This window comes from Streptomyces sp. MMS24-W38, from assembly GCF_059889265.1.
The window spans coordinates 4166271-4392645 of sequence record NZ_JCBCPP010000001.1 but is presented as its reverse complement, the minus strand read 5'-3'; the positions used below and the strand labels follow the sequence as shown (position 1 = coordinate 4392645).

Genomic DNA, 226375 nt, shown 5'->3' with positions numbered 1-226375 from the left:
TCGACCGACAGGCGCGGCCTTGGCTGCGGGTAGCTGAAGCCTTCAGGGACGGGCGTGCTCATCAGGACCTCCAGCAGGGCGTGGACCGGCTCCACGGCCAGCATACGGGCGCCCTCACCTGCTGGCATCAGGTTTCGTCACAGCGAGCGAGTCCTCGAATACACGTTCCGTGAAGTCCTCCGCCGAAGGGCGTCGGTATGGGTTCGCGCCCGTTCGTACGGACGCGGGCCCGCATCTCCTCGCCTCGGAGCTGGGGCCGGTGAAGACCTCCAGCGTCCGTGGTACCGGGCGGTCCCGGCACCACGGACAGTGAAGGCCCGGACCGGTCCGGTCAGGCGGAGATGCCGTCCACTCGGGTCAGGCCGTCGATGCGGGCCATCGCGTCGTCCGCGCCGTACGGCTGGAGGTAGGGCAGCCAGCGCGGGTCGCGGTGGCCGGTGCCGATGATGCGCCAGGCCAGGCCGGTGGGCGGGGCCGGTTTGTGGCGCAGCCGCCAGCCCAGCTCGAACAGGTGCCGGTCGGCCTTCACGTGGTTGCAGCGGCGGCAGGACGCCACCACGTTGTCCCAGACGTGCTTGCCCCCGCGGCTGCGCGGGATGACGTGGTCGACGCTGGTTGCGACGCCACCGCAGTACATGCACCGGCCCCCGTCGCGGGCGAACAGCGCGCGGCGGGTCAGTGGAACGGGCCCCCGGTAGGGGACCCGCACGAAGCGTTTGAGCCGGACCACGCTGGGTGCGGGGACTGTGACGGTCGCGCTGTGCAGGTAGGCGCCGGACTCCTCGAGGCACACGGCCTTGTTCTCGAGGACGAGGACGAGCGCGCGGCGGAGCGGTACGACGCCGAGTGGCTCGTACGACGCGTTGAGAACCAGGACATGCGGCACGGATGCCTCCTTGTACGCCGGCGACGCGTGGCTCGCGCCGGGACGATCCGTAGTCAGTCTCCCCTCATGCCTGGTGGAAGCGCCACCATGTCCCGGTAACGGGCTGAAAGTGTTTTCGACCACGCCCTTCTCCGGCCTCCGGGATCTTGGCCTGCTCCGGTCCGGTGAGAGACGTCTCTTCTTCACGTATCGCGCCGGTCCCCCCACAATGCACCGTTAGTGTGGTGGTTCTGCCCACTCCGGTGACCTTTCCCTGACCTTTTCGTGACCTCGAAGACCTTGAGCGCCGCACCGGGGGCAGAACCTGCACCTGGAGGTACCTGCCGTGTCCTTGCCCGCCGTCCTACTGGCCGAGGGGTCGTCGCCGACGCCCTCGGATTCCGGGACCCCGATGGTGCCCAGCCTCAAGGACGCCCACGAGAGCGCCACCAACGCCGCCGGCTGGGTGGAGGAGAACTGGGCGACGTGGCTCGCGATCGGCCTCAGGGTCCTGCTCATCGTGGTGATCGCCGCGGTACTGAGAGTGGTCGTGCGGCGGGCGATCACCAAGCTCGTCGACCGGATGTCCCGGACCGGTACGGCCGTGGACGGCACCGGTCTCGGCGGGCTGCTGGTCAACGCCGAGCGGCGGCGCCAGCGCTCGCAGGCGATCGGCTCGGTGCTGCGGTCGGTCGCGTCGTTCGTGATCCTCGGTACGGCCGCGCTGATGGTCCTGGGCACGTTCCAGATCAACCTGGCCCCGCTGCTGGCCTCGGCCGGTGTCGCCGGTGTCGCGATCGGTTTCGGCGCCCGCAACCTGGTCACGGACTTCCTCTCCGGCGTGTTCATGATCCTCGAGGACCAGTACGGCGTCGGTGACACCATCGACGCGGGCGTCGCCTCCGGCGAGGTCATAGAGGTCGGACTGCGGGTGACCAAGCTGCGCGGCGACCACGGCGAGATCTGGTACGTCCGCAACGGCGAGGTCAAGCGCATAGGCAACCTCTCCCAGGGCTGGGCGACCGCCAACGTGGACGTCACGGTCCGCTCGGACGAGGACCTCGACCAGGTGAAGGACACGCTCGTCGCCGTCGCGGAGAGGATGAGCAAGGAGGAGCCCTGGAACGAGCTCCTGTGGAGCTCCATCGAGGTCCTCGGCCTCGACTCCGTCCTGCTGGACTCGATGGTGGTCCGGGTCTCGGCGAAGACCATGCCCGGCAAGTCGCTGACCGTGGAGCGCGAGCTGCGCTGGCGCATCAAGCGGGCCTTCGACGCGGCCGGCATCCGCATCGTCGGCGGCGCCACGGCTCCGGTGGAGATGGAGGGCCCCGATCCGGCGGCGGCCGTCGCACCCCCGTCCGCCTACGCGAGCAGCGTCTCGCCGCAGTCCGTCGCGGCCTCCCCGCTCCCCCCGCCGAGCACCACCAAGTAGACCGGCGGCACGGAGCAGCACGGCGGAGGGCGGCACCCTGGAGTTCCGGGTGCCGCCCTCCGCCGTTCCCGTACCCGCGCCCACTCTGGTCATGACGCCCGTGGTCCTGATATGTCTCTCGCGCAGAAGGCGTTCGCCGAACGTGTCACGTCCACCGGAGCGGAAGCAGAGGGTTGACGACAATGAAACTCACCGTGGTCGGGGGCGGTTCGACCTACACGCCCGAACTCGTCGACGGCTTCGCCAGGTTGCGGGACACCCTGCCCGTCGAGGAGCTGGTCCTGGTCGATCCGGCCGCGGACCGGCTGGAGTTGGTGGGTGGGCTGGCCCGTCGCATCTTCGCCCGGCAGGGACATGCGGGACGTGTCGTCACCACCTCCGACCTGGACGCGGCCGTGGACGGCGCCGACGCGGTGCTGCTCCAGTTGCGGGTGGGCGGTCAGGCGGCCCGGCAGCAGGACGAGACCTGGCCACTGGAGTGCGGCTGCGTCGGTCAGGAGACCACCGGCGCCGGCGGTCTCGCCAAGGCGCTGCGCACGGTCCCGGTGGTGCTCGACATCGCCGACCGGGTCCGGCGGAGCAACCCCGACGCCTGGATCATCGACTTCACCAACCCCGTCGGCATCGTCACCCGGGCGCTGCTGCGGGCCGGGCACCGGGCGGTGGGGCTGTGCAACGTCGCCATCGGTCTCCAGCGCAAGTTCGCCGCCCGCCTCGGCACCGACCCCGCCGGCCTCCACCTCGACCACGTGGGCCTGAACCACCTCACCTGGGAGACCGCGGTGCGCCGGGGCGGTCCCGACGGCGAGGACGTCCTGCCCGCCCTGCTGCGGGACCACGGCGACGCCGTCGCCGCGGACCTCCGGCTGCCCCGCGCCGTCCTGGACCGGCTGGGTGTGGTCCCCTCGTACTACCTGCGCTACTACTACGCCCACGACGAGGTCGTACGGGAACTGCGCACCAAGCCGTCCCGGGCCGCCGAGGTGGCCGACATGGAACGCCGGCTGCTCGACCTCTACGCCGACCCCGCCCTCGACGAGAAACCGGCCCTGCTGGCCAGGCGCGGCGGCGCCTACTACTCGGAGGCGGCCGTGGACCTGGCGGCGGCCCTGCTGCACGGCGCCGGCAGCCCGTACCAGGTGGTGAACACCCGCAACGGCTCCACGCTCCCCTTCCTCCCCGAGGACGCGGTGATCGAGGTCCAGGCCGCCGTGGGCCCGAAGGGCGCGAGCCCGCTGCCCGTGCCCCGGGTGGACCCCCTCTTCGCGGGCCTGATGGCGAACGTCACCGCCTACGAGGACCTCGCCCTCGAAGCGGCCCTGCACGGCAGCCGCGAACGGGTCTTCCGCGCCCTCCTCGCCCACCCGCTGATCGGCCAGTACGAGTACGCCGAGCGGCTCACCGACCAGCTCCTCGCGCACAACCGGGAGTACCTGACGTGGGCGTGACCGCGGGCGTCCTCGCCGTCGACGCCGGCAACAGCAAGACGGACGTCGCCGTGGTCGACCGGCACGGCGAGGTCCTGGCCACGGCCCGCGGCGCCGGTTTCCGGCCGCCCGCCGTCGGCGTGACGCCGGCTGTGGACGCCCTCGCCGAGGCCGTCGCCGCCGCCCTCACCGCCGCCGGCGTCACCGCCGTCTCCCACGTCTCGGCCTGTCTGGCCAACGCCGATCTCCCCGTGGAGGAGGAGCAGTTGACGGCGGCCCTGACGGCACGCGGCTGGGGTGCCACCGTGCAGGTCCGCAACGACACGTTCGCGATCCTGCGCGCCGGTGTCACCGAACCCCGCGGGGTCGCCGTCGTCTGCGGCGCGGGCATCAACTGCGTCGGCATGCGCCCCGACGGACGTACCGCCCGCTTCCCGGCGCTCGGCCGCATCTCCGGTGACTGGGGCGGCGGTTGGGCGCTGGCCGAGGAGGCCCTGTGGCACGCGGCCCGCGCCCGGGACGGCCGCGGCGCCGCCACCGCCCTCGCCGACACCCTCCCGGCCCACTTCGGCCTGTCCGGCATGCCGGCCCTCGTCGAGGCCCTGCACCTGGGGCACCTCCCGTCGGCCCGCCGTCACGAACTCGCCCCGGTCCTGTTCGCCACGGCGGCCGAGGGCGACGCGGTCGCCGGTGCGATCGTCGACCGCCAGGCCGACGAGGTGGTGGCGATGGCCGTCGTGGCGCTGACCCGCCTGGACCTGCTCACCGAGGAGACACCCGTCCTGCTGGGCGGCAGCGTCCTGGCCGCACGGCACGCCCTGCTGGACGACCGGATCCGCGCCCTGCTCGCCGAGCGCGCCCCCAAGGCCGTCCCTCGAGTCGTCACCGCCGCACCGGTCCTGGGCGCGGCCCTGCTGGGCCTGGACCGCCTGGCGGCCCCACCGGAGGCCCACGCCCGGCTGAGAGCCCACTACGAGCGTCGTTAGCTGCCTGTCCGGCGGATCAGGCCGGTGCGGCCGACCGACACTCCTCGCCCTCGTCGGGTGGGCGCCGTCCGTTTCCCCGGCCTGATCCGCCGGACAGGCCCGAAGGCCGGGCAGCGGGCCTGACGACCGGCGCGAGAACCGCTCGCGGGAACAGGCCGGGAAGCAGGTTCGGCGGCCCCTGCCGGCCCGGTCGGCCACACACCGGTGGCGGCTCCTCACTGGCGCCCGGAACCAACCGGATTCCACCGGCGTGTTCATGGGCAGGGGGCGTGCGGGGGGGGGAGCGTGCGGGGGCCGGTCCGCGGGGAGGGCCGGGGCGCCGCGGCAGCCGGAACTCCCGGCGACCGCACGGCAGTCGAACCGGCAGTCGGATCTCCACCGGACCGACAGTCAGATCGGCGGGCTGCCGGCCGGTCTGACCGGCGGACAGTCGGATCGGCAGACGAACCGGCGGGCGGTTCAAGATCACGCCAAAGCCGGTGCACATACCGGTCCGTGCGGCGATACTTGACGGGACGGATGACCACGGGGGAGGTCGGGTGACACACACGCCGAGCGGCAGCGCGGCACCGCCGGGCGGGGCCGCGCCCGCCGTACCGCCGCAGTCCGGGCCCGGCGGCGCGCCGGCGGCCCCCCGTCACACACCCGACGGCTCCCGGCTTCCCGCGCCCCGGCCGCCGGAAGCACCCCGGCGCACGGCGTTCGTCGAGGGCGCCGTGCGCCTGCGCGAGGCCGCCACCACCGAACCCGGCCGCCTGCGGGTCATCGGCGCGGTCCTCGCCGCCCTGGTCGTCGCCTTCGGCGCCGTCACCGCCTGGCAGATGACCGACAGGGCCGCGGCGGCCGACGCCGTCCTCACCAGCAGCCAGCCCCTCACCTCCGACGCCGCAGACATCTACCGCTCCCTCGCGGACGCCAACACCGCGGCCTCCAGCGGCTTCCTGGCCGGCGGTCAGGAGACCGCCGCCTCCCGGGACCGCTACGAGAAGGACATCCGCACCGCCGCCGCCAAACTGGTCACCGCCGCGGCCAACTCCGACCCCGACTCCTCGTCGGCGGCGACGATCGCCGAACTGAACCAGCTGCTGCCCGAGTACAAGGGCCTGGTGGAGCGCGCCCGCACCTACAACCGCCAGGGCTACCCCGTGGGCGGCGCCTACCTGCGGTACGCGAACGAGAAGATGCAGCAGGAGATGCTCCCGGCGGCGGAAAACCTCTACAAGAAGGAGAACCAGCGCCTCCAGGCCGACTACGCGGACGCGACCCCCTACCCGTGGGCGGCCATCGCGCTCGGCACCGTCGCCCTCGCCGCGCTCGCCTGGACGCAGCGCCGCACCTACCTGCGCACCCACCGCGTGCTCAACCACGGCCTGGTCGCGGCCACGGCGGCGTCCACGGTGGTCCTGCTCTGGCTGGTCGCCGGCCACAGCCTCGCCCGCTCGGGGCTGAACGACTCCTACGACCACGGCGTCCGCTCGCTCAACGTGCTGCACGACGCCCGTATCGCCTCCCTGAGGGCCCGGGGCAACGAGAACCTGACGCTGGTGTCGCGCGGCGCCGAGACGAAGAAGGTCGGCGACGAGACGTACGACGCCTACGACCACGACTTCGAACGCGACATGGACGCCCTCGGCAAGGGCCTGACCCGGGCCGGAGAGCTCGCGGACGACAGCGGCGGCGAGAAGCCGGTCACCGCCGCCGTGAGCAACATGACGGAGTGGAAGAAACGCCACGGGGCCGCCCGGGAGCAGGACGAGAACGGCAACTACCAGCAGGCGCTGGACCTGGTGATCGGCGGCAAGGGCGCGACCGGCGAGTGCTTCGACGGCGTCGACGACAGCCTGGCGGCCGCGCTCGCCCACGAGGAGGCCGAGTTCACGGAGGCGGCCGGCGGTGGCCGGGACGCGCTGAAGGGGCTGCCGGAGGGCGCGGCGGGCCTCGCCGTGCTGGGCGCGGCCGGCGCGGTGCTGGGCATCGGCCGCAGGCTGTCGGAGTACCGGTGAAAGGGGGCGTGATGAGGAACGCACGACGCCTGCGGGCCGGTCTGCGGGGCTGGGGCGGGGTGGGCGCGATGGCCACCGTGTGCGTGCTCGCGCTGATCTTCGCGCTGGTGCTGACCCGCGCCGGGTCCCCCGCCGCCAAGGCCCCGAAGGCCGCGGGGCACACCGTGACGGACGCCGTCGGTGCGGACGCGGACGCGGAGTGCACCGATCCGGAGAAGCAGACCCTGCCTCCCTCCGACGTGGACGGCGACACCATCGACGCGATCAAGAACCGGCCGGGCGAGAAGCGCAAGCTGATCGTCGGCATCGACCAGAACAGCTACCGCTGGGGCTACCGGGACCCCAACGGCGGGGGCGGCGCACAGCTCGAGGGCTTCGACATCGACCTGGCGCACCGCATCGCCGAGGACATACTCGGCGACCGGGACGCGGTCCAGTTCAAGGCGATCCCCACCGACCAGCGCATCCCGGCGGTCAAGGACGGCCGGGTCGACATGGTCGTCCGCACGATGACGATCAACTGTGAACGCCTCCGGGACGTGGCGTTCTCCGCCCCGTACTTCAGGACGGGACAGCAGGTCCTGGCCCCGAAGGCGTCGTCGATCACGGGATACGACAAGACGCTCGCGGACCGGAGGATCTGCACGGCGGCCGGTTCCACCGCGTACGCGAAGCTGGAGGAGGACAAGGCGACGGGCAGGCTCCCGAAGTCCGCGGACATCCGCACCACCGTCCCCAACCAGCTCGACTGCCTGGTGCGGCTGCAGCTCGGCGAGGTCGACGCGGTGGTCACCGACGGCGCGCTCGCCGCCAGCCAGGCCGCCCAGGACCCGACGGTCGAACTCAAGGGCGACGCCTTCACGACCGAGTACTACGGCGTGGCGATGGAGAAGAGCGCGAAGGACCTGCTGCGCCGGGTCAACCGGATCCTGGTGGACTTCCGCGAGGACACCGAGGACGGGTGGCAAAAGGCGTACGAGACATGGCTGTCGGCGACACTGGGCAGTGATCCCGCGAAGTCGAGGCCACCCGCCCCGCAGTACCTGCGCACGGACTGACCAGCCGTCAAGGAGTGACCACCGAAGACGAACCGTCGACGACCGACCGTCAACGACCGACCCGCAGCGAAAGGTGATCGATGGGTGACACGGACCCCACCGGGCCGGTGATGGACCGGGACGAGGTGGACCGTGCGCTCGCGCGGCTCGGTGCGGAGCACGAGGCGGTCGAGACCTCGCTCCTGGCCCTGCAGGACCACGCGGGCCGCAGGCTCCTGGAGGGTGCCCGCCTCACCGGCCGCACCGAGGAGCGCTGGGCGGCCACCGAGGCGTCGATCACGCTGCTGTGGACGTACTTCGACGCGTACACAGGCGCCCTGCGCACCGCCCGCGAGATCCGTGCCCGGCGCCGCTGGTCCAGCCGTGAGGACCTGGTGGAGCTGACGGAGCTGCTGCGCGGCGAGTGCGTCACGGTCCCGGGCTCGGCCACCGCCGCCGCGAACGCGCCGACGCCCCGGGGCCGGCCGGGGAACCGGCTCAGCGAGCGCTACTCGCTGGCCACGCTGGTCGAGCGGATGAACGAGCTGTACGCGTCGTCGCTGGACATGGTCGTCGCCGCGGACGCGGTGTGGTCGGCGCTGCCCGCCCGGATCGATCTGCTGGCCGCCGAGCTCCGGCGCACCCGCCGGCTCGCGCACCCGGTCGGTGTGCGCCCCGGCGAGCATCCGGCGGGCGACGACCTGGAGCGGATCACCCGCTCCCTGACCGCGCTGCGCGCACAGGTGGTGTCCGACCCGCTGGCGTTCTGGAAGCCCGCGGAGGGAAGTTCGGCGCCGGGCGGCGGCAGACCGGACACGGCGGTGTACGACCGCGAGGCACGGGCCCTGGAGGAGGTGCGCCGCGAGATCGACGCGGTGCTGGCGGTCCGTCAGGACTCCGAGAAGCGGATCGTGCGGCTGCGGGACGTCCTGTCCCGCGCCGACCGCACCCTCGCCGAGGCGCGCATCGCGCGCGGCGAGGTGCTCGCGAAGATCGCCGCGACGGAGGTGCCGGTCGTCAGCGGGCCGCCGACCGTGCTGCAGGAGCAGCTGGCGACGGCCGCCGAGTACCGCAGGCACGCCCAGTGGCACCGCCTGTCCCCGCTCCTGGAGTCCCTGGAGCAGAAGGCGGAGGAGGAACTGGAGCGCGCCCGCGAGTCGTTGACCGCGGTCACCGCTCCGCTGGCGATCCGTGCCGAGCTGCGCGGCCGGCTCGACGCGTACCGGGCGAAGGTCGCCCGGCACGGCCTCGCGGAGGACGCCGTGCTGGTCGAGCGGTACGAGAGGGCGCGCCGCATGCTGTGGAGCGCGCCCTGCGATCTGCGCGTCGCCCGGGAGGCGGTGCTGCGCTACCAGCACGCGGCCGCCGAACTCCTCGGCACCGCAACCCGGGTGCCCGGTCAGGGCACGCCCGAGGAGGGCGAAAGGCCCGGCGCATGAGCGACAACGGGGAGGCAGCGGCATGAGTCAGGCGGAGAACCGGACGCACAGCCAGGGGCGGAACGGGCAGGGAGCGCGGGCGGAACAGCAGGAGCCGCAGGAGCCGCAGGCGCAGGCCGCCGCTCCCCGGGCGTGTCAGCGTCCCGGCTGCGAGGGTGCCTACGAGGACGTCGGCGGCGGCGAGCTGTACTGCGACACCTGCGGTCTGGCACCGGTGGTGTCGCCGACGACCGGCATGGTCGGGTCGGTGCCGACCGGCCTCACCGCCGGCGGCCGTGGCTCCCGGGCCGGCGGCCGTGGTTCGCGCGCGTCGTCACAGCCGTCACAGCCGTCACAGTCATCCAGATCGTCGCGATCGTCCCGGTCCCGGCGCTCGGTGTCCGGGCGGCTCTCCCGTTCCCTGCCGGGAGGCGGCGCCGAACGCTCGGTGTCGGTGCGCGGCTCCGGCTCGTCGACGGGCTCCTCCGGCCGCGGCCGGCTGGGCGCGGGGCTGGTCCAGGTCCCGCCGATCCCGCGCCCCGACCCGCGCGCGATGGTGCTGGACAACCCCGAGGTGCCCGAGCGGAAGCGATTCTGCTCCCGTTCGGACTGCGGGGCCCAGGTGGGCCGTGCGCGGGCCGGCCGGCCGGGTCGTACGGAGGGCTTCTGCACCAAGTGCGGCCACCCGTACTCGTTCGTCCCGAAGCTGCGGGCCGGCGACGTGGTGCACGGCCAGTACGAGGTGGTCGGCTGTCTGGCGCACGGCGGACTGGGCTGGATCTACCTCGCCGTGGACCGGGCAGTCTCGGACCGCTGGGTGGTCCTCAAGGGCCTGCTGGACACGGGCGACCAGGACGCGATGGCCGCGGCGATCTCCGAGCGGCGCTTCCTCGCGGAGATCGAGCACGCCAACATCGTGCGGATCTACAACTTCGTGGAGCACCTCGACCCACGCACCGGTTCCCTCGACGGCTACATCGTCATGGAGTACGTCGGCGGCAAGGCCCTGAAGGAGATCGCCAACGGACGCCGCACGCCGGACGGCAGACGGGACCCGCTGCCGGTGGAGCAGGCGTGCGCGTACGGCATCGAGGCGCTCGAGGCGCTGGGGCATCTGCACAGCCGCAACCTGCTGTACTGCGACTTCAAGGTCGACAACGCGATCCAGACCGAGGACGAGCTCAAGCTGATCGACATGGGCGCGGTGCGCAGGGCGGACGACGACGAGTCGGCCATCTACGGCACGGTCGGCTACCAGGCCCCCGAGGTCGCCGACGTCGGCCCCTCGGTCGCCTCCGACCTCTACACGGTCGCCCGGACGCTCGCCGTCCTCACCTTCGACTTCCAGGGCTACACGAACGTCTACGTGGACTCGCTGCCCGACCCCGACCACATCGAGGTCTTCCGGCAGTACGAGTCGTTCTACCGGCTGCTGGTCCGCGCCACCGACCCCGATCCGGCCCGCAGGTTCGCCTCCGCGCAGGAGATGAGCGAGCAGCTCACCGGTGTCCTGCGCGAGGTCGTCTCGCTCCAGTCGGGCCGTGCTCGTCCCGCCCTGTCGACCTTGTTCGGCCCGGAACCGCGGGTGACGGACACGGAGTTGTTCCCCCGGTCGCGGGGCGACGTGTCCCGCCTCGGGGTGCGGGCGGTGCGGCGAGCCGGATCACGACGGGCGCCGGGACAGAAGCAGCTCGCCGAAGGAACCGCCACCGCCCCCTCCCCCACCGCCGGCACCACCGCCGCCTCCGGCCCGGCGGACATCGTCAAGCCCGTCGACGCTCCCGCGGCGGCCCTCGCCCTGCCCGTCCCGCACGTCGACCCCACCGACCCGAACGCCGGCTTCCTGGCGGGCCTGCTGGCCTCCGCGCCCGCCGAGCTGGTCCACGCCCTGGCGGCGGCGCCCGCGCCGTCGGCCGAGACCCGGCTGCGGCAGATCCGCGCCTGGCTGGAGACCGGCGAGTCGGACACCGCGCTGGACGCGCTGCGGGCCCTGGAGGAGCGGGACCCCGACGACTGGCGGATGGTCTGGTACCGGGGGGTCGCCGCTCTGGTCACCGGCGACCACGAGGGCGCCGCGCTCGCCTTCGACGCGATCTACGACGCCTTCCCCGGCGAGATCGCGCCCAAGCTGGCGCTCGGCCTGTGCGCGGAGGTGCTGGGCCAGCTCGACAACGCCGCCGAGTACTACCGCCTGGTGTGGTCGACCGACCCGAGCCATGTGAGCGCGGCGTTCGGCCTGGCCCGCGTGCGGCTCGCCACCGCTGACCGGCGCGGCGCCGTACGGACGCTGGAGTCGGTGCCGGAGTCCTCCATCCACTACACGGCCGCGCGGGTGGCGGCCGTACGCGCCCGGCTGCGGGGGCGGGCCGCCACCGCCGGTGACGTACCGTTCCTGGACGACCTGAGCGCCGCCGCGTCCCAGGTCGAGGCCCTGGAGTCGTACGGCCTGGATCCGGCGCGCCGGGAGCAGTTGTCGGCCGAGGTCCTCGGCTGCGCGCTGGACTGGGTACTCTCCGGGAGCCAGGGTTCCGTTCCGCTTCCGGCCCCGCCGGGCCGGGGGAACCGAAACGCCGGCAGCGCTGCCGAGGGACGGACCCTGCTCGGCAGCGGACTGGACGAGCGGAACCTGCGCTTCGGGCTGGAGCGTTCGTACCGCACGCTGGCCCGGCTGGCGCGGAGCGGTGAGGAGAGGATCGACCTGGTGGAACGTGCCAACCGTTACCGCCCCCGGACATGGGTGTAGTTGATGTCGCAAATGCCCCAGCAGGCCGCTCTGTCGAAGTGCCCGAGCTGCGAGGAACCCCTCGAGTCGGGTGATCGTTTCTGCGGTGCGTGCGGATACGACCTGTCGGCGGTCCCGGCACCGCCGACGGACCATCCGACGATCGTCATGAACGGTTCGGTGCCCGCGCCGAGCCCGGCGGAGCGCGGGGCCGCGGTCCGGCCCCCGCAGACGCCCCCCGTGGCGCCCCCGGCGCCGCCCGCGCCGCCGGCCGGACCGGGCTGGCCCGCCGCCGGTCCGGAGGGCTCCGGCGCGTCCGCCCCGACGCACCGGCCGACGGACCTGGCGGGCACGGACTCGGCCGGACTTCCGCTGTCCGGCCCCACCCCCCACCCCGCACCCCCGGCACCGGCACCGGCACCGGCAGTTGTGCCACCGCGCCCTGCCGCCCCGCCCGCGCCCGCGCCCGCGCCCGCCGCGCCTCCCGCCGCCGGCGCGGCCCGGTCCTCCGGTGTGCGCTTCGACCGCCCCTCCCAGCCGGTCGCGCAGCCCGAGGAGTACCCGCTCCAGGCCCCGGACCCGCGCGTGTCCGCCGAGCGCGGACAGCCCGCCCCGGATCCCGCGGGCACCCCGGACACCACGGTGTGCGTGGCCTGCCGCGCGGGCAGGGTGGACGACGACGGCTACTGCGAGAACTGCGGCCACGCCCAGCCACGCGAACGGGACCACATGGAAAAGGAATGCGGCCCGCTGGCCGCGGTCAGCGACCGTGGCCTGCGCCACCACCGCAACGAGGACGCCTTCGGGATCGGCACCACCACGCTGCCCGACGGCTCCCCCGCCTCGGTCGCGGTCGTCTGCGACGGCGTCTCCTCCGCGACCCGGCCCGACGAGGCCTCGCTGGCCGCGTCCCGGGCGGCGAACGAGTCGCTGCTCGCGGCCCTGCCGCGCGGCACGCACCCGCAGCAGGCGATGCACGACGCGATCGTCGCCGCGGCGGACGCGGTCAACGCCCTGGCCGACGAGCCCGCCACGGACCGCGAACGGTCCCCGCACCAGAACGCCCCCGCCTGCACCTTCGTCGGCAGTGTGGTGACCGACGGCCTGCTGGTCGTCGGCTGGGTCGGCGACAGCCGCGTGTACTGGGTGCCGGTCGACCGCGCCGCGCCCCCGGCCCGGCTCACCGAGGACGACTCCTGGGCCGCGCAGATGGTCGCCGCGGGACTGATGGGCGAGGCCGAGGCGTACGCCGACCAGCGCGCCCACGCGATCACCGGCTGGCTCGGCGCGGACGCCTACGAACTGGAGCCGCACACCGCGTCGTTCAAGCCGGACCGGCCCGGTGTGGTCGTGGTCTGCACCGACGGGCTGTGGAACTACGCGGAGTCGGCCGAGGAGATGGCCCGGGTCGTCCCCGTCGACGCCGCCGTCCGCCCGCTGCACGCCGCCCGGGTCCTGGTCGGTCACGCCCTCGACGGCGGGGGCCACGACAACGTGACGGTGGCCCTCGTCCCGTTCCCGGCCGTGCCGCAGGGGGCAGGATCGGCCTGAGGCCGCGTACGGCGGGCCCCCGCGGGGAAACTACGGGGAAGCCGCGGGAAGCCGCGGGAAGGTGCCAACGAACCGGAGGGGACCGGTCCGCCAGCTGTCGTCGCCCCGCATCGTCGCGGGGTTCTCCAGGGGGAGAGAAACAGGCATGGCCAACTTCTCGAAATCCAACGTGCCGCAGTTCTCGGTGGACGTGTACCAGAACGAGTACCTGCCGGAGGGCGGCCGCGAGGTCAACGCCATCGTCACGGTGACCGCGACCGGCGGCGGCACCATCGGGAGCGCGGTGGCGGCACCCCACCTCTACGCACCCGGTGAGGGTCCGTCGGCGGCCGTGGTGCTCATGGTCGACTGCTCCGGCTCGATGGACTATCCGCCGACCAAGATGCGCAACGCCCGGGACGCCACGGCCGCCGCGATCGACGCCCTGCGCGACGGCGTGCACTTCGCGGTGGTCGGCGGCACGCATGTGGCGCGGGAGGTCTATCCCGGTGCCGGGCGGCTCGCGGTCGCCGACGCGGCCACTCGCGGGCAGGCCAAGCAGGCGCTGCGGGCGCTGAGTTCCGGCGGGGGCACGGCCATCGGCACCTGGCTCCGGCTGGCCGACCGGCTGCTGTCGTCGGCGGACGTGGCGATCCGGCACGGCATCCTGCTGACCGACGGGCGCAACGAGCACGAGTCGCCGGAGGATCTGAAGGCGGCCCTGGAGACGTGCGCCGGGCGGTTCACCTGTGACGCCCGCGGCGTGGGCACCGACTGGGAAGTGAAAGAAGTCACAGCCATCGCCTCCGGCCTCCTCGGCAGCGCCGACATCGTCGCCGACCCGGCCGGACTCGCCGCCGACTTCACGCGGATGATGGAGACGGCGATGGGCAAGGAGGTCGCGGACGTCTGCCTGCGGCTGTGGACCCCGGTGGGCACGACTGTGAAGTTCGTCAAACAGGTCGCGCCGACGGTCGAGGAACTGACCGGTCGCCGTACCGAAGCCGGCCCGCGGGCGGGCGACTACCCGCTGGGTTCCTGGGGCGACGAGTCCCGTGACTACCACCTCTGCGTCGAGGTCCCGCCCGCCGGCATCGGGCAGGAGATGCTCGCCGCCCGGCTCTCACTGGTCATCCCGCAGCCCGGGGAGGGTGTTCAGAAGCTCGGCGCGCAGGGTCTCGTGCGGGCGGTGTGGACGGACGACATGGCCGCCTCCACATCCTTGAACCCCCAAGTCGCCCACTACACCGGGCAGGCCGAACTTGCGCAAGTCATCCAACAAGGCCTCGACTTGCGCAAAGCGGGCGATTTCGACGGAGCAACGTCCAAACTGGGCCGCGCCGTTCAGCTCGCGAGCGCCTCCGGCAACGCGGACACCGCGAAACTGCTTGCGAAGGTGGTGGACGTGGTCGACGCCTCGACAGGTACTGTGCGACTGAAAGCGAGGGTCGAGGAGGCCGACGAGATGACACTCGAAACCCGGTCCACCAAGACTGTTCGTGTAAAAAAGTGAACCTGAAGTGAACGAGCCCGGTCTCCAGGCCGGAGAACTTCGGTCGGAAGCGACCGAAAAGGAGAGGAGGAGGCGCCGACATGCCGACCTGCCCGAACGGACACCAGTCGGGTTCCGACGACTGGTGCGAGGTGTGCGGTCACCGCATGGCGGGGTCCGTGCCCCCGCCGCCTCCTCCCCCACCGCCACCCGGCGGCGGCTACGGATTCCCGCCTCCCGGCGGCCAGTCCGGACCCGGCGGCCCGGGTGGCCCCGGCGGTTTCGGCGGCCCGGCCGGCCCCGGCGCCCGGCCGGAGCTGTGCCCGCAGTGCCGCACGCCGCGTGAGGGCGGCGCGCCGTTCTGCGAGGAGTGCCGGTGGAACTTCCTGACGAACACGGCCACCTCGTACACGCCGGCCGCCCCGCGTCCGGTGCCCCCCGGACCGGGTGGGCACGGGGGACCGCCCGGTCCCGGTGGGCCCGGTGGTCCGGGCGGGCACGGGGGGCAGTACCAGCAGCCGCCCGGCCCGGCGTACGGCGGTGACTCCTACGAGTACCAGGGCTCCCGTCCGTCCCAGGTGAACCGGCCCGCCGAGCCGATCCCGCCGGGCCCGCCCGGTTTCGGCGGCGACCCCTCTCGCCCGGTTCCCCCGCCGCCCGGTCCGGGTGGTCACGGCGGTCCCGGTGGCCAGGGTGGCTACGGCGGTCCGGGGGGCCCCGGCGCCCCGAGTGGTCCGCAGGCGTTCGGCGGCGGCCCGCCGGCCCCGCCCGGATTCCCGCAGGAGACCGGCCGTCCGCCGCACCAGGGCGGCCCCGCCTTCGGCGGCGGTGACGACGACTGGGTGATCCCCCCGCCCTCCGGCGGCCCCGGCGGCCCGAACGGCCCCGGTGGTCCCGGCGGTCCGAGCGGCCCCGGTGGTTACGGCTACCCGCAGCCCGGTGCGACCCAGGCGCCGCCCGGCCCCGGCGGCTTCCCGCAGCAGCCCCAGGCTCCGGTGACCTGGACCGCGACGATCGGTCCGGACCGTGACTACTTCATGGCGATGATGCACCGCTCCGGCCCCGAGGCCACGGGCCTGAACCTGCCCGCGTACTCGCCCGAGCAGCAGCGCACCCTCACCGGCAACCAGCTCACGATCGGCCGCCGGCGTCACTCCACCGGTGACACCCCCGACATCGACCTGTCGACACCGCCGGAGGACCCGGGCGTCTCGCACCAGCACGCGGTGCTGGTCCAGCAGCCGGACGGCAGTTGGGCGGTCGTCGACCAGAACTCGACGAACGGCACGACGGTCAACGGCTCGGAGGAACCGATCCAGCCCTTCGTCCCGGTCCCGTTGCAGGACGGCGACCGGGTCCACGTGGGCGCCTGGACGACGATCACCATCCACCGGGGCTGAGTAGGCACACCCGTGGCGTTCCGCCCCCGCCTCCCCTTGCGAGCAGGGGCGGAACGCCACCCCCGGCCCTGCCCCCTGAGCCCCCGCGGACCCCGGAGACCTAGGTCCTGAGGCCTATGCCGCGGCGTCTGAGACCATGGACGGCGTGACAGAGATTCGGCGCGGCACGCTTCAGGAGCAGACGTTCTACGAGCAGGTCGGCGGGGAGGAGACCTTCCGCCGGCTCGTCCACCGTTTCTACGTGGGGGTGGCGGACGATCCGCTGCTGCGGCCCATGTACCCGGAGGAGGACCTGGGTCCGGCCGAGGAGCGGCTGAGGCTGTTCCTGATCCAGTACTGGGGCGGTCCGACGACGTACAGCCAGAACCGGGGCCACCCGCGGCTGCGGATGCGGCACGTGCCGTTCAAGGTCGACCGGGCCGCGCACGACGCCTGGCTCAAGCACATGCGCGACGCCCTCGACGAGCTCGGCCTGTCCGAGGAGCACGACCACACGATGTGGAAGTACCTGACGTACGCCGCCGCCACGATGATCAACTCCCCGGACTGACCCACCGGCCCGACACCTCGCGGACGTGCGCATTCCGGTCGCCCGTCGCCGGAATCCGATCACGATCCGGTCAAGTCCGGGCCACGAGCGCTACCCCGTGACGGACTCCGTCTGACACGATCGCCCGGAGGTCCGGACGACAGGGGGAGTCTCGGGTGGGGAGCGCTGCGGGGGCGGTGAGGTTCGTCCTGGCGCGCGCCCGTGCGTACCGGCCGCTGCTCGCCGCCGCGCTGCTCACGGTCCTGCTGACCACGGCGGTGCTGGCGACCCTCACGGCGTACTCCGGCGCGATCGGCGACGCGGCCCTGCGGCACGCCCTGCGCGACCCGCGGGGCACGGCCGACACCACCCTCGTCGTCGAGGCGGACGTCCCCGCGCGGGAGCGTGCCGCGGCCGGCACCGCCGTACGGGACGGCGCCCGTGCCGCCTTCGACGGGCTGCCGGTGACCCTGCGCACCCTGTCCCGCTCCGGCCCGTACGCCCTGCCCGCGTCCGTGCGCCCCGCGGACGGCCGTGCGGATCCGGGTGCGGGTGGCGAGGACCCGGGTGCCCCCGCCGGCGACCGGGGCGCCTCCGACACCCCCGGCCTCACCCACCTCGCCGCCCTGGACCGCACCCAGGTGCGGATCTTCGCGGGCCGGCCGCCCGGGGCGTCCGCCGGCCCGGTGATCGAGACCGCGCTGCCCGAGGCCGCCGCCCGCCGCCTCGGCCTGGCACCCGGCGCCCGGCTCACCCTCACCGACCGGCTCGGCGGCCCCGCCGTCCAGGTGCGGATCACCGGCCTGTACCGGCCCGTGGACGCCACCGCGCCCTACTGGCAACTGGACGACCTGCACGGCCGCGGCGTCGTCGAGGTGGACTTCACGACGTACGGCCCGCTGCTCGCCGACCCCTCGGCGCTCAGCGGCGACCGGGTCAGCGCCGGTACCTCGGCGTGGCTCGCGTCGGCCGACTTCGAGGCGGTGGACACCGGACGGATCGGCGCGCTGCGCGAGGCGGTCCGGGACGGCGTCGCCGCCCTGCGCGAGGACCCGGCGCTGGGCGGTTCGGCGAACGCGACGAGTGCCCTGCCCACCGCCCTGGACCGGGTCGAACGCTCACTGCTCGTCTCCCGCTCGACCCTGCTGATCATCGCCCTCCAGCTCGTCCTGCTGGCCGGCTGCACCCTGTTCCTGGTGGCCCGGCTGCTGAGCGCCGAACGCGCTGGCGAGACCCGGGTGCTGCGGGCGCGCGGCGCCTCCCGCGCCCAGGTGGCCAGGCTCGCCGCCCTGGAGGCACTGCTGCTGGCGGTGCCCGCGGCGGCCTGTGCGCCGCTGCTGGCGGGACCGCTCACCGGGCTGCTCGCCGGGCGGGGCGTGCTCGCCCGGATCGGGCTGCACCTGGACACCTCGGTCGGTTCGGCTGCCGGACGCGGCTCCGTGTGGCTGGTGGCGGCGGGCGTGGCGGTGGGCTGCGCACTGGCCGTCACGGTGCCCGCCCTCACCTCCTCCTTCGCGGCCGGCCGGGCCCGGCCGCTGCCCGGCGTGGTCCGGGCGGGCGCGGACGTCGGGCTGCTGGCGGTGGCCGCCGTGGCGTACTGGCAGCTGAGCCGTCAGCCCTCCGGGGTGGTCGGCGCACACCTCGGCGTCGACCCGCTGCTCGTCACGGCCCCCGCGCTGGCCCTGCTGGCCGGCACCGTGCTCACGCTGCGGCTGCTGCCGCCGCTGGCGCGGCTGGCGGAGCGCGGGGCGGCCCGTGGCCGGGGGCTGCCGGGGGCGCTGGCGGGCTGGCAGTTCAGCCGCCGGCCGATGCGGGGCGCGGGCCCGGTCCTGCTGCTGGTGCTCGCCGTGGCGCTGGGCATGCTGGCGATCGGCCAGGGTTCCTCGTGGCAGCGCTCGCAGGACGACCAGGCGGACTTCCGGGCCGGTGCCCCGGTGCGCCTCCTGGGCGCCGGGGAGAGCGAGCCGGGCCGCACCCAGGCGTACGCGGCCGTCCCCGGCGTCGAGACCGCCGCGCCCGCGTACCGTACGTCGGTGCCGCTGTCCGGCGACCGGACGGCGACCGTGCTCGCGCTGGACACCGAGCGTGCGGCGGACACCGTGCTGATGCGTTCCGACCTCGCCCCCGAGCCGGTCCGCCCGCTCCTGGGCGGCCTGGCGCCGAAGGGCGGGACAGCGGGTGTACGGATACCCGAGGGCACCGCGCGCCTGACGCTGACGGCCCGCATCCGGGGCGCGGGCCCCGGGACCACGGCCGATGTCAGGACCACCCTGACCGACTCCTACGGAACCCCGTACAAGCTCGGCCTCGGCCGGCTCCGCGCCGACGGGCGGGCCCACCCGCTGACCCTCGACCTCGCCGCGGTCGCCGAGGCGCCCCCGGGGGAACTGACCCTGACCGGGCTGCAGCTCGACCTGGTCCAGCCGGTCGGGAAGACCGAGAACCACCGGCTCACCCTGGCCGAGCTGACCGCCACGGACACCGAAGGCCGGGCCCGGCGCCTCGCCCTGCCCGCCGACTGGGCGTTGTCCTCGCAACTCACGGCCACGGAATCCGCCCCCGACGCGAACACCGGCCCGACCAGCCCCCAAGCTCTCGGCTCCGACCCGCCGGCCTTCGCCTACGGCACCGGCCACGTCCCGGGGGACGGCTTCTGGAACCCCCCGTTGCTCACCGTCCGGCTGCAGGTCCCGCAGCAGGGGGCGGCCGAGGTCACCGCGATCGCCACCGACCGCTATCTGGCCTCGACGAGCACCCGCCCCGGACAGCGCGTGGACGTGACGATCGACGGTTCCACCGTGCCGGTGCGGATCGTCCGCGCGGTGCGGGGGCTGCCGTCCGCACCGACCGGGGGGAGCGGCGACGGCGGGGCCCTGCTGCTGGACCTGCCGGCCCTCAACCGGGTGCTCCAGAACAGCCACGGCGAGAACGTGCTGCCCACCGAGTGGTGGCTGCGGACCGCGCCGGGCGCGTCGGCGCGGGTGGCAGCGGCGCTGCGGGACCGGCCCGACGTCGAGCCGTCCCGGGTGGTGGTGCGGGACGAGATCGCCGCCCGGCTGCGCGACGACCCGTTCGGCGCGGGGCCCGAGGCGGCGTTCACCGCGGCGGCCCTCGCGGCGGCGGCGCTGACGGCGGTGGGGTTCGCGGTGAGCGCGGCCGGGGCGCTGCGGGAGCGGTCCGCCGAGTTCGCGGTGCTGCGCGCCCTGGGCGCCTCACGGCGGCGGCTGGCCCGGGTGGTGGTCGTCGAGCACGGGGTGCTGGTCGCTCTGGCCTCGGCGGTGGGCGTGCTGTGGGGCACGGTGCTGGCGCGGGCCGTGATCCCGCTGATCACGCTGACGTCGGACGCCGTCCGTCCGGTGCCCCAGGTGCTGGTGGAGCTGCCCGTGGGACGGGGGGCCGTGCTGCTGGCCGCGGTGGCCGTCACTCCGCTGCTGGTCACGGCCGTCCTGGCGGTGCGCCGGGTCGACCCGGTGACCTCGCTGCGGGAACGAGGAGGTGATTGACCCCTCCCCGACCGGAGCAGGGGGATTCCCGGCTCAAGACGCCCCACAGGTCGGCGACCTGCGAGGTCCTACTGCCTCAGCACCAGCCGGGACGGAACCTGCCCGGTTCGCCGAGCGAAGCTCGGGTGTGCCGTCCTGGTTCTCGATCGACACGGTGTGCGCGCTTGGTTCCCGCAACGCACGGCGGGGACCTTGCCCGATCACGTACCCCACCTCGGCCTGAAGGCCGGGACATCCCCCGAAGGAGTTCAGGTGACCGTCCGGCCGACCCCCACATCGCGCGGCGAGCGCGGCGTCCGGGGCTCGCGCGTGGCCGCCCCCTGGGTACGCACCCGGCTGCGGGCCGCGCCCGGGGCCGCGCTCGCGCTGGCGCTGCTGGTGGCCGTGACCGCGTTCCTGGCCGCCGTGCTGCCGCGCGCGGTCGACCGGTACGGCGACGCGGGCCTGCACCGGGCCCTCGAGTCGGCCGGGCCGGACAGCACCGGCGTGCAGCTGGCCGCGCCGGTGCCCGACGCCGGCCTGCCCCAGCAGGAGCGGGAGACGGCCGTGCGCGGGGACGCGCTCCGCGCCCACCGGTCCGAGCTCCTCGCCCTGGCCGGACGGTCCCTGCCCCTCGACCCGCACCAGTCCTCCTCCGGCGTGCGCACCTTCGAGCCCCAGAAGATGTCCGAGCCCTGGCTGCCCCGTCCGAACGGGGTGCCCGCACACCTCTACCTCCTCGCGCAGAACGGGCTCGCCGACCACTCCCGGCTGCGCGAGGGCCGGCTGCCGAAGGTCCCGGACACCGTGACCTCGGCGACGACCCGGGTCGAGGGCGCCGTCTCCGCCGACACGGCCAGGGACCTGAACATCGAGGTGGGCTCCGTCCTGACGTTCCCCGGTGTGGCACGCGCTCCCCTCGAGGTGCGGATCACCGGCATCGTCGAACCGCGCGATCCCCGGGGCGCGTACTGGTCGGCCGACCCCCTGATGCGCACCCCGGGCCTGACGATCCTCCCCGGCGACCCCGACGCCCGGCAGTACTGGATGGGCGCGCTGCTGCTGCCGCCGGACGCGGCCCCCGCCCTGCTGAGCACGGCCGGGGAGCCCTGGCGGTACTGGGGGCTCGCCCCGTCCGTCCCCGACCTGCACGGCTACGACGTACCCCGGCTGACGTCCGCCGTCGCGGCCGTGGAGTCCGGTCCGGTCCTCCAGCGGATGCGGGAGGCCACCGCACTCGACATCAGGGCGCGCAGCGAGCTGGACGACGTGCTCACCGAACACACCGGGCTGCGCACCGCCATCGGTCCGCTGGCCGCCGTCGCCGCCTTCGGCACCGGCACGGTCGCCGTCGTCGTCCTGCTCATGGCGGGCGGCCTCGCCGCCGACCGGCGCAGCGGCGAACTCACGCTGCTGCGCGCCCGCGGCGGCTCCCTGCGCGGCGTCACCGGCCGGCTGCTGGCCGAGACCGCGGTGGTCGCCGTGCCCGCGGCCCTCCTCGGACTGGCCGCGGCCTGGCTCACGGTCCGCGAGGCCCGGCCGGCGTACTCCGTGGCCGCCGCCGGCGCCGTCGCGCTCCTCGCCTGCCTGGCCCTGCCCCTGCGGGCCCTCGTCGCGCACCGCGCCGTCCGCGCGCACACCGGGCGCCGGGACGTCGCCACGGCCCGCCCCGCACGGCGCCGCACGGTCGCCGAACTCACCCTGCTCGTAATGGCGGTGGGCGCGGTCGTGGCACTGCGCACCCGCGGCACGTCGGGCGGGCCGGACGCCTCCGGGGACCACCTGGTGTCCCTGGCCCCGGTGCTGGTGGGCGTGATCGCCGCGCTGGTGCTGGCACGGCTGTACCCGCTGCCCCTGCGCGGGCTGGCCCGCCCCGCGGCACGGCTGCGGGGCGTGGTCGGCCCGCTGTCCCTGGCCCGCGCGGGCCGTGCCTCCGGCTCCGCGGTGCTGCCCCTGCTGGCCCTGCTCACCGCGCTGACCACGGCCGCCTTCGGTGGTTCCGTGCTCAGCGGCGTGGCCGACGCCCGGGACCGGGCGGCCCTGCTCACGGTCGGCGCCGACGCCCGTGTGGGGGCGCTCCACGTACTGCCCGCCGACCTGACCGACCGGGTCCGCCGGGCACCCGGCGTCCAGGAGGTCACCGCCGTCAGCGTCGCCCACCACGCCCAGTCCCGGGAGGGCGCGGTCCCGGTGGCCGGCGTCGACCCGGCCGGCTACGCGGCCCTCACCCGGCACACCGGCATCGGCACCTTCGACCGGGACGTCCTGGCGCCGGGCGGGTCGGACACCCTGCCCGCCGTGGCCTCCCCCGGGGTCGCCGACCGCCACGGCACCCGGCCCTTCGCGGTGCGCATGGAGGACGGCAGCTCGGTCAACGTGCGGATCGTGCTGGTGCGGGAGCGGACCCCGGCCGTCGTCGGCGAGGAGTTCCTGGTCGTGGACCGGTCCGCGCTCTCGGCCCGCGCCGCCCGCCCGACCGCGCTGCTGGTGACCGGCGACCGGGTGGACGGGGCCGCGCTGCGCCGGGCGACGGACAGCGGGACGTCGGTCCAGGTGCGCGCCGAGGAACGCGCCGGATACGTCGACTCGCCCCTCCAGTCCGGCGTGGAACGCGTCTACACCGCGGCGGTGGCGGCGGGCGCCGGGTACGCCGTGCTCGCCCTGCTGCTGACCCTGGTGCGTGCCGCCCCCGAACGGGCCGCGCTCCTGGCCCGCCTGCGCACCATGGGCCTCACCCGCGCCCAGGGCCGCCGCCTGCTCGTCCTGGAGTCCCTCCCGCAGGCCCTGCTCGCGGCGGCCGGCGGCACCCTCACGGCGTGGGCGACGATCCGGCTGCTCGCCCCCGGCATCGACCTGACGGCCGTCGCCCTCCCGGCGACCAGGTCCCCGGCGGGCCGGGCCACGCTGCTCACCGACCCGGTGTCACTGCTGGTGCCCGCCCTGACGGTGGTCGTGCTCACCGTCGGGATCGCGGCGGCACAGGCCTGGTGGACGGGCCGCCGGGACGCGGTGCGCGAACTGCGGGCGGGTGACGCCCGTTGACCGTACGGCCCTGCTCCCGACGAACCCGGCCCCTGCCGTTCCTCTTCCAGGAGATGCTGCACGATGACCCCGACGACCCCGGATCCCACGCTGGCCGAGCTGGCCCACCGTGTCGCCGCCGACCGCGAGCGTCCCGCCTTCGGCCATGACGCGCTCATCACCTGCGACCGTCTCGTCCGGGTCTTCACCGCGGACGGCGTGGAGGTGCAGGCCCTGCAGGGCCTCGATCTCCTGGTGCGCGAGGGCGAGTTGATGGCTCTCGTGGGCGCGTCCGGCAGCGGCAAGTCGACCCTGATGAACATCCTGGCCGGGCTGGACACCCCCACCGCCGGCGCGGCCCGGGTCGCGGGCCGCGACCTGCTCGCGATGACCGCGAAGGACCGCCTCTCCTACCGCCGCGAGGTCGTCGGCTTCGTCTGGCAGCAGACCTCCCGCAACCTGCTGCCGTATCTGACCTCGGCGCAGAACGTCGCCCTGCCGATGCGTCTGCGCGCCGCCGCCCGGGGTCGGTCCGCCCGCCGGGCCCGCGCCGAACGCGTGGTGGAACTGCTGGAGTTGCTGGAGGTCGCCGACTGCCGTGACCGGCACCCGCACCAGATGTCCGGCGGCCAGCAGCAGCGCGTAGCCATCGCCGTGGCCCTTGCCAACGATCCGTCGGTCCTGCTCGCCGACGAGCCGACCGGCGAGCTGGACTCGCACACCGCGGAACAGATCTTCGCCGCGTTCCGCACCGCGAACGAGCGGCTCGGCACGACCATCGTGATCGTCACCCACGACCAGGCGGTGGCGAGCGAGGTCCGCCGCACGGTCGCCATCCGCGACGGCCGCACCTCCACCGAGGTGCTGCGCCGCAGCGAGGTCGACGCCGCCACCGGTCACGAGACCGTCGTCGCCCGCGAGTACGCCATGCTCGACCGCGCCGGCCGCCTCCAGCTCCCCGCCGACTACACCCGGACCCTGGGCATGCGCGACCGCGTCGCCCTGGAGCTGGAACCGGACCACATAGCCGTCCGCCCGGACGACAGTGAGCGCGCCGAGGGCTGAGGACCGGGGGTCGGCGGGGGCTGCCTCAGCGCACGCTGAGGCCGAGCGCCCCGAGCCCCGCGCGCCGCAGGGCGACGGACCCGTACGGTGTCCGCAGCCGGAGCCAGGTCCCGGAGACGAGCAGCACCGGCGCGCCGTCCGCGTCGGCAGGCTCGAGGGGCCGGAGGAAGCCCAGTGACTGGGCCGCGTGCACGGCCCGCACCGGGAGGTCGGTCCGGCCGACCGTGCGGGACCAGATCTCCCGCCCGATCCGGTCGAGTTCGGCCCGGGTGCGCGACTCGGCGGTCAACGCCTCGGTGCGCGCCCGGAACTCGGTGACCGCGGCGGCGACGAGCGCGCGGAGGGCGTCCGGTGCGGGCAGCCCCGGTTCGGCCTGCCAGCCTCCGCGCGGCGGGAGCACGCCGGCCCACGGCGGCCCGGTGACCGCGCCCGGCACCGTGGCGGTGGCGGCGGACTCGTCCACCGATTCCAGCAGCTCACCGGCGGACACGGTCACGTCCAGGGTGACGTCGAGACCGTTCTCGTACGGCTTGGCCAGCCGCACGGCGCGGATCGCCAGCACCTCGAAGGAGGGAGGGCGGCCGAACACGGCCAGTGCGGTGCCCGACGCCTTCAGGCGCACGGCGGCCGCACGGTCGTAGTGGAGCAGCCGGGAGAGGAAGGCCGCGAGATCCGCCGCCTCCCCCTCGTCGGCGAGGTGGAGCACCGTCATGCCGCGACGGCCTCCTCCTGGTCGGCGTCGGCGTTCCCGTCGTCTTCGCCGTCCCCGCCGTCCGTGTATTCCTGGAGGAACTCCTTCTCCTCCCGGGTGATACGGCGCGGACGCTGGGCCTCGAAGTCGAACGGCACGATCACCGTGGAGGCCCGGACGTAGAGCTGGTCGCCGTCCTTCACCTCGTAGGTGAGGGTGAAGGACGCCGCCCGGATCTCCGTGACCCACAGCTCGATGTCCACCGGCGTGTGCCGGTGGACGAGCTGCCGCTTGTAGTCGATCTCATGGCGTGCCACCACGGACCCCTGCTGGAAGTCCTTGTCCGGGCGGAACAGGAAATCGATACGGGCTTCCTCCAGGTAGCGGAGGAAGACCACGTTGTTGACGTGGCCGTACGCGTCCATGTCCGCCCAGCGCAGCGGGCAGCGGTAGATGTGCCGCAAGAGATCAGCCCCGGGTCAGCTTCTTGTAGGTGGCGCGGTGCGGGCGGGCGGCGTCCGGGCCGAGCCGCTCGATCTTGTTCTTCTCGTACGACTCGAAGTTGCCCTCGAACCAGAACCACTTGGACTCGCCCTCGTAGGCGAGGATGTGCGTGGCGACGCGGTCCAGGAACCACCGGTCGTGGGAGATGACCACGGCGCACCCCGGGAACTCGAGTAGCGCGTTCTCCAGGCTCGACAGCGTCTCGACGTCGAGGTCGTTGGTCGGCTCGTCGAGGAGCAGCAGGTTGCCGCCCTGCTTGAGGGTGAGCGCGAGGTTCAGCCGGTTGCGCTCACCGCCGGAGAGGACACCGGCGGGCTTCTGCTGGTCCGGCCCCTTGAACCCGAAGGCGGAGACGTAGGCCCGCGAGGGCATCTCGACCTGGCCCACGTTGATGTAGTCCAGCTCGTCGGAGACGACGGCCCACAGCGTCTTCTTGGGGTCGATGTTCGCGCGGGTCTGGTCCACGTAGGAGATCTTGACGGTCTCGCCGACCTTGACCGACCCGGAGTCGGGGTCCTCGAGGCCCTGGAGCATCTTGAACAGCGTGGTCTTGCCGGCGCCGTTGGGACCGATGATCCCGACGATGCCGTTGCGCGGCAGCGTGAAGCTGAGGTCGTCGATCAGCAGCTTGTCGCCGAAGCCCTTGCTGAGGTTGTTCACCTCGACGACGACGTTGCCCAGCCGCGGGCCCGGCGGGATCTGGATCTCCTCGAAGTCCAGCTTCCGCATCTTGTCGGCCTCGGCGGCCATCTCCTCGTAGCGGGCCAGACGCGCCTTGGACTTGGCCTGGCGTCCCTTGGCGTTGGACCGCACCCACTCGAGCTCGTCCTTGAGGCGCTTCTGCCGCTTGGCGTCCTTGGCGCCCTCGACCTTGAGGCGGGCGGCCTTGGTCTCGAGGTACTTGGAGTAGTTGCCCTCGTAGCCGTGCAGCCGGCCGCGGTCGACCTCGCAGATCCACCCGGCGACGTTGTCCAGGAAGTACCGGTCGTGGGTGACGGCGACGACGGTGCCCTCGTACTTGGCGAGGTGCTGCTCCAGCCAGTTCACGGACTCGGCGTCGAGGTGGTTGGTGGGCTCGTCGAGGAGCAGCAGGTCGGGCGCCTCGAGCAGCAGCTTGCAGAGCGCGACGCGGCGCTTCTCACCACCGGAGAGGTTGGCGACGGGCCAGTCGCCGGGCGGGCAGCCCAGGGCGTCCATGGCCTGCTCCAGCTGGGCGTCGAGGTCCCAGGCGCCTGCGTGGTCGAGCTGCTCCTGCAGCTTGCCCATCTCGTCCATGAGCTCGTCGGTGTACTCGGTCGCCATCTGCTCGGCGATCTCGTTGAACCGGTCGAGCTTGCCCTTGGTCTCGGCGACACCCTCCTGGACGTTCTCCAGGACGGTCTTCTCCTCGTTCAGCGGGGGCTCCTGGAGCAGGATGCCCACGGTGTAACCGGGAGTGAGGAAGGCGTCGCCGTTGGACGGCTGCTCCAGCCCCGCCATGATCTTCAGAACGGTCGACTTACCGGCACCGTTCGGACCGACGACACCGATCTTCGCCCCGGGGTAGAAGCTCAGGGTGACGTCGTCGAGGATCACCTTGTCGCCGTGCGCTTTGCGCGCCTTGCGCATGGTGTAAATGAACTCAGCCAAGAGAAACCGTCCGGCAGCTTGAAATCTGGCAGTGGGCAGATACACCCCATCTTGCCCGACCGCCACCCCCAGGGGGAAACCCATCTGGCCAGGGGGCGCTGACCTGCGGTTTCGCCGCCGGTGGTCGCGGCTCGACCGTCACCGCCGGTCGTCGTCGGTCGGCCCCGGGCAGCCTCGCACGGCCCACAGACGGCCCGACGCCGGTCCTGGTGGAAACCAGCGGACCGCGGACCGACCTCTCGGCCGCGGCAAGCCGTCGCTGATCGTGGAGCAGAGTGTTTGCCCGGGAGCGGGGAAGGGGTCAGAGCGGGAGGGAGGACAGGAGGCAACTGTGACCGTCCTCGCGATCTTTCTCCTCATCATCGGGACACTCCTGGTCCTGATTGGGATACTTCTGATCCTTATCGGAACATTTCTGATCATCCTCGGGGCTGCCCTGACCCTCATGGGGATGGCCCTGATCGCTGTGGCCGCATTCCTGCTGATCCGGAGACTTCTCGGCCGTGGCCGAACGCGATCTCACTCCTGGTGAACCTGGGGGCGCCCCTTCAGCACAGCCACAACTGATCGTCGGCGGCCGCGACCAGCGGTCGCCGTACCGATCGGCATCGGCTGGTCCGGCGGCCGCTCAGGGGCGCTGCCGTGTACTGCCGTCCGGCGTCGCCGACGTCAGCCGACCGGCTTCCTCCTCCCGGGGGTGTCAGTGGCTGGTGGCAGACTCCCTGGGCATGAGCGATCAGGTGCGTTTAAGAGACGTCGGACACGCCGATCTGGAGGAGTTCTTCGCGCAGGAGCACGATCCCGAGGCCGTCCAGCGGTCGAATTTCCCGCCCCGGGAACGAGAAGCCTTCATGACCCACTGGACGACGAAGGTCCTCGGGGACCCCACCGTCTTCGTGCAGGCCGTCACCGTCGACGGGGAACTGGCGGGCAACGTGGTGGCGTGGTGGGGCGAGGGCCGGCGCTTCATCGGATACTGGCTCGGCAGGCGGTACTGGGGGCGGGGCATCGGTACGCGGGCACTGGCACTGTTCCTGGAGCGGGAGAAGGCCCGCCCCCTGCACGCCGACCCCTTCGTCGGGAACACCGGCTCGGTGCGGCTGCTGGAGAAACACGGCTTCCGGCGTACCGGAACGGTTCGGTACGGAGAGCATGAGCACATCATGTTGACACTCGACGAGGACCCCACCTGAGCCCACCGCTCACCTGACGCGGGGGCGGCTGTGAGCCGCCGCCACTGTCCAGGTGTGTCGACCGGGCTGCTCCTGTCCCGGAGCTCACCGGGACGGAGCAGCGCTCGCGGTGCCGTTCGGCGGGGCGTGACCGATTCGTCGTTCACGGCCGCGCCCCGGCCTTCGAAGTGGGTGCCGTCTCCGGTCAGACCGTGGACGGACACCACCCGTGCCGGTTCAGCTCTCCCGGGTCGTCTCGCGCTGGCGGGTGATGACCAGGGCCGTGCCGCCGAGGACGACCAGGGTGATGGCGGTGCCGACGATCCAGGGGGTGAGGCTGGAGGCGCCGGTCTCGGCGAGGTTGACGTCGGTGGCCGTGCCGCCCACGGGGGTGGGGGTGGGCCCGCTGAGGGTCTGGACGTCCACGCCGGTCTCGGCGGCCCGGGTCCGGCAGTCGAGCATGCCGGTGAACCGCTTCTCGAAGCCGTCCGAGCCCCGGACCGTGAAGTCGTACGCCCGGTCCTCGGCCAGCGGGACCGTCACCGTGCGGGACTCGCCCGGCTCGACGGTGTACTCGCGCTCCGCGAGCTCGAAGGTGAAGGGCTCGTCGTCCTGGTTGACGGCGGTGACGTCGACGCCGCCCTCGGCGCAGTTCGTCCGGGCGGACACCGCCGGTATCGCACCCCGCTCCGCCCAGGTCGCGCTCGCCGTCGCGGAGACCGTCGAGGTGCTGGAGCCGGCCAGGATCTGGGTCTGGCTGCGGCTGTCGGAGGCGAAGGCCCGGCCGACCGGCACGGTGGTCGATGCCTGCGCGGTCAGCTCGACCGTGTCCGCCGGCGCGTCCTCGGGTATCTCGAAGAACACCTTGCCGCCGTCCGTCGCCGTGGTGACGGGCTCGCCGGCCCGGTCGACGATCCGCACCCCGCTCGTGGCGGCGTCCGCCGGCGGTGACACCGTCACGCTGTCCGCGTCCGTGCGCACCGTCACCGGGCCGAGCAGCTCACCCGGACGGCCGGAGACGGCCGGCGGCTCCAGGGTCAGCGACGCCCTCGGCTCCGGCTGGTTCCGGGCGCTCTTCTCCAGGTAGTCCGCGAGCTGCTCCGCCTGGGGGTCCACGGCCTCCACGTCCACGTCGTCGGAGTAGCGCCAGATCGCCACCTGCGTACCGGCCGCCGCGTCCTGCTCGGTGAGCTGGCCCCGGACGCCCGCCCGGTCGGCGAGCGCCGCGAGGTCGTTCACCTGGGGGTAGGAGTTGCGCAGGATCCAGCGGATCCGGCCGGCGTCCTCATTGGCGCCCAGCGAGGTCCCGTTCCACGCGGTCTCGTAGTACTTCGCGTCCGTCTGCGTGGGGGTCTGGATGTCGACGCAGTAGGTCTGCAGCATGCCGCCGCCCTCGACGGACATCTCGAACAGCCCCGCCGACACCCGCTGGTCCCCGGCGGCGCCGTGGATCACGGCCTCGCCGTACGTCTTCAGGCCCTCCACCGTCGCGGCCGCCCCGCCCTCACCGCGCGCCGCGCCGGGAGTGCCAGGAGTGGCGGCAGCCGTCCCGGCGCCGGCCAGCACACCGGCGGCGACGAGTCCGGACACCAGCGTCCCGGCGGCGAGACGGGTCACCGTCGCACGCCGGGGCGCAGAGCACGCAGACAACGCAGAGAACGCAGAGAACGCCGCAAACACCGATTTCCCCTCCGAGCGGGACCCGTTAGACGTGGGGGACGGGCCCCACCAGCAGAATCACCGGCCCCGAGAGCCCCGGGAGCCATGCCCGGCATCCTAAGTACGCCTCGGAGCACGCCTGTCGATGATCAGCTCGGAGGCATGATCCGACTCGCAATCGTTATCGCCGACGCGGGCACGAACAGGGCTTGTCGACAAATCCGCCCGGGACCGTTCCCCATTCAACCGCCGATAAGCCGCACTTCGGCCAGTCGCGCCGCCGGGGCCCGACCGGTGACATCACGTCACCATGGCCGGTTCCGGTGTTCGTTGGGCGGCGACGGTCCCGGACCCGTCGGCCGTGCCCGCCTCTTCGGCCGCCTCGGCTTCCCCACCGGCAGCGGCCGTGTCACCCGCACCCGTCTCCCAGGCGGGCTCCGGCCGGTCCGGGGAGGTCGGCTGCTCCGGCCGGCCCGAGCGCCGGAACGCCGACGTGCCCCGGGCCAGGTCGTGGCCGATCGCCACCGCCTCGATGTCCGCCGAGGTCCGGCCCTGCTGCCCCTCGCGGGTCTCCGTGCGGACCTTCAGCCGCCCCCGCACCAGCACGGGTTCGCCCACCGACAGCGAGGCCATGGTGTTGGTGGCGAGCTGCCGGTTGGCCCACACCGTGAAGAAGTTGGTGTGGCCGTCCGCCCACGCGCTCTTCTCCCGGTTCCAGTACCGCGAGGTGACCGCCAGCCGGAACCTCGCCACCGGTCCGGACGCCGTCTCCCGGTACACCGGCCGCGTCGCCACGTTGCCCACCGCGCAGATCGTCGTCTCGTTCATCGTGCCCGCCTCCCCCGTCCTGACGCCGGCACCGGCGCCGGGCGGATACGCGTACGGGCCCGCCCCGTACGGATGCGAGTCAGACTGCCCCCTTCGGGCCGGGCCCGCTGAGGCCTGTGGACCACCACCGCACTGTGGACAACTCCGCCACCCGAACGAGTCGCGGTGCCGGTGCCTCAGTTCCCCCCGGCACCCGCCCCCACCACCCGCCCGTACTGCTCCCGCACTTCCCGGTACCGCAGCAGCTCCGCCGCCACCGGGTCCAGGACGCGGGCCCGTCCGCACCCCGCGGCCGCCTCCCGCAACCGTCTCTCCGCCTCCTGCCCGTGCCGCCGGGCCGGACCGCGGGCGGCCATCCGGCAGCTCCACTCGATGAGCGGCCCGCCGACGATGCCGAGCACCATCAGCAGCACCGGCACCCCCAGGTTCGGCACCATGAATCCGATGATCTGGCCCAGCAGCCACAGTCCGCCGACGAACTGGAGGATCGTCATGGACGCCTGGGCGAGCACGGCCACCGGCCACCACCCGGGCCGCGGCGGCCGCCCCGGCGGCAGGCTCGCGCGCACGGCGAGGGCGTCCAGCGTCTCGGGCAGCCCCTGGGAGCCCCGTACGGCGGCCTCACGCACCGCCTGCGCCCAGGGCGCGGGCAGGCCGTCCGAGGCACGGTCGGACACCGTGCGCACCGCCTGCTCCACCCGCTGCCGGGCCGTGACCTCCTGGTCGGGCTGCGTCCGCTGCGGGAACTTCCCGGTGGGCGGCCCTCCCCGGTCCTGGCACCAGCGCCACAGCCGCAGCCACGGGGTGCCGCACGCGCGGTTGGCGTTGCGCAGCCACGCGCGTTCGGCCGCCTCGCCCGCCGCGCCGGCGCCCACGGCGTCCGCGAGCCGGTCCGAGAACTCCTCCCGCGCCTCCTCGCTCAGCCCGGCCCGCCGGCGGTTGGCGTAGACGGGCCACAGCCGGGCGGCGGCGACGTCGACGTCCGCGCCGATGCGGCGGCCCGCGGCTCCGCGTTCGGCCACGAACCGGCCGAGCGCCTCCCGCAGTTCGTCGACCCCGTCGCCGGTGAGCGCGGACAGCGCGAGCACCGTCGTGCCGGGTTCTCCGTACTCGTCCAGAGCGATGCCGTCCTCGTCGAGCAGCCGCCGCAGATCGTCCAGGACCTGCTCGGCGGCCTCCCCGGGGAGCCGGTCGATCTGGTTGAGGACGACGAACATGACCTCCGCGTGGGCCGACATGGGCCGCAGATAGCGCTCGTGCAGCATCGCGTCGGCGTACTTCTCGGGGTCGACGACCCAGATGACCGCGTCGACCATGGCCAGCACCCGGTCCACCTGTTCGCGGTGCTGCACGGCCGCCGAGTCGTGGTCCGGCAGATCGACGAGGACGAGTCCGCGCAGCTGGTCGTCCGCGTCCGCCATCGCCTGCAGCGGGCGGCGGCGCAACCGGGGCGGGATGCCGAGCCGTTCGATGAGGCTCGCGGCGCCGTCGCTCCAACTGCACGCGACGGGCGCGGCGGTGGTCGGCCGCCGTACGCCGGTCTCCGAGATGGCGACCCCGGCCAGCGCGTTGAACAGCTGCGACTTGCCACTGCCCGTCGCGCCCGCGATGGCGACCACGGTGTGCTGCCCGGAGAGCCTGCGTCGCGCGGCGGCCGCGTCGAGGACCCGGCTCGCTCCGGCCAGTGTCCGGTTGTCGAGCCTGGCCCGGGACAGTCCCACCAGATCGTGCAACGCGTCCAGCCGCGAGAGCAGCGGCGGGTCGTACGTCAGGGGGGTCACGGCCTGCGGCGCGGGCTTCCGGGCCGCCAGCACGGTGGACCGCTCGATCCCGGCGGTCCCGGCCCCGGCGGTCTCGGTCCCCCGCCGCGCGATCAGTCCGTCGTCCCAGGGGACCTGCGAGGCCGGCCCCTCCGACGGCTCCCCGTCGCCGCCCGCCCCGTCCCTGTCGCCCCCGTCGTCCCTGTGCTCGTCGCCCCTCTCGTCCCCGTACTCGTCCTTCGCGTCCTGGACCTCGGGGGACCCGGCCTCTGCGTCCGGGCGGTCGAAACGCTCAGGGTGCTCGGTGTGGTCCTGGTCAGTGACGGCGGTCACCGGTCACCTCTCCTTCTGCAGTACGGACAACGCGGCGATGAGTTCGGCCTGGGGCTCGGGATGCACCTCGAGCGCGTCGAGCGGCGCGAGCCGACGCTCGCGTTCGGTGTGCATGATCCGGTTCACGTGCTGGAGAAGCAGCCGCCCGCCCCGGTCGCGCAACCGCAACGCCCCGTGCGCGCCGATCCGTTCGGCGAGCTTCTCCCCCGCGGCCCACTCCCGGCGCCCGCTCAGCAACGCGGTGGCGGCCAGGGCGGCGACCGTCCCGGGGTCCGGCGCCGCGGCACGGTCGAGTTCGTGTACCTCTTCCTCGGCGTACTCCTCCAGTTCGCGCCGCCACCGCCGTACGGCCAGCCCGATCCGGTGCTCGGCGCCCTCCACCGCTCCTTCACGGTCGGTGAACTCGGGGGCGTTCGCCGCCGGTTCGCGCCGCCAGGCGGTGTCGACCCGCTCGTCGGCGGCGGTGACGGCACACAGCAGCAGGGCGCCCAGGCTCTCCACGAGGGTGTCGAGGAGTTCAGCGGGAGTGCAGTCGAGCGGGAAGGCGCGCCACCGCTTGAGCGCGCCACCGGCGAGCACGGCCCCGGCCTGCAGCCGGCCGCGCAGCCGCGAGTGCTCGCTGTCGTACGCCCCGTCGACGGCGGAGGTCAGCCGCAGCGCGGCGGCGTGCTGCGCGGCGGCGGCACCGGCGAGTTCCGGCATGCGGGAGCCGAGGGAGTCGAGGATGCCCTGGGCGGTCCGTGCCATGACGTGCTCACGGGCGGCGGGGTCCTGCGTCTGGTGGACGAGCCAGGTCCACAGCGACGCCACCGCGGAGGCCGGCAGCAGCCCGCCGCCCCAGGCCGACTCGGGCAGCTCCGGCACGGTGAAGCGCGGTACGTGGCCGAGTCCGGCCTTGGTGAGCAGGGCGCCGTACTGCCGCGACACCTCGGACACGACCTGGTGGGGCACCCGGTCCAGGACGGTCACGAGGCTGACGTCGTACTCCTTGGCGGCGCGCAGCATGTGCCAGGGGACGGCGTCGGCGTAGCGGGCGGCGGTGGTGACCATGACCCAGATGTCCGCCGCGCAGATGAGTTCGGCGGCGAGGACGCGGTTGTCGGAGACGAGGGAGTCGATGTCGGGGGCGTCGAGCAGGGCGAGGCCGGGCGGGAGGCTGTCGGCGGTCTCGATGCGCAGCACGCGCGCGGGGTTCTCGCCGGGGAGCAGGTGGTGCTCGGCCTCCTGCTGGGGCACCCACACGCGGGTGAGGTCGGGCAGCACCCGCATCCCGCTGAACCAGTGGTGGTCCTCCGGATGGCAGACAAGCACCGGTGTGCGTGTCGTCGGCCGCAGCACCCCCGCCTCGCTGACCCGCCGCCCCACGAGAGAGTTCACCAGGGTGGACTTTCCGGCCCCGGTGGAGCCCCCGACGACAGCCAGCAACGGCGCTTTGGGCTCTCTCAGGCGGGGCACCAGATAGTCGTCGAGCTGCGCGAGCAGTTCGTCGCGGTTGGCACGCGCGCGTGGGGCCCCCGCCAGGGGCAGCGGGAAGCGTGCGGCGGCGACACGGTCGCGCAGGGCGGAGAGTGCGTCGAGCAGCTGAGGCCGTACGTCCAAGGTCACCACATGCGAAGAATGCCCAATTTCAGGGGAATTCTGAAGCATATGAGCATGTCTGCGCGCCGATCGGACACAAGGGGCGGATGGGACGACTGGGGCGCGGGTACGGTCGAGGCATAACGAGTGCACAACACCCGATGCGCGAGAGGCCGAAAGCAGTGCACGATTCGTACCCGCCTGCGATTATCGGGACCGCTTCACCGGACCTCCACATCGAGCCACGGAGGCGAAGCGACAGGGGCAAGGGCACGGGAGCCCTATCCTTGTCCCCGGCAACGTCAGGAACCGGCCACACCCGGGCACCACGACAGTGGCCACCACACCCGGGCCCCCGTAGCTCAGTGGATAGAGCAGGCGCCTTCTAAGCGCTTGGCCGCAGGTTCGAGTCCTGCCGGGGGCGCAAGTACCTTCTGACCAGCGGAAACGCTGGTCCTTCTTCATTCTGGCTTCATCCTGGCTTCATTCCGGGAGGCCGGGACGGCTGGGACTTCCGCCCGGATACCGGGGCGACCCACGGGGGTGCGTGGCGGGGACCGGTGTTCGTGCTCACCCACCACCCGCAGGACACGCAGCCCGCCGCGGGGGTGACGTTCCTGAGCTGCGACGTCACCGAGGCGGCCCGGATCGGGCTGGAGGCCGCGGACGGCAGGAACCTCGAGGCCCTCTCCCCCTCCATCGGCCGGCAACTGCTGGAACCCAGGCTGGTCGACGAGGTGGACCTGCACGTCGCTCCGGTATTGCTGGGTGACGGGATCCGGTTGGTCGACCGCCCCGGCGGCGCTCCCGTCCGGCTCGCACCGCTGAACAGCGACGGCCCCTCGGCCCCGGTGAACGTGCGCTACCGCCCCGTCACGTCCACCTGACCGGGCAGTCGGGGGAACTCGTCAGGGCCGTTCGGGCTGAATATGCCCCATTGCCGGGATCGCCCATAAACGAATGATTGCGGGGAAAAGACGCGGTTGCTGGTAATCATGGACTGGTTCGTCCTCATTCCCCTGTACCGGAGCCGTCCATGCGCACTGCCCCCACCACCGCCCAGATTCCACTGAACGCACAGCGCCACGGGTCCACTCCTCCACCCTCGAAGCCGTCGGAGCCGTCGGAGCGGGTGGAGGAGCGGAGCCTCAGTTTCGAGGGTTTCGCGTACGGGTGCCGGATCGTCCATCAGAGCGCCCCACGAACGGCGCCGCTGCTGCTGCTCGGCGGCTCCTCCCAGGACCGGTACTCCTGGCAGACACACGAGAAGTGGCTGGCTCCGCTCTGCACGCTGATCACCGTGGATCTTCCGGGATACGGCAGCGCGGACTTCCTTCCCTCCCGGTACGGCATCGACTTCCTCGCCGCCGCGGTCAAGCACATGCTGGTGGAGACCGGGATGCCGCAAGTGAATCTCTTCGGCGGCTGCTTCGGCGAAGTGGTCGGCCTCCGCTTCGCGCAACTGCATCCCGAGTTCGTCCGCCGCATCGTCTTCTGCGGCGCGGCGAAGCGTCTCCCCGACATCTACACCGACGTCGTACCGCGCCTGTCGCACGCCTTCGAACGGGGCGACACCGATGCGGCCGTCGGCGGACTGGTGCGGTTGTTCATGTCGAACCCGGGTGCCGGCAAGGTCCGCAGGCACGCGGCCGTGACACGCCTCCTCCAGCGGCAGTTCATGAACCAGACGCCGGACGAGATCAAGAAGGCGCTCGAGCACAACACGAGACTGGTGACGCACGGCTGCTACGAGCCCCTGCCCGTCCCCGACGTGCCGACCCTGGTGTTCACTGGGGAGTACGACACCCTGTGCACCCCCGAGATGGGCCGCGAGCTCGCCGCGACGATGCCCGCGGCGCGGTTCACGACCGTCAGGGAGGCGGACCACCTGGTCACCGTCGAGCGCAGGGAGGAGTCGTCGGAGCTGATCGGCCGGTTCTGCACCGACCTCCCCGTCGAGGACCTGCCGTACTGCACCCCCGTGGAGTCACCGGGCGCCGAACTCGTCGACGTGACGCCGAGCCGATGACAGACATACGGAGAGTGGCCGGAACCCGATGTCGGGTTCCGGCCACTCTCCGCTGTGCGAGCGTCTCCGCGGTACGGACGTCAGGACTTCCGGCCCGGGAGGGTGACGCTGCTCGTGCAGGAAACCTCGGGCCCGCCGGAGCAGGTCTGCCTCGAGTCGTTGACGAAGCGGATCTTTCCGTACTCCTCCGACGTGACCTCGTGCTTGGTCACCTGCGCGCAGCGAACGGTGCCGTTGCTGTCCTTGACACAGTCGCCCGGGCCCTCGGCAGCCACGGCCTGGACGGCACCGGCACCGATCAGGGCGAAGCCCCCCAGGACTCCCGCCACCGCTGCGATCTTCTTCGACTTGAACATCTACCTGTTTCCTTGACGGTCGACCCGCCGCTGAGCGGCGAAGCCGTTCCTGACACCTGGACCGGACACACCGGCCAACGAACGGGGCAGGCCCGGGGCTCGACCACCTGGTTCGAGCCCCGGAACCTGCCCGGATCACCTAGAAGTGATCACTCGCCGCCGACGTTGAAGCTGGTGGCGCAGGCCACGGAGTTGGCGTCGTTGGCCTCCTGCTTGGTGATGCCCAGGATGGAGACTCCGACGTTGACGTCCTGGATGTTGATGAGCCCCTCGGTGGAGTTGTCCTGGGCGCAGGTCGTGCTCTGCTTGTTGTTCAGCAGAACCTCCGGCTCGCCACCGGCGTGGCTGACACCCGCGCCGAGGAAGCCGACGCTGCCGAGCATGGCCATGACGACAGCAGCCTTCTGGTACTTGCGCATTACTTCTCCATTCATCTGGACACGGTCCGTGCTGACCGAGTCACTGACAGTCGCAAATCTAGGCGACGTTTTGCGGCAGTTGTTAGGTGAAACGCCGAAACGCGCTTTTTTCTGAAAGGGGGTTCACCGCGCATCGCCGGTGAGGGCGCCAGGACTTCCCGTCACCGATCGACGCCGTTCACGCAGGAGAGCCGGGCCGTCGAGCCGGAGCAGGTCACCGTCGACTCGTTGACGAAGCGGACCTCTCCGCTCCCGTCCGACGGGGGCTGATACTGCCTCACCTGCGCGCAGCGAACGGCGCCCTTGCTGTCCTTGACACAGTCGCCCGGGCCCTCGGCAGCCACGGCCTGGACGGCACCGGCACCGATCAGGGCGAAGCCCCCCAGGACTCCCGCCACCGCTGCGATCTTCTTCGACTTGAACATCTACCTGTTTCCTTGACGGTCGACCCGCCGCTGAGCGGCGAAGCCGTTCCAAACGATTGGACCGGCCACACCGGCCGGGCAGGCCCGGGGCTCGAACACGTACCTTCGAGCCCCGAGACCCACCCAGATCACTTGACAGTGATCAGTGCTTCTTGCCGCCGAGGTTGAAGCTGGTGGCGCAGGCCACGGAGTTGGCGTCGTTGGCCTCCTGCTTGGTGAAGCCCAGCAGGGCGCTGATGCCCACGTTGACGTCGTCGACGTTGACGAGGCCCTTGGTCGAGTTGTCCTGGGCGCAGGTCGTGCTCTGCTTGTTGTTCAGCTCGAACTCGGGCTCGCCACCGGCGTGGCTGACACCGGCGCCGAGGAAGCCGACGCTGCCGAGCATGGCCATGACGACAGCAGCCTTCTGGTACTTGCGCATTACCTCTCCGTTTCTCGAGTGGACACAGCCCGTGTCGGGCTGGTCACCGTCAGTGGTTAACTTAGGCGAGGTTTTGCGGCTTTGGGTAGGCAAAACGCCGAAACGCGTAAGTTTCTCGCGAAGACGCCGGGTGTGACCCAGCCGCACACCTCGGACAACCCGAACCCGACCTCGGTCACCCTCCACTCGAGCGCGCCCGAGACGCCGGAAAGTCGGCTTCCGCGACTGAAAACCCCTACTCGTCCAGTGAAGTCCCTTTTCTAACGGGTGATCCCAGGACGATCGCCGTGACCAGGGGGAGATCGCCGCGTTGAGCGGGGCGTGCGGCCGCGCGTCATGCTGCCGCGCTTACCAGATCAGTTAAGGAGAACGTGATGTCTCGCATCGCGAAGGCGGCCACCGTCGCTCTCAGCACGGGCGCCGTGATGCTCGGCGGGGCCGGTATCGCCACGGCGGACGCCGGCGCCCAGGGCGCGGCGGTCGGCTCGTCCGGTGTCCTGTCCGGCAATGTGGTCCAGGCCCCGATCCACGTACCGGTCAACGTGTGCGGAAACACCGTCGACGGGATCGGCGCCCTCAACTCGGCCGTCGGCAACACCTGCGTGAACGCCGGCCACAAGAAGCAGCACAAGGGATACGGCTACTGACATCCGTCGTCGTGACCCGAGAGCCCCGGCACCCCCGAGCGCCGGGGCTCTCGGCATGAACGTCGAGAACCCGCGTCCTTCCGCGTATACGGGGAGGCATGCCATACGAGAGTCGGCCCCCGGTGGAGACCGGGGGCCGACTCTCGTATGGCATGCCTCAGGCGTGGAGCCCCAGGTCGCCGTGGACCGGCTTGGCCTCGTTCACCACGGCCGCGGCCTCGTGTGCCGTGCCGAACACCGAGGTGTCGTGCTCCTCGCCGTCCGACGCGTCGTGCAGCGGCATCAGTTCGAAGGGGACCGCGGTGCGCGTGTTCAGGCCGGTGTCGAGGCCGGTGGACGCCAGGTCGAGCTCCTGGGCGGACGCAGGCGCGGCCATGGCGGCGGCGATCAAGGACCCGGCAAGGACGGCGGCAGCCTTCAGGGACTTCATCGTGTTCCTTTCTTCGGCAACGCGGGTCGCCGGAGGGTTTCTGTCGCCGTGCCTAACGATCCCTGACCGGACCGGAAACCGGGGAACCACGGATTGACGAGTCCTCATATGAGATCAATCAGCCGACAACACCTCCGACGGCGCCGACGGAATGGTCGCGGGCAGCCTGACCACAGGCGATGTGGTGGCCGGGGCCGAGGGCGAGGGCGAGGGCGTCAACAGCGTGATGCTCGACGACGTCACGCTGGAGGACGTCGTGGTGGACGGCGTCGTCTGCGTGGTCACGACCGACACCTGCGGGTCGCCGGCGGACAGCTCGTCGATGAGCTTCCCCATCTCGGTCAGCAGGTCGTCGAGCCATGAAAGCGTCGGGGCGGCCGCGTCATCGACTGCGTCATCGGCCCCGTCCGCGCTCTCGCCCAAGATCTCGCCCAAGATCTCGTCGACCACGTCGGTGTTCGCGCCGGTGTTCGCGCCGGCGGTTTCCTCGTCGGCGGCTTCCTCTTCGGTTGCGGCGCTGATCGCGTCGTCACCGGGGAGGAGGAGGTCCAGGAGGCGGTCGACGGCGTCCCACAGGGCGTCCAACGCGTCGCTCATGGGGTCGGTCTCGGCCATGGGCAGCAGTACGCCCGGCGCGGGGGCCGAGGCGAACGGCATGGCCCTGGTGGCCTGTTGCTTCGCTTCGGCCTCCTTCAGCGCGTCCTTCGCGGCCTTGCCCAGTGTCCTCGTCCCGGCCGCGGGCAGCCGGCCGTCGTCCGCCCGGGTCACGGCGGTCAGCAGGTCGATGACCGGGGTGAGTTCGCCCCTACGCACGTCGGAGTTCCTGATCTGCACGAGCGGCGTGTCGGGCGACGCCACCTGGCTGCGCCCACCGGCCGAGTCGGCGGCCAGGGCGGTGGGGCCGGTGAGCCACCAGGAGGACGGCGCACAGTGCGCCGAATGCGATGCGCCGCACAGGCAGAGCGCGCGTGGGAGTTCCTTTCCACGGACCTCGGATCTTGAGCCCACCGTGAGAGCGCCCCCGGCGTCCCGCAACCGGGCATGGACCTTTCGGTTCCCCTCTCACCCCGTTGCCCCGTCCTGCCTGATGGGGCCACAGATCGGGCGTTCGAACCCCGGGCCCCGCGGCGAACCGGCACCCCGTGGGCGTCGTCCGCCGAGAAGGGGCTTCACGATTCCAACACACTTGTCTTACTTGAACGAGTTTCAGGGTTTTTGTCCGTTAGGTGGCTAGAGTTGCGACCCTCCGGACGTACCCCTTGGGCGGACGCACCGCGCTCTTCGCGCTACCTGTCACCGCCACCTTCCCGAAAGGCTTCGCCGGTCATGCGTCATTCCCTGGGCCAGTTGCTTCGTCATGCAACGGTGGGCGTCCTCACCCTGGTCACGGCGTGGGCCCCCTGCGGACCCTCAGCCGCCGCGCCGCCCGCGCCGGAGGCGAGCAGCCTCGCGTTCGTGCAGCGGTACCGCGCACTCCAGCACGGCGGCATCGTGCGCGCCGCCAACTCCTCGGCCACCTGCCGCGCGAGCCACCCGGCGTGCGCGGACGTGCAGGCGGGCGCGCGCGGGGTGAACGGCGACTTCGACATGTTCTACGTCGACGTCGACCGCGACCCGAACACCTACAACTCCTCCCGCGCGGAGGTCCGGCTGCCCTCGGGCTCCCGGGTGACCTACGCACGCCTCTACTGGGGCGGCAACCTGCTCGTGGGCGAGCAGAAGCCGTGGGAGGCCAACGGACGGGTCCTGATCGCCGAACCCGGCGGGGAGTACAAGGAGCTCCTCGCCGACACGGTCGTCGGACACCGGGTGGCGGACGGCGCGGACGCCTTCCAGGCCTCGGCGGACGTGACACAGCTGGTGCGGGACAGCGGTCCGGGTCTGTACACCGTGGCGGATGTCAACGTGGCCTCCGGCCGGTCGACGACCGGCGCGTGGGGCGGCTGGACGCTGGTGGTGGCGTACGAGAATCCGGCGGAACCGCTGCGGCACCTCTCGCTCTGGGACGGCTTCACACCGCTGGCGTCCACCGCCGGGGCGGAGATCGCTCTGAGCGGCCTGGACCTTCCCGCGGGTGCGGAGGGCGAGGTGGGGATGGTGGCGTACAACGGCGACCGCGGCACCACCGGTGACTCGCTCACCCTGACCACCGGCGCGCCCGCCTCCACCGTCGTCCTCGCCGACGCCGCCAACCCCGCCGACGACGTCCTGAACTCCACCATCAGCGGGCCCGGGAGGGCTGTCCCGGCACGGGTGCCGGCGCACGCCAACACCCTCGGCTACGACTCCGACGTGTTCACTCTCGGCCGGGGCCTGCTGCACGCCGGTGACCGGGCGACCCTCCGGCTCAGCTCCGAGCGGAACGCGGCGTGGGCCGGCGTGTTCTTCCTCGCCGCTGACGCGCGGCCGTGAACGCGCCGTCCCCCGTCCCGAGCGCCTTCGCCAGTGAGGAAACCGTGCACATGGAGCTGTCTCCCTCCGGCCGTCGGCCGCGGGTACTGCACCTCACCCAGCCGGTGGAGGGCGGGGTCGCGCGCGTCGTGACGGACCTGGTCCGCACCCAGCTGGCGGACGGCCTGGACGTCACCGCGGTCTGCCCCGACAGCGCCCTCACCACCCAACTGCGGGTGCTCGGCGCGCAGGTACGGAACTGGCGGGCGACGCGCTCGCCGGGTCCGTCGCTCGTGCGGGAGGTACGGCACCTCGCGCGGCTCATCGACGAGGTGCGCCCCGATCTGGTGCACGCGCACAGCGCGAAGGCCGGGCTCGCCGGGCGGCTCGCGGTGCGCGGGCGGATCCCGACGGTCTTCCAGCCGCACGCCTGGTCGTTCGAGGCGGTGGGCGGGCGGACCGGTGCCCTCGCCCTCAGGTGGGAGCGCTGGGGGGCCCGTTGGGCCGCGCGGATGGTGTGTGTGAGCGAGGCGGAACGGGCGACCGGGGTGCACGCCGGGATCGCCGGCCGGTGGACCGTCGTCCCCAACGGCATCGACCCCGAGCACTTCCACCCGGCCGGCGCCGACACCGTACGGGCCGGGCTCGCACCGCTCGTCGGACTGCACCCGGCGGCACCGCTCGCGGTCTGCGTGGGGCGGCTGTGCCGGCAGAAGGGGCAGGACGTCCTGCTGCGGGCCTGGGACGCCGTCGTGCGCAGAGTGCCGGACGCCCGGCTGGTCCTGGTCGGCGACGGCCCGGACCGCGACCGGCTGCGCGAAGCCGCCCCGCCGTCCGTGCTGTTCGCGGGAGCCGTTCCCGACGCCTCGCCCTGGTACCAGGCCGCCGATCTCGTCGTCCTGCCCTCCCGTTGGGAGGGCATGGCCCTGGCCCCACTGGAGGCGATGGCCTGCGGGCGCCCCGTGGTGGTCACCGACGTCGACGGCGCCCGCGAGAGCCTGCCCTCCTCCTTCGCCGCCCGGTGCCTGGTCCCGCCGGAGAACCCGGCGGCGCTGGCCGAGGCCCTGTCCGAGCTGCTGCTCGACCCGCCGCTGCGCGAGTCCCTCGGCGACCGGGGCCGTCGGCACGTGCTGACCCGCCACGACGTACGGCACACCGCCGAGCAGGTCGCGGACGTCTACCGCGACCTGCTCGGCACATGGCCCGCCAGGAAAAGGACGCGTCCGTCCGGGGCCGTCGAGCACGGCGAGGCCCATCCCGCCGAACCCGGACAGCCGCTCGACGCGGGCTGCGGCGCCGGGGCGAACCGGACGACACAACGCGTCGAGCCCACCAAGCACAGGGAGCCCATCCGCTCGTGACTGCCGAACGTACCGTGCCCTCCCCCGGCGTACCGCTGGGGGAGCACGGATCCTCACCCGTCTCCGTCGTGCCGCCGCGCGGCCCCGCCACCGGGGTGCGGTCCCCCGCCAGGCGGCCCCCGGCCCGGCCCCCCTCCCCGGTCCCGCTGTTCCTCGCGGACGGTGCCGCCGCCCTGTTGGGCACGCTGGCCCTCACCGGCGCCCAGCGCCACCCCTCGCTGGTCCTCATGCTGGTCGCCGCGTCGCTGCTGCTGCGCCCGCGCGACGGCCGGCCACCGGTGCCGGGGCTGCTGGACGAACTGCCAGCCGTGTGCGGCCGTATCGCCGTGGCCTGGCTGGCACCCGCCGCGATGTGGGCGGCGTACCGGCCGGAGCACGCGCTGTCCGTCGGCACCGTGCTGACCGGCCTCGCCGTGCAGACGGCGGCGGCCTGTGCGCTGCGCGCGGCCGTGCACGGACGGCGCCGCGCCGCACTGCTGCGCCACCCGCGCGCCGCACTCGTCATCGGCCCGGCGGCGACCGCGCAGCGCGTGGCCGCCGCCGTGCTGCGCCACCCGCGGTGCGGCGTACGGCCGGTGGGGGTCGTCGCCGAGCAGCCGGACGACGCCGAGGGCGTCCCGGTGCTGCGGCCCGGTGAGGAGGTCGAGCGTGCGGTCATCCAGAACGGGGTGCGGGCCGTGCTGGCCGTTCACCCCTCGGTCCGCGCCGAACAGGGGCCGTTGCTACGCACCCTGGCCCAGTCGGGCTGCGTGGTCTGGGAGCTCGACGCCGACTCCCCCTCGTACACGGCGCGGCAGCGGTTGGCCGGGTTCGCCTGCCGACGGCTGGACCTGTCCCCGGTGCGCCGCGACAGCGTGGGCAAACGGCTACTCGACATCCTCGTGTCGGGGGCGCTGCTGATGCTGGTCGGCCCGCTGCTGCTGATGTGCGCGGCGGTCCTGCGGATCAGCGACGGGCCGGGCGTGGTGTTCCGGCAGGAGCGCATCGGCCGGAACGGAAAGCCGTTCACCCTGCTGAAGTTCCGCACCTACCGCCCCGCCGACGAGCACGAGTCGGCGACCCGGTGGAGCGTGGCCGACGAGCACGAGATGCGCCGGTTCTGCCGGATGCTGCGGCGCACCTCGCTCGACGAGCTGCTCCAGCTGTGGAACGTGCTCCGGGGCGACATGAGCCTGGTCGGACCGCGTCCCGAACGCCCCTACTTCGTCGCGCAGTTCTCGCACACCCACCAGGGCTACGCGGCCCGCCACCGCATGCGGACCGGGATCACCGGCCTCGCCCAGGTCCACGGGCTGCGCGGCGACACCTCGATCGAGGACCGCTCCCGGTTCGACTGCGCCTACATCGACGACTGGTCGCTGTGGCAGGACGTCTGCATCCTGCTGCGCACCGCGGCGTCGCTGGTACGCCCGACGGGGAGCTGACCGACGTGAGCCTTGCTCTCGCACCCCTGCCACGCCGGGCCTCCGCGTTCGCGCCGGTCCTGCCCCTGGTGGCGGTGTTCGCGCTGCTGGCCCTGCCCCTGACGTACGAAGGGGCGGGGCCCGCCGACGTGATCTCGGGGCTGCTGGTGGTGTACTGCGTGATCCGTCTGCTGCGCGAGCGGCGGCGTCCGCTGTCGCCCGCCGCGGCGATGGTGCTGGGCCTGCCGGTCGTGGGGCTCGCGCTGTCCGCCATGGGGGCGTCCTCGCCCGAGGCCTCGCTCACCGGCTTCGGCCGCTATCTGCAGGTCTTCGTGCTCGTCCCGGCGGCCGTGCTGACGCTGCTCCGCGGCCGGGCCGACTTCCGGGTGCTGGCCTGGTCGTTCGTGGGGCTCGCGCTGTGGCAGGGGGCCATCGGCGTGCACCAGTACGCCACCGGGACCGGCGCCTCCTACCAGGGTGAGCCGATCCGCGCGGTCGGCACCTTCGGGGCGCAGGACGTGATGGGCATGGCGTCGGCGGTCGCCCTCGGTCTGGTGTGCGCGGTGGGGATCGCGCTGGGCCGGGCGCCGGTACGGCAACGGGCGGCGGCCACCGGCTGCGCGCTCGCGCTGCTGCTGCCGCTCGCGCTCTCCTTCAGCCGGGGTGCCTGGATCGCGACCGCCCTGGCGTGCGCCGTGCAACTGGCGCTGGCCGGGCTGCGGCGCGCGCTGAAGGCGGCCGCGGCCGTGGCCGCCGCGGGGGTGGTCCTGATGGGCGGGTTCGGCGTCGGCACGACGCAGCTGACCGAGCGGATCGACAGCATCACGCAGGTCGCCGACGACCCCGACCAGTCCGTGGTGGACCGGTACGCCCTGTGGGCCTCCGCCGGCGACATGTGGCGCGAGCACCCGCTGACCGGTGTCGGCCTGAAGGGCTTCCCCGAGCATCGCGACGGGCACGCCACCCTGGCGCTGTCCTCGGGCAGCGACATCGCGGGCGCGGGATCGGAGTACCACAAGCAGGCGCTGCTCTCGCCGCACAGCATGTACCTGCTGGTGCTGAGCGAGCAGGGCCTGATCGGGCTGCTCACCCTCGCCGGAAGCTGGCTGGCGCTGCTCGTGCTCGGGCTGCGCGGGCTGCTGCGCGTCCGTCGTCGCGGACCGGGACCGGACTGCGGGCTCGTCGCCTGCGGGCTGCTGGTCTGGCTGCTGACCGACTACGTGTACGGAGACATCGGCGGCCCCTCGACGGTGCTGACCGCCCTGGCCCTGGGGCTCGCCGCCTGGTGGGCGCTGGGCGACGGTGAGCGGGGGCACCTCGTGCCGAGGGGTGGCCCGCAGGAGCGCCTCGAGGAGGCCGCGGCGCGATGACGGTGGTGCCTTCGCAGACTCCCGGACACGGAACCGACCGGGCCTCGACCGTCCCCGCGGCGCGTGCCGCGCCCCCGGTCGGGGACGGCACCGACCCGTCGTCGCCCTCGGCCTCCCGGAAGTTCCTCGCCAGGGCCACGCTCGTCACGGCGGCGTTGTCCATCGGCGGCTCCCTGCTCGGCCTGGTGCGCGACCAGTCGCTGGCGCGGCTGTTCGGTGCCGGGAGCGACACGGACGCCTTCCTGGTCGCGTGGACCGTGCCCGAGCTGGCCGCCACGCTGCTGATCGAGGACGGGCTGGCGATCGCGCTGATCCCGGCGTTCAGCATGGCGTTGGCCCGTCGCGCCCGGGGCGTGGCGGGCGATCCGGTCCGCGAGCTGGTCGCCGCCACCCTGCCGCGTCTGTGCCTCGCCTTCGCCGCGGTCGCCGCGCTGGTCGCCGGGACGGCTCCCTTCCTGGTCGAGGTGCTGGCGCCCGGCCTGCCCGACCCCCGGCTCGCCGTCGACTGCACCCGGCTCACCGCGATCAGCCTGCTGGCCTTCGGACTCGCCGGGTACTGCAGCGCCGCCCTGCGGGCCCACCGCCGGTTCTTCGCGCCCGGGGCGATCTACATCGCGTACAACACGGGCATCATCGCCGCGATGTTCCTGCTCGGCGATGAGTGGGGCGTGCGTGCCGCGGCGGTCGGGGTCGCGGTGGGCGGCTGTCTGATGGTGGCGGTGCAACTGCCGTCGCTGTGGCGGCAACTGGCATCACGCGCGCCGGCTGTCGGCGGGACGCAGGCCGGCGGCGAGGAACGACCGGTGCGGCTCGCCCTGATCGCCGCCGTCCTCCTGTTCGCCCTGTGCCGCCAGTCGCAGGTCCTGGTCGAACGCTTCCTCGCCTCCTCCCTGCCGGCCGGGGCCATCTCGCACCTGAACTACGCGCAGAAGGTCGCCCAGATCCCGATGACCCTGTCGCTGATGGTGTGCACGGTCACCTTCCCCGTGGTGGCGCGGGCGCTCGCCGACGGTGACACCGAACGGGCCCGCGACCGCGTGGAGCGGGATCTGGTGCTGTCCTCCTGTGTGGTGCTGCTGGGCATGTGCGCGGTGATCGCCTGTGCCCCGCAGATGATCGAACTGCTCTTCCAGCGCGGCGCGTTCACCGCGAGCGACACCGCGGCGACCTCCGACGTCATGCGGGTGTACGCCCTCGGGCTGCTGGGGCAGACCCTGGTGGGCACGCTGATCCGCTCGTACTTCTCGGCGGGCCGGCCCAGCTGGTATCCCCTCGCGGTGATGGGCGTGGGCATCGCCGCGACGTCGTTGATCGGCGCCGTCGCCGTGCGCCCCTGGGGGGTGGCGGGGATCGCCGCCGCCAACGCCGTCGGCATCACCGTCACGGCCGCCCTGCTGCTGGCCGGTCTGCGGACGGCCCGGCGCGGCGGCGCCGGCGGTGTCCGTCTCCGTGTCCGCCAGGTGCTGGCCGAGTTGGGCCGGCCGGTGCTCGCCTCGGCCGGCGCCACCGTCGCCGGGGCGTTCGCCGCGAGCCTGGTCGACTCCCCCCTGGCGGGCCTCGCGGCCGGCTGTCTCACCGTGACCGCCGTCTTCGTCGCGCTCTCCCTGGCCCTGGGCGTCCAGGGCTCCGCATCCGCGGTGCGCTCCGTACGCACCATCACCCGAAAGCTCACTCATGACCGTTTCCGTTGATCCCGTCGGCTCCGCCGGTTCCGCTGGTTCCGCCGTCTCTGTTGATTCCGTCGGCACCGGCAGGCTTCCCGCTGCGCCCCCGGGTCCCGTCCCGTGGGTGGCGATGTACCACTCGGTGGGTGACTGCTCCGACGATCCGTACCGCATCACGGTCACGCCCGAACGGCTCGAGGAGCAGCTGGCCTGGCTGCGCCGACGCGGGCTGCGCGGCGTGTCCGTGGCCGACCTGCTCGCCGCCCGCGCCCGGGGCGAGGGCCGGCGCCTGGTCGGGCTCACCTTCGACGACGGGTACACCGACTTCGTCACCGAGGCCCTTCCGCTGCTGCGCCGCTGGGACTGCGGCGCCACCCTGTTCGTGCTGCCCGGACGGCTCGGCGGCGACAACGCCTGGGACCCGCTCGGCCCGCGCAAGCCGCTGCTGACCGCGGACGGCATCCGGCACGCGGCGGCCGAGGGGGTGGAGATCGGCTCGCACGGGCTGACCCACGTCGACCTCACCCGGGCGGACGGGCCCACCCTCGATGCCGAGGTCACCGAGAGCCGCGCGCGGCTGGCGGAGCTGACGGGCACCCGGCCCGACGGCTTCTGCTACCCGTACGGCACGGTCGACGCCCGCGCCGTCCAGGCGGTGCGGAAAGCGGGATACGCCTACGCCTGTGCCATCGATCCCGGCACGCTGACCGGCCCGCACGCCCTGCCGCGCGTGCACATCGGCCAGAACGACACGGCCTGGCGCCTGCACCTGAAGCACCGTCTGCACCGGTGGCGCCGGCGTCCGGTGGAGGGTCTGTGAGATGAGGGCTCTGCACATCATCACCGGTCTCGGTGTCGGCGGGGCCGAGCAGCAACTGCGTCTGCTGCTGCGTCATCTGCCCGTCGGCTGCGACGTCGTGACGCTCACCAACCCGGGTGCCGTCGCCGAGGGGCTCACCGCCGACGGGGTCCGCGTCGTGCATCTCGGCATGGGCGGCAACCGTGATCTGGCCGCGCTCCCCCGGCTGGTCCGGTTGATCCGGGCCGGCGGCTACGACCTGGTCCACACGCACCTGTACCGGGCCTGCGTCTACGGCCGGCTCGCCGCGCGGCTGGCCGGGGTCCGCGCGGTCGTCGCCACCGAACACTCCCTGGGCGACACGCAGATGGAGGGCCGCAGGCTGACCGCGGGGGTACGGGCGCTGTACCTCGGCAGCGAGCGGCTCGGGTCGGCGACGGTCGCCGTCTCCCCGGCGGTGGCCGACCGTCTGCGGCGGTGGGGCGTGCCCGCTCCCCGTATCGAGGTCGTCCCGAACGGCATCGACCTGGACCGCTTCCGCTTCGACCCGGAGCGGCGCGCGCACACCCGGCGGAGCCTCGGTCTGCCGGAGGGCGCGTTCGTCGTCGGCGGCGTCGGCCGGCTCGCCCCGGGCAAGCGGTTCGACGTCCTCGTCCACGCCCTCGCCCGGCTCCCGGACGACCACTGGCTGCTGCTGGTGGGCGGCGGCCCCGAGGAGCACCTCCTGCGCCGCACGGCCGGCGAGGCCGGTGTGGCCGGCCGCGTCCTGTTCACCGGCGAACGTCCCTACGGCCTGGACGGCTCGCCGGGCCCCGACCTGCCCTCGCTCCTGTCGGCGATGGACCTGCTCGCCTCCCCGTCCGCGGAGGAGTCGTTCGGCCTGGCCGCCGTGGAGGCGCTGGCGTCGGGCCTGCCCGTGCTCTACGCGTCCTGTCCGGCGATCGAGGACGCGGTGCCGTCGGCCGCCGGTGCCCGTCGGGTGCTCGGCGGCCCCGAGGAGTACGCGCGCGCGATCTCCGAGGTCCGCACGGCGGGCCCCGGGCCGCGCACGGCACCCGAGGCCGCTCGGCGCTACAGCATCACCCGCAGCACGGCCCGCCTCATGGACGTGTACGCGGCAGCCGTCTCCCGTTCCCCCTCATCCCTCTCACCCCTCGGAGCCAGCACGTCATGACCGACACTCCGGCCCGTCGGCACCGCCTGTTCCCGGACCGTCTCAGGAGGCTGCCGACCTGGTCCGTACTCGTGGTCGGCGGCACTCTCGTCGGCGGCCTGACCGGCGGCGCGTACGGCATGCTCACCCCCACCACCTACACGGCCACCAGCTACGTCGTCGCCGTACCGACCGCGAAGTCCACCCCGGAGTCCGCCCGCGGCTTCGCCCAGGCGTACGGACGGGTGGCCACGCAGCTCGCGGTGCTCGGGGACGCCCAGGTGTGGGCGGGTGTTCCGGTGCGGACCCTGCGGGACAGCGTGCGTACGGCGACCTCGCCGGACGCGCCGATGGTCGCCGTCTCGGCCACCTCGGCGAACCCCGGCCTCGCCGTCGACATGGCCAACGCGGTCTCCCGCGCGCTGATTCGGCACGCGGACCACACCAAAGGCAGCACCCAGGTCCGGCTCGTGCAGTTCTCGCGTGCGGTGAAACCGAACGAGCCGACGTCCGCGTCGCCCGCGGTGACCACCCTGGTGGGGGCGAGCGCGGGCGGGCTGCTGGGCTCGCTGGCCCTGCTGACCCGGCCGCGGCGCAACGGCCAGAACGCCAAGAACTCCAAGGATGCCAAGAACACCAAGAACACCGAGAACCCCCCGGCCGCCTCGGTGCCCGGCCCGGCCACCGCCGCCGACGCGCGCAAAAAGCGGTGACCGCGGTGTACCCGGCCGGGCCGGCTGCGGCGCTAACCCATGCGCGACCACCAGTCGAAGCGGAAGCAGAGCTTCCCGCCGAGCCAGTGCTCCACCCAGTCGCCCAGGTCCAGCGGCGGGCAGCTCGTCGGCGGCTTCGGCTCGGTGGGCGGGAGTGTGGGCGCGGGTGTGGGGGTGGGCGCCGGGGTCGCCGTGCCGGTGCGGCCGAACAGCGTCGTCCGGTAGACGCGGGACGATTCCGGGTTGTCGCCGCACTGCCACACACCGTGCGGGCAGTAGTCGGTCACCGTGTTGTACAGCGGCCGGTGCTCGTCCATCCACGCGAGCATGCCGCGCATGTACTCGGGATTGTCACCGTTGCGGAAAAGCCCCCATTCGGGATAGGAGATGGGCTTGCCGTGGGATTTCGCGAAATCCACGTGGTCCTGAAGTCCGTACGGCTCCTCCACCTGTTCGTCGAACGGCATTCCGGCCGGCTGGTCGTAGGAGTCCATGCCGAGGATGTCGACCGTTCCGTCCCCGGGGTAGCACTGCGTCCAGGGAACGGAGTCCCGGCCGCGGCTCGGCGCGAAGTCGAACCGGAACTTCTGGCCCGGCACCGCCCGCATGGCGGTGACGATCCTGTTCCAGTACTTCTTCCAGGCCTCCGGATCCGGCCCGCACCGGTGGGTGTACGTGGCACCGTTCATCTCCCAGCCGAGCACGAGGATCGTGTCCGGCACCTTCAGCCGGACCAGCCGCTCGGCCAGGGCACGGAAGTGGTGATCGAACTCTCCGGCCGCGCCCCGCCGCAGCAGTTGCCGGACCTCCTCGTCGGGGACGCCCTCCTCGTTGCGCTCCTGCATGGGCACGTTGAGGACGAGCATCCGGTCGTCCTTCTTGTTGCGCCAGTGCGCCCACTCCTTGAGGAAGTCGACGTCGCCCGCGATGTCGCTCCAGTGGTTGCCGGGCAGGTAGGTGTGGCCGACGCGGAGCTCGGCACCGCCCAGCCAGCGGCTGAACTGCTCCATACGGGCCACACCACGGGCGTCGGAGGCGAGGAAGGCGCCGAAGGGCGGGAACTTCCCTTCCGGTACCGGACGGGACGGCCCCGGGCTCGGGGACGCCTTGACGGACGCCGCCGGACCCGGCGCCGGAGCGCGGGAGTCGTCGCCCGCCACCTCCACCCCCGTGCCCGCCATGAGACCGAACGCCAGGGCGGCCGACACCGCGATCGCCACCGCGCCCACGACCGGCCCGCGAACCCGGACACGCTCGTGCTGTGGGGCCATACCGACTCCTCTCTTCGCTCTCGTTCGACCTTCAGTTTCTGGACTCTTTATTGACGAACAGTCATACGAAAGTCAGTCACAGGAAATCCCGTGACGCCACTGACATGCGGCTTCCGAGTGCCGCGCTCCCCCGTGCGGGCGAGCCGATCGAAAAGAAACCCGAAGAACCCCGAAGAACCCTGCAGAACCCCCGAAGAAGCCTGCAGAACCCCGCAGCACTCGAAAGAACTCGAAAGAACTCGAAAGAAGGAGGAATTCGTGCCGCTGCTCGACACCCGCGTCCCCGCCGTCATTCTGCGGATCGACCGGAATCCCTTCCATCACGGAACGCTGGGAGCCGTGCGTTCGCTCGGCAGGGCGGGAGTGGAGGTGCATGTCGTCGCCGACGAGTCCAGAAGTCCCGTTCACCGCTCACGTTATGTCCGGCGGCTGCATCCACCGCCGGCACCCGGCGCGTCCACGGACGACATCCTCGCCGTGCTGCGCCGCGTGGCCGACCGGATCGCACGTCCCGCCGTCCTGGTCCCGATGGACGACGCGAGCGCGATCGCCGCCGGGCACCTGCGGGACGCCCTGGCACCCTCCTACCTGCTGCCCGAGATGCCCGGCACGCTGCCCGAACGCGTCGCCGACAAGGCGGAGCTGGCCGCCGTGTGCGCGTCCGCGGACATTCCGCACCCGGTCACGCTCGTCCCTGACAGCCCCCAGCGGGCCACCGAGGACGCGTGGCGGCTCGGGCTGCCCCTGGTGGCGAAGTGGAGCCGGCCCTGGCTGCTGCCGGCCGGCAGCGGGCTGCGCAGCACCCAGCTGGTGCGGTCCGCGGAACAGGCCCGGGAGCTGTACCGGCGCACCGACGAGGCGGGCAGCCGGCTCCTGTTGCAGGCCTACCTGCCGCCGGGGCCGGACCGGGACTGGTTCTTCCACGGCTACGCCGACCACTCGGGCACCGTGCGCACGGGTGGGCCGGGCCGGAAGCAACTGTCCTGGCCGCGCGGCGCGGGGCTGACGGCGGTGGGCTGCTGGACACCCAACGCCCAGGTGCAGGCCCTGGCCGAGCGGCTCGCCGGCGAACTGGGCTACCGCGGCGTCTTCGACCTCGATTTCCGCCGCTGCCACGCGACGGGCCGGTACCACCTGCTCGACTTCAACCCGCGCCCCGGCGCCCAGTTCCGGCTCTTCGAGGACAGCGCCGGACTGGACGTCGTACGCGCCCTCCACATGGATCTGACGGGCCGTCGCCCGCCGGCCGGCGAGCCGGTGGCCGGCCGGACGTTCGTGGTGGAGAACTACGCGCCGCTCGCCGCGCTGCGCACGGCGCCGGGCGGACGCGAACTGGCCTGGTACGCCCGGGACGACCGCGGACCCGGACGGGCGATGTGGGCCCTGTGGGCCCGTCATGTGTCCGGCCGGCTGCGCGAGCGGCTGGGCCCCGGCACGGCGGCGGCACCGGCATCACCCCTGATCCCCCGGGCGGCCTCGCCCTCCCCGAACGACAACGAGAAAGCGAGCAGTTGATGATGTACGACCTTCTGGTGGTGGGCGCCGGACCGTACGGTCTGTCGATCGCGTCCCACGCCGCGGCCGCCGGGCTGAACCTGCGCGTGTTCGGTCGGCCCATGGCGTCCTGGCGGGACAACATGCCCGCCGGCATGTTCCTGAAGTCGGAGCCGTGGGCGTCCAACCTCTCGGATCCGGACGGGGAGTGGACCCTGGCCGCCTACTGCGCGGAGCACGGCCTGACGGCACGACACGCGGAGCCGATCCCGGTGACGGCGTTCGCGGAGTACGGCCTGTGGTTCGCCCGCCATGCCGTTCCGGGGATCGACGAGCGCATGGTGTCCCGGGTGGCGTCCGGCCCCGCCGGCTTCACGGTGGTCACCGACGACGGAGAGGCGCTGCACGCGCGGACGGTGGCGCTGGCGGTCGGTGTGATGCCGTTCATCGAGGTGCCGCAGGCCCTGCGCGGACTGCACCCCTCACTGGTGACGCACAGCAGCCATCACAGCGACCTCGACCAGTTCCGCGGCAAGGACGTCACGGTGCTCGGCGGCGGCCAGGCGGCCCTGGAGACCGCGGCCCTTCTCGCCGAACAGGGCACGCGCGTACGGGTGCTGGCGCGGGCGGACCGGGTGCATTGGAACGACGTGCCGCCGGCCTGGGAGCGCCCCTGGTGGCAGTCGGTCCGCTCCCCGCACAGCGGTCTCGGCCCCGGCTGGCGGAACTGGTTCTACTCCGAGCGCCCCGGCCTCTTCCGGCGGCTGCCGCAGCCGACCCGGTCGCACATCGCGGCCACGGCGCTGGGTCCGGCGGGCGCCTGGTGGGTGCGGGACCGGGTGGAGCGCGCGGTGGAACTGCTGCCGGGCCACGAGGTCACGGAGGCCTGCGCGGTGCCGGGTGGGGTACGGCTGGACCTGGTGAACCGCACGGGTGAGTCCCGCTCCCTCGGGACCGAACACGTCATCGCCGCCACGGGGTTCCGGGTGCACCGCGAGCGGCTCGGCATGCTCTCCGCCGAGCTGCGCGGGACGCTGGCGGCCCTGCCCGACGGTTCCCCGGCGATCGGACGGGGCTTCGAGTCCTCCCATCCCGGACTGTTCTTCGCGGGCCTGACGACGGCGTCCGGCTTCGGCCCGTCCATGCGCTTCGTCCAGGGCGCGACGTACACGGCGGCGGCACTCGTCCAAGGGGTGCGCCGCCGGCTCAGGTCCACCCCCGCGCGGGGAAGGGTCCCGGTCCCGTCGGCCGTCGGCCGGGCCGACTCGCCGACGCCGGTGAGCCTCTGACGGGAAACCCTTTCCGTACAGCACTGAGCCCCCGGACCGGCCCGGGCCACCGTACGAGGTGGTCCGGGCCGGTCCGGGGGCCCGCCCGGTCTCAGAGCTCCGGGAAGCCGCGCGGTGCCGGGCCGACGGGGCCCGGCACCCGGGAACTGCTACCGGCGGAGGGCGACGCGACCGCGGCGGTACAGCAGCGCCCCGCCCACGAGCAGGGTGGCACCGGCGGCCGAGGCCGCCAGCATGCCGTCACTGCCGGTCTCGGCCAGGTGCGGCGGCGCACCGGGCTCCTCCACGTCCTGCGACGGCGTGTCGACGACGTTCGTCGGAGGCGGGGTGTGCGTACGCGTGGGCGGCGACGAAGGCGTCTCACGCTCAATGCGGTCCTCGAGCTCGGGCGACCGGCCCTGCTCGTTGCGGCAGTCGTTGTCGGACGCCCCGTTGAACAGCCCGACCAGGCCGACGTTGTTGCCGCACACGTTCAGCGGCAGGCCGAGGGGGACCTGGACGAGGTTTCCGGACAGCACACCGGGAGAGTCCTTGGCGACCCCCTCCGCGTACGCGCCACCGCCGCCGGAGCCGCCGTGCGAGGTGTTGCGGCAGTCGTTGTCGGACGCCTCGTTGAACGCCCCGATCAGGTCGACGTTGTTGCCGCACACGTTCACCGGCGCGTGCACCGGCGCCTGGACGAGGTTTCCGGACGCCACACCGGGAGAGTCCTTGGCGACCCCCTCCGCGTACGCGCCACCGCCGCCGTGACCGTCGGAGCCGCCGTACGAGCGCTCGACGGAGGACCGGTTCCCGGGCCGGGGCCCGGACTTGTCCTCAGCCTTGGTCTCGGACGTGTGCGACGTGTTGGCGCACACGTTGCCGGAGGCCTCGTTCAGCACGGAGACCGCACCGACGGTGTTGCCGCACACGTTCACCGGCACCTCCACCGGCACCTGGACGTTGTTCCCGGACGCCACGCCGGGAGAGTCCGTGGCTACCCCCTCCGCGTACGCGTCGGCGAAGGCGGGGGCGCCGTACAGAGAGAGAATGCCCGTCGCGGCGGCCGCCGCGAACACTCCCTTGCTCAGGGTCTGTCGCAATGTCGTTCGTCTTCCTGCTCGAAAGAAGTGGGAAAGCCGGCGGCCTCGACACGGAGATCGACGCGCGAGGCCGGCCACGGCGGAGCCGGGAGGCTGGTACGTGGACACCACGGCACGCTCACCGTCGGGGATGCCTGCGGAAGATGCCGGTGTACCGCGGACGGAGCAGCACAGCGCTTTCCTTTCTCGTGGCGTCGCAAGCCCTTCTGCTTCATCAACCCGACGCACGGGAATCGGTTGCGCAGATTCACCCGCTTGGCCCACTCGGCCCACTTGGGGCATCCGCGGCTACGACACCACGTCCTTGCGGGCGAAACCGCGGAAGGCCAGCGCGAACAGCACCAACGCGTACGTCACCGAGACCGCGGCGCCCTGGATCATGCCGGACCACTCCGGATCCGGCTGGACGGCGTCCGCCCAGGCGAACTGCCAGTGCGCGGGCAGGAAGTCCCGCCAGTCGCCGAGGGCGGTCACCGCGTCGAGGACGTTGCCGACGATGGTCAGTCCGACGGCGCCGCCGACCGCGCCCAGCGGGGCGTCGGTGCGCGTCGACAGCCAGAAGGCGAGCCCGGCGGTGACCAGCTGGGACACGAAGATGTACGCCACGACCACCACGAGCCGCTGCGCCGCCGTCGCGGGGTCCAGCGAGCCGCCGGTGGGGATCCGCAGCGGGCCCCAGCCGTAGGCGGCGGTGCCGACGGCGAGCGCGACGACCGGCAGCAGCACCATCGCGGCGAGGCTGAGCCCCAGCCCGACGACGAGCTTGGACCACAGCAGCCGCATGCGCGGCACCGGCGCGGCGAGCAGATAGCGCAGCGAGGACCAGCCGGCCTCCGAGGCGACCGTGTCCCCGCAGAACAGGGCGACCGGGATGACCAGCAGGAAGCCCGCCGAGACGAACAGGTTCACGGCGGCGAAGTTGGCGCCGGAGGCGGTGGCCGTGTCCATCAGGGTGATCCGGCCCTCCCGACCCTCCGGCTCACCGCCGATCGCGAAGGCGACGACCAGGACGAACGGCAGGGCGGCGAGGATCGCGCCCATGACGAGCGTGCGGCGGCGCTTCAGCTGCCGGACCAGCTCGACCCGCAGCGGCAGCGTGCGGCCCGCGCGGTAGCCGTCGGCCACCTCCACGGGCCCGGTCGGCTTCCCGGGCCCGCCGGGCTCCGTGAGCCCGGTCCGCTCGGTGAGCGTGCTCATGCGGAACCTCCGATCATCGTGAGGAAGGCGTCTTCGAGGCGGCGGTGCGGGCCCACCGACTCCACCGGCACCTCCAGCCGGACCAGTTCGGCGACCAGGCGGGCGGCGGTGCCGTCGGCGTCGAGACGGACCAGCAGCCCGTCGTCGACGCGGACCGCCGAGGCGACGCCCGGCAGGGCGGCCACCTTCTCGGCGAGCGGCTCGTCCACGGGGGACCCGGTGCCCACGAGCAGGGTGTCGCCGGAGCCGACGATCTCCCGCACCGGCCCGGCCTGGACCAGCCCGCCGCGGTCCATGACGACGAGGTGGGTGCAGGACTGCTCGACCTCCGACAGCAGATGGCTGGAGACGATCACCGTGCGGCCGGCGGCCGCGTACCGGATCATCACCTCGCGCATCTCGCGGATCTGCGGCGGGTCCAGCCCGTTGGTCGGCTCGTCCAGGATGAGCAGGTCGGGCAGGCCGAGCATGGCCTGGGCGATGGCGAGGCGCTGGCGCATGCCCTGGGAGTAGGTGCGCACCGCGCGGGCGAGGGCGTCGCCGAGGCCCGCGATCTCCAGGGCCTCGTCCAGGTGGGCGTCCTCGGGCGGGCGCCCGGTGGCCCGCCAGTACAGCTCCAGGTTCTCCCGGCCGGACAGGTGCGGCAGGAAGCCCGCGCCCTCGACGAAGGCGCCGACCCGGGAGAGCACCGGGGCGCCGGGGCGGATGGCGTGACCGAAGACGCGGATCTCGCCGCCGTCGGGTGTGATCAGGCCCATCAGCATGCGCAGGGTGGTGGTCTTGCCCGCGCCGTTCGGCCCGAGCAGGCCGAGGACCTGGCCCCTCTCCACACGGAAGGACAGGTTCCGCACGGCGTACCGCTCGGCGGAGCGGGCGTAGCGCTTGCTCAGGTCCGTGATCTGCAGGGGCACGTCCGCGAGTTCGGGGTCGGGGGGCGCGGCGGCCGTGCGACGGCGGCCGGTGAGCACCAGGACGAGGGCGGTCACGGCTCCGGCGAGCGGCAGCCACCACACCCACGCGGGCAGCGGGGCCGCCGCGGTGGTCACCCCGGGCGCGGTGGGCACGGTGAGGTCGCCCTTGAGGGAGACGGTGTACGTCGCCGGGGCGACGGGTGAGGCGTAGCCGAGGTCGGTGGAGGCGAGGACGAGACGCAGGCGGTGGCCCTGCCGGACCTCGTGGTCGACGGCCGGGAACGTGACGGTCACGTCCTTGCCGGCCTTGGCGTCCTCGACGCGGACCGGGGCGACCAGCTGGGACGGCAGCACCTGCTGCCGCCCGTCCGGGCCGACGTCGTACACCTTCCCGAAGAGGACGGCGTCGTCGCCGGTCGACCTCACGTGCACGGTGGCCGTCGGCGATCCGGTGATCCGCAGGTCGCCGGTGACCGGGGCCGACTCGAAGCGGGCGTGCTGGCCGGGGAAGTCCAGGGAGACGCCGACGCCGAGCGAGGACAGCTGGGAGAGGCCGCCGGCACCGCCGAGGCCGGGCAGGGCGGAGACGGCGGGCGGGTTGGCGCCGGCCGGGTTGGCGAAGCTCTGCTCGCCTCCGGTGAGGGGGATGGACCTGCCGCCGCCGGTCAGGCCCGGGTAGCGGTCCGCGCTCGCACCGCTCAGCACGGCCCGCCCATTGGTGGAGTCGACGCCTCCGGTGCGGGTGACGCGGAAGGCGGGGCCGGTGTCGGCGCTCTTGTCGTCCTTCAGGTACCGGTCGAACCAGGCCAGGGTGCGGGTGCGGACGCGGTCCGCCTCCGGTTCACCGCCGTCGTGCCCGCCGGCGATCCAGTCGACGTCGACCGGGGCGCCGTTGGCCCGGATCGCCTTCGCCGCGGCGTCGGCCTGGCCGAGCGGGAACAGGGAGTCGTTCTGGCCCTGCATCAGCAGCGTCGGTACGTCGATGCGGTCGGCGACGGCGGACGGGGACCGCTCCTTCAGGAGCGCGACGGCCTCGGCGTCCGGGGTGCCGGACTCGGCGACCCGCTCGTACATCCGGCACAGCGCGGGTTCGAACTTCTCGCAGCCGCCGCCGGTGTTGACGAAGACGCCCGCCCACAGCTTCTTGAACACGCCGTTCGGGAACAGCGCTTCGGCGAGGTCGAAGTAGGTGATCGCGGGGGCGAGGGCGTCCACCCGGTCGTCGTGTCCGGCGGTGAGCAGCGCGATGGCGCCGCCGTAGGAGGCGCCGGCCATGCCCAGGCGCGGGTCGCCGGCCTCGTCCAACTGCACCTCGGGCTGCTCCGCCAGCCAGTCGATGAGCCGGGAGACGTCGGCGACCTCGCCCTTCGGGTCGTTCAGCCCGATCTTCCCGGTGGACTCGCCGAAGCTGCGCGCGGACCAGGTCAGTACCGCGTACCCCTCGCGCGCGAGTTCCTCGGCCTGCTGCCGTACGTCGTCCTTGCTGCCGCCGAAGCCGTGCCCGAGCAGCACGGCGGGGCGGCGGCCGTCCGGGCCGGCGGTGAAGTACGAGGTGTCGATGCGCACCCCGTCGGCCGTACTCGTGGTCCGGTCGGTCCGGCTGACCGCGGGCGCCGGGTCCTCGGAGGCGACGGCGGTCCACGTACCGGCCCCGGCGAGCACGACGACGGCGGCCACGGCGGCCAGCGTCCGGCGCGGCCGCCACGAACGGGGCCACCGCAGTCCGGGCCGGCCGGGCATTCGAAGATCCATGCGTCAACCGTACGGGCCGCTCCATCCATACGGTGCCGACCGCAGACCGAACCGGGTGACCTCCCAGCGGCGTACGCGACACCCGCCGCGTACCGCAACCGTGGTACGCGAACGCCCCGGGGCCGCCCTTGTCGGACGGCCCCGGGGGCAGCGCTTCGGACGGCCGGCGCTTCGGGCGGTCAGTGGTCCGCGCCGTCAGTGGTTGCGGGGGAAGCCCAGGTCGATGCCGGTCGGGGCGTCGGAGGGGTCGGGCCAGCGGGTGGTGACGACCTTGCCGCGGGTGTAGAAGTGCGTGCCGTCGTTGCCGTAGATGTGGTGGTCGCCGAAGAGGGAGTCCTTCCAGCCGCCGAAGGAGTGGTAGCCGACGGGGACCGGGATCGGCACGTTCACGCCGACCATGCCGGCCTCGACCTCCAGCTGGAAGCGGCGGGCGGCGCCGCCGTCCCGGGTGAAGATCGCGGTGCCGTTGCCGTACGGCGAGGCGTTGATCAGGTCCAGGGCCTCCTCGTACGTCTCGGTGCGCAGCACGCACAGCACCGGGCCGAAGATCTCGTCCTGGTAGGCCTTCGCGGACGTGGGCACCTTGTCCAGCAGGGAGATGCCGATCCAGTGGCCGCCCTCGTGGCCCTCGACGGTGTGGCCGGTCCCGTCCAGGACGACCTCGGCGCCCTCGCCCGCCGCGTTCGCCACGTAGGAGGCGACCTTGTCGCGGTGGGCCTTGGTGATCAGCGGGCCCATCTCGGAGGCCGGGTCGTTGCCGGGGCCGATCTTGATCTTCTCGGCACGCTCGCGGATCTTCTCCACCAGGGTGTCGCCGATCGCGCCGACGGCGACGACCGCGGAGATCGCCATGCAGCGCTCCCCCGCCGAGCCGTAGGCGGCGGAGACGGCGGCGTCGGCCGCCGCGTCCAGGTCGGCGTCGGGCAGTACCAGCATGTGGTTCTTGGCGCCGCCCAGGGCCTGGACGCGCTTGCCGTTCGCCGAGGCGGTGGTGTGGATGTGGCGGGCGATCGGCGTGGAGCCGACGAAGGAGACGGCCTTGACGTCGGGGTGGGCGAGGAGCCGGTCCACGGCGAGCTTGTCGCCGTGGACGACGTTGAAGACGCCGTCCGGCAGTCCGGCCTCCGACAGCAGCTCGGCGAGGCGGACGGCGGCCGAGGGGTCCTTCTCGGACGGCTTCAGCACGAAGGTGTTGCCGCAGGCGATGGCCAGCGGGAACATCCACAGCGGCACCATCGCCGGGAAGTTGAACGGGGTGATGCCCGCCACGACGCCCAGCGGCTGGCGGATCGAGGCGACGTCGACCCGGCTGGCGACCTGCGTGGACAGCTCGCCCTTGAGCTGCACGCTGATCCCGCAGGCCAGGTCGACGATCTCCAGTCCGCGCGCGACCTCGCCGAGCGCGTCGGAGTGCACCTTGCCGTGCTCGGCGGTGATCAGCTCGGCGATCTCGTCGCGGTGCGCGTCCAGCAGCGCCCGGAACGCGAAGAGGACGGAGGTCCGCTGGGCCAGGGAGGACTGACCCCAGGTCAGGTACGCCTCCTTGGCGGCGGCGACCGCGGCGTCCACCTCCTCCACGGAGGCGAACGCGACCTTCGTGGTGACCTCGCCGGTCGCCGGGTCGGTCACCGGCCCGTACGCGCCCGACGTGCCTTCGGCGGCCTTGCCGCCGATCCAGTGATTGACGATCTTCGTCATGACCGAGTACTCCTTCGCAGAGGGCGGCGCCGGTTCTTCACGTGCCTTGGGTTACGTGCCTTGGTTTCATCCCACCAGGATCGGGCGCGGGGCGCGCCCGACACTCTGTCGGGCGTTGCGGTCCCCCCGTAGACACTTGGGTCGGGGTGAGCCGCGGTGGTGGGGCGGGGACCTCCGGCGCGGGGCCGTAGCGGGCGGGGAGTCATCGCACGCACTTCGCTCCTGCCAAAGCAAAGCGGCCTCCCGCGCCGGAGGCGATCGGTGTCGGGGCGGGCCGTCAGCGGCGCCCCGGGATACGGCCGGGACTCACGCGGCCGGGTTCAGCTCGGTCATCGCACGGCCCCCGCGGTGACCGCCGCCTCGATCTCGTCCTCGGTGGGCATCGCGGACGAGCACTCGAGCCGGGAGGCGACGATGGCTCCGGCGGCGTTGGCGTACCGCATGGTCCGCTCCAGGCTCCAGCCGGCGAGCAGGCCGTGGCAGAGGGAGCCGCCGAAGGCGTCGCCGGCGCCGAGGCCGTTGAGGACGTTCACCGGGAGCGGCGGGACCTCGGCGCTCTCGCCCGTGGCGCTGACCGCGAGGACGCCCTTCGGTCCCTGCTTGACCACGGCGAGTTCGACGCCGGCGGCCAGCAGCGCGCGGGCTGCGGCGTGGGGTTCGCGGACGCCGGCGGCGACCTCCACCTCGTCCAGGTTGCCCACGGCGACGGTGGTGTGGCGCAGGGCCTCCCGGTAGAAGGGGCGGGCCTGGTCGGGATCGCGCCAGAACATCGGGCGCCAGTCGAGGTCGAAGACGGTGGTGCCGGCCTTGGCCCGGTGGGCGAGTGCAGCGAGGGTCGCGGTGCGGCTGGGCTCCTCGCTCAGTCCGGTGCCGGTGACCCAGAAGACGCTCGCGTCACGGATGGCGTCCAGGTCGAGTTCGTGGGCGTCGATCTCCAGGTCGGGGGCCTTGGGCCGGCGGTAGAAGTACAGCGGGAAGTCGTCCGGCGGGAACACCTCGCAGAAGGTGACCGGGGTGGGCAGCCCGGGGACCGCGGTGACCCAGCGGTCGTCCACGCCGAAGTCGCGCAGCTCCTGGTGGAGGTAGGTGCCGAAGGGGTCGTCGCCGGTGCGGCTGATCACCGCCGTGTGCCGCCCGAGGCGGGCGGCGGCGACCGCGACGTTCGTCGCCGAGCCGCCGAGGAACTTGCCGAAGGAGGTGACCTGCGGAAGCGGGACACCGGTCTGGAGCGGGTAGAGGTCCACTCCGATACGGCCCATGGTGATCAGGTCGTACGCCATCGCGATCGCGTTCCCTTCGTGCCGTGTCGCGGTGTCCGGTGGTCCCGGGTCGTCCTGGTACGGCTCTCCCCCGGTTTCTAGCCGTGGAGCGAAGCCCTGTCAATACTTTGTCCAGACATACGGACCAGATCTCGACAGGGCCTCCCCGAACCCGGCCGGTTCGGCCGGAGATGCCCCGAACGGGTCAACCCGCCCCACCGACGGACCGGCGAGGATCTTTGCGTCACTTGTGTCACAAACACCCCGCCCCTGTCACAGATGTCCCGTGCAGGCGGCTATTCCGTCACGCCCCGCGCACAACCGCCAACCCACTTCGTAACGCGTCGTTGACCGGGCAGAACGCTGGGTGATCGCCAGCGCAGCACCCGGCTCCCCCTGACGGCCGCCCCCTGGCCGCCTCCGTGGTGCTCGTGGGGAGGAACGACGCATGACCGACCGACGCCTGTGGTCGTACAAGGACATCGCGGCGCACATCAAGGTGCAGCCGGACACCGTACGCTCCTACCGCAAGCACGGTCTGCTGCCCCCGCCCGACCACGTGGAGAGCGGCAAACCGTACTGGTACGCGGACACGGTGCGCCGCTGGGTGGCGGCCCGGCCCGGCAACCGGAACCGCAGGGACTGAGCGATCCGCACGACACCGCCCGCGCCCGGCCGAAGCCGGGCGTGGGCGGTGCTCAGTTCCAGGGCTCGATGACCGTCACGCCCGCGCCCGGTGCCGTGCCCATCGCCGCCAGGGCCGACGGGACCGCGTCCAGGCCGATGGTGCGCGTCACCAGCAGGTCGGGGCGCAGGACGCCCGCCCGGACCAGCTCCAGCATCGGGGGATAGGCGTGCGCGGCCATGCCGTGGCTGCCGAGGAGTTCGAGCTCCAGGGCGACGGCGCGGGCCATCGGCACCGGGGTCGTGCCCGTCGGTGAGGGCAGCAGGCCGACCTGGACGTGACGGCCCCGGCGGCGCAGGCCGTTCACGGAGGCGGCGCAGGTGGCGGGCGAGCCCAGGGCGTCCAGGGAGAGGTGGGCGCCACCGCCGGTGAGGTCGCGGACCGCGGCCGCGGTGTCCTCCGTCCTGGCCCCGTCCACGCACTGAGCCGCGCCGAACTTCCGTGCCAGGTCCAGGGCCCGGGGGGACACGTCCACGGCGACGACCCGGGCGCCCGAGGCCGCCGCGATCATCACGGCCGACAGGCCCACCCCGCCGCAGCCGTGCACCGCGACGAACTCCCCCGCCGCCACCCGGCCCTGCTGCACCACCGCCCGGTAGGCCGTGGCGAAGCGGCAGCCCAGGGAGGCGGCCGTCGCGAAGGACATGCCCCCGGGGACGTCGACCAGGTTCACGTCGGCGTGGTCCAGGGCCACGTACTGGGCGAACGAGCCCCAGCGGGTGAAGCCGGGCTGGGTCTGCCGCTCGCACACCTGCTGGTCCCCTGCCGCGCAGGCCGGGCAGTTCCCGCAGGCGCAGACGAAGGGGACGGTGACCCGGTCGCCGACCCGCCGGCCGGTGACCCGCGCGCCGACCGCCTCGACGACACCGGCGAGTTCATGGCCGGGCACGTGCGGCAGCGCGATGTCCGGGTCGTGGCCCTGCCAGCCGTGCCAGTCGCTGCGGCACAGGCCGGTGGCCTCGACCCGCACCACGACCCCGTGCTCCGCGGGCTCCGGATCCGCGACCTCCCGCACCTCGGCCGGTTCCCCGTACCGCTCGAACACCACCGCCCGCATGACCGGCCCGCCCTCCGTCCACGCCGGTGGTGCGGGGACCGGCGCGGAGTGCCGTACGCGCACCCCGGCGCCCCCCGCCCCTTCCCGGCGATCACCGTTTGCGGCGGAACGCTATCCGCGAACCTCCGCCCTGTCGCGGGCGGCTCCTCGATCCGGGAGCCCCGACGGTCCTGGATTCATACCCCCTAGGGGTATAGAATGAAAAACGTGGCCCCCGCGGGCCCCCTCAACCCCATACGCCTCGACGAGGGAGTGACACATGACCACCCAGACCGACACCCAGGGTTCCGTCACCGCCACCTACAAGGTGAGCGGCATGAGCTGCGGCCACTGCGAGGGCGCCGTCTCCGGCGAGATCTCCGGGCTCCCCGGGGTCTCCTCGGTGAAGGCCGTCGCCGCCACCGGCGTGGTCACCGTCGTCTCCGCGGCCCCGCTCGACGAGGAGGCCGTCCGCGCCGCCGTCGACGAGGCCGGCTTCGAACTGGCCGGCAGGCCCTGAGGACACGGTGCCCCGGCCGGCCTCCGCCGCACCGGCCGACCCGCCGCCGACGGGCGTTTCATTGAGATCTCGACCTGATGAACCCCTGGAGTCCGGTACGACCTTTCACATAAGCTCTTCACAAGGCGTACGCACCACTCTTACGCCTGGGCCCCATTGGCGATACCGGGGCTCTTGCGCATGTAACGGACATGCGCAGGAGACGCAGATCACAGTGAAGTGAACGTAACCATCGAAGGGGTTCGAAGGTCTAAGTTGGCGATGTCGGGAAGCGTCTTGGGGGGCGCGACCTGACATCTGGGGATGTCTTTGGGGGACTTTCCCAGACTGCGTTGCCGGGGCACGTACATCGGAGAGCTTTGAGCGGCCCTCCCGACCGTGCGCTGTCCCGGCAGACCGCACAAGGACAGTGGGTTCTGTTCTGCTCATTGTGCTCACACAGCGATTCAGGCGCTGTTCTTCACAGGCGCCCGGCCGGATCCCGTGGGGGGAATCCGCACCGGGGCATGGGAAGGCGCCCTGACGTCGGCCCGTGGGGGGACCGGCGCGGGGCGCCTTCTCTCTTTTCCCGAGGCCCGGTTCCGGCGCGGGTGCGCCGACCGACGAAAACATCGGACGGCACACCCTGAGGGCATGCCGTCCGATGTCCGTGCGGGCGACCGGGGTCGGTCAGCGCTGCTCGACCGGGATGAAGTCCCGCTCCACCACGCCCGTGTAGATCTGGCGCGGGCGGCCGATGCGGGAGCCCGGCTCCTTGATCATCTCGTGCCACTGGGCGATCCAGCCCGGAAGGCGGCCGAGGGCGAACAGGACCGTGAACATCTCGGTCGGGAAGCCCATGGCCCGGTAGATCAGACCGGTGTAGAAGTCGACGTTCGGGTAGAGGCTGCGCGAGACGAAGTAGTCGTCGGAGAGCGCGTGCTCCTCCAGCTTCAGCGCGATGTCCAGCAGTTCGTCGGACTTGCCGAGGGCGGACAGCACCTCGTGCGCGGCGGCCTTGATGATCTTGGCGCGGGGGTCGAAGTTCTTGTAGACCCGGTGGCCGAAGCCCATCAGGCGGACGCCGTCCTCCTTGTTCTTCACCTTGCGGATGAAGGAGTCGACGTCGCCGCCGTCGGCCTGGATGCCCTCGAGCATCTCCAGGACCGACTGGTTGGCGCCACCGTGCAGCGGGCCCCACAGGGCGGAGATGCCGGCGGAGATCGAGGCGAACATGTTCGCCTGCGAGGAACCGACCAGGCGCACCGTGGAGGTCGAGCAGTTCTGCTCGTGGTCCGCATGCAGGATGAGCAGCTTGTCCAGGGCGGAGACGACGACCGGGTCGAGCTCGTACTCCTGGGCCGGGACCGAGAAGGTCATGCGCAGGAAGTTCTCGACGTAACCGAGGTCGTTGCGCGGGAAGACGAACGGGTGACCGATCGACTTCTTGTACGCGTAGGCCGCGATGGTCGGAAGCTTGGCGAGCAGCCGGGTGGTGGAGAGGTTGCGCTGGCGCTCGTCGAACGGGTTGTGGCTGTCCTGGTAGAACGTGGACAGCGCCGAGACGACCGACGACAGCATGGCCATCGGGTGCGCGTCGCGCGGGAAGCCCTTGTAGAAGTTCTTGACATCCTCGTGCAGCAGGGTGTGCTGCGTGATGTTGTTCTTGAACACGCTGAGCTCGTCGACGGTCGGCAGCTCACCGTTGATCAGCAGGTAGGCGACCTCCAGGAAGGAGGAGCGCTCGGCCAGCTGCTCGATCGGGTACCCGCGGTAACGGAGGATGCCCCCCTCACCGTCCAGGTACGTGATCGCGGATTTGTATGCGGCGGTGTTGCCGTAGCCGCTGTCCAGCGTCACCAGTCCGGTCTGGGCGCGGAGCTTCCCGATGTCGAAGCCCTTGTCGCCGACGCTGCTGTCGACCACCGGGTAGGTGTACTCGCCGTCGCCGTACCGCAGTACTACAGAGTTGTCGCTCACGTCTTCCCTCACCGACGTAGTGCCTCATCTTCGAGGTGCCCTGACTGTCTCTACCATCCCCCATTTGGCTCAGGAGAGTGCACTCGGGGTCGACCATCGGGCCTATCGGCGGCACTGAGTGCCGCCAACTTTCTCATCCTGCCCGTTGTGTTCAACTTCCGGAAGCCCTTGTGACCTTTACGACTCATTTGATCGATCATTTTTCTTCCGGGAACGGGGCGAAGGACCGCAACAACGGCGGATCAGGCGCCCGCGAGCCGGAAGTCGAGCGCCGTGCAACGCCTGCCCGCCGACACCGTGCGGACCGCCTGTCCGATCGCCCTGCGGGAGCCGACGAGGACGACCAGCCGCTTGGCCCGGGTGACCGCCGTGTAGAGCAGATTGCGCTGGAGCATCATCCAGGCGCCGGTGGTCACCGGGATGACGACGGCCGGGTACTCGCTGCCCTGGGAGCGGTGGATGGTCACCGCGTAGGCGTGCGCCAGTTCGTCCAGTTCGTCGAACTCGTACGGCACCTCCTCGTCCTCGTCCGTCAGCACCGTCAGCTTCTGGTCGACCGGGTCGAGTGAGGTGACCACGCCGACGGTGCCGTTGAAGACCCCGTTCGCGCCCTTCTCGTAATTGTTGCGGATCTGGGTGACCTTGTCGCCGACACGGAAGACCCGGCCGCCGAACCGCTTCTCGGGCAGGTCCGGGCGGCCCGGGGTGACGGCCTGCTGGAGCAGTCCGTTCAGCGTGCCGGCGCCGGCCGGGCCCCGGTGCATGGGGGCCAGGACCTGCACGTCCCGGCGCGGGTCCAGACCGAACCTCGCCGGGATGCGCCGGGCCGCCACGTCCACGGTGAGCCGGCCGGTCTCCTCCGTGTCGTCCTCGACGAACAGGAAGAAGTCCTTCATGCCGTCGGTGACCGGGTGCTGCCCGGCGTTGATCCGGTGCGCGTTGGTCACCACGCCCGACTGCTGGGCCTGGCGGAACACGCGTGTGAGGCGGACGGCGGGGACGGGACTGCCGTCCGCCAGCAGGTCACGGAGCACCTCGCCCGCGCCGACGCTGGGGAGCTGGTCGACGTCGCCGACGAAGAGCAGGTGGGCGCCGGGCGCCACGGCCTTGACCAGCTTGTTGGCCAGCAGCAGGTCGAGCATGGACGCCTCGTCGACCACCACCAGGTCGGCGTCCAGCGGCCGGTCCCGGTCGTAGGCCGCGTCGCCGCCGGGCCTGAGCTCCAGCAGGCGGTGGACGGTGGAGGCCTCGGCGCCGGTCAGCTCGGCCAGGCGCTTGGCGGCGCGGCCGGTCGGCGCCGCGAGCACCACCTTGGCCTTCCTGGCGCGGGCCAGCTCCACGATGGAGCGGACGGTGAACGACTTGCCGCAGCCGGGACCGCCGGTGAGGACCGCGACCTTCTCGGTGAGCGCCAGCTTCACGGCGGCCTCCTGCTCGGGGGCCAGGTCGGCCCCCGTACGCCCCTTGAGCCAGCCGAGGGCCTTCGCCCAGTCCACGTCCCGGAAGCCCGGCATCCGGTCCTCGCCGGTACGCAGCAGCCGCAGCAGCTGGGCGGAGAGGGACAGCTCGGCGCGGTGGAAGGGGACGAGGTAGACGGCGGTGACCGGGTCGCCGCCCTGCGGGTCGGGCACCTTCTCCCGTACGACTCCGGGGTCCTCGCCCTCCTCCGGCTCCGCGGCCAGCTCGGCGAGGCACTCGATGACGAGCCCGGTGTCCACCTGGAGCAGCTTCACCGCGTCGGCGATCAGCTTCTCCTCGGGGAGGTAGCAGTGACCCTGGTCGGTGGCCTGCGACAGGGCGTACTGCAGGCCCGCCTTGACCCTGTCCGGGCTGTCGTGCGGGATGCCGACGGACTGGGCGATCCGGTCGGCGGTGAGGAAACCGATGCCCCAGACGTCGGACGCCAGCCGGTACGGCTGGTTCTTCACGACGGAGATCGAGGCGTCGCCGTACTTCTTGTAGATCCGCACGGCGATGGAGGTGGACACCTCGACGGTCTGGAGGAAGAGCATGACCTCCTTGATCGCCTTCTGCTCCTCCCAGGCGTCGGCGATCTTCTTGGTCCGCTTGGGACCGAGACCGGGCACCTCGATCAGCCGCTTGGGCTCCTCCTCGATGACGGTCAGGGTGTCCAGCCCGAAGTGCTGGGTGATGCGGTCGGCGAAGACCGGCCCGATGCCCTTGACCAGCCCCGAGCCGAGATAGCGGCGGATTCCCTGGACGGTGGCCGGGAGCAGTGTCGTGTAGTTCTCCACGTGGAACTGCTTGCCGTACTGCGGATGGGACCCCCAGCGCCCCTCCATCCGCAGCGACTCGCCCACCTGGGCACCGAGCAGCGCCCCGACGACGGTGAGCAGGTCGCCGGCGCCCCGGCCGGTGTCGACCCGGGCGACCGTGTAGCCGTTGTCCTCATTCGCGTACGTGATGCGCTCGAGGACACCTTCGAGGGTGGCGAGCCGCCGCTCACCGGGGGCCGCTGCGGACTGGTTGGACATGCTCCGACCGTACCGGTGGGGTGTGACAGGGTGCCGGGCCGTCCGGGCTTCAGCGCCGGGAAGCCGCTGTGAGCGCTTGGACGAAGGGGACGAAGGCCCCGGGGTGGGACGGCGCGGGCCAGGTCCTGTTCCCTCACGCGGGTGAGCCGGGGCTCGAAGGGACATCCTCAGGGGAGGCGGTGGCCCGTCTTCGCCGACCGCCGGTTGTGGCTCTTCGTGTCCCACCACTCCTCCAGCAGCGCATGCACGAGGTGCACGAGCTGCCGAAGCCGTTCGAAGTCCGGAGCGGGCGAGGCGAGGACGTCCGTGAAGGAGCTGTCCTCCCAGGGCAGCGTGACCGCCCAGCGTTCGCCCTCTCGCCCGGGGCGTTCCGCCGTGAGCCGGTACGCCAGCACGGCGGCGCCGCCCGGGCGGTGCTCCACCGACAGATCGTCGATGTCGAACCTCACATCGGCGTCACCGGTCGTGTACGAACGGGCGAGCGCCTGCTCGGCCGGCGTCTGAGCCACCATGCTCGCTTCCCTCCTTCCGGTCGGGCCGATCTGGATGTGGGTGCCCCCCCGAAGGTCCTAGGTCCGGTGTAGGGGCGCGTCTGGATCCCTGGACCGATGGTGGCGCATCATCGCGTGGCTAGAGTCAGATCACATGAAGATCGACGGCACGCTCGACGAGGCCTACGAACGGCTGCACCGGACCGGACCGGAATTCGAAGGCTGGCTGACCAATCACGGTCCCATGGCGGTGGAATCCATGGTCAGACGCGGACACGCGCGACAGGTCCACCGCTGGTTGGACCTCTACATGAGTCGGCTGGACGATCGGCCCCGCGGCGCCTCGCCCATCACCGCCGCCGAATGGCGCACGGCGCTCGGGGACCCTCACCGTCTCGGCGACTGGCTTGCGTTCTTCGAACGCGAGGTGACCGAACAACCCTGGCGCGCGGTACTGGAGACGTGGTGGCCACGGCTTCTGCCCGGCATCGCGGCCGGCGCCACCCACGGGGTGATCCGCACCGGCCACGCCGTCCACGCCCTGCTGGACCACGAGGACGGACCGCGCCTGGCCGAGCTCGGCCAGGCTCTCGGCTACTGGGCGGCGCGCTGGCAGCGGGTGCCGTCCGCCACCCCTTCCGGAACCGCCGACCCGGCGTCCGCTCTCGCAGGCGTTCCGCGCGTTCCCGACCAGACCGCGGGCATCAACCACCGGCTCGACCAGCTCACCGACCTGACCGACTGGCCGATCGCGCTGGCCGCGCTGAGACCCGCCGCGGACGCCGGGCAGGCCCGGGACCTGCTGGCCGATCTGACGACGGCTGCCGCCGTGCACTACCTCCCGAACGCGCACGGCTCGCCCGTCATGCTGGTTCACGCCGCAACCGCGCCCATGGCCGTCCTGCGTACCTTGCCCGCACTCCCCAGCACCCAGTGGGTCATGAGCCTGCACGCGGCCTGGGCGGCCAGCGCGGCCGTGACCGCGGCCTACACCCCCGCCGCACCCACACCTCGGCACGCCCTCCCCACCGCCCACCAGTCGGCGGAAGAGACCTTCGCCCTTGCCGTCCGTCACCAGGACGAACACGTCATCAAGCTCGCCGACACCTGCCTTGACGTTCACCAACGCACAGGTCGCCCCGATGCCCTCACCGCAGTGATCCGCGCGACCGAGCTGATCGACGAGTCCTGACGCCGCGCCTTTCGGCTTCGGCCCCAGGCAGGTTCTTCCGGGTCTCTGCCGGTCGCGGGTCTTGGCCGGCTACTGCTGCCGGGCGGAGTCGCCGGTGTCGATCTCGGTGAGGATGCCGAGTCTGACCAGGCGTTTCAGCTTGGCGCGGGTGCCTTCGATTTCAGGCGACGCCAGAACCACTCAAAGCATTACGAACCGTCCTCCGGGATCGTCGAAGCCCGCCATCCGGCTCGCGCACGGCGAACCCCTCAGTCATCGTGCACTCCGGCACCCGGCCCACCCCGCTCACCGGGCGGTCGCTGCGGACCGGTGGGACGCGGTTCCACGGTGCGGGTGGGGTTGGACTTCCCGGGCCCTGCCCGGGAGGCCGGGGTCGGTAGGCTCTCGCGGACGAACCCGAGCAGATGGCGGAGCGGCACGTGATGCGAGACCTCTACAACGTCCGGTTGCGGCCCGCCGAGGCCACCGTCGCACCGCTGACCGACGAGGAGGAGCAGCGCTTCCGGGCCGTGCTCTTCAGCGAACTCGGGAACAAGATCGCCGACCACGGCTATGCGCGTTTCCCGGCGTACACGCCCGAGGACCGCCGCCGGCTGGTCGACGTCGCCCACCGCCTCGCCGCGTACTGGGGGCAGCAGGTGTTCGTCGAGGCCGAGGACCTCACCCGCCTGCGGCTCCACCTCGCCGGCCACGAGGCACGGCCGCAGACACTGCCGACGCACGCCTGAGCCCCATGTCGGCAAGAGCCCCGCGTACGTGTCACAGCTCGCCGGCCGACTCCTTCAGGGCTTCGAGGAAGGGCGCGAAAGCGGTGACGGGGAAGGCAAGGGTGGCTCGGGTGGGGGTCTTGGAGTCGCGGACGGCGGTGTGCGTGGGGGAGACCGCGACTTCCACGCAGTTGTTCCCGTCGCCTTCGCCGGAGTAGGACGACTTACGCCAGTTGTCCATGGGGTGCCTCACAGCTCCTTCGTCAGCCGGTGGATGAAGTCACGCGATGGGCCCGGTTCGAGTGATGCGGCTTCTACTTTATGGAAGCGCGTTCGGTAAGCGCTGAGTTGGGCTTCGGAGTCGATCAGGAGCGCCCCATGAGGCGCGTCGCGTGCAACCGTGTCCAGTCTGGACACAGCCCCACCGACATACGTCATCGTGCTTGAGGCCCTGGCGAAGCCGTCCAGGTCGAACGGAATGACCCGCAAAGTGATGCCGTCTGTTTCGGAAGCCTCCAGAAGACGTGTGAGTTGGGTCCGCGTAGCAGCACGGTCGCCGACCCTGATACGGAGGGCCGACTCATGGATCACGATCTCATGGGGAAAGGTGGCTCTGCTTTGACGCGTCAGCCTGTGCTGGACGCGCAACTCTAGTTCTTCTTCGGTGAGTTCAGGAATCCTGGAAGAAAAAACGGCTCGGGCGTAGCCCTCCGTCTGCAGGAGCCCCGGCACGTACAGGACGGCCACGTCCTGCTGGAAGGCGGCATGGTGATCCAGCTCGGCCAGATCCAGGAACGACGTGGGCAGCAGCCCTCGGTACTCCTCCCACCAGCCCCGCGTCCGGTCGACCGCCATCGCCACCAAGGCGCTGACGAACTCCTCGTCCACGCAGGCGTAATGGGAGGCGAGGCGTCGGAGCCGCTGCTCGCTCACTCCTGACAGTCCCGCCTCGATCTGGCTGATCTGGACGTTGCTCACGCCGAGCATGGCTGCGGCCTGCCGAGCGGTCAGGCCTGCCGCCTCACGGAGCCTGCGCAGCTCTACCGCCAGACGCATCTGCCGCGCCGTTGGTGCACGCCTCGTGGGCATTGGGCTGCTCCTCATTCCAACACGTCTGACGACGCAACTCGTTCGGGGTCAGATTACGCGACCGGCTTGCAGCGCCGAAACTTTCAGGTCTACCGTCAGTGACGCGACGCACACCGTGCGGCACCGGGACCCCGGAAGCGCACCGCTCCGCCCTGCCACGACGGCCGCGGCAATGACACCGATCCCGCCCCCGAACACCTCCCTCACCGAACGGAGTTGACGCATGCCTGAAAACGAGCCGTGGGAGTACTCCCTTCGCATCCCCAACGACCTCCGCGCCGTCACCATCAGCCGCCGCACCCTGCGGCTGATCCTGACCATGCACGGGCTGATCGGCCTCGTCGATGTCGCCGAACTGCTGGCGACGGAGCTGGTGTCCAACGCCGTGCGCCACACGAAAGGCCCCGCCGCTCTACGGGTTCGCTGGGCGCCGCCGGGCACGCTGCGGATCGGGGCATGGGACGCGGACCCCGAACCGCCGGAACCGCCGGTGCCGTTCGAGCGGGGGGAGGAGTGGGAGTCGGGGCGAGGCCTCGCACTGGTGCGGGCCTGCGCCGACGTCTGGGGGTGGCAGCCGCTGGCCAGAGAGGGCAACCGGGGCAAGTACGTGTGGTGCGAGCTGGCCGCCCTCTCCGAAACCACCTAGGGCCCGTGGTGGTCGAGGGGTACCCCTTGGGCGGCCGGCGTTCGCCCGGCCGGTAGTGTGCGAGGGAGGTACGGGGACGGACGGGCCACCCCGGGGGCAGTGAGCCAGGGAGGGTGCACGTGACGACGCCCCTGATCACCGAGGTGGCGCTGATCATCGCGCTGGCCTCGTTCGCGCAGGCGCTGAGCGGCTTCGGGTTCGCGCTGGTGGCCGTGCCGCTGCTGGCCCTGCTGACCAGCCCCCAGAACGCCATCGTCGTGGTCACCTCGCTGGGACTGGTGCTCTCGCTGACGGTCTGCGTCCACCAGAGGGACCACGTCAATGTGCGCACCGCGAGCCTGGTGAGCGGAGCGGGCCTCGTGGGCATGCCGCTCGGGCTGCTCGCGGTGATGGTGCTCAGCGCGGGTGCGCTGTCGGTCCTCATCGCCTGTGCCGTGCTGGTGTTCGCCGTCCTGGTCGGCCGTGGCATGACCTTCCGGCGCGGGACGGGCCCCACGGTCGCCGCGGGTTTCGCCAGCGGGGCGCTGCTGACCTCGACCGGGATGAACGGGCCGCCGTTGGTCGCCGCTTTCCAGGCTATGGAGCTGGCGCCCCGTGAGTTTCGGGCCACGCTCCAGGCCACATTCTGCGTACAGAACGTCCTGGCCCTCGCGGGATTCTTCGCCGTCGGCCGGCTGACCGCGGACAGTCTGCTGCTGGCCGGCGCGGGGCTCCCCGGCCTGCTGGCGGGCTGGTGGTGCGGGGACCGCGTCTTCGCCCGTACGGATTCGGCGCGCTTCAAGAAGATCGTCCTGGGGGTGCTGGTCGCCAGCGCCTGCGTGTCGCTGTACCAGGCCGCGCTGAGCTGACGCGCGAGGCCGATTGCGAGCCCGGCACACCGCAGACCGCTCCGGCGACTGGCCCCGGACCGGGCTCTGGGCTGTCCTCGGGCCGGCCCAGGACCCAACCCGGGCTTTCCCGGTCCGGAATCCGGCCCGTGCTCACCGCCCCTGGCCGGAGGTGCCTTGGCCCTCGGAACCGGGACGGGAGCCGGGACCAGTCCCCTGGCCGGGGCCGTACACCGCGCGTGGTCCCACGGTGCCGGCGCCCGCCGCGGTGACCCGGCGCCGCAGTGGTGCTGTCGCCCACATCGTCAGACCGAACAGGGACAGGAGCACCGCTCCTCCGACGACGGTGGGGACCGCCCCGATGAAAACAAACATCAGCAGCAACTCCGCCCACGTCGGCTCCTCGACCATCGTGCTCCCGCCCTGCGCCATGAACACCACGACGCCGACAGCCGACGGCCGGTTCCGGACGCACGTGTCGCGGCACCCCGCACGCCGAGGACGACGAGACGGCGCTCGGCGTGATCGAGGTGCTCGGCCCGAGGCCGGAAAACCGGAAAACCGGTCCGGGTCGTCGGCTTCGACGGCACGCCGGACGGCCGGAAGGCGGTCGGGGAGGGCACGCTGTACGCGTCCGCCGCACAGCAGCCGGCCGCCCGCCCGGAACCGACCCTATGGGGAGCCATGGAGAACCAGCCCGTGTACGACTACGACCTGCTGATCGTGGGGTCGGCCAACGCCGACCTGGTGATCGGCGTGGAGCGCCGGCCGGGCGCCGGGGAGACGGTGCTCGGCTCCGACCTGGCCGTTCACCCGGGTGGCAAGGGCGCGAACCAGGCGGTAGCGGCCGCCCGGCTCGGCGCCCGTACGGCCCTGCTGGCCCGGGTCGGCGACGACGCGCACGGGAGGCTGCTGCTGGACTCGCAGCGGGAGGCCGGGGTCGACACGGCGGGCGTGCTGGTGGGCGGGGCGCCGACCGGCGTCGCGCTGATCACGGTGGACCCGTCCGGGGACAACAGCATCGTCGTCTCGCCGGGCGCCAACGGCCGGCTGACACCCGCGGACGTACGTGCCGCCGGGAACATCTTCCACTCCGCCCGGGTCGTCTCCACACAGCTGGAGATCCCGCTGGAGACGGTGGCGGAGGTGGCGCGCACGCTGGCGCCGGGCAGCAGGCTCGTGCTGAACCCGTCGCCGCCGCAGCCGCTGCCGTCCGAGGTGCTGGCGGCGTGCGACCCGCTGATCCTCAACGAGCACGAGGCGAAGGTGATCCTGGGTGAGGCCCGTGTCGGTGAGGAGCCCGAGGACTGGGCGCGGCTGCTGCTCGCGAAGGGGCCCAAATCGGTGGTGGTGACGCTGGGCGGCGAGGGTTCCCTGGTGGCCTCCTCCGACGGTGTCGCCCGCATCCCCTCCGTACCGGTGCGCGCCGTGGACACCACCGGCGCCGGGGACTCCTTCACCGCCGCGCTGGCCTGGCGGCTCGGCCTCGGCGACTCCCTCGCCGACGCGGCCTCGTACGCGGCCCGGGTGGGGGCGGTGACGGTCACCAAGGAGGGCGCGCAGGTGTCCTTCCCGACGGCGGAAGAGGTAGCCGCCCTGTGAAGGGGAGCGGAATACTCGACCGGCGTCTCTCCGGTGCGCCGGCCGAGCCGGGCCACGGGGGCGGGGTGCCGGGTTCCTCCGAACTTCGAGGGGGCCCGGTCCGTCGACCGGGCCCCCTCGGTTTCCTCCCCCGTCAGAACCCCCCGATTCCCCCCCACGGGTCCCCCTCCAGAGGTTCTGACATGAGGTACGACCCGCGGGGCGGGGGGAGGGTTGCACGGTCCGGCCAAGATTTTTTCGGCCTGTGCGGTGTGCACTACGCGATGTGCGCTAAGCGGTGTGCTCCACGAACCGTCTCGCCGTCTCGGCGAGGAGTTCGCGCCCGTCCCGGGCCCACAGGACGTCGTTGAACAGCTCGATCTCGATGGCGCCGGTGTAGCCGGCCGCCTCCACGTGACCCTGCCACTCCCGCATGTCGATCGCGCCGTCGCCGATCTGGCCGCGGCCGTTGAGGACGCCCTCGGGCAGCGGGGTGGTCCAGTCGGCGAGCTGGAAGGTGTGGATGCGGTCCTGGGCGCCGGCCCGGGCGATCTGCGCGGGCGCCGTGTCGTCCCACCAGACGTGGTACGTGTCGACGGTGACGCCGACCTGCCGGGCCGGGAACCGTTCGGCGAGGTCGAGGGCCTGGGCGAGGGTGGAGACCACGCAGCGGTCGGAGGCGTACATGGGGTGGAGGGGCTCGATGGCCAGCCGTACGCCGTGCTGCTCCGCGTACGGGCCGAGTTCGGCGAGGGCGTCCGCGATGCGTTCGCGGGCGCCGCGCAGATCCTTGGAACCGGCCGGGAGGCCGCCGGAGACCAGGACCAGGGTGTCGGTGCCGAGCGCGGCCGCCTCGTCGACGGCGCGGCGGTTGTCGGCGAGGGCGGCGACCCGCTCGGCGGGGTCGAGCGCGGTGAGGAAGCCGCCCCGGCACAGGGTCGTCACCGTCAGGCCCGCGTCCCGGACCAGTTTCGCGGCCGCGTCGAGCCCGTACGCCCGGACGGGTTCGCGCCACAGGCCCACGCCCGGCACGCCCAGGTCGCGGCAGGCGTCGACGAGTTCCGGCAGGGACAGCTGCCTGACCGTCATCTGGTTGATGCTGAAGCGTGCGAGGTCGGCTGTCATGGGGTCACTCCGTACAGGTGCAGCAGGGTCCTCATGCGGTCCTCGGCGAGCTTGGGGTCGGGGAACAGGCCGAGGGTGTCGGCGAGTTCGTAGGCGCGGGCGAAGTGCGGCAGGGAGCGGGCCGACTGCAGGCCGCCGACCATGGCGAAGTGGCTCTGGTGGCCGGCCAGCCAGGCCAGGAAGACCACGCCCGTCTTGTAGAAGCGGGTGGGGGCCTGGAAGAGGTGCCGGCTCAGCTCCACCGTCGGGTCGAGCAGGGCGCGGAAGCCCGCCGTGTCCCCGGTGTCCAGGAGGCTCACGGCCTGGGCCGCCAGTGGGCCCAGCGGGTCGAAGATGCCGAGCAGGGCGTGGCTGAAGCCCTGCTCGTCGCCCGCGATCAGCTCGGGGTAGTGGAAGTCGTCGCCGGTGTAGCAGCGCACCCCCTGCGGGAGGCGGCGGCGCAGGTCGACCTCGCGCCGGGCGTCCAGCAGCGAGACCTTGATGCCGTCGACCTTGTCGGGGTGGGCGGCGATGACCTCCAGGAAGGTGCCGGTGGCCGCGTCGAGTTCCAAGGAGCCCCAGTAGCCCTCCAGCGCCGGGTCGAACATGGGGCCGAGCCAGTGCAGGATCACCGGTTCGGCGGCCTGACGCAGCAGGTGGCCGTACACCTCCAGGTAGTCCTCCGGGCCGCGGGCGGCGGCGGCCAGCGCGCGGGAGGCCATCAGGATGGCCCGCGCGCCGGACTCCTCGACGAGCGCGAGCTGTTCCTCGTAGGCCGCCCGGACCTCGGCGAGGGTGCCCGAGGCGAGCTGGTCGGTGCCGACGCCGCAGGCGATCCGGCCGCCGACGGCCTTCGCCTCGGCGGCGGAGCGGCGGATCAGTTCGGCCGCGCCCGCCCAGTCCAGGCCCATGCCGCGCTGGGCGGTGTCCATCGCCTCGGCGACACCGAGCCCGTGCGACCACAGGTGGCGGCGGAAGGCGAGGGTGGCGTCCCAGTCGACGGCGGCGGGCGAGTCAGGGGTGGTGTCGGCGTACGGGTCGGCGACGACGTGCGCCGCGGAGAAGACCGTACGGGAGGTGAGGGGGGCTCCGGGGGTGAGGGCGAGGGGCTCGGTGCGGGGTTCGTACGTCCGCAGCCGGCCGTGCGCGTCGGGCAGTCTGATCGTCACTGGGAACCTCCGAGGACGCCTCTGGCGGGAAATGGGGTTTCGCCCCAAAGGCAAGAGATCGCCCACCTGGTGGCGTAAGATGACCAACGTGCGTCGCGAGAACCAAGCACGCGCAACTCCTTTGTTTTGACGGGCAACCGGGCAGGTTCCGTCCCGGCTGGTGCTGAGAGCGTCAGACTCGCTCGCTCGCTGAGCGAATGAGCAGCTTGAGCCAGGAATCCCCCTGCGTCAGCCGGGGGAGGGTTCAAAGCGAGATCTCCGGTACGTCGAGGCGGCGGCCCTCGGCCGAGGACCTCAGGCCCAGCTCGGCGAGCTGGACGCCGCGGGCGCCGGCCAGCAGGTCCCAGTGGTAGGGGGCGTCGGCGTAGACGTGCTTGAGGAACAGCTCCCACTGGGCCTTGAAGCCGTTGTCGAACTCGCCGTTGTCCGGGACCTCCTGCCACTGGTCGCGGAAGGTCTCGGTGGCGGGGATGTCCGGGTTCCACACGGGCTTCGGGGTGGCGGAGCGGTGCTGGACGCGGCAGCCCCGCAGCCCGGCCACCGCGGAGCCCTCGGTGCCGTCGACCTGGAACTCGACGAGTTCGTCGCGGCCCACGCGGACCGCCCAGGAGGAGTTGATCTGGGCGATCGCGCCGCCCTCCAGTTCGAAGACGCCGTAGGCGGCGTCGTCGGCGGTGGCGTCGTAGGGCTTGCCGTTCTCGTCCCAGCGCTGCGGGATGTGGGTGGCGGTGAGGGCCTGGACGGAGCGCACGCGGCCGAACAGCTCGTGCAGGACGTACTCCCAGTGCGGGAACATGTCGACGACGATGCCGCCGCCGTCCTCGGCGCGGTAGTTCCAGGAGGGGCGCTGCGCCTCCTGCCAGTCGCCCTCGAAGACCCAGTAGCCGAACTCGCCGCGCACGGACAGGACGCGTCCGAAGAAGCCGCCGTCGATGAGGCGCTTCAGCTTGAGCAGGCCGGGGAGGAAGAGCTTGTCCTGGACGACGCCGTGCCTGATGCCGGCCACGTTCGCCAGCCGGGCCAGCTCCAGGGCGCCGTCGAGGCCGGTGGCGGTCGGCTTCTCGGTGTAGATGTGCTTGCCGGCCGCGATCGCCTTCCTGAGGGCTTCCTCGCGGGCGGAGGTGACCTGGGCGTCGAAGTAGACGTCGACACTCTCGTCGGCGAGCACGGCGTCCAGGTCGGTGGAGACGTGCTCCAGGCCGTGCCGTTCAGCCAGCGTCTTCAGCGCGTGCTCGCGGCGGCCGACCAGGATCGGTTCCGGCCACAGCACGGTGCCGTCACCGAGGTCGAGGCCGCCCTGCTCGCGCAGGGCCAGGATGGAGCGGACGAGGTGCTGCCGGTAGCCCATCCGCCCCGTCACACCGTTCATGGCGATACGCACCGTCTTGCGTGTCACGTCGTTCCCTTCGTACGCGGTCCCCGCGCGCCGCGTACGCCCCACCCGCCACGTGCCGGCCGCCGCCGGCCGGGAGGAGTCGGCGGCGGGTGACCGGTGACTGGTGAACGTCACAGCAAGCGCTTTCTATGCAGCTAGAAGCTAGCCTCTGAACGGCGGTCCGGACAAGACCATGGCTGATCCGACTTGTTCGAGGGGGCGAACAACGGAGCGTGGGGCCATAGGGTCTGCTCGACGGGCGCCCCGGGAACCGCGGCACGGGAGCCCGGCGTGGACGACGAGACGACCTGCGCGACCGGAGGACGAGACATGACGGTGACCCTGGCGGACGTGGCGGCCCGCGCGCAGGTCTCCCCCGCGACGGTGTCGCGCGTGCTGAACGGGAACTATCCCGTCGCCGCCTCCACCCGCGAGCGGGTGCTGAGGGCCGTGGACGAACTGGACTACGTGCTCAACGGCCCCGCGAGCTCCCTGGCCGCCGCCACCTCCGACCTGGTGGGCATCCTGGTGAACGACATCGCCGACCCGTTCTTCGGGATCATGGCGAGCGCGATCCAGTCCGAGATCGGGGGTCCGGGCGGGCGTGCGGGCGGGGAGAGGCTCGCGGTCGTGTGCAACACGGGCGGCACCCCGGAGCGCGAGCTGACGTACCTGACGCTGCTGCAGCGGCAGCGGGCCGCGGCGGTGGTGCTGACCGGCGGCGCCATCGAGGACGCCCCGCACCGGGCGGCCATGGACGCGAAGCTGCGCAAGCTGGCGGACGCCGGGACCCGGGTGGTGCTGTGCGGGCGGCCGCCGGCGCCGGACACCGGGGCGATCGCGCTGACCTTCGACAACCGCGGCGGCGGCCGGGAGCTCACCGAGCACCTGATCGGGCTCGGCCACCGCCGCCTCGGCTACATCGCCGGCCCGCGGGAGCGCACCACCACGCGCCACCGCCTCGAGGGACACCGGGCCGCGCTCGCCGCGCACGGCATCGAGGAGGACCCCCGCTGGACCGTCCACGGCCGATACGACCGCCGGTCCGGCTACGAGGCCACCCTCGAACTCCTGCGTAGAGACCCCGGGTTGACCGCCGTGGTCGCCGCGAACGACTCCGTCGCGCTGGGCGCGTGCGCGGCGCTGCGGGACTCCGGCCGGAAGATCCCCGACGACGTCTCGGTCGCCGGTTTCGACGACCTGCCGTTCAGCATCGACGCGGTACCGGCCCTGACGACGGTACGGCTGCCGCTCGCCGAGGCGGGGGCACGGGCCGGCCGGATCGCGATGGGCCGCGAGGAGCCGCCGCCCGGGGACATCGCGTCCATCCGGGGCGAGCTGATGGTACGGGGGTCCTCCGGGACGCCCAGGGGGTGAGCGGGGCGCAGGGTCGCACGGCCGCCCGATACGAGGGGCCCGGTCACCGCGACGCCGGCGCGCGGGGCCCGTCGGGCGTGGGACGCCCAGCCACACGGGACGCGTCGGCCGCGTCGGCACGCGCTGGCACGCGTCGCGTCGGCCGCGTGAGGGCGCGCCGGCCGGACCGCGGCGGGCGCGGGGTGTTCCGGCCCCGTGGGCCGTCGGCCGAGCGGTCGCGTCGACCGTGCGCGTCATGCGCGTCGCGGGGTTTCCGGGGAGAGCGATGAGTTCCGCCGGTGGTGTCGGTCTGCACTTCCGTCATCGCCCGAGCGAGCAGAGCGCGCAGGACGCGCAAGAGGAGCGGCAGCAGCCATGCGTATCGTGATCACCGAGTTCATCAGTCTCGACGGTGTCGTGCAGGCCCCCGGCGGCCCCGAGGAGGACACCGACGGCGGCTTCCGGCACGGCGGATGGTCGCACGCGTACTTCGACCCGGAGGTCCTCGGCGGCGCCTTCGACGCCTCGCTGGAGAAGGCCGACGCGCTGCTGTACGGGCGCCGCACCTGGCAGACGATGGCCGGGGCGTGGCCCCGGCAGGCCGGGGACCCCTTCGCCGACCGGATCAACAGCATGCCGAAGTACGTCGTCTCCGGCACCCTGACCGAGTCCGACCTGACCTGGAACAACAGCCGGCTCATCCCCGCCGGGGAGGCCGTCCCCCGCATCCGGGAGCTGCGCGCCGCCGAGGGCGGCGACCTCGCGATGATGGGCAGCCCCACTCTCGTCCGCACCCTGCTGAGTGAGGAGCTGGTGGACGAACTGCAGCTCCTCGTCATGCCGGTGGTCCTGGGCGGCGGCAAGTCGATCTTCCCCGTCGACGGTGTGAAGCGCCCGTTCGAGCTGGTCCGGACGACCACCGCGAAGTCGGGTGCCCAGGTGTGCGTCTACCGCAAGGCCGCCGGGGCCTGACACGGACCCGCGCGGGGGATCGGGGTGACGAGGGGGAGTCGCCGGCGGGTGTCGCGGGTAGGTCCGTGGACATGAAGCTGGCGTTCTCCACCCTCGGTGTCCCCGGCCTGCCCGTGACCGACGTGCTCCGCCTCGCGACCACGCACGGCTACCACGGCGTCGAACTGCGCGCCCACCCCGAGGAACCGGTCAACCCGGGCCTCACCCCCGACGAACGGACCGAGGTCGCCGACCGGTTCAAGGCGGCCGGCATCGAGGTCCTGAGTGTCGCGGGATACGCCAGGGTCGCCGCGCCGGGCGAGGACGGCCCCGTCGTCGACGAGATCCGCGCCCTCCTCGGCCTCGCCCGCGACCTCGGCGCCCCCTACGTCCGGGTCTTCCCCGGCGGCACCCCCGAGCAGACCCCCGAAGAGGCCGACCGGGCGGCCGCCCGGCGCCTGGGCACGGCCGCCCGGTACGCCGGTGACGTCGGCGTCCGCATCCTGCTGGAGACCCACGACTCCCACCGCACCGGCGCCGACGCGATGAGGATCCTCGGCCTCGTGGGCCACCGTCAGGTGGGCGCCCTCTGGGACGTGATGCACACCTGGCTGGGCGGCGAGCAGCCCGCGGAGAGCTTCGCGGCCCTCTCCCCCCACCTCGGCTACGTCCAGGTCAAGGACATCGCCTCCGCCGACGACACGACGCCGCTCCCCCTCGGCGAGGGCATCCTGCCGCTGGCCGACTGCGTGGAGATCCTCTCCCGCCACGGCTGGGACGGCTGGCTCTGCTGGGAGTACGAGAAGCGCTGGTACGAGCGGGCCGCCGACCTCCCCGCCCTGCTCGGCCCCGGCCACGCCCACCTCTCCCGCCTCCTCAACGACTCGGCCTGACCGACTCCCGGCCGGCGGATCCGCTTTCCCGGCCGGCGGGTTCCTCCCGTCGGCCGCCCGGCACCCCGGCGCCCTGCTCCGCGCCCCGCCCCCGCCAGGTGACCGACGCGAGCGCCACGCCTCCCACCAGCAGCGCCGCCGCGCACCACCGCAGCGGTGTCACCGACTCGCCGAGGAACAGGGCCGCCGACGACATCCCGAAGACCGGCACCAGCAGGGAGAACGGCGCCACCGTCGACGCGGGGTGACGGCGCAGCAGCCACCCCCAGGTTCCGAAGCCGAACACGGTGGCGACCCAGGCCACGAACAGCAGGGCGCCCACCCCCCGCCAGTCCAGTGAGCCCAGCGCCGCCAGGTCCCGCGAGGGGCCCTCCAGGAGCAGCGACAGCGCCAGCAGCGGCAGCACCGGCACCGTGCTCACCCACACCACGAAGTTCAGGGCGTCGTCGGGCGCGGCCCTGCGGGTCAGCACGTTCGAGACGCCCCAGCAGGCGGCCGCCGCGACGACCAGGGCGAACGCGCCCAGGGGTCCCGAGGCGCCCTCGTCGACGGCGGCGACGGCGATCCCGGCCAGTGCCACCGCCATGCCCACGAGCCGGACGCCCGCGGGCCGTTCGCCGAGGACCAGGAAGGCGATGACAGCGGTGAACACCGTCTGGATCTGCAGGACCAGGGAGGACAGCCCGGCCGGCATGCCCGCGTCCATGCCGACGAACAGCAGCCCGAACTTGGCCACCCCGAGGGCGAGCCCCACCCCCACGATCCACTTCCACGCCACCTCGGGGCGCCCGACGAAGAACACGGCCGGCAGCGCCGCCGCGAGGAAGCGCAGGGCGGAGAAGAGCAGCGGCGGGAAGTGGTCGAGGCCGATCTCGATGACGACGAAGTTCACGCCCCAGACGGCGGTGACGAGAACGGCGAGCAGGACGTGGGAAGGTCGCATACGTCGAGGATCACCGCCGGAACCCTTCAGTACCAGCGACGATTCCTGCATGGTTGGATGAAGCACCACTTACCGATCGCACCGCCCGCCGATCGCACCGCCCACCGGTCAGGGAGCCGTCATGCTCGACCTCCAGCGCCTGCGCGCCCTGCACGCCGTCTCCGTCCACGGCACCGTCGGAGCCGCCGCCGTGGCGCTCGGGTACACCTCCTCGGCCGTCTCCCAGCAGATCGCCAAGCTGGAGCGGGAGACCAGGACGGTGCTGCTGGAGCGGGAGGGCCGGGGGGTGCGACTGACCGACGCGGCACATCAACTCGTCGCCACCGCACAGGAGTTGCTGGCGATCGTGGAGCGGGCGGAGACCGAGCTGGAGGAGCGGCGCGGGGTGCCGTCCGGGCGGCTGACCGTCGCGGCCTTCCCGTCGGCGGCGCGCGGACTGATGCCGTCCGTACTGGCCGACCTGGCCGTGCGCCATCCCGCGCTCGACACCCGGCTGACCGAGGTCGACCCGCACCTGTCCGTGGACCTGGTGGCCAAGGGGGCGGTCGATCTCGTCGTCGCGCACGACTGGGACATCGCGCCGCTGCCCGCCCCGGCGGGCGTGGAGCAGGCGGTCGTCGGGGACGACCTGTGCGACCTGCTGGTGCCGAGCGGGCATCCGTTCGCGGGGCGCGGCGCGGTACGGCGGGAGGAGCTGGGCGGTGAGCGGTGGATCTGCCAGCCGCCGGGGCGGGTCTGCCACGAGTGGCTGGTGCGCACCCTCCGGGCCGCCGGGCACGAGCCGGAGATCGTGCACCAGGCGGACGAGAACCCGACCCTGGTCGCACTGGTCGCGGCCGGGCTCGGGATCGCGCTGATCCCCCGGCTCGGGCGCGGTCCGCTGCCCGAGGGGGTGGTGGAGGTGCCGCTCGACCCGATGCCGGTACGGCACCTGTACGCGCTGTGGCGCACCGGCGCGGCCCGCCGCCCGGCGATCGCGGAGACCGTCCGCACCCTGCGCGCCCACTGGCCCGACGTCGCGGCCCACCGGCCCCCCGCGCCGCCCCCGTCCCCGTCCCCGTCCCTGGCGGCCCGGACCCGTTCGGCCGTCCCTCCGTCACCGGCGGCCGCTCGCACACCGTCCTTCCCGACCTGAGATTTCCGCCCGCATCCTGGAACCCCCGCCCGCTCCGTCCCGTCCAATGCCCGGACTGCCGGACGAGTCTCCGTGGTGCGGTGTCGGCCCTCGCTGCTGGCTGCGATCGCCGACCTACCCTCTCCGCCGTGCCGTGGCCGGCAGCACCGCCGTCATCGGCGCGCGCCCCCTCCCAGCGCGCCGGTGGCGGCCCCTCCCGCGCATCACCCGCTCACCCGTGCCGCGCACTCCCTTGACTGGCAGAAACTTCCCGGATATTGGTGGCGTCCTGGAAGTTACCTTCAGCGGATTCCGTCGCGTATCACCTCCCAAAGGAGCGCACGTGCCCGACAGCAGCACGGGAAACACGGGAAGCACAGCAGGCACGGGAAGCACGGCAGGCACCGCACGTCCGTCCAGACGTACCGTCCTCGCCGCGACCGCGGGCGTCACCACCGCCCTCGCGGCCGGCGGCACCGCGCACGCGGCCGGCGCGTCCGCAGCCTCTCCCGGTTCCCCCGCCTCCCCCGACGACAGAAAGCTCCGCGCCCTCATCTCCCGGATGACCCTGGAGGAGAAGGTCGGCCAGCTGTTCGTGATGCGCGTCTACGGCCACTCCGCCACCGACCCCGACCAGGCGGACATCGACGCCAACCTCAAGGAGATCGGCGTGCGCACGGCCGCCGAGCTGCTCGAGAAGTACCGGGTCGGCGGCATCATCTACTTCGCCTGGGCGCACAACACCCGCGATCCGCACCAGATCGCCGGACTCTCCAACGGCATCCAGAAGGCGTCCCTCGGCCTGCCGCGCGGGCTGCCGGTGCTCATCTCCACCGACCAGGAGCACGGCATCGTCGCCCGCGTCGGCGAACCCGCGACCCTGTTCCCGGGAGCGATGGCCATCGGGGCGAGCGGTTCCCGCTCCGACGCGCGCACCCTGGGCCGGATCGCCGGGCGGGAACTGCGCGCCCTGGGCATCCGTCAGGACTACGCCCCGGTGGCCGACGTGAACGTCAACCCGGCCAACCCGGTCATCGGCGTACGGTCCTTCGGCTCCGAGCCGGGCGCGGTGGCGGCGATGGTCGCGGCCGAGGTCTCCGGGTTCCAGCAGTCGGGGGTCGCGGCGACCGCCAAGCACTTCCCCGGGCACGGCGACACCGCCGTCGACAGCCACACCGGCTTCCCGGTGATCACCCACAGCCGCGAGCAGTGGGAGCGGCTGGACGCGCCGCCGTTCCGGGCGGCGATCGCCGCTGGCATCGACTCGATCATGACGGCCCATCTGATGGTCCCGGCACTCGACGGCTCCGAGGACCCGGCCACCCTCTCCCACCCGATCCTCACCGGCATCCTGCGCGAGGAGCTGGGCTACGACGGGGTCGTGGTCACCGACTCCCTCGGCATGGAGGGCGTACGGACCAAGTACGGCGACGACCGGGTGCCGGTGCTGGCGCTGAAGGCGGGCGTGGACCAGCTGCTCAACCCGCCGTCCCTGGACGTGGCGTGGAACGCCGTCCTGAAGGCCGTCCAGGACGGCGAGCTCACCGAGGAGCGGCTCGACGAATCGATCCTGCGGGTGCTGCGGCTGAAGGCGAAGCTGGGCCTGTTCAAGGACCCGTACGTGTCCCCGGGCGGCGTCGACCGCACCGTCGGCACCCGGGCGCACCTGGCCGCGGCCGACCGGATCGCCGAACGGACCACCACCCTGCTGGTCAACGAGGGGCGCCTGCTGCCGCTGTCCCGGCGCAGCCGGCCCAGGCTGCTGGTGGTCGGCGCCGACCCGGCCTCCCCGTCCGGTACGACGGGGCCGCCGACCGGGGTGCTCGCCCAGGCGCTGACCGAGCTGGGCTTCACGGCCACCGCCCTGTCCACCGGGACGGCACCGTCCGCGGCGACGATCGCCAAGGCCGTGGCCGCCGCGCGGGACGCGGACGCGGTGGTCGTCGGGACGTACAACGTCTCGGCGAGCAGCAGCCAGCGGACCCTGGTCGAGCAGCTCCTGGCGACCGGCCGGCCGGTGGTCGCGGTGGCGATCCGCAATCCGTACGACGTGGCCCACCTGCCCGCCGTACCGGCGTGTCTGGCGACGTACTCCTGGACCGACGTCGAACTGCGGGCGGCGGCCCGGGTGATCGCGGGCAAGGTGGAGCCGCGCGGGAAACTGCCGGTGCCGGTGCAGCGCGCGGACGACCCGGCGACGATGCTGTACCCCGTCGGGCACGGGCTGACGTACTGACCGGCCGACCCGTACGGAGCGGCTGACCCGTACGGACCCGGCCGCACCGTACGGACGCGTACGGGCGCACGGACGTAGCGCCTGTACGCCACACACCCGACACACCGTCACCGACGTGCGCAAACTATCCCGTATGTCTGGCGTGACCCGCCCCGGCGGGTCACGCTGGACGGGGTTTTTCGGGGGATGGTGACGCGCATGAGGAGTTCCCTGGGAGCGGTGTGCGCGCTCGCCGCCCTTGTCACGGTGCTGTCGACCGGATGTCAGAGCGCGCTCGGCGGTGGCGGGGAGGACGGCCGCCCGGGCGAGCGGCGGACGGCGACGGAATCGCCCACGCCGACCCGGATCTCCGGGTACGGGGCGGTGTTCCTCGACGTCGACGAGTGCAGTTCGTTCGGCCGGACCAGTTTCACCGAGGTGTCCTGCGACGGTGAACGGGCGGCGGCCCGGGTCGTCGCCCGCCACGACGGGACCGTGCGCGACGGGCCGCGCTGCCCGGCCACCACGGACTTCGTGCTGCACATCAGCGAGCAGCGCCCCTCCTTCGACGAGGACGGCGACGGGGCGGTGCCGCGCGGCTACGCCTGCATGCGCAACCTCCAGCCGCCGCACCCGGGCGATCCCGGCGGCGGGGGCGGCCCGCGCACCATCGTCGGCGACTGCGTCTACGGCCTGCCCGACGGAAAGGTCCGCGAGACGGCCTGCGACGGCGAGGGGAAGCACAAGCCGGAGTACAAGGTGACCGAGGCCGTGGACGCCAAGTCGCGGTGCCCGGCGTCCACGGTCCTCTTCGTCCGGCTCGGCGGCGCCGCACCGGTGGGCTGCGCCCGCCCGGTGTGAGCCGCCCGGCGCGTCCCTACGCGCCCGCCGCGTCCCCTACGGGCGCAGGGTCGGCTCCCGCTCGACGTCCCGCCGGTCCAGCTTGGCGTCGAACGCCGCCAGCGGCTTCGCCTCGGCCGGGTTCTCCCGGACCGCGGCCGGCGCGACGCCCGCCCAGTCGAGGATGCGGGCCGTCGCCAGCGCCTTCTCCTCACCGGCCAGACCGGCCACGTTGGCGCCGTGGTTCATGCCGGGGGCGGTCAGCACGTAGGAGTCGCGCGCGCCGTGCCCGAGCCGGAACGGCTCGGCGCCCCACGGGTCGTTCTCGCCGTAGACGAACAGCATGTGCCGGGCGTTGTGCCGCACCCAGGTGTCGACGTCCCGCATGGCCCGGTGCTCGAACTTCATCGGGATCGAGCGGGGGACGAAGGTGCGGGGCGGCTGGTAGCCGTAACGGACGTACTTCTTCTCGATGTGCGGGAAGTCGATGGTCGGCGCGCCGAGCTGCGTACCGGCCTGGTAGTAGTACGGCGTGTACGGGCTGAGGCCCTGGTCGGTGTAGAACGAGAAGCCGGAGATCTCGTCGATCGAGGTCCAGATCTCGTCGTCGGTGGCGTTCTTCGCGTCCGCCGGGATCTGCTCGCAGTCCGCCACCGTGCCGTACTGCCAGAAGCCCCAGACGTAGTCGAGGACGACCGCCTCGTAGGCGCGGTCCAGGCTGCCGACGGTGTCGAAGGTGTAGCCGTCCTCGGCGGCGAGGGCCGCGTACTTCTTCACCAGCGGCGCCCGGCGCACCAGCGCCTCGCGCTGCACCGCGTTCAGCCGGTCGCGGCACTCCTTGGTGCCGACCTTCGCGAAGAAGCGGTCGTAGGCGGAATCCTCCTTGTCCACCACGTCGTTGGGGGCGACGTAGGCGACGACACCGTCCATGTCGCGCGGGTGGAAACGCTCGTAGTAGGTGGCGGTCATGCCGCCCTTGGAGCCGCCGGTGGAGATCCACTTCTTGGAGTAGATCCCCTTCAGCGCCTCGAAGACGCGGTGCTGGTCACTGGCGGCCTGCCAGATGTCCAGCTTGGACCAGTCGGCCGGCTCGGGACGGGACGGGGTGAAGAAGCGGTACTCCAGGGAGACCTGGTTGCCGTCCACGATCTGGGTGGGCTCGCTGCGGCGGGGCGTCGTCGAGACGTTGTAGCCGCCGGTGAAGAAGACGGTCGGCCGCGCGACGTCCTTGTGCAGCACGGTGATCCGCTGCTGGAACGTGCCCTGCGAGGGCCTGCGGTGGTCGACCGGCTGGGTGTAGTTGAGGACGAAGAAGCGGTACCCGGTGTACGGCTTCTCCTCGACCAGGCTCATGCCCGGTACGGAGAGCAGTCTCTCCTTGATGTCAGTGGTGCCGGTGGCCTCCGGCTCGGCGGCGGTGGCCGCCCCGGCCGTACTCAGTGTGCCTATGAGCACCGTGAGCGCCAGCAGCCATCTGAGCGCCTTGCGCATGCGCACTCCCCTGTGAGACAGATGTGCGCCGGAAGGTAGCCGACCAACTCGCCTGAGCACCAGGGGACATGGGGGAAACCCTGTGTATGGAGGGGACAAAGGCCTTACGCGGGACAGGGAGTCGGGGGCGGGGGCGGCCACGAGCCGGTACTCGGGACCGGGACCGGACTCAGGACCGGGACCGGACTCGGACTCGAAACCGTGCTCAGCACAGGATCCAGCCGGAGCTGACCGAGCCGCCGCCCACCCGTCCCTTCACCCAGACGCACCGGCGGCCGGCGTGCACGGTGACCGGGCCGGCGTAGCGCGTGTAGCGGCCCTCGTCGACGACCGGTCGGCCGCCGCGCGCCCGGATGCTCACCGACATCGTCCGCCGGGTGCCGGGCTTCTCGGCGAGGGTGACGGCGCAGAGGTAGCCGCCGCGCTTGTGGACGACCACGGTGCCGGTGGAGAACGGCAGGGTGCGCACCTTGCGTCCCGCGCAGTGCCCCGCGGCCTGCGCGTCGCCCGGTGCGGCGGCGACGAGCATCCCCGACACGGTCAGCACCGCCAGACCGAGCGCGAGCCGCCGGCGTATCGCTCCACTGCCCACTGCCGTTCCTCCCCCGAACCGCACCGCACCTGCCGCATCCGCCGCGCACAACGGCGTATGCGGATACGGACGCCTGGCGTACCGCGGATGGTTGCGCGGTCAGCGGCCGGCGCCGACCGGCTCCTCCGGTTCGGCCTGCCCGATGAAGGTCCGCCACAGCTCGGCGTACCGCCCGTCGCGGGCGAGCAGCTCCTCGTGGGTGCCGTCCTCCGCGACCCGGCCGTGGTCCATGACGACGACCCGGTCGGCGCGGGCGGCGGTGGTCAGCCGGTGCGCGACGACCAGCGTCGTACGCCGCCCCGTCAGCCGGTCCGTCGCCTGGTTGACCTGCGCCTCGGTGGCCAGGTCGAGCGCGGCGGTGGCCTCGTCGAGCAGCAGGACGTCCGGGTCGACCAGTTCGGCACGGGCCAGGGCGATCAGCTGGCGCTGTCCGGCGGAGAGGTTCCGGCCGCGTTCGGCGACCTCGTGCAGGTAGCCGCCCTCCAGTGTGGCGATCATCTCGTGCGCCCCGACCGCGCGGGCCGCCGCCTCCACCTCGGCGTCGGTGGCGTCCGGGCGGCCGTAGGCGATGGCGTCGCGGACGGTGCCCGGGAAGAGGTAGGCCTCCTGCGGGACCACGCCGAGCCGGTGCCGGTACGCGGTGATGTCGAGGTCCCTGAGGTCGGTACCGTCGACGGTGACCCTGCCCCCGGTGGGGTCGTAGAACCGGGCCACCAGTTTGACCAGGGTGGACTTCCCGGCGCCGGTCTCGCCGACGAACGCGACGGTCTGCCCGGCGGGGATGCGCAGGTCGATGCCGCTGAGCGCCTCCTCCTCGTTCCCGTAGGCGAAGTGCACGTCCTCGAAGGCGATCTGCCCGCGCAGGGAGGGCACGTCGAGGGGTTTCTCGGCGTCCTCGGTGGACGTCGGCTCCCGGAGCAGTTCCTGGATGCGGCCCAGGGAGACGGTCGCCTGCTGGTAGCCGTCGAAGACCTGGGAGAGCTGCTGCACCGGGGCGAAGAACAGGTCGATGTAGAGCAGGTACGCCACCAGCGCGCCGGTCGTCAGCGTCCCGTTGTCGACCCTGGCCCCGCCCACGATCAGCACCGCCGCCGCGGCCGACGACGCCAGGAACTGCACGAACGGGAAGTACACCGAGATCAGCCACTGGCCCCGGATCCGGGCGGCGCGGTAGTCGGCGCTGCGCTCGGTGAACCGCCGGTTGCCGTGCCGCTCACGCCTGAAGGCCTGCACGATCCGCAGCCCGGACACCGATTCCTGGAGGTCGGCGTTGACCGTCGACACCCGTTCCCGGGCCAGTTCGTACGCCTTCACGCTGGCCCGGCGGAAGTAGAACGTGGCGACGATCAGCGGGGGCAGGGTGGCGAAGACGACCAGGGCGAGCTGTACGTCGATCACCAGCAGGACGCCCATGATGCCGAAGAAGGTGACCACCGAGACGAACGCGGTGACCAGACCCGTCTGCAGGAACGTCGACAGGGCGTCGATGTCGGTGGTCATCCGGGTCATGATCCGGCCGGTCAGCTCGCGCTCGTAGTAGTCGAGGCCGAGCCGCTGGAGCTGGGCGAAGACCTTCAGCCGCAGTGAGTACAGCACGCGTTCGCCGGTGCGTCCGGTCATCCGGATCTCGCCGATCTGCGCGGCCCACTGGACGACCACGGCGAGCAGGCCGAGCAGGGCGGCCGCCCAGACCGCGCCGAGGGCGGCCCGGGTGACGCCGTCGTCGATGCCGTGCCGGATCAGCACCGGCAGCAGCAGGCCCATGGCCGCGTCCACGGCGACCAGCCCGAGGCTGATCAGCAGGGGCAGGCCGAAGCCGCGCAGCAGGCGGCGCAGGCCGTAGGACTCCTCCCGCTGGACGGCCCGGCCCTCGTCCACGTCGGGGACGTCGTTCGCCGGGGGCAGGGCCTCGACCTGGGCGAGCAGCTCGGGGGTGGCCGGGCTGTCGGCCAGGGCGGTGTCCTTGGGCTCGCGGTCGCCGGTCCACAGGTGGGGGGTGACCCCGCGTTCGGCGTCGAACTCGGCGTCCAGCTCCGCGCGGACCGAGGTGTCCTCCGGGTGGGCCGCCTGCGACGCGGCGGACGGGGTGTGGCCCGGGGAGACGCCGCCCAGCTCGTCGGGGTCGGTGAGCAGTCGGCGGTAGCGGGCGGAGCGCCGCTGGAGCTCGTCGTGGGTGCCGATGTCGGCGAGCCGGCCGCCGTCGAGGACGGCGATGCGGTCGGCGAGGCCCAGGGTGGAGCGGCGATGGGCGATCAGCAGGGTGGTGCGGCCGCGCATGACCTGTGCCAGCGCCTCGTGGATCTCGTGCTCGACGCGGGCGTCCACGGCGGAGGTGGCGTCGTCGAGGACCAGCAGGCGCGGGTCGGTGAGGATCGCGCGGGCGAGTGCGACGCGCTGGCGCTGGCCGCCGGAGAGGGTCAGGCCGTGCTCGCCGACGGTGGTGTCGTAGCCCTCGGGCAGTTCCGTGATGAACCCGTCGGCCTGGGCCGCGCGGGCGGCGGCCACGATCTGCTCCTCGGTCGCGTCCGGGCGGCCGTAGGCGATGTTGGCGCGGACGGTGTCGGAGAAGAGGAAGGAGTCCTCCGGGACCAGTCCGATGGCGGCGCGCAGGGACTCGGTGGTCAGCTCCCGCACGTCGTGCCCGCCGACGAGGACGGCGCCGCCGGTGACGTCGTAGAAGCGTGGCAGGAGCAGGGAGACGGTGGACTTGCCGGAGCCGGAGGCGCCGACGACGGCGAGGGTCTCGCCGGGGCGGATCTCGAAGGAGAGGCCGCTGAGGACGGGGTGTCCGGGCTCGTAGCCGAAGGAGACGTCGTCGAACTCGACGGTCGCGGGGGCGTCGGCGGGGAGCTCCTTGGTGCCGTCGGTGAGGGACGGCTCGGTGTCGATCAGCTCCAGGACGCGCTCGGTGCCGGCGCGGGCCTGCTGGCCGACGGTGAGGACGACGGCGAGCATCCTGACCGGGCCGACGAGCTGGGCGAGGTAGGCGGAGAACGCGACGAACGTGCCCAGGGTGATGCTGCCGCGCACGGCGAGCCAGCCGCCGAGCGCGAGCATCGCCACCTGGCCGAGGGCGGGGACGGCCTGGAGGGCCGGGGTGTACCTGGAGTTCAGGCGGATGGTGCGCAGCCGCCCGGCGAACAGCCGCCGGCCGACCTCGCGCAGCTTCCCCGTCTCCTGCTCCTCCTGCCCGAAGCCCTTCACCACGCGGACGCCGCCGACGGCACCGTCGACCACGCCGGCGACGGCGGCGGCCTGGGCCTGGGCGTACCAGGTGGAGGGGTGCAGCCGGGCGCGGCTGCGTTTGGCGATCCACCACAGGGCGGGCGCGACGGCGAGGGCGACGGCCGTGAGCGGCAGCGACAGCGCCGCCATGATCCCGAGGGAGATCAGGAACAGCAGGATGTTGCCGATGGTCATCGGCAACATGAAGAGCAGGCCCTGGATCAGCTGGAGGTCACTGGTCGCCCGCCCGACGACCTGCCCGGTGGACAGTCCGTCCTGGCGGCGGCCGTCGAGCCGGGTGATCGACCGGTACATCTCGGTGCGCAGGTCGTGCTGCACGTCGAGGGCGAGCCGGCCGCCGTAGTAGCGGCGGATGTAGGTGAGGACGTAGACGAGGAGCGCGGCACCGATCAGGGCGCCCGCCCAGGGGGCCATGGCGCGGCTGTGGTCGCCGATCACGTCGTCGATGATCACCTTGGTGACCAGCGGGACCAGCGCCATCACGGCCATGCCGCCGAGGGAGGCACCCAGGGCCAGGAGGACGTCCTTGGGATAGCGCCAGGCATATCCGGTCAGTCGCCGTGCCCATCCCTGTTGCGGTGTCACGCGGGTGCCCTCCGGTTCGGTCATACGATCCGATCGTCCTGATCTTCCGGAAGGCTCCAACGCGTTCCGCGGCGGTTTTCATCCCCGCACCCCCGGCGCCGGTGCTACCGAAGGGCGTCACGCAATCGCCACGTCTCGTACATTCCCTTGACTGCATGCTCATGTCACGATGCCCATACCGCCATTCAACCCGCGTAGATCGGACACCCCACATGCTCGCGATACGCATGCGCGCCCGGCGTCGGAAAGCGGTGGCGTTCGCCACGGCCGCCGTCCTCACGGCCCTCGCCTCCCCCGCCCTGGCCGCCACCCCGGCCACGGCGACGACCACCGGGAAGGCCGTGGCGACGGCCACGGCCGGCTCGACCACGGACTACGACTCGACGTACTACAAGAACGCGATCGGCAAGACGGGGCCCAGCCTGAAGTCCTCACTGCACACGATCATCAGCAGCCAGACGAAGCTGTCCTACTCGGCCGTCTGGGACGCCCTGAAGGCCACCGACCAGGACCCGAACAACAGCAACAACGTGATCCTGCTGTACTCGGGGATCTCCCGCGCCAAATCCCTGAACGGCGGGAACACCGGCGACTGGAACCGCGAGCACGTGTGGGCCAAGTCCCACGGAAACTTCGGCACCTCCACCGGCCCCGGCACCGACATCCACCACCTGCGCCCGACGGACGTCCAGGTCAACAGCATCCGCGGCAACAAGGACTTCGACAACGGCGGCAGCCCCGTCACGAACGGCGGCGGCAGCCGCACCGACTCCGACTCCTTCGAGCCGCGCGACGCCGTCAAGGGCGACGTGGCCCGCATGATCCTCTACATGGCGGTCCGCTACGAGGGCGGCGACGGCTGGGCCGACCTGGAGCCCAACAACAACGTCAACAACGGCAGCGCCCCCTACATGGGCAGGCTCTCCGTACTGAAGGCGTGGAACGAGCAGGACCCGCCGGACGCCTTCGAGAAGCGCCGCAACCAGGTCATCTACGACTCCTACCAGCACAACCGCAACCCGTTCATCGACCACCCGGAGTGGGTCGAGTCGATCTGGTGACCCACCGGCTCCCGTGGTGCCCGGCGACACCGCCCCGGGCACCACGGGCGCACGCCGTCCGTGCCGACCCGGTCGTCATCACCGCTCGGCCGTGCCGGCGCGGGCGCCCCGGCTCTCGGCGATCCGGCGGACGTCCGTCAGCGCCTCGTACATGCACCCGAGCAGGTACCGGAGCCGGTCGGCGGTCGCACGCCGGTCGGCCGGCAGGTCGGCGGCGTGTTCCAGGAGGTCACCGGCCATCCCGAGCTGCACGCGCTCGACGCCGTCGGCCACACGGGACAGCGGACCGGTCCCGTCGGTGAGGAGGTGGCAGGGCTTGCCCTCCGCCCCCGCCCAGGGCAGCAGGCGCATCTCGCCGCTCCCCCTGCTCACGCCGCCACCTCCACCCCGTGCACGGCGAGCCGGCGAGGGCCTACGGATGGGGCGACTGCACGACTCCCCGTCCGCTGTCCGCGAGTTGCGGCATCGCCACGATCTCGCGCTGAGCGACGCACTGTCGCCGAAGGAATCACTCGCCCTGTTCAGGGCCACTGCGAAGGAGTGCGGACACCATGACTGACCGGACCACAGCGGGCACCCCGACGATGAGCGGCTGGCGCAAGTCGTCCTACAGCGACCCCAACGGTGGCAGCTGCCTTGAGGTACTCGATGGTCACCGCTGCGGCGTGCCGGTTCGGGACTCCAAGGTTCCGGACGGGCCGGTGTTGGTCTCCTCCGCAGCCGGGTGGGCATCGTTCATCGCCGCACTCCAGCAGTGACCCACCCCGCGAAAACCGTGAGCACATCAGCCCTCACTGTCCAGATGTCACTCATTTGAGCGCCTGAGGGACACTTCCCTGCCAACTGCTCACGGTTTTCGGCAAGGTAGCGGCCATGAGCCCGCCCTTCAGGCACGACCCCGAGCTCCACGGTACGAGGCGGGTGATCAGCACCGTACGCACTCTCATGCGCACGGAAGGCCTGAACGTGCCTCTGGCCGCCATCGCCCGGGACTGCGGGACGACCCGCAACTTCCTGTACCAGAACTGGAAATCCGTCACTGCGCTGCACCTGCACGCACTACAGGCCGAGCTTGCGGACGCCTTCGCCACGGCGGACCGTGCCTGCCCGAGCGCCGGCACGGTCCCGGGGATCACCAAGCACCTGGCGGAGGTGGTCCGCACCATCCGCCGGCACCCGACCACGGCTGCCCTCGCCCGGTCCTCCCCCAAGGAGTTCGCGGCGGCGCACACGGCGCTCGACGGACCGCTGGTGGGGATCGCGACGGACCGCATCAGCGATCTGCTCCATCCCCTCTGCCCGCACGGCGGGATCTGGGGCGACCGCGCACTGTCCTCCAGACCCTGGAAGATCCTCTGGATCGCCCGTCCCGCCGCCCTCTCCCCCGAGGCCGTCGGCGACCGACTCCGGGAGGACACCCTGGACAACGCCTTCACCGACCTGCTCAGCGACCTGCTGGAACCCTGGGCCTCCGCGTAAGAACCCTGCAGACCCTCTCGGCCAGGAGCTACGAGGGGCAACGGCTTCCTGGCGAACAACCGCTTCAGGGTGTCGGCCGATTACCGCCACTGGGTGCCCGGCTCAGGTCGACGACGCAGAAGATGTTGTCGTCCGGGTCGGCGAGGACGACGAAGTCGGGGTCGGGCGGGTAGAGGTCCCAGTCGACGGACTGTGCACCGAGGCCGATCAGTCGTTGGACCTCGGCTTGCTGTTCCTCCGTCGTATCGGTGAAAAGGTCCAGGTGGAGGCGAGGGTATGACTCAGCGGGCGACGTGCTGCGCAGCAGGCCGAGAGCATGGCCGGAGCCGTCGGCGTGGTCGAGTGTCTGCCACGTCTCGCTCTTCCGCTCCTCAGCGACCACCAGGTTCAGAGCCTGCGTCCAGAAGGCCACTGCGCGGGGAAGGTCCGTGACACCGATGACAGGAATTCCGATCCTCACCATGCGTGCAGCCTAAGGTCTGTCAACGCTCCATCTCGTCTCCGGCAAGCTCGCGCTCGGCCGGCAGACGTCGGGCGATCTGCCCCTCCATGAGGGAGGGCACCGCGCCGAAGGCCCCGCCAGGGACGACTTCATCGGGTCCTCGTCCTCCCCCGGGGACGCAGCGGTCAGCGGGTACAGCTCGGTCGCCCCGTCCTTGTCCTTCTCCGTCAGCCACACCTGACCGGGTTGCAGCAGTCGGCCCCCACCCGGGGTGGTGAGCACGGTCGGATCGTACGAGGTGGAGATCAGCGGCGGGCCGGGACCGGCACCGCGCCGGGACCGGCCCGCCGCCAACTACTCGGAACGTCTCAGGCCTTCGGCTGGGTGAAGCGGATGTGGTTGCCGAAGGGGTCGCGCAGGCCGCAGTCGGTTCCGTACGGGCGCTCGGTGGGTTCCTGGGTGAACTCCACGCCCTTCTCCAGCAGCCTCTCGTAGGTCTTGCGGCAGTCGTCGGTGGTGAGGATGAACCAGCCGCCCATGGCCCCCTTGGTCACCAGGTCGCGCACCTGCTCGGCGGTCTCCTCCGACATCGCCGGAGCGCCCGGCTTCTCCAGCAGGATCTGCCGCTCGGGGTGGCCGGGGACGCCCACGGTCAGCCAGCGCATGAAGCCCAGGTCGACGTCCGCGGTGACCTCCAGACCGAGCTTGCCGACGTAGAAGTCCAGGGCCTCGTCCTGGTCGAGGACGTACATCTGCGAGTGCGTGATGGCGTTGCACATGACGCTCACGCTATCCAGTCGGCGGGACGGAAACTTATCCGAAACTGCTCGGTTCCCGGGCGCCGTGTGCCGGGAGCCTGCCGGAAGGTCAGGTACTCGGCCGGGTCCACGCCATCGTGAAGCACGTCGGCACGCTCACGGCCGTCGCCTCCCTGCGGTACGTGCGCGGTGACCGGCCGACGATGTCGCGGAACGTGCGGCTGAAGGTTCCCGGGCTGCCGAAGTCGACCTCGAAGCCGATGGCCGTCACGCTGCGGTCGGTCTCCCGCAGCAGGAACATCGCCCGTTCCACCCGGCGGCGCTGGAGGTAGCGGTGCGGTGTCTCACCGAACGTGGCCCGGAAGGTCCGTGTGAAGTGCGCCGGTGACACATGCGCGATGCGCGCCAGGGCGGGGACGTCCATCGGCTGCGGGTAGTCGCGGCCCATCGCGTCCCGCGCCCGGAGCATGCGGCGGTTGGTCTCTTCGGTGGCACGGCTCACGCCGCCATCCCATCACGGTCCACCGCACCCTGTACGGGCCGGCCACGGCCGGCACACCGCCGACGTGCGCCGACGCTCCAGCAGTTGTCCGCGCCGTGGACGTAGGTGCCGTCGTACGCCCATCGGCAGGTGTCGCCCGTGCTGCGGCCGTCGCCGCGGCCGCGCGTCTCGGTCCGCGAGCCGGATGCGGCCGGCGAGGGGAGGGATCCCTCCTTGTCGGCGGCGTCGAGACCGGACAGGCCCCAGGGAGCGGGGCCGGGTCCCTGACGGACACGGCCCCGCCGATGCGACGGGGCGTCAGTCCGCCCAGACCTCGGCCTCGTCGGCCGGGACGGTGGTGGCCAGGCCCAGTTCCTTGCGGGCGGCGACCGACTCGTTCGGGTCGATGTCGGTGAACGCCGGGTCGTAGGCGGTGTAGAACGCGTCGACGTCGGCGGCGTTCGCGGCCTTCGTCCAGTTCCCGGCCGCCTTCGTCAGCGTCACGCGGAGCTTGCCGACCTCGGTGCCCTCGATGCCGCCCAGGCCCTCGACGTGCGCGTCGAGGGCGGCCGCGACGGCCTTGGCCTGCGCCTTGTAGCCGGCCAGGTCCTCCTCGACGTCCTTCTCGGGCTGGTTCGCCCACAGGGCCTCGTAGACCGCGTTCGAACCCTCGAGGTACGTGGTCTGCTCGGGCTTGAGGGACTTCGCGGTGTCCAGCGAGCCCTCAAACGTGCCCTTCTCCGCGGTGTAGGTGCAGCTCACCGCGCGGTCACCCGTCGCCCAGCTCTCCTTGGTCGGGGTGTAGTAGGAGAGGCCGACGCCCTCGGGGAGCGCCCAGGTGTCCGGGGCGTACTTCTGCGCCTCGACCGGGCAGCGCTCGTCCGCGATCGTCGCGACCCCGTCGTCGCCGGGGTACTCCTTGCCCTCGTCGATCTTGAACTCGCCGACGACCTGGCCCTCGTGCGCCTCTTCGCAGGGCACGATCTCGATGGCGTACGCCTCCCCCTCGGCCTTGCCGTTCGGGTTGTAGCAGTCGCCGACGTCCAGCGAGAACACCGAGCGCTGGCGAGCCACCTTCTTCGCGCCGTCCTTGGCGCTGTCGACGGCGTCGGAGACGTCCGAGCATCCCACCGCGCCGATCGCGAGCAGGGCGACAACGGCGGATATGCCGCGAAGGGAACGGTACGGGGCACGGATTGTCATGACGTGTACATCCTCTTACGTGATCTTCATGAGGGGAACGGGCATCGTATGCCATTCCTGTGGCCCGGCTGCACGAAGGCCCTCACCTCATCGCAACGTCTCTGACTCGCGACGGGCCGCGAGGGTTGTACCCGCACTTTGCGCAGGTGGGAGCCGGGAGGGCCCTGTGAGCACTTCTGGGGAGCCAGGCGCTGTGGAGCGTGGAGGGACGCGCGCGAGGGCGGGCGTACCGCGAGGTACGGATTCGCCACGAACCGCTGAAACCGTCAGCGGCCAGCTGCTGTGGCTGAGCACCGCAATCGGCTGCTGGGTGTTCAGGGACGCCAGGTGGACCCGGTGATGCCGTGATCAGCTGACGGCGGGGAGCTGCCGAGCGAAGCGGCGGACGGCATCGGTGAAGGCATCTGGATCGTCGAAGTTCGCGAGATGCCTCGCCCGCGGGATCAACTCGACGCGAGCGTGGGGATGCGCGCGGGCGAAGTCCGCCTCGCCGGACCGGAAGACGACGTCCTTCTCGCCGTTCAGGATCAGGACCGGAGCCTTCACGGAACGCATCGCATTCGCCTCGAAGCGCCCCAGTACCTCGCTCCAGGCTGCCGGCAGGGTATGGAAGGCGTAGCCGGATCGGATGGTCGCCTCCACCACCTCTGGCGGATAGAGCCGCCGCAGCAACCGGTCGTTCCACCGAGCCAGCCGGTCTTCCGGTATACGGGGGACCAGTCCGGCGACCCACCTGTACGGCAACGCCCTGAGGCCGCGGGTGGAGGCGCTGGCTCCCGCGAGGATCAGCCCGCGCAGTCGTTCCGGACGGCACCGCGCGAACTCCAGCGCGGCGTATCCGCCGAGCGAGTGCCCGACGACCAGAGCCGGCCCTCGGCCGAGCGAGTCGACCGCGGAAGCGATGATCTCGGTCGCACTGCTCAGGCTCCAGGGTTGAGCCGAGCGTTTCCCATGGCCGGGCAGGTCGACGGCGACCACCGGGAATTCGTCCCGGAGCGCGGCGAGCTGCACGCTCCACTGCCCCGCGCTGAAGCGCGTCCCGTGAACGAAGACCACGGGCACTGCATCTGCTGCCGTCATCGCTCTCCCGAGGTGGTACCGCCCGACCGACTCTACCGGCGCGGTCTCTCCCACGACCAAGGAAGATGCGGGAAGGCGCTCCAGCGGCCAACCGGGTCGCCCATGCACACGAGTTCCCGCCGGACTCAGCCCAGGTGCGTCGGCGCGAACATCCGCAGGACGGCCGGGAGCACGACCACGGACGGGCCCGGGGCGGCCAGGGCCTGGGTCAGGTCGTGCTCCAGGGTCTCGGGGGTGGTGCGTACGGCCGGGACGGCGAAGGACTCGGCCAGGGCGACGTAGTCCGGGCGGGTCAGTTCCGTGGCCGTGGGCTCGCCGAAGGTGTCGGTCATGTACTCGCGCAGGATGCCGTAGCCGCCGTCGTCGACGATCAGCCAGGTGACGTCGAGGTCGTACTGGCGGGCGGTGGCCAGTTCGGCGAGGGAGTACAGGGCGCCGCCGTCCCCGGAGACCGCCAGGACAGGGCGGGTGGGGTCGGCGACCGCGGCGCCGAGGGCGGCCGGGAAGCCGTAGCCGAGGCCGCCGGCGCCCTGGGCGGAGTGCAGGTGGTTGGGGCCCTTGGCGTCGAAGGCGGACCAGGCCCAGTAGGCCAGGATCGTCATGTCCCAGAAGGAGGGCGAGGTGGCGGGAAGGGCGCGGCGGACCGCCGTCAACACCTTCTGCTCCAGGGTCAGTTCCTGAGCGGCGATGCGTTCGGCGACCTTCGACAGCAGGGTGCGGACGCGTTCCGGTGCCGTGGTGTCCTCGCGTGGTTCCACCGTCTCCAGCAGGGCCTGGAGGGCGAGGCGGGCGTCCGCGTGGATGCCGAGCGCCGGGTGGTTGGACTCCAGCTTGCCGAGGTCGGCCTCGATCTGGACGATCCGGCCGCGCGGCTTGAACGTGTGGTAGTTGGAGGAGAGTTCGCCCAGTCCGGAGCCCACCACCAGCAGGACGTCGGCGTCCTCCAGGAAGTCCGTCGTGTGGCGGTCCTCCAGCCAGGACTGGAGCGAGAGCGGGTGCGTCCAGGGGAAGGCGCCCTTGCCGCCGGGGGTCGTCACGACCGGCGCCTGGATCAGCTCGGCGAGCCGGCGCAGCTTGCCCGAGGCGTCCGCGCGGACCACTCCCCCGCCCGCGATGATCGCCGGGCGGACGGCGTTCGACAGCAAGTGGGCCGCCACCGCGGTCAGTTCGGGACGCGGGGGCAGCTCGTCGGGGGTGGCGTCCATGGCCGTCACCACCGGCAGGGTCGTCTCCGCGAGCAGGACGTCCTGCGGGATCTCCACCCACACCGGGCCGTGCGGCACCGTCAGGGCCGACTTCCAGGCCGCCGTGATCGCCGACGGGATCTGGGACGCGGTGCGCACCGTGTGGACGGACTTGACCACGCCCCGGAACGAGGCCGACTGGTCGGGCAGTTCGTGCAGGTAGCCGTGGCGTCCGCCGCCGAGTCCGGCCGTCGGGATCTGACTGCTGATCGCCAGGACGGGGGCGGAGGCGGCGGCCGCCTCCTGGAGCGCGGGCAGGGAGGTCAGCGCACCCGGGCCCGTCGAGAGCAGCAGGGGCGCCGCCTCGCCGGTGATCCGGCCGTACGTGTCCGCCGCGAACCCGGCGTTGTTCTCCACCCGCAGGCCGATGTACCTCAGGTCGGAGCGGCGCAGGGCGTCGAACATGCCGAGGGCGTGCTGGCCGGGCAGGCCGAAGACGGTCGTCGCGCCGAGCCCGGCCAGGGTCTCCACGACCAGGTCGCCGCCGTTGCGGCCGGGGGGAGGGTTCAGCGCGACCTCCGTCTGGGCCGGCGTCGGGCGCAGCACCAGGTCGTGGTCGTGGGTCACTTGGCCGTGCCCTCCTTGCGCGCCTCGGCGATCTGGCGGGACATGATCGTGGTCAGCTCGTACGCCGTGTGGGAGGCGGCGATCGAGGTGATCTCCGCGTGGTCGTACGCGGGGGCCACCTCGACGAGGTCCGCCGAGGCCAGGTTGCAGGAGGCCAGCCCGCGCAGGATCTCCAGGAGTTCGCGGGAGGTCAGTCCGCCGGCCTCGGGGGTGCCGGTACCGGGGGCGTGGGCCGGGTCCAGGCAGTCGATGTCGATGGAGATGTACAGCGGGCGGTCGCCGATGCGCTGGCGCAGCTGGTCGGCTACCTCGTCGGCGCCCCGGCGGTAGACGTCCGCGGAGGTGACGATGCCGAAGCCCATCTTCTCGTCGTCGGTGAGGTCCTGCTTGCCGTAGAGCGGGCCGCGGATGCCGACATGGGAGAGGGCGGAGGTGTCGAGGATGCCCTCCTCCACCGCCCGGCGGAACGGGGTGCCGTGGGTGTACTCGGCGCCGAAGTAGGTGTCCCAGGTGTCCAGGTGGGCGTCGAAGTGGAGCAGGGCCACGGGGCCGTGCTTCTTGGCGACCGAGCGGAGCAGCGGCAGCGCGATGGTGTGGTCGCCGCCCAGGGTCATCAGGCGGGCGCCGGTGCCGAGGAGGTCGTCGGCGGCGGCCTCGACGGTCTCCACGGCCTCGTTGATGTTGAACGGGTTGACGGCGATGTCGCCGCCGTCCGCGACCTGGGCGAGGGCGAAGGGGGAGGCGTCCTGCGCGGGGTTGTAGGGGCGCAGCAGCCGGGACGCCTCGCGGATGGCGTTGCCGCCGAAGCGGGCGCCCGGCCGGTAGGAGACGCCCGAGTCGAACGGCACGCCCACCACGGCGACATCGGTGCGGCCGACCTCGTCCAGGCGGGGCAGCCGGGCGAAGGTCGCGGGGCCCGCGTACCGGGGGACGCGGGAGGAGTCGACGGGTCCGCGGGGCGTCTCGTTGCTGCTCATGGAGGACTGCCTTCTTTCCTACGCTTCACCGCGTATGTGCTGCCTGCCTTGTGACTCTACTGGGCGGCGGGGCCTGGCCCGGTTGCCGCACTGTCGGCGACGTTAGGTGGCCGGCGAGCGGCTGGGAAGTGTATGTTTCATCCATTCTGGAGGATGAGTATGGAGGAATCGCCCACCGTGGCCGCCCCCATGGTCCCGCCCACGCCCCCGGTGTCCCTGGACGCGCTCCTGGCACGGGAGGACCTGGGCCTGCGCCGGGTCGCCGGGCCGTCGGACCCGGGCATCGCCGTGCGCTGGGTGCACACCTCGGAGATGGCGGACCCGTACCCGTATCTGCTGGGCGGGGAGCTGCTGCTGTCGGCGGGCGTGCACATCCCGGAGGGGGCGGGTCCGGGGTACTTCGACGCGTACGTCTCCCGGATCGTGGCGGCGGGCGGGGTGGCCCTGGGCTTCGGTCTGGCGCCGGTGCACGACACGGTGCCGGAGGCGCTGGCCGCCGCCTGCGAGCTCCACGGGCTGCCGCTGCTGGAGGTGCCGCCGCGGACCACGTTCTCCGGGGTGGCCCGCGCGGTGTGGCAGCTGATGGCGCAGGCCCGGCTGGCGGAGCTGCGCCGGGTGGCGGAGGCCCACCAGAGCCTCGCGTCCGCCGCCGCCCGCCCGAATCCGGTACCGGCCGTGCTGCACCAGCTCTCCCGCCGGCTGGGCGGCCGGGCCGTGCTGTTCGGCCCGGAGGGCACGGAACTCGCCGCGGCGGGCCGTGACCAGGGCGCGGAGATCGGGGCGGCACTGGCACGGCTGGCCCGGGTGGTACGGCCGACGGGTGCGGACCGACGGCCCGCCCCGGTGCCCGGCAGCGACCCCGGGCGCCCCGGGCACCCCGGGCCCGCCTCCGCCACCGACACGCTCGCCGGTGTCCGGCTGACCGCGTACGCGCTCGGTGCCGGTCACGGGTTCGTGCTCGGCGTCGCGGCCGGGCGGCCGGACGCCGGGGACCACACCATCGCGTCCGTGGCCGCCGTCCTGCTCGCCCTGCTCACCGGTGAGCAGCAGAGCGGTACCGGAGCGGCCCGCTCCGCCGCGCTCGTAAGGCTGCTGCTGGGGAGCGAGCCGGAGGACGTGGCGCCGCTGCTCGGCGGGGAGCGGTGGCGGGTCGTGCACGCGCGACCGGACGCGCAGGCCCCGGACGCCCTGGCGGCCTCCGCCCTGGGCGCCGCCCTCGGGTCGGCGCTGGTGGATCCGGCGGACGAGGTCGTGCGGGTGCTCGTCCCCGCCGGACGGGAGCCGCAGGCGCCGCCCGGCTGGACCCTGGGGGTCAGCGCCGCCGTCGGCCCGCGGGACTGGCCCGCGGCCGACACCCAGGCGGCCCGCGCCCTGGCCCGGGCCCGCGCCACCCGGGCGCCGCTCGTCACGCACGGCGCCCGGCCCGCGCTGGACGACCTGGTCCCCCCGACGGACGCGGACACCCACGCCCGCCTGCTGCTCGCCCCCCTCGAAGGCACGCCCGCCCTCGTGGACACCCTGCGCACCTGGCTCTCCCTGCACGGCAGTTGGGACCGCACCGCGGTGGCCCTGTCCGTGCACCGCAACACCGTGCGGCAGCGGATCGCACGGTGCGCGGCCCTGTTGGAGACGGACCTGGACGACCCGGACGTACGCATGGAGCTGTGGTTCGCCCTGCGCCGTACCTGAGTACCCGGCACCACCACCCCGGACCGGGCGCCCTGAGTACCCGTACGGAGTCGTCCGAGTACGTGACGCGCGTCCCAGGGGGCGATACCCCGGGGACGCCCGTAGGGCGCTGCTCCACAATGGAGGCATGCCGATATCCGGGACACCCAGCCGCGCCGAACTCCTCCTCCACCTCACCGCCACGCGCATCGCGGGCGAGGTCGCCACGCCGCGCGAGAACAACCTCTCCCACTACCGCAAGCTGGCGAACGGCGACCGCCATTTCTGGCTCGGCCTGGAACTCGGCGACCGCTGGAGCGACGAGCAGGACGTGCTCGCGGTGATGGCGGAACGGGTCGGGGTCAGCGACGACGCCGAACACCGGTACGGCCAGGACACCATCGACCCGGAGCTGACCGTGGCCGCCCTGGAGCGGATGGCGGGGCGGCTGCGCAAGGCGGCGGACGGCCGGCAGCGGGTGCTGTTCGCCACCGGCCACCCCGGCGGCCTGCTCGACGTGCACCGCGCCACGGCCGCCGCGCTGCGGGCCGCCGGCTGCGAGATCGTGGTGATCCCGGACGGGCTGGCCACGGAGGAGGGGTACGTGATGCAGTTCGCGGACGTGGCGGTGCTGGAGCACGGTGCCACGCTGTGGCACACCCACTCCGGTGAGCCGATGAAGGCCATCCTCACCGCCCTGGAGCGGGAGGGCCGCCCGCTGCCCGACCTGGTCGTCGCCGACCACGGCTGGGCGGGGTACGCGGGACAGCACGGCGTCGACTCCGTCGGCTACGCCGACTGCAACGACCCGGCGCTGTTCCTCGCGGAGGCCGAGGGCACCGTCCAGGTGACGGTCCCCCTCGACGACCACGTGGTCAGCCCCCGCCACTACGACCCGATGACGGCGTACCTGCTGGCGGAGGCGGGGCTGGACCAGAACGCCCGCTAAGCACGGGGAACGCGGACCATGCCCTCCTGGACGACCGAGACCGCGAGGTGGCCGTCCCGGGTGTACATACGGGCCTGGCCGAGGCCCCGGCCGCCGTGCGCCGACGGGGAGTGCTGGTCGTACAGCAGCCACTCGTCGGCGCGGAACGGGCGGTGGAACCACATGGCGTGGTCGAGGGAGGCCCCGACCACGTCACCCACCGCCCAGCCACCCCGGCCGTGGGCGAGCAGCACCGAGTCCAGGAGCGTCATGTCGGAGACGTAGGTGGCGAGGACGACGTGCAGCAGGGGGTCGTCGGTCAGTTTGCCGTTGGTGCGGAACCACACCTGGGAGTGGGGTTCGCGGGGCTCGCCGAAGCGGCCGTAGGGCGGCTCGTCGACGTAGCGCAGGTCGACCGCGGCGCGGGCCTCCAGGAAGCGCTCGACGACGTGGGGGTCGAGGTGGCCGTAGTCGCGGAGCCGTTCCTCGGCGGTGGGCAGCGTGGCCGGGTCCGGGGCGGGCGGCATCGGCTCCTGGTGGTCCAGGCCCTCCTCGTACGTCTGGAAGGACGCGGAGAGGTGGAAGATCGGCTTGCCGTGCTGGACCGCGACCACCCGGCGGGTGGTGAAGGAGCGGCCGTCGCGGATCCGGTCGACGGTGTAGACGATGGGCGCGCCGGGGTCGCCGGGGCGCAGGAAGTACGCGTGCAGGGAGTGCGCGGGCCGGTCCGCGGGGACGGTCCGCCCCGCGGCGACCACGGCCTGCGCGGCGACCTGCCCGCCGAAGACACGGGGTACGACGACGGAGCGGGACCGGCCGCGGAAGATGTTCTCCTCGATCTGCTCGAGGTCGAGCAGATCGAGGAGTTCCTGTAGTGCCTGACTCATGGGGTCGGTTGTATACGTCAGGGATTTCCCGCGCCTTACAGGCCCATGTCCTTGGCGATGATCGACTTCATGATCTCGCTGGTGCCGCCGTAGATGCGGTTGACGCGGTTGTCCGCGTAGAGGCGGGCTATCGGGTACTCGTTCATGTAGCCGTAGCCGCCGTGCAGCTGGAGGCAGCGGTCGATGACGCGGTGCGCGACCTCGGTGCAGAACAGCTTGGCGGAGGCGGCCTCGGCGGGGGTCAGCTCGCCGGCGTCCAGGGCCTCCGTGGCGCGGTCGGCGACCGCCTCGGCGGCGTCCACCTCGGCCTGGCAGGCGGCCAGTTCGAACTTGGTGTTCTGGAAGTGGGCGACCGGCTTGCCGAAGACGGTGCGCTCCTGCACGTACTGCTTGGCGAACCGGACGGCCGCCTTGGCCTGCGCGTAGGCGCCGAAGGCGATGCCCCAGCGCTCGGAGGCCAGGTTGTGGCCGAGGTAGGAGAAGCCCTTGTTCTCCCCGCCGAGCAGGTCCTCGGCGGGGACCTTGACGTCGACGAACGCCAGCTCGGCGGTGTCGGAGGTCCGCAGGCCGAGCTTGTCCAGCTTGCGGCCGACGGAGTAGCCCTCGGACTTGGTGTCGACGGCGAAGAGGGAGATGCCGAAGCGGCGGTCCTCGGCGGTCGGGGCGGCGGTCCGGGCGCAGACGATGACCTTGTCGGCGTGGACGCCGCCGGTGATGAAGGTCTTGGCGCCGTTGAGGACGTAGTGGGTGCCGTCCTCGCTCAGCTTGGCGGTGGTCTTCATGCCCGCGAGGTCGGAGCCGGTGCCCGGCTCGGTCATCGCGATGGCCCACATCTCCTCGCCGGTGACGAACTTGGGCAGGTAGCGCTTCTTCTGCTCGTCGGTGGCGAGCATCTTGATGTAGGGCAGGGCGAGCAGCACGTGCACGCCGGAGCCGCCGAACTGGACGCCCGCGCGGGCGGTCTCCTCGTAGAGGACGGCCTCGAACTTGTGGCTGTCCAGGCCCGCGCCGCCGAACTCCTCGGGGACGTTGATGCCGAAGATGCCCAGCTCACCGAGCTTGTAGTAGAAGTCGCGGGGCGCCTGGCCCGCCGCGAACCACTCGTCGTAGACCGGGACGACCTCGGCCTCGATGAAGTCGCGGATGGTCTCCCGGAAAGCCTCGTGATCCTCGTTGAACACCGTACGGCGCACCGCCGCCACCCCTTCTCGCGCCTAAGCCGGCGCCGCTCTCGCGTATGTGGTTGCTCGCCGTGGGGGTTCCTCAATGGATGGTTGCGGTCCCACGTGGCTAAGCGCTTGCTCAGACAGTGAAGATACCGGCGAGTAGCCACAGCCGTCCAGAGCGGAGGGTTCGTAACGCTCGTCACTCCGCCGGAGTCATGGGGCGCCCGCCGCCGCGAAGGCGCCGCGCGCCATCCGGTGCAGCAGGACGGCCGTCGTGGCGCGGCCGGGCAGGGCGCCGGGGCGGCCGAGGTGCGGGGTGGAGTTGAGCAGGCCGAACACCGAGTGCACGGCCGAGCGGGCGGCCGGTTCGGCCAGGTCCGGGTAGAGCTCGCGCACCACCCCGACCCACAGCTCGACGTACTGCCGCTGCAGCTGCCGCACCAGCTTGCGGTCGGTGTCCCGCAGGCGGTCCAGTTCACGGTCGTGCAGGGTGATGAGGGGGCGGTCGTCGAGTGCGAAGTCGATGTGGCCCTCGATCAGCGAGTCCAGGACCGCCTCGGGAGCCGCCCCCTCGCCCCCGCCGACCTCGCCGACTTCCTGGAGTCGCTGTTTCGCGCCGGTCAGCAGCTGGCCGCTGATCCCCACCAGCAGTTCCGCGAGCATCGCGTCCTTGCCAGGGAAGTGCCGGTACAGGCCGGGTCCGCTGATGCCGACCGCGGCGCCTATCTCGTCGACCCCGACGCCGTGGAACCCGCGCTCGGCGAAGAGCCGCGCGGCCTCCTTGAGGATCTGCTCGCGGCGAGTCGGGGCGTCGGTTCTGGTGGCCATGGAGACGATTCTAGACAGCGGGGGTTAGCGGTCGTTAACCTGAGGGGAACGCGTTAACGCTCATTAACCAGTGAGGGGACCGCAGGATGCACGAGGCACCGGAGCTTCACAGCGCGGCCGATCCCGCGTCGGAGTCCTTTCGGGCCAACGAGGAGGCGCACCGCGCCCTCGTCGAGGAGCTGCGCGCCAAGCTGGCCGCGGCCGCGCTCGGCGGCGGCGAGCGGGCGCGGGCCAGGCACACGGCACGCGGGAAGCTGCTCCCGCGCGAGCGCGTGGACACGCTCCTCGACCCCGGTTCGCCCTTCCTGGAGCTGGCCCCGCTGGCGGCCGACGGGATGTACGAGGGGCAGGCCCCGGCGGCCGGTGTGATCGCCGGGATCGGGCGGGTCGGCGGGCGCGAGTGCGTGGTCGTCGCCAACGACGCGACCGTCAAGGGCGGCACGTACTACCCGATGACGGTGAAGAAGCACCTGCGCGCGCAGGAGGTGGCCCTGGACAACCGCCTGCCCTGTGTCTACCTGGTGGACTCCGGCGGGGCGTTCCTGCCGATGCAGGACGAGGTGTTCCCGGACCGGGACCACTTCGGGCGGATCTTCTACAACCAGGCCCGGATGTCCGGCGCCGGCATCCCGCAGATCGCGGCCGTGCTCGGTTCCTGCACGGCGGGCGGGGCGTACGTCCCGGCGATGAGCGACGAGGCGGTGATCGTCCGCGGCCAGGGCACGATCTTCCTCGGCGGCCCGCCCCTGGTGAAGGCGGCCACCGGCGAGGTGGTCACGGCGGAGGAGCTGGGCGGCGGCGAGGTCCACTCGCGGGTGTCGGGCGTCACCGACCACCTCGCCGAGGACGACGCGCACGCGCTCAGGATCGTCCGCACCATCGTCTCCACGCTCCCCGCGAGGGGCGAGCTCCCCTGGCAGGTGCGGCAGGCCGTCGAGCCCAAGGTGGACCCCGCCGGGCTGTACGGCGCGGTGCCGGTGGACTCGCGCACGCCCTACGACGTGCGCGAGATCATCGCGCGGGTCGTGGACGGCTCCCGGTTCGCCGAGTTCAAGTCGGAGTTCGGGCAGACCCTGGTCACCGGCTTCGCCCGGATCCACGGCCACCCGGTCGGGATCGTCGCCAACAACGGCATCCTGTTCTCCGAGTCCGCCCAGAAGGGCGCCCACTTCATCGAGCTGTGCGACCAGCGCGGCATCCCGCTGGTCTTCCTGCAGAACATCTCCGGCTTCATGGTCGGCAAGGACTACGAGGCGGGCGGCATCGCCAAGCACGGTGCCAAGATGGTGACGGCGGTGGCGTGCACCCGCGTGCCGAAGCTGACGGTGGTGGTCGGCGGGTCGTACGGCGCGGGCAACTACTCGATGTGCGGGCGGGCGTACTCCCCCCGCTTCCTGTGGATGTGGCCGAACGCCAAGATCTCGGTCATGGGCGGCGAGCAGGCCGCCTCCGTCCTCGCGACCGTCAAGCGGGACCAGCTGGAGGCGCGCGGGGAGAGCTGGCCGGCCGAGGACGAGGACGCCTTCAAGGCCCCGATCCGCGCACAGTACGAGCACCAGGGGAACGCCTACTACGCGACGGCCCGCCTCTGGGACGACGGGGTGATCGACCCGCTGGAGACCCGGCAGGTCCTGGGCCTGGCCCTGACCGCGTGCGCCAACGCGCCACTGGGCGAGCCCCAGTTCGGCGTCTTCCGGATGTGAGGGGACCCCTGACGATGGCAGATCAGATGTTCGAGACGGTACTGGTGGCCAACCGGGGCGAGATCGCCGTCCGGGTCATCCGCACCCTGCGGTCGATGGGCGTGCGCTCGGTGGCCGTGTACTCCGACGCGGACGCCGACGCCCGGCACGTCCGGGAGGCCGACACGGCGGTACGGATCGGTCCGGCGCCGGCCGCGGAGAGCTATCTGTCGGTGGAGCGGCTGCTGGCGGCCGCCGCCCGCACCGGCGCGCAGGCCGTCCACCCCGGATACGGGTTCCTCGCCGAGAACGCCGGTTTCGCGCGCGCCTGCGCCGAGGCGGGGCTGGTCTTCATCGGGCCGGGCGCCGACGCGATCTCCCTGATGGGCGACAAGATCCGCGCGAAGGAGACGGTGAGGGCGGCGGGCGTGCCGGTCGTGCCCGGCTCGAGCGGCAGCGGCCTCACCGACGAGCAGCTCGCCGACGCGGCCCGCGGGATCGGCATGCCGGTGCTGCTGAAGCCGTCGGCGGGCGGCGGCGGCAAGGGCATGCGCCTGGTGCGGGACGCTTCGACGCTGGCCGACGAGATCGCCGCCGCGCGGCGCGAGGCCCGCGCCTCCTTCGGCGACGACACGCTGCTGGTCGAGCGGTGGATCGACCGCCCCCGGCACATCGAGATCCAGGTCCTGGCCGACGGTCACGGGGGCGTCGTCCACCTCGGCGAGCGCGAGTGCTCCCTCCAGCGCCGCCACCAGAAGATCATCGAGGAGGCGCCCAGTGTGCTCCTCGACGAGGCGACCCGGGCCGCGATGGGCGAGGCGGCCGTGCAGGCGGCCCGCTCCTGCGGCTACCGGGGTGCGGGCACGGTGGAGTTCATCGTCCCGGGCGACGACCCCTCCTCGTACTGCTTCATGGAGATGAACACCCGCCTCCAGGTGGAGCACCCGGTCACCGAGCTGATCACTGGGCTCGACCTGGTGGAGTGGCAGCTGCGGGTGGCGGCGGGCGAGCCGCTGGCGTTCGGGCAGGACGACGTCCGGCTCACCGGCCACGCGGTGGAGGCCCGCATCTGCGCCGAAGACCCCGCGCGGGGCTTCCTGCCCTCCGGCGGCACGGTCCTGAGACTGCGCGAACCGCAGGGCGGGGGCGTCCGCACGGACTCCGGCCTCACCGAGGGCACGGAGGTCGGCAGCCTCTACGACCCGATGCTGTCCAAGGTGATCGCGTACGGCCCCGACCGCGCGACCGCGCTGCGCAGGCTCCGGGCTGCGCTGGCTCAGACGGTGACGCTGGGCGTGCAGACGAACGCCGGGTTCCTGCGGCGGCTGCTCGCGCACCCGGCGGTGGTGTCGGGCGAGTTGGACACGGGACTGGTCGAGCGCGAGGTGGACGGTCTCGTACCGGACGAGGTCCCCGCGGAGGCGTACGCGGCGGCGGCGCTGCTGCGCCAGGCCTCCCTCGCGCCCGCCGACGGCTCCGGCTGGGCCGATCCGTTCGCCGCCGCCGACGGCTGGCGCATGGGCGGTGAGCGGGCGTGGACGGCGCATCACCTGCGCGTGCCGGGCCACGACCCGGTGACCGTGCGCGTGCGCAGCACCCCGGACGGAGGCACGGAACTGCTGCTGCCGGGGACGGACACGCCTCTGCGGGGGTCCGGGGGCGTGCCCCCGCGACCGGGGGGCGAGCACCGGTTCACGTTCCTGCTCGACGGCGTCGCCCACACCTTCGCCGCCCTGCCGGACGGCACCTGGCTCGGCCGGGACGGCGACGCCTGGCACGTGCGCGACCACGACCCGGTGGCCGCGTCACTGAACCGCGCGGCACGTTCCGGCGCCGACTCGCTGACCGCGCCGATGCCCGGCACGGTGACAGTGGTGAAGGTCGCCGTCGGCGACGAGGTGAGCGCGGGCCAGAGCCTGCTGGTGGTGGAGGCGATGAAGATGGAGCACGTCGTCGCCGCCCCGCACGCCGGCACGGTCACCGAGCTGGACGTGGCCCCGGGCACGACGGTCGCGATGGACCAGGTGCTGGCGGTCATCGCGCCCGTGGAGACACCCGCGGAGACACCCACCGAGGCACCCGCGGAGGAGGAGACGGCATGAACGCCCCGGAACCGGTCCTGCCCATGACCGTACCGGCCGAGGGACTGCCCGCCCGCGTGCGGATCCACGAGGTCGGCGCGCGCGACGGACTGCAGAACGAGAAGGCGACCGTCCCGGCGGTGGTCAAGGCTGAGTTCATCCGCCGCCTGGCCGGCACGGGCCTGACCACGATCGAGGCGACGAGCTTCGTCCACCCCAGGTGGGTGCCCCAGTTGGCGGACGCCGAGGAACTGTTCCCGGCGGTCGCCGATCTGCCGGTGTCGCTGCCGGTCCTGGTGCCGAACGAGCGGGGCCTGGACCGCGCGCTGGCGCTGGGCGCCCGCCGGGTGGCGGTGTTCGCCAGTGCCACGGAGTCCTTCGCCAAGGCCAACCTCAACCGCACGGTGGACGAGGCGCTGACGATGTTCGAGCCGGTGGTGAGCCGGGCCAAGGCAGAGGGCGTCCACGTCCGCGGCTATCTGTCGATGTGCTTCGGCGACCCCTGGGAGGGCGCCGTACCCGTTCCCCAGGTGGTGCGGGTCTGCCGGGCCCTGCTCGACATGGGCTGCGACGAACTGAGCCTGGGCGACACCATCGGGGTGGCGACACCGGGCCATGTGACGGCCCTGCTCACCGCGCTCACCGGAGCGGCCGTACCCGTGTCCGCCCTGGGCGTCCACTTCCACGACACCTACGGCCAGGCCCTGTCCAACACGCTGGCCGCGCTCCAGCAGGGCGTCACCACGGTCGACGCCTCCGCCGGCGGGCTGGGCGGCTGCCCGTACGCGAAGTCCGCCACCGGCAACCTCGCCACCGAAGACCTCGTATGGATGCTGCGGGGTCTCGGCATCGAGACCGGGGTCGATCTCGGCCGTCTCGTCGCCACAAGCGTCTGGATGGCCGCCCACCTGGGCCGACAGAGCCCGTCCCGCACCGTCCGAGCCCTCTCCCACCAGGAGCAGTGAACGACCATGGACCACAAGCTCTCCCCCGAACTGGAAGAACTCCGCCGCACGGTCGAGGAGTTCGCGCACGACGTCGTCGCACCGAAGATCGGTGACTTCTACGAGCGGCACGAGTTCCCGTACGAGATCGTCCGGGAGATGGGCCGCATGGGCCTGTTCGGCCTGCCTTTCCCGGAGGAGTACGGCGGGATGGGCGGCGACTATCTGGCGCTGGGCCTGGCCCTGGAGGAACTGGCCCGGGTGGACTCGTCGGTGGCGATCACGCTCGAGGCCGGTGTCTCGCTGGGCGCGATGCCGATCCACCTCTTCGGCACCGAGGAGCAGAAGCGCGAGTGGCTGCCCCGGCTGTGCTCGGGCGAGATCCTGGGCGCGTTCGGTCTGACGGAGCCGGACGGCGGCAGCGACGCGGGCGCGACCCGCACGACGGCCCGCCTGGACGAGGCGACGGACGAGTGGGTGATCAACGGCACCAAGTGCTTCATCACCAACTCGGGCACGGACGTCACGGGCCTGGTCACGGTCACCGCGGTCACCGGCCGCAAGCCGGACGGCGGGCCGCTGATCTCGGCGATCATCGTCCCGTCGGGCACACCGGGCTTCACGGTGGCGGCCCCGTACTCGAAGGTCGGCTGGAACGCGTCGGACACGCGGGAGCTGTCCTTCGCCGACGTCCGCGTCCCGGCGGCGAACCTGCTGGGCGAAGAGGGCCGGGGCTACGCCCAGTTCCTGCGCATCCTCGACGAGGGCCGGATCGCCATCGCGGCGCTGGGCACGGGGCTGGCGCAGGGCTGTGTGGACGAGTCGGTGAAGTACGCCAGGGAGCGGCACGCGTTCGGCCGTCCGATCGGCGCCAACCAGGCCATCCAGTTCAAGATCGCCGACATGGAGATGAAGGCCCACACGGCCCGCCTGGCGTGGCGGGACGCGGCGAGTCGTCTGGTGGCCGGTGAGCCCTTCAAGAAGGAGGCGGCGGTGGCCAAGCTGTACTCCTCCACGGTCGCGGTGGACAACGCCCGCGACGCGACGCAGATCCACGGCGGCTACGGCTTCATGAACGAGTACCCGGTGGCCCGCATGTGGCGCGACTCCAAGATCCTGGAGATCGGCGAGGGCACGAGCGAGGTCCAGCGCATGCTGATCGCCCGGGAGTTGGGGCTGGCGGCGGGCTGACGGCGGGCGGCGGGCGGCCCGCACCCCTGGACAAACCCTGAGGTTAGGCTAACCTAAGCCTGGCTCCAGCCAGGGGCCCGCGGGCCCGCCCGCACCAACTGCTCCGCACGCACGAAAGCAGACCCAGCCATGTCGAACGCCAGAACCGCCCGTCTCTCCCGTCGCGGCCTGCTCGCCGCCGGTGGCGCTCTCGGACTCGGTGCCGCGCTCGCGGCCTGCGGCGACGGGGACGCGAAAAGCGGCGGCTCGGACGCGCGGGGGGCCGCCGAGCCCAAGTCCGGCCCCTGGTCCTTCAAGGACGACCGCGGCACCACCGTGAAGCTGGACAAGGTCCCCGCGAACATCGTCGCGTTCACCGGTGTCGCCGCGGCCCTGTACGACTACGGCGTCCAGGTCAAGGGCGTCTTCGGTCCGACGAGGGCCAAGGACGGCAAGGCCGACGTCCAGGCCGGCGACATGGACGTCAGCAAGGTGACCGTCCTCGGCAACGTCTGGGACCAGTTCAACGTCGAGAAGTACGCGACCCTCGCCCCCGAGGTCCTCGTCTCCACCACCTTCGACGAAGCGGGCACCCTCTGGTACGTCCCCGAGACCTCCAAGGACAAGATCGCCAAGCTCGCGCCGAGCGTCGCCATATCCGTCTACGACCGCCAGTTGACCGCGCCGCTCGAGCGCATGTGGGAGCTGGCCGAGTCGCTGGGCGGTGACATGAAGGCCGCCGCGGTCGTCGACGCGAAGAAGCGCTTCGAGGCGGCGTCCGAGCGGCTGCGCAAGGCCGCGAAGGCCCACCCCGACATCAAGGTGCTGGCCGGCTCGGCGAGCCCGACGCTGTTCTACGTCTCCGGCACCGACCTCTCCGCCGACCTCGAGTACTTCAAGGCGCTCGGCGTGAACTTCGTCGAGCCGACCGAGGAGGCCAAGAAGCCGACCGGCGGCTGGTTCGAGAGCCTCAGCTGGGAGAACGTCGACAAGCACAAGGCCGACGTCATCATCATGGACGACCGCAGCTCGGCCATCCAGCCCGCCGACATCACCGAGGCGACCTGGAAGAAACTCCCCGCGGTCAAGGCCGGTCAGGTCATCGCGCGTTCCGCCGAGCCGATCCTGTCCTACGACAAGTGCGCCCCGCTGCTCGACAACCTCGCCGAGGCCATCGAGAAGGCGAAGAAGGTCAGCTGACCGCCCCTGCCGGAATCCTCCCCCGGGAGCCACACATGGCCACCGCCGCAGCCGCCCCGTTCCGCCTCCCCTCCCTCCAGGTCGACGGAACGAGGCGGCTCGGTCCGTTTCCGGCGCCGATCGGGCCCGGACGGGGGCGGGAGCGCCGAAGTCCGGCAAAGGAACAGTTGCGCGAACAGCCTTGGCCACGGCACCAGTTGAGCGCCCCGCACACCTCGTGGCGGAGTGATCACGGTCACGGCCGGAGCGAGAACAGAGTCGACCTACTTAGGCTAGGCTCACCTAAGTAAAAGTGGGCCGCACCGCGGCGCGCGCCCCGCTCCCTCCCCGCACCGGACCATCCCCACCGGAGGCCCCCACATGCGCTCGCACCTGCTCAACGACACCACCGCGGAGCACTACCGCCGCTCCGTGACCGAAGGAGTCGAGCGGGTGGCAGCCAAACTCGCCACCACCGAACGCCCGTTCACCGGCGTCACGGTCGACACCCTCGCCCCCGCCATCGAGCGGATCGACCTCGACCGGCCGCTGCACGACACCACCGCGGCGCTGGACGAACTGGAGGACGTCTACCTCCGGGACGCGGTCTACTTCCACCACCCCCGCTACCTCGCCCACCTCAACTGCCCGGTCGTCATCCCGGCCGTGCTCGGCGAGGCGGTGCTCTGTGCCGTCAACTCCTCCCTGGACACCTGGGACCAGTCGGCCGGCGGCACCCTCATCGAGCGGAAACTGATCGACTGGACGGCCGCCCGCATCGGCCTCGGGCCGTCCGCCGACGGGGTGTTCACCTCCGGCGGCACCCAGTCCAACCTCCAGGCGCTGCTGCTGGCCCGTGAGGAGGCCAAGACCGGCGACCTCGCGAAACTGCGCGTCCTCGCCTCCGAGGTCAGCCACTTCAGCGTGCAGAAGTCCGCGAAGCTGCTCGGCCTCGGCCCGGACGCGGTGGTGCCGGTCCCCGTCGACCACGACAAGCGGCTGCAGACCGTCGCCCTCGCCCGCGAGCTGGCGCGCTGCACCGAGGACGGCCTCGTCCCCATGGCCGTCGTCGCCACCGCCGGAAGCACCGACTTCGGCTCCATCGACCCGCTGCCCGAGATCGCCGAACTGTGCGCCCAGTACGGCGTCTGGATGCACGTGGACGCCGCCTACGGCTGCGGACTGCTCGCCTCGCTGAAGCACCGGGACCGGATCGACGGCATCGAACGTGCCGACTCGGTCACCGTCGACTACCACAAGTCCTTCTTCCAGCCGGTGAGTTCATCGGCCGTACTGGTCCGCGACGCGGCCACGCTGCGGCACGCCACCTACCACGCGGAGTACCTCAACCCGCGCCGCATGGTGACCGAGCGCATCCCGAACCAGGTCGACAAGTCCCTGCAGACCACCCGCCGTTTCGACGCGCTGAAACTGTGGATGACGCTGCGCGTGATGGGCGCCGACGGCATCGGCGGGCTCTTCGACGAGGTCTGCGACCTGGCCCACGAGGGCTGGAAGCTGCTCGCCGCCGACCCGCGCTTCGACGTGGTCGTCGAACCGTCGCTGTCCACGCTCGTCTTCCGCTACGCCCCGGCTGCCGCCACCGACCCCGCCGAGATCGACCGGGCAAACCTCCACGCCCGCAAAGCCCTGTTCGCCTCCGGTGACGCGGTCGTCGCGGGCACCAAGGTGGCGGGCCGCCACTACCTGAAGTTCACCCTGCTGAACCCCGAGACCACGACCGCCGACATCACCGCCGTCCTCGATCTGATCGCCGGCCACGCCGAGCAGTACCTGGGAGAGTCCCTTGACCGCGCTTGCTGAAGCCCCTGACACCGCCTACGACTTCGTGGGAATCGGACTGGGCCCCTTCAACCTCGGCCTCGCCTGCCTCACCGAGCCCATCGGCGACCTGAACGGCGTCTTCCTGGAGTCCAAGCCGGACTTCGAGTGGCACGCCGGGATGTTCCTCGACGGCGCCCACCTCCAGACGCCGTTCATGTCTGACCTGGTCACCCTCGCCGACCCGACCTCCCCCTACTCCTTCCTCAACTACCTGAAGGAGAAGGGCCGTCTGTACTCGTTCTACATCCGGGAGAACTTCTACCCGCTGCGCGTCGAGTACGACGACTACTGCCGCTGGGCCGCCGGCCGGCTGAGCAGCATCCGCTTCGACGCGACCGTCACCGAGGTGACGTACGACGAGAGCGCCGAGCTGTACGCCGTACGGACCGGGGCGGGCGACACCTACCGCGCCCGGCGGCTGGTGCTCGGCACCGGCACCGTGCCGTTCGTGCCCGAGCCGTGCCGCGGCCTGGACGGCGATCTGCTGCACACCTCCGCGTACATGCACCGCAAGGCGGAGCTGCGGCAGAAGAAGTCGATCACGATCGTCGGCAGCGGGCAGAGCGCCGCCGAGATCTACCACGAGCTGCTGTCCGAGATCGACGTCCACGGTTACTCGCTCAACTGGGTCACCCGCTCCCCGCGGTTCTTCCCGCTGGAGTACACCAAGCTGACCCTGGAGATGACCTCCCCGGACTACATCGACTACTTCCGCGCGCTGCCCGAGGAGACCCGCTACCGGCTGGAGAAGCAGCAGAAGGGCCTGTACAAGGGCATCAACTCCGACCTCGTCGACGCCGTCTTCGACCTGCTGTACCAGAAGAACATCGAGAGCGGCGACCGCGCGGTCCCCACCCGGCTGCTCACCAACTCCTCACTCGTCAACGCCCGTCACGAGAACGACGGGTACGTTCTCGGCTTCCACCAGGACGAGCAGGGCAAGGACTTCGAGCTGCACACCGAGGGCCTGGTGCTGGCCACCGGCTACCACTACGAACCGCCGGCCTTCCTCGACCCCGTCCGCGACCGGCTCCGCTTCGACGGCCACGGCCGGTTCGACGTGGCCCGCAACTACGCCGTCGACGTGACCGGCCGGAGCGTGTTCCTGCAGAACGCCGGCGTCCACACGCACAGCGTCACCAGCCCCGACCTGGGCATGGGCCCGTACCGCAACAGCTGCATCATCCGCGAACTGCTCGGCTCCGAGTACTACCCCGTGGAGAAGTCCATCGCCTTCCAGGAGTTCGCCGTATGAGCATCACCGACACCGGCTACCGGTGTGCACTCGGCACCTTCACCGTCCAGCCGCTCGACCCGCTCCGGGACGCCGAACTGCTGCACTCCTGGGTCACCCACCCCAAGGCGGCCTTCTGGATGATGCAGGGCGCGAAGCTCCAGGACGTCGAGCGCGAGTACATGAGGATCGCGGCCGACGAACACCACCACGCCCACCTGGGCCTGCACGAGGGCCGCCCCGCCTTCCTGATGGAGACCTACGACCCCGCCCACCGCGAGCTGGCCGGCCTGTACGAGCCGGAGCCCGGGGACGTCGGCATGCACTTCCTGGTCGCGCCCACCGACACCCCGGTGCACGGTTTCACCCGGTCCGTCATCACCGCCGTGCTGGCGCACCTCTTCGACGACCCCCGGACCGCACGGGTCGTCGTCGAACCCGACGTGTCCAACAAGGCGGTGCACGCCCTGAACGAGGCCGTGGGCTTCGTCCCCGTACGCGAGATCGACAAGCCGGAGAAGAGGGCATTGCTGAGCTTCTGCACCCGCGAACAGTTCGCCGCGGCCACGGGGGTGGGCATATGAACCTCGCCGACGCCGTGGACCACCTCACCCCCGAACGCTGGGAGACGGCCAACCGCCTGCTGATCCGCAAGGCGCTCGCCGAGTTCGCGCACGAGCGGCTGATCCACCCCGAGGAGACGGGCGGGGACGGCTACGTCGTACGCAGCGACGACGGCCTGACCGAGTACCGCTTCACCGCCGTCCGCCGCGCCCTGGACCACTGGCAGGTGGCCGCCGAATCCATCAGCCGGCACCGCGACGGGTCCGAACTCCCCCTCACCGCACTGGACTTCTTCATCGAGCTGCACAAGTCGCTCGGGCTGAGCGACGAGGTCCTGCCGGTGTACCTGGAGGAGATCTCCTCCACCCTCTCCGGCACCTGCTACAAACTCGCCAAGCCACCGGTCAGCTCGGCCGAGCTGGTCGGCGCCGGCTTCCAGGCCGTCGAGACCGGCATGACCGAGGGCCACCCCTGCTTCGTCGCCAACAACGGGCGGCTCGGCTTCGGCATCCGGGAGTACCGCGCCTACGCGCCGGAGACGGCGAACCCGGTCCGGCTGGTGTGGCTGGCGGCGCACCGCTCACGGGCGGCGTTCACGGCCGGCGTCGGCATCGAGTACGAGTCGTTCCTGCGGCAGGAGCTGGGCGAGGACACCGTCGAGCGCTTCCACCGGACGCTCACCGGCCAGGGCCTCGACCCGGCCGACTACCTCCTCATCCCCGTCCACCCCTGGCAGTGGTGGAACAAACTCACCGTCACCTTCGCCGCCGAGGTCGCCCGCCGCCACCTGGTGTACCTCGGCGAGGGCGACGACGAGTACCTGGCCCAGCAGTCCGTCCGGACCTTCTTCAATCGGTCGACCCCCTCGAAGCACTACGTGAAGACGGCCCTGTCCGTCCTCAACATGGGCTTCATGCGCGGTCTTTCGGCCGCCTACATGGAGGCCACCCCGGCGATCAACGACTGGCTGGCGCGGCTGATCGAGGGTGACCCGGTCCTGCGCTCCACGGGGCTGACGATCATCCGGGAGCGGGCGGCGGTCGGCTACCGGCACCTGGAGTACGAGCAGGCCACCGACCGCCACTCGCCGTACCGCAAGATGCTGGCCGCGCTGTGGCGGGAGAGCCCGGTGCCCTCGCTGCGAGACGGCGAGTCCCTCGCCACCATGGCCTCCCTGCTCCACGTGGACCACGAGGGGACGTCCTTCGCGGGCGCGCTGATCGAGCGGTCCCGGCTCGCCCCGGCAAACTGGCTGCGGCACTACCTGCGCGCCTACTACACTCCGCTGCTGCACAGTTTCTACGCCTACGACCTGGTGTTCATGCCGCACGGCGAGAACGTGGTCCTGGTGCTGGAGGACGGGGTGGTGCGGCGCGCGGTCTACAAGGACATCGCCGAGGAGATCGCGGTGCTGGACCCGGCCGCGGTGCTGCCGCCGGAGGTCTCCCGCATCCGCGTGGAGGTGCCGGAGGACCAGAAGCTGCTGTCGGTCTTCACGGACGTCTTCGACTGCTTCTTCCGCTTCCTCGCCTCCGACCTCGCCTCCGCGGGCGTCCTGACCGAGGACGACTTCTGGCGGACGGTCGCGGAGATCACCCGCGAGTACCAGGCGTCGGTGCCCGAACTCGCCGACAAGTTCGCCCGGTACGACATGTTCGCCCCCGAGTTCGCGCTGTCCTGCCTCAACCGGCTCCAGCTGCGCGACAACCGGCAGATGGTCGACCTCGCGGACCCGTCCGGCGCGCTCCAACTGGTCGGCACCCTGAAGAACCCGATCGCGGGGCTCTGACCCGTCCGGCCGGGGCCGCCGCCCGTGGTGGCCCCGGCCGCCGTGGGCGGCGGCAGGGAACCTGGTAGGGGCAGACCGCTCTCCCCCGATCCGGTGAAACAATCCCCCGTATGGCGGAAATCATCCAGAAGGACGGAACCTGGGCCTTCGACGGGAACACCCTGCGGCTGACTCCCGGACGGGACAAGAACGTCGGGCTGCTCCGCCGGACGCTGGGCGAACTGCTGGTCCCGCTCGGCGCGCTGGCGGGGGTCTCGTTCGAGCAGGGCAGAAAGACGGGGCGGCTCAGGCTGCGGCTGCGCGAGGGCGCCGACCCGCTGCTGCAGGCGACCGGCGGCCGGCTCACCGAGTCGCACGACCCGTACCAGCTGGCCGTGGAGTCCGACCGGTACGGCGTCGCCGAGTACTTCACCGACGAGGTCCGAGGCGCCCTGCTGCTGGACCAGGTGCCCTCCGACCCGGTCCCGGAGTACCTGCTGCCCGGCCCGTCCGTGCCGCTGTCCGTCTCCGCCGGGGACGGCTCGGTGAGCTTCGACGGGGAGCGGATCCGTCTGGAGTGGAACTGGAAGACGGAGGACGCCAAGTCCGCCGCCGGCGCCCGCACCCTCGCGCTGACCGACATAGCCGCCGTGGAGTGGGTGCCGGCGACCGGGCTGGAGAACGGCCACCTCCGTTTCACCGTGCGCCACGCGCCCACCAAGGCCCCGGCCAAGTACGACCCCAACGCGGTGGAGCTGTGGGGCTTCAAGAAGGACCCCCTGATGGCGCTCGTCGCCGCCGCCGTCCAGGCCCGCCTGCCCCACCCTGCCACCAGGGACGCCGTACGGGACCCCGCGCACGACACCGCCCGGGACCGCGCCGGGCACGAACGCCCGGCAGAGCCGGAGACCGCCCCCGGCACCTCCGCCGCCGCCGAGGACGAGCACGACGCGCTGCTGCGCCGACTGCGCGAGCTGGGCGAACTGCACCGCTCCGGCGTACTGACGGACGAGGAGTTCACCCTGGCCAAACAGGCCGTCCTGAAGCGGATGTAAACGTCCACTGCCTACGACTGCCGGCCACGAACGCCGACACTCCGCGCGCTTTCCTGCCCGATTTCGGGCAGGATTCTTGCACGAGCCTCCCCGTTACCTCAGGATCATCGGGTGCACGACGAACTGGTCGATCATCTGACGCGGTCCACGCCCCTCAGCCGGGGCGAGGCGCTGCGCGTGGTCCAGGACGTGCTCGCCTACTTCGACGAGACGACCGAGGAGTACGTCCGTCGCCGCCACCGCGAGCTCCAGGCCCAGGGCCTGGTGAACGCGACGATCTTCGAACGGATCGAGGCGGATCTCAGATATCGCGCGGTGGCCCCGCCGGAGCTCTCGCTCCGGCAGCTGCGGCGCATCGTCTACGGCTAGGAACACACCCATATGTGCGGAATCGTCGGATACATCGGCAGGCGTGATGTCGCCCCTCTGCTGCTCGAAGGCCTGCAGCGCCTGGAGTACCGGGGCTACGACTCGGCGGGCATCGCCATCACGTCGCCGAAGGCCGCCGGACTGAGGACGGTCAAGGCCAAGGGCCGGGTGCGCGAGCTGGAGGCGAAGGTCCCGGCCCGTTTCAAGGGCACCACCGGCATCGCCCACACCCGCTGGGCCACCCACGGCGCCCCGTCCGACGTGAACGCCCACCCGCACCTGGACGCCGAGGGCCGGGTCGCCGTCGTCCACAACGGCATCATCGACAACGCCGCCGACCTGCGCCGCAAGCTGGAGGCGGACGGCGTCGAGTTCCTCTCGGAGACGGACACCGAGGTCCTCACCCACCTGATCGCCCGCTCGCAGGCCGAGAGGCTGGAGGACAAGGTCCGCGAGACGCTGCGGGTCATCGAGGGCACCTACGGCATCGCCGTGCTGCACGCCGACTTCCCGGACCGCATCGTGGTGGCCCGCAACGGTTCGCCCGTGGTGCTCGGCATCGGCGAGAAGGAGATGTTCGTCGCCTCGGACATAGCCGCCCTGGTCACCCACACCCGGCAGATCGTCACCCTCGACGACGGCGAGATGGCCACCCTCAAGGCCGACGACTTCCGCACCTACACCACCGAGGGCACCCGTACGACGGCCGAGCCGACCACCGTGGAGTGGGAGGCCGCCTCGTACGACATGGGTGGCCACGACACCTACATGCACAAGGAGATCCACGAGCAGGCCGAGGCCGTGGACCGGGTGCTGCGGGGCCGTATCGACGACCGTTTCTCCACGGTGCGCCTCGGCGGCCTGAACCTGGACGCCCGTGAGGCGCGCCGGATCCGCCGGGTGAAGATCCTCGGCTGCGGCACCTCGTACCACGCGGGGCTGATCGGCGCCCAGATGATCGAGGAGCTGGCCCGTATCCCGGCCGACGCCGAGCCGGCCTCCGAGTTCCGCTACCGCAACGCGGTCGTCGACCCCGACGCGCTGTACGTCGCGGTGTCCCAGTCCGGTGAGACGTACGACGTGCTGGCGGCGGTGCAGGAGCTGAAGCGCAAGGGCGCGCGGGTGCTGGGCGTGGTGAACGTCGTCGGTTCCGCGATCGCCCGCGAGGCGGACGGCGGCATGTACGTGCACGCCGGTCCCGAGGTCTGCGTGGTGTCCACGAAGTGCTTCACCAACACCACGGTCGCCTTCGCCCTCCTCGCCCTGCACCTGGGCCGCACCCGGGACCTGTCGGTGAGCGACGGCAAGCGGATCATCGAGGGGCTGCGCCGGCTGCCGGGGCAGATCACCGAGATCCTGGAGCAGGAGGAGGAGATCAGGAAGCTGGCCCTGCAGTACGCGGAGGCCCGCTCGATGCTCTTCATCGGCCGGGTCCGGGGCTACCCGGTGGCCCGTGAGGCGTCCCTGAAGCTCAAGGAGGTCTCCTACATCCACGCGGAGGCCTACCCGGCGTCCGAGCTCAAGCACGGCCCGCTGGCCCTGATCGAGCCCGCGCTGCCCACGGTGGCGATCGTCCCCGACGACGACCTGCTGGAGAAGAACCGCGCGGCCCTGGAGGAGATCAAGGCCCGCAGCGGACCGATCATGGCGGTCGCCCACCAGGAGCAGGAGAAGGCCGACCACACGATCGTCGTCCCGAAGAACGAGGACGAACTGGACCCCATCCTCATGGGCATCCCGCTCCAACTCCTCGCCTATCACACGGCGTTGGCCCTGGGCCGGGACATCGACAAGCCGCGGAACCTCGCCAAGTCGGTCACGGTCGAGTAGGCCTGCCCGGTGGGCCGGCGCCTCAGGGGATGACCACCACGGGGCGCTGGGCCCGCTTGGCCAGCCGGCCGGCGACGGAGCCGAAGAGCCGGCCCACCAGACCGTGGGTGGAGCCGACGACGATCGCGTCGGCCTCGTACTCCCGGCCGACCTCCTCGAGTTCGTGGCAGATGTCGCCGCCGCGCTCGACCAGGATCCAGGGCACCTCGGTGAGGTGGTCCGCGCAGGCCAGCTCGAGGCCGAGGACCTCGGTGCGGTGGTCCGGGACATCGACGAAGACCGGCGGCTCGCAGCCCGCCCACACCGTGGTGGGCAGCCGGTTGGCGACATGGACGATGATCAGCGCGGAGCCGAAGCGCCGGGCCATGCCGATCGCGTAGGCGAGGGCCCGCTCACTGGAGGTGGAGCCGTCGAAGCCGACGACCACACCGTGCCGGAACGCGGGATCGCACGGATGGCGCGACTTTTCCGCGCCCAGGGGGTCGGCCCCGAGCGGCTCGGCCGCCGTGGGGTCGGCGAGGGGTCGCTTACGGTCCGCGGGTTCGAAGAATTCGTGACCGGCCATGGCTGTCTCGGCGTTGTGATCCTTGTGATGGGTGACGACAGGGTGCGTCGGAGCTGTGTCCGGGAATCATCTTCCCAACCCCATACCCCCAAGGGTACGGCGGTACGCATTATCGGCCCAGACCCCCGACCGAGCCGGCCGACGGGTTTTCCGGAGCATGCCCGAGGGAGCGCCCGTCACGCAATGGTCGCTGCGCTGTACAGGCGGTTTGCACGGGGTGGACCGAGCCGCGAGAGTGTCGCCGTGCGCCTTGGTTCCAAGGGCCCGGGGGATCCGGGGGATCCGGGGTTTCGTCCCGGAACCGCGGTGACCGGCGCCCCTCCCACGCTTCGGCCCCAGTGAGTCACGCCACAGGGAGCACCTCACGTCCGGCCCCCCGCCCCGCCGCCGGAGCGGGCCACGCGCCGGACTCCCCCGGGAAGCCTTCCGCCGGGAGCCTCCCGGAGCCCGGTCACCGACGTGGTCCGCCCGGCGGCGTCCGGCTCTCCGCCGACGCCGGTCGCCCTGCTCCGGCGCGGTTCCGGTGCGGTTCCGAGCGGGCGGCGCGGGACGGCGGGGATACACCGGTCACGTGACCGGTTTCCGCGCCCGCGGGCGTATCTTTTCAGCCAACTTCCGCAACCTGTGCATCTCCTGCCGTGGCCACCCCCCAACCCCCGTTCGACCTGCATAAAAAGGGGTCGGCAGCCCCCGCGCACCCTACGGGGATTGGCCACCGCGACAAGGCGCACTTCCCTGCACGGCCCATGAGTGCGACCCTTCGTGATCGAATGCTTCACGCCAAGTTGCCAAGTCGACAATGCGCCGGGGCCGAACTGGCCACCCGGGCACGGCGGGGCACAGTAGATTCGATCTTGACTGTCTTACGGCGGGGGACTCGTGCAGGACCGAGGGGAAACGTGTTGGAGCGACAGACCCGAAAGGATCAGGGCGCCGCGACCACCGAGGGGGGCTTAGCAGTATGAGCCACGACTCCACTGCCGCGCCGGAGATCGCGGCCCGGAAACTCACCGGGCGACGCCGCAAGGAGATCGTCGCCGTGCTGCTGTTCAGCGGCGGCCCCATCTTCGAGAGTTCCATACCGCTGTCGGTGTTCGGGATTGACCGCCAGGACGCCGGCGTACCGCGCTACCGACTGCTGGTGAGCGCCGGAGAGGGGGGCCCGCTGCGGACCACGGGGGGCCTCGAACTCACCGCGCCGCACGGCCTGGAGGCGATCGCCCGCGCGGGCACCGTCGTCGTGCCCGCCTGGCGTTCGATCACCTCGCCGCCGCCGGACGACGCGCTCGAAGCGCTGCGCCGCGCCCACGAGGAGGGCGCCCGCATCGTCGGGCTGTGCACCGGCGCCTTCGTGCTCGCGGCGGCCGGCCTGCTGGACGGCCGTCCGGCGACCACCCACTGGATGTACGCGCCGACGCTGGCGAAACGCTATCCGTCGGTGCACGTCGATCCGCGCGAACTCTTCGTGGACGACGGCGACGTGCTGACGTCGGCGGGTACGGCGGCCGGAATCGATCTGTGCCTGCACATCGTGCGCACGGATCACGGCAACGAGGCGGCGGGGGCACTCGCCCGGCGCCTCGTCGTCCCACCGCGCCGGACGGGTGGTCAGGAGCGCTATCTCGACAGGTCTTTACCCGAGGAGATCGGCGCCGACCCGCTCGCCGAGGTCGTCGCCTGGGCGCTGGAGCACCTCCACGAACAGTTCGACGTGGAGACGCTGGCGGCACGCGCGTACATGAGCCGTCGTACGTTCGACCGCCGCTTCCGCTCGCTGACCGGCAGCGCGCCGCTGCAGTGGCTGATCACGCAGCGGGTGCTGCAGGCCCAGCGCCTGCTGGAGACGTCGGACTACTCGGTGGACGAGGTCGCGGGCCGCTGCGGCTTCCGCTCACCGGTCGCGCTGCGGGGCCACTTCCGGCGCCAGCTGGGTTCGTCCCCGGCCGCCTACCGGGCCGCGTACCGCGCGCGGCGCCCCCAGGCCGAGCGGAACCAGGGCGCCGACGGCATCCCGAACACCCCGGGAGCCGTCCCGTCCGGCCCGGCGCACCAGCACGGGCATCCGGGTCAGGCCGGCCCGGCGTCCGCCGCACCGCACCCGGACAACCCCGTCCCGCACCAGTCCCGGCGTGCGGCGGCCGCGAGCACCCTGGGCGGGCCGTCCCTGACGGCCTCGGCGGACCTCGGCCGCGAGGCGTACGCCCCCACGCGGGCGAGCGTGCCGGGGCAGCGCAGCGCGCCGTGAGGCGGACCTGAGACAGGAGCGCGACGGGAAGACGGGAATCAGCCGACGGGCCGGGCCGGAAACGGAAGTTTCCGGCCCGGCCCGCCTCTCTGCCCGCTTTCCCCCCGCCCTCCGCCCGCTTTCCGCCCGCATCACTCACCCGGTCCCCGACGGGTCACCTGCGCTCCCGCTCGCCGTAAGGTGAGACATATGAACGATCGCATGGTGTGGATCGACTGCGAGATGACCGGCCTCTCGCTGTCCGACGACGCGCTCATCGAGGTGGCCGCCCTCGTCACCGACTCCGAGCTGAACGTGCTCGGCGACGGTGTGGACATCGTCATCCGCCCGCCGGAAGGGGCCCTGGAGACGATGCCGGAGGTGGTGCGTGAGATGCACACCGCGTCCGGGCTGCTCGCCGAGCTGGCGGACGGCACGACGCTCGAGGACGCCGAGCGGCGCGTCCTCGCGTATGTGAAGGAGCACGTCAAGGAGCCCGGCAAGGCGCCCCTGTGCGGCAACTCCGTCGGCACGGACCGCGGATTCCTGCTGCGGGACATGCCGACGCTGGAGGACTACCTGCACTACCGCATCGTGGACGTCTCCAGCGTCAAGGAGCTGGCGCGCCGCTGGTACCCGAGGGCGTACTACAACAGCCCCGAGAAGAACGGCAACCACCGCGCGCTGGCCGACATCCGCGAATCCATCGCGGAGCTGCGCTACTACCGCGAGGCCGTCTTCGTACCGCAGCCCGGCCCCGACTCCGACACCGCGAAGAAGATTGCCGCCAAGCACGTCCTGCCTGCTCAGTAGGCGTGTGAGGCGGTCGTCCGAAGGGCCCCGCGGAACCCTGGCGCGAGCACCCCTTCGGACCAGGTACACTTTTTCTCGGCTGGTCGGGGAAGACACCGATCTTCACCGGTACCAGCCGTGGTGGGTGTAGCTCAGCTGGTAGAGCACCTGGTTGTGGTCCAGGATGTCGCGGGTTCAAGTCCCGTCACTCACCCTGAAAGATCAAGGGCCGACCCGTGAGAACGGGTCGGTCCTTGATCTGTTTCACAAGGCTTGGGAACAGGCGGCCTCCCGGCCGGCCCGGGGCCCGCCTACCCCGGGCCCCGCCGACCCGCGTCAGGACGAGGCGCGCTCCACCAGTTCCGTGGCCAGGACCACCTGACGTCGTTCCAGCCCGCGCGAGGCGGGCGGGCGGCGGTCGGCGATCTCGGCGAGGAGGAGGTCGATCATCCGGTGGCCCATCTCCTCTATGGGCTGGCGCACGCTGGTCAGCGGCGGGTCCATGTGGCGGGCGATGGCGGAGTCGTCGTAGCCGACCAGGGCCACGTCGTCGGGGATACGGCGGCCTGCCTCGCGCAGCGCGTGCCGGGCACCGGCGGCGGTCACGTCGGAGGCGGCGAAGACCGCGTCCAGGTCGGGGCGGCGCTCCAGCAGGGCCGCCATCGCGTGCCGGCCGCCCTCCTCGGAGAAGTCGCCCGCCTCGATCAGCAGGTCGTCCACCTCGTGGCCCGCGTCCCGCAGGGCGTCGCGGTAGCCGTCGACGCGCCGCTGGGCGCCGTACACGTCGAGGCGGCCGGTGATGTGGGCGATACGGCGCCGGCCCCGGCCGACGAGGTGCTCGACGGCCTGCCGGGCGCCGTCGTAGTTGTCCGAGTCGACCGAGGTCAGGGTCTCCGCGGCCGACCGGGGGCCGCTGATCACGGCCGGGATCTCCAGCCGGGCGAGCATGTCGGGCAGCGGGTCGTCGGCGTGCACCGAGACCAGCAGCACACCGTCCACACGGTGCGCGGCCAGATAGTCGGCGAGCCGCTGCCGCTCCCGGTCGCTGCCCGCGAAGATCAGCAGCAGCTGCATCTCGGTGTCGGAGAGCGCCGCCCCCACCCCGCGCAGCATGTCCGAGAAGTACGGTTCGGCGAAGAACCGGGTCTCCGGTTCGGGCACGACCAGCGCGATCGCGTCGGTGCGGTTGGCGGCCAGCGCGCGGGCGGCCGTGTTCGGGACGTAACCGAGCTCGGCGACGGCGGCCTCCACGGCGGCCCGGGTGGCGTCGCTCACCCGGGGTGACCCGTTGATCACCCGGGAGACCGTGCCCCGGCCGACACCGGCGCGCGCCGCCACCTCTTCGAGGGTGGGCCGGCCGCCGCTGCGGCCCCGCGCTCCGTGGCTTGCCATCTGCGCCCCGCCTTCCGTCCTGTGTCACACCGGCCTGCTGGCCTGGAATCTAACAGCCCCGCCGGCGGTGGCGACCGCCGTCCGGACCTCGGGACATCCCCGGTGAGACCCGGGCGGCCGGCTAACAGCCCGATAACCGAAGGCAGTTCTCCGCGTCCGGTCCCTTGACACCCCCGCCCTGACCCGCAACCCTTCAACACATCACTTGTGGGAGCGCTCCCACAGTACCTGACACATACACAACCCGCACGTTCCCCGCCCGAGCCGCAGCACGCAACAGACGGGCCCAACAAAGCCGTTGGCCGGGGGGTCGGCACGTCAGGGCAACAGGAGGACGCAATGCGAGCACGTACCCTCCCCCTCTCTCGGCAGCGCACGGGCGGGGGGAAGCCCTTCACCCGCAAGGCACTGGCCGTCGCGGCCGTGGTGTCGCTGGGCACGGGGCTGCTGGCCGGCTGTGCCGACGACGGTGGAGACGGTGGCTCCGATTCCTCGTCGGGCGGCAAGGGCAAGACCACGATCACGCTGGGCCTGTTCGGCACCTTCGGCTTCAAGGAGGCCGGTCTCTACGCCGAGTACGAGAAGCTGAACCCGGACATCAAGATCGCCGAGAACGTCGTCGAGCGCAACGAGAACTACTACCCGGCGCTGCTGAACCACCTCACCACCAACAGCGGTCTGCAGGACGTCCAGGCCGTCGAGGTCGGCAACATCGCCGAGATCGTGGAGACCCAGGCCGGCAAGCTCGAGGACCTCTCCAAGGCCGAGGGCGTGAACAAGAGCGACTGGCTCGAGTGGAAGTGGGAGCAGGCCACCACCAAGGACGGCCAGACCATCGGCCTGGGCACCGACATCGGCCCGATGGCGATCTGCTACCGCAAGGACCTGTTCGAGAAGGCGGGCCTGCCGACCGACCGCGAAGAGGTCGGCAAGCTGTGGGCCGGCGACTGGAAGAAGTTCGTCGAAGTCGGTGAGGACTACCAGAAGAAGGCCCCCAAGGGCACCACCTTCATGGACTCCCCCGGCGGTCTGATCAACGCGATCCTCAGCAGTGAGGAGGAGAAGTTCTACGACGCCTCCGGCGAGGTCGTCTACAAGACCAACCCGGCCGTCAAAGCCGCCTTCGACCTGACCGCCGAGGCCGCCGAGAAGGGTGTGGTCGGTGCCCAGACGCAGTTCCAGCCGGCCTGGGACCAGACGATCGCCAACAACAAGTTCGCCGCGATGGCCTGCCCGCCGTGGATGCTCGGTTACATCAAGGGCAAGTCGCAGCCGGACGCCGCCGGCAAGTGGGACGTGGCCGTGGCTCCCAAGTCCGGCAACTGGGGCGGCTCCTTCCTGAGCGTGCCCAAGAGTGCCAAGAACGTCGACGAGGCCAAGAAGCTCGTCGCCTGGCTGACCGCGCCCGAGCAGCAGGCCAAGCTGTTCAAGGTGCAGGGCAGCTTCCCGAGCGCCCAGTCCGCCTTCGACAGCCCCGAAGTGACCGGCGCGAAGAACGACATGACCGGGGACTCCCCGATCGGTGAGATCTTCTCCGAGGCCGCCAAGCAGATCCCCGTCCAGCCGATCGGTCCGAAGGACCAGATCATCCAGCAGGGCCTGACGGACAACGGCGTCATCCTCGTCACGAAGGGCAAGTCCGCCAAGGAGGCCTGGGAGACGGCCACCAAGACCATCGACAACAACCTGGACAAGTGACCCGGATGTCCACCCGCAACGAAACCGCCGCGCTCCCCGCCGAGGGGGGCGCGGCCCCGGGCCGCCCCTCCGGGGGCACCGCGTCTGACGGCAAGGAGGAGCGGCGCCGACGCAAGCTGTCCCGCCGCTGGCAGCGCGACGTGCGCTGGAGCCCGTACGCTTTCGTCGCGCCGTTCTTCCTGCTGTTCCTCGCCTTCGGCCTGTTCCCGCTGGTCTACACCGGCTGGGCCTCGCTGCACCAGGTCGAGCTGACCGCCCCGACCGACATGGAATGGGTGGGGCTGCGCAACTTCACCCGGATCTTCGACGACGAGTTCTTCTGGAACGCGGCGCAGAACACGCTGACCATCGGCATCATCTCGACCGTTCCGCAGTTGCTGATGGCAATGGGCATCGCCCACATCCTCAACTACAAGCTGCGCGCCTCGACCTTCTACCGGGTCGCGATGCTCGCGCCGTACGCCACCTCGATCGCCGCCGCCTCCCTGGTGTTCGTGCTGCTCTTCGGGCGTGACTACGGCATGATCAACTGGGCGCTGGACTTCGTCGGGATCGACCCGGTCGACTGGCAGGGCGACAAATGGCCCTCGCAGTTCGCCGTCTCGACCATCGTCATCTGGCGCTGGACCGGTTACAACGCGCTGATCTACCTGGCCGCGATGCAGGCGATCCCACAGGACCTGTACGAGTCGGCGGCGCTGGACGGCGCCAGCCGCTGGCAGCAGTTCCTGCATGTGACGCTGCCGTCGCTACGTCCGACCATCCTGTTCACCGTCGTGGTGTCCACCATCGGGGCGAGCCAGGTCTTCGGCGAACCGCTGCTGTTCGACGCCAACAAGGGCGCGTCCGGCGGCGCGGAGCACCAGTTCCAGACGCTCGGCCTGTACCTGTACGAGCAGGGCTGGGTCAACCAGCACCTGGGCCGTGCCTCGGCGATCGCCTGGGTGATGTTCCTGATCCTGATCGTCATAGGCATCGTCAACTACGTCATCTCGCGCCGGCTGCGCGCCAGTAGCTAAGGAGTTGTGGCCGTGACGACGACTGTGACGCCCCCGCCCCCCGAGACCACGCCCGCCAAGGAGCAGCGGCGCTCCCGTCTGCCGAAGTCCGCGCGGGCCGGCGGCACCCTGCACGGCGGCCCGATCGCGTACGCGGTCCTGATCGTGTTCACGATCGTCTCGCTGTTCCCGCTGGTGTGGACCGCGATCGCCGCCTCCCGGGACACCCAGCGCCTCGCGCAGACCCCGCCGCCGTTCTGGTTCGGCTCGAACCTGTTCAAGAACCTGGAGATCGCCTGGACCGACGCCAACCTCGGTGAGGCCTTCCTCAACACCACGATCGTGGCCGGCGTGTCGGCGGGAACCGTCGTCGTGCTGTCGACGATCGCCGGGTTCGCCTTCGCCAAGCTGCGCTTCAAGGGCCGCAACGCGATGATGCTGATCGTGATCGGCACGATGATGGTGCCGCCGCAGCTCAGCATCATCCCGCTGTACATGATGGTGGCCAAGCTGGACTGGACCGACCAGTTGCAGGCGGTCATCTTCCCGTCGCTGGTGAGTGCGTTCGGCGTGTTCTTCATGCGGCAGTACCTGCTCCAGGCCCTGCCGGACGAGATCATCGAGGCCGCGCGGGTGGACGGCGCGAGCAGCTGGCGCGTGGTGTGGCACGTGGTGTTCCCGGCCGCGCGGCCCGCCATGGCCGTGCTGGGCATGCTGATGTTCGTGCAGACCTGGAACGACTTCCTGTGGCCGTTCCTGGTGCTGACCCAGAACGGCAACCCGACCGTGCAGGTCGCCGTGGCGGCCCTCGGCCGCGGGTACACCCCGGACCAGTCCCTGATCATGGCGGGCGCCCTGCTGGGCACACTGCCGCTGCTGCTGGTCTTCGCGGTCTTCGGCAAGCAGATCGTGGGCGGCATCATGCAGGGCGCGGTCAAGGGCTGACCCCCGTCCGCCGATGTCTCCCACCAGGGGGCCGGGTCACCCACGCCTCGGCCCCTGCTCGTCCCCGCGCCGACCCCTCTCGCCCTTCCCCCCTCTTCCCCTTCTCCTCCCTCTCTCCCTCCTCACCCCTTCTCACCTCTGATCCTGACTCGCAGGTCCCTCCACGACCGCCTATGGGAGCGCTTCCATGACTGACTCCACCACGCCGGTGACCCCGGCGGCCTTCCCCCCCGCCTTCCTCTGGGGCGCCGCGACCTCCGCCTACCAGATCGAGGGCGCGGTGCGGGAGGACGGTCGTACGCCGTCCATCTGGGACACCTTCAGCCACACGCCGGGCAAGACCGCCGGCGGCGACACCGGTGACATCGCTGTCGACCACTACCACCGCTACCGCGACGACGTGGCGTTGATGGCGGAACTGGGCCTGGGTGCCTACCGCTTCTCCATCTCCTGGCCCCGGGTGCAGCCGACCGGCCGCGGCCCGGCCGTACAGCGCGGCCTGGACTTCTACCGCCGGCTGGTCGACGAGCTGCTGGCCCACGGCATCAAACCGGCCGTCACCCTCTACCACTGGGACCTGCCGCAGGAGCTGGAGGACGCGGGCGGCTGGCCGGAGCGCGACACCGCGTACCGCTTCGCCGAGTACGCGCAGATCGTCGGTGAGGCGCTCGGCGACCGGGTGGAGCAGTGGATCACGCTCAACGAGCCCTGGTGCAGCGCGTTCCTGGGCTACGCCTCCGGCGTGCACGCGCCGGGCCGTACCGACCCGGCGGCCTCGCTGCGGGCCGCCCACCACCTGAACCTGGCCCACGGACTGGGCGCCAAGGCTCTGCGGTCCGTGATGCCGGCCCGCAACTCGATCGCGATCAGCCTCAACTCCGCGGTGGTCCGGCCCCTTTCCCCCGGCGACCCGGCGGACCTGGCAGCGGCGCGCAAGATCGACGACCTGGCCAACGGCATCTTCCACGGCCCGATCCTGAAGGGCGCCTACCCCGAGTCGCTGCTGACGGCGACCTCGTCGCTGACGGACTGGTCGTGCATCCAGGACGGCGACCTGGACCTGATCCACCAGCCGCTGGACGCGCTGGGCCTCAACTACTACACGCCCACCCTGGTGTCGGCGGCGGACCCGGACGCGGAGGGATCGCGGGCCGACGGGCACGGAGCGAGCGACCACTCGCCGTGGCCGGCCGCGGACGACGTGGCCTTCCACCAGGCGCCCGGGGAGCGCACCGAGATGGGCTGGTCCGTCGACCCGACCGGGCTGCACGAGCTGATCATGCGGTACACCCGGGAGGCGCCCGGCCTGCCGCTCCACGTCACCGAGAACGGCGCCGCCTACGACGACAAGCCCGACGCCGACGGCACGGTGCACGACCCGGAGCGGATCGCCTACCTGTACGGCCATCTCTCCGCGGTCCGCCGGGCCATCACCGACGGCGCGGACGTGCGCGGCTACTACCTGTGGTCCCTGCTGGACAACTTCGAGTGGGCGTACGGCTACGAGAAGCGCTTCGGCGCGGTCTACGTCGACTACGCCTCCCAGGAGCGGACCCCGAAGGCCAGCGCCCTCTGGTACAGCAGGGCGGCCAAGTCGGGTGCCCTGCCGGGGCCGGAGGCCGTCTGACCCTCCCGAGAACGGGGGCGGGGGAACGGGGCGCGGCGTCTCAGGAGAGCGTCGCGCCCTGCGCGGCTGCCGGGTTGCGCGACCTCCGGCGAGATCAAGGGCTACAACACCGTCGGCGGCCGGGCGGTCTTCGACCTCGGCGAGACCTCAGCGTCATTGGTGTCAGCAACGCCCGGGGCGGACTGGTCGATGCAGGTTTGACATCCTCCCCCTCCTCAACGGAGGGGGATTCCGACCCGGGTGGGTCGAGGTTCACGGGCGCTCGAACGACCGGTGGCCGCTGTCACCCCTCCGGCACCGGCTGCCCGCCGGGGGCGGGGGACCCCGCCCTGTCCTGCCGCGACGTTGACCGCTGCGTTCTCATCCGCGTTGCAGCCGAACCCGCAGGACACGCAGACGAACTCGGCTTGGCTCTTGCGCGAGTCCTTCTCGATCCATCCGCAGGCACTGCACCGCAACGAGGTGTACGGGGCGGGCACGTCCTCCACCCGCCCGGGGAGCCTTCTCCCCGGTCCGGCGACGGAGCAGGCCCCAGCCCTGGGCGAGGATCGCCCGGTTCAGCCCGGCCTTCTGCCGCACCCGGGTACCGGGCTGTTCGACCGTGCCCCTAGCGGAGGCGGTCATGTTCTTGACGTTCAGCTTCTCGAACCGGATCAGGTCGTAGGTGCGGGCGAGCAGGGTGGAGGTCTTCTCGCACCAGTCCTTGCGCCGGGCCGCCTCCCGGGCCTTGATCCTGGCCACCTTCGCGTGCTCGTCCCGCTTGCGGTCGCTGCCCCTGGGGGCGCGGGCAGCGCGGCGCTGGTGCTTGCGGATCCGGGCCCGCTCCCGGGTGGTGAGCTGCGGGCAGTTCAGCCTCCGCCCGTCGGACAGGGCGGCGGTGATCGTCACGCCCCGATCGATGCCGATGACCTCCCCCGTGCCGGGCGCGTCGACCGTCTCGGGGATGACGGCGAAGGCGATGTGCCACTGCTGGTTGCGGAAGGTGACGCGGTAGGTCTTCGCCTGCGGCAGCCCGGCGCGGGTGAGGCGGAAGCGCACCCAGCCGCAGCCGGGCACCTTCACCCGCGCCCACCGCCGGTTCAGCCGCTGCACCACCACCGAGCGGCCCATGACCTGCCTGCCCCTGGCGTTCAGCTTCGGGGTGCCGTCCGGATCGGACTCGGGGACCCGGGCGGTGCCGATCACACGAAAGCCCTCATGCACGTGTTTCCTGCGCCAGGTCGGCTCGCCGAACCCGGAGGCGAACCGGGCCGTCTTGGCCCTGGCGAAGTCCCGCAGGGCCTGCTGCTGCACCTCCGCGTTCCCGGCCCGCAGCCACGCGTTGTCCCGCCGGACCTCGGTGAGCTGACGGCACTGCTCGGCGAACCCGGGCGCGGACCTGCGGCCCGGCTGCCAGTGCGCGTGCTGCTCGACGGCCAGGTTCCACACGTACCGGGCGTGCGCGCAGTGCCCGAGCATGACGCCCGCCTGCTCACCTGTCGGGTACATCCGAAACCGTGACATGCCGCCAAACCTAGCCTCGCCACTCGCTCGCCTCTGCGTATCCGGACGGGCTCACCCGAACGAGCGACCGACCCCCGCCACCACTCCCAGCCACGCACCATCACACCCTTCCCATGAGCAAGCCCGCCACCATCCTCTTCCGGGACGCCGCGTCGCCCCGCAGGCGATGCGGCTCCTCCTGCCCCGCTCCGCGGGAGCGGGCATGCACCCCGGCCCCGAAGCACCGGGCACCCAACCCGAGAACCAGGTGGAAGACGGAGTCGTGGATCCGGGTGGAGTTCGCGGCGGACGCGGACCGGGTGTCGGTCTTCTACACCTGGCACGACGGCCCGCCGCGCGTGGAGATAAACGACTACTGACCGGGCGGCCCGGCCCCCTCTCACCGCTCGCCCGTCACCGGAACACCGACGGCGGTGGCGCCGGGGAGTCGACCGCCGCCAGGTCGTCGACCGGGGCGGCACCGCCGGTGAAGTCCCTGAGTTCCCGCCCGTGTTGGACTCTCCCGGGGTGCGGGTCGGAGGCGGCGCGGCGGGTCAGCTCGGCGATCGGCAGGGGCACGTCGGAGGCGACCAGCACGGAGTTGCCGAAGCGTCTGCCGCGCAGCACCGCCGGGTCGGCGATCAGCGCGAGTTCGGCGAACCGGGCGGCGGCGGTGGCGATCTGGCCGCGCAGATGGGCCAGCGGCGGTCCGTCGGCGAGGTTGGCGACGTAGACCCCGCCGGGGGCGAGGGCCCTGCGGACGTCGTCCAGGAACTCGGTCGAGGTCAGGTGGGCGGGGGTGCGGGCCCCGCTGAACACGTCGGCGACGACGAGGTCGGCCCATCCGTCCCGTACCTTCGCGAGCCCTTCCCGGGCGTCCACCGAGCGCACCCTGATCCGCGCCCCGGGGTCCGGCGGCAGCTCCCTGCGGACCAGTCGCACCAGCCGCGCGTCCCGTTCGACGACCTGCTGGGTGGAGCGGGGCCGGGTGGCGGCGACGTACCGGGCGAGGGTGAACGCGCCGCCGCCGAGATGCACCGCCTGCACGGGCCGGCCGGCCGGCCCGGCGGTGTCGATGACGTGTCCGATCCGCCGCTGGTACTCGAAGGAGAGGTACGCCGGATCGTCCAGGTCGACGTGCGACTGCGGGGCGTCGTCGATCAGCAGCGTCCAGGCCCTCGGCCGTTCCCGGTCGGGGACGAGCCGGGCGAGCCCTCCGTCGACGCTCTCGACGACGGCTTCGACGGCGGCCCGCCCGCGTCCGGAGTTCCTGGACCTTCCCATGGGGCCATTGTCGCAACCCGCCCCGGACCGGCCCCGGCCACCCCGAGCACCGCGCGCGTTCCGGCCCGGCAGACTCAGCGGCAGCCGTCCACCGCGTCGAGCAGGCGTCGCGCCTCGCCCAGCGCCTCCCGCAGGACCGCGGGATCGGTGGCGAGGCCGGCGTCGCCCTCGGGCGGCAGCAGCCAGTCCGAGCCCTCCACCGGCGGCCCCTCGGGCACCAGGCCCAGCCCGCGGCCGTCGGTCTCCGTACAGGTGCTGCCCGGCACGTCCCACGCCGCGGCCGTCCCCGGCGGCACCAGGAACCCGAGTGTGCTCCCGCCGCCGTCGTGCAGTACGCGCCCCACCGCGTCCCCCGCCCCGGCCGCGCCGCGCCGGAGGATGTCCACCGCCTCCAGGCCCTGCCGGGCCGGAACCGTCACCACGTCGCAGCAGCCCGGCGGCCCGCCCGACGGTCTGCCCGACGGCGTTCGGGGTTCACTGTTCCGGCTGGTCACCATCCCGGCCTCCACGTTCCGGCTCCACCACACACGGGGTTCAACGCGACGGACCGTCATGGGCTACGGCGAAACCCAATAGCACAGAATGGCAGTTCATGGCGGATCACGGACGAGATATCCGGTTTGTGGCCAAACCTTGCGTGGCGACTCCGTCACAGCAGGTACGTTCTTGCCCGCCGGCAACAGAGCGGAGCGACGGATGGACCGCTCTGCCTCCGGCATGGTTCGACGGTTCGCAGAGAGGACCCGGCCATGGCGTCGTCAACGGTGCCCTCGTCCCAGCCCGACCGGCCACCACGGCCGAATCTCGTCTTCCGGCAACTGCGCGGAACGCGCTCGCCGGCCGAGTTCGCCGCGTCGGTCCGCAGGGCCGCTCGCGAGATAGGTGAGCGGGTCAGCTGTGACGCGCGGTACGTGCACCGGGTGGAGGCAGGCGAGATCCGCTGCCCCAACTACGCCTATGAACGGGTGTTCCTGCACATGTTTCCCGGCCGCACGCTGACCGACCTGGGCTTCGCGCCCCGCGCGTCGGTCCGCGGGCGCCGGGCACGGGACGACGGGGACACTCCCCCGGCACCCGACGCGGCCCCGGCACTCGCCACGAGTGAGACCGGCGGGGCCCCTGAGCCGTATGACACACAGAACCCGCACCACCCGCACCACCCGTACCACACGCACCACAACTACGAGGAGAGCGACGTGCTGCGTCGCGCATTCATGACCGGCGGGGGCGCCACGGTGGCCGCCGCCTCACTGGGCCCGCTCGCCCTGGCCCCGGACGCCTCGGCGGCACAGCGCGCCGTGCGCCGCCCCGGGGCGAGCGACGCGGGTGCCCTGGAAGACGCCGTCCGCCGGATCAGGCTGCTCGACGACCGGCACGGGGCCGACGGCCTCTACCGGAGGGCGGCGGAACCGCTGCGCGCCGCCTACGCCCTGCTCGACGCCGGGGCGACCCGGCAGCGGACGGCGGACCGGCTGTACGCGGGCGCCGGTGAACTGGCCATCTCGGTGGGCTGGCTGGCGCACGACTCGGGCCGGTTCGACGACGCCCGCTCGCACTACGCGGAGGCACTGGCGACCGCGCGGGTGACCGGGGATCCGGGGCTGGAGGCGCACGCCTTCTGCAACACGGCGTTCCTCGCCCGGGACTCGGGCAGGCCCCGGGAGGCGGTGCGGGCGGCGCAGGCCGCGCAGCGGGCCGCGCGCCCGCTCGGCTCCGCCCGGCTGATGTCGTTGCTGGCGCTGCGCGAGGCGGGCGGCTGGGCCGGGCTCGCCGACCGGTCCGGCTGCGAGCAGGCGCTGGCCCGCGCGCAGGCCTACTTCGACCGCGGCCCCGCGCCGGCCGACCCCGAGTGGATGTCCTTCTACGGGGAGGCCGAGCTGGAGGGCCTGGAGGCGCAGTGCTGGTCGACCCTGGGCGACTGGCCGCGGGCCGCCCGGCACGCGCGGCGGGCCGCCGAGCTCCAAAACCCGCACTTCACCCGCAACATCGCGCTGTACACGGCGGAGCTGGCGGACGACCTGGCCCGCGGCGGGCACCCGGACGAGGCGGCGGCCGCGGGGATGCGGGTGCTGGACCTGCTGCCCGAGGTCCAGTCGTCCCGGGTCCGCACGATGCTGGCGGGCACGGCCCGCGTGCTCCTCCCGCACCGCCGCACCTCGGACGTGTCGGCCTTCCTGGACCGCCACGACTCCCTCCCCCGCATGACGTGACCGCCCCGGCCCGGGCCTCAGGCCCGGGCCGGCACCGGGTCGGCTCACCCCGCCAGGTGACCCAGGTCGTTCCAGCTCTCGACGGCCGGCTCCCCGTACGCCCAGCCCAGGACCGACAGTGACGTCGGGTTGAGGCGGATGCGGGCCGCGAAGTCGAGCGGCAGCCCCAGCCAGCGGGCGCCGATCGAGCGCAGGATGTGGCCGTGGGCGAAGACCAGCACGTCCCGGTCGGCGGAGCGCGCCCAGGCGACCACCTCGTCCGCGCGGGCCGTCACCTCGGCGAGGGTCTCCCCCTCGGGCACGCCGTCGCGCCAGATCAGCCAGTCGGGGCGGTCCGCCCGTATCTCGTCGGGGGTCATGCCCTCGTACGCCCCGTAGTGCCACTCCATGAGGGTGTCCCAGGTCTGCGCGCGCTCGCCGAACCCGGCGAGCTCGCAGGTCTCCCGCGCGCGTACCAGCGGGCTGGTGCGCACCTCGACGCCCGGCAGCCCGTCGTACGGCGGCCGGTGCAGGCGCTCACCGAGCAGCTTGGCGCCCTGCCGGCCCTCGTCCAGGAGCGGCACGTCGGTCCTGCCGGTGTGCTTGCCGGACAACGACCATGCGGTCTGTCCGTGCCGGGCCAGCAGGATGCGCGGTGCCATGAGAGACCTTCCGGGAGAAATCGGGGGCGGAACCCCTCCATCATCGCGCACCCTGGGGTGGGGCAACCCGGCGGGCGATCTCAGCGTCTATCAGGGCCGAAGGCACCTCATGAGGGGCGCGAGTACGCCTAGAGTGGCTGTTCGGATCGCCGTGGGGGCGGGAGTGAGTGTGAAGGGGGAGGGCGATCGGATGCCGCACACCGAGACACCGGGCACCGAAGGGGCCCCGGCGATCCGGCTGCGCTGGTGGACCGAGCTGCCGCTGATCCTCCTCGTGTACGCCTGTTACTCGGCGGGGCGCCTGTTGGTCCGGGGCGACGTCACCGACGCCGTGGACCACGGACTGGCGATCCTGCGCATCGAGCAGGCGCTCCACCTCAACGCCGAGCACCCGCTCAACCGGCTGTTCACGCGCGAGCCGTGGCTGGGCATACCGGCCGACTTCTGGTACGCGTCGCTGCACTACCTGGTGACGCCCGCGCTCCTGGTCTGGCTGTTCCGTTCCCACGCGGTGCACTACCGCGCCGCCCGCACCTGGCTGATGACGTCCACCTTCATCGGGCTGATCGGCTTCACCCTGCTGCCCACCTGCCCGCCCAGGCTGCTCGACGCGAGCCACGGTTTCGTCGACACCATGGCCCAGTACAGCTCGTACGGCTGGTGGGCCGGTGAGGCCAGCGCCCCGCGGGGCCTGGGCGGGCTGACCAACCAGTACGCGGCGATGCCGAGCCTGCATGTGGGCTGGGCCCTGTGGTGCGGTGTGATCCTGTGGCGGATCGGCGGAACCCAGACGGCGCGGACCGCGCGGGCGGCGCGGGCGGCCGCCGTCGTCTATCCGCTGGTGACGGTCGTCGTGGTGATGGGCACCGCCAACCACTACTTCCTGGACGCGGTCGCGGGTGCCGCCGTGATGGGCGCCGGGCTGCTGCTCGCCCCCGTCGTGACGCGGTACACGGACCGGGTGAGGGCCCGTCTGCTGCCGCGCCCGGCGCCGGCCCCGGCGGCCTCTCCCGTCCCGGGTTCCCCGATTGTCAGTGCCGGATGCCAGACTTCCGCGGGTGAGCAATTTCCACGACAGCGGCCACGGCAGCGGCAGTTCGAGCCACGGTTCGCCCCGGAGACCGAGCCGGGCGGCGCTCCCCCCTCCGACCAGGGGGAAGGAGCCCAGGCCGCTCCGGCACCGGCTCGCTGAGCTGCGCGGTCCGGACGTGTCGGCGAAGGCGCTGGACGCACGCGCCCTGGCCGCCCTGGCCGCCAACCCGGGCTGCGCGCGCCGCGCGATCCTCGACGGCGCGGGCGTGGACAAGGCGAGACTGGCGGGCGCGCTGGGCTCGCCCTCGGTCTTCGGCCAGTCCCAGTTCGCGTTCGTCCGGGGCAACGCGTTCGAGGCCCGGGTCAAGGCGGACGGCGGTACGGAGCTGCTGCGGCTCGTCCACGAGAAGCTGGACCGCTCCGCGGAACCGCCCACCGGCGCGCGGGTGCCGGACCTGACCGCGTCCGGCCCCCAGGGGCGCGCCGCGCGCACGGAGTTGGCGCTGGGCGAGGCCGCGCGGGCGCGGGACGGGTGGACACTGCTCGACCACCCCCTGCTCGCGCTGGACGTCGCGGGCTCGCCGGCCTTCCTGGAACCGGACGCGGTGGTGGTGCACCCGGACGGCAGCTGGACGGTCGTGGAGATCAAGTCCTTCCCCATGCTGGACGGGGCGGCGGACCCGGCGAAGGTCGGCGCGGCGGCCCGGCAGGCGGCGGTGTACGTGCTGGCGCTGGAGGAGGTCGCCGCCCGCCTCACCACCGTCCCGGCCCCCCGCGTGCGGCACAGGATCCTGCTGGTGTGCCCGAAGGACTTCTCCAACCTGCCGACCGCGTCCGCCGTGGACGTGCGCAAGCAGCGCGCGGTGACCGCCCGCCAGCTGGCCCGGCTCACCCGGATCGAGGACATCGCCGGCGCGCTCCCCGAGGGCACCTGTTTCGCACCCGAGCTGCCCCGCGAGCGGCTCACGGCGGCCGTGGAGTCGGTCCCGGCGAGCTACGCGCCGGAGTGCCTGTCCGCGTGCGAGCTGGCCTTCCACTGCCGGGACCGTTCCCGCGCGCAGGGCGCGGTGACCTCCCTGGGCCGCCCGGTCCGTGCCGAACTGGGCGGTCTGACGACGGTCGAGGACGTGCTGGCGGCGGCCCGCGGTGAGGCCGGCGATCCCGACGATCCGACGGTGGCCGCCCTGCGCAGGGCGGCGGCGCTGCGGGCGGAGGCCCTCGCCGACGCACCGGCCCCCGTCGGCGCACAAGCCCTCACCGGCCGCCCGGAGGTGGCCCCTTGTCGCTGATCGCCACCCTGGCCCGCCTCGAGGCCGTCAGCACCGGCCGCGCCCAGCCCGCCGCCACCGTCCGGCACCGGCATCTGTCCGAACGGCCGCTGGTGTTCGTGCCGCTGATCACCGCCGGTGAGGCGGGTGCCCCGCTCGGCGCGCTGGTGGGCACCGACCGGGACGCGCCGCGGCTGCTGGCCGTGCCGCAGCCGCGCGACCGGGACCTCAGATTCGCGTTCCTGGCCGAACTGGCCGACGTGGTCCTGCCGTACGTGGACGGCTGCGCCGAGGCGGTGGAGGCCGCGGAACGCGGCGAGACCGACCCGGAGACCGGAAAGCGGGTCAAGGTCGAGGTCGAGCTGTGCGCGGACGCGCCGCAGCTGATCGTGCCGAGCCGGGCCGGCGTCGACCTCGTACGGCTCCTCGGCCGTTCCACCCGGTTCCGGCGCACGGCGGAGCAGGACCCGGAGGCGCCCTTCCCGGCACCGCCCCGGGTGCCGTTGCTGGGGCGGTGGCTGACGCACTTCGGGGAGCGGGCCCGGGTGCCCGGCTCGTCGCTCCTGACCGCCATGACGGATCTGCTGGGCCGGCACTGGGCGACCGGCCAGTCCACGCTGGAGGACCAGCACCTGGGGGCGCTGCTCGCCTGGATCGACCCGCCCGAGGGACGCTCCGGGGCCGAGGCGGCGCGGGAGGCGGAGCTGGCGCGGGACGCCGGCGGACAGTTGTTGTGTCCGCCCGCGGGCCCGGCGACCGACCCCGCGTTCGACAACAAGCTGCTCGCCCCGGCCGTCGAGCGGTACGACCGCGCCCGCAGCGCGCTCGCCGCCGCGGAGGACGGTCTGCAGGCCGACGACCGGCTCGGCTCGCTGGCCGCCGCCGAGCGGGAGATCCGCGCGCTGGTGGAGAGCCGTACGCGGCCCACCTGGGACGCGGTGTGGCGGGGCCTGGACCTGCTGCGCGCGCTGCCGGAGGGGGCGCGCGTCGAGGAGCGGTGGACGCGCGACCGCTGGTCGTTCACCGGTCACCGGGACCGGGTACTGGCCGGTGAACCGCCGCAGCCGCGCCGCGACGACGCGGTGACGGCGGCGAACAAGCTCGCCACGCGCGAGCGGGAGCAGGCCCGGCTGGAGGCCCAGGAGGCCCTGGACGACCCGCTGGTGATGGCGGGCCGGCGGCTGTCCGGGGAAGCGTTCGCGGGCGAGGTCGTCGAGGTCGTCATGGCGTACAGCGAGAGCAAGCGGCCGAGCCCCCGCCCGCTGGTCACCGTCCGGACGGACGACCACCCGTACCTGGGCGAGCGGACCAGGGTGTACCGCTCGCTGGGCGGGAAGCCGCAGACGGCCGAGTTCGTCGCCGTGGAGGCCTCAGAAGCCGGAGAAGCTGAGGAAACGGACGGGTCCCTGCTCGTGCTGCGGATCCTGGACAAGATGGGCCGCGGCAAGGAGCCCGAGGCGGGTTCGGTGCCGGAGAAGGGCGACCGGCTCTGCTTCACGCTGTTCGAGCACGAGCCGCGCGGCGGGGCGAAGCTCCCCGACCCGGAGGAGACCCCGTGGACCCACGGCGGCCCGCCCGGTGCCGCGGCCGCCACACCGGAGGCCGCCGACCCGGTGACCGAGGAGGACCTGCTGTGACCACCGAGGCCGTGACCACCGGGCCTGTGGCCCCCGAGGTCGCCTTCGACCCCGGCGCGGCGGCCACCCGTGCCACCGACGCGATCCTGCGCGACACGCTGCACGGCACCGCGCGCGGTGTGGTCGTCGACTCCCCGCCCGGCGCCGGAAAGTCCACGCTGGTGGTCCGCGCGGCACTGGAACTGGCCGAGGCGGGGCGCCCGTTGATGGTGGTGGCGCAGACCAACGCGCAGGTCGACGACCTGGTCCTGCGGCTCGCCGAGAAGAACCCGGACCTGCCGGTCGGCCGGCTGCACAGCAGCGACACCGACCCGTACGACAAGGCGCTGGACGAGCTGGAGAACGTCCGCAAGTCGGCGAAGGCCGCCGATCTCGCCGGGCTCGACGTGGTCATCTCCACGGCCGCCAAGTGGGCGCACGTCAAGGGCGTCGAACCGTGGGCGCACGCGATCGTCGACGAGGCGTACCAGATGCGCTCGGACGCGCTGCTCGCCGTGGCGGGGCTGTTCGAGCGGGCGCTGTTCGTGGGCGATCCGGGGCAGTTGGACCCGTTCTCGATCGTGGGCGGCGAGCAGTGGGCGGGCCTTTCCTACGACCCGTCCGCGTCCGCCGTGACGACCCTGCTCGCCCACAATCCCGAGCTGCCGCAGCACCGTCTGCCGGTGTCGTGGCGGCTGCCCGCCTCGGCGGCGCCCCTGGTGTCGGACGCGTTCTACCCGTACACGCGGTTCCGCAGCGGCACCGGCCCCGGCGACCGGCGGCTCACCCTCGGTGTCCCGTCGGACGGCTCGGGTCCGGACCGGGTGATCGACGAGGCGGCCGAGTCCGGCTGGGGCCTGTTGGAGCTGCCCGCCCGGCACACCCCGCGCACCGACCCGGAGGCGGTCCGGGCGGTGGCCCTGGTCGTCCGCCGGCTGCTGGACCGGGAGGGCGCAGCAACCTCGGAACGCTCCCCCACCCCCACCCCCCTGACCGCCGACCGCATCGCCGTAGGCACCGCCCACCGCGACCAGGCGGCGGCGGTCCGGGCGGCCCTCACAGAACTCGGCGTGACGGACGTGGTTGTCGACACGGCAAACCGCCTCCAGGGCCGCGAGTACGACGTCACCGTCGTACTCCACCCCCTCTCCGGCCGCCCCGACGCCACCGCCTTCCACCTGGAAACCGGCAGACTGTGCGTCCTGGCCTCCCGCCACCGGCACGCCTGCATCGTGGTGTGCAGGGCGGGCGTGGGCGAGCTGCTGGACGCCTACCCGTCGACGGAACCGGTCCAGCTGGGCACCCTCGTGAAGTTTCCGGATGGCTGGGAGGCGAACCACTCGGTCCTGGCCCACCTCGCGGAACACCGCGTCGCATGGCGACCCTGACCGTCGCGGGCCCGGTCGCACCTGCCCGGCAGACGACCGGCACGGCGCCACCCCCTCCGCCGGACGGAGTCCGGCACGCCGCCGGAGGCGGCCGACGGCCACAGCCCGGATGGCTGGGAGGCGAACCACTCGGTCCTGGCCCACCTCGCGGAACACCGCGTCGCATGGCGACCCTGACCGTCGCGGGCCCGGTCGCACCTGCCCGGCAGACGACCGGCACGGCGCCACCCCCTCCGCCGGACGGAGTCCGGCACGCCGCCGGAGGCGGCCGACGGCCACAGCCCGGATGGCTGGGAGGCGAACCACTCGGTCCTGGCCCACCTCGCGGAACACCGCGTCGCATGGCGACCCTGACCGTCGCGGGCCCGGTCGCACCTGCCCGGCAGACGACCGGCACGGCGCCACCCCCTCCGCCGGACGGAGTCCGGCACGCCGCCGGAGGCGGCCGACGGCCACAGCCCGGATGGCTGGGAGGCGAACCACTCGGTCCTGGCCCACCTCGCGGAACACCGCGTCGCATGGCGACCCTGACCGTCGCGGGCCCGGTCGCACCTGCCCGGCAGACGACCGGCACGGCGCCACCCCCTCCGCCGGACGGAGTCCGGCACGCCGCCGGAGGCGGCCGACGGCCACAGCCCGGATGGCTGGGAGGCGAACCACTCGGTCCTGGCCCACCTCGCGGAACACCGCGTCGCATGGCGACCCTGACCGTCGCGGGCCCGGTCGCACCTGCCCGGCAGACGACCGGCACGGCGCCACCCCCTCCGCCGGACGGAGTCCGGCACGCCGCCGGAGGCGGCCGACGGCCACAGCCCGGATGGCTGGGAGGCGAACCACTCGGTCCTGGCCCACCTCGCGGAACACCGCGTCGCATGGCGACCCTGACCGTCGCGGGCCCGGTCGCACCTGCTCCGAGGCCCTCTTGCCAGGGCGCGGGACAATGGACGGTGGCCCACTCACCGGCGGGCCGACGTGACGTACGCGTACGACCGGCATGACGAGCACGACGTGTCCGACGTGTACAGCGTGTACGACGAGAAGGCCAAGCAAGAGGGAGATGACATGGCGGAGCCCACGCCGCACCGGGACCGACCGCGGCTACGCCCCGCGCCCCTGCTGTTCGAGCCCGCGGAGGCGGCCGCCGATCCGGAGCACTTCTTCGACCTGGAATCGATTGACGACCCGCGCGCGCTGCTGGAGCGGGCGACGGAGCTGACGCTCGCGTTCCGCGCGGCGACGGACCGGGCGGTGGAGTTCCAGGCCGTGGCGGCGGCGCAGCTGGCCGACCCGCGGCGCTTCGACCGGCTGACGCCGGCCGCCATCGCCGAGCGGGCCGAGTGGACCGAGGACTACGCGAAGAAGATGATCGAGTTCGGTCGGGACCTGCTGCACGGGAGTGAGGGCCGGGGGCACGCCGACCCGGTGTGAGCGGCGTACGCACGGTCGCGCGCGTCCCCGCGCGACCGGCCACCGCCCTCGAGCAGACACGGCATATGCCAGGTGGGCAAGATACCGCCTCCCCGCCCCGGTGTCCTCGATTCCCGCAACCCTGGGAAATCGTTCCCTCACCGCGGGTAGACAGGCTTCATGAGCAGTGCACGCAAGGTATCCGACGTCAGCGGTGTCACCCCGGACGGCGCCGCCTGGCTCGCCTCCGCAGGAACGTATCCGCGCAGCACCCTCTCGCTCTGGGAGGAGCGGCCGCACGCGCCCGTCGTGCTGCCCTGCGGCTCCGCCTTCGACGTGGTGAGCGCCCCCTCGACCTTCGGGCGCCGGATGCTGGACCGGATGTGGGACGAGGGGCCGGGCTCCGGTCCGGTGGCCGAGTTCCGCGGCCGGATGCTGCTGTTCTCGGCACCCGGCACCGCCCAGCGGCTGCCGGCGCTGCTGGAGTGGGAGGAGTGGGACGCCCGCGGCAGGACGGCCGGGGAGGCGGGCCGTACGGGCGCCGTCCCGCCCCTGCTGTGCCACGGCACCGGCGACGCGGTGACCGTTCCGGCCCCGGATCCCGGCGACCGGGCGGACCGCTCCGGCTCGCGCTGGCTGGTCGCCCCGGACACGCGTCACCCCTGGTTACCGGGCCCGGAGGTGCTGCTCTGGGCGGCCGTACGGGCGGCGCGCGCGGCCGTGCGGATATCGATTTTTCCTCCCGCCGACCAGGGTGCTAATGTCTACGACGTCAGCAGGCGCCGCTAGCTCAGTTGGTTAGAGCAGCTGACTCTTAATCAGCGGGTCCGGGGTTCGAGTCCCTGGCGGCGCACGACACGTGAAAGGCCCCTTGCGAAAGCAAGGGGCCTTTCACGTGTCTTTTCTCCCCTCCCCGGGCCCGATGCTGATCTGCACCGTCCACGCCCCCGAAGCCGTACGCTCCAGCACCTCCACCCGCACCCCCTCCCCCGGCACCGTGAAGCTCTCGCCGAGGGCGACCGGGGCGTCCGCGAGGGACGGGTAGACCGAGTCCCCCCGGCAGGCCTCCGTGTGCGGGTGGGCGTCGACGACCTCGATCGGCCCCTCGCCGGACCGGGTGGTGCCGCGCACCTTGTAGACCAGCACCCCCGACCGGCAGGCGCCCGCGTCGTCGCCGACGGGACCGCGCGCCTCGAAGGCGAGCACGCTGTCCGGGCCGGTGCGCACCACGGCGAGCTTGATGCCCCGGCCCAGCCCGAAGGACGGCGCCCCGGCGGCACCGGTCACCGGCACGCCGGGCCCCGCCCCGAGCGGCTCCAGCGTCAGCCGCACGGGCCCCGCGTCCTGCACGCACCGCACCTGGCGGGGCTCCAGCCAGCCCAGCTTCCACTTGTGCCAGCCGAACAGGTCGGGGGCGAGGGCGAACTGGCTGCCCATCAGGTCCCAGTCGCCGACGTGGGTGTCCCAGTCGCCCTTGCCGTCCACGGGCCGGTTGTAGAGGTCGGGGAGGTCGAAGACATGGCCGGTCTCATGGGCGAGGACCAGCCGGTCCGGCGGCTGGTCCTCGAACACGGTGACGATCCGGCGGATGTCGGTGCCGTCCGCCCGCATCGGGGCCTCCAGGTTGACGACCTTGGTGGCGTCGGAGTCCACCCCGGGCGCGTCCGGGTCGGCGACGAAGTACACGACGTCGTAGCGCGAGAAGTCGACCTTCGGGTCGGCGGCGGCGAGCGCGTCGCGCAGGTAGGCGGACCGGTCCCGCACGGTCCAGTCACGCTGTATGGCGTACGCGGTGGACGGGTGCGGCATCGGGATCCAGCCACGCTGGATGTGCGGGCGCAGGGTGAACCTGTTGTAGGAGGCCCGGTGGAAGAAGTCGCTGGTGGCGGGGAAGTGGTCGGCGGCGATGTCGTCGGGGGTGGTCAGGGGGTGCGAGTCCGGGAAGGACAGGAACACCATGACGGCGTCCAGCCGGCCGGTCGGCCGGGGGTAGGCGGCGTTCCAGGTGTCCAGGCCCTCCGAGTGGTGCGCGTCGGTGCGGGTCAGGGCGCAGGGCTCCGCGGAGAAGGGCTTGGCGTCGGAGGGCCCCGTCACCAGGGACGTGGCCGCGAGCGCCGACAGGGTGGTGAGCACGGCCGCCGCGCTGCGCAGCCGGGGGCGGCCGTGCTCACCACCCTGTCGGCCCAATCCCCTGAGAGCCTCTTGACCGAGTCGCCTCAGGGGGAGCTGGCGCGGCACAAAGACCTCCGGGAAACGGTTTGCGGGACACCGCACCCAGAATGTGGTTGATTGTCATACTGCGCCCTGTTTATCTGCACCGGACGGGTGAGGGGCCGAGGAATCCGTTCACGTTCGACACCTCGAACCACTTACGGAACGTCACAACCGGTCTCAGGCCTGAAGAAGCCGTCCACCTCCGAGCGGAAACGATCTGGCAGAGATGCGGGACCGTGCTGGACACTGGACAGTGACTGGAAGGGCTCCGGGTCGGCCTCTATGATCGGCACACTTTCCTGAGACATTCCTGAGGCTTTCCGGCACGGACAGCGATCGAGTGCACGGCGGGAGCGAGCGGTGAGCGGAACGTCCGAAGGGCCGACGCCCACAGCAGACCTCAACCGGCCGACCGTCACGGAGAGTGACATCTCTGCCCCACCCCGTACCGAACGTGAAGAGCCGACCTCACCTCAGGCGCCCTCGTCGCCCTCACCCCAGGCGCTCCCGCCGTCGTACCGCTCCGTCTTCACGGCCGCTCCGCTCGCCATGGCGGTGGTCGACCGCGAGGGCAGGGTGGTCAGCGCCAACAGCACCCTCGCCACCCTGCTGGGCCGAGCCCCGGACACCCTGGTCGGGGCCGTCGCCGCCGAGCTGGTGGACCTCTCCTCCGACGCGCGCGCCTGGCACTCCTACCGCGAGGTGCTGTGCGGCCGGCAGGCGAAGCTGCGCTGCACCCGCCGGCTCAAGCACCCCGAGGGGCACTCGCTGTGGGTGCAGGTGTCGGTCGCGCCACTCCCCCCTGAGGCGGCGGACGCGGGGGACGCGCACGAGGGGCCCGGCGTCCTGCTGTCCGTCGCCGACGTCAGCGCCCGCCGCGAACTCCAGGCCCGGCTCCACTACTTGCAGATGCACGACCCGGTGACCCGGCTGCCCAACCGCACCCTGTTCTTCGAACGGCTGACGGCCGCCCTGGAGGCGGAGTCCTACGAGCAGAGCGGCACCGGCCGGATCGGGCTCTGCTCCCTGGACCTCGACGGGTTCAAGGCCATCAACGACGCCCTGGGCCACCGCGTCGGCGACCGGCTGCTGGCCGCCGTCGCCGAACGGCTGACGCTGTGCGCCGAGGAGGCGGGCCGGTCCAGGACCGGCACCCCGCTGGTGGCCCGGCTCGGCGGGGACGAGTTCGCGCTGCTGGTCGAGGACTCCACGGGCACCGAACAGCTCGCCGACCTCGCCGAGTCGGTGCTCGGGGCGATCCAGGACCCCTTCGACGTGGACGGCCGGCGGCTGTCGGTCTCGGCGTCCATCGGGGTGGTCGAACGGCACGCGGCCGGGACCACGCCCACCGCGCTGATGCAGGCCGCCGACACGACGCTCTACTGGGCGAAGGCCGACGGCAAGTCCCGCTGGACGCTGTTCGACCCGGAACGCAACGCGCACCGCATGACCCGCCAGGCCCTCGCCTCCACGCTGCGCCCCGCCGTCGACCGGGGCGAGTTCACGCTGGAGTACCAGCCGCTGGTCGGCATGGAGGACGACCGGGTGCACGGTGTGGAGGCCCTGGTCCGCTGGAACCACCCGCAGTTCGGCACCCTGACACCGAACCGGTTCATCTCCATCGCCGAGGAGGACGGCTCGATCGTCCAGCTCGGGCGCTGGGTGCTGCGCACCGCCTGCCGGCAGGCCCGCCGCTGGCAGGTCGAGCACCCCACCGAGCCGCCGATCTTCGTCAGCGTCAATGTGGCGGTCCGGCAGGTCTGGGACTCCGACCTGGTCGCGGACGTCGCCGAGACCCTGACGGAGACGGGCCTCGCCCCGCAGCTGCTCCAGCTGGAGCTGACCGAGTCGGCGGTGATGGGCTCCTCGGGTCGGCCCCTCCAGGCGCTGAAGGCGCTCAGCGACATGGGCGTACGCATCGCCATCGACGACTTCGGCACCGGCTACTCGAACCTGGCCTACCTCAGCCGGCTGCCGGTGTCGGTGCTGAAACTGGACGGCGCCTTCGTCCGGGGCTTCCCCTACGAGGACCGGGACGAGACGCCCAGCCCGGCGGACGAGGCCATCGTCGAGGCGATGGTGCAGCTCGCCCACCGGCTGGGGCTGACGGTCACCGCGGAGTGCGTGGAGACCACGGCGCAGGCCACCCGGCTGCGCCGGATCGGGTGTGACACCGGGCAGGGCTGGCTTTACTCCCGTCCGGTGTCGCCGGACCGCATCTCCGAACTGCTGGGCACGCCGGGGGTTCAGGCGGACGTCGTCGGCAACCCGTAGGCATCGGCGATGAGTTCGTAGGAACGCAGGCGTATGTCACCGCTGTGCGCGTTGGCCGTGATCATCAGCTCGTCGGCGCCGGTGCGCTTGTGCAGCTCGTCCAGGCCGGCGCGGACCTCGTCCGGGGTGCCGTGCACGACGTTGGCGTTCCAGGACTCGACGAAGTCCTGCTCCATCGGCGAGAACGGGTACGCCTCCGCCTCCTCGGGGGTGGGCACCAGGCCGGGGCGGCCGGTGCGCAGCCGGACCATGTTGAGCGCGGCGGCCAGGACCTGGCGCCGGGCCTCCTTCTCGTCGTCGGTCGCGAGCGCGGAGACCCCGATCAGGGCGTAGGGCTCGTCGAGGACCTCGCTCGGGGTGAACGACTCGCGGTAGAGGTCCAGCGCGGGGACGGTGTTCTGCGCGGAGAAGTGGTGGGCGAAGGCGAACGGCAGGCCGAGCAGGCCGGCCAGCCGGGCGCTGAAGCCGGAGGAGCCGAGCAGCCAGATCGGCGGCCGGTGCGTCGACTGCACCCCGCCGGGCGAGGTCGCCTGGACCGGGCCGGGGACGGCGTGGATGCGGCGGTAGCGGTGGCCGTCGGGGAAGTCGTCGTCCAGGAAGCGGGTCAGCTCGGCGAGCTGCTGGGGGAAGTCGTCGGCGCCCTCGTGCAGCCGCTCGGTGCGGCGCAGGGCGGCGGCGGTGGCGCCGTCGGTGCCGGGGGCGCGGCCGAGGCCGAGGTCGATCCGGCCGGGGGCCATGGCCTCGAGCGTGCCGAACTGCTCGGCGATGACGAGCGGGGCGTGGTTGGGCAGCATGACCCCGCCCGAGCCGAGCCGGATGCGGTCGGTGTGCGCGGCGAGGTGGGCCAGGATCACCGCCGGGGACGAGGACGCCACACCCGGCATGGAGTGGTGCTCGGCGACCCAGAACCGGTGGAAGCCGCGCGCCTCGGCGAGACGGGCGAGGTCGACACCGGTGCGCAGCGCCTCGGTGGCGGTGTGGCCGGCGCCCACGGTGACCAGGTCGAGGACGGACAGGGGCACGGGGGCGGTGCCCTGTGCCGTGCCTCGGATCTCGTCGGCTGCGGTGTCGTCTGCGGCCACGGTGGGGTGCCTCCTGTTTCGGGTGACGTCTCACCGGTCCACCAACAGGAGGGTGTCCCTGTTTGTTCCCCCGCCTCGCCGCCCTCGCCGCGCGTGCTCGCCCGGACGCTCACACCTGCACGATCGGCTCCCGGGTGAACAGGGCGCCCAGGGACGGGGCGTTCACCCTGCGGTCGGCCAGACGCAGGGCCTCCCAGACGGTGACCTGGTTGGCGGTGAGGACCGGTTTGCCGAGGTCCTTCTCCAGGGCCGCGAGGTGGGCGACCGTGTGCAGGGCCGTGTCGGGGAGGAGGACGGCCTGGGCGTCCGGGTGGTCGGCCGCGCGGGCCAGGGCGAACACCTCGGCCTCGCCCCAGGTGCCGACCTCCGCCGCCGTGATGATCCCGGAACTGGTCACCCCGGTCACCGACACCGAGCCGGTGCCCAGGAACCCGGCGAAGAGCGCGGCCACGTCGTCCGGGTAGGTCGCGCCGACGGCGACCCGCCGCGCCCCGATCTCCCGTGCCGCGTGCACGAAGGCGAACGACGTGGAGGACGCGGGTGTGCCCGCCGCCCGGGCGAGGGCGCGCACCTGCTCCTGCGCGCCCTCCCAGCCGCGTACGAAGCTGCCGCTGGTGCAGGCCCACACCACCGCGTCGACGCCCGCGCGCCGCAGCTCCCCGACGCCGGCCGCGAGCCGGCCGGCGTCACCCATCTCGAGCAGCGCGTCGACCCGGTGCGCGTCCTCACCGATGTCGGTGTGCACCAGGTCCACCCGGATGTCACTGCCCAGCAGCTGCTCGGCGCGCGGATAGTCGTCCTCGGCGGAGTGTCCCGGATAGAGGAATCCCAGTGCGGTCATGTCCAGCCTTCCTGCTGCTTCTCGTCCGGCGCTCCCGGCACGCCCTGCGCGCCCGGAACGCCCTGGGCGCCCTGCACGCCCGGCGCCTCCGGTCCGTCCGGCAGTACCGGAGCGGGCGGCGGCACCGGACTCCGCGGCAGCACCGCGCCGGACGTCCGGTCCGGCAGTACGGCCTCGGCGCCGGTCCCGGTCTCGGTCCCGGGCGTGACGCGCGCCGACGTGTCGATCAGCGCCTGATACGGTCCCACCGCCTGAGTACCCAATCGGCGCAACGCCGCCCACATGGTCACCTGGTTGGCCGAGATGACCGGTATGCGCAGTTCCGCCTCCAGCTGCGGGATCACGTCGTACGTCGGCAGGTTGGTACAGGAGAGGAACAGCGCGTCCGCCGCGCCGAGCCGGCCGCGCACCACCGCCCGCCGGGCCATGTCCACCACCTCGCGGTAGGCGACCCGCCAGATCTGCCGGGTCAGGCCCATGTACGCGCAGCCGGTGACCGTCACCCCGGCCTGCGCCACGTACTGCTCCAGCGACCGGGTCACCGACACGGTGTACGGCGTCACCAGCGCCACCCGCCGTACGTCCAGCTCCACCAGCGCCTCCAGCAGCGCGCCGGAGGTGGTGACCGCCGGGACCGCGCCGGTCCTGCTCATCGCCTCGCACATGGCGCGCTCCCCCAGGACCCCGCCGACGAAGCTGCCGGACGTGCAGGCGTAGGCGACGACCTCGGGGCCGACCGCGGTGAGCGTGCTCACCGCGTTGCCGAGGGTTTCGTGCTCACTGATCAGCCGGGCGAGGTCCAGGCTGACCTCGACCGGCACGTACGGCGTTCGGGTGAGATGCAGGGACACGTCGTCCGGCATCCAGCGCCAGAGTTCGCGGTCCAGCGCGAAGTCGAAGGGGGCGACCACACCGACACCGCGCTGCGGGCCGGGACCGCCGATGAAGGAGACGTCCATGTCAGCACCGGCCTCACGGTGAGAGACGAGCACGCAACGGTTCGCCGAAACGCCCGTGTTGACGACGGTAGGTTCGGGGTGCCAGCGTGGTCAATCCGTACATCTCAGACTTCCGGTCATCCGGGGAAACGGCGGCCCATGTCCACCCCCTCGCCCACCCCCGCGGCCACCGCCTCGACCACCCCTTCGCCCACGCCGGGGGCCGTCCCCACGCTGCTCGTCCTGGACGCCGATCCGCCGCCCCGGCTGGGCGGGCTGACCGGCAGGGTCCGGGTCGAGCACGCGGACGCCTCGACGCTCGCCGAGCGGCTCCCGCACGCCGACGTGCTGCTGGTCTGGGACTTCACCTCGCACGCGGTGCGCGCCGCCTGGCCGGGCGGAGGGCCGCGGCCGCGCTGGGTGCACACCGCGAGCGCCGGAGTGGATCACCTTCTCTGTCCGGAACTCGCCGCCTCCGACACGGTGGTCACCAACGCGCGGGGCGTCTTCGACCGGCCCATCGCCGAGTACGTCGCCGCTCTCGTACTGGCGTTGGCCAAGGATCTGCCGCGGACGCTGGAGTTCCAGCGGGAACGGACCTGGCTCCACCGCGAGTCGCGCAAGGTCGCCGGGACCCGCGCCTGCGTCGTCGGGTCGGGGCCGATCGGCCGGGCCGTCGCCGGCATGCTCGAGGCGCTCGGCGTCACCACCGCGCTGGTCGGCCGCGCCCCGCGCGCGGGGGTGCACGGCTCCGAGGACCTGGACCGGCTGATCGCCCGCGCGGACTGGGTGATCGCCGCCGCGCCGCTGACCGAGCAGACCCGGGGCATGTTCGACGCCCGCCGTTTCGGGATGATGCAGCCGTCCGCCCACTTCGTCAACGTCGGGCGCGGGCCGCTGGTCGTCGAGGACGCGCTCGCCGAGGCGCTCGGGCAGCACCGGATCGCGGGCGCCGCCCTGGACGTCTTCGAGGCCGAGCCGCTCGCCCCGGACAGCCCGCTGTGGCGGACCCCCGGACTGATCGTGTCGCCGCACATGAGCGGGGACACTATCGGCTGGCGGGACGAGCTCGCCGCTCAGTTCGTGGAGTTGTACGAGCTGTGGGAAGCGGGCAAGCCGCTGGTGAACGTGGTCGACAAGCAGCTCGGGTACGTACCCGGGCACTGATGTGGCGGGAGAGCGGATGTCCGATTCCACCGGGTCCACCGGGTCCACCGGGCTCACCGGGCTCACCGAACTGACCGCCGTACGGCTCCTCGACGGCTACCGCCGGGGTGAGTTCGGCCCCGTGGCCGTGACCCGCGCGGCGCTGGAGCGGGCCGAGGCGGTCCAACCGGAGGTGAACGCGTTCGTCCGGCTGTTCCCCGAGGAGGCGCTGGAGCGGGCCGCCGCCTCCGAGGAGCGGTGGCGGCGCGGCGAGCCGCGCGGGCTGCTGGACGGGGTGCCGGTCACGGTGAAGGACATCCTGCTGCTGCGCGGCGCCCCGACCCTGCGCGGCTCGCGCGCCGTCGACCCGGTGGGCCGCTGGGACGAGGACGCGCCGTCGGTGGCGCGGCTGCGGGAGCACGGCGCCGTCTTCCTCGGCAAGACGACGACCCCCGAGTTCGGCTGGAAGGGGGTGACGGACTCTCCGCTCAGCGGCGTCACCCGCAACCCGCACGACCCCTCGCGGACCGCGGGCGGTTCCAGCGGGGGCGCGGCGGCGGCGGTGGCGCTGGGCGCGGGGCCGCTGGCCCTGGGGACGGACGGCGGCGGCAGTGTCCGCATCCCTGCGGCGTTCTGCGGGATCTTCGCGCTGAAGCCGACGTACGGGAGGGTGCCGCTGTATCCGGCGAGTGCGTACGGCACGCTGGCGCACGTCGGCCCGATGACGCGGGACGCGGCGGACGCGGCACTGCTGATGGACGTGATCTGCGGGCCGGACTCCCGCGACTGGTCGGCGCTCGCGCCGGCCCCCGGTTCCTTCCGGGAGGGGCTGGACGGCGGGGTGCGGGGGCTGCGGGTGGCGTACTCGCCGTCGCTGGGCGGCCAGGTGGCGGTGGAGCCCGAGGTGGCGGCGGCGGTACGGCGGACGGTGGAGCGGCTGGCCGCGCTCGGCGCGTACGTGGAGGAGACCGACCCGGACTTCACCGACCCGGTGGACGCCTTCCACACCCTGTGGTTCGCAGGGGCCGCCCGGGTGGTGCAGCACCTCACCCGTGAGCGGCGGGAACTGCTGGACCCCGGACTGCGGGAGATCTGCGGCGAAGGCGCCCGCCGTTCGGCGCTGGACTACCTGGCGGCGGTGGACGTCCGGATGGACCTGGGCCGGCGCATGGGACTCTTCCACGACACGTACGACCTCCTCGTCACCCCGGCCGTGCCGCGTACGGCGTTCGAGGCGGGCGTGGAGGTGCCGAAGGGTTCCGGCCACCGGCGTTGGACGGGCTGGACCCCGTTCACCTACCCGTTCAACCTGACCCAGCAGCCCGCGGCGAGCGTCCCCGTGGGCACCGACGCGGCCGGTCTGCCGATCGGGGTCCAGCTCGTGGGCGCCCGCCACGCCGACACGCTGGTGCTGCGGGCGGCCCACGCGCTCTTTGAAACCGGGGCGGCCGGGGCGGCCCGGGCGCCCGGGATCACGCCCGCCGGAAGCTGAGCGCCTCCCCCTGCGCGCCGCCGCGCCACAGGTCGTTGCACCCGTCGGCCATCTCCGCCAGGCCCTCCACGACCTGGCCCCAGACGATGCCGGGCACCCAGCCCACGTCGCCGTTCAGGAGCAGGTTGTTCCGCTCGTAGAACAGGGCCAGGTCGACAAGCGTGGTGCCCGGACCGACCTCGCGGTCGTAGCCGTAGGCCCTGGTGCCCAGTTCCGCGCCCGCGAAGGAGAAGTAGCAGAGGTCTCCCGGGACGGGCGTGACGGTCGGGTTCTCCAGCGGCGGCTCCGCCTCCGCGAAGGGCGGGAACAGGGCGTAGATCTCGTTGCGCGCGTATTTGGCGTGGTAGACGTCGCCGGACAGGGGCAGGGCGTCCCAGACGGCCGCGCAGGTGATCGGCGCACGGTCGTCGAGCAACCTGGCCGTACAGGTGATTCCGCGTTTGACCAGCGAGACCTCTACATATCGGTCCATCATGAGACCCATCGTCCCGCACCGGTCAAGACCGCCCGACCGCCGAACGGGGCCGAAACTCGCGGGAATACTCGGCATCTTCTCGGGTAGCCGCGCCGCCATGGCTCCACCACTGGCAAAACCACTGAGACGACCGGGACGACACGGAAACACCCCCGGCCCTGCCGGGCCTTCACGCCGGTCGCTGCTCGCGGGGGTCGCGGCGCTCGGCGCACTCGGCGCGGCGGGCTGCTCGCGCGTACCCACCGAGGCGAGCACGAACGGCGGTGACCTGCTGTCCCGGCTCAAGGCCGCAAGCGTGGTCCGGCTGGGCATCGCCGGAGAGATCCCCTTCGGTTACATCGACAAGGACGGCAAGCTGACCGGCGAGGCACCGGAACTGGCCAAGGTCATCTTCAAACGGCTCGGGGTGGACCGGGTCCAGCCCGTGCCCACCGAGTTCGGCTCGCTGATCCCGGGGCTGAACTCGCAGCAGTTCGATGTCGTGGCCGCCGGGATGTACATCAACCCCGCGCGCTGCGAGCAGGTCATATTCTCCGACCCCGATTACCAGATGCTCGATTCGTTCATCGTGCGCAAGGGCAACCCGAAGGGGCTGACCGACTACAAGGACGTCGTCGAGAAGAAGGCGAGGTTCGCCACCGGCACCGGGTACGCGGAGATCGCGTACGCGGTCGAGGCCGGGTATCCGGAGAGCGACATCCTGATCGTCCCCGACCAGGTCGCCGGGCTGAACGCGGTGGAGGCCGGGCGGGTCGACGTCTTCGCCGGCACGGCGCTCACCACCCGCGAGGTGGTGAAGAAGTCGGCCAAGGCGGAGGTCACGGAGCCCTTCAAACCGATCGTCAACGGCAAGCCGCACGTCGACGGGGGCGGCTTCGCCTTTCGGCCGACCGAGACGAGGCTGCGGGACGCGTTCAACGTCGAGCTGGGCAAGCTGAAGGAGAGCGGCGAGCTGCTGCGCATCCTCAAGCCGTTCGGCTTCACCGAGAACGAGATGACGGATCTGACCGCGAAGGAGCTGTGCGGCGGATGACCTCAGGACTCTGGGAACTCGTACTCAAGGGCGTCTGGGTCACGATCCAGCTGCTGGTCCTCAGCGCGCTGCTGGCGACGGCGGTCTCCTTCGTGGTGGGCATCGCGCGCACCCACCGGCTGAAGTTCGTCCGCTTCCTCGCGGGCTTCTACACCGAGGTGTTCCGCGGCACCTCGGCACTGGTGATGATCTTCTGGGTGTTCTTCGTGCTGCCCCCGGCCTTCGGCTGGCAACTGGTGCCGCTGTGGGCGGGCACGCTGGCCCTGGGCCTGACCTACGGCGCCTACGGTTCGGAGATCGTGCGCGGTGCGCTGGCCGCCGTCGATCCCGCCCAGCGCGAGGGCGGGATCGCGCTCAGCTTCACGCCCACCCAGCGGCTGCGGCTGATCCTGCTGCCGCAGGCGGTGCCGGAGATGATCCCGCCGTTCTCCAACCTGCTGATCGAGCTGCTCAAGGGCACCGCCCTGGTGTCGATCATGGGGATGGGCGACCTGGCGTTCAGCGGCAACCTGGTGCGCCTCGCGCTGCAGGAGAGCGCTGAGATCTACACGTACATCCTGGTGATCTACTTCGTGATCGCCTTCCTGCTCACCCGGGTCATGCGCGGTCTGGAGAAGAAGCTGAAGGCCGGCGTCGGCAAGACGCCGAAGCACGACCCGGGCGTGGAACTGAAGCGGGCCGAAACCACCAACGTGGGAGGTGCGGTCTGATGAAGTGGGACTGGAGCGCGGTCTCCGAGTTCATGCCGTACTTCTGGGACGGTCTGCTGGTCACCCTGCAGATCCTGGTGTTCGGCTCACTGATCTCGTTCGTCCTCGGCCTGGTGTGGGCCCTGCTGATGCGGGTGCCGAGCCGCTGGGTGACCTGGCCGGTCGGCGCGGTGACGGAGTTCGTCCGCAACACCCCGCTGCTGGTGCAGCTGTTCTTCCTGTTCTACGTGCTGCCCGAGTGGGGACTGACCTTCTCGGCGCTGGCCACGGGTGTCTTCGCCATCGGTCTGCACTACTCGACGTACACGATGCAGGTCTACCGCGCGGGCATCGAGGCCGTGCCGGTGGGCCAGTGGGAGGCGGCGACGGCACTGAACCTGCCGCTGCGCCGGACGTGGACCGCGGTGATCCTGCCGCAGGCCGTGCGCAGGGTCGTGCCCGCGCTCGGCAACTACGTCATCTCGATGCTGAAGGACACGCCCCTGCTGATGGCGATCACCGTGCTGGAGATGCTCGGTGAGGCGCGCCTGTTCTCCCAGCAGCACTTCCAGTTCACCGAGCCCCTGACGGTGATCGGCATCGCCTTCATCGTCATCTCCTACCTGGCCTCCCTTGCCCTGCGAGCCCTGGAGCGACGCCTTGTCCACTGAATACACCCCCACGTCCGACACCGGTGCCGATGCCGGTACCGAGAAGACTCCCGCGGGCGGCAGCCGGCCCGGCGGCAGCGAGCTGATCCGGCTGGAGAGGGTCACCAAGCGGTTCGGGAACCACACGGTCCTCGACAACCTGGACTTCTCCGTGGACGCCGGCAAGCACGTCACCCTGATCGGTCCGTCCGGATCGGGCAAGACCACGATCCTGCGCCTGCTGATGACCCTGCTGAAGCCCGACGAGGGCACGGTCACCGTCGACGGGGACCAGCTGTACCCCGCGTCGGAGAAGCAGGTCCGCGAGGTCCGCAAGAAGATCGGGATGGTGTTCCAGCAGTTCAACCTGTTCCCGAACATGACGGTGCTGCGGAACATCACCGAGGCCCCGGTCACCGTGCTCGGCATGTCGAAGGACGCGGCCGAGGAACGGGCGCGGGAGCTGCTGGAGATGGTCGGGCTGACCGAGCACGTCGACAAGCACCCCGCGCAGCTGTCCGGCGGCCAGCAGCAGCGGGTGGCGATCGCGCGGGCGCTGGCCATGCGGCCGCAGGTGCTGCTGCTGGACGAGGTGACCTCGGCGCTGGACCCGGAGCTGGTCGCGGGCGTCCTGGACGTGCTGCGGGACATCGCCCGCTCCACCGACATCACCATGCTCTGCGTCACCCACGAGATGAACTTCGCCCGGGACATCTCCGACCGCGTCCTGATGTTCGACTCGGGCCGGATCATCGAGGCCGGCGCCCCGGAGAAGATCTTCAGCGAGCCGGAGCACGACCGCACCCGGGAGTTCCTCAGCGCGGTCCTGTGATGACGGGGCGTGTCCGGGGCGGGCCGGTCCGGAACGTCCGAGGTCGAACCCCCAGGGCATCCCTCTGGCATATGCCCGGGGATCGGCGCCGCAGTCGGGAAGGCCGCGATCCCGTCAACACCCGCTCCGGGAGAGCCGCTTGACGGATATCGTGGAGAGGATTCGCTGACCGGATTGCGGCCCCAGGTCCTGTCGTCACATTCCCGTCGTCCGCCCGAAGGGCAGGCGGGAATGTGACGACAGGACCTACGAGCGAGCGCAGGGGGAAACCGTGGCGCTGAAGCACAAGCCGACCGCTCCGTACCACTCGGTCCAGGACGCCCTGCGCGTCCTGGACACGGTGGCGCGGCACACCACCGGAATCACCGACACCGAACTCGCCCGCGAGAGCGGCCTGGGCCGGGAGCGACTGACCACGCTCCTGCCGATGCTGCGCCGCGAGGCCTACGTCGAACAGGGCGCCGACGGCGCGTACGTCGCCGGTGAGGCGTTCGCCCGCCTCGGCTCGGCCCAGGAACACGAGGAGGCCCTGCGAGACAAGCTCCAGCGCACCCTGGACCGGATCCGCGACTCCGTCGGCGCCGCCGTCTACATGAGCCGGTACGTGGACGGCGAGGTCGAGGTCACCCAGTACGCCGACGGGCCGGCCACCCCGAAGGTCAACGAGTGGGTCGACTTCCGTGACGCGGCGCACGCCACCGCGCTCGGCAAGAGCCTGCTGACCCAGCTCGACCACGACGGCCGGCGCGAGCACCTCGCCCGGCACCGGACGGTCCGGCTCACCTCGCGCACCGTCACCAGCGACAGGCTGCTGCTCTCCCAGCTGGCGGCACACCCGCCCACGGTGCCGGTGCTGGACCTCCAGGAGTACGCGATCGGCACGGTCTGCGCGGCCGTCCCGATCACCGCCGGCTCCTCGGTGGGCTGCCTGGCCCTGTCCCTGTCCGTCGAGCACGCCCACCGCCTGCGCCACGCCGCCGACACCCTCAACCGCAACGCGGCGCCGGTGCTGCTGTCGCTGACGATCTGAGGCCTCCCCTCCTGATCACACCGGCATCACACCGGCATCACGCCGACCGCGGCGGGCGCCGCCGCGGTCGGAGCACGCCCCGGGACCGGGTATTATTTTCGAGTCGCCGGCCGCGGGAAGCGGAGGGCGGGAGTCATGCGCCGCTAGCTCAGTTGGTTAGAGCAGCTGACTCTTAATCAGCGGGTCCGGGGTTCGAGTCCCTGGCGGCGCACGGTGAAGGGCCTCTCGTGGAAGCGGGAGGCCCTTCGACGTGTCCGGCGCCGGACCCCGGAAGGTGGCGTCAGAAGGTGACGTCCGAGCAGGCGTAGAACGCGTTGCTCGTGTCGGCGACCGTCCACACCGCGAGGATGACGTGGCGTCCGCTCAGCCCGGACGGCAGGGTGCCGCTGTGCGAGAGGGTCTGCGGCGGGCGCTGCCCGTTGTAGGGCACCTTCAGGAACGGGGTGAGGTTGAGGTCGGACCGGGCCAGGTTGTGGTTCTGGTTCCAGCCCGGCTTGGTGATGTAGTACGAGAAGTCACTGGTGGCGTGCATGGCCGTGAACTGCCACCGGAAGGTGTAGTTCTGGCCGCCCGTCACCCTGGTCGTCGGCCAGGCGCCGCCCGAGGGCGTCTTCGGGCTGTCGAGCTGGGCGAACCGCGTGTTGGCGGCCGAACAGAGCCGGCCGTCGGCGGCGCCGGAGGCGGGGAAGCCCTTGGGGCCCTCGACGCTCTGCGGCTCCCACTGGATGTCGCCGCAGTTGGTCACACCGCCATTCTGGCAGAGCTTCTGCCTGCTGATGGGCAGATCGGTGTAGCCGTGGCCACTGGCACCGCCGGAGGAGAGCACGAGCGCTCCGGTCGTGGCCAGTCCCACCGCGGCTGCGTACAGCTTGGTCCGTGTGCGCATGCTGCCGCTCCTGGAGAACGTGGGGGAGTTTCACTGAGCCGTGCAAGTAGGTCTAGACCAAGGCTCAGATTATGGCCACGTGTTGAACATGTCCATACCAATAACGGAACCGGTTCCGCTTCCCCGGCACACGGACCCGCCGGCCGCCGACCATCGGCCCGCCCGCCGCTCTACGGCCCCGTCTCCCCCCGTCCCGCGCAGAACGCCACCGTCAGGTCCTTCACCAGCATCTTGCGTTCGTAGTCGTCCAGATCCACCAGCCCCCGCGTGGTCAGCCGGGTCACCGTGTCCTCCACCGAGTCCACGACCGAGGTGAGCACGCTCGCCCGGTGCTGGGCGTCCAGCACGGCGATCCGGCGCCGGTGCATGACGGCGGCCACCTCGGGGGCGTACTCCACCCGGACCGGCCGCACCGAGAACACCTCGATCCCGACGGGCGCGGCGTCCGTCGCCACCAGCCGGGTCAGCGCGTCCTGCACCGTGTCCGGCGCGCCCCGCACCGCGCCCGGCGCCTCCACCGGGACCCGGAGCAGCGCCGCCTCGACGCACTCTCGTACGTATGTCTCGTGGTCCTCGACACCCAGCGTCGCCCGCACGGTGTCCCGCACCCGCCACACCACCAGGACCACCACCCGCAGCGCCACCCCGCTGTGGTCGGCCGCCTGCATCGGCTCGCTGCGCCAGTGCCGCAGCCGCACGTCGACCCGGCGGCGCAGCAGCAGCGGGTTCACCCACAGCAGACCGGTCCGCCGGACGCTCCCCCGGTACCGGCCGAACAGGCCGAGCACCCAGGCCCGCCCGGTCCGGCCGCGCGCCAGCCCGCCGAACCCGAACAGGCCGAGGGCCCCGGCGGTCGCGTACCCCGCCCACTGGGCGGGCCCGAGCCCTACGGCTCCCGGGTACTCCGGGAGCCCGAGGGCAGCGGCCACCAGGGGCGGCAGTACGCCCGCCCACCAGGACGTGGCCACGCACCCGGCCGCCCCGCACACCCCGGCGAACACACCCGCACCGCCGGGCAGTACCCGGGCGGGCCGCTCCACCAGCTCGGGGTCGACCGGCGGCAAGGGCCGTTCGGCGACCGGACGACCGAGCCGCGGCTGCTCCCCCGTCCCCTGCCGGCGCCCCACCACCACGGGACGCAGCCGCACCGGCACCGGGTCGGGCCCGTCGCGGAAGAGCAGATGGACGGGGATCTCGGTGGTGGCCTCGTTGCGGATGACCCGCGCGGACCGACCCCCCGCCGGACCCCTGGCTTCGGGGGACGGTGATCCGGGGACGGGTGGTTCGGGGACGGGCGATTCAGGGGTGTGGGAAGTGATCGTGGTCATGCGTGTCTCCAGCCTCCGCGCCAGATGCGTCACATCGAAGAACCCTCCGGACCGTGACGGAGCCCGCAGGGGGTGGTCGCGGCGAGCGACCCTCGGGCTAAGAGAAGAGCCGCCGCCAGGTCTCAGGCCCCGGCAGGCCGTCCGCGGCGCCGCCGCGCCAGCCCTGGGCGCGCTGGAACTCCTCGACGTTGCGCCGGTCCGCCTCGCTCCAGCGCGGGCCCGGCCCCGTGACGTAGTGGCGGCCGAACCCCTTCCGCACCAGCTGCTGCCCCAGCCGGGTGACATGGCCGTTGACCGCGCCCGGCCGGAACGCCGCCCGGCCCGGGTAGCCCGGCACCCCGTGCGAGTCCTCGGCGGCCGGGATGTCCCTGCCCCCGCCGGTCAGCAGCAGTTCCCAGGTCAGCGGCCCCGGCAGGCCGTCCGCCGCGGTCCCCTGCCAGCCCTGGGCCTGCTGGAACGCCCGGATCGCCGCGCGGTCCGCGTCCGTCCAGCGCGGTCCGGGGCCGGTGGCGTAGAAACGGGCGCCACCGCGGCCGACGAGCAGGCGGCCGAGTTCGGTGACGTGCGGGTTGTTCGCGCCGAGGCCGAAATGGGCCGTTCCGGGAAACGGCGTCCGGGCCTGGGTGGCCTCGCTCACGCCCTTGACCCCCGCCGTACCGCCGGTCACGCCCTTGTACCGGTACGGGACGTAGCTCGCGGAGTTGTTCCAGTAGGCGTACGGGGTGGTCCGCTGGAGGGTGTTCGGGGGAGTCTGCTCGTAGGCCACATAAGTGGTACGCGCGCCGCTCGTCCAGCCGCCGAAGAGAACGACGTGGGAGCCGCCGTAGGGATCGGACGCGTTGTGGAAGAGCAGCATGTCCCCCGGCTGGAGTTCGTCCTTGCCGATCCTCTCCGCGTACTGCCCGAGGCTGCCGGTCCATTCGTTTCCGGGCAGGTTCCAGGCCATCGAGACATAGCCCGAACAGTCCTGCCGGTATCCGTCGGACCAGAACGCGGTCATGTCGTACGGGACTTTCCGGGCGACCCATCTCCTGGCCCGTTCGATGATGTCCGCGCGGGTGATCGCGCGCGTCGTCGCCGGGATCGAGGGGTCCGCGGGATCGCCCGGCCGGCCGGCCGGGCCGTACAGCGGAGCCCTCGGTCCCTGCGGGGTGGCGGGCTCGTCACCCGCGGGGAGACCCGGGGCGCCGGGCCGCTCGGCGGTGTGGGGGGCGGCCAGGGCGGGGGCGGCCTGCGCGGCGACCACCGCCGAGGCCGCGGCGGCCACCACGAGGGGGCGGAACGCCGCCGGGCGGGCGGCCGAGCCGCCGGCCGGCGCATACGCGAGGACGCGCCGCCGGTGCGCACAGCCGGGGCAGCCGCAGTCGCCCGCGGGCTCGAACTCCTCGAACACCGGGGGTTCCATGCGATTCCCCTCACACGTCCCGTCACACATCCGGCCACACGTCCGGTGAAATGCCTCACGTCTGTGCACGAAGGTCAGCTTCTCAACTGTGCCCGGGAGGCGCATTCTGACGGCCCGAAGGATGTACGCGCCATGGCCCAGGTGGCGGATCCCGCCGGACACGGGCCCGGGGCCGAGGCCTCGCAGGACCGCACCGGCCACGCCGGGACGGAGGCGGCGGTCGGGAGCACCCCGTCCGGTCCGGTAGAGTTGTCGCGTCAGTGAGCGCCGCTAGCTCAGTTGGTTAGAGCAGCTGACTCTTAATCAGCGGGTCCGGGGTTCGAGTCCCTGGCGGCGCACCGACACAACGGGCTCCTCGTGATCGAGGGGCCCGTTGCTTTTGGCCGGATACCCTCTCGCGCCCGCCGAGGGACATGTCTTGAACGGAACGCCCTCACCACACGTATGGAGCCACTGGAACCACGTGGGGAACAGGCCCCCCGCCGGACCACCTCAGAGACCACCATGGGCGCGTATGACCGGCGTGCACCTGTTTTCACACCTTGCGATCATGATGGACACGGTACAACCTGGGTTCTTCATCATGCCGCGCATTCGCGGCTGTTGGAGGGCGGGGTACCGGTTGCGGACGGTACGGGGGGAGAGGTCCCGTTTCACGGAGCACCGCCGACGAGGGCATCATGCAACCGAAAGAGTGCCGCGCCGTGTCTATATGGTGTGGGTGACGTGGGGACAGCGGGCCACCATTGACACGCCTGGGACGGTCGAGGGGGACCGGACGCGGGCGGCAGCAAGCGACGAAACACACGGCGGGGCCGTGTGTGGGGGGATGATTCATGACGTCGACGCCGACAGGCGCCCACAGGGACGACGACCCGTCCCAGACCACCCAGCTCAGGGTGCCTGCGCATCGGACCGGAAACACGGGGGCGTTCCGGCGGATCAAGAAGACGCTGCCGAGATACGACTACGAGCATTACAGCCGGCTCTCGGGTCCCCTCACCCAGCCCGATCCGGGCAAACCCTACAAAGTGCAGTACCGCTCGCTGATCTCGCAGGAGCCGCACCGCATCCGCATCGCGCTGATGCTGGCCGCGGCCCCGCTGCTGTCGGTGGTGCTGCTGGTGTGGCTGCTCCAGCCCGCGCACTGGACGGAGCGGGACTACCCGGCGTTCGACTGGCTGCCCGCCCTCGACATGGTGATGCTGGTCTCGATCGGGCTGATCGAGTTCTTCCGCTGCATGAACGTGCTGTCGAACGCGCACGCCACGCTGGTCGCCCGCGACCCGATCCCCGTCGTGCCCGAGACCGGCACCCGGGTCGCCTTCCTCACCTCCTTCGTGCCCGGCAAGGAGCCGCTGGAGATGGTGACGAAGACCCTGGAGGCGGCGGTGAAGATCCGCCACCGGGGCACCATGCACGTCTGGCTGCTCGACGAGGGCGACGATCCCGAGGTGAAGGAGGTGTGCGCGCGTCTGGGCGTGCACCACTTCTCCCGCAAGGGCGTCGCGAAGTGGAACCAGAAGAAGGGCCCGCACCGCGCCAAGACCAAGCACGGCAACTACAACGCCTGGCTGGACGCGCACGGCGACGACTACGACTTCTTCGCCTCGGTGGACACCGACCACGTGCCGCTGCCGAACTACCTGGAGCGGATGCTCGGCTTCTTCCGCGACCCGGACGTCGGCTTCGTCATCGGCCCGCAGGTCTACGGCAACTACGACAACTTCGTCACCAAGGCCGCCGAGTCGCAGCAGTTCCTCTTCCACGCGCTGATCCAGCGGGCCGGCAACCGCTACGGCTCACCGATGTTCGTGGGCACCTCGAACGCCGTGCGCATCAAGGCGCTCAAGCAGATCGGCGGTCTGTACGACTCGATCACCGAGGACATGGCGACCGGCTTCGAGATGCACCGCGCCAAGAACCCGGCGACGGGGAAGAAGTGGCGCTCGGTCTACACCCCGGACGTGCTCGCGGTCGGTGAGGGACCCAACGCCTGGACGGACTTCTTCACCCAGCAGATGCGCTGGTCGCGAGGGACGTACGAGACGATCCTCAAGCAGTACTGGAAGGGCTGGTACTCGCTCCCGCCGAGCAAGCTCTTCAACTACACCATGATGATCATCTTCTACCCTATGTCGGCCCTGAACTGGATCCTGGCGGCGCTGAGCTGTGCGCTGTTCCTGGGCCTGGGCGCCTCGGGTGTGAACATCGACCCCGCGGTCTGGCTGATGCTCTACGGCAACGCCTCCGCGCTGCAGATCGGCCTCTACATCTGGAACCGCCGCCACAACGTCTCCCCGCACGAGCCGGAGGGCTCCGGCGGTGTGGCCGGCATGGTGATGTCCGCACTGTCGGCGCCGCTCTACGCGAAGGCACTGATCGACTCCGTGCTGCGCAAGAAGAGCAAGTTCGTGGTCACCCCGAAGGGCGACTCGGCCAGCCCGGACACCTGGTTCGGCACCTTCCGGTATCACTGGTACTTCATCCTGATCTTCGGTGGCTCCATCGCCGCCGGATTCGTCTACGGACACTCGCACCCGGCCATGATCATCTGGGCGACGTTCGCCCTGCTCATCACGGCCGCGCCCATGTTCGCCTGGCGCCACGGCATGCGCCAGGACAGGAAGAAGCCCGGCGCGCACGCCGCGAGCCGGGCACAGGACTCCGCACCGGAGCCCCAGACACAGCAGCTGCCGCAGATGCCACAACAGCACCACGGGCACCACGCGCCCCACGCCCCGCAGGACCGGCCCAGCTGGGCCGGCGCCCACGGCGGACCGGGAGCGCAGAGCGGGCCGGGGGGACCGGGCGGGCCAGGAGGTACCGGGGGCTACCACCCCGGTGACGACCAGACGATGCAGATCGCCCTTGGTGGACTTGGGGGACGTAAGGAATGAACGACCGTGCAGGCCGCCGTCGCGCCCGTCGGATCGCGATAGGCACGGCGGTGGTACTCGCGCTGGCCGGAATGAACGGGCCGTGGCTGTACCGCTTCGGGACCGAGAAATACCACCAGTACAAGATCAACAAGCCGGAGTACAAGGCGGAGAACGGCCGCTGGGAGATCGTCGAGTTCCCGGAGGAGTACCGCCAGAACACCATCCACGCGGCGCTGCTGCACACCGGCAAGGTGCTGCTCGTCGCGGGTTCCGGCAACAACAAGGACAACTTCGACGCCAAGAAGTACGACACGCGGATCTGGGACCCGGTCAAGAAGACCATCAAGAAGGTGCCGACGCCGAGCGACCTGTTCTGCACCGGCCACACCCAGCTCGCCAACGGCAACCTGCTGATCGCCGGCGGCACCAAGCGGTACGAGAAGCTCAAGGGTGACGTGACGAAGGCGGGCGGCCTGATGGTCGTCCACAACGAGAACCCGGACAAGCCGATCACCCTGCCGGCGGGCACCAGGTTCGTCGGCAAGGAGAACGGCAAGACCTTCGTCTCGAAGGACCCGGTGCTCGTCCCGCGCGCCAAGAAGAACTTCGACAAGGAGACCGGCGAGTTCCTGGGCAACACCCCGGGCTACGGCCGCACCTACGTCGAGGCGCAGAAGGAGGGCGCCAAGTACGAGACCGGCGCCCAGGACAACTACACCGTGCAGGGTCTGACCGGCGAGGACGCGCAGAACACGTACGGCATCGCCGAGAAGCTCGCCCTGGACAAGAAGGACTTCCAGGGCATCGACGACGCCTTCGAGTTCGACCCGGTGGCGGAGAAGTACATCAAGGTCGACCCGATGAAGGAGGCCCGCTGGTACCCGACGCTCACCACCCTGAGCGACGGCAAGATCCTCAGCGTCTCCGGCCTCGACGACATCGGCCAGCTGGTCCCGGGCAAGAACGAGGTCTACGACCCCGAGACCAAGAAGTGGACCTACACGGACAAGATCCGTCAGTTCCCGACCTACCCGGCGCTGTTCCTGATGCAGAACGGCAAGGTCTTCTACTCGGGTTCGAACGCGGGCTACGGGCCGGCCGACGAGGGCCGTGAGCCGGGCGTCTGGGACGTGGAGACCAACAAGTTCGACAAGATCCCCGGGCTGAGCGACTCCGACATGATGGAGACGTCCGGCACGGTGCTGCTGCCGCCGGCGCAGGACGAGAAGTACATGGTGATCGGCGGCGGCGGCGTCGGCGAGTCCAAGCTGGCCAGTGAGAAGACCCGGATCGTCGACCTCAAGGCCGACGAACCGCGCTTCGTGGACGGCCCCTCGCTGGACAAGGGAACCCGCTACCCGCAGTACTCGATCCTGCCCGACGACAGCATCCTGGTCTCGGGCGGCTCGGAGGACTACCGGGGCCGCGGCGACTCCAACATCCTCGAGGCGCGGATCTACGACACGGCGGAGAACGAGTTCAGGCGCGTCGCCGATCCGCTGGTGGGCCGCAACTACCACGCCGGCTCGATCCTGCTGCCCGACGGCCGCGTGATGTTCTTCGGCTCGGACTCGCTCTACGGCGACAAGGCCAACACCAAGCCCGGCAAGTTCGAACAGCGCATCGAGATCTACACACCGCCGTACCTGTACGGCGAGACCGGGCAGCCCGAGCTGACGGGCGGTCCGAAGACCGTCGAGCGCGGCGGCTCCGCCACGTTCACCTCGAAGGACGCCGGGTCGATCAAGAACGTCCGGCTGATCCGGCCGAGCGCCTCGACCCACGTCACCGACATCGACCAACGCTCCATCGCCCTGGACTTCGAGGCCGACGGCGACAAGCTGGAGGTGACGGTCCCGGGGAGCCGGAACCTGGTCCAGGCGGGCTGGTACATGCTGTTCGCCACCGATGCGGACGGCACGCCCAGCAAGGCGCAGTGGGTACAGGTGCCCTGACGCCAGGCAGGTGAGAGAAAGGGGGCGTCCTCCACCACGGAGGACGCCCCCTTTCTCTGTCTCCTGTTCGTCGCCGCGTACGCCGCGGCGCGGTCAGTCGCCGTCGCCGGCCTCGGCGAGCTTCACCGCGTAGTCCTCCCACCACTCGCCGGCCTTCGGACCGCCCTTGCACTCGCCGTCCGACTCGCCGGGCCGCTTCACCCACAGATACGCGTCCACCAGCGGGTCCGCGGTCTCGGTCGTCGGGGTCTCGCCGAGGGCGCGGCCGGGCGGGTTGCACCAGCGCTCGTCCGCGTCGCCCTGCGTGTAGGGGCCGTTGCCGTTGCGGCTGGTGTCGATGACGAAGGGCTTGTCGCCGACCTTGGCGGAGAGCTTCTTGCCGTAGGCGATGGAGTCCTCGGTGGAGTAGAAGTTGGAGACGTTCACCGAGAAGCCGTCGGCCTTGTCGAGGCCCGCCCACTTGAGCGGCTCGTGGATCTGGTCGGGGCTGCCCCAGCCGGCGTTGCCCGCGTCCAGGTACACCGTGGTGTTCTTCAGGCCCGCGAGCTTGTCGACGGCGCCGCTGAGGAGGTCGTAGCGCTCCTCGTGGAACTTCTCCGGCGTGCAGCCGTCCACCAGGTGGAGCACCGCGTCGGGCTCCAGGATCACGGTCGCCGCGCGGTCCCCGATGCCCTCGGCCACGCCGTCGATGAAGGAGCGGTAGGCGTCGCCGTCGGCGGCGCCGCCCTGCGAGTACTGGCCGCAGTCCCGGTGCGGGATGTTGTAGAGGACGAGCAGCGCGGTGCGGCCCGCCTCGTCGGCGGCCTCGGTGAAGCCGCGGGTCTGCTCCTCCGGGTTCTCCGGGCTGATCCATTCTGCGGTGGGCTGCTCCGCGATCTTGCGGACCTGCTCGGCCTCCGCCTCCTTGCCGTCCTGTTCCAGGTCGGCCATCTGCTGTGCGGCGTTGCCCTGCGGGTTGACCCAGAAGGGGCTGGCGTCCTTCGGCTGCTGCGTGATCGCCGCGTCTGCCCCCTTGCCGGATTCGCCCCCCCCGTCATCACCGGAGGAACAGCCTGTGATCAGCAGCACCGCCCCCAGTACCGCTGCCGACGCCCGCCTCCCGGCGAACGCCCCGACCCCCCTGCTGCCGTACATCCAACCCCCCTTGGGTGCACTCGTTCCAAGCCTTCCGAGCCCCAATCCTGGCATACGCCCCGCGGCACCCATGAGGCCGAACCCGTCTTGTCCGCGACCTGTTACAGCCGCTGTGGTACGGCCGGGTGGACGGGTGGGGAGCCGGCGTCAGGTCGTGGTGGTGTCCGTCAGGTACGCCGAGACGATCACGTTGGCCGTGTAGCGGTGGCGTGCCTCGTCGAAGCTGCCGCCGCAGGTGACGAGGCGCAGTTCGGCCCGGCCGGAGCGGCGGGGCCCGTAGGCCTGCCGGGCGTCGAAGCCGTCCCGGGGAAGGACCTGGATGTCCTCGACGGTGAACTCGGCGACCTCGGCGTCCGCGCGGACCACCCGGATCTTCTGGCCGGGCCGCAGCGTACTGACCTCGTAGAACACGGCGGGCCGGGTCTCGGTGTCGACGTGCCCCACCACCAGCGCGGTGCCGGACGCCCCGGGCGTCACCCCGTCCGCGTACCAGCCGACCGTGCCCGGCCGGTCGAACGGCGGTGGGTCGAGCGCGCCCCGCTCGTCCAGCCCGCGGGCCACCACCGGCGCCCGGACGTCCAGGCCGGGTATGTCCAGGCGCTGCGGCGGCGCCTCGCCCAGCGGCCGGTGGGCGGGCGGAAGCTCCACCCGGGGCGGGCGGCCGGCCGCCGCCATGTCACCCGTGGCGGGTCCGGACACACCGGGGCGCAGGTCGGTTCCCTCGCGGCCCCACAGCCAGAGCCCGAGCAGCAGGACCACCCAGGCCACCCCGGTGAGCAGCCGCCCGACACCGGACGGGCTCTGGCTCTGGCTCTGGCTCTGGTCTTGGTTCTGGTTCTGGTCTTGGTTCTGGTCTTGGTTCTGGTCTTGGTTCTGGTCTTGGTTCTGGTCTTGGTTCTGATTCTCGTTCTGATGATGATCGGACATCGCCGGCCTCAGTGCGTTCCGCGGTCGCGCCGGACGCGGCTGCGTACGACGGCCGCCGTCGCGGCGGTGGCGAGGAACAGTCCGGTCACCGTCTGCGCCGTGCCCGGCCCCTCCGCGGACTCGTCGGCGGCGGCGACGGTCCGGGCGGCTCCCCCTCCACCCGCGTTCACGGGGGCGACGGGCGAGGCGGCAGGCGATTCGGCCGTACCGCCGGGCTGCTTGCGGGCGGAGGCGGGTGCGGGGGCGACGGTGATCGTGCCCTTGCGGGCGCGCTCACCGCAGTCGACCCGTACGGGGTACGTCCCCGCGGTGAGCGTGGAGCGGACCCTGCTCTCGCCGACGAGTACGCCGTCGGCGACGGTGAGCCGGACCTCGGAGACGAACGCCGAGGACACCGCGACCGCGGTCCGCTCGGCGCACTCGGCCACCTCGAGGGTGACCTCGGTGCCGGGGGCAGGGGTCGCCGGTGTCACCGACACCCCACCCGCGCCGTCCGCGGCGTACGCCGCCGGGGTGAGCGCGGTGGCCGCCAGGACGCCGGTACAGAGAGCGCGTCGCACAGGACCCATCGTGCACCTCCAGACACCGGGAGCGTGCCCCGCCGGGCATGGCCCCGCACTCGCAGGGGTGCGGGGCTGCGCCGTACGGGTGACATCGGGGCACGCGGGGTTTTACGCGTGTCGGACGAGTACGCGGGTCAGACGAGGTCGACGAGGTCCGCGATGGAGTCCAAGACCTGGGACGGCCGGTACGGGAAGTTCTCGACCTGCTCGGGCCGGGTCAGGCCGGTGAGCACCAGGAACGTCTGCATTCCGGCCTCGATGCCGGCCAGCACGTCGGTGTCCATCCGGTCGCCGATCATGGCGCTGCTCTCGGAGTGCGCGCCGAGGGTGTTCAGACCGGTGCGCATCATCAGCGGGTTCGGCTTGCCCGCGAAGTACGGCTGCCGGCCCGTCGCCTTGGTGATCAGCGCCGCCACCGCACCGGTCGCCGGGAGCGGGCCCTCGGTGGAGGGACCGGTCTCGTCGGGGTTCGTCCCGATGAAGCGGGCGCCGTCGTTGATCAGCCGTACCGCCTTCGTCATGGCCTCGAAGGAGTAAGTTCGAGTTTCTCCGAGAACTACGTAGTCCGGTTCGTGGTCGGTGAGGACGTAACCGATGTCGTGCAGCGCGGTGGTCAGACCGGCCTCGCCGATGACGTACGCCGAGCCGTTCGGGCGCTGGTCGTCCAGGAACTTGGCGGTGGCGAGCGCCGAGGTCCAGATGTTCTCGATCGGGACGTCCAGGCCCATGCGGCGGAGCCGGGCGTGCAGGTCGCGCGGGGTGTAGATCGAGTTGTTGGTGAGCACCAGGAAGGGTTTTCCGGACTCACGCAGCTTCCTGATGAAGGCGTCGGCCCCCGGGATCGGCACACCCTCGTGGATGAGCACCCCGTCCATGTCGGTGAGCCACGATTCGATCGGCTTGCGGTCTGCCATGTGCGAGATCTCCTGCCGTACGCGGTCCTTCCTGTTCCCCAGCCTAGACATGCCCGGATCTTGGGGGAACGCCCGGTGTGGTGCGGCTCGAGAACCCGGGGTGCTCCGCCGCTCCCCGGCCGGCCGGGTTCAGCGGCGCCGACGGGCCGGCGCTCCCGCCAGTCCCCCGGCGAGCAGTGCCACCGCGGCGACGGTCAGGAGCGGCCCGGCGGCGCCGACGCCGGTACGGGCGAGCTCGTCGGGGCCGGTGCCACCGGCTTCCTTGCCGGGCGCCGCCTCGATCCGGAACCGGTAGTCGTCCGACTGCCCGACCCAGTCGCCGTCGTCCTCGCGCCGCTGGACGACGGCGGCCTTGGCGACGACCTCGCCCGCCACGGCGTCGGACGTGAGCGCGAGCCGTACCTTCACGGCGAGGGTCCGGCCGGGCTCGACGGTGAACCCCTCGAAGCCCGCGTGCTCGTCGACGAAGCCACCGACGAGTTCGTCCTCGTCGGTGGTCTCGAAGCGGACGGGGTGCGGCTGTTCCCGGTCCGGCGCGTAGAACTCCAGCACCGGCTGCGAGGCCCGCAACTCCCGCTTCTCGTCGACGAGTACGACGACCGGGTGGATGCCGCCGCAGGAGCGGTCGGTGGTGTTGGTCATCTGGAGGTACCAGGTGCCGTAGCCGCCGCCGGCCGTGTAGGTGTCCGGGCCGCCGTGGATATGGGCGCTGAGGGGGAAGTCGGCGTCGTCCTCGGTGGCGCAGGCGGGCGGCGGTGCTTCCGTCCGGGCCTGGGCCGCGGTGGGAAGGACGGCGGCCAGCACCGCCAGGAAGAGGGACGCGGGTGTGCGGAGTCGCATACCGTATGACCTTGCCGATCGGCGGGCGGACACCACGGCGACACTCCCGAACACCCCCGCACGGCCCCACGATTCCCCCCGCTCGGAGCAACGCACCCCCCTCCGTCCCCGGCTTTCCGGTTACCCGTCCCCCCGTCCGAACACGGGCGCCAGTACCGACTGGGCCGCCCCCTCGGCGACCCCGCCCCCGCCCCCGCACCCGGTGGCGACCCGTACCGGCACGGCCGTGTCCCCCGTACGCCGGAACCGCGTGTCCAGCACCGCGCGTACGCCCCGTGCGAACGCCTCCGGGGCGGCCTCGATCGTGCGGCCGCCGAGCAGGACGCGGTCGATGTCGAGCAGGCCCACCAGGTTCGCCGCGCCGACGCCCAGCACCCGCGCCGCCTCGTCCGTGTCGCCCCGCGCCACGGCGGCCAGGCACAGCGCCTCGATGCAGCCGCGGTCCCCGCAACCGCAGCGCGGCCCGTCCAACTGGACGACCTGGTGCCCGAACTCCCCCGCCCCGGTCCGCGGCCCCCGGTGCACGCTGCCACCGATCACCAGCCCGGCCCCGAGCCCCGTACCGAGGTGCAGATAGGCGAAGGAGCCGCCCTCGCCGCCGACGGCCAGGCCCAGCGCCGCCGCGTTGGTGTCCTTGTCGACGACGACCGGCACCCCCAGCCGTTCCGACAGCGCGGCCCGCAGCGGGTATCCGTCCCACTCGGGAAACCCGGTCACCCGGTGCAGCACACCCCGGGCGTGGTCGAGCGGCCCCGGCAGGGCGACTCCGGCGCCCAGCAGGGCGGGCCGGGACGACGCCCGTACACGGTCCCCGGCGGTCCCGTCCCCGGCGGTCCACAGCCCCTCGACGACTCCCGCCACCCCGGCCAGTACCGCCTCCGCCCCCGCGCCCAGGTCCAGGGGGGCGCTCCGCTCCCCCACGACCGTCCCGTCGAGGTCGACCAAAACGGCCCGCAGTTCGTCCCGGTCCAGGTGCACGCCCACCGCGTGCCCCGCCTCCGGCACCAGCCGCAGCACCGTCCGGGGCTTGCCCCCGGTGGAGGCCCGGCGTCCCGCGTCCGCCGCGAGCCCCTCCGCCCGCAGCCGGGCGGTGATCTTGCTGACCGCCTGCGGGGTGAGACCGGTCCGCTCGGCGAGCTCCAGCCGGCTGATGCCCTCCGCCCCGGCGGTCCGCAGCAGGTCGAGTACGAGCGCGGTGTTGTGGCTGCGCAGGGCCAGCAGATTGACCCCGCCCGTCGCGCCCGTCACGACCGCCGTGCCGGTCGCCCCCGTCCCGTCCCGCATGCCTCCGTACGTCCTGTTCACCCGCCCATTCTCCCCCGTGCTTGCACTTTGGCAACAGCGTTGCGAAAGTAGGGGCATGACTGGCACTCCCCTCCGCGTCGGCCTCGTCGGCTACGGCCTCGCGGGCTCCGTGTTCCACGCCCCGCTGATCGCCGCGACCGAGGGCCTCGCGCTCGACACGGTGGTCACCTCGAACCCCGAACGGCAGCAGCAGGCCCGCGCCGAGTTCCCGGACGTCCACCTCGCGGCGACGCCGGACGAGCTGTTCGAGCGCGCCGCCGAGCTGGACCTGATCGTCGTCGCGTCGCCGAACAGGACGCACGTCCCGCTCGCCACCACCGCCCTGAAGGCCGGCCTGCCGGTCGTCGTCGACAAGCCCGTCGCCGGCACGGCCGCCGAGGCCCGTGAGCTGGCGGCGCTCGCCGAGGAGAGCGGCCTGCTCCTGTCCGTCTTCCAGAACCGCCGCTGGGACAACGACTTCCTCACCCTGCGCAAACTGGTGTCCGAGGGCACACTCGGCGATGTGTACCGGTTCGAGTCCCGCTTCGAGCGCTGGCGGCCGCAGCTCAAGGGCGGCTGGCGCGAGTCCGGCGACCCCGCGGAGATCGGCGGTCTGCTCTACGACCTCGGCAGCCATGTCGTCGACCAGGCGCTCGTCCTCTTCGGCCCGGTGACCTCCGTGTACGCCGAGGTGGACATCCGCCGCGAGGGCGCGCGCACCGACGACGACACCTTCATCGCCCTCACCCACGCGAACGGCGTCCGCTCCCACCTCTACGTCTCCGCGACCACGGCCCAGCTCGGCCCGCGCTTCCGCGTCCTGGGCTCGAAGGCGGGGTACGTCAAGCACGACCTCGACCCCCAGGAGGCCGCCCTGCGCGACGGCCTGCGCCCCGGCGCCGGTTCCGGCTGGGGCGCCGAGCCGGAGGAGCTGTGGGGCCGCGTCGGTTCCGGGGAGTCCCCGGTGACCGGCGGCGGGCGCCCCGAGCCGACCCTCCCCGGCGACTACCCCGCCTACTACACGGCCGTGGCGAAGGCCCTCCGGGAGGCCGGCCCCAACCCGGTGAGCGCGCACGAGGCCGCCGCCGCCCTGGACGTCCTGGAGGCGGCTCGGCGCTCGGCCGACGAGAAAGTGACGGTGACGCTGTGACCCGACCCGAACCCGCCCCCCGCGAGGAAGAGGCGACCGTGGGAGCACCGAGTGCGGAAGATCCGAGCCTGGAAGAACTGGAGGCGCAGGAACGCCGCCTGGTCTTCAAGCGGTTCAGCCACGAGGACGCCTGGGAACTGGGCTCGTTCCTCGTCGACCTGGCCCGGGTGCGCGACGCCCCCGTCGCCATCGACATCCACCGCGCGGGCCAGCAGCTCTTCCACGCCGCCCTCCCCGGCTCCACCCCTGACAACGACGCCTGGATCGCCCGCAAGCGCCGGGTCGTCGAGCGGTACGGCTCCGCGTCGTACCTGGTGGGCGCCCGGCACCGGGCCAAGGGCACGACGTTCGAGGAGTCCTCGCGCCTGGACCCCGACACCTACGCGGCCCACGGGGGTTCGTTCCCGATCACCGTCGAGGGCGTCGGCGTGATCGGCGCGGTGACCGTCTCGGGCCTCCCCCAACTCCAGGACCACCAGCTCGTGGTGGAAGCACTGGAACACTTCCTGGCCGACTGACGCCCGTCCGCGCCGGCGAGGCGGTCGTCGGTCTTCGTGCGGGGCGGGAGACGGTGAAGTCCGACCAGTTCATCGGGTTGGCGGCACTGAGCCGCTTTCGGTCTTCGCTCGAGCAGGCCAGGTGAAGAATGAGGACGACTCGTGGATTTCGAGGGGTCGGCCCGCTCCGCACCAACCGCATCACCGACATCGTGAAGAAAGTTCTCGTTCTTCACCACCCGTCAGCGTGAGGGCGAAAAGCGCTCACCTTTTACCGGACCTCCCCATCATCCACACGATGAGGAACCCCACGAACAACATGACGACGAAGAACACATACACAAGAGTCATGTCTTCATCCCCTTTCATGTCTCCGAAGCGGAGCCGCTTCGTGCGTACACATCCGATGCCAGGACTGTCGTCGGCCAAAACGAATTCGAGGAAGTCCAGCCTCGATCTTGCATGACGGTCTGTCGACGGATTCGGCGGACCGTTTTGCTTTCTGTGACTGATGTCGGGCAGGCCGGCGGCCCGGTTGTCGCATCAAATGGGCGCCGGGTTCCACTTCTCCGGGTCGGGTGGTGCTGTCGTCGGGACGGAGAAGGTGTTGTCAGGTTGAGCCGGTGGCCTCGGGGCCGGGGTGATCGTCGGGTTCGTCGATCACCAGGGGGCGGCCGCCCTGCGGAGTGTGCTCCGCAGGGCTTCGGCCGCTTGAGCCGCTCCGCCCGCTCCTGGCGCTCGTCGTCGGCCGGGCGCAGGTCGTTCCCTTCCTCACCGAGCGGGGAGTCGTGGCCTGCGCGCGCCGTCTGCGGCGGCTCCTACCGGCCCCCTCGATGGGTGGCATCGTCGGGCCCTGCCGCGCTGTTCCGGCGAGGAAGGCCGGCGTCGGTCACCTCGTGGACGGTGCTCGGGACAGCCGGAGACGGGAACCTCGCGTGTTCCGCGGCCGGTTCGACTCCTCCCGGACCGGTTGCCGCATCCGTGCCGGACGTGGACATGTACGCGTTGCCGTAGCCGCTCGAGTCCTGCCACTGGCCCCGATGCGACGGTTCGCCCCGGCCGGCGTAGGCGTCCGGCGTGGGAGGCCGCTGTTCCCGGTAGCCGTCGGCCGGGTAGCCGTCGCCGTGGTGGCCGTTCTGCGCGGGGACGTACTGACCGTCGTGGGCGAGCTGCCCTTCACGGCCGGTGCGGTCGCCATAGCCGCCGGCCCCTTCGTGGCTTTCCCTGCCGCCGTAGCCGGCCGCACTGCCGTCATGGGCAGACCGATCGCCGTACGCACCCGCCTGGGCGTCGAACACATGGGCAGGGTAACCGGGTTGCCGGCCCTGATACGGATCGGGCTCCCGGTACGTGGAGGGCTGCCTGGCCTCGTCGCGGAACGCCGGACGACCTCCGCCGCTCTGGTTCTGCGTCGTCTCGAGAGCCGCACGCAGCTCCTCGCGCAGCAACGAACGCCCGACCGGGTCGAGTTCCCGGAGGTCCTGCGGCCCGCCGGCGGTGTAGCGGTTGTCGTCGAAGCCGATTTCGGCCGCCGTCCGCAGGGGAGGAGCCTCGTGGGCCTGCTGTTCCGGGATGATGGAGGCGACGGTGAATTCCGCGCCCCCCATGACCTGATCGCCGCCGTCACCATGAGTGATCGCCTCCGGCAGCATGACCAGCGACGTCGTACCGGCCTGCTCGCCGGAGGGGCGCAGCTGGACGCGAATCCCGTGACGGGCGGAGAGCCGGCCGACGACGTACAGTCCCATGTGCTGCGAGATCTCCGCGTCCACGGTCGGCGGTTTCGCCAAACGGTGGTTGATGTTCGCGAAGTCCTCGGGGGTGAGGCCGATGCCCTTGTCGTGGATCTCGATCATGATCCGGCCGTCGGGCAGGCGCGTCGCGGCGACGGGGACCTTGTTCTGGGGCGAGGAGAACGTGGTGGCGTTCTCCATCAGCTCGGCGAGCAGGTGCACGAGGTCCGACACGGCGCGGCCGTGGATCTCGGCCTCGGGAACACCGGACAGCTCGACGCGCTCGTACTGTTCCACCTCGGAGGCGGCGGCGCGGAGGACGTCGACCAGCGGGATCGGCTGGTCCCAGCGGCGGCCGGGCTCCTCGCCCGCGAGGACGAGGAGGTTCTCTCCGTTGCGGCGCATACGGGTCGCGAGGTGGTCCAGCTTGAAAAGGTGCTCCAGCTGGTCCGGATCGGCCTCGTTGTTCTCCAGATCCGTGATGAGGGTCAACTGCCCCTCGATCAGGGACTGGTTGCGGCGCGACAGATTGGTGAAGATCGCGTTGACGTTGCCCCGCAGCAGTGCCTGCTCGGCAGCGAGGCGGACCGCCTCGCGGTGCACCTGGTCGAACGCGCGGGCGACCTCGCCGATTTCGTCGGTCGTCGTGATCGGGATGGGCTCGACCCGGGTGTCGACCCGGCCCGGATCCGTGCGGGAGAGCTGGTCGACGAGCATCGGCAGCCGCTTCTCCGCGACGTCGAGGGCGGCCGACCGCAGCCGGAGCATGGAGCGGCTCATCTGCCGGGCCATGAGTCCGGCGAGGAAGGAGGTGACGAGCAGACCGACCAGGACGACGGTCGCCGTGACGATGGCCTCACGATTTGCCTCGCCGTCGAGGTCGGAGGTCCTTTCCACGGCATTGCCGATGAGCTTCGTCTCGATGGTCCTGTAAGCCTCGAACTCGGCAGTGGTGGTGGCCCACCACGACTCGGGGGTGACAGCCCGCGCGGCCAGTGTCGCCCTGGTGGCGTCCGGCGCGGCGATGAGCGCGAGGGCCTTGTCGGGGGCCGGCGGGGCCACGAACTTCTCACCGTTCGCCTTCGCTTCGGCCGCGGCTTCCTCCGCCCTGGTCCCGGCCTCGGCCTTGAGCTGCCTCTGCGCCTCCTCCAGCGCGGTGATGTCCTCCTCGCTGCCGCCCGAGAGGTACTCGTGGGTGGCGATCCCCTCGAGGTAGGCGTACGAGGTCAGGGCGACGCGTTGCTCGGCGGCATCCGCGGCGTCCGGTCCGTTGACCAGAAGGTGCATACCGATGGCGCGCTGAAGGGAGATCGCGCTCTTGGACATCGAGATGGCGTAGAGGGTGCGGCCGTACCCGGTGACGTCGGTGGTGCCCACACCGAGTTCGTTGGAGAGCTCCAGCAGGGGGTGCTGAATGGCGAGGTATCCCTCTTCGGTCCCGACGCCCTTGAGAGCGTCGGTGTAAGCGGCGGCGCGGAGGTCGTCGAGCTTCGATTCCTGCTCGAGGAAGGCGTCGAGGCGGCGGTTGAGGGTTTTCGTTTCCGGCGCGTCCTTCACCACGGCGTGGAAGTCCTCGGCCGCCTTGTCGGTGGCCACACGGGCTTCGACGACGCGCTGGTCGTCCTTGGCCGCGCGCAGCAGGGGCTCGACGGACACGTCCCGCTCTTCCTGCAGGCGGTGGCCGTAGACGAAAGCCGCCTGGACCACGCGGGCGGTCTTCTCCGCGGTGACCGCCGCCTGCCAGTCGCGGAACGATCCCTGGATCTGGACCGTCCCCATCACCAGACAGACCACCACCGGCAGGAACAGGATCGCGTTGAGCCGGGTGGGCATGCGCCAGTTCCCTGGGGTGAATCGGCTTGTGCTGCCCTTGGGAGTGTCCTCGCCAGTGACCTGCGTGGGCGATTCCGCGGCCCGCGACGGAGGGGTGAACTGTCCCCCCGACTGCGACGCGCGGCCCGTCGTGTTTCGCCTCACTCGACCAACAACCTCTCGATGGCGGCACATGACGTATGCCGTTGATGTGTCCAGGCCCGCACAGCAGGGCAGTTCGGCGCATTCCAGCACGCCGGTCCGTGCTCTTTCAAACAAGGCGTCGACCGGTTACTCCGACATTAACTCCCGAGGTATTCCGGACGTAAAGAAGGTGTTGTCAAGTTGTCTATCAGCCACCCTGTCCCATGGACAACTCGACAACACCTTCCTAGGTGTTCTCCCAGTACCCTCCGCGATTCGCCACGGTGCGCGGCGATTTAACACCCAATGCGCGCAGGCAAAGTCCGCCGAGGGTACTGCCAACCGCCCTGTGATTCCGCGATGATCGCCTCTGCATCCGGCGGCGAAAGCAACCCGCCGGTACCCCACGCCACGTCAACTCCCCTCCCTGGAAAGGCCCGAGAAGGCCGTCCGAGAAGACGTGCGTCACTGGAGGAAGAAAAGGCATGCGCACCACTTTCGCGGGCGTCTCCGTACGGGCCGCCGTGGTCGGCACGGCGACCGCCGTCGCCCTCGGTCTGACCGGCACCACCCCGGCACAGGCCGCCTACCCGAGCGGCTACAGCGTCAAGGGCATCGACACCAGCCGCTGGAACCACGGCTCGGCGATCAACTGGAACAGCGTCGCCGCCTCGGGCCAGAAGTTCGTGTTCCACAAGGCGTCCCAGAGCACCGGCTGGGTCGACCCCTACTTCAACCAGGACTTCAAGGCCTCCGCCGCCGCGGGGCTGATGAACTCCGGTTACCACTTCTACGCGGAAGGCACCGGCAGCGCCCAGGCCGACCACTTCATCAGGACCCTGCGCAACGCCGGCTACACCGGCAAGGCCGCCGGCCAACTGCCCCCGGTCATCGACCTGGAGCACCACAACGGCGCGTGCCCGGCCTACGCCACCACCACGCACGTCAGCACCTTCATCAGCAAGATCAAGTCGTCCTTCGGCGTCGCCCCGATCGTCTACACCTCCAAGTGGTTCGTCGACGACTGCCTGAAGGGCAACGGCAGCGTCTTCTCCACCACCCCGCTGTGGCAGCCGCGCTACCAGAGCGGTTCCAACGAGCCGGCCGCCCTCCCCGGCGCGAACCGCTCCTGGTCCTTCTGGCAGCACAGCGAGACCGGTTCGGTCTCCGGCATCAGCGGCAACGTCGACCTCAACGTCTACCGCGGCACGCTCACCCAGCTGCGCGCCATGGCCAACATCGGCACCGGCACCACCCCGGCTCCCGCCCCGCTGCCGTCCTGGCCGGTCCTGAAGAACGGCGCCACCGGAGTGGACGTCAGGGCACTGCAGTACCTGCTCAACGCCCGCGGCCACGCCACCACCGTGGACAGCAGCTACGGCCCGGCCACGCAGAGCCAGGTCACCGCCTTCCAGCGCGCCAACGGGCTGGCCGCCGACGGCGTCACCGGACCGGCCACCTGGTCCAAGCTGATCGTCACCGTCAAGAGCGGCTCCACGGGCAGCGCGGTCAAGGCCGTCCAGACGGAGCTGAACTCCAAGGGTTACTCGCTGACCGTCGACGGCAGCTTCGGCCCGGCGACCCTCGCCGCGGTGAAGTCGTTCCAGTCCTCCAAGGGGCTCGCCGTCGACGGAAGCGTCGGCCCGGCCACCTGGCAGACCCTCATCGGCAGCTGACCGCCCGACGGACAGGGCCACGGCCCGCTTACCCGTCGGCCGGGCGAGACGGCCCGCACCCTCACCGGTGCGGGCCGTCGTCGTCCCTCCGGGCGACTGCGCCGTGGTGGTGGGTCACCGATGCAGGGCGGCCCGTTCGACCACGCTCCAGGTCGTGCTGGTGACGATGTACAGCGCGGCGGCCAGCGGCAGCACGGCCACGGTGATGAGCGTGAGGAACGACATGAACGGCATCACCTTGGCCACCGCCCCCATCCCCGGCACCTGGTCCACCGCGCCGCCCGCGCCCGACGCTCCGGAGCCCCCGGGCCCTCCGGAGCCCCCGGACAGCGCCGAGTTCGCGGCCATCGTCCGCCGCGTCAGCCGGTAGCTGAAGAAGGCGACCGCCGCGACGACCGCGAACAGCCCGACGTACACGAGCCCCGGCACGCCGAACGGCCCCCCGTCGCCCAGCGCGTCGGCCCAGCGTCCGCCCAGCGGCGCGGTGAACAGCTCGTGTCCGAGCAGTCCGTTGGGCCGCCCGCCGATCGTGTCGCTCGAGAACAGGTGGTACAGCAGGAAGAACGCGGGCAGTTGGAGGAGGCTCGGCAGGATTCCGGACAGCGGTGACACCTTCTCCCTGGTGTGCAGTTCCAGTACGGCCCGCTGGAACTTCTCGGGGTTGCGGCCGTACCGGCGCCGCAACTCCGCGATCTTCGGCTGGAGTTCGGCTCTGGCTCGCTGCCCGCGTGCGGCGGCCCGGGACAGCGGGTGGACGAGGAGCCGTACGAACGCGGTGAACAGGACGATCGCGGCGGCGGCCGCGGAGAGACCGAACAACGGCTGGAGCAGGTCGGCCAGTTGCTCGACCAGGCTGGCGAAGACGGACATGGGTGAGCCCTCCGGGGGTCTCGTCGTGCCGGGACGGAAGTGTTGAACGGCGGCATGACGACCCGCGCGGGGTCACGCGTGGTGAGGAACCTGAACCGGACCCACGGGTACCGGTGCCCTACACGGCGGTCGCCGGGAGGGCGTGTCCGGGTGCTCTGGGCCGGGTGCGCCCCCGGGCGTCGGGGTCGCGCTGCGGCAGGAAGGCGGTACGCCGGTCACGGTCGCGCAGGGCCGTACGCACCCGGGTGGGCGGCACGACGGGCGCGCAGCGCGCGAGGACGACGGCGCAGGCGGCGAGCGCGGCACCGGCCGCGGCGGTCGCGGCGAGCGCGACGGCGGCGGAGAGCCCGCCGGCGTCCAGCAGCAGGAGCAGAAGCAGGGGCAGGAAGACCCGGGGCAGCGAGAGAAGCCCGGCGAGGACACCCCAACGCGAACCCGTCCGGCTACGGATCACTCGCCACACCCCCTCTCCCTCCCCTTCGCCTCGCGCATCAGGCCCCTGTACGACACGACAGATCGTCGTGCTCATCCCAACGTCCAGGACGGTACGACGGTTCCCGGACGGGCCGCGCGGGCCGCGCAAGCGGGCGCAGGACCCGTGCACCGGCGCCCCGGCGTCCGTGCGGCCCATCCGCTCCATCGGCTCCCGTGTGACGGGACACTCTCCCCCTCCTGCCACCCGTCGGCAGTACGGTGTCACCCATGCGCCCCGACACGCCCGCCGAAAACGTCGACCACACCGCCGAAGCGGCACGCCTGGAGCGGACCGCCGGCTTGTATCCCGAGGACGCCGAGGCCCTGCTGCTGCGGGCCGCCGCCCACCTGGAACTCTCCGGCGACCGCTCCGCCGCGGCCGCCCTCTACGACCGCCTGCTGGCCGCCGACACCGGGCGGACGGAACTGGAGAACCCGTACCTGGTCCGCGCCCTGAAGGCCTCGAACCTGTGGGAGTACGGCCACGAGGCGGAGGCCCGCGCGATCATCGACGGCATCCGCACCGCGGCCCCGCGCGACGCCGCCCCCTGGGTGGTCGTCGCGGAGTCCCTGGAGACGCACGACGAACTGGAGGCGGCGCACGAGACGTTGACGGAGGCGGTCCGCCTCCTCCTGACCGACGTCCCGGAGCCCCCGTCCGCCACCCACCCGCTCCTCTTCGGCCGCCACCGCGTCCGCCGCATGCTGGGCGTCCCCCACGACGAGTGGGACGCCCTCGCCGACACCGTCCACAGCCTGCCCGTCACCCTGGACGAACTCCACGACCCGAAGCGCGTCTGGTCGCTCGGCTCGGAGAACCCGGCGGAGCTGGAGGCGGAGATCTCCCGCCTCCGAGCGGAACTGGGTGCCTACCGGACCGCCCTGTCCCGCCCCTTCCCGGTGGCGGTCCTGCACTGGCCGGCCCCGGAACTGGCCGAGCTCCTGGAGGCGTACCCCTCCCTCACCGCCGAGTACCCCTCCCACGAGGAGCACCTGGCCACGGTGGAGACGGCCCTGCGCGAACTCGCCGCCTCCGGCATCCCCAACCTGGGCATCGTCACCGGCACCGTCCCCTCCTACGAGGCCTTCGCCGCCTCCGAGGCCACCACCCCGGACGACACCGACCTCCTCCCCCAGTACGCGACCACCCTGGCAGCCCGCGGCCGGGCCACCCCCTGGCCCCCGCAGCGGTCGGCCCCCTGCTGGTGCGGCTCGGACCGCCCGTACGGGCAGTGCCACGGCGCCTGAGCGGCGAACAGCCGGGACAGCAGCCCTGCCCCGCCCCCCCACAGCGAGCCCGACGACCGTCATGAAGGGCCGCTCGGGCCAGGGCCTGTCCGGCGCGGGTCATGCCGCAGACGCGGGGCCGGCACGCCCTCCCCCGCCTTGCATCTGCGCGCACCAGCCGCAGCTCACCGCCGCTGACAGGGCGCCGTCGATTTCCTGCGACCTGATCCGCCGGACAGGCCTAGTGCTGGAGCTTCGAGGTGAGCTTCGCCTGCATCTTCTGTGTCGCCAGGCGCAGGGCTTGGGTGAGTGCCGTCTCGGACGGGGTGCTGGGGTCCTCGCGGGTGAAGCAGAGGCGTGCCTGCGGCCCCGAGATGGTGATGGCGATGGGCGGGTACCCCTGCGGGGTGGGGAGGGTCTGCGCGAGTGCCGCGATGCCGGGTTGGGTCTCCTCGATGTTGCGCGCGTAGCCGCGCTGCCTGACGTTCTCCAGTTCGGCTTCGAGGGCCGTGCGGGTCGGGGTGGTGGTCTTCGCCGCGTGCGGGAGGGGTTCGTTCGGGTAGATCCGGCGGAGCTGGTCGACCGTGAGGGTGGCGAGGAGGGCTCGTCCGCAGGCCGAGGTGTGCGCGGGGAGGATCGTTCCCGCGCGGGCTTCGATGCGCATGTGGTGCTGTGAGGCGAGGCCGTAGATGTAGCGCACCGCCTGCCCTTCGAGGACCGCGAACTCCACGGTCTCGCCGGTTGCCGTCTGCAGCTCGAGCAGGTCGTCCTGGATGAGGTGGGTGAAGTCCGTGTCGGCGTGGGCGGGGCGGGCGCCGGTCATGGCCGGGCCGAGGCGGTAGCCGGGGCCGTCGAGCGAGCGCCGCATGAAGCCGTTCGCCTCGAGGGTGGCCAGGAGCCGGTGGGCGACGGAGGTTCCCACACCCAGTTCGCCGGCGGCGCGGGCGAGGGTGACGACCGGCTCCTGCTGCGCCAGTGCGAGCAGTCGAAGTGCCCTGTCCACAGTTTGGAGAGTGTTCACGCCCCGATGTTCCCACATATAGGGAATGATTGACTAGTCGCTCCCTGATAGTGGATTCTCTCGATGTCCGCAGGCGAACGCACACTCGAACGAGTGTCTTTGCGTGGCGCGGACTCCTGGGCGCGAGACCACCCCCTTGCCTGCCCGTGGCGTAAGTGGCCGTTGAGGCGTGAACCGCCGGTGAGTTCGTGCGACGTGCCGCGCAGTGAGAACACTAAGGAGAGTGAAGCGATGACAGTCAGTGAACTCGACGGGCGGGCCGAAGCGGTCCGGCCGGACACGGCACCGGAGGGCCCGGAGGCCGGGAGCGGTACCCCCACCGCCCGGCGCGCGGTCGTCAGTGGCGCGCTGGGTTCCGCGCTGGAGTGGTTCGACTTCTCCGTGTACGGCGCGCTGTCGGCCACGGTGTTCCCGCAGCTGTTCTTCCCCGACCTCGCGCCGGGCACCGCGCTGCTGGCGTCGTTCGCGACCTTCGGGGTCGGGCTGGTGGCACGGCCCCTGGGCGGCCTCGTCTTCGGCATGCTGGGCGACCGGCTCGGCCGCCGCAACGTCCTCATGTTCACGCTGCTCCTCATGGGCGCGGCGTCGGTGCTGATCGGCCTGCTGCCGACCTACGGCACGGTGGGAATCGTGGCTCCGCTCGCGCTGGTGGCACTGCGTTTCCTGCAGGGCTTCGCCCTGGGGGGCGAGCACACCGGGTCGCAGCTCATGGTGATGGAGCACTCGGCGAGCCGGCGCCGCGGTCTCGCGGGTGCCCTGATGTCGGTGGGATCGCCGATCAGCCAGGTACTCGCCACACTCACGCTGACCGGACTCGCCGCGTGGCTCACCGAGGACCAGTTCACCGGCTGGGGCTGGCGGATCCCCTTCCTGATGAGCGTGGCGCTCATCGCCATCGGGTACTACATCCGGCACCGCATCGAGGAGACTCCCGCCTTCCTCGCCAGCGAGGGCAAGAGCGAGCAGCCGGCCCGCGGGCTGCTGAAGCAGCACCGGAAGACCGTGCTGCTGCTGGTGCTCGCGTGGGCCGCGCCGGGAGCGCTGTACTACATCACCGTCACCTTCGCCATCAGCTACCTCACGGGCCAGCTCGGATTCGACAAGAGCTCCACCTTCGGGCTGATGGTCGTCGCGAACTCGATCTCCATCGGGGCAAGCCTGCTCGGCGGCTGGTCCAGCGACCGGATCGGACGGAAGCGCGTCCTCTTCACGGGTCTCGCCGTGCTGCTGGCCTTCCTCGTCCCGTTCTTCCTGATCCTCGACACGGGCAACTGGTGGATGGCCGCGCTCACCATCACGGGTGCGCTGTGCGGTGTGCAGTTCATGACCGGATGCCAGGGGGCCTTCTACGCCGAGGCGCTGCCGACCCCCGTCCGCTACACCGGATCGGCTCTCGGACTCACCGGCGGAAACATGCTGTTCGCCGCACCGGCGCCGCTGCTCGCGACGTGGCTGATGCAGATCTCGGGGAACGGAACCCTGCTGATCACCGCCTACGGCCTGCTCACGATCCTGATCTCCGCCGTGGCGATCCGCCTGCTCCCGGACCGTACCGGCCGGCGACTCGACGCGTGACGGGGACCGACCGCACCCTGCCGTACGCGCCCCCGCATTCCCCCCACCTGCCTGAATCCTCACCCGAGGGAGAGAAACAATGACCGACGACGCAGCTCGCGCCGCCAGCGTGGTGACCGAGGAAGACCTTCGCCTCCTGAGGGAGCTGAAGGTCAAGGACCGGCTGCACGACCTCGAGGTCGCCTATTGCCGCGGCATCGACCGGCGTGACGCCCAACTGCTGAAATCGATCTACTTCGAGGACGCCTTCGTCCGCCTGGGCAACATGAAGGAAGGCGGGGTGGACGAATGGGTGAACTGGATCATCGACGAGTTCAAGCCCCGGTTCGAGAACACCACCCACTACCTGCTGAACGAGTGGTACAAGGTGGACGGGAAGACCGCCGAGGGGGAGACCCACCGCCTCTCGTACCACCGGTTCGGGGACCCGTCACGCGAACTGATCGCCGCCAGCCGCACCTTCAACCGGTACGAGGAGCGGGACGGCGTCTGGAAGATCACCTTCCGCGAGGTGATCCGGGACTGGATCCACGAACGCCCCGTGGACCGGGAGCTGTTCACCGGCGGGTTCGCGATGGAGATGAGCGAGCCCGGCCCCGCGGACAAGAGCTACGAGGTGCTCTCGATGTTCGGCCGCGGCCCGCTGCAGCCCGAGTGACCCCTGGTCCCGTACCCGGCCACAGCCCCGCCGACCGCGGGACGGGCCCCGTGCGGGAACCCGCACCACCATGAGCACCGATGACCTCGCCCCTTCCCCCGGGGCGGGGTCATCGGTTTCCCGGCGCCACCGCCGCCCGCTCAGCCGTACGCCGTGCCCTCCCCTCTCCACCGCCTCCCCCCTGCGGGGGAGGCGGATCCCCCGCGCACGGGATCTTCCCTCGGCGTCCGACGGCTGTACTGGAGGCACCCGACGTCAAGGGAAGGACACCCGATGCACCTCTGGACGAGACGACGCTTACTGCTCTCGACCGCCTCGGCGGCCTCGGCGGCCGGTCTCGCCGCAATGGCGTCCGCTCCGGCCCACGCCCTGACCGGGACGCCTCCCGCACCCACCGGCGACGACATCGTGCGACGTCTGGGCTCCCTGCCGGGTGTGCGGATCGTGGAGGAACGGCCGGACGCCGCACCGGGATACCGCTTCTTCGTGCTCGGACTGCGCCAGCCGGTCGACCACACCGACCCCTCGGCCGGCACGTTCGAGCAGCGCCTCACCCTGCTCCACACGTCCGCCGAGCGCCCCACCGTCCTGTTCACGACCGGGTACGGAGCCGCGCTCACCTCCCGGTTCACCGAACCGACCGTCCTCCTGGGCGGCAACCAGCTCCAGGTCGAGCACCGTTACTTCGGCACCTCACGCCCCAGCGCCCATGCCTACTCCCACCTGACCATCCGACAGGCCGCCGACGACCACCACCGCGTCGTCCGCACCTTCCGCCGGCTCTACCCCGGCGCGTGGATCTCCACCGGCGGCAGCAAGGGCGGCATGGCGAGCGTGTACCACCGCCGCTTCCACCCCCACGACGTGGACGGCACCGTGGCCTACGCGGCCCCGAACAACGTCGACGACCGCGACGACTCCGCCTACCTCCGCTTCCTGGAGACCGTGGGCACGGCCGCCGACCGCGAGGCGATCAAGGCCGTCCAGCGCCGGCTCCTGCTGCACCGCGCGGAACTGGTCGCCCGCTACGAGGCCGCGAGGACCGCCGCCGGGGACACCTTCCGCATCGTCGGCAGCGCCGACAAGGCGTTCGAGATCGCCGTCCTGCGCGTCCCCTTCATGTTCTGGCAGAACGGCGGCAGCGCGGCGGACCTCGCCGCCGTTCCCGGCCCGGACGCCACCACCGACCAGTTGTACACCTGGCTGGACGACACGGCGGGCCTGGCCCTCTACGCCGACACGATCGCCCGCGTGTACATCCCGTACTGGTACCAGCTCGGCACCGAGATGGGCTATCTCGACGTCCCCACCGCCCACCTGGCCGGCCTGCTGCGCCACCCGGGCGCCATCGAGCCGCGTTCCTTCGTCCCCCGTGACATCCCTCTGCGCTTCGACCCGGACGCGATGCCGGACATCGACCGCTGGGTCCGCCGCAGCGGCACCCGCCTGCTGTTCGTCAACGGGACGCAGGATCCCTCGACCGCCGAGTCCTTCCCACCCGGCCGCCACGACTCCCGCGTCCTGTGGGTCCCCGGCGCCAACCACCACACCACCATCGCCGACCTCCCCACCCCGGACCGCACCGAGGCCACCGCGATGCTCACCCGCTGGGCCGCCCGTTCCCGAAGGGCCTGACGGGCACCTTGCGACACACGGGCTCCACAGCCACGAGAGTCGCCCCGCGGCCGTGGAGCCCGGCTGCCCACTCGGCCGGCTCGAACAGCCCGTCCCCTCGTCGATAGTCTGCGTCCTCATGACGCGTGCTTGGATCCTGCCGATGCTGCTGGTGCTCTGCGGCTCGGTTCTCTCAACCAGGCTGTTTTTCAGGGGGAGCCCCGGCACAGCCGCAGCGCTCCTGCTGCTGTTCGCACTGTTCGCGTGCCTGAACTCGCCTCTGGTCTTCCCGAGGTCGACCAGCGCGCTGGAGGCACAACGCCGCAGCGCGGTCGACGGCCGGCCGATCGTCTTCTGGCGGCCGGGCTGCACGTACTGCCTGCGACTGCGCATCCGGTTGGGCCGCAGCGCCCGCAGCCTGCACTGGGTCGACATCTGGCGCGATCCGGCCGGAGCGGCGGCGGTGCGGGAGGCCAACGACGGCAACGAGACCGTACCGACCGTCATCGTGGCAGGCCGCCCGCACACCAACCCCGATCCGGCATGGGTGCGCGAACAGCTCTCCTCTTCCACCTGATCGGGAACGACGCCTCGGAGAGGACTCGCTGACGACCTGCTGTGGATTCTGCGGCCCGCTCCGCTCGTGGCGTTCCTGACGTCCGATGACGCACGCTGGATCACCGGGGACGCCGTTCCCGTCTCCGGCGGCATGCGCTGACGCCAGGCGGTCTTCGCCGCTGCCCCGAGAACGGCCGGAGCCGCTGCTCAAGGTCAGCGAGGAGTGAGGAGGCAGAACTCGTTGCCCTCCGGGTCGGCCAGAACCGTCCAGGGGATTGCGGACTGGTCGATACCGGGGTCGGTGGCGCCCAGGGCGCGCAGCCGGGCTTCCTCTGCTGCCAGGTCGTCACCGGGGTAGGGGCGGACGTCGAGGTGGACGCGGTTCCACCCTCTCTTGGTGTCGGGGGTGCGGAGGAACTCCAGGTAGGGGCCGACGCCCTGGGCGGAGCGCATGGTCGCGTGGTCGTCGGTGACCTCGTGCAGCGTCCAGTCCATCGCCTCGCCCCAGAACCGGGCCATCGCTCGTGGGTCGGTGCAGTCGACCACCACCGCGGCGATCGGCCCGGTGTCCCGGTAGGTCGGGCGGGGCTCCAGGACGCAGAACTCGTTGCCCTCCGGGTCCGCCATGACCGTCCAGGGGACGTCGCCCTGACCCACGTCGGCGAGCGTCGCTCCGAGGCCCTTCAGGCGCGCGACCAACTCCGCCTGATGGGCGGTCGAGGTGGTGGCCAGGTCAAGGTGCACCCGGTTCTTCACCGTTTTTGGTTCCGGGCGGGCGACGATGTCGATGCAGACGGCCACGGGGTCGGGGTAGGCGAAGCCCACGGGTTCGAGGTTGGTCACACCGGGCGCCTCGCTGTCGACACCCCACCCCAGTGCCTCCGCCCAGAACCGACCGAGCACGGAGTCGTCCTGGGCCTTCATATTGATCTGCACGAGTCTCGTTGTCATGCGCAGATCCTAGAAGCCGCCGCCGGCCCGGGCCGCCGCGATCAGACGTGCGCTCGGCCCGGCGCTGACCGTGGTCGCCCTCGTCGAGACCGTGCGAGTCCTTGGTGGTGTGGACTGACGACGAGACGGTGGCCGCCGGCCACAGCAGAGATCCCGCACGTCGCGGACGAGGGATCCGGTCCCGTCCTCGGACCGGACCCCTCACCGCGTGCTGCTCCTCGCTAGGCCGCTGGGCGCGTCGGGTGGAAGTTGATGCGTTCGCTGACGACGGGGAAGCCGGCCTTGGCGAAGTTCGCGGCCATGGGGAAGTTGCCCCGGTCGGTCGCTCCGCTGATGAACTCCGCGCCCTGTTCGACGAGGAAGTGGGTGCACTCCGCGAGGAGGTCGTAGGCGTAGCCGTGACCGCGCTGTTCCGGGACGACTCCGATGAAGCCGACGGTCGGACCGGAGGGGTTGTGGGCCGGGATGTGGATACCCGCCAGGTCGCCCTCCGGCGTGTACGCGATCTGCCACCACTCCCGCGGGGAGGGACACCAGTGGAAGAAGTCGAGTTCCTCCTGGGCGGCCTGGTCGAGGCCGCCCTCCTCGATGGCCCTGAGCGCGTGGGCGTCCAGAGTGACGGAGTGGATGCGGCGCAACGCGTCGAAGAACACCGTGTCGTCGGGTTCGGCGCTGAAGCGCAGGCGTCCGGGCCGCCCGGGCAGGCCTCGCTCCGGGGTCCAGTGGTACCGGAAGCGTTCCACCAGGAGTTCGTACCCGGCGGCTCGTGCGGCGGCGAAGCGTGTCCCGGCGGCGGCGCGCAGGTCGGGCTCGTCCCGCCAGCCGGCCGGCAGGTTGATCTCGATTTCGACCTGCCAGGGGGCGGAGCGCAGGAGTTCGGCCCCCGCCTCCTCCTCGCCCTCGGTCACGTCGAACCAGTTGATGGTGAGGGGTTCCGAGTCGTCGGGGCCGCCCCACCACGCGCCGCGTGCGACGACCTCGCCGTCGCGCAGGGCGACGCGCTTCCAGTCGGGGCGGAACCGGGTGCGCCGATGTCCTTCACGGGCGCCCAGCGGGTCGGGGAGTTCGTCGAAGAGTCGGGCGTCGCTCGCGGTGAGCGCGCGGATGACCGGATCGGTCATGGATTCCTCCGGGATGCAGGCTGCTCGGAGCGCTCCCGGTCAGAAGTGACGAACCACGCCGGGACAGCGGAAAAGGGAGCGCTGGAAAGGTGTGAACCGCACGGCACTCGCCTCCTTCCGTCCATCTCAGGGCGTGGAGCCACACCGTACGTGCTCTCCCGCGGGCCCGTCCAAGGATTTCCGCGACCCGGGGAAGGAGGGGGCCGCGGGACGATGCAGAGCGCGCCCAAAGGCCTGCGGGGCCTTGAGACTCCACCCATAGATCGTGATCGTCGTGCCTGACGCGGTGTCAACGCCTCTGTCGGCGGATGAGTAAGCGAGTTGGCGAGCTGTGCCTGCCGGGTGGCAGGACAGGGGCTGCAGGTGGTCTGCGGGCAGGCACCTGCAGGGTCACATCGACGCTTGACCTCAACCAGACTTGAGTTTTTAGGTTCCTTCCAGAGCCGCAGGAACCGACCAGCGGCGCCTTTTCAAGGAGGTTCGCCGTGCCCGAGCACACCGCCCGCATCGAGATCCCCGACCGCTACCGCCATGCGGTGATCCCGCACATCATGGTCGACGACGCCGCCGCGGCGATCGACTTCTACCAGCGGGCGTTCGGCGCCCGTGAGGACTTCAGGATCGACGCCCCGGGCGGCGGAATTCTGCACGCCGAGATCACCATCGGGCGATCGACCCTGATGCTGGGCGACGCCGGCGCAGACGAGGCGGAGGCCGCCTCCTTCGCCGCGCCGACCTCGCTCGGCGGAGGTACGTCCGTCACGCTGCATGTCTTCGTGCCGGACGTCGACAGCCTGGCGGAACGCGCGGAAGCCGCCGGCGCCGAGATCCTCCAACCGCCGAAGGACATGTTCCACGGTGACCGCACCGTCATCCTCAGGGACCCTTCCGGGCACATATGGGTATTCCTGACCCACCTGGAAGACGTCTCGCAGGAGGAGCTTCGACGCCGCCTGGCTGCCGCCGGTTGACTGGATCCCGCGCGCGGTGTTCCGGACCGAACACCGAGCGTCGTACCCGACGGAACCCGCCGACCGAACCGCTCGATCATGTCCGGGCTGCTTGCCACCGGTGGGACCGGTCGAGCCGGGGCGATGGGCGCACAACCAGACCACCGAACAGCGCGAACACCGGGGCGCCGGCAGGCTCGTGCCTCGCGCTCAACCGCCTTGACCTCCTACAGCTGGTCCCCCCTGCCGGCTGGTTCCGGAGGATGCATCCCACCACCGTCCTTGATGTCATCTTCACAGGTGCGTCGGTCGTAGGACTGGTCATTGGGGATCAACAGCACTCCGGCAACCTGCTCAGGGTGCTCGACATCGAGCCAGTCGTCGCCCGTCCGGGCACCGTCAGGCTCGGGCCACGCCCCGGACGAATAGACCGTCTGACACCCCAACGCCACGCGCTTCTTGTCGACCGCGCAGGCGTCCACTGCGGGGCCGGAATATTCGTCGGCGCCGTCGAAGCGGAAGTGGAAGTTGACCTTGTCACCTTCGGCGGGCACCTGCGGGTGGGGCTCAAGGCGCCAGTCAACGACCTCGGCGGTGACGCCGAGAGGCTGCCCATACGTGTTCACGACCTGCACCCTCACACCGGCCTCACCGCGCTCCGCCGTCGTGTCGGTACAGCTCCAGAGGAAAGAGCAGCCGGACAGGGCGAGAATCACCAGAGCCAGCGGGGCAACGGCGAGTACCCGTGCAGGTAACACTGAGATGACCTCCGGTCGGGGTGGGGCGGAGCAGTGTATCCCGGGGCCTGGCAGCTGCCGAAGGGAGCACGGTCGCTGCTCTGCACTGCGACCTGGTACACAGCCTGAACGGACAGAAGCGGTACCAGGAAGCGCCCACCAGCACCCAAGGACCGGCCGACACACGCCCGCCTCTGTCGAGGTGGCGCTGGTTTTCGTGGGTACGGCTCTGGGCATCCTCCAGGTCCTGGGCGACGACTCGCTCTCCCACCTCCTCATCGCCCTGACCCTGTCGGTCGCCGCCACAGCAGCAGTCCTGACCACGCGCTACGGACGCCTCGTGCTGTCGTCGCTACGGGGCGGACTGGGCAATCTGTAGGCCACCCCTCCTGATCTCGCACTGCGGTCACGCCTCCGGTTGTCAGTCCCCCCTGCTAGAACTGAGGCACACATCGCCGTGGTGATCGAGAGGATTCTGGTGGGAGACATAGCGGAAGGCACGCAGCCGGTCGCGGGAGCCTACGAGAAGCTGATCACTGACGGCGTGCGTGACGAGTTGCAGCACCTTGCAGCCGCGGGGTGGAAGGCCATCGACGCCGAGGTCAGCGCAGAGTCCTCACCTCATGTGCTGGCTCGGCACATCGGTGAGAGCGTGGCTCGCCGCCTCCAGCAGCTACCGCCCCACCAGCAGGTTCCCTTCGCCAACCAGATCCTGGCGTCCCTAGACACCAACACTGGTGAGCAGAGTCGCACCGAATCCGGCGGCACCATCGTGGACGGACCTCGCCAGTTGCTGGCCCTTGCCGAGCAGGAGGCTCCGGGGGCCTACGCGATCCGTCCGCTCACCCCCCTCTCCGAAACGTCGCTGCTCACCAACTCCCCGGAGGACCTCAGCCTGGGTTCAGAGCTGAGGGCCGAATTGGCCACCGCGGACCGGATCGATCTGCTCTGTGCCTTTGTGAAGTGGTACGGCATCCGCGTACTGGAGGACTCCCTGCGTGCCGCAAAAGAGCGGGGCGTACCCATCAGGGTCATCACCACCACTTACCTGGGCGCAACGGACCGCCACGCGCTCGACCGTCTCGTGCGCGACTTCGGTGCGACCGTGAAGGTCAACTACGAGATCCGCTCGACACGGCTGCATGCCAAGGCATGGCTCTTCCGTCGCAAGACGGGATTCGACACCGCCTACGTCGGCAGCTCGAACCTGTCACGGGCCGCGCTGTTGGACGGACTCGAGTGGAACGTACGTCTCTCCTCCGTCGCCACGCCCGCGGTATTGGACAAGTTCGAGACGACCTTCGACGCGTACTGGAACGACACCGCTTTCGAGACGTATGACCCCGACCTTCACGGTGCGCGTCTCGATGGAGCCCTGGCACAGGCCAGTGGAAGCACCTCTACGACCGACCTGAAGATCAGTCTTTCCGGTCTCGAAGTACGTCCTTTCCCCCATCAGCGGGACATGCTGGAGCGGTTGAGCGTCGAGCGCGAGCTCCGCGGGCGGCACCGGAACCTGCTCGTTGCGGCTACCGGCATGGGAAAGACCGTGATGGCCGCCCTCGACTACCGCAGCATCTGCCGGTCGGCGACCGGTGGTCGGCCACGACTGCTGTTCGTGGCCCATCGCAAGGAGATACTCAAGCAGTCTCTGCGCACCTACCGAGAGGTGCTGGATGACGCCTCGTTCGGGGAACTGCTGCATGGCGGCGCGGACCCACGCGACTGGAACCATGTCTTCGCCAGTGTGCAGTCGCTCAACGTCCAAAGGTTGGAGCGGTTGGCTCCCGACCACTTCGACGTCATCGTCATCGATGAGTTCCACCACGCCACCGCCGCCACATACCGACGCGTCCTCGAACACTTCACGCCAAAGGAACTGCTGGGCCTCACCGCCACTCCGGAGCGGATGGACGGGCTCAACGTTCAGGACGAGTTCTTCGAGGGACGCATCGCTGCCGAGATGAGGCTCTGGGAGGCGCTGGAGAACGACCTGCTGTGCCCCTTCCACTACTTCGGCATCCCGGACGGCACGGACCTGACGAACCTCAACTGGAAGAAGGGCTCCTACTCTGATCAGGAGCTCGGCAATCTCTTCACGGGCAACGAAGCCCGAGCCCGCATCGTGGTCAAGCAGATCCGGGACAAGGTCTCCAGCCCCAGCGCCATGCGGGCCCTTGGTTTCTGCGTCACCAAGGCGCACGCCCACTTCATGGCGGAGTTCTTCCGCAGGGCCAACTTCCAGGCCGTGGCGCTGGACAGTGATTCGCCTGCGGACGTGCGCTCCCAGGCGTTGTCCGATCTGCGGGACGGCAAGCTTCAGGTGATCTTCTCGGTGGACCTGTTCAACGAGGGGCTCGACATCCCGGACGTCGACACCTTGCTTCTCCTGCGGCCCACCAACAGCGCGACCGTTTTCCTTCAGCAGCTTGGGCGAGGGCTGAGGCGCACCGAGACGAAGCCCGTACTCACCGTGCTCGACTTCATCGGACAGCACCGGGCGGAGTTTCGCTTCGAGGAACAGTTCCGAGCCCTGACCAACCTCTCGCGGAACCGGCTCGTCGAGCACATCGAGCGGGACTTCCCCCAACTGCCGTCTGGTTGCCAGATCATCCTGGAGGGCAAGTCGAAGGACCTCGTCCTCGAAAATATCCGGACCCAACTGGGCACCACGGTGAAGACGTTGGTGAAGGAAGTCAAGGAGTACAGCACCCCGCGTCTCGCTGACTACCTCCGGGAGAGCCGTCGAGAAATCAAGGAGCTGTACAAGAGCGACAACTCCTGGACGACCATCCTTCGCCGAGCGGGCCTACTCGACGATGCATCCCCAGCCGGCGAGGCTGCCTTGCTCAAGCGCGTTCACGCCTTCCTGCATGTGGATGACCCCGAGCGGGCTCAGGCGTACCTGCGCCTCCTGGAAGACGACGCTCCGCCATACGAAGCGCTGGACCCGTCCAACCAGGCGTATGCCCGCATGTTGTTCTTCAACCTGTGGGACAACGCCGGCGGATTCACGAGCTTCGAGGAGGGCCTGGCGTCCCTGCGCCCACAGCAAGCGCTCCGGGACGAACTCCGGCAGGTGCTGTCGTACGTCATCCAGGAAGCCGATCACTTCCCGATCCCCCTGTCGGGCCACCTCAGCCAGGTCCCGCTGAAGGTCCACAGCGCGTACAACCGGTCGGAGATCCTGGCCGCTCTCGGTGTCGCGCGCTTCGGCGGACAGATGCCCAGGTCTTTCGCTCAGGGTGTGCAGTGGGTCGATGAGCTCCAGACGGACGCACTCCTCATCACTCTTGAAAAGAACGAGAAGGACTTCTCACCCACGATCCGCTACAAGGACTACGCACTGAACCCTTCTCTCTTCCATTGGGAGTCCCAGAACGCCATAGCAGCCGACTCCCCCACAGGCTTGCGCTACCAGCAGCACGCGCGCCGCGGCAGCCATGTCCTTCTGTTCGCGCGCCGCTACAAGAACACGGACACAGGCAAGCCCCAGCCGTGGATGCTCCTCGGCCCGGCAACCTACGAGAGGCACACCGGCAGTAAGCCGATGGCGATCACCTGGCGTCTCAAGCACGACCTCCCTGCCGACGTGTGGACGTACTCGGCCGCCATCGCGGCAAGTTGATCCAGTCACGCCGGTCCGGGAGCTGCTTACCTCAGGAGAACCGAGCCTCGGTCTCGGCCTCGAAGTGCGCTTGGGCCTGGTCCAGTACGTCGTCGGCGTCCCGTCCGTACACGCGGCACCAGTAGAGGAGATCGGTGATGATGTCGATCGCCGCGTCTTGGGCAACCGTCGTTCCCAACCGACTCTGACCAGGCCCCAGCGGCATTGACACCTCTCCGCCGTACAGGCTCAGCAGATCCGCGGCTCGGGCCAGCCGGGGAAGCGCTGCGTGCCGGCCTGCCCTGGCAGCACTCACCCGCAACTCGCACCAGGTGGCCTTTCGGTCACCGCTGAGGTCGACTCCCCAGCGGTCGCTGACGGCTTCGATGAGCGCCATCCCCCGCCCCGCCTCCGCCTCGACGTCCGCGCAGGCAAGAGTGGGAAGCGCACGGGGGTCGGGGTCATGTACCTCAATACGCAGGTGGGTGCTGTTCAGCGAGGTCACGAGCGTGGACGGCGTCCCGGGCCCGACGTGTTTGATGACATTGGCGGCGAGTTCGCTGACGCAGAGCTCAGCGCTGCCCCTCAGTTCTTGCAGCCCCCAGCACTCCAAGTGCGTTCGCAGGGCCCTCCGCAAGAAGGACACCTGCTCGGCATCGGCCAGAAACGGCAGACTCCACTGCCTCGTTGAAATCCATCGAGAGCCGTCCACGTCGTACCCCACTCTCTGACTCGCACCTCTGTTGGCGCACGGTGACATCGTCACGACTCAGAGTTGCAGTGAAACTCTCAAAATGGAACTCTCTCCCTGGAGGAGTGGGAGCGCGACTCCCTCTCGCACGCCCCCAGCGCAAACCGCCTTGCCGTCCAGAGCGAGAGACCACGACGATCTACCGGATCGACATGAAGGGCCACAGACATGGCAGTCGGACCTACCACCCGCAGGCGCCAACTGGGAGCCGACCTGCGCCGCCTCAGGGAACTCAAGGGACTGACCCTTGAGGAAGCGGGCGCCAGAGTCGGCATCTCGAAGGCGACACTGAGTCGCTACGAAACGAAGGAAGGCACGGTCAAGTGGCCTTCCGTAGACGCTCTTTGCCGCGAGTACGGCGCGACGGAGGAGGAACGCTCAGCCCTGGTCGAACTGGCGAAGGGCGCCAAAATTCAGGGTTGGTGGCGCTCCCTGGCCGACCCCATCCCCGAGTCCATGAACCTCATGCTCACCCTCGAAGACGAGGTTGTACGTGAGGACCACTACGCCTGCATGTACATCCCTGGCCTCCTTCAGACCCGCGTGTACGCCGAGGCCGTGCACCAGGCATCGGAAGTGCAGTGCGAAGCGCGCGAAGTGCAACACATGGTTGATATCCGCATGAAACGCCAGGAGTTGCTGGACCGCCAGGAACCGCCGCACATCTGGTGCGTGATCGACGAGGCGGCGCTCCGGAGGCAGGTCGGTGGCCGTGAGGTAATGCGGAAGCAACTGGAGCACCTGCTCGCGATGACTCAGCGTCCGCACATCACCGTGCAGGTGCTGCCGTTCGCATGTGGCGCTCACGCGGCGGCCGTCGGCAGTTTCGCCGTCCTACGCGGACAGACTCCCGCACTGGACGTGGTGTACGTCGATCTTCTCGGTGGCGGCTTGTTCATGGAGAAGCCACAGGAACTGGAACGTTATAGGTTGGCGTTCGAATACCTCAGCGCACAGGCACTCGACTTCGAGGCCTCCGCCGATCTCATCGACCGGGTCAGCAAGGAGTCCTGATGACGACACCGTCCGAGCCCGACTGGTTCAAATCCTCCTACAGCGGCGGCAGCGGCACCGAGTGCGTGGAGTGCGCGCGGGTCGTTGGCGGCATGTGGGTGCGTGACTCGAAGTGGCGGGGCGGGCCGGTACTGGCCGTCACGAACGCCTCCTGGCAGGCGTTGTTGGACACGGTGGGATGTCGTGCACCGGGCCTTCGACCGGAGAGCTGAGCCGATTCGTTCGGGTCACGTCCGATGGCCGAGGTTGTCGTTGATGATGTCCACATGGCTCACCGCATCAACGCTCTGACCTCGACCATCGGCCTCCTTGTCGGCCTGATGCTGCTCATCGTTTCCGTTCAGCAGTACCGCTCCGGGGCATCGGCGCTCTGGGTCGCGGCTGGAGCTGCGATCTTCCTCGTCACCTTGTACACGTTCGTACGGGACATGCGGCGGCTGCGCGCCGGGCGGATGTCCTGATGAGCGGTGTCGGCCTCGAAGGGTCGCGCCCGGCCGGCGTCACGGCGGGACATTCTCAGCACAAGTCACCTGTATAAAGGGACGCTTGGAACGACAGGACACGGTGGGAGACGGTGAAGGCCGGCCACCGTGGAGGCGCGTGGCGGGCGGGGCGCCGGAAGAGGGGGCAGGTGGCAGCGTCGAGGATGGTGTGGGGGAGCCGGACCCGCACCTCGAACTGGCCGCGGAGGCGGGTGACGTCGGGGCGATGAAGGCTCTCGGCAAGCACCTTCACGAGTCCCATGGCGACCTGGAGCACGCCGAGCGGTGGCTGCTCGCCGCGGCCGAGGCCGGGGACCGCGAGGGGGTGGGATCACGGGAGTTCGACTCTCAGCGGCGCCAAGATAGTTAACATCGCCTGAGCCTCGGCGGGGGAGGGCATCGTGGCAGGCGCATCCAGTGATCATTCCACTGCCAAGTTGTTGGCACTGATCGGCGGAATCGCATCCGTGCTGTCGATCCTGACCTGGCTGGGCGTGAGCAACGCGGCGGAGCTGAAGGACCTGTTGGCCGACTCGCCCCCATCCAGTTCCAGCCCAGCCCCGTACACGCCTTCGCCGACCGTCCACACCCCCGACAGCCCTGGCATCAGTGAGGGGAACACCGACGAGTCCGACCCCGAGCCGTCGACACCCACTCCGGATCCCACCGAAGAGGCGTTCAAAGCCGTCTCGGCCGGCGACTGCCTGGCGGTCCACGACACGGGCCGCGGGGGCACCACCAGCATCGACTGGAGCGTCGATGTTCCGCCGGACCCCGTGTCCTGCGCCGGCGAGCAGGCGCAGGTCCAGGTGAGCGCCACCGACACGGCCTGCCCCACCAGCTATGGGAAGTCGTACTGGAGCTATCGGTCCGCCACCACCGGCAACACCACGAAGCTCTGCCTCACCCGCGTCTACCACGCCAACTACTGCCTGCTCGGCCAGCAGTCCGGCGACTCGATCTCCTTCGGCCTGATGACGGCCGTGGACTGCCGACGTGAGCCGGTGCCCGTCCCGTACAACCAGATCATGCACATCACAGGCGTCTACCGCGCCCCGGCGGGCGCCGACGCGAACAACTGCCGCCGGGTGGCAGGCGACCAGACGCGCTACTGGGCCACTCTGGTGGACGACGGCGCCACGCTGCTGTGCACCACGATCTACCAGGGTGGCTGACCGACAACTCAGTTCCTCCCACCCTCGCCCAAGCACGCCTGTGAGAAGACAAGTTCAGCCGGCCGTGGGTCTGTGTAGCGACCGCATCGGTTCGCCGGGTCGGGGCAGGCCGCGGTCTCGAGGGGGCGTCCGCCCCAGTGGTCGAGCGTGCCGTCGGCCGCCGGTGTCACGCCGGCGGCTCGGCTCGGCCGGCCGGTGGCTCGCCAACGGTCTTGGCAGGGTGTGGCCCGGCTACGGTCGACGGTCGGCTCCGCCTGCGTAGCCGGTCTCCGTCATCGCCCTCAAGGCCTCCAGCGAGGTGCTGTCAGCGGTTCCCGCACTCCTGACCCACGCCAGGGACAGTGCGGAGAGGAACAGGGTGTCGGCCTGGACCGAGGCCCGTGCGGTTCCGTCGCGCTGCGCGGACCGGAGCAGCTCGTCGGTGATGGCGGTCAGGTTCTGGCAGGACACGGCGAGCGGGGAGTCGCCCTCCTCGAGGGCGCTGATCACCGGGTCGGGCAGCCCGCTGAAGAGGCTCAGGTAGTCCTCGAGGACCCGCATCCACTGCCGCAGCGCCTCGTCCGGGTCCGCGATCCGTTCGATCTCGGCGCGGCGGGCGAGCAGTTCCTCCCCGCGGACGTGCAGGGCGGCGGCGAGCAGGGCCTCGCGTTGGGGGAAGTGGCGGTAGAGCGTGGCGGGGCCGACGCCGGCGTCCTTGGCGATCGCCTCCAGTGAGGTGCCGATGCCGTGTTCGGAGAAGTGGCGGAGTGCCACGTCGAGGATCTTGGCGCGGTTGCGCAGTGTGTCGCTGCGCGGCCTGCGCTCCCCTGACTGCCCGCTCGCCATGGCGGCCCTCCCGTACTGCCGTAACTCTGAGCCTTGACGTAACGGAGGCTACCTCCGTATCGTCCCGAGCGAAAGTGGATGCTGCCTCCGCTTATGGGTGCGGGGCGACGGTGTCCCACATCGCTAGGGATTCGACATGCATAAACCACAGATGCACCTGACCGTCCAGCTCATCGGCGGTACGGGCATCGAACAGGGCGCCTGGCGCTGGCCCGGGGATCAGGCGGACGCCTTCATCGACGTCGACTTCCTCGTCCGGGCGGCCCGGACCGCCGAGCGGGGCAAGCTCGACGCGATCTTCTTCGCCGACACCCCTGCCGTCACGGTGGACCTGGCGACGAGTTCACCGCAGGCGGCCCTCGACCCGGTCGTCGTGCTGACCGCCCTCGCCCGGGAGACCGAGCGCATCGGGCTGGTCGCCACCGCGTCCACGACGTTCAACCACGCCTACACCGTCGCCCGCCAGTTCCGCGCCCTGGACCTGGTCAGCGGCGGCCGGATCGGCTGGAACGCCGTCACCACCTCGCACCCCGCCGCCGCACTGAACTTCGGCGCCGACATCCCCGACCGGGCCGAACGCTACGCGCACGCCGAGGAGTTCATCGCCTCGGTGATGGCGCTGTGGGGCAGTTGGCCCGAGGGCGCGCTGTTGCTGGACACCGAGAACGGGCACTTCGCCGACGCCGAGCGGATCCGACCGGTGATGGTGCGCGGACGGCGCATGTTCTCGCGCGGCCCGCTGGGCCTGCCACCGTCCCCCCAGGGCCAACCCGTCGTCTTCCAGGCCGGCGGCGGCGCCAACGGCCTGGCCCTCGCCGGTGCCTACGCGAACGCCGTCTACAACAACCCCTTCGACCTCTCCTCCGCCACCGCCCACTGGCAGGCGGTCCGGCGGGCCGCCGAGGCGTACGGCCGGAACCCGGACCACATGACGGTCTTCAACGGCATCGTCACCTCGGTCGCCTCCACCGAGCGCGAGGCGCTCCAACGGCGCCGGGAGCTGGACGAACTCGGCGACCTGCCGTCCAAGGTGGCCTACCTGGGCACCCAGATCGGCGTCCCGCTGACCATGGACGACCTGGACGAGCCGGTCGACGAGGAGCTGCTGCGCGACGCCCACGCCCACCCCGGCGATCCGCGCGCGCCGCTGGCCCTGCGCCTGGCGAAGGAGGGCCGGACGGTGCGTGACGTCATCGCCCACGGGCCCATTCAGTACCACCCGGTGGCCCTGGGCACCCCCGAGCAGGTCGCCGACATACTGCAGCACTGGTTCGAGGCCGGTATCGGGAACGGCTTCAACATCTCCCCCGACGCCGCCGACGGCGTGGCGGACTTCGTCGACCACGTGGTGCCGATCCTGCAGAAGCGCGGCGTGTTCCGCACCGAGTACGAAGGCACCACCCTGCGCGACCACCTGGGCATCCCCCACCAGAACGGACCGGCCGCGAACCACCCGGCCCTTCGCAACCCCAAGGAGCGGCAGGCATGAAACTCTCCCTCGTCGAACTCGGCGCGGTCACCCCCGGCACGGACAAGACCACCGCTCTTCGGTCGGCCCTCGACGCAGCCCGCCAGGCCGAGGAACTCGGCTACCACCGCATCTGGTACACCGAACACCACAACACCCCCGGATTCGCCTCCCACGCCCCGGAGTTGCTCATCGCCCTGGCGGCGCGCGAGACGAACCGGATACGCGTCGGCTCGGGCGCGGTGCTGCTGAACCACTACAGCCCCTTCAAAGTCGCCGAGACCTTCCTGCAACTCGAAGCCCTCAGCCCCGGCAGGATCGACCTCGGACTCGGACGCGCCACCACCGGACCCGTGACCGACCTGGCGCTGCGCCGGGACCGCACCGCACGGCCCGTGGACGACTTCGACGGTCAGGTCCAGGAGATCCTGGCCTACCTGCACGGCGCCTTCCCCAAGGACCACCCCTTCGCGCAGATCGACCTCACGGCGGGCGTGGCCACCCGGCCCGACGTGTGGCTCCTGGGCTCCTCCGGCAGCAGCGCGCACCTGGCCGGACGGCTCGGCCTGGGCTATGCGTTCGCCGGGTTCATCAATCCCGCGCGGGCCGAGCAGGCTCTGCTGGAGCATCGCCGTGCCTTCACCCCCACCGCGTTCGGAAGCACGGACCACCGCGCGATCCTCGCCGTCAACGTCGTCGTCGCGGACACCGACGCCGAGGCCCGGCGCCTCGTCTGGTCCACCCGTGCCCTCTACGCCCGCCTCGGCCGTATGGGGCCGTCCGCGACGATCCCGACCGTGGCCGAGGCCGAACGGGAACTGAGCAAGGCGGAGAAGGACGCGCCGACGGTCATCTCCGACGGCCACTGGCCGCGCCAACTGGCGGGCGGCCCCGAGACGGTGCGCGAGCAGCTCCAGCTGATGGCCGCCGCCACAGGCGCCCAGGAGATCATGGTGCAGGACATCATCCCCGACCCCGACGCCCGTGCGAAGTCCCGCGCCCTGCTCGCCGACGCGCTCGGCATCTGAGGGCTATGGCTACGCTCACCTGCGGCGATGGCTGTCCGAGCGGGTTATCCGATGGGCCGAGTGGACCTCGGCCGTGAGTCCGGCCCCGTCGCGACGGAGTTCACGGTCCGGGGCAAGCCGGGGAACTCATCCTTGACCGACGGTGGTGACCACAGGACGCCGTGCCGCTGTGTGCACGAGCGTCGACAGGACGGCGCCGACCGCGTACCAGAGCAGGTCGGGCGCGTTGAAGGTGGAGCCCAGGACGAGCCTGGCGGCGAGGCTGTGCACCGCCAGCTCACCGGGGATCCCGGTGAGCTGGAACAGCTCCACCGCGCAGCTGAAGCCCAGGGCCGCGGCGGCGGCCGCCGTCGGCTTCACCCGGGGCGCGACCAGCACCACGAGCACGTGGACCAGGACCGTGTAGAGCGCGTCGCCCGCGTACTTGGCGATGTCACCCGTCATCACGGCCCTGATCCCCAGACCCGCCGCCAGGGTCGACAACACCGCCGCGCAGGCGGCCAGGCGCGTGCGCGTGAGAAGTCCCATGCCCGAACCCTACGCGGCCACGCTGTTCAGGAAACGAGCTCGAATATTCAACCAGGGCAGGTCGAGCTCGTCGTCAAGGAGCCGGGCGCACCGCGCCGAGGCCGAGGACCGATCGGTGGCCCCGTGGATCCGTCGCGCCGTCGGGTACGCGCTCAACCGGACGGCGTGACCGGGGACCACATGCCGAACCACTGCTCGGCGTCGAACTCCTCGAACCGCTCCACCTCGGTGAACCCCAGCTTCGCCGCGAGGCGCATCGAGCGGTCGTTGGCGGTCTGGGTGCAGAGCACCACCGGCTCGCCGGGAAGCGCGTCGGCGAACCAGTCGAGTGCCGCCGCGCACGCCTCGGCGGCGTACCCGTATCCCCATGCCTCCGGCAGGAACACGTAGCCGAGCTCGGCCTCCCCGGCATCCGGACGGAGGTGTCCCGGACGCTCCGCGTCGCGCCGGTCGAGCGAGACCGTGCCGATCACCGCTCCGTCGAGCTCGATCACGAAGACGCCGGGACGCCGCCCGGGTACCTCGGGCACCGCGCGCTCGAGCTCATCACGCGGTCGGGGGCCGCCGAGGTAGGTGTGCACCTCCGGCGAGGCGAACAGTTCGATGAACGCCGCACGGTCCCGGGCCTCGGACTCGCGGAGCACGAGCCGCTCGGTCCTGATCGGGGCAGGCGGCCAGGCGACGGGTCCGAGCTCGGTCATGGCGGGCAACCTATCGCACGCCTGCCCGGCAGAGCGGCAGCCTCGAACGCGGCCAACGCCGAGGCGAGCTGTCCCAGTTCGACACGAAGTGGCCGACGACCCGGCGCCCGGACGCCGGGTGCAGTGGCCCACGCCGCTCCGATGTCTCGGACACCCGAAGCCCTATGCCCGACTTCTGTATTCCTGTGACCCGTTCACCGAAGGCCTTCCAACTGGCTTTGTTCACGAGTTCTGGACAGCGGATGTACGGGGGCTTTGAACAGCACGCCGACGTGGCGGTGTTCGATGTTCATGAGTAACGACAGCACCCATGGACTCGGGGTCGCAGCAGTCAGGAGGCTGAGGGGTCCCTGTGGTCGGTGACGGTGACCGGACGGCACTTCGCCGAGGAGAATCACTCCATGCGGATTGTGATCATCACCGCCGGTTCACGGGGAGACGTCGCGCCCTACACGGGACTGGGGCGGCGGCTGCTGGACGCGGGCCATCAGGTCGCCGTGGTTGCACACCCGACCTTCGCCGCACTCGTCGGCGGGTGCGGTCTCGACCACCGGCCTGTGCCGGGAGACCCGCAGGGGCTGATCCGGGACTGGGCCCGGGCGACGTCGCGGGAGGAGGTCCGGGCGCTGACGAGGGCGTACGCGGACGGGCTCGCCGACGGGGTGGCAAAGGCCGTGGCGGGCGGAGCCGACCTGCTGCTCACCGCCTTCGGCACGGCACCGCTCAGCCGGACGGCCGGTGAAGCGCTCGGTGTCCCCGTCATCGGCACCTACCTCGTACCGGCGTTCGCCACCGGACGGTTCCCGTTGCCCAACGCGCGGAGCACCGGCGACCTGGGGACGGAGGGAAACCTCGCCGCGGGCCGGGATGTGCTGAGGCGCGCGGAAGGGGTCTTCGCGGGCGCCGTGCCCCGGCTGCGGGCCCGCCTCGGGCTGCCCGCCGGCGCGCCCCCGGCACCGGTGGACATCCGGCCGGTCTTCCACGGCTTCAGCCCGCTGGTGGTGCCGCGCCCCGAGGACTGGCCGGCCCGGGTCGAAGTGGCGGGCTACTGGTGGCCCGCGCGGCCGGACGGCTGGCGACCCGCGGCCGAACTGGTCGACTTCCTCCAGGCCGGTCCGCCCCCGGTGTTCATCGGGTTCGGCAGTATGGCACCGGGGCAGGGGGAACGGCTCGGTGAGCTGGTGGCCGCGGCGGTGCAGCGGGCAGGCGTGCGCGCGGTGGTGCAGGCGGGGTGGGCCGGACTGAGCGGCTGCGGCACCGACGTCCTGGCCGTCGGCGACGTCCCGCACGACTGGCTGTTCCCCCGCACCGCCGCCGTCGTCCATCACGCCGGGGCGGGTACCACCGCGGCCGGACTGCGGGCCGGGGTGCCCGCCGTGCCCGTACCCGTCATGGCCGACCAGCCGTTCTGGGCGTCTCGGCTGTACGAGCTGGGAGTCGCCCCCCGGCCCGTGCCGTTCCAGGACCTCACTGCCGAAGCCCTCGGCGACGCGATCACGGCCTGCCTGTCCGAGCCGGCCCACCGCCGCCGCGCGGCCGAACTCGCCCGCGGGATCGCCGCAGAGGACGGCGCCGCTACGGTGCTCGCCCACATCGGCTCGGAGAGCACCGGGTGAACCCGGGCGGCCAAGGAGGTCGGCAAGGCCGGGGCTGATGGCGCGGTACGGAACTCCGAGCCGGTCGGCCACTTGTGCCGTCGTGATCGGCGTGCCGACCAGATCGCAGGTGTGCGCGCTGTGTCGTGCCGGACCCGCTGCGGTGATCGCTGCGGCCTCGGCTGGATCCGCGCGAGAAACCGCGGCCGGGGCGCCGTCGCCGAACGCGGACTCCACCGCCCCGTCGGCCGGAGAAGCGTGACGCGTCGAGTGGCGGCTGTCGGCCGGTGATATTGCGCGGACGCGGGCGGGTGCTGCGTGGTACGTTCGGCGCCGCCGTGCGCTGCTGCGAACCGAGGAGGTGAGACCGATCAACGCTGTGACAGGTCGGGGCTCCCTCCTTCGCATGGTCTGGGGAGTGCCCGCAGAAGGCATCCCGAAAGGCTCAGAACGCTATGCGCTTCAGCTCTGAGACGTCGTCCGACGGCGTCCGCGAACAACTCTTCACCCTCGGCGAGATCCCCGGCGTGCTGTGGTCGCCGGAAGGCGCCGCCGGTACTCGGCCCCTCGTCCTGATGGGGCACGGCGGCGGTCAGCACAAGAAGGCTCCCGGCGTCGCGGTCCGTGCGCGGCGCTTCGTGGCCGAGTGCGGTTTCGCGGTGGTGGCGGTGGATGTGCCGGGCCACGGCGACCGGCCGAAGGACGAGGAGTACGACCGGATCGCGACCGAGAACCAGGCTCGCGTGGCGGCCGGGGAGGATCTGGCTCCGCTGATCGCCGGTTTCCAGGCGCTGGTGGCGCGGCAGACCGTCCCGGAGTGGCGGGCGGTCCTGGACGCGGTCCAGCAACTCGAGTACGTCGGCGCCGGCCCGGTGGGCTACTGGGGTGTGTCGTTGGGGTGCGGGCTGGGTGTTCCGTTCGTCGCGGCCGAACCCCGGGTCCGTGCGGCGGTGTTGGGCCTGGGCGGGGCACTGGCGTCGGCCGGGGCCGCCGCGCGGATCACCGTTCCGGTGGAGTTCCTGGTGCAGTGGGACGACGAGCGGGTGCCGCGGGACCAGGGCCTGGCGCTGTTCGACGCCTTGGGATCGGCCGAGAAGACCCTGCACGCCAACCCGGGCAGGCACGGGGAGATCCCGGTCTTCGAGCTGGACAGCACGCTGCGGTTCTTCGCCCGGCACCTCGGCTGAGACCGCCGCCCGCTTCCCCCTGCGCCACCGGATGTGCCGCGCCCCGTGGTGAGGCCACCCCGGGCCTTTCGCGGAGCCGCACCGAGAACCGGTGCAGGGGGTACGCGTTCACCTGGAAGGGTGCCGGGACGGTGCACTCCAGGTGAACGCGTCGCTCACCCATAGGTGGGAAAAAGGGTCCGACTGCCGTCCTCCCCGGGCCTGCGTCGCCCCGCGCGCCCATGAGCGAGGTGGTCGGTGGCCGAACCACCAGGCGCACGGGGCTGCCCGGCCTGGATATTGAGGACATGGCGTCCCTCGTCTTCATGCCCCTGCCCGGACTGGTCATCCCGCTGACCGCGCCGGCCTTCGTCGATCAAAATCGGTTCGAAGCGACGGCTGCACAGGATGAGGGCGTGAAGACGTAGAACACTCCTCGTGGAACGGGAAGAACAAGGAGCAGAAGACTGTGAGCGCACAGCGCGCAGAGGCACCGATCCCGGCATCACTGCCCTTGAGGACCATCGGCGACATTCGGGCTGCGCTGCGGTCCGGACTTGGGTTCCCCGGCGATCAGGAGACCTTCGAAGCCGATCTCCAGCAAGCGCTGGAAGCGTCCTCGGAGGCTGATCTCCATGCGGTCGCGTCAGTGATCGTCGATCATCGGGGACGGATTCGCCTCTACCAGGATCCGGACTTCGACATCGCCGTACAGGAGGGTCAAGAGCTGACGGCGCAGCTGAAGCAGGGGAGCCCGAACGCGTGAGCGGTGTGATCGCTGCCATTACCGTGCGGGCTGCCCAACGAGCGAAGGAATGGGGAGTCGAACGGGGATTGGAAGCGTTGCGGCAGGAACTGGAACAGGCTCCTCGTCTCGGGGTGCGCCTCGGACCGGCGCGCCAGGACGGCACGAAGGTGCGGAAGACAAGAACCGAGCCCCGAGACAACGTGCCTGGGTCCGCCGTGGCCTATGCGTACACACCGTCGCCCCCGCCCCCGACGGTGGCTGTTGTCGCCCTGACTCCGGACGACGCGGCGCGTTCGGACTGACATGTCCTGCCGGGCCCGGCGTCGGTGGCCCGTGGAGTGGAAGTGCACCGGGCCCACACCGTCTCCGAGCCTCACCGTCTCCGAGCCTCGGTGCACAGGGCTGACAGGTCGGTACCTGTTCCAGGGGTCAGGTGAGCGCTCTCGCCAGGAGGGTGGCGGTTTCGGCGATCAGCGGGTTGTCGGGGGAGGCGTCGGGCTCGTGTTTCGTCGTGAGGACCGCCATGACCAGGGGTGAGCGGCCCGGGGGCCACGTGATGCCCACGTCGTGGTTGGCCCCGTACATCCCGCCCCCCGTCTTGTCGGCGACGGTCCAGTCGGAGGGCAGGCCGGCGCGCAGTTTCGCGCCGCCCGTGGTGTTGGCGAGCAACCAGTCGGTGAGCCGCTCGCGGTCGCCGACCGTGAGCGCGGTGCCGAGAACCAGACGGGTGTAGGTCCGTCCGACGGCGCTCGGGGTGGTGGTGTCCGTCGTGCGCCACGGTTCGGCGGAGTTCAGTGCGGGCTCCCACCGGTCGAGCCGTGTCGTCCTGTCCCCGATCGAGCGGCAGAACCGGGTGATCGCGGTGGGTCCTCCCAGCTCCCGGAGCAGGAGGTTTCCCGCGGCGTTGTCGCTGTGGCAGATGGTGGCGGCGCACAGTTCCGCGACCGTCATGCCGTCGGCGAGGTTCTCCGGCTTGCCGGTGACCGGTGCGTAGCCGGAGTCCGTGACGTCCTTCCCGGTGTACCGGATGCGCCTGGCCAGGAACTCCCCGTCGCGGTCGAGGTCACGCAGCACGGCCGCGACGGCCAGTGTCTTGAAGAGCGAGCAGACGGGGAAACGCTCGTGCGCGCGGTACCGCACCGTCCGGCCGGTGGCGGCGTCGCGGGCGTAGACCCCCAGCCGGGCGGAGTGCCGCTGTTCGAGCTCTCTCAGCCGGCGCGTGATCTCGCTGCCGCCCTCGGGTGTCGACGCGTGGGCGTTTCCGCTCGTAGGTAAGGCTGTGGCCAGTGCTGCTCCGGCTCCCAGGGCGAGCACTTCACGCCGGGACGAGGGCTTGCCTGCGGTATTCAAGATCATCCTTTCCTCCGGTCAGGGTCTCCACTGTCAAGAACACCCGTCCGGATCATCTGGTTCCGTCCGAGGGGAGGTGCGCCCTCCGGGGAAACCGGGCAACAGGGCAGCCGGCGGCTCCGGTCGGCCGGGGACGGCCCGCGCTCAGCCATCCGTCTCCGTGTCCGTTCCCGTTTCCACGTAGCCCATCCTGCGGTTCATCGCTATCGCGTTCGCGTTGGCCGGGTGGTGGAAGGTCCGGACCGTGCTCGCTCCGGACTGCCTGACGAACGCCATCCCGAAGGTCTTCATGGCGATCGAGATGCCGCGGCCCCGGTGGCCGGCCCGTACGCCGGTCATCTCGTTGAAGAGGAAGCCCTCCTGGAGGGACGTGGCCGCCATGCCGATCCACTCGTCGCCGTCCAGGGCGATCACGATGCCACGCGGGTCGTAGCCGGCGGCTCCGAAGCGGCGCTCGGCGTACTCCTCGTACGTGTAGAACTCCCCGCGCTCGGGGATGTCCGCGGAGCACTCCTTGTTCAGTGCGTACAGCGCGCGACGGTGTTCCGGTGTGTCGCCCAGTTCGGCGAGGGTGGTCAGGCGGATGCCGTCCTCGCGGCACCGTGCCACATACGTCTCGAAGTGGGGTGCGTCAAACGCTGCGACGTCCAGTTCGAGCTTCACCCACTGGTTGGTCATGTTCGCCTCCATCATGTTCTCCCACCGTGCGTCGGCCGGACTCCTCATACTGCCGCCCGTCCAGCCGAGGAGAAGACCGCCGAGGCCCCGACGGAGAAAATCCGTACCGTGCCGGCCGGAGAGGGCGGAGACTCTTCGCATGGCCGACATGGGGGCGTTCCGGGAAGCAGTCGTCGCGTGGGACGCCGGTGGACCGGGTGAGCCCGCGCGCGAGCTGGCGGCGCGGTTGTCCGTCCGGGCGGTCGTCCTGCTCGAAGGGCCGAGCGACGCCGCGGCCGTCGACGCACTGGCTGAGCGGCGCGGGCGGGACCTGGAGGGCGAAGGGGTGTGCGTGCTGCCGATGGGCGGTGCGATGAGCGTCGGGCGCTTCGCCCGGCTTCTCGGGCCGTCACCCGGCCTGGGCCTGCGCCTCACGGGACTGTGCGACGTGAGGGAACGTCCCTTCTACGCCCGTGCCCTGACCGGGCCGGCGGTGGCCGGGTCGGCACAGCCGCAGCGGTTCTTCGTCTGCGCGGCGGATCTGGAGGACGAGCTGATCCGCGCGCTGGGTGTGGCACGGGTGGAGGAAGTCGTCCGGGCCGAGGGCGACCTGCGTGCCCTGCGGACGTTCCTGCGCCAACCCGCGCAGCAGGGCCGCACCCCGCAGCAGCAGCTGCGGCGCTTCCTCGGCACGAAGAAGGGGCGCAAGGTCCGTTACGGCCGCGTCCTCGTCGAGGCCCTCGAACCCGACCGCGTACCCGCCCCGCTCGACGACCTGCTCGCCGGCCTCTCGACGCATCCGTCGACTTGACTTCGGCTCAGGGCCGGGCGGACCCGTGGCGGGCCGCTCATCCATGGACAGGAAGAACGGTCCGACTGCCGTCCTCCCGGCCTGCGCCGGTCGCGGGCCCGGGCCGTGGGGAACCGTCCGCTCGTTACGCCGACGGCAGGAGGGCCAACGCCTCCTTCGCGTTGTGCTCGGCGATCCCCCGCATCGCCGCCCGGTGCGGGAAGTCGCCGTCGAGGAGGCGCAGGGGGCCGGCCACCAGGGAGAGACGCATGGCGAGCATGTAGAGGTCGAGCCGTGCCGGATCCAGGTCGGGGCGGGACAAGGCCGGGTACCGCTCACCGAAGCGGATCTGAAGGAAGACGTGCTCCCACTCGACGTCGAAGAACATCAGCCCCTCGATGTCGATCAGGACCGGGCGTCCGGAGGCGTCGACCAGGACGTGGTCGGGCCCGAGTTCGCCGTGGATCAGTCCGTGGCTCGTCCGAGGCGGGACGACTGCGGCCAGCTCCTGGAGGCGGTCGTGCAGAGGGGGCGCGGCTGACCCGATCCCGGGGTCCCGTCCCGCCGCGTCCGCCAGATCCTCGAGGGCACGCTCGAGGACCAGTTGCTCGCACGAAGCACCGCTCGCCTTGTCGCCCCGTTCGATCACGTCCACCCTGCCGTACCGCCGGCTGTGCTGCCGGTGCATCACGTCGAGCATGGCGGCCAGCTCGCCCAAGGCGTCTGTTGCGCGGGTGGGGTCCGTCGCCAGAAGCGCTTCGAGGGTGCCACCGGCCACGTCCTCGACCACCGCGACGTCCGCCGGGTACCGTCGGCGGCTGTCGTCGGCCAGGAGCACTCCGGGAACCCGGACTCCGAGGCGGTCCAGCCTGCGCTGAGCGGCGAGGAAGGGGGCCAGCCCGGAGGCGGGGGCGAACGGGTGGGCCGCGTCGGCGTCTTCCGAACCGGGCCAGAAGTTCTCGGACTCGGCCCAGCTGTAGACGATCACACTCGCTGCCCGCGGTCCGTCGACCCGAACGCGGTAGACCCCCTTCTTGCTCCCGCCCCGCAACCGGTCCACTGCGACCATGTGGAACCCGGATCCCAGCGCCTCGCGCACGATCCGGAGCACGGGGGCGGCGAGTCCGGACTCGGTGGTGATGGCCACGGAGATGTCGACGGCATGTGCGTCGCTGCGGTTCAACCTTCGCTCGCCGGTGTCGTTGGTGAAGTGGAGGAAATCGGGCTGGTTGCCGACCAGAAGTCAGATCGGACGTTGGGGTCCGGGATAGATTTTCCTACATAATTGGGGCCGACCGTATCTGCTGTCGGCGGCGACACCGAGGACTTGGCGACGCACGGTGTGGCCACCTCGAAGAAGGCTTGGCCATTGCCGCCGATGAGAAGGCGCACACGGAATTGATCGGGTGTCTCGAAATATGTCGCAGGGCTCTTGGCGCTCTGGTTGGCACCGAGCTGTCGATACCCTTCGGATTTCCAATAGCGTTCCACCACCCCGAGGAAACTCCCTCTGCGTTCCGGGGAGATGATGGTCATCACCACGCGACGCCGTGACACGTCACAACTGCCCTCGGTTGATTTTCCGTGGGTCCAGTGGACGGCGGGCTCGATGGCAGCGAACGTCCCGTCCAGGATCTTGTCAGCGCGTTCCGCCGCTTCCTGCATGTCCATCTTCGGCTTCCCTTCGTCCGACGGCTCCGAAGTGCCACATCCCGCCAAAAGCAGAACTCCTGCCAGAATTGCAGTTCTGACGCTCCTCATCGCGACTGTTCCAAGCTGATTTCATCGGAATTCCCAACCACGATTTTTGCAATATTGTCGGCTGACATCTGATCCTTTGCGGGGGTGAAATACTGCGAATGCGCGTCAACTCCGCCCTGGACTACAGTAGGGCCATCGTCGACCAAGAAGCGTGTGGCCCCAAACTCCTTGTTTGCCGGGTCGGTCCCGAACCAGATCTGACTGGGGTCGGTCTGTTGATCCTGAGCCATATAGCCTGCTACGCCGCCCACGACCGCGCCGACTGCACCGCCGGCGAATCCTCCCACGGGGCCGCCCATCCCCAGGCCCAAAACCAATCCCGCCGATCCGCCACCAGCAGCCCCGGCGCCCATGCCACTGGCCTCGTTGCGATTGGGAAGCTTAGTGACGATGTCGTTGTCTGCGGCCCCGACAAACACGTGGTCCTTGCCGACGTTCAGATCGTCAGCGGTCTTTGCGCCAGTCCCAGGGCTGCCGACAAGGATGATGTCATCGGCTCCGGGGATGCCGCCCTTCTCTTGAGCGGACAAACCAACGGTGAGGGAGCCGTAGGAGTGCCCAATAGCCGTAATGTGCGGATCCGCATTCTCGTTCGTCGCCGAGATTCCTGCCATGAAGCTGTTGTACGCAGGAGCGCCAGCCTCGGCATTATCCCTGTACATGACGTCTGTGTTGGCGGCGAGATCCGTCGGAGAGAGCTGAGGCGCATCGTAGCCGAGCCAGACGATCGACGCAGTCGAGCTGTGAGGGTCGACCTCGCTGGCACCGAGGGCCGTGTCCTGGGCTCGCTTCATCGTGCCGCCGGCGAATTCACCGTCCAGCTTCGTTCCGAGCCCTGGGACGTAAGCCGAGACGTTCTCCGCGGTGTCGGGATTTCCGTAGGACACGATCGCCCGCCCGTTGCCTTCGTCTCCGATGCCAAGGAGATACATCGGAGGCACACTTCTTTCCTGTAGCTTCTCTTGGATCCCCTTCAGCCCGCCCAACATCGTCTTCGATTTCTCGTCATCCTGCTCCGAGAGTTTTCCGATGAGGAGCTGGATGTTCTCCCGGTTCGCCTCGTCCCGTGTCGTGGCTGGGATGCCGTCCAGGTTTCCGATCACGTCCGGGTAGACCGCCAGGTATTCATCCCGCTGTTCCGGCGTGAGGTGGTCCCACCAGTCCTTGCGAGCGGCAGGGGACTTGTCGAGGGGGATGTCGTCTTTCAGGTACTCCGCTGCGGCAGTGCCCACGGCCTTGGTGTCGGCGGCAGCGTCGGCCCAGGTCTTCGCGTCGACCTTCAGCCCCGGTGCCGCTTTGAGCTTGTTCAGCGCCCTGCTGTACCGCTCGTCGATCTCCCCGGCCTCGCGCAGGGCGTGGGCGATGCGGTCGGCGATGTCCCGGGCCTTCGTCGAGTGTGGGTTCCCGCGGTGCGGGTCGATGTCACTGGTGCCCGTACCCGGTGTGTACAACCCGTTGCTGTCAGGGCCGTGGAGCCTCCTGTTGCCGGGGACCAGCATGCCGTTGTTGCCCACGGCCGTGCCGCCGGGAATCTTGTCCCCGGTCAGCTCGTTCTTACCGCCGGCGGGATAGGTGACGTCGCCGTTCGCGCTGACGGGGTACTCCAGGGCTGCCGCATCCTCCAGTGCCTCCAACAGGCGGCCTCTGGGGGCGGCGATTTCGGATGAGAAGCCGTTGAGGGCTCCGCTGACCAGGCCGCACTCGACCTGGGTGTAGTGGAAGTTGTCCGAAAGCTTCTTCAGCTGCTTCTGCGCCGCGTCCGCGGCCTCCCCCTTGTTGGCCTTCCGCATGGCCTTGGTGATCTGTTGACCGATGCTCTCCCTGGCCGCATCAGCCATGTCGCTCACCGCCCGGTACCCGTCCGCCGCCTCCGCGTACTCGGACGGCTTGAGTGTCCTGAGCGTCTTGAGGTCCATGCCGTGGCTCACCGCCCCTTGCCGTCGGCACCGGACGCTTCCCTGGAGCCGACCGTCAGTCTGGCGATCTCGGCCTTGATGGCCTCGTCGGTCCTCAGCAGGTCATTGCCCGTCTTCTCCAGCACTTCGGCGAGCCCGTCGCAGAGCTCGCTGATGTCCTTCGCCCGGCGCTCCCACGAGTCGTACACGCCCTGCTGCGCCGCCACGGTCAGGCACCCGGACCCCTTGTCGAGCCCCGTCTGGCCGTCCGCCAGCTTCGTCAGCGCCTTGCCGATGTTCTTCCGGAGGTCACCGACGCCTTCCCCCGCCTTGGACCACACGATCTTGTCCGACCTCAACCCGCCGGAAGGAGGACCATGAACACCATTCGTGCTGCCGCTGGTGCCGCCCTGGTCGGCCGGTAACCGGTTGAGCTGCATCTGCGTGGACTGCCGATCGGCCGCTGCGGTCTTGAGCTGCTCCCACTCCTCCCACGCCATACGCGGTTCCTCCCGTTTCCTGTCACTCGCTGCCGAGCGGATATGGATGTGCGCCCGCAACGCAGTGGTTGTGGTCGAGACGAACGGTAACGGCCCGTCATCATGCGCCTCATCCGTATCGGCCACCACTGCGTCTGAGTAGCTGTACTCAGACGGGACCAGGCCCTTGACCGGGCCGGATGACGCTGCCCGGCGCCTCCGGAGGAGTAGGCGGAGGCGCCGTGAACCCCGCTGCCGGGTAGGGGAACTGGCCTGGGACGGGGGCGGGTGTCGGGAGGGAGGCTGCCGGTGTCCGGCGCCTGCGGACGACGATGGCGACCGCGATGGCCGCTGCGAGGAGTACGGCCGCACCGATGCCCAGCGTTGTCCAGAGGGTACCGTCGTCCGTGGACACCGCGGAGTCCGTCGTGGCGGTGTCCTCATCCGTGACCGGAGCGCCTGCCCCGGGGGTGCCAGAAGGCCGGGGGGAGGGAGACTTCGGCTCGGCGTCCGCGAGGTCGGGGAGCGGGTAGACGTCGGCGGGCCCCGGGTCGCCGGGGTTCTGCAGGGCGATGCGGGGGCGGACGATGCCGTAGCCGATGGAGTCGTTGCGCTTGGCGCCGTCGGTGGGGCCGCCGATGGTGTTGAGCATGACGCGCAGGACCTGGTTGTTGGTCCAGTCCGGATGCACCGACCAGATCAAAGCGGCGCTGGCCGAGGCGAGGGCGGTGGCGTCGCTGGTGCCGTGAGACCGACAGAGGCCGGTCTCGCTCCCGCAGGCGGCCACCATGTCCTCCCCCGGAGCGGCCATGTCGACCTGCGGACCGTACTCGGACTCGGCGGTCCTGCGCAGGTCCTTGCCCACCGCCGCTACACCGACCACTCCCGGAGTGGCAGCGGGGTACATCACCTCGTTGGCCTTGTCACCGTCGTTTCCGACGCCGGCGAAAATCAAGGATCCCTTGTCGAGTGCGTACTTGACCGCTGCGGTCACCTGTGGGGAATCTTCTGTAACACCCTGGGAGATGTTGATGGCCTTTGCGCCTGTATCAGCGGCGTAGCGGATCGCCGGGGCAACAGCCTTGTTGAAGCGTGCGTTTCCCTCCGCCATGTTGGCAGCCGTACCGCCCTTGGGCAGCCGGATCGGGAGAATCTTCGCGCCGGGGGCGAGTCCGAAGGCTCCGTTGCCTCCGCCGTACGCGCCGGTCCCCGCGATCAGGCCGGCCATGCCCGTGCCATGGCCGTCGTAGTCGGTGTGCTCATCGCCCGGTTGGTCCGGCGCGAGGTCCTTGCCGGGCAGGACGCGTCCCTTCAGGTCGGGATTGTTCGGGTCGACACCGCTGTCGATGACGGCGACCGTGACACCCTCGCCGGTGCTGGTCTGCCACATCTGCTCGGCCTTCATCGCGTCCAGGAACCACTGCTTCTCACGCGTCGACTCCGCGTGGGCCGTCGTGCCCGCGGCGGTGACCAGCAGCAGGCCGAGGACCGCCGAAGCCGCGGCACGGCGGCCCTTGTGCCTAGTGCTGCTGGTACGCATGGACTTCGCTCTCTTTCGTTCCTGGACACATCAGTCGATGACCGGCGGTACGGCGCGGAGGCCGCCCTGCCGCCGGGTCTCCTCATCCTCCGCCGCGCCGTGCGGGCGCCCGCGGCTGCTGCCCGCGTTCGGCGAAGGCGCCGGCCGAGAGGCACGCGTTCCGCCGACACCACGGCCACCACTCTGGCGCGTCGCGCTGGGCGTGCCGCCCACGATGCCGCGGCCCGCCGTGGCCGAACTCGCTGTGGCACCTGGGCTGCCAGGACCGGACATCACCGTCCCCGCACGCCCCGGCTGCTGCGGAAAGCCGCTGACGGCACCGTCATGGGGCAACGGACGGCCGCCGACGACGCCCCGGTTCGAGACCCTGGGTCGTTGGCCGGGAACCTGGCTCTGCTGCCCCATCGCACGGCCGACCGGACTCGTCGGTCCTGTGGTCGGACCCACCGGGCCGCGTGGTGCGTCCGCACCCTCCCCGCCCACGACCACACCGCGCGGGATGGCCCCCGTGGGCCTGCCCGCGGGGGGTGCGACGGAACGGCCGCCGACAATACCGCTGCTGCCGTCAGCACCTGGCGGCATGCGCACGGGATTCGACACGGACCCCTGGCCAGGTGGGAAGGGGGCACGGCCAACTCCTGGTGCCCGTCCCTGCCCTGCCTGGTTGTTGACGGGAGCGCCTCCGCCTCTACCGAACACGGAAGAGATCAAGCCGGTCTGCGGAGTCGTACCGCCCTTCACCTGCTCCGGGCCGGACAGGTCGCCTGCCGCAGTTGTCGGAGACGGCGGACTGTGGGGTAGCGCGGCCACGGAGTCGATGCCCATCCGCGTGGGCTGCTCCACATCCACCTGTACATGGCGTTCAGACGATGCCGCACCTGAGGACTGCCGCAGGTCGGAAGCACCGGAGGAACCCTCTCGAGCGTGCGCCGGGTTTGCGGAGGAGACAGCACCAAAGGACGAGGTCCCTGCTGGGGAACCACCAGCACGAGCCTCAGCCGTGGCGCCGTGAAACTCGTCGCTGCCATCCGGCACGAACGCCTTGGGCGGCGGTGGGAACTTCGGGCGTTCCAGCGCGTTCAGCTGTGTGGCCGACCACGCATACGTCTGTCCCAGCTTCCGCATCTGTGCCGCTGCCTGCTGGCGCACCTTCTCCTTGTTCGCCGCCAGCGCCTCGAGCTCGCTCGCGGACTTGGCGCCCACCGCTGCGGCGTCCGGGTCGTTGCGTGCCGCCCGCGCCGCGTCCAGGTTCGCCTGTGCGCTCTCGGCGTCACGTGGGATCGACGCCTGCGCCTGGGCGATCGCTCCGGAGGTCTCCGCCAGCCACTTCGCCGCGTGCTCGCTGAAGTCGCCGAGGCGCAGCGTGGAGTTGGCCAGATCACCGCTCCAGGTGCGGAAAGCGTCCGCGCCCTTGCCCTTCCATTCCACCCACTGCGGGCGGACCTTCAGGTCCTCAGCAATCTTGTGGATCTCCTTGGCCGCGGCGATCAGCCGGTCGGCGGCAGCCTGCACCGTCCCCGCGTTCGCCTGATCCAGCCACGCCAGCATCTGCTCGTGGCTCATGTCCTCGAAGGACGTTCCGCCACCGGGTCCCTTCTCCGGCATCAGATCGATCCTCCGGCGTCGCCGCCCACCGACGTCCGGCCACCCACGCCCGGGCCCTGCTGCAGGAGGCCGGGATCGTAACTGCCGCCGTAGTGCTCCGTGGTCTCCGCGCTGATCGCCGCCATACGGTCCCGGACGTCCAGGTCGATGTTCTGGTAGCCCTTGTGCGAGGCCAGCACGGCGATGTTCATGCCCTCCATGGAGTCCGACAGCAGCTTCGACAGCGTCTCCAGTTCGCCGATCACCGTCTCGTACGCGGTGAACAGCCCGGCCGCCTCCGCCCATGCCCCGTCTCCGCCGCCGAACTGGTGGCGTACGAGCTGCTCCTGGGCCACCTCGTCCGGAGCTGCCGCCGAGCCCTTCAAGTCGCGGATGAGGTCGTCGACGCGCTTGCGGAACGCCGTGAACGACGACAACTCGGCGGCCAGGTCGGCCTGCGCGGAAAGCGCCCCCGCCGCCGGACCGAACGGGGCCGACGCCCATGACGACAGACCCGGACCCGAACCGCCCTCGCTCGGTAACACAGCACCCTCCCCATACCTCTTGAACAACCGGACATCCCAAGCCGCACCGAGAACTCTAACCACCGGCAGTGACGATCCACGTCCGCCCCGTCGCGGAGAGCGATCGAGATCGGGCCACCCCGGGGTCACTCGGCCCGCCCCCCGGGGCCCGGTAGCTCATCGAGCACGAGACCATCCAACACCGAAGCGTGATCAGACACATGAGCACCTGTACTCGGATGGCTTCTCGAAAGCGGGTGTGACTGCTCCGGGTTCGGTAGAGGTCGAGGCACCGGGCACCCTGCCCGACGAGAGAGGTGGGACTGGACGGGCACGGGCCGAGCCCGGGACGGGTGCGTGGGGGCGCCCGTCCCGGAGCGGTCGGTTCAGAGCTCCCGGTAGTAGACGGTCACCGGGAGCGGGGTGCAGCCGAGTTTCTCGTACAGGGCTCTGGCGGGTGTGTGGAAGGGGTCTCCTCCGGTGCCGCTCTCGACCACTTCGGCTCCGAGGGACCGCATCTGTTCGAAGGCGTGCTCGCACAGGGCGGTGCCCACCTGGTGCCGGCGGTGCTCGGCGGACACGGCGAGGTGCGTGACACTGCCGTTCCTGCGCGCCGGGTCGACGGTCCAGGCCACGTAGCCCGTGATGCCGTCCTCGGTCTCGGCGACCGCGACGTACGCGTGCCGTTCGGGTGCGTGGAGTTCGACGACCTGCTCGCGGTAGTCGCCGTGTTGGTTGGCGAAGACGACCTCGCCCACCAAGGGGCGGAAGGAGTCCTCGTAGAACGGCCGGAACGTCTCGATGGTCAGTTCGGTGAGTGGCGTCAAGTCGCCGTGAAGGAACGCGCGGATGCGCATGGGAGTGTGCCTTTCGGGGCTGAGGGCTTGATACCCGGAGATGCCCGGGGATACCGGGGGATGCCCGGGAGAAGAGAAGGCATCGGTCGGCCCGCTCCCTGCCGATCGCGGTCGGATCGGCGGTGAGCAGGGCCCTCAGCGGCGGGTACGCCAGGCGGCACAACACTCCATGGCCGCAGCGTAGCGTCCGGGCACCCCTGCGTGCACCCGGGATTCGCTCTCGGCGCGGGGCGGCCGGATCGCTGCCCGGCACGGCGGTCGCCGTCGACCGGGCCACCTCGCCGCCGTCTTCGGGCGCGAGGTGGCGGTCCTGGAGTGGCGGGGGGGCACCGCGCGCCCGGCGGCGGCGATACCCGAGCGTGCGCCCGGTCGGCTAACCCTGGGCGTCCTCGACGGCTTCCCCCGCGGGACCGCTGGCGTCCGGGCCGCTGTCCTCGGGACCGATGGAGTGCTCTTCCCAGCGGTGCGCCCACCAGCCTTCGCCGGGGGCACCGGAGAGGATGACGACTCCGGTGTTCCGCAGCGCGTGCGCGGAGGCGAAGTCGACGTCGACGTTCTCCGCCCGGGCCGCCACCCACATGCGGATCGCGGCGCCGTGGCTGACCATGGCCACGGTCCCGGCCCCGGTGGCCGCGGCCTCCTCCACGACGGCGTCGTACCGCCCCAGGGCCTCCACCCCGTTCTCGCCGCCCGGCATCCGGAGTTCGGTGTCCCCGGCCGACCAGGCGAAGGCCGTGGTCAGGTAGGTCTCGGCGGCCTCGGCGTCCCCTCGCATCTCCAGGTCGCCGGCGGACAGCTCCCGGATGCCGTCGCGCACCCGGACCTCCAGTCCCGTCCGGGTGGCCAGCGGTGCCGCGGTGAGCTGGGTGCGCAGCAGGGTGGAGGCGTAGAGGGCGTCGATCCTCTCCTCCGCCAGCGCGTCCGGGAGGGCGGCCGCCTGCTCCTGTCCCAGCGGGGTCAGCCCGGGGCCGGGTTCTGCCGTGTCCAGCAGGTGCTTGAGGTTGGAAGGGGTCTGGCCGTGGCGTATGAGCAGGAGGCGCATGTTCGGTTCTGTCTCCGTGAAGCCGGGGGTCGGTCTTCCACTCTGCCACTCCACTTGTCTCCGTCTCGGGTCGCCGTCTGCGGAGCGGCTGGCCATGCTGGTGCTGGGAGCGGCCTGCTTCCCGGCGGCCTTCCCAGCTACCTTCCCAGCGACAAGGAGCACGGCATGTCCACGGACACGGTCGGACGATTCCTGACGGCTCTGGACCCGGACCACCGGGAAGCCGTCAGCGCCAAACCGCGCGAGGAGCAGGAACAGCTCGCGGCGGCCTGGGAGCGGGAGCTGGAGAGCGACACCGAGCTCGACTCCCTCGACGAGCTGTCCCCGGCGGCGGCGGAAGCCGAGGCGGCCCGCCGCGTCCTGGCCCGCGAGACGGGCTGATCCCGACGGCGTCCCGCGCGCCGGACACCGGCCCTCGCGGATGTGTGACATCCATGAGCCATGGCGCGTGTCACACGGCCGACCTGTCACAGGGAGCGGGGCGCCGGCGTCTCGTGTTCGTCCAGTGCACCACCACGAACACGAGTGAGGACGACGTCATGGACGCCCGTTTCAACATGTTCGACAACGAGATCTCCCTTAAGTTCGCCAAGCGGTTCGCCGGCGCCGCTCTGGTGGTCCAGCAGTCGCCGCTGCCGAAGTCCACGCAGGAGCTGGTGTCACTGCGCGCCAGCCAGATCAACGGCTGCGGTCACTGCGTCGACATGCACACCAAGGAGGCGGCGGCCGCCGGTGAGAGCGCGGTCCGGCTCCACCTGGTCGCCGCCTGGCGCGAGTCCACCGTGTTCACCGACGCCGAGCGGGCCGCGCTGGCCCTCGCCGAGGAGGGCACCCGGCTCGCCGACGCCCACCAGGGGGTGTCCGACGAGACCTGGGCCCAGGTGCGCAAGCACTACGACGACGACCAGGTAGCCGCGCTGGTCGCCCTGGTCGCGCTGATCAACGCGGCCAACCGGCTCGCCGTGATCGTGCATCTGAAGGGCGGTTCCTACGAGCCCGGCATGTTCGCCGCCGCGGTCGGCTGACGCCGACCGACCGGCAGGCGGATCCGGCCCGCCCGGCCCGTGATCATGCGATCCGGGCCGGGCCAACGGCTCACGTGCCGCCCGGACGGCGAGCCGGCGAAGCGGAAGCCACCACGCCGGTCCCGACCCTGCTCAGCTCACTTGGTGTCCGCCGGGGCAGCGGGTCCCGCCTCCTGGGCGCGCGTGCACCACGCCAACGGCGACTACGGCATCACCGAGCCGACTTGCGCTCGGTTACCTCTCGCGCTCCGAGCGAGCGCGCCAGAGGTCGGCACACCACATCGCCAGCACGAAGGGAAACGTGGCCGGAGTGAGTCCGACCGCCTCGATCCCGGCCTGCAACAGCAGCACGGCGGGAACGGCGAGGACGCACGCCCGCCATCCTCTGCCGGTGCTGAGCATGCCCACCGTGACGAGCACGGCGTTGAAGCCGTAGACGCCGGTGGTGATCTCGTCGGCCGGGAACAGCGGAACTCCCTGCACGATTCCGTACGTCACCAGTGCGGCCGCGAGGGCTCCCACTGCCAGGGTCCACCGTGAAACCGCGAGTCCGGCGAGGACGAACAGGCCCGGCAGCAGACCCGTCACGAGGAAGACCTCGGCCGCGCTGGCGAAGACGCCCAGCCCGAGCACCGGATGGGCCGGTGGCGCCGAAGGCCAGTGCCTGGACTCATGCAGGTACTCCAGTAGCCAGTACGTGAACACGAAGGGCGCGGTGTAGGCCGGTACGCGCAGAAAGTACCGGGCGACGTGCGTGAGCAGCGTGGCCACCACCGCGCCCCCCGCAGCGACGAATGCGGTGAGCCACAGTGGACGGAACGAGCCTGCGGCTCCCAGGGCGACCAGGACGGCGTTGAAGCCGTAGAGTCCCTGTCCGATCCGCTCGGCCGGTACCCGCAACAGCACGGCGGTGGCGATCCCGACCGCGCTTCCGAGCAGTGCCCCCATCCCTGCGACCGGGCCAAAGACGAACAGCCCCGCCAGAAACAGCACACCGGTGAGCGTGTTGTTCTGCAGGTACACCTGCGCGACTCCGCGAAAGATCCCCCGCAGTGCTTCGGGGCCGAGGGCATTGCGGTGTTCCGGTGGGGGCGTCTTCGTGCTCACCAGTGCTCCTCCGTGAGCTCCTTCCCGTCCGGGTGCGTCCGAAGGGCTTCGGTCAGCCGGTATCGCGCGGTCACCGCGTCAAAAGCCAGGGCGGTGGCCGTCGCCCCGCCGGCGGCCAGCGGGGTCAACGACCACCACTCGCCGCTCGTCGGCGCCACCGGGTCGTTCTTCCAGACCACGGATTCGGTGGCCACGACCCGCGCCCCGGCGAGATAGCCGGCACTGGCCTCCAGACGGGGGTTTCCGAGTTCGAGCGTCTGCCGCACCAGCGGTACTTCCCCGCGCGTGACGTGCGTGCTGGTCCGCAGCACACCGGGACGCTCATTGCTGCGTCCGAGTACCAGCATCTCGCGGCAGCGCATGAGCGCGTCCTGCGCCAGCTCCGCCCGGAACTCGGCCTCATGCTCGGCACGAGCGGTCACCACGGTGTGTTCCGGCAGGTATTCGAGGGTGCCGCCCTCGGCGACCTCGACATGCACGGTGCTGCGGCTGCCGCCCCGGCGGTGGCCGGGCAGCACCAGTGTGGCGGCGACACCGCGCAGCAGCAGGCGCGCGCCCGCTCCGACCCGCACCCGCAGGTCCAGCTCGTCTCCGCCGAGTGGGGACGTCACCGAGTTGACCAGGTGCACCACCGCCCGATCCGTCGGTCCCGCGGCAGGTCGGACGGCCCCGCGCCGGGGCATCAGGGTCAGCGGCGAGGCCGAGGTCAGCTCCCGGACGACGCTGCGGCCCCGCGAGTCGAGCTCCACGGTCAGGCGCGCGCGGGCCTTCATCGCGCCAACTGTTCTCGGACCCAGACCGTCACCTCGGGCGCTTCTGGGGTGTCGGTCAGCGATTGGGTGATCACCGGAAGCCCGCCGCGCATCCGGTGCGCGTCGGCGGTCATGACCGCCATGTCCGCACCGACCCGCTCAGCCAGATCGATCTTGTTGATGACCAACAGGTCGGCGGTGGTCACGCCGGGACCGCCCTTGCGCGGCACTTTGTCACCTCCGGCGACGTCCACGACGAAGATCTGGGCGTCGGCCAGCCCGCGGCTGAACACGGCCGTCAGGTTGTCGCCGCCGCTCTCGATCAGGATCAGGCGCAGACCGGAGTGGCGCTGCTCCAGGCGTTCGACGGCGTCGAGGTTGGCCGTGATGTCGTCGCGGATCGCGGTGTGCGGGCAGGCCCCGGTCTGCACGGCCTCGATCCGGTCCGGGTCGAGGACACCGGCACGCCGCAGGAAGTCCGCGTCCTCGGTCGTGTAGATGTCGTTGGTCACCACGGCGAGGTCGACATCGGCGCCGAGGGAGCGGCACAGGGCGGCGACCAGTGCGGTCTTCCCGCTTCCGACCGGACCGCCCAGCCCGATGCGGAGCGGGCGTCCCGCGGTGGGCGCAGAGCCGAAAGGGTCTGGTTCCGGCGCGGTCGGATCGAAGTTCACCGGGTGCCGGTGGTCGTGGTCGTGGTCGTGCTGGCGGCTCCGGTCAGCTGGCAAAGAGTCGCACCTCGTCTCGATGGTGTCGTCGGTGGGCCTGCGCCAGCAGATCGAGCGCGGGAGCGCCCACCGCGGGCAGAGCGGCCGGGTCGTGCCCGGCCACAAAAGCGGCGTACTCGGTGATGCGTTCGAGATCCGGCCCGAGTACGGCCACGGCGGCGTTCGCGGCGAAGGGATCGAGACCCAGCAGCCGCACAGCGGCCGAAGCGGGGCCGCTGACCGACAGGTACGCCGCCACAGCGGCGGCCTCCCGCGGCGTGCCCGCACGCGCGCCCCCCATCAGAGCGCCGATGACAGCCGGGTGGTGTGGTCTCGTGGACACCGCCAGCAACGCGTCGAGCGCTGCCGAGGGCCAGGCGGCACGACCGGCACGCGCGGTCCCGCGCCCCTGCGCGCGGGACGCCTCCCGTTGCGCGGGGGACGGCGTGCGCGCGTCGATCTCGGAGTCCAGCCGCCGCCAGTACCGGCCGTCGACCCCCGCGTCGGCTGCGTGAGCGGCGGCGGCGGCGAACACCGCGGCCTGGCGACCCACGCTCTGCAGTCGTCCGAACAGGAACTCCCGCAGTCCTGCGGGACCGGTGACAAGACCTCGGTGCACGGCTTCCTCCACCCCGCCCGAGTGCGCGTGGCCACCGCCCGGAAAACGAGCGTCTGCAAGGGCCAGCATGACCAGCGAGCACGACATGGTCAGAACAGGAAGTAGCGTTGCGCCATCGGCAGCTCCGAGACCGGATCCGGTTCGACGAGTTCCCCGTCGATGCGCACCGCGAAACTGTCCGGGTCCACCCGGATCTCCGGGGTGGCGTCGTTGAGCGGCAGGTCGGCCTTGGTGGTTGAACGGGTGCTGGTGACACCGATGAGCCTACGGAACAGCCGCAGCCGTTCGGGGAGCTCGGCGTCCAGCGCTGTCGGGGCGACGAAGTGCACGCTGCTCGCCGCGGCCGGCTTCAGGAACGACCCGAACATCGGACGCGAGAACACCGGCTGCGGTGTGGGGATCGAGGCGTTGGCATCGCCCAGCATGGCCCGCGCGGCGAACCCGCCCTTGAGGACCATCTGGGGCTTGACACCGAAGAACTTCGGTTCCCACAGCACCAGGTCGGCGATCTTGCCGACTTCGACCGACCCGACTGCGTCCTGGATGCCGTGCGTGATCGCCGGGTTGATCGTGTATTTGGCGACGTACCGGCGGGCGCGCATGTTGTCCGCGCGGTTGTCGCCCGGAAGCGAACCCCGATGCCGTTTCATGGTGTGTGCGGTCTGCCAGGTGCGCATGACGACCTCGCCGATGCGCCCCATGGCCTGCCCGTCGGAACTGACCATGGAGATCGCGCCCACGTCGTGCAGCACGTCCTC

The 226375-nt window shown here is 71.6% G+C and carries 201 protein-coding genes and 5 tRNA genes (2 of these 206 only partly in view); 112 read left to right on the top strand and 94 right to left on the bottom strand.

Annotated features, from left to right (window positions below):
- Positions 1 to 104, bottom strand: the beginning of a protein-coding gene (locus tag AC6F7H_RS18950) for a hypothetical protein (protein WP_500758131.1). 136 nt of this gene lie to the left of the window's left edge; the window shows 104 of its 240 coding nt (coding positions 1-104); it begins with the start codon at positions 102 to 104; its stop codon lies off the left edge, out of view.
- A gap of 227 nt (positions 105 to 331) precedes the next feature.
- On the bottom strand, positions 332 to 886 hold the full coding sequence (locus AC6F7H_RS18945) for an HNH endonuclease (RefSeq protein WP_109379131.1): 555 nt from the start codon (positions 884 to 886) through the stop codon (positions 332 to 334).
- Positions 887 to 1211: 325 nt separating this feature from the next.
- Between AC6F7H_RS18945 and AC6F7H_RS18940 the strand changes: the two genes are divergently transcribed.
- The 14 genes from AC6F7H_RS18940 (at position 1212) to AC6F7H_RS18875 (ending at position 24409) form a co-directional block, all read left to right on the top strand.
- The gene (locus AC6F7H_RS18940) at positions 1212 to 2297 is read left to right on the top strand and encodes a mechanosensitive ion channel family protein (protein WP_500758130.1); all 1086 of its coding nucleotides are present in this window, start codon (positions 1212 to 1214) and stop codon (positions 2295 to 2297) included.
- 182 nt (positions 2298 to 2479) lie between these two features.
- On the top strand, positions 2480 to 3745 hold the full coding sequence (locus AC6F7H_RS18935; RefSeq protein WP_500758129.1) for a 6-phospho-beta-glucosidase: 1266 nt from the start codon (positions 2480 to 2482) through the stop codon (positions 3743 to 3745).
- Entirely contained in the window at positions 3736 to 4710 is a 975-nt protein-coding gene (locus tag AC6F7H_RS18930) for an N-acetylglucosamine kinase (protein WP_500758128.1), read from the top strand. Before AC6F7H_RS18935 ends, AC6F7H_RS18930 begins: the two co-directional genes overlap by 10 nt.
- A gap of 539 nt (positions 4711 to 5249) precedes the next feature.
- Positions 5250 to 6713, top strand: coding sequence for a GlnX family signal transduction membrane protein (locus AC6F7H_RS18925; protein WP_500758127.1), 1464 nt, complete (start codon positions 5250 to 5252; stop codon positions 6711 to 6713).
- An 11-nt stretch (positions 6714 to 6724) separates the two neighbouring features.
- Entirely contained in the window at positions 6725 to 7771 is a 1047-nt protein-coding gene (locus AC6F7H_RS18920) for a glutamate ABC transporter substrate-binding protein (protein WP_500758126.1), read from the top strand.
- 80 nt (positions 7772 to 7851) lie between these two features.
- The gene (locus AC6F7H_RS18915; protein WP_500758125.1) at positions 7852 to 9189 is read left to right on the top strand and encodes a hypothetical protein; all 1338 of its coding nucleotides are present in this window, start codon (positions 7852 to 7854) and stop codon (positions 9187 to 9189) included.
- Between the two features lie 22 nt (positions 9190 to 9211).
- A complete protein-coding gene (locus AC6F7H_RS18910; protein ID WP_500758124.1) occupies positions 9212 to 11911 on the top strand; it encodes a serine/threonine-protein kinase in 2700 nt (899 codons plus the stop codon).
- Positions 11912 to 11914: 3 nt separating this feature from the next.
- Complete coding sequence (locus AC6F7H_RS18905) at positions 11915 to 13441, top strand: PP2C family protein-serine/threonine phosphatase (RefSeq protein WP_500758123.1); 1527 nt, start codon at positions 11915 to 11917, stop codon at positions 13439 to 13441.
- A 145-nt stretch (positions 13442 to 13586) separates the two neighbouring features.
- Complete coding sequence (locus AC6F7H_RS18900) at positions 13587 to 14933, top strand: vWA domain-containing protein (RefSeq protein WP_500758122.1); 1347 nt, start codon at positions 13587 to 13589, stop codon at positions 14931 to 14933.
- A gap of 80 nt (positions 14934 to 15013) precedes the next feature.
- Complete coding sequence (locus AC6F7H_RS18895; RefSeq protein ID WP_500758121.1) at positions 15014 to 16312, top strand: FHA domain-containing protein; 1299 nt, start codon at positions 15014 to 15016, stop codon at positions 16310 to 16312.
- Between the two features lie 136 nt (positions 16313 to 16448).
- Entirely contained in the window at positions 16449 to 16862 is a 414-nt protein-coding gene (locus tag AC6F7H_RS18890; RefSeq protein ID WP_109379140.1) for a globin, read from the top strand.
- 155 nt (positions 16863 to 17017) lie between these two features.
- A complete protein-coding gene (locus AC6F7H_RS18885; RefSeq protein WP_500758120.1) occupies positions 17018 to 20344 on the top strand; it encodes an FtsX-like permease family protein in 3327 nt (1108 codons plus the stop codon).
- Between the two features lie 252 nt (positions 20345 to 20596).
- Positions 20597 to 23365: an FtsX-like permease family protein gene (locus AC6F7H_RS18880; RefSeq protein WP_500758119.1), complete on the top strand. Its 2769-nt coding sequence runs from the start codon at positions 20597 to 20599 to the stop codon at positions 23363 to 23365.
- Positions 23366 to 23428: 63 nt separating this feature from the next.
- Positions 23429 to 24409, top strand: coding sequence for an ABC transporter ATP-binding protein (locus tag AC6F7H_RS18875; protein WP_500758118.1), 981 nt, complete (start codon positions 23429 to 23431; stop codon positions 24407 to 24409).
- A 25-nt stretch (positions 24410 to 24434) separates the two neighbouring features.
- Here AC6F7H_RS18875 and AC6F7H_RS18870 read toward each other — a convergent pair whose 3' ends face one another.
- The 3 genes from AC6F7H_RS18870 to ettA are packed head-to-tail and all read right to left on the bottom strand — an operon-like array spanning position 24435 to position 27233.
- The gene (locus AC6F7H_RS18870; protein ID WP_500758117.1) at positions 24435 to 25121 is read right to left on the bottom strand and encodes a DUF8010 domain-containing protein; all 687 of its coding nucleotides are present in this window, start codon (positions 25119 to 25121) and stop codon (positions 24435 to 24437) included.
- Entirely contained in the window at positions 25118 to 25564 is a 447-nt protein-coding gene (locus AC6F7H_RS18865; RefSeq protein ID WP_500758116.1) for an acyl-CoA thioesterase, read from the bottom strand. Before AC6F7H_RS18865 ends, AC6F7H_RS18870 begins: the two co-directional genes overlap by 4 nt.
- A gap of 4 nt (positions 25565 to 25568) precedes the next feature.
- The gene (gene ettA / locus AC6F7H_RS18860; RefSeq protein ID WP_500758115.1) at positions 25569 to 27233 is read right to left on the bottom strand and encodes an energy-dependent translational throttle protein EttA; all 1665 of its coding nucleotides are present in this window, start codon (positions 27231 to 27233) and stop codon (positions 25569 to 25571) included.
- A 331-nt stretch (positions 27234 to 27564) separates the two neighbouring features.
- Here ettA and AC6F7H_RS18855 point away from each other — a divergent pair, with 331 nt between their 5' ends.
- Both AC6F7H_RS18855 and AC6F7H_RS18850 read left to right on the top strand, forming a co-directional pair.
- Positions 27565 to 27765 carry a hypothetical protein gene (locus AC6F7H_RS18855; protein WP_500758114.1) on the top strand — a complete coding sequence of 67 codons (201 nt, stop codon included), beginning with the start codon at positions 27565 to 27567 and terminating at the stop codon, positions 27763 to 27765.
- Positions 27766 to 27961: 196 nt separating this feature from the next.
- Entirely contained in the window at positions 27962 to 28426 is a 465-nt protein-coding gene (locus AC6F7H_RS18850; protein ID WP_500758113.1) for a GNAT family N-acetyltransferase, read from the top strand.
- Between the two features lie 216 nt (positions 28427 to 28642).
- Here AC6F7H_RS18850 and AC6F7H_RS18845 read toward each other — a convergent pair whose 3' ends face one another.
- The 4 genes from AC6F7H_RS18845 to AC6F7H_RS18830 all read right to left on the bottom strand — a co-directional run bounded on the left by AC6F7H_RS18845 (position 28643) and on the right by AC6F7H_RS18830 (position 34593).
- Positions 28643 to 30085 (bottom strand): Cys-Gln thioester bond-forming surface protein, encoded by a 1443-nt coding sequence (locus AC6F7H_RS18845; RefSeq protein WP_500758112.1) that lies wholly within the window; start codon positions 30083 to 30085, stop codon positions 28643 to 28645.
- Between the two features lie 279 nt (positions 30086 to 30364).
- Positions 30365 to 30892, bottom strand: coding sequence for a single-stranded DNA-binding protein (locus AC6F7H_RS18840; protein WP_500758111.1), 528 nt, complete (start codon positions 30890 to 30892; stop codon positions 30365 to 30367).
- 176 nt (positions 30893 to 31068) lie between these two features.
- Positions 31069 to 32985, bottom strand: a complete 1917-nt coding sequence (locus tag AC6F7H_RS18835; protein ID WP_500758110.1) for a YfjP family GTPase — start codon at positions 32983 to 32985, stop codon at positions 31069 to 31071.
- A 3-nt stretch (positions 32986 to 32988) separates the two neighbouring features.
- The gene (locus AC6F7H_RS18830) at positions 32989 to 34593 is read right to left on the bottom strand and encodes a dynamin family protein (protein ID WP_500758109.1); all 1605 of its coding nucleotides are present in this window, start codon (positions 34591 to 34593) and stop codon (positions 32989 to 32991) included.
- Positions 34594 to 34914: 321 nt separating this feature from the next.
- Here AC6F7H_RS18830 and AC6F7H_RS18825 point away from each other — a divergent pair.
- The 3 genes from AC6F7H_RS18825 (at position 34915) to AC6F7H_RS18815 (ending at position 36592) form a co-directional block, all read left to right on the top strand.
- Positions 34915 to 34987 (top strand) — tRNA-Arg (locus AC6F7H_RS18825).
- Between the two features lie 142 nt (positions 34988 to 35129).
- Positions 35130 to 35450, top strand: coding sequence for a dihydrofolate reductase family protein (locus AC6F7H_RS18820; protein ID WP_500758108.1), 321 nt, complete (start codon positions 35130 to 35132; stop codon positions 35448 to 35450).
- Positions 35451 to 35599: 149 nt separating this feature from the next.
- Positions 35600 to 36592, top strand: coding sequence for an alpha/beta fold hydrolase (locus AC6F7H_RS18815; RefSeq protein WP_500758107.1), 993 nt, complete (start codon positions 35600 to 35602; stop codon positions 36590 to 36592).
- Positions 36593 to 36672: 80 nt separating this feature from the next.
- Here AC6F7H_RS18815 and AC6F7H_RS18810 read toward each other — a convergent pair whose 3' ends face one another.
- From AC6F7H_RS18810 to AC6F7H_RS18795, 4 genes are all read right to left on the bottom strand, one after another.
- Entirely contained in the window at positions 36673 to 36948 is a 276-nt protein-coding gene (locus tag AC6F7H_RS18810) for a hypothetical protein (protein ID WP_500758106.1), read from the bottom strand.
- 149 nt (positions 36949 to 37097) lie between these two features.
- Positions 37098 to 37367, bottom strand: coding sequence for a hypothetical protein (locus tag AC6F7H_RS18805; protein ID WP_500758105.1), 270 nt, complete (start codon positions 37365 to 37367; stop codon positions 37098 to 37100).
- 161 nt (positions 37368 to 37528) lie between these two features.
- Entirely contained in the window at positions 37529 to 37792 is a 264-nt protein-coding gene (locus AC6F7H_RS18800; RefSeq protein ID WP_500758104.1) for a hypothetical protein, read from the bottom strand.
- Positions 37793 to 37934: 142 nt separating this feature from the next.
- Entirely contained in the window at positions 37935 to 38213 is a 279-nt protein-coding gene (locus AC6F7H_RS18795) for a hypothetical protein (protein WP_109379152.1), read from the bottom strand.
- A 374-nt stretch (positions 38214 to 38587) separates the two neighbouring features.
- Between AC6F7H_RS18795 and AC6F7H_RS18790 the strand changes: the two genes are divergently transcribed.
- Positions 38588 to 38860, top strand: coding sequence for a chaplin (locus AC6F7H_RS18790; protein ID WP_500758103.1), 273 nt, complete (start codon positions 38588 to 38590; stop codon positions 38858 to 38860).
- Between the two features lie 157 nt (positions 38861 to 39017).
- On the opposite strand, the gene AC6F7H_RS18785 is transcribed toward AC6F7H_RS18790, so the two are convergent.
- The gene (locus AC6F7H_RS18785; protein WP_109379154.1) at positions 39018 to 39290 is read right to left on the bottom strand and encodes a hypothetical protein; all 273 of its coding nucleotides are present in this window, start codon (positions 39288 to 39290) and stop codon (positions 39018 to 39020) included.
- A gap of 114 nt (positions 39291 to 39404) precedes the next feature.
- Positions 39405 to 40124 carry a hypothetical protein gene (locus AC6F7H_RS18780; RefSeq protein WP_500758102.1) on the bottom strand — a complete coding sequence of 240 codons (720 nt, stop codon included), beginning with the start codon at positions 40122 to 40124 and terminating at the stop codon, positions 39405 to 39407.
- 492 nt (positions 40125 to 40616) lie between these two features.
- Between AC6F7H_RS18780 and AC6F7H_RS18775 the strand changes: the two genes are divergently transcribed.
- The 8 genes from AC6F7H_RS18775 to AC6F7H_RS18740 all read left to right on the top strand — a co-directional run bounded on the left by AC6F7H_RS18775 (position 40617) and on the right by AC6F7H_RS18740 (position 50144).
- On the top strand, positions 40617 to 41702 hold the full coding sequence (locus AC6F7H_RS18775) for a DUF3344 domain-containing protein (RefSeq protein ID WP_500758101.1): 1086 nt from the start codon (positions 40617 to 40619) through the stop codon (positions 41700 to 41702).
- A 50-nt stretch (positions 41703 to 41752) separates the two neighbouring features.
- Positions 41753 to 43042, top strand: a complete 1290-nt coding sequence (locus AC6F7H_RS18770; RefSeq protein ID WP_500758100.1) for a glycosyltransferase family 4 protein — start codon at positions 41753 to 41755, stop codon at positions 43040 to 43042.
- A complete protein-coding gene (locus AC6F7H_RS18765) occupies positions 43039 to 44466 on the top strand; it encodes an exopolysaccharide biosynthesis polyprenyl glycosylphosphotransferase (protein ID WP_500758099.1) in 1428 nt (475 codons plus the stop codon). Before AC6F7H_RS18770 ends, AC6F7H_RS18765 begins: the two co-directional genes overlap by 4 nt.
- A gap of 5 nt (positions 44467 to 44471) precedes the next feature.
- Positions 44472 to 45815 carry an O-antigen ligase family protein gene (locus AC6F7H_RS18760; RefSeq protein WP_500758098.1) on the top strand — a complete coding sequence of 448 codons (1344 nt, stop codon included), beginning with the start codon at positions 44472 to 44474 and terminating at the stop codon, positions 45813 to 45815.
- Positions 45812 to 47506: a murein biosynthesis integral membrane protein MurJ gene (gene murJ / locus AC6F7H_RS18755; RefSeq protein WP_500758097.1), complete on the top strand. Its 1695-nt coding sequence runs from the start codon at positions 45812 to 45814 to the stop codon at positions 47504 to 47506. Before AC6F7H_RS18760 ends, murJ begins: the two co-directional genes overlap by 4 nt.
- Positions 47507 to 47609: 103 nt before the next feature.
- On the top strand, positions 47610 to 48299 hold the full coding sequence (locus tag AC6F7H_RS18750; protein ID WP_500761924.1) for a polysaccharide deacetylase family protein: 690 nt from the start codon (positions 47610 to 47612) through the stop codon (positions 48297 to 48299).
- Position 48300: 1 nt separating this feature from the next.
- The gene (locus AC6F7H_RS18745; protein ID WP_500758096.1) at positions 48301 to 49452 is read left to right on the top strand and encodes a glycosyltransferase; all 1152 of its coding nucleotides are present in this window, start codon (positions 48301 to 48303) and stop codon (positions 49450 to 49452) included.
- Positions 49449 to 50144, top strand: a complete 696-nt coding sequence (locus tag AC6F7H_RS18740) for a YveK family protein (RefSeq protein WP_500758095.1) — start codon at positions 49449 to 49451, stop codon at positions 50142 to 50144. Before AC6F7H_RS18745 ends, AC6F7H_RS18740 begins: the two co-directional genes overlap by 4 nt.
- Before the next feature lie 32 nt (positions 50145 to 50176).
- Here AC6F7H_RS18740 and AC6F7H_RS18735 read toward each other — a convergent pair whose 3' ends face one another.
- Positions 50177 to 51415 carry a glycoside hydrolase family 26 protein gene (locus AC6F7H_RS18735; protein WP_500758094.1) on the bottom strand — a complete coding sequence of 413 codons (1239 nt, stop codon included), beginning with the start codon at positions 51413 to 51415 and terminating at the stop codon, positions 50177 to 50179.
- 258 nt (positions 51416 to 51673) lie between these two features.
- On the opposite strand from AC6F7H_RS18735, the gene AC6F7H_RS18730 reads away from it, so the two are divergent.
- Together AC6F7H_RS18730 and AC6F7H_RS18725 are read left to right on the top strand one after the other, a co-directional pair.
- The gene (locus tag AC6F7H_RS18730) at positions 51674 to 52930 is read left to right on the top strand and encodes a carboxylate--amine ligase (protein ID WP_500758093.1); all 1257 of its coding nucleotides are present in this window, start codon (positions 51674 to 51676) and stop codon (positions 52928 to 52930) included.
- Positions 52931 to 52932: 2 nt separating this feature from the next.
- Positions 52933 to 54198 carry an NAD(P)-binding domain-containing protein gene (locus AC6F7H_RS18725; protein ID WP_500761922.1) on the top strand — a complete coding sequence of 422 codons (1266 nt, stop codon included), beginning with the start codon at positions 52933 to 52935 and terminating at the stop codon, positions 54196 to 54198.
- 149 nt (positions 54199 to 54347) lie between these two features.
- Here the strand turns inward: AC6F7H_RS18725 and AC6F7H_RS18720 are convergent, their stop codons facing one another.
- The 5 genes from AC6F7H_RS18720 to iolC form a co-directional block, all read right to left on the bottom strand.
- A complete protein-coding gene (locus tag AC6F7H_RS18720; protein WP_500758092.1) occupies positions 54348 to 55280 on the bottom strand; it encodes a chaplin family protein in 933 nt (310 codons plus the stop codon).
- A 288-nt stretch (positions 55281 to 55568) separates the two neighbouring features.
- Positions 55569 to 56477, bottom strand: coding sequence for an ABC transporter permease (locus AC6F7H_RS18715; RefSeq protein WP_500758091.1), 909 nt, complete (start codon positions 56475 to 56477; stop codon positions 55569 to 55571).
- Positions 56474 to 59140 carry an alpha/beta fold hydrolase gene (locus AC6F7H_RS18710; RefSeq protein WP_500758090.1) on the bottom strand — a complete coding sequence of 889 codons (2667 nt, stop codon included), beginning with the start codon at positions 59138 to 59140 and terminating at the stop codon, positions 56474 to 56476. Before AC6F7H_RS18710 ends, AC6F7H_RS18715 begins: the two co-directional genes overlap by 4 nt.
- 195 nt (positions 59141 to 59335) lie before the next feature.
- On the bottom strand, positions 59336 to 60838 hold the full coding sequence (gene mmsA, locus AC6F7H_RS18705; RefSeq protein ID WP_500758089.1) for a CoA-acylating methylmalonate-semialdehyde dehydrogenase: 1503 nt from the start codon (positions 60836 to 60838) through the stop codon (positions 59336 to 59338).
- 329 nt (positions 60839 to 61167) lie between these two features.
- Positions 61168 to 62118 carry a 5-dehydro-2-deoxygluconokinase gene (gene iolC, locus AC6F7H_RS18700; protein WP_500758088.1) on the bottom strand — a complete coding sequence of 317 codons (951 nt, stop codon included), beginning with the start codon at positions 62116 to 62118 and terminating at the stop codon, positions 61168 to 61170.
- Between the two features lie 427 nt (positions 62119 to 62545).
- Between iolC and AC6F7H_RS18695 the strand changes: the two genes are divergently transcribed.
- Complete coding sequence (locus AC6F7H_RS18695) at positions 62546 to 62743, top strand: helix-turn-helix transcriptional regulator (RefSeq protein WP_109382334.1); 198 nt, start codon at positions 62546 to 62548, stop codon at positions 62741 to 62743.
- A gap of 52 nt (positions 62744 to 62795) precedes the next feature.
- On the opposite strand, the gene AC6F7H_RS18690 is transcribed toward AC6F7H_RS18695, so the two are convergent.
- Positions 62796 to 63839 carry a zinc-dependent alcohol dehydrogenase family protein gene (locus AC6F7H_RS18690; protein ID WP_500758087.1) on the bottom strand — a complete coding sequence of 348 codons (1044 nt, stop codon included), beginning with the start codon at positions 63837 to 63839 and terminating at the stop codon, positions 62796 to 62798.
- Positions 63840 to 64098: 259 nt separating this feature from the next.
- Between AC6F7H_RS18690 and AC6F7H_RS18685 the strand changes: the two genes are divergently transcribed.
- Positions 64099 to 64338 (top strand): heavy-metal-associated domain-containing protein, encoded by a 240-nt coding sequence (locus AC6F7H_RS18685; protein ID WP_500758086.1) that lies wholly within the window; start codon positions 64099 to 64101, stop codon positions 64336 to 64338.
- A gap of 669 nt (positions 64339 to 65007) precedes the next feature.
- Here AC6F7H_RS18685 and AC6F7H_RS18680 read toward each other — a convergent pair.
- The 3 genes from AC6F7H_RS18680 to AC6F7H_RS18670 form a co-directional block, all read right to left on the bottom strand.
- Positions 65008 to 66297 carry a citrate synthase gene (locus tag AC6F7H_RS18680; RefSeq protein WP_500758085.1) on the bottom strand — a complete coding sequence of 430 codons (1290 nt, stop codon included), beginning with the start codon at positions 66295 to 66297 and terminating at the stop codon, positions 65008 to 65010.
- A 242-nt stretch (positions 66298 to 66539) separates the two neighbouring features.
- The gene (gene recD2, locus AC6F7H_RS18675) at positions 66540 to 68792 is read right to left on the bottom strand and encodes an SF1B family DNA helicase RecD2 (RefSeq protein ID WP_500758084.1); all 2253 of its coding nucleotides are present in this window, start codon (positions 68790 to 68792) and stop codon (positions 66540 to 66542) included.
- Positions 68793 to 68959: 167 nt separating this feature from the next.
- Positions 68960 to 69304 carry a hypothetical protein gene (locus AC6F7H_RS18670; RefSeq protein WP_500758083.1) on the bottom strand — a complete coding sequence of 115 codons (345 nt, stop codon included), beginning with the start codon at positions 69302 to 69304 and terminating at the stop codon, positions 68960 to 68962.
- 133 nt (positions 69305 to 69437) lie between these two features.
- Here AC6F7H_RS18670 and AC6F7H_RS18665 point away from each other — a divergent pair, with 133 nt between their 5' ends.
- The gene (locus AC6F7H_RS18665; RefSeq protein ID WP_500758082.1) at positions 69438 to 70475 is read left to right on the top strand and encodes a questin oxidase family protein; all 1038 of its coding nucleotides are present in this window, start codon (positions 69438 to 69440) and stop codon (positions 70473 to 70475) included.
- 404 nt (positions 70476 to 70879) lie between these two features.
- Positions 70880 to 71203, top strand: coding sequence for a hypothetical protein (locus AC6F7H_RS18660; RefSeq protein WP_500758081.1), 324 nt, complete (start codon positions 70880 to 70882; stop codon positions 71201 to 71203).
- Positions 71204 to 71234: 31 nt separating this feature from the next.
- On the opposite strand, the gene AC6F7H_RS18655 is transcribed toward AC6F7H_RS18660, so the two are convergent.
- Both AC6F7H_RS18655 and AC6F7H_RS18650 read right to left on the bottom strand, forming a co-directional pair.
- Complete coding sequence (locus AC6F7H_RS18655) at positions 71235 to 71423, bottom strand: DUF397 domain-containing protein (protein ID WP_500758080.1); 189 nt, start codon at positions 71421 to 71423, stop codon at positions 71235 to 71237.
- A gap of 8 nt (positions 71424 to 71431) precedes the next feature.
- Complete coding sequence (locus AC6F7H_RS18650; protein WP_500758079.1) at positions 71432 to 72271, bottom strand: helix-turn-helix domain-containing protein; 840 nt, start codon at positions 72269 to 72271, stop codon at positions 71432 to 71434.
- 223 nt (positions 72272 to 72494) lie between these two features.
- Between AC6F7H_RS18650 and AC6F7H_RS18645 the strand changes: the two genes are divergently transcribed.
- Positions 72495 to 72917: an ATP-binding protein gene (locus AC6F7H_RS18645; protein ID WP_500758078.1), complete on the top strand. Its 423-nt coding sequence runs from the start codon at positions 72495 to 72497 to the stop codon at positions 72915 to 72917.
- 119 nt (positions 72918 to 73036) lie between these two features.
- The gene (locus AC6F7H_RS18640; RefSeq protein ID WP_500758077.1) at positions 73037 to 73765 is read left to right on the top strand and encodes a sulfite exporter TauE/SafE family protein; all 729 of its coding nucleotides are present in this window, start codon (positions 73037 to 73039) and stop codon (positions 73763 to 73765) included.
- Between the two features lie 132 nt (positions 73766 to 73897).
- Here the strand turns inward: AC6F7H_RS18640 and AC6F7H_RS18635 are convergent, their stop codons facing one another.
- Positions 73898 to 74176: a hypothetical protein gene (locus AC6F7H_RS18635; protein ID WP_500758076.1), complete on the bottom strand. Its 279-nt coding sequence runs from the start codon at positions 74174 to 74176 to the stop codon at positions 73898 to 73900.
- A 267-nt stretch (positions 74177 to 74443) separates the two neighbouring features.
- Here AC6F7H_RS18635 and AC6F7H_RS18630 point away from each other — a divergent pair, with 267 nt between their 5' ends.
- Positions 74444 to 75346 carry a ribokinase gene (locus tag AC6F7H_RS18630; RefSeq protein WP_500761921.1) on the top strand — a complete coding sequence of 301 codons (903 nt, stop codon included), beginning with the start codon at positions 74444 to 74446 and terminating at the stop codon, positions 75344 to 75346.
- Positions 75347 to 75616: 270 nt separating this feature from the next.
- Here the strand turns inward: AC6F7H_RS18630 and AC6F7H_RS18625 are convergent, their stop codons facing one another.
- The 3 genes from AC6F7H_RS18625 to AC6F7H_RS18615 all read right to left on the bottom strand — a co-directional run bounded on the left by AC6F7H_RS18625 (position 75617) and on the right by AC6F7H_RS18615 (position 78994).
- Positions 75617 to 76450, bottom strand: a complete 834-nt coding sequence (locus AC6F7H_RS18625) for a sugar phosphate isomerase/epimerase family protein (RefSeq protein WP_500758075.1) — start codon at positions 76448 to 76450, stop codon at positions 75617 to 75619.
- The gene (locus AC6F7H_RS18620; RefSeq protein WP_500758074.1) at positions 76447 to 77598 is read right to left on the bottom strand and encodes a dihydrodipicolinate synthase family protein; all 1152 of its coding nucleotides are present in this window, start codon (positions 77596 to 77598) and stop codon (positions 76447 to 76449) included. Before AC6F7H_RS18620 ends, AC6F7H_RS18625 begins: the two co-directional genes overlap by 4 nt.
- Positions 77599 to 77842: 244 nt before the next feature.
- Complete coding sequence (locus AC6F7H_RS18615; RefSeq protein WP_500758073.1) at positions 77843 to 78994, bottom strand: Gfo/Idh/MocA family protein; 1152 nt, start codon at positions 78992 to 78994, stop codon at positions 77843 to 77845.
- 309 nt (positions 78995 to 79303) lie between these two features.
- On the opposite strand from AC6F7H_RS18615, the gene AC6F7H_RS18610 reads away from it, so the two are divergent.
- The 3 genes from AC6F7H_RS18610 (at position 79304) to AC6F7H_RS18600 (ending at position 82173) form a co-directional block, all read left to right on the top strand.
- Entirely contained in the window at positions 79304 to 80350 is a 1047-nt protein-coding gene (locus AC6F7H_RS18610; protein WP_500761919.1) for a LacI family DNA-binding transcriptional regulator, read from the top strand.
- 354 nt (positions 80351 to 80704) lie between these two features.
- Positions 80705 to 81301, top strand: coding sequence for a dihydrofolate reductase family protein (locus tag AC6F7H_RS18605; RefSeq protein ID WP_500758072.1), 597 nt, complete (start codon positions 80705 to 80707; stop codon positions 81299 to 81301).
- A 71-nt stretch (positions 81302 to 81372) separates the two neighbouring features.
- Complete coding sequence (locus AC6F7H_RS18600) at positions 81373 to 82173, top strand: sugar phosphate isomerase/epimerase family protein (RefSeq protein ID WP_500758071.1); 801 nt, start codon at positions 81373 to 81375, stop codon at positions 82171 to 82173.
- Here AC6F7H_RS18600 and AC6F7H_RS18595 read toward each other — a convergent pair.
- Complete coding sequence (locus AC6F7H_RS18595; protein WP_500758070.1) at positions 82157 to 83116, bottom strand: EamA family transporter; 960 nt, start codon at positions 83114 to 83116, stop codon at positions 82157 to 82159. The genes AC6F7H_RS18600 and AC6F7H_RS18595 overlap by 17 nt on opposite strands.
- A 121-nt stretch (positions 83117 to 83237) precedes the next feature.
- On the opposite strand from AC6F7H_RS18595, the gene AC6F7H_RS18590 reads away from it, so the two are divergent.
- The 3 genes from AC6F7H_RS18590 (at position 83238) to AC6F7H_RS18580 (ending at position 87306) form a co-directional block, all read left to right on the top strand.
- Entirely contained in the window at positions 83238 to 84251 is a 1014-nt protein-coding gene (locus AC6F7H_RS18590; RefSeq protein WP_500758069.1) for a LysR family transcriptional regulator, read from the top strand.
- A 322-nt stretch (positions 84252 to 84573) separates the two neighbouring features.
- Entirely contained in the window at positions 84574 to 86466 is a 1893-nt protein-coding gene (locus tag AC6F7H_RS18585; protein WP_500758068.1) for a glycoside hydrolase family 3 protein, read from the top strand.
- Between the two features lie 198 nt (positions 86467 to 86664).
- Positions 86665 to 87306, top strand: coding sequence for a hypothetical protein (locus tag AC6F7H_RS18580; protein WP_500758067.1), 642 nt, complete (start codon positions 86665 to 86667; stop codon positions 87304 to 87306).
- Between the two features lie 36 nt (positions 87307 to 87342).
- Here the strand turns inward: AC6F7H_RS18580 and AC6F7H_RS18575 are convergent, their stop codons facing one another.
- The 3 genes from AC6F7H_RS18575 to AC6F7H_RS18565 form a co-directional block, all read right to left on the bottom strand.
- Positions 87343 to 88776, bottom strand: coding sequence for a S28 family serine protease (locus tag AC6F7H_RS18575; RefSeq protein ID WP_500758066.1), 1434 nt, complete (start codon positions 88774 to 88776; stop codon positions 87343 to 87345).
- Positions 88777 to 88981: 205 nt separating this feature from the next.
- Positions 88982 to 89368 (bottom strand): hypothetical protein, encoded by a 387-nt coding sequence (locus AC6F7H_RS18570; protein ID WP_500758065.1) that lies wholly within the window; start codon positions 89366 to 89368, stop codon positions 88982 to 88984.
- Positions 89369 to 89467: 99 nt separating this feature from the next.
- The gene (locus AC6F7H_RS18565) at positions 89468 to 93199 is read right to left on the bottom strand and encodes an ABC transporter ATP-binding protein (protein ID WP_500761917.1); all 3732 of its coding nucleotides are present in this window, start codon (positions 93197 to 93199) and stop codon (positions 89468 to 89470) included.
- Between the two features lie 212 nt (positions 93200 to 93411).
- On the opposite strand from AC6F7H_RS18565, the gene AC6F7H_RS18560 reads away from it, so the two are divergent.
- A complete protein-coding gene (locus tag AC6F7H_RS18560; RefSeq protein ID WP_500758064.1) occupies positions 93412 to 94260 on the top strand; it encodes an endonuclease I family protein in 849 nt (282 codons plus the stop codon).
- A gap of 78 nt (positions 94261 to 94338) precedes the next feature.
- Here the strand turns inward: AC6F7H_RS18560 and AC6F7H_RS18555 are convergent, their stop codons facing one another.
- Positions 94339 to 94632: a hypothetical protein gene (locus AC6F7H_RS18555; RefSeq protein ID WP_500758063.1), complete on the bottom strand. Its 294-nt coding sequence runs from the start codon at positions 94630 to 94632 to the stop codon at positions 94339 to 94341.
- A gap of 179 nt (positions 94633 to 94811) precedes the next feature.
- On the opposite strand from AC6F7H_RS18555, the gene AC6F7H_RS18550 reads away from it, so the two are divergent.
- Positions 94812 to 95018 carry a DUF397 domain-containing protein gene (locus AC6F7H_RS18550; protein WP_500758062.1) on the top strand — a complete coding sequence of 69 codons (207 nt, stop codon included), beginning with the start codon at positions 94812 to 94814 and terminating at the stop codon, positions 95016 to 95018.
- Positions 95019 to 95133: 115 nt separating this feature from the next.
- The gene (locus tag AC6F7H_RS18545) at positions 95134 to 95739 is read left to right on the top strand and encodes a TetR/AcrR family transcriptional regulator (RefSeq protein ID WP_500758061.1); all 606 of its coding nucleotides are present in this window, start codon (positions 95134 to 95136) and stop codon (positions 95737 to 95739) included.
- Positions 95740 to 95803: 64 nt separating this feature from the next.
- Here the strand turns inward: AC6F7H_RS18545 and AC6F7H_RS18540 are convergent, their stop codons facing one another.
- The 7 genes from AC6F7H_RS18540 to speB form a co-directional block, all read right to left on the bottom strand.
- Positions 95804 to 96202: a VOC family protein gene (locus tag AC6F7H_RS18540; RefSeq protein WP_500758060.1), complete on the bottom strand. Its 399-nt coding sequence runs from the start codon at positions 96200 to 96202 to the stop codon at positions 95804 to 95806.
- Between the two features lie 347 nt (positions 96203 to 96549).
- A complete protein-coding gene (locus tag AC6F7H_RS18535; protein WP_500758059.1) occupies positions 96550 to 96960 on the bottom strand; it encodes a VOC family protein in 411 nt (136 codons plus the stop codon).
- 88 nt (positions 96961 to 97048) lie between these two features.
- On the bottom strand, positions 97049 to 97441 hold the full coding sequence (locus tag AC6F7H_RS18530) for a helix-turn-helix domain-containing protein (protein ID WP_500758058.1): 393 nt from the start codon (positions 97439 to 97441) through the stop codon (positions 97049 to 97051).
- A gap of 297 nt (positions 97442 to 97738) precedes the next feature.
- Complete coding sequence (locus AC6F7H_RS18525) at positions 97739 to 98623, bottom strand: septum formation family protein (RefSeq protein WP_500758057.1); 885 nt, start codon at positions 98621 to 98623, stop codon at positions 97739 to 97741.
- 348 nt (positions 98624 to 98971) lie between these two features.
- Positions 98972 to 99703, bottom strand: coding sequence for an alpha/beta fold hydrolase (locus tag AC6F7H_RS18520; protein ID WP_500758056.1), 732 nt, complete (start codon positions 99701 to 99703; stop codon positions 98972 to 98974).
- 125 nt (positions 99704 to 99828) lie between these two features.
- The gene (locus AC6F7H_RS18515; protein WP_500758055.1) at positions 99829 to 101514 is read right to left on the bottom strand and encodes a thiamine pyrophosphate-binding protein; all 1686 of its coding nucleotides are present in this window, start codon (positions 101512 to 101514) and stop codon (positions 99829 to 99831) included.
- Entirely contained in the window at positions 101511 to 102491 is a 981-nt protein-coding gene (gene speB / locus AC6F7H_RS18510; RefSeq protein WP_500758054.1) for an agmatinase, read from the bottom strand. Before speB ends, AC6F7H_RS18515 begins: the two co-directional genes overlap by 4 nt.
- Before the next feature lie 153 nt (positions 102492 to 102644).
- Between speB and AC6F7H_RS18505 the strand changes: the two genes are divergently transcribed.
- Both AC6F7H_RS18505 and AC6F7H_RS18500 read left to right on the top strand, forming a co-directional pair.
- Positions 102645 to 104180 (top strand): PucR family transcriptional regulator, encoded by a 1536-nt coding sequence (locus AC6F7H_RS18505; protein ID WP_500758053.1) that lies wholly within the window; start codon positions 102645 to 102647, stop codon positions 104178 to 104180.
- A gap of 127 nt (positions 104181 to 104307) precedes the next feature.
- Positions 104308 to 105108: a phosphatase gene (locus tag AC6F7H_RS18500; RefSeq protein WP_500758052.1), complete on the top strand. Its 801-nt coding sequence runs from the start codon at positions 104308 to 104310 to the stop codon at positions 105106 to 105108.
- Here AC6F7H_RS18500 and tesB read toward each other — a convergent pair.
- The 3 genes from tesB to AC6F7H_RS18485 form a co-directional block, all read right to left on the bottom strand.
- Positions 105105 to 105974, bottom strand: coding sequence for an acyl-CoA thioesterase II (gene tesB, locus AC6F7H_RS18495; RefSeq protein WP_500758051.1), 870 nt, complete (start codon positions 105972 to 105974; stop codon positions 105105 to 105107). The genes AC6F7H_RS18500 and tesB overlap by 4 nt on opposite strands.
- Before the next feature lie 35 nt (positions 105975 to 106009).
- The gene (locus AC6F7H_RS18490) at positions 106010 to 107167 is read right to left on the bottom strand and encodes an acyl-CoA dehydrogenase family protein (RefSeq protein ID WP_500758050.1); all 1158 of its coding nucleotides are present in this window, start codon (positions 107165 to 107167) and stop codon (positions 106010 to 106012) included.
- A 186-nt stretch (positions 107168 to 107353) separates the two neighbouring features.
- Positions 107354 to 107968, bottom strand: a complete 615-nt coding sequence (locus AC6F7H_RS18485; RefSeq protein ID WP_500758049.1) for an SACE_7040 family transcriptional regulator — start codon at positions 107966 to 107968, stop codon at positions 107354 to 107356.
- Positions 107969 to 108054: 86 nt separating this feature from the next.
- Between AC6F7H_RS18485 and AC6F7H_RS18480 the strand changes: the two genes are divergently transcribed.
- From AC6F7H_RS18480 to glmS, 12 genes are all read left to right on the top strand, one after another.
- A complete protein-coding gene (locus tag AC6F7H_RS18480; protein WP_500758048.1) occupies positions 108055 to 109671 on the top strand; it encodes a carboxyl transferase domain-containing protein in 1617 nt (538 codons plus the stop codon).
- Between the two features lie 26 nt (positions 109672 to 109697).
- Positions 109698 to 111752 (top strand): acetyl/propionyl/methylcrotonyl-CoA carboxylase subunit alpha, encoded by a 2055-nt coding sequence (locus AC6F7H_RS18475; protein ID WP_500761915.1) that lies wholly within the window; start codon positions 109698 to 109700, stop codon positions 111750 to 111752.
- On the top strand, positions 111749 to 112696 hold the full coding sequence (locus AC6F7H_RS18470) for a hydroxymethylglutaryl-CoA lyase (RefSeq protein WP_500758047.1): 948 nt from the start codon (positions 111749 to 111751) through the stop codon (positions 112694 to 112696). The genes AC6F7H_RS18475 and AC6F7H_RS18470 overlap by 4 nt, the downstream gene beginning before the upstream one ends.
- A 6-nt stretch (positions 112697 to 112702) precedes the next feature.
- The gene (locus tag AC6F7H_RS18465) at positions 112703 to 113866 is read left to right on the top strand and encodes an acyl-CoA dehydrogenase family protein (RefSeq protein WP_500758046.1); all 1164 of its coding nucleotides are present in this window, start codon (positions 112703 to 112705) and stop codon (positions 113864 to 113866) included.
- Positions 113867 to 113995: 129 nt separating this feature from the next.
- The gene (locus tag AC6F7H_RS18460; RefSeq protein WP_500758045.1) at positions 113996 to 115045 is read left to right on the top strand and encodes an ABC transporter substrate-binding protein; all 1050 of its coding nucleotides are present in this window, start codon (positions 113996 to 113998) and stop codon (positions 115043 to 115045) included.
- Between the two features lie 360 nt (positions 115046 to 115405).
- Positions 115406 to 116848, top strand: coding sequence for a lysine decarboxylase DesA (desA, locus tag AC6F7H_RS18455; protein ID WP_500758044.1), 1443 nt, complete (start codon positions 115406 to 115408; stop codon positions 116846 to 116848).
- Positions 116832 to 118124, top strand: a complete 1293-nt coding sequence (locus AC6F7H_RS18450) for a lysine N(6)-hydroxylase/L-ornithine N(5)-oxygenase family protein (RefSeq protein ID WP_500758043.1) — start codon at positions 116832 to 116834, stop codon at positions 118122 to 118124. The genes desA and AC6F7H_RS18450 overlap by 17 nt, the downstream gene beginning before the upstream one ends.
- Entirely contained in the window at positions 118121 to 118687 is a 567-nt protein-coding gene (locus tag AC6F7H_RS18445) for a GNAT family N-acetyltransferase (RefSeq protein WP_500758042.1), read from the top strand. The genes AC6F7H_RS18450 and AC6F7H_RS18445 overlap by 4 nt, the downstream gene beginning before the upstream one ends.
- Positions 118684 to 120456 (top strand): IucA/IucC family protein, encoded by a 1773-nt coding sequence (locus tag AC6F7H_RS18440; RefSeq protein ID WP_500758041.1) that lies wholly within the window; start codon positions 118684 to 118686, stop codon positions 120454 to 120456. The genes AC6F7H_RS18445 and AC6F7H_RS18440 overlap by 4 nt, the downstream gene beginning before the upstream one ends.
- A gap of 110 nt (positions 120457 to 120566) precedes the next feature.
- Positions 120567 to 121490, top strand: coding sequence for a DUF4429 domain-containing protein (locus tag AC6F7H_RS18435; RefSeq protein ID WP_500758040.1), 924 nt, complete (start codon positions 120567 to 120569; stop codon positions 121488 to 121490).
- Between the two features lie 111 nt (positions 121491 to 121601).
- Complete coding sequence (locus AC6F7H_RS18430) at positions 121602 to 121859, top strand: hypothetical protein (RefSeq protein ID WP_030217181.1); 258 nt, start codon at positions 121602 to 121604, stop codon at positions 121857 to 121859.
- Positions 121860 to 121871: 12 nt separating this feature from the next.
- A complete protein-coding gene (gene glmS / locus AC6F7H_RS18425) occupies positions 121872 to 123689 on the top strand; it encodes a glutamine--fructose-6-phosphate transaminase (isomerizing) (protein ID WP_500758039.1) in 1818 nt (605 codons plus the stop codon).
- A gap of 22 nt (positions 123690 to 123711) precedes the next feature.
- Here glmS and AC6F7H_RS18420 read toward each other — a convergent pair whose 3' ends face one another.
- Positions 123712 to 124254, bottom strand: coding sequence for a universal stress protein (locus tag AC6F7H_RS18420; RefSeq protein ID WP_109380838.1), 543 nt, complete (start codon positions 124252 to 124254; stop codon positions 123712 to 123714).
- 961 nt (positions 124255 to 125215) lie between these two features.
- Here AC6F7H_RS18420 and AC6F7H_RS18415 point away from each other — a divergent pair.
- The 3 genes from AC6F7H_RS18415 (at position 125216) to AC6F7H_RS18405 (ending at position 127484) form a co-directional block, all read left to right on the top strand.
- The gene (locus tag AC6F7H_RS18415; RefSeq protein WP_500758038.1) at positions 125216 to 126499 is read left to right on the top strand and encodes a helix-turn-helix domain-containing protein; all 1284 of its coding nucleotides are present in this window, start codon (positions 125216 to 125218) and stop codon (positions 126497 to 126499) included.
- 189 nt (positions 126500 to 126688) lie between these two features.
- On the top strand, positions 126689 to 127291 hold the full coding sequence (gene orn / locus AC6F7H_RS18410; protein WP_361449368.1) for an oligoribonuclease: 603 nt from the start codon (positions 126689 to 126691) through the stop codon (positions 127289 to 127291).
- Between the two features lie 120 nt (positions 127292 to 127411).
- Positions 127412 to 127484 (top strand) — tRNA-His (locus AC6F7H_RS18405).
- A gap of 122 nt (positions 127485 to 127606) precedes the next feature.
- Here the strand turns inward: AC6F7H_RS18405 and AC6F7H_RS18400 are convergent.
- Positions 127607 to 128662, bottom strand: coding sequence for a LacI family DNA-binding transcriptional regulator (locus AC6F7H_RS18400; protein WP_109380835.1), 1056 nt, complete (start codon positions 128660 to 128662; stop codon positions 127607 to 127609).
- 339 nt (positions 128663 to 129001) lie between these two features.
- Between AC6F7H_RS18400 and AC6F7H_RS18395 the strand changes: the two genes are divergently transcribed.
- From AC6F7H_RS18395 to AC6F7H_RS18380, 4 genes are all read left to right on the top strand, one after another.
- Positions 129002 to 130360: an ABC transporter substrate-binding protein gene (locus AC6F7H_RS18395; protein ID WP_500758037.1), complete on the top strand. Its 1359-nt coding sequence runs from the start codon at positions 129002 to 129004 to the stop codon at positions 130358 to 130360.
- Between the two features lie 5 nt (positions 130361 to 130365).
- Positions 130366 to 131379, top strand: coding sequence for a carbohydrate ABC transporter permease (locus AC6F7H_RS18390; protein ID WP_500761913.1), 1014 nt, complete (start codon positions 130366 to 130368; stop codon positions 131377 to 131379).
- A gap of 12 nt (positions 131380 to 131391) precedes the next feature.
- Positions 131392 to 132303, top strand: a complete 912-nt coding sequence (locus tag AC6F7H_RS18385; protein ID WP_500758036.1) for a carbohydrate ABC transporter permease — start codon at positions 131392 to 131394, stop codon at positions 132301 to 132303.
- 187 nt (positions 132304 to 132490) lie between these two features.
- Complete coding sequence (locus AC6F7H_RS18380) at positions 132491 to 133930, top strand: GH1 family beta-glucosidase (protein WP_500758035.1); 1440 nt, start codon at positions 132491 to 132493, stop codon at positions 133928 to 133930.
- A gap of 215 nt (positions 133931 to 134145) precedes the next feature.
- Here AC6F7H_RS18380 and AC6F7H_RS18375 read toward each other — a convergent pair whose 3' ends face one another.
- Positions 134146 to 134409 carry a zinc ribbon domain-containing protein gene (locus tag AC6F7H_RS18375; RefSeq protein WP_500758034.1) on the bottom strand — a complete coding sequence of 88 codons (264 nt, stop codon included), beginning with the start codon at positions 134407 to 134409 and terminating at the stop codon, positions 134146 to 134148.
- Complete coding sequence (locus tag AC6F7H_RS18370; protein WP_500758033.1) at positions 134291 to 135433, bottom strand: RNA-guided endonuclease InsQ/TnpB family protein; 1143 nt, start codon at positions 135431 to 135433, stop codon at positions 134291 to 134293. The genes AC6F7H_RS18375 and AC6F7H_RS18370 overlap by 119 nt, the downstream gene beginning before the upstream one ends.
- A 113-nt stretch (positions 135434 to 135546) precedes the next feature.
- Between AC6F7H_RS18370 and AC6F7H_RS18365 the strand changes: the two genes are divergently transcribed.
- A complete protein-coding gene (locus tag AC6F7H_RS18365) occupies positions 135547 to 135792 on the top strand; it encodes a hypothetical protein (protein ID WP_500762202.1) in 246 nt (81 codons plus the stop codon).
- 34 nt (positions 135793 to 135826) lie between these two features.
- Here the strand turns inward: AC6F7H_RS18365 and AC6F7H_RS18360 are convergent, their stop codons facing one another.
- Together AC6F7H_RS18360 and AC6F7H_RS18355 are read right to left on the bottom strand one after the other, a co-directional pair.
- Positions 135827 to 136696 (bottom strand): spermidine synthase, encoded by an 870-nt coding sequence (locus AC6F7H_RS18360; protein ID WP_500758032.1) that lies wholly within the window; start codon positions 136694 to 136696, stop codon positions 135827 to 135829.
- A gap of 74 nt (positions 136697 to 136770) precedes the next feature.
- Positions 136771 to 137193 (bottom strand): hypothetical protein, encoded by a 423-nt coding sequence (locus AC6F7H_RS18355; RefSeq protein ID WP_500758031.1) that lies wholly within the window; start codon positions 137191 to 137193, stop codon positions 136771 to 136773.
- A gap of 252 nt (positions 137194 to 137445) precedes the next feature.
- On the opposite strand from AC6F7H_RS18355, the gene AC6F7H_RS18350 reads away from it, so the two are divergent.
- Entirely contained in the window at positions 137446 to 138906 is a 1461-nt protein-coding gene (locus tag AC6F7H_RS18350) for an NsdA family TPR-like regulatory protein (protein ID WP_500758030.1), read from the top strand.
- A gap of 44 nt (positions 138907 to 138950) precedes the next feature.
- Here AC6F7H_RS18350 and AC6F7H_RS18345 read toward each other — a convergent pair whose 3' ends face one another.
- A complete protein-coding gene (locus AC6F7H_RS18345) occupies positions 138951 to 139547 on the bottom strand; it encodes a histidine phosphatase family protein (protein WP_457459121.1) in 597 nt (198 codons plus the stop codon).
- A 190-nt stretch (positions 139548 to 139737) separates the two neighbouring features.
- On the opposite strand from AC6F7H_RS18345, the gene AC6F7H_RS18340 reads away from it, so the two are divergent.
- The 7 genes from AC6F7H_RS18340 (at position 139738) to AC6F7H_RS18310 (ending at position 147111) form a co-directional block, all read left to right on the top strand.
- Positions 139738 to 140739 carry a phosphatase PAP2 family protein gene (locus AC6F7H_RS18340; RefSeq protein WP_500758029.1) on the top strand — a complete coding sequence of 334 codons (1002 nt, stop codon included), beginning with the start codon at positions 139738 to 139740 and terminating at the stop codon, positions 140737 to 140739.
- A 1-nt stretch (position 140740) separates the two neighbouring features.
- Complete coding sequence (locus AC6F7H_RS18335; RefSeq protein WP_500761911.1) at positions 140741 to 141868, top strand: hypothetical protein; 1128 nt, start codon at positions 140741 to 140743, stop codon at positions 141866 to 141868.
- Positions 141859 to 143484: a hypothetical protein gene (locus AC6F7H_RS18330; RefSeq protein ID WP_500758028.1), complete on the top strand. Its 1626-nt coding sequence runs from the start codon at positions 141859 to 141861 to the stop codon at positions 143482 to 143484. Before AC6F7H_RS18335 ends, AC6F7H_RS18330 begins: the two co-directional genes overlap by 10 nt.
- Positions 143481 to 144851 (top strand): AAA family ATPase, encoded by a 1371-nt coding sequence (locus AC6F7H_RS18325; protein WP_500758027.1) that lies wholly within the window; start codon positions 143481 to 143483, stop codon positions 144849 to 144851. Before AC6F7H_RS18330 ends, AC6F7H_RS18325 begins: the two co-directional genes overlap by 4 nt.
- Positions 144852 to 145913: 1062 nt before the next feature.
- A complete protein-coding gene (locus tag AC6F7H_RS18320; RefSeq protein ID WP_109380878.1) occupies positions 145914 to 146279 on the top strand; it encodes a DUF8844 domain-containing protein in 366 nt (121 codons plus the stop codon).
- Positions 146280 to 146438: 159 nt separating this feature from the next.
- A complete protein-coding gene (locus tag AC6F7H_RS18315) occupies positions 146439 to 147047 on the top strand; it encodes a bifunctional DNA primase/polymerase (protein WP_500758026.1) in 609 nt (202 codons plus the stop codon).
- Positions 147038 to 147111: transfer RNA gene (locus AC6F7H_RS18310), tRNA-Lys, on the top strand. The genes AC6F7H_RS18315 and AC6F7H_RS18310 overlap by 10 nt, the downstream gene beginning before the upstream one ends.
- 38 nt (positions 147112 to 147149) lie before the next feature.
- On the opposite strand, the gene AC6F7H_RS18305 is transcribed toward AC6F7H_RS18310, so the two are convergent.
- The gene (locus AC6F7H_RS18305) at positions 147150 to 148445 is read right to left on the bottom strand and encodes a M6 family metalloprotease domain-containing protein (RefSeq protein WP_500758025.1); all 1296 of its coding nucleotides are present in this window, start codon (positions 148443 to 148445) and stop codon (positions 147150 to 147152) included.
- A gap of 387 nt (positions 148446 to 148832) precedes the next feature.
- Between AC6F7H_RS18305 and AC6F7H_RS18300 the strand changes: the two genes are divergently transcribed.
- Positions 148833 to 150746 carry a putative bifunctional diguanylate cyclase/phosphodiesterase gene (locus tag AC6F7H_RS18300; RefSeq protein ID WP_500758024.1) on the top strand — a complete coding sequence of 638 codons (1914 nt, stop codon included), beginning with the start codon at positions 148833 to 148835 and terminating at the stop codon, positions 150744 to 150746.
- Here AC6F7H_RS18300 and AC6F7H_RS18295 read toward each other — a convergent pair.
- The 3 genes from AC6F7H_RS18295 to AC6F7H_RS18285 all read right to left on the bottom strand — a co-directional run bounded on the left by AC6F7H_RS18295 (position 150719) and on the right by AC6F7H_RS18285 (position 153628).
- The gene (locus tag AC6F7H_RS18295; protein WP_500758023.1) at positions 150719 to 151828 is read right to left on the bottom strand and encodes an LLM class flavin-dependent oxidoreductase; all 1110 of its coding nucleotides are present in this window, start codon (positions 151826 to 151828) and stop codon (positions 150719 to 150721) included. The genes AC6F7H_RS18300 and AC6F7H_RS18295 overlap by 28 nt on opposite strands.
- 109 nt (positions 151829 to 151937) lie before the next feature.
- A complete protein-coding gene (locus tag AC6F7H_RS18290; protein WP_109380819.1) occupies positions 151938 to 152669 on the bottom strand; it encodes a maleate cis-trans isomerase family protein in 732 nt (243 codons plus the stop codon).
- Positions 152666 to 153628: a maleate cis-trans isomerase family protein gene (locus AC6F7H_RS18285; RefSeq protein ID WP_500758022.1), complete on the bottom strand. Its 963-nt coding sequence runs from the start codon at positions 153626 to 153628 to the stop codon at positions 152666 to 152668. The genes AC6F7H_RS18290 and AC6F7H_RS18285 overlap by 4 nt, the downstream gene beginning before the upstream one ends.
- A gap of 138 nt (positions 153629 to 153766) precedes the next feature.
- Between AC6F7H_RS18285 and AC6F7H_RS18280 the strand changes: the two genes are divergently transcribed.
- Entirely contained in the window at positions 153767 to 154774 is a 1008-nt protein-coding gene (locus tag AC6F7H_RS18280) for a D-2-hydroxyacid dehydrogenase (RefSeq protein ID WP_500758021.1), read from the top strand.
- A 16-nt stretch (positions 154775 to 154790) separates the two neighbouring features.
- On the top strand, positions 154791 to 156245 hold the full coding sequence (locus AC6F7H_RS18275) for an amidase (protein ID WP_500758020.1): 1455 nt from the start codon (positions 154791 to 154793) through the stop codon (positions 156243 to 156245).
- Here the strand turns inward: AC6F7H_RS18275 and AC6F7H_RS18270 are convergent.
- Positions 156226 to 156720 carry a DUF3830 family protein gene (locus AC6F7H_RS18270; RefSeq protein WP_500758019.1) on the bottom strand — a complete coding sequence of 165 codons (495 nt, stop codon included), beginning with the start codon at positions 156718 to 156720 and terminating at the stop codon, positions 156226 to 156228. The genes AC6F7H_RS18275 and AC6F7H_RS18270 overlap by 20 nt on opposite strands.
- 97 nt (positions 156721 to 156817) lie before the next feature.
- On the opposite strand from AC6F7H_RS18270, the gene ehuB reads away from it, so the two are divergent.
- The 6 genes from ehuB to AC6F7H_RS18240 all read left to right on the top strand — a co-directional run bounded on the left by ehuB (position 156818) and on the right by AC6F7H_RS18240 (position 161165).
- Positions 156818 to 157753 carry an ectoine/hydroxyectoine ABC transporter substrate-binding protein EhuB gene (gene ehuB, locus AC6F7H_RS18265; RefSeq protein ID WP_500758018.1) on the top strand — a complete coding sequence of 312 codons (936 nt, stop codon included), beginning with the start codon at positions 156818 to 156820 and terminating at the stop codon, positions 157751 to 157753.
- The gene (gene ehuC, locus AC6F7H_RS18260; protein ID WP_500758017.1) at positions 157750 to 158463 is read left to right on the top strand and encodes an ectoine/hydroxyectoine ABC transporter permease subunit EhuC; all 714 of its coding nucleotides are present in this window, start codon (positions 157750 to 157752) and stop codon (positions 158461 to 158463) included. Before ehuB ends, ehuC begins: the two co-directional genes overlap by 4 nt.
- Positions 158463 to 159113 carry an ectoine/hydroxyectoine ABC transporter permease subunit EhuD gene (gene ehuD / locus AC6F7H_RS18255; protein WP_500758016.1) on the top strand — a complete coding sequence of 217 codons (651 nt, stop codon included), beginning with the start codon at positions 158463 to 158465 and terminating at the stop codon, positions 159111 to 159113. Before ehuC ends, ehuD begins: the two co-directional genes overlap by 1 nt.
- 82 nt (positions 159114 to 159195) lie before the next feature.
- Positions 159196 to 159924: an ectoine/hydroxyectoine ABC transporter ATP-binding protein EhuA gene (gene ehuA, locus AC6F7H_RS18250; RefSeq protein WP_500761909.1), complete on the top strand. Its 729-nt coding sequence runs from the start codon at positions 159196 to 159198 to the stop codon at positions 159922 to 159924.
- 271 nt (positions 159925 to 160195) lie between these two features.
- Complete coding sequence (locus AC6F7H_RS18245; protein WP_500758015.1) at positions 160196 to 160954, top strand: IclR family transcriptional regulator; 759 nt, start codon at positions 160196 to 160198, stop codon at positions 160952 to 160954.
- Positions 160955 to 161091: 137 nt separating this feature from the next.
- A tRNA-Lys gene (locus AC6F7H_RS18240) sits at positions 161092 to 161165 on the top strand.
- Positions 161166 to 161234: 69 nt separating this feature from the next.
- Here AC6F7H_RS18240 and AC6F7H_RS18235 read toward each other — a convergent pair.
- The 3 genes from AC6F7H_RS18235 to AC6F7H_RS18225 form a co-directional block, all read right to left on the bottom strand.
- Positions 161235 to 161840 carry a lytic polysaccharide monooxygenase auxiliary activity family 9 protein gene (locus tag AC6F7H_RS18235; protein ID WP_500758014.1) on the bottom strand — a complete coding sequence of 202 codons (606 nt, stop codon included), beginning with the start codon at positions 161838 to 161840 and terminating at the stop codon, positions 161235 to 161237.
- A 170-nt stretch (positions 161841 to 162010) separates the two neighbouring features.
- Entirely contained in the window at positions 162011 to 163168 is a 1158-nt protein-coding gene (locus AC6F7H_RS18230; protein WP_500758013.1) for an SPFH domain-containing protein, read from the bottom strand.
- Positions 163169 to 163265: 97 nt separating this feature from the next.
- Positions 163266 to 164573, bottom strand: coding sequence for a peptidoglycan-binding protein (locus AC6F7H_RS18225; RefSeq protein ID WP_500758012.1), 1308 nt, complete (start codon positions 164571 to 164573; stop codon positions 163266 to 163268).
- Positions 164574 to 164837: 264 nt separating this feature from the next.
- Between AC6F7H_RS18225 and AC6F7H_RS18220 the strand changes: the two genes are divergently transcribed.
- The 3 genes from AC6F7H_RS18220 (at position 164838) to glxA (ending at position 169410) form a co-directional block, all read left to right on the top strand.
- Positions 164838 to 164911, top strand: a tRNA-Lys gene (locus AC6F7H_RS18220).
- A 498-nt stretch (positions 164912 to 165409) separates the two neighbouring features.
- On the top strand, positions 165410 to 167473 hold the full coding sequence (locus AC6F7H_RS18215; protein ID WP_500758011.1) for a glycosyltransferase family 2 protein: 2064 nt from the start codon (positions 165410 to 165412) through the stop codon (positions 167471 to 167473).
- Complete coding sequence (glxA, locus tag AC6F7H_RS18210) at positions 167470 to 169410, top strand: radical copper oxidase GlxA (RefSeq protein WP_500758010.1); 1941 nt, start codon at positions 167470 to 167472, stop codon at positions 169408 to 169410. The genes AC6F7H_RS18215 and glxA overlap by 4 nt, the downstream gene beginning before the upstream one ends.
- Positions 169411 to 169503: 93 nt before the next feature.
- Here glxA and AC6F7H_RS18205 read toward each other — a convergent pair whose 3' ends face one another.
- The 6 genes from AC6F7H_RS18205 to AC6F7H_RS18180 form a co-directional block, all read right to left on the bottom strand.
- Complete coding sequence (locus AC6F7H_RS18205) at positions 169504 to 170544, bottom strand: glycoside hydrolase family 6 protein (RefSeq protein ID WP_500758009.1); 1041 nt, start codon at positions 170542 to 170544, stop codon at positions 169504 to 169506.
- Between the two features lie 147 nt (positions 170545 to 170691).
- Entirely contained in the window at positions 170692 to 171471 is a 780-nt protein-coding gene (locus tag AC6F7H_RS18200; protein WP_500758008.1) for a class F sortase, read from the bottom strand.
- A gap of 8 nt (positions 171472 to 171479) precedes the next feature.
- Entirely contained in the window at positions 171480 to 172040 is a 561-nt protein-coding gene (locus AC6F7H_RS18195; RefSeq protein ID WP_500758007.1) for a hypothetical protein, read from the bottom strand.
- Between the two features lie 128 nt (positions 172041 to 172168).
- Positions 172169 to 172948, bottom strand: coding sequence for an HAD-IIA family hydrolase (locus AC6F7H_RS18190; protein WP_500761907.1), 780 nt, complete (start codon positions 172946 to 172948; stop codon positions 172169 to 172171).
- 129 nt (positions 172949 to 173077) lie between these two features.
- Positions 173078 to 173788, bottom strand: a complete 711-nt coding sequence (locus AC6F7H_RS18185; protein ID WP_500758006.1) for a hypothetical protein — start codon at positions 173786 to 173788, stop codon at positions 173078 to 173080.
- Positions 173789 to 173908: 120 nt separating this feature from the next.
- Positions 173909 to 175072: an ROK family transcriptional regulator gene (locus tag AC6F7H_RS18180; protein ID WP_500761905.1), complete on the bottom strand. Its 1164-nt coding sequence runs from the start codon at positions 175070 to 175072 to the stop codon at positions 173909 to 173911.
- A 76-nt stretch (positions 175073 to 175148) separates the two neighbouring features.
- Here AC6F7H_RS18180 and AC6F7H_RS18175 point away from each other — a divergent pair, with 76 nt between their 5' ends.
- Positions 175149 to 176222, top strand: coding sequence for a Gfo/Idh/MocA family protein (locus AC6F7H_RS18175; RefSeq protein ID WP_500758005.1), 1074 nt, complete (start codon positions 175149 to 175151; stop codon positions 176220 to 176222).
- Between the two features lie 38 nt (positions 176223 to 176260).
- The gene (locus tag AC6F7H_RS18170) at positions 176261 to 176740 is read left to right on the top strand and encodes a heme-degrading domain-containing protein (protein WP_500761903.1); all 480 of its coding nucleotides are present in this window, start codon (positions 176261 to 176263) and stop codon (positions 176738 to 176740) included.
- Between the two features lie 797 nt (positions 176741 to 177537).
- Here AC6F7H_RS18170 and AC6F7H_RS18165 read toward each other — a convergent pair.
- A complete protein-coding gene (locus AC6F7H_RS18165) occupies positions 177538 to 180285 on the bottom strand; it encodes a sensor histidine kinase (RefSeq protein ID WP_500758004.1) in 2748 nt (915 codons plus the stop codon).
- A gap of 608 nt (positions 180286 to 180893) precedes the next feature.
- On the opposite strand from AC6F7H_RS18165, the gene AC6F7H_RS18160 reads away from it, so the two are divergent.
- Positions 180894 to 182084: a GH25 family lysozyme gene (locus AC6F7H_RS18160; RefSeq protein ID WP_500758003.1), complete on the top strand. Its 1191-nt coding sequence runs from the start codon at positions 180894 to 180896 to the stop codon at positions 182082 to 182084.
- A 114-nt stretch (positions 182085 to 182198) separates the two neighbouring features.
- Here the strand turns inward: AC6F7H_RS18160 and AC6F7H_RS18155 are convergent, their stop codons facing one another.
- Positions 182199 to 182954, bottom strand: coding sequence for a YidC/Oxa1 family membrane protein insertase (locus AC6F7H_RS18155; RefSeq protein ID WP_500758002.1), 756 nt, complete (start codon positions 182952 to 182954; stop codon positions 182199 to 182201).
- Positions 182955 to 183072: 118 nt separating this feature from the next.
- Positions 183073 to 183408, bottom strand: a complete 336-nt coding sequence (locus tag AC6F7H_RS18150; RefSeq protein WP_500758001.1) for a DUF6412 domain-containing protein — start codon at positions 183406 to 183408, stop codon at positions 183073 to 183075.
- Between the two features lie 248 nt (positions 183409 to 183656).
- Between AC6F7H_RS18150 and AC6F7H_RS18145 the strand changes: the two genes are divergently transcribed.
- Positions 183657 to 184676: an SEC-C domain-containing protein gene (locus AC6F7H_RS18145; RefSeq protein ID WP_500758000.1), complete on the top strand. Its 1020-nt coding sequence runs from the start codon at positions 183657 to 183659 to the stop codon at positions 184674 to 184676.
- Positions 184677 to 184896: 220 nt separating this feature from the next.
- On the opposite strand, the gene AC6F7H_RS18140 is transcribed toward AC6F7H_RS18145, so the two are convergent.
- Entirely contained in the window at positions 184897 to 185658 is a 762-nt protein-coding gene (locus AC6F7H_RS18140) for an IclR family transcriptional regulator (protein ID WP_500757999.1), read from the bottom strand.
- A gap of 249 nt (positions 185659 to 185907) precedes the next feature.
- Here AC6F7H_RS18140 and AC6F7H_RS18135 point away from each other — a divergent pair, with 249 nt between their 5' ends.
- The 4 genes from AC6F7H_RS18135 to AC6F7H_RS18120 all read left to right on the top strand — a co-directional run bounded on the left by AC6F7H_RS18135 (position 185908) and on the right by AC6F7H_RS18120 (position 190100).
- A complete protein-coding gene (locus tag AC6F7H_RS18135) occupies positions 185908 to 187251 on the top strand; it encodes an MFS transporter (RefSeq protein WP_500757998.1) in 1344 nt (447 codons plus the stop codon).
- A 79-nt stretch (positions 187252 to 187330) separates the two neighbouring features.
- Positions 187331 to 187909 (top strand): nuclear transport factor 2 family protein, encoded by a 579-nt coding sequence (locus AC6F7H_RS18130; RefSeq protein ID WP_500757997.1) that lies wholly within the window; start codon positions 187331 to 187333, stop codon positions 187907 to 187909.
- Between the two features lie 273 nt (positions 187910 to 188182).
- Positions 188183 to 189544: a S28 family serine protease gene (locus AC6F7H_RS18125; protein ID WP_500757996.1), complete on the top strand. Its 1362-nt coding sequence runs from the start codon at positions 188183 to 188185 to the stop codon at positions 189542 to 189544.
- 118 nt (positions 189545 to 189662) lie between these two features.
- Positions 189663 to 190100, top strand: a complete 438-nt coding sequence (locus AC6F7H_RS18120; protein WP_500757995.1) for a glutaredoxin domain-containing protein — start codon at positions 189663 to 189665, stop codon at positions 190098 to 190100.
- Between the two features lie 194 nt (positions 190101 to 190294).
- On the opposite strand, the gene AC6F7H_RS18115 is transcribed toward AC6F7H_RS18120, so the two are convergent.
- Complete coding sequence (locus tag AC6F7H_RS18115; protein WP_500757994.1) at positions 190295 to 191032, bottom strand: VOC family protein; 738 nt, start codon at positions 191030 to 191032, stop codon at positions 190295 to 190297.
- 221 nt (positions 191033 to 191253) lie between these two features.
- Positions 191254 to 192153 carry a GNAT family N-acetyltransferase gene (locus AC6F7H_RS18110; protein WP_500757993.1) on the bottom strand — a complete coding sequence of 300 codons (900 nt, stop codon included), beginning with the start codon at positions 192151 to 192153 and terminating at the stop codon, positions 191254 to 191256.
- A 485-nt stretch (positions 192154 to 192638) separates the two neighbouring features.
- Between AC6F7H_RS18110 and AC6F7H_RS18105 the strand changes: the two genes are divergently transcribed.
- On the top strand, positions 192639 to 193124 hold the full coding sequence (locus AC6F7H_RS18105; protein WP_500757992.1) for a VOC family protein: 486 nt from the start codon (positions 192639 to 192641) through the stop codon (positions 193122 to 193124).
- Between the two features lie 206 nt (positions 193125 to 193330).
- Here AC6F7H_RS18105 and AC6F7H_RS18100 read toward each other — a convergent pair whose 3' ends face one another.
- Complete coding sequence (locus AC6F7H_RS18100) at positions 193331 to 193861, bottom strand: hypothetical protein (protein ID WP_500757991.1); 531 nt, start codon at positions 193859 to 193861, stop codon at positions 193331 to 193333.
- Positions 193862 to 194057: 196 nt separating this feature from the next.
- Here AC6F7H_RS18100 and AC6F7H_RS18095 point away from each other — a divergent pair, with 196 nt between their 5' ends.
- Entirely contained in the window at positions 194058 to 194219 is a 162-nt protein-coding gene (locus AC6F7H_RS18095; protein WP_500757990.1) for a hypothetical protein, read from the top strand.
- A 96-nt stretch (positions 194220 to 194315) separates the two neighbouring features.
- The gene (locus tag AC6F7H_RS18090; RefSeq protein ID WP_500761901.1) at positions 194316 to 197468 is read left to right on the top strand and encodes a DEAD/DEAH box helicase; all 3153 of its coding nucleotides are present in this window, start codon (positions 194316 to 194318) and stop codon (positions 197466 to 197468) included.
- 31 nt (positions 197469 to 197499) lie between these two features.
- On the opposite strand, the gene AC6F7H_RS18085 is transcribed toward AC6F7H_RS18090, so the two are convergent.
- Positions 197500 to 198171, bottom strand: coding sequence for an ATP-binding protein (locus AC6F7H_RS18085; RefSeq protein ID WP_500757989.1), 672 nt, complete (start codon positions 198169 to 198171; stop codon positions 197500 to 197502).
- Between the two features lie 195 nt (positions 198172 to 198366).
- Between AC6F7H_RS18085 and AC6F7H_RS18080 the strand changes: the two genes are divergently transcribed.
- The 4 genes from AC6F7H_RS18080 (at position 198367) to AC6F7H_RS18065 (ending at position 200869) form a co-directional block, all read left to right on the top strand.
- Positions 198367 to 199212 (top strand): helix-turn-helix domain-containing protein, encoded by an 846-nt coding sequence (locus AC6F7H_RS18080; protein WP_500757988.1) that lies wholly within the window; start codon positions 198367 to 198369, stop codon positions 199210 to 199212.
- The gene (locus AC6F7H_RS18075; RefSeq protein WP_500757987.1) at positions 199212 to 199424 is read left to right on the top strand and encodes a DUF397 domain-containing protein; all 213 of its coding nucleotides are present in this window, start codon (positions 199212 to 199214) and stop codon (positions 199422 to 199424) included. The genes AC6F7H_RS18080 and AC6F7H_RS18075 overlap by 1 nt, the downstream gene beginning before the upstream one ends.
- 54 nt (positions 199425 to 199478) lie before the next feature.
- Positions 199479 to 199673 carry a hypothetical protein gene (locus tag AC6F7H_RS18070; RefSeq protein WP_500757986.1) on the top strand — a complete coding sequence of 65 codons (195 nt, stop codon included), beginning with the start codon at positions 199479 to 199481 and terminating at the stop codon, positions 199671 to 199673.
- A gap of 422 nt (positions 199674 to 200095) precedes the next feature.
- Entirely contained in the window at positions 200096 to 200869 is a 774-nt protein-coding gene (locus tag AC6F7H_RS18065) for an LppU/SCO3897 family protein (RefSeq protein WP_500757985.1), read from the top strand.
- 231 nt (positions 200870 to 201100) lie between these two features.
- Here AC6F7H_RS18065 and AC6F7H_RS18060 read toward each other — a convergent pair whose 3' ends face one another.
- Positions 201101 to 201694 (bottom strand): TetR/AcrR family transcriptional regulator, encoded by a 594-nt coding sequence (locus tag AC6F7H_RS18060; protein ID WP_500757984.1) that lies wholly within the window; start codon positions 201692 to 201694, stop codon positions 201101 to 201103.
- A gap of 136 nt (positions 201695 to 201830) precedes the next feature.
- On the opposite strand from AC6F7H_RS18060, the gene AC6F7H_RS18055 reads away from it, so the two are divergent.
- Both AC6F7H_RS18055 and AC6F7H_RS18050 read left to right on the top strand, forming a co-directional pair.
- Positions 201831 to 203183: an NtaA/DmoA family FMN-dependent monooxygenase gene (locus AC6F7H_RS18055; RefSeq protein WP_500757983.1), complete on the top strand. Its 1353-nt coding sequence runs from the start codon at positions 201831 to 201833 to the stop codon at positions 203181 to 203183.
- Positions 203180 to 204190: an LLM class flavin-dependent oxidoreductase gene (locus AC6F7H_RS18050; protein WP_500757982.1), complete on the top strand. Its 1011-nt coding sequence runs from the start codon at positions 203180 to 203182 to the stop codon at positions 204188 to 204190. Before AC6F7H_RS18055 ends, AC6F7H_RS18050 begins: the two co-directional genes overlap by 4 nt.
- A 126-nt stretch (positions 204191 to 204316) precedes the next feature.
- Here AC6F7H_RS18050 and AC6F7H_RS18045 read toward each other — a convergent pair whose 3' ends face one another.
- The gene (locus AC6F7H_RS18045; RefSeq protein ID WP_500757981.1) at positions 204317 to 204718 is read right to left on the bottom strand and encodes a ribosomal maturation YjgA family protein; all 402 of its coding nucleotides are present in this window, start codon (positions 204716 to 204718) and stop codon (positions 204317 to 204319) included.
- Positions 204719 to 204870: 152 nt separating this feature from the next.
- Entirely contained in the window at positions 204871 to 205419 is a 549-nt protein-coding gene (locus tag AC6F7H_RS18040) for a GNAT family N-acetyltransferase (protein ID WP_500757980.1), read from the bottom strand.
- Positions 205420 to 205820: 401 nt separating this feature from the next.
- On the opposite strand from AC6F7H_RS18040, the gene AC6F7H_RS18035 reads away from it, so the two are divergent.
- The 4 genes from AC6F7H_RS18035 (at position 205821) to AC6F7H_RS18020 (ending at position 208946) form a co-directional block, all read left to right on the top strand.
- Complete coding sequence (locus AC6F7H_RS18035) at positions 205821 to 207035, top strand: glycosyltransferase (protein ID WP_500757979.1); 1215 nt, start codon at positions 205821 to 205823, stop codon at positions 207033 to 207035.
- Between the two features lie 434 nt (positions 207036 to 207469).
- Entirely contained in the window at positions 207470 to 208201 is a 732-nt protein-coding gene (locus AC6F7H_RS18030; RefSeq protein WP_500757978.1) for a dienelactone hydrolase family protein, read from the top strand.
- Positions 208202 to 208422: 221 nt separating this feature from the next.
- Positions 208423 to 208608 (top strand): hypothetical protein, encoded by a 186-nt coding sequence (locus tag AC6F7H_RS18025; protein ID WP_500757977.1) that lies wholly within the window; start codon positions 208423 to 208425, stop codon positions 208606 to 208608.
- 41 nt (positions 208609 to 208649) lie between these two features.
- On the top strand, positions 208650 to 208946 hold the full coding sequence (locus AC6F7H_RS18020; protein WP_500757976.1) for a hypothetical protein: 297 nt from the start codon (positions 208650 to 208652) through the stop codon (positions 208944 to 208946).
- A 411-nt stretch (positions 208947 to 209357) separates the two neighbouring features.
- Here the strand turns inward: AC6F7H_RS18020 and bla are convergent, their stop codons facing one another.
- Complete coding sequence (gene bla, locus AC6F7H_RS18015) at positions 209358 to 210284, bottom strand: class A beta-lactamase (protein ID WP_500757975.1); 927 nt, start codon at positions 210282 to 210284, stop codon at positions 209358 to 209360.
- A 138-nt stretch (positions 210285 to 210422) separates the two neighbouring features.
- A complete protein-coding gene (locus AC6F7H_RS18010) occupies positions 210423 to 210956 on the bottom strand; it encodes a GNAT family N-acetyltransferase (RefSeq protein WP_500757974.1) in 534 nt (177 codons plus the stop codon).
- A 139-nt stretch (positions 210957 to 211095) separates the two neighbouring features.
- Between AC6F7H_RS18010 and AC6F7H_RS18005 the strand changes: the two genes are divergently transcribed.
- On the top strand, positions 211096 to 211746 hold the full coding sequence (locus tag AC6F7H_RS18005) for a TOPRIM nucleotidyl transferase/hydrolase domain-containing protein (protein ID WP_500757973.1): 651 nt from the start codon (positions 211096 to 211098) through the stop codon (positions 211744 to 211746).
- Positions 211747 to 211870: 124 nt separating this feature from the next.
- On the opposite strand, the gene AC6F7H_RS18000 is transcribed toward AC6F7H_RS18005, so the two are convergent.
- From AC6F7H_RS18000 to AC6F7H_RS17960, 9 genes are all read right to left on the bottom strand, one after another.
- Positions 211871 to 212794 (bottom strand): phosphotransferase family protein, encoded by a 924-nt coding sequence (locus AC6F7H_RS18000; protein WP_500761899.1) that lies wholly within the window; start codon positions 212792 to 212794, stop codon positions 211871 to 211873.
- Between the two features lie 110 nt (positions 212795 to 212904).
- On the bottom strand, positions 212905 to 213396 hold the full coding sequence (locus tag AC6F7H_RS17995) for a hypothetical protein (protein ID WP_500757972.1): 492 nt from the start codon (positions 213394 to 213396) through the stop codon (positions 212905 to 212907).
- A gap of 86 nt (positions 213397 to 213482) precedes the next feature.
- Positions 213483 to 215402 (bottom strand): alpha/beta hydrolase, encoded by a 1920-nt coding sequence (locus tag AC6F7H_RS17990; protein WP_500757971.1) that lies wholly within the window; start codon positions 215400 to 215402, stop codon positions 213483 to 213485.
- An 8-nt stretch (positions 215403 to 215410) separates the two neighbouring features.
- A complete protein-coding gene (locus AC6F7H_RS17985) occupies positions 215411 to 216010 on the bottom strand; it encodes a hypothetical protein (RefSeq protein ID WP_500757970.1) in 600 nt (199 codons plus the stop codon).
- 19 nt (positions 216011 to 216029) lie between these two features.
- Positions 216030 to 217400: a type VII secretion-associated serine protease mycosin gene (mycP, locus tag AC6F7H_RS17980; protein WP_500757969.1), complete on the bottom strand. Its 1371-nt coding sequence runs from the start codon at positions 217398 to 217400 to the stop codon at positions 216030 to 216032.
- Positions 217401 to 217430: 30 nt separating this feature from the next.
- Positions 217431 to 219005 (bottom strand): translation initiation factor IF-2, encoded by a 1575-nt coding sequence (locus tag AC6F7H_RS17975; protein WP_500757968.1) that lies wholly within the window; start codon positions 219003 to 219005, stop codon positions 217431 to 217433.
- Entirely contained in the window at positions 219005 to 219529 is a 525-nt protein-coding gene (locus AC6F7H_RS17970) for a DUF2563 family protein (protein WP_500757967.1), read from the bottom strand. Before AC6F7H_RS17970 ends, AC6F7H_RS17975 begins: the two co-directional genes overlap by 1 nt.
- Before the next feature lie 365 nt (positions 219530 to 219894).
- Complete coding sequence (locus tag AC6F7H_RS17965; protein ID WP_500757966.1) at positions 219895 to 220365, bottom strand: GNAT family N-acetyltransferase; 471 nt, start codon at positions 220363 to 220365, stop codon at positions 219895 to 219897.
- Between the two features lie 373 nt (positions 220366 to 220738).
- On the bottom strand, positions 220739 to 221407 hold the full coding sequence (locus AC6F7H_RS17960; RefSeq protein WP_500757965.1) for a histidine phosphatase family protein: 669 nt from the start codon (positions 221405 to 221407) through the stop codon (positions 220739 to 220741).
- Between the two features lie 165 nt (positions 221408 to 221572).
- Between AC6F7H_RS17960 and AC6F7H_RS17955 the strand changes: the two genes are divergently transcribed.
- Positions 221573 to 221788 carry a hypothetical protein gene (locus AC6F7H_RS17955; protein WP_500757964.1) on the top strand — a complete coding sequence of 72 codons (216 nt, stop codon included), beginning with the start codon at positions 221573 to 221575 and terminating at the stop codon, positions 221786 to 221788.
- Positions 221789 to 221946: 158 nt separating this feature from the next.
- Complete coding sequence (locus AC6F7H_RS17950) at positions 221947 to 222432, top strand: carboxymuconolactone decarboxylase family protein (RefSeq protein WP_500757963.1); 486 nt, start codon at positions 221947 to 221949, stop codon at positions 222430 to 222432.
- A 234-nt stretch (positions 222433 to 222666) separates the two neighbouring features.
- Here the strand turns inward: AC6F7H_RS17950 and AC6F7H_RS17945 are convergent, their stop codons facing one another.
- The 5 genes in view from AC6F7H_RS17945 to AC6F7H_RS17925 are tightly spaced (at most 2 nt apart) and all read right to left on the bottom strand, a layout consistent with a single transcriptional unit that may run on beyond the window.
- The gene (locus AC6F7H_RS17945) at positions 222667 to 223539 is read right to left on the bottom strand and encodes an urea transporter (RefSeq protein WP_500757962.1); all 873 of its coding nucleotides are present in this window, start codon (positions 223537 to 223539) and stop codon (positions 222667 to 222669) included.
- Positions 223536 to 224312 (bottom strand): urease accessory protein UreD, encoded by a 777-nt coding sequence (locus AC6F7H_RS17940; RefSeq protein WP_500757961.1) that lies wholly within the window; start codon positions 224310 to 224312, stop codon positions 223536 to 223538. The genes AC6F7H_RS17945 and AC6F7H_RS17940 overlap by 4 nt, the downstream gene beginning before the upstream one ends.
- On the bottom strand, positions 224309 to 225019 hold the full coding sequence (ureG, locus tag AC6F7H_RS17935) for an urease accessory protein UreG (protein WP_500757960.1): 711 nt from the start codon (positions 225017 to 225019) through the stop codon (positions 224309 to 224311). The genes AC6F7H_RS17940 and ureG overlap by 4 nt, the downstream gene beginning before the upstream one ends.
- Positions 225009 to 225704, bottom strand: a complete 696-nt coding sequence (locus AC6F7H_RS17930) for an urease accessory protein UreF (RefSeq protein WP_500757959.1) — start codon at positions 225702 to 225704, stop codon at positions 225009 to 225011. The genes ureG and AC6F7H_RS17930 overlap by 11 nt, the downstream gene beginning before the upstream one ends.
- Positions 225705 to 225706: 2 nt before the next feature.
- Positions 225707 to 226375, bottom strand: the end of a protein-coding gene (locus AC6F7H_RS17925; RefSeq protein WP_500757958.1) for an urease subunit alpha. 1071 nt of this gene lie beyond the right edge of the window; only the last 669 of its 1740 coding nucleotides appear in the window; its start codon lies beyond the right edge, outside the window; its stop codon occupies positions 225707 to 225709.

Bases quoted from the DNA above. Each gene is read 5' to 3' on its own strand.
- AC6F7H_RS18935 (WP_500758129.1), top strand. From the start codon at position 2,480: ATGAAACTCACCGTGGTCGGGGGCGGTTCGACCTACACGCCCGAACTC.
- AC6F7H_RS18920 (WP_500758126.1), top strand. From the start codon at position 6,725: ATGAGGAACGCACGACGCCTGCGGGCCGGTCTGCGGGGCTGGGGCGGG.
- AC6F7H_RS18915 (WP_500758125.1), top strand. From the start codon at position 7,852: ATGGGTGACACGGACCCCACCGGGCCGGTGATGGACCGGGACGAGGTG.
- AC6F7H_RS18910 (WP_500758124.1), top strand. From the start codon at position 9,212: ATGAGTCAGGCGGAGAACCGGACGCACAGCCAGGGGCGGAACGGGCAG.
- AC6F7H_RS18905 (WP_500758123.1), top strand. From the start codon at position 11,915: ATGTCGCAAATGCCCCAGCAGGCCGCTCTGTCGAAGTGCCCGAGCTGC.
- AC6F7H_RS18900 (WP_500758122.1), top strand. From the start codon at position 13,587: ATGGCCAACTTCTCGAAATCCAACGTGCCGCAGTTCTCGGTGGACGTG.
- AC6F7H_RS18895 (WP_500758121.1), top strand. From the start codon at position 15,014: ATGCCGACCTGCCCGAACGGACACCAGTCGGGTTCCGACGACTGGTGC.
- AC6F7H_RS18890 (WP_109379140.1), top strand. From the start codon at position 16,449: ATGGACGGCGTGACAGAGATTCGGCGCGGCACGCTTCAGGAGCAGACG.
- AC6F7H_RS18875 (WP_500758118.1), top strand. From the start codon at position 23,429: ATGACCCCGACGACCCCGGATCCCACGCTGGCCGAGCTGGCCCACCGT.
- AC6F7H_RS18870 (WP_500758117.1), bottom strand. From the start codon at position 25,121: ATGACGGTGCTCCACCTCGCCGACGAGGGGGAGGCGGCGGATCTCGCG.
- AC6F7H_RS18850 (WP_500758113.1), top strand. From the start codon at position 27,962: ATGAGCGATCAGGTGCGTTTAAGAGACGTCGGACACGCCGATCTGGAG.
- AC6F7H_RS18840 (WP_500758111.1), bottom strand. From the start codon at position 30,892: ATGAACGAGACGACGATCTGCGCGGTGGGCAACGTGGCGACGCGGCCG.
- AC6F7H_RS18815 (WP_500758107.1), top strand. From the start codon at position 35,600: ATGCGCACTGCCCCCACCACCGCCCAGATTCCACTGAACGCACAGCGC.
- AC6F7H_RS18810 (WP_500758106.1), bottom strand. From the start codon at position 36,948: ATGTTCAAGTCGAAGAAGATCGCAGCGGTGGCGGGAGTCCTGGGGGGC.
- AC6F7H_RS18805 (WP_500758105.1), bottom strand. From the start codon at position 37,367: ATGCGCAAGTACCAGAAGGCTGCTGTCGTCATGGCCATGCTCGGCAGC.
- AC6F7H_RS18800 (WP_500758104.1), bottom strand. From the start codon at position 37,792: ATGTTCAAGTCGAAGAAGATCGCAGCGGTGGCGGGAGTCCTGGGGGGC.
- AC6F7H_RS18795 (WP_109379152.1), bottom strand. From the start codon at position 38,213: ATGCGCAAGTACCAGAAGGCTGCTGTCGTCATGGCCATGCTCGGCAGC.
- AC6F7H_RS18790 (WP_500758103.1), top strand. From the start codon at position 38,588: ATGTCTCGCATCGCGAAGGCGGCCACCGTCGCTCTCAGCACGGGCGCC.
- AC6F7H_RS18785 (WP_109379154.1), bottom strand. From the start codon at position 39,290: ATGAAGTCCCTGAAGGCTGCCGCCGTCCTTGCCGGGTCCTTGATCGCC.
- AC6F7H_RS18775 (WP_500758101.1), top strand. From the start codon at position 40,617: ATGCGTCATTCCCTGGGCCAGTTGCTTCGTCATGCAACGGTGGGCGTC.
- AC6F7H_RS18770 (WP_500758100.1), top strand. From the start codon at position 41,753: ATGGAGCTGTCTCCCTCCGGCCGTCGGCCGCGGGTACTGCACCTCACC.
- murJ (WP_500758097.1), top strand. From the start codon at position 45,812: ATGACGGTGGTGCCTTCGCAGACTCCCGGACACGGAACCGACCGGGCC.
- AC6F7H_RS18750 (WP_500761924.1), top strand. From the start codon at position 47,610: ATGTACCACTCGGTGGGTGACTGCTCCGACGATCCGTACCGCATCACG.
- AC6F7H_RS18745 (WP_500758096.1), top strand. From the start codon at position 48,301: ATGAGGGCTCTGCACATCATCACCGGTCTCGGTGTCGGCGGGGCCGAG.
- AC6F7H_RS18740 (WP_500758095.1), top strand. From the start codon at position 49,449: ATGACCGACACTCCGGCCCGTCGGCACCGCCTGTTCCCGGACCGTCTC.
- AC6F7H_RS18735 (WP_500758094.1), bottom strand. From the start codon at position 51,415: ATGGCCCCACAGCACGAGCGTGTCCGGGTTCGCGGGCCGGTCGTGGGC.
- AC6F7H_RS18725 (WP_500761922.1), top strand. From the start codon at position 52,933: ATGTACGACCTTCTGGTGGTGGGCGCCGGACCGTACGGTCTGTCGATC.
- AC6F7H_RS18715 (WP_500758091.1), bottom strand. From the start codon at position 56,477: ATGAGCACGCTCACCGAGCGGACCGGGCTCACGGAGCCCGGCGGGCCC.
- AC6F7H_RS18710 (WP_500758090.1), bottom strand. From the start codon at position 59,140: ATGGATCTTCGAATGCCCGGCCGGCCCGGACTGCGGTGGCCCCGTTCG.
- mmsA (WP_500758089.1), bottom strand. From the start codon at position 60,838: ATGACGAAGATCGTCAATCACTGGATCGGCGGCAAGGCCGCCGAAGGC.
- iolC (WP_500758088.1), bottom strand. From the start codon at position 62,118: ATGGCGTACGACCTGATCACCATGGGCCGTATCGGAGTGGACCTCTAC.
- AC6F7H_RS18695 (WP_109382334.1), top strand. From the start codon at position 62,546: ATGACCGACCGACGCCTGTGGTCGTACAAGGACATCGCGGCGCACATC.
- AC6F7H_RS18690 (WP_500758087.1), bottom strand. From the start codon at position 63,839: ATGCGGGCGGTGGTGTTCGAGCGGTACGGGGAACCGGCCGAGGTGCGG.
- AC6F7H_RS18685 (WP_500758086.1), top strand. From the start codon at position 64,099: ATGACCACCCAGACCGACACCCAGGGTTCCGTCACCGCCACCTACAAG.
- recD2 (WP_500758084.1), bottom strand. From the start codon at position 68,792: ATGTCCAACCAGTCCGCAGCGGCCCCCGGTGAGCGGCGGCTCGCCACC.
- AC6F7H_RS18670 (WP_500758083.1), bottom strand. From the start codon at position 69,304: ATGGTGGCTCAGACGCCGGCCGAGCAGGCGCTCGCCCGTTCGTACACG.
- AC6F7H_RS18665 (WP_500758082.1), top strand. From the start codon at position 69,438: ATGAAGATCGACGGCACGCTCGACGAGGCCTACGAACGGCTGCACCGG.
- AC6F7H_RS18660 (WP_500758081.1), top strand. From the start codon at position 70,880: ATGGCGGAGCGGCACGTGATGCGAGACCTCTACAACGTCCGGTTGCGG.
- AC6F7H_RS18655 (WP_500758080.1), bottom strand. From the start codon at position 71,423: ATGGACAACTGGCGTAAGTCGTCCTACTCCGGCGAAGGCGACGGGAAC.
- AC6F7H_RS18650 (WP_500758079.1), bottom strand. From the start codon at position 72,271: ATGCCCACGAGGCGTGCACCAACGGCGCGGCAGATGCGTCTGGCGGTA.
- AC6F7H_RS18645 (WP_500758078.1), top strand. From the start codon at position 72,495: ATGCCTGAAAACGAGCCGTGGGAGTACTCCCTTCGCATCCCCAACGAC.
- AC6F7H_RS18635 (WP_500758076.1), bottom strand. From the start codon at position 74,176: ATGGCGCAGGGCGGGAGCACGATGGTCGAGGAGCCGACGTGGGCGGAG.
- AC6F7H_RS18625 (WP_500758075.1), bottom strand. From the start codon at position 76,450: ATGACAGCCGACCTCGCACGCTTCAGCATCAACCAGATGACGGTCAGG.
- AC6F7H_RS18610 (WP_500761919.1), top strand. From the start codon at position 79,304: ATGACGGTGACCCTGGCGGACGTGGCGGCCCGCGCGCAGGTCTCCCCC.
- AC6F7H_RS18605 (WP_500758072.1), top strand. From the start codon at position 80,705: ATGCGTATCGTGATCACCGAGTTCATCAGTCTCGACGGTGTCGTGCAG.
- AC6F7H_RS18600 (WP_500758071.1), top strand. From the start codon at position 81,373: ATGAAGCTGGCGTTCTCCACCCTCGGTGTCCCCGGCCTGCCCGTGACC.
- AC6F7H_RS18595 (WP_500758070.1), bottom strand. From the start codon at position 83,116: ATGCGACCTTCCCACGTCCTGCTCGCCGTTCTCGTCACCGCCGTCTGG.
- AC6F7H_RS18590 (WP_500758069.1), top strand. From the start codon at position 83,238: ATGCTCGACCTCCAGCGCCTGCGCGCCCTGCACGCCGTCTCCGTCCAC.
- AC6F7H_RS18580 (WP_500758067.1), top strand. From the start codon at position 86,665: ATGAGGAGTTCCCTGGGAGCGGTGTGCGCGCTCGCCGCCCTTGTCACG.
- AC6F7H_RS18575 (WP_500758066.1), bottom strand. From the start codon at position 88,776: ATGCGCAAGGCGCTCAGATGGCTGCTGGCGCTCACGGTGCTCATAGGC.
- AC6F7H_RS18560 (WP_500758064.1), top strand. From the start codon at position 93,412: ATGCTCGCGATACGCATGCGCGCCCGGCGTCGGAAAGCGGTGGCGTTC.
- AC6F7H_RS18550 (WP_500758062.1), top strand. From the start codon at position 94,812: ATGACTGACCGGACCACAGCGGGCACCCCGACGATGAGCGGCTGGCGC.
- AC6F7H_RS18545 (WP_500758061.1), top strand. From the start codon at position 95,134: ATGAGCCCGCCCTTCAGGCACGACCCCGAGCTCCACGGTACGAGGCGG.
- AC6F7H_RS18540 (WP_500758060.1), bottom strand. From the start codon at position 96,202: ATGGTGAGGATCGGAATTCCTGTCATCGGTGTCACGGACCTTCCCCGC.
- AC6F7H_RS18535 (WP_500758059.1), bottom strand. From the start codon at position 96,960: ATGTGCAACGCCATCACGCACTCGCAGATGTACGTCCTCGACCAGGAC.
- AC6F7H_RS18525 (WP_500758057.1), bottom strand. From the start codon at position 98,623: ATGACAATCCGTGCCCCGTACCGTTCCCTTCGCGGCATATCCGCCGTT.
- AC6F7H_RS18520 (WP_500758056.1), bottom strand. From the start codon at position 99,703: ATGACGGCAGCAGATGCAGTGCCCGTGGTCTTCGTTCACGGGACGCGC.
- speB (WP_500758054.1), bottom strand. From the start codon at position 102,491: ATGAGCAGCAACGAGACGCCCCGCGGACCCGTCGACTCCTCCCGCGTC.
- AC6F7H_RS18505 (WP_500758053.1), top strand. From the start codon at position 102,645: ATGAGTATGGAGGAATCGCCCACCGTGGCCGCCCCCATGGTCCCGCCC.
- AC6F7H_RS18500 (WP_500758052.1), top strand. From the start codon at position 104,308: ATGCCGATATCCGGGACACCCAGCCGCGCCGAACTCCTCCTCCACCTC.
- tesB (WP_500758051.1), bottom strand. From the start codon at position 105,974: ATGAGTCAGGCACTACAGGAACTCCTCGATCTGCTCGACCTCGAGCAG.
- AC6F7H_RS18485 (WP_500758049.1), bottom strand. From the start codon at position 107,968: ATGGCCACCAGAACCGACGCCCCGACTCGCCGCGAGCAGATCCTCAAG.
- AC6F7H_RS18480 (WP_500758048.1), top strand. From the start codon at position 108,055: ATGCACGAGGCACCGGAGCTTCACAGCGCGGCCGATCCCGCGTCGGAG.
- AC6F7H_RS18475 (WP_500761915.1), top strand. From the start codon at position 109,698: ATGTTCGAGACGGTACTGGTGGCCAACCGGGGCGAGATCGCCGTCCGG.
- AC6F7H_RS18470 (WP_500758047.1), top strand. From the start codon at position 111,749: ATGAACGCCCCGGAACCGGTCCTGCCCATGACCGTACCGGCCGAGGGA.
- AC6F7H_RS18465 (WP_500758046.1), top strand. From the start codon at position 112,703: ATGGACCACAAGCTCTCCCCCGAACTGGAAGAACTCCGCCGCACGGTC.
- AC6F7H_RS18460 (WP_500758045.1), top strand. From the start codon at position 113,996: ATGTCGAACGCCAGAACCGCCCGTCTCTCCCGTCGCGGCCTGCTCGCC.
- desA (WP_500758044.1), top strand. From the start codon at position 115,406: ATGCGCTCGCACCTGCTCAACGACACCACCGCGGAGCACTACCGCCGC.
- AC6F7H_RS18445 (WP_500758042.1), top strand. From the start codon at position 118,121: ATGAGCATCACCGACACCGGCTACCGGTGTGCACTCGGCACCTTCACC.
- AC6F7H_RS18440 (WP_500758041.1), top strand. From the start codon at position 118,684: ATGAACCTCGCCGACGCCGTGGACCACCTCACCCCCGAACGCTGGGAG.
- AC6F7H_RS18435 (WP_500758040.1), top strand. From the start codon at position 120,567: ATGGCGGAAATCATCCAGAAGGACGGAACCTGGGCCTTCGACGGGAAC.
- glmS (WP_500758039.1), top strand. From the start codon at position 121,872: ATGTGCGGAATCGTCGGATACATCGGCAGGCGTGATGTCGCCCCTCTG.
- AC6F7H_RS18420 (WP_109380838.1), bottom strand. From the start codon at position 124,254: ATGGCCGGTCACGAATTCTTCGAACCCGCGGACCGTAAGCGACCCCTC.
- AC6F7H_RS18415 (WP_500758038.1), top strand. From the start codon at position 125,216: ATGAGCCACGACTCCACTGCCGCGCCGGAGATCGCGGCCCGGAAACTC.
- orn (WP_361449368.1), top strand. From the start codon at position 126,689: ATGAACGATCGCATGGTGTGGATCGACTGCGAGATGACCGGCCTCTCG.
- AC6F7H_RS18400 (WP_109380835.1), bottom strand. From the start codon at position 128,662: ATGGCAAGCCACGGAGCGCGGGGCCGCAGCGGCGGCCGGCCCACCCTC.
- AC6F7H_RS18395 (WP_500758037.1), top strand. From the start codon at position 129,002: ATGCGAGCACGTACCCTCCCCCTCTCTCGGCAGCGCACGGGCGGGGGG.
- AC6F7H_RS18390 (WP_500761913.1), top strand. From the start codon at position 130,366: ATGTCCACCCGCAACGAAACCGCCGCGCTCCCCGCCGAGGGGGGCGCG.
- AC6F7H_RS18380 (WP_500758035.1), top strand. From the start codon at position 132,491: ATGACTGACTCCACCACGCCGGTGACCCCGGCGGCCTTCCCCCCCGCC.
- AC6F7H_RS18370 (WP_500758033.1), bottom strand. From the start codon at position 135,433: ATGTCACGGTTTCGGATGTACCCGACAGGTGAGCAGGCGGGCGTCATG.
- AC6F7H_RS18365 (WP_500762202.1), top strand. From the start codon at position 135,547: ATGAGCAAGCCCGCCACCATCCTCTTCCGGGACGCCGCGTCGCCCCGC.
- AC6F7H_RS18360 (WP_500758032.1), bottom strand. From the start codon at position 136,696: ATGGGAAGGTCCAGGAACTCCGGACGCGGGCGGGCCGCCGTCGAAGCC.
- AC6F7H_RS18355 (WP_500758031.1), bottom strand. From the start codon at position 137,193: ATGGTGACCAGCCGGAACAGTGAACCCCGAACGCCGTCGGGCAGACCG.
- AC6F7H_RS18350 (WP_500758030.1), top strand. From the start codon at position 137,446: ATGGCGTCGTCAACGGTGCCCTCGTCCCAGCCCGACCGGCCACCACGG.
- AC6F7H_RS18345 (WP_457459121.1), bottom strand. From the start codon at position 139,547: ATGGCACCGCGCATCCTGCTGGCCCGGCACGGACAGACCGCATGGTCG.
- AC6F7H_RS18340 (WP_500758029.1), top strand. From the start codon at position 139,738: ATGCCGCACACCGAGACACCGGGCACCGAAGGGGCCCCGGCGATCCGG.
- AC6F7H_RS18320 (WP_109380878.1), top strand. From the start codon at position 145,914: ATGGCGGAGCCCACGCCGCACCGGGACCGACCGCGGCTACGCCCCGCG.
- AC6F7H_RS18315 (WP_500758026.1), top strand. From the start codon at position 146,439: ATGAGCAGTGCACGCAAGGTATCCGACGTCAGCGGTGTCACCCCGGAC.
- AC6F7H_RS18290 (WP_109380819.1), bottom strand. From the start codon at position 152,669: ATGACCGCACTGGGATTCCTCTATCCGGGACACTCCGCCGAGGACGAC.
- AC6F7H_RS18285 (WP_500758022.1), bottom strand. From the start codon at position 153,628: ATGGACGTCTCCTTCATCGGCGGTCCCGGCCCGCAGCGCGGTGTCGGT.
- AC6F7H_RS18280 (WP_500758021.1), top strand. From the start codon at position 153,767: ATGTCCACCCCCTCGCCCACCCCCGCGGCCACCGCCTCGACCACCCCT.
- AC6F7H_RS18275 (WP_500758020.1), top strand. From the start codon at position 154,791: ATGTCCGATTCCACCGGGTCCACCGGGTCCACCGGGCTCACCGGGCTC.
- AC6F7H_RS18270 (WP_500758019.1), bottom strand. From the start codon at position 156,720: ATGATGGACCGATATGTAGAGGTCTCGCTGGTCAAACGCGGAATCACC.
- ehuB (WP_500758018.1), top strand. From the start codon at position 156,818: ATGGCTCCACCACTGGCAAAACCACTGAGACGACCGGGACGACACGGA.
- ehuC (WP_500758017.1), top strand. From the start codon at position 157,750: ATGACCTCAGGACTCTGGGAACTCGTACTCAAGGGCGTCTGGGTCACG.
- ehuD (WP_500758016.1), top strand. From the start codon at position 158,463: ATGAAGTGGGACTGGAGCGCGGTCTCCGAGTTCATGCCGTACTTCTGG.
- AC6F7H_RS18235 (WP_500758014.1), bottom strand. From the start codon at position 161,840: ATGCGCACACGGACCAAGCTGTACGCAGCCGCGGTGGGACTGGCCACG.
- AC6F7H_RS18230 (WP_500758013.1), bottom strand. From the start codon at position 163,168: ATGACCACGATCACTTCCCACACCCCTGAATCGCCCGTCCCCGAACCA.
- AC6F7H_RS18225 (WP_500758012.1), bottom strand. From the start codon at position 164,573: ATGGAACCCCCGGTGTTCGAGGAGTTCGAGCCCGCGGGCGACTGCGGC.
- AC6F7H_RS18215 (WP_500758011.1), top strand. From the start codon at position 165,410: ATGACGTCGACGCCGACAGGCGCCCACAGGGACGACGACCCGTCCCAG.
- glxA (WP_500758010.1), top strand. From the start codon at position 167,470: ATGAACGACCGTGCAGGCCGCCGTCGCGCCCGTCGGATCGCGATAGGC.
- AC6F7H_RS18205 (WP_500758009.1), bottom strand. From the start codon at position 170,544: ATGTACGGCAGCAGGGGGGTCGGGGCGTTCGCCGGGAGGCGGGCGTCG.
- AC6F7H_RS18200 (WP_500758008.1), bottom strand. From the start codon at position 171,471: ATGTCCGATCATCATCAGAACGAGAATCAGAACCAAGACCAGAACCAA.
- AC6F7H_RS18195 (WP_500758007.1), bottom strand. From the start codon at position 172,040: ATGGGTCCTGTGCGACGCGCTCTCTGTACCGGCGTCCTGGCGGCCACC.
- AC6F7H_RS18190 (WP_500761907.1), bottom strand. From the start codon at position 172,948: ATGGCAGACCGCAAGCCGATCGAATCGTGGCTCACCGACATGGACGGG.
- AC6F7H_RS18185 (WP_500758006.1), bottom strand. From the start codon at position 173,788: ATGCGACTCCGCACACCCGCGTCCCTCTTCCTGGCGGTGCTGGCCGCC.
- AC6F7H_RS18180 (WP_500761905.1), bottom strand. From the start codon at position 175,072: ATGCGGGACGGGACGGGGGCGACCGGCACGGCGGTCGTGACGGGCGCG.
- AC6F7H_RS18175 (WP_500758005.1), top strand. From the start codon at position 175,149: ATGACTGGCACTCCCCTCCGCGTCGGCCTCGTCGGCTACGGCCTCGCG.
- AC6F7H_RS18165 (WP_500758004.1), bottom strand. From the start codon at position 180,285: ATGCCCACCCGGCTCAACGCGATCCTGTTCCTGCCGGTGGTGGTCTGT.
- AC6F7H_RS18160 (WP_500758003.1), top strand. From the start codon at position 180,894: ATGCGCACCACTTTCGCGGGCGTCTCCGTACGGGCCGCCGTGGTCGGC.
- AC6F7H_RS18155 (WP_500758002.1), bottom strand. From the start codon at position 182,954: ATGTCCGTCTTCGCCAGCCTGGTCGAGCAACTGGCCGACCTGCTCCAG.
- AC6F7H_RS18145 (WP_500758000.1), top strand. From the start codon at position 183,657: ATGCGCCCCGACACGCCCGCCGAAAACGTCGACCACACCGCCGAAGCG.
- AC6F7H_RS18135 (WP_500757998.1), top strand. From the start codon at position 185,908: ATGACAGTCAGTGAACTCGACGGGCGGGCCGAAGCGGTCCGGCCGGAC.
- AC6F7H_RS18130 (WP_500757997.1), top strand. From the start codon at position 187,331: ATGACCGACGACGCAGCTCGCGCCGCCAGCGTGGTGACCGAGGAAGAC.
- AC6F7H_RS18125 (WP_500757996.1), top strand. From the start codon at position 188,183: ATGCACCTCTGGACGAGACGACGCTTACTGCTCTCGACCGCCTCGGCG.
- AC6F7H_RS18120 (WP_500757995.1), top strand. From the start codon at position 189,663: ATGACGCGTGCTTGGATCCTGCCGATGCTGCTGGTGCTCTGCGGCTCG.
- AC6F7H_RS18115 (WP_500757994.1), bottom strand. From the start codon at position 191,032: ATGACAACGAGACTCGTGCAGATCAATATGAAGGCCCAGGACGACTCC.
- AC6F7H_RS18110 (WP_500757993.1), bottom strand. From the start codon at position 192,153: ATGACCGATCCGGTCATCCGCGCGCTCACCGCGAGCGACGCCCGACTC.
- AC6F7H_RS18080 (WP_500757988.1), top strand. From the start codon at position 198,367: ATGGCAGTCGGACCTACCACCCGCAGGCGCCAACTGGGAGCCGACCTG.
- AC6F7H_RS18075 (WP_500757987.1), top strand. From the start codon at position 199,212: ATGACGACACCGTCCGAGCCCGACTGGTTCAAATCCTCCTACAGCGGC.
- AC6F7H_RS18070 (WP_500757986.1), top strand. From the start codon at position 199,479: ATGGCTCACCGCATCAACGCTCTGACCTCGACCATCGGCCTCCTTGTC.
- AC6F7H_RS18060 (WP_500757984.1), bottom strand. From the start codon at position 201,694: ATGGCGAGCGGGCAGTCAGGGGAGCGCAGGCCGCGCAGCGACACACTG.
- AC6F7H_RS18055 (WP_500757983.1), top strand. From the start codon at position 201,831: ATGCATAAACCACAGATGCACCTGACCGTCCAGCTCATCGGCGGTACG.
- AC6F7H_RS18050 (WP_500757982.1), top strand. From the start codon at position 203,180: ATGAAACTCTCCCTCGTCGAACTCGGCGCGGTCACCCCCGGCACGGAC.
- AC6F7H_RS18045 (WP_500757981.1), bottom strand. From the start codon at position 204,718: ATGGGACTTCTCACGCGCACGCGCCTGGCCGCCTGCGCGGCGGTGTTG.
- AC6F7H_RS18040 (WP_500757980.1), bottom strand. From the start codon at position 205,419: ATGACCGAGCTCGGACCCGTCGCCTGGCCGCCTGCCCCGATCAGGACC.
- AC6F7H_RS18035 (WP_500757979.1), top strand. From the start codon at position 205,821: ATGCGGATTGTGATCATCACCGCCGGTTCACGGGGAGACGTCGCGCCC.
- AC6F7H_RS18030 (WP_500757978.1), top strand. From the start codon at position 207,470: ATGCGCTTCAGCTCTGAGACGTCGTCCGACGGCGTCCGCGAACAACTC.
- AC6F7H_RS18025 (WP_500757977.1), top strand. From the start codon at position 208,423: ATGAGCGAGGTGGTCGGTGGCCGAACCACCAGGCGCACGGGGCTGCCC.
- bla (WP_500757975.1), bottom strand. From the start codon at position 210,284: ATGATCTTGAATACCGCAGGCAAGCCCTCGTCCCGGCGTGAAGTGCTC.
- AC6F7H_RS18010 (WP_500757974.1), bottom strand. From the start codon at position 210,956: ATGACCAACCAGTGGGTGAAGCTCGAACTGGACGTCGCAGCGTTTGAC.
- AC6F7H_RS18005 (WP_500757973.1), top strand. From the start codon at position 211,096: ATGGCCGACATGGGGGCGTTCCGGGAAGCAGTCGTCGCGTGGGACGCC.
- AC6F7H_RS18000 (WP_500761899.1), bottom strand. From the start codon at position 212,794: ATGGTCGCAGTGGACCGGTTGCGGGGCGGGAGCAAGAAGGGGGTCTAC.
- AC6F7H_RS17995 (WP_500757972.1), bottom strand. From the start codon at position 213,396: ATGGACATGCAGGAAGCGGCGGAACGCGCTGACAAGATCCTGGACGGG.
- AC6F7H_RS17990 (WP_500757971.1), bottom strand. From the start codon at position 215,402: ATGGACCTCAAGACGCTCAGGACACTCAAGCCGTCCGAGTACGCGGAG.
- mycP (WP_500757969.1), bottom strand. From the start codon at position 217,400: ATGCGTACCAGCAGCACTAGGCACAAGGGCCGCCGTGCCGCGGCTTCG.
- AC6F7H_RS17975 (WP_500757968.1), bottom strand. From the start codon at position 219,005: ATGCCGGAGAAGGGACCCGGTGGCGGAACGTCCTTCGAGGACATGAGC.
- AC6F7H_RS17965 (WP_500757966.1), bottom strand. From the start codon at position 220,365: ATGCGCATCCGCGCGTTCCTTCACGGCGACTTGACGCCACTCACCGAA.
- AC6F7H_RS17960 (WP_500757965.1), bottom strand. From the start codon at position 221,407: ATGCGCCTCCTGCTCATACGCCACGGCCAGACCCCTTCCAACCTCAAG.
- AC6F7H_RS17955 (WP_500757964.1), top strand. From the start codon at position 221,573: ATGTCCACGGACACGGTCGGACGATTCCTGACGGCTCTGGACCCGGAC.
- AC6F7H_RS17950 (WP_500757963.1), top strand. From the start codon at position 221,947: ATGGACGCCCGTTTCAACATGTTCGACAACGAGATCTCCCTTAAGTTC.
- AC6F7H_RS17940 (WP_500757961.1), bottom strand. From the start codon at position 224,312: ATGAAGGCCCGCGCGCGCCTGACCGTGGAGCTCGACTCGCGGGGCCGC.
- AC6F7H_RS17930 (WP_500757959.1), bottom strand. From the start codon at position 225,704: ATGTCGTGCTCGCTGGTCATGCTGGCCCTTGCAGACGCTCGTTTTCCG.